This window comes from Streptomyces sp. NBC_01216, from assembly GCF_035994945.1.
Classification (GTDB): Bacteria; Actinomycetota; Actinomycetes; order Streptomycetales; family Streptomycetaceae; genus Streptomyces.
On sequence record NZ_CP108677.1, the window covers coordinates 3372594 to 3603279 of the forward strand.

Sequence of the window (230686 nt, forward strand, 5' to 3'; positions counted from 1 at the left end):
TCCGGCACCCGTTGGTCGAGCGCCACCTCGCCGCTGTGCAGGGGGATTTCGGCGACCTGGGTGGCGGTCGTGGCGACCCGGCGCAGCGGCCGTAGCGCGATCCCGACGAGGGCCCCGCCCGCGAGGGAGGCGGCGACGAGACCGGCACCGGTGACGCTCACCTCGACGAGGATCAGGGTCGAGAGGGAGTCCTGGACCTCCATGAGGGGTATTCCGGTCAGGAAGTCCCCGCGCCCGCCGGAGGCGTACTCCACCCGGTAGTCGCCGAGACCGCCCGGCAGTTCGACCGTGTGGGGCTCGCCGTCACGCGGAACCGCGGCGAGGGCGGCGCGCTGCGCCTCGTCCAGGGACGTGGCCTCGCCCAGCGGTCCGTCGATCGTCTCCTGGGTGCGGTTGAAGACCACGGCACCCCTCAGTTCACCGTCCACGACCTCCGCCCCGAGGGTTCCGAGCGGGGTGGCGGGACCGACGACGAAGCCGAGCGGGGTGCGCGGGTCCTTCGGGCCCTGCGGCCCGCCGAGTGCCGCGGGCGGACCGGCGGCCCGGTCCGAGACGCTCTGCAGCTGCCGGTCGGCCTGGTCGTACAGGTAGGAACGGAAGGCGAGTGTGGTGACCGTCCCGATGACGGCGGCGACGACCGCGATGAGCGCGACGGCCGACACCACGAGCCGGGTCCGCAGCGACCACGGCCGGCCGCGCGGCAGCCACCGCCGGGCCGCGCCGGACGGAACCCCGCGGGCGGGGACCGCGGCGGAGGGGAGCGGCGGGGAGGCGGTGGTCTCCGGAGCCGGGTGCCGTGGGGACGAGGAGCTCGGGGACGGGGAGGCCATCGGGGCTACTCCCCCGGCTTGATGAGGTACCCGGCGCCACGCCTGGTGTGGATCATGGGCGGGCGTCCCGCGTCGATCTTCCGGCGCAGGTAGGAGATGTACAGCTCGACGACGTTGGCCTGACCTCCGAAGTCGTAGGACCACACCCGGTCGAGGATCTGCGCCTTGCTGAGCACCCGGCGCGGATTGCGCATGAGATACCGCAGCAGTTCGAACTCGGTGGCCGTGAGGTGGATCGACGCGCCGCCGCGGGTGACCTCGTGGCTGTCCTCGTCCAGGGTCAGGTCGCCCACCGCGAGCAGCGACTCGCTGCGTGCCTGCGCGGCACCGGAACGCCGGATCAGACCGCGCAGCCGCGCCACGACCTCCTCCAGGCTGAACGGCTTGGTGACGTAGTCGTCGCCCCCCGCCGTGAGCCCCGCGATCCGGTCCTCCACGGCGTCCTTCGCGGTCAGGAACAGCACCGGCACCTCGGGCAGCTCCCGCCGCAGCCCGGCGAGCACGGCCAGGCCGTCCATGTCGGGCAGCATCATGTCGAGGATCACCGCGTCGGGGCGGAACTCCCGCGCCGTCCGCAGGGCGCCGGCGCCGTCGCCGGCACTGTGGACCTGCCAGCCCTCGTAGCGCAGGGCCATGGAAAGGAGTTCGGCGAGCGACGCCTCGTCGTCCACGACGAGGACGCGGACAGCGGAACCGTCGGGCCGGAGCATGTCGGTGCGGCGGTGCGGCGTGGTGGCGGTCATGGTGCCACGCTGTCCGGCGGCACTGAAAGCGCCCTTTCGCTTTCCTGTGAATTCCCTGAGAACGCCCCGGCGCCCCCGTATCTCCACCCGGCACCGAAGGGCCGGCACCGAACGGCCGGCGGTCGGCAGTCCGGCGGTCGGCAGGAATCGGCCGGTGGGTGGCGGCGGCGGGCGGCCCCTATCGGCCGGTGGCCGGCGAGAACAGCTCCGCCGCGTTCCCGTGGAGGACCGCCCGCAGCCAGTCGTCCCCGAGCCCGAGCCGCTCCAGACCGTGCAGCTGGTGCACGTAGGGGTAAGGGAGGTTCGGGAAGTCCGACCCCAGCAGAATCCGGTCGCCGAGCGCCCGCAGCCGCGGGAGCTCGGCGACCGGGAAGGGCGCGAGCCGTTCGCTGAAGTCCGTGAAGGCCATCGTGGTGTCGAGCCGGACACCCTCGTACCGCTCGGCGAGGTCGAGGAAGTCGGTGTACTCGGGCATCCCCATGTGCGCGACGATCAGCCGCAGCCGGGGATGGCGAGCCAGCAGCCGCGCCACGGGCCCCGGACCAGTGAACTTGCCCGGCGCGGGCCCGGAACCGCAATGGATGACGACCGGCACCCCCGCGTCGGCGATCGTCCCCCAGCAGGTGTCGAGCAGCGCGTCGTTGGGGTCGAAGGCCCCGACCTGGAGGTGCACCTTGAAGACCCGGGCCCCGTCGTCCAGCGCCCGGCCGACGTACGCGGTCGCCTCCGGCTCCGGATAGAGCGTGGCCGTGTGCAGGCAGTCGGGGGTGCGGGCGGCGAAGTCGGCGGCCCAGCCGTTCAGCCACCGCGCCATCCCGGCCTTGTGCGGATAGAGCATCGAGGTGAAGGCGAGGACCCCGAACTCCCGCAGCAGGGCGACCCGGCGTTCCTCCTCCTCGCGGTAGACGATGGGCCACTCGAGTCCGGTCAGCGGTCCGACGACGTCGAAGTAGGCCCAGACCTTGTCGAGGACGTTCTGCGGCATGAAGTGGGTGTGGACGTCGATCAGTCCGGGGAGGCCGAGGCGCTCCACGACGTCCCGGGGCTGCTCATCCCTCGTCATGACTGTCACCGTCCCGGCTGTCCCTGTCACGGCTGTCACGGCTGTCACGGCTGTCACCATCCCGACCGGAGGCCCCGGCCGCTCCCTCCAGGGCGTCGGGCCGGAAGGACGCGAAGACGGCGGTGCGGCGGGGCGGTTCCGGGACCGCCGGTGGTCTCGGGGGCATGTGGATCACCTTGGGCCGCGGCGGGCGGGCCTGTCCACGGGTCCGCCGAAAGGCTTCCAAGTCTTTACGGTCACCCCGTCGCCGTCAGAAGAGCCCGTCCTGGCGCTGCGCCGCGCACCCGAGCACCGGCACGGACACGGCCTCGCCGGGAGCGGCGGAGACGAGTCCCCAGCCGTTCATCAGCCGGGTGTCCAGGGCCAGCACGCGCCCTTCGCCGTCGAGAAGGTGCAGGTCGGGACCGGCGGCGGCGAGCAGGCGCCCGGTGACGGCGCCGCCGTCGGCCAGTTCGACGACGGTGCCGGACAGCGGCGGCAGCCCGTCGAGCCGGAACGCCTCGCCGTGGTCGAACACCCGGATCTCCGACGGCTCCAGGGTCTCGGCCCATCCGGCGAGACCGACGGCCCGACAGTGCAGGTCCTCGATCTCGCGGGCACGTACGGGCGGAGGCGGAAGCTCGTGCCGGACGGCGCGCTTGCGCGCGTAGGGGATGCGGTCGGGGACCTTCAGCGCGTGTCGCAGCAGTTCCTCGGTCCGTCGCGCGGCCATGAGCGGCCCACGGCCGAGCCAGCAGAAGGCGACGGCCCCCTGTTCCAGCAGCCGGGCGTCACCGCGCGCCTCCGCGGTGATCCCTACCTTGACCATCCCGGGCCCGAACCAGGCGAGATAGACGCGGTACGGCCGCGGGTCGTCCACGGCGGTGTCCGCGGCCACCGAACGCAGCCGGTCCAGCCGCCCGCACTCGGGACACGTGCCGCCCGTGGCACGCGCGGGCACGGTCGCGGCGAGCGGGCAGGGATTGCCGCGGGCGCCGGGGCAACGGCGCGACCCGACGGCCCGGAACCCGAGCGGTCGCCCGTACCCGAGCCGGGACACCCGCCCGCCCTCCCACCTCAGTCCGGGAGCACCGCCTTCCCACCGCAACCCGGCACACCGCCACACCACGCGCACGCTCCCGCCCGACGACTCCCGGCACCTCCCGGGACGCCCAGTCTGCGCCACCCGCGCGGGCCCCGGCCCACCGCATACTCCGGCCGACGGCCTGCCCCGACAGACCGCATCCGCCGATCTCCGCCCCCTGGCCCGAGCGCACGTCCCTCAGGGGCCGGCCGAGGCATCCTCGGCGGGGCACACCATCCGGTGGTCGGGAAACACCGGACCGCCGCGCAGTGCATCGGCCCCCCGGGGCCGGACGGCGACGAGTCCCCCCGCCGTCCACACCAGCCGCCAACGGAAGCGCGGGGGAACGTCGTCGACGGGCAGCTCAGTGGCCGACAGGCCGATCCAGCGGTCGTAGTCCGTCGGCACCACCCGAAGCGCGCCACCACACCTCCGGCAGGTGGCCGGCTCGATCCACCTCATGTCCTCGGCGTCCGGATCGGGCCACGGGGCCGCGGTGGCCCCCTCGTCCTCGGCCAGGGCGTTCGCCATCCGGTTCCAGCAGGCGTCGCAGAGCGGGGCCCCGGGCCGGACCCGCCACCGCGCCCGCGCACCATCGCCCGTACCGCAACCCCGGCAGACCGACCCCGGAACGTCCCCTGTCGCCCCCATACGCCCGAGTGTGAGCGCCGGTGCACGGTTCTGACAGACCGCGATTCGGCCGCATTGGCTCAGTCAGGCCGGTGCCGCCCCCCAGCGGTACGCCCCGAGCTCGCCGGCGACGGCCGGTACCGCGCGCACCCCCGGACCGGTGGGGGCAGCCATGAACTCGACGACGTCGACCCGGACGGGGGACAGCGGTCCGAGGAGAATCCCGCCGCGTGATCGGTTCGGCCGGGGACGTTGATAGCACCCGCTGATGTCAGAGGCCCCCTGGACGATGTCCAGGGGGCCTCTCATCTGTGTGCACTCGGCAGGATTCGAACCTGCAACCTTCTGATCCGTAGGATCGGGCAGCTTGCCGTGAGGGCTGCCAACGGCCTCCTAATCCGATCGCCCAAGCCAGCGATCATGTGCGTCCGTGTGACGTCGTTGCCGTCAGCACTGCCGTCAACTCCAACCGGTCGCGCCGTCGCCATGACGGTCTGCCATCCGACCCTTCACAGCTCTATCAACACCGACTCTGGCAACCGCATGTCCAGCAGTCAGCCCCGGCAAATCACCCGCAGATCAGCTGAGCTACAACTTTCTTTACTGGTTCAAGGCGGCTCGCTTCGCTCCCCGCGCGGCCCGACCCCGCCGGGCCGGCGCTCCTGCCTCCGTCCAGCTCCAGCCCGGCCGGCACCCATTCCCACGCGCATAGCATGCAGGCGCCTACAGCAGTCTGAGTGGATACCTCGACTGGAACGGTCGGTGTTGCAGCGAATTACCGGCCGTAAAATTCTAACCTTCATACGAATCTGGAGTTGATAGCGAAAACTCGCCCTTACACCATCTGCAAACGAAATCAAAGAACTCGGGAGTAAACATCGCACGATACTTATCCAATCCGGAGTCGTATACGCCCCTCCGGTGAGCCTTTGCAACGCGTGCGAATAGCTCATGGGCGCCGAAGTCCGCGAGAATCTCACCGTCCCGGTCTTCCTCAGAACTATTTCTTTCGTCCGCTTCGAGCTCCATCCCAAGCATCCAACCCAAGAGCTGACATGCGGTGTTGTTCGGATCAAGAGGAAGGCGCGAAGAGTAGGTGATAAAACTCTGCCTGCCCTCCATCCATGGCGTTTGCTCAGGGAGCAGTGCACTGACTACTTCGCCTGCAATGCGGCCACTTTCCTCATGATTCCACCGCAATCCGGGATAGCCAAGCTCATGCAGGACATTTTCAGGTCCTCCCGTACCATGCGGAGCCAATTTCTGTTCGGTCATGACGGATGCCCCATGCCAGCTCACCGCTTGCGCGGCCTCCACCAAACCAAATAGCACTGCGACCGCTGCGGCTCGAATATCTCGCCGTGCTAGGTCGACGAGTGGGATCTGACTAGCATTCTTCCTATCTTGATCAGCCCAGAATCTCCGGACTTCCAAACTCGCGTGGCGAGGCACAAAGTCTGCCATTGAAATCGCAAGCCTCAGCTCATCGAATCCATGATCACCGGATGCCAGCGACTTCATCAGCTCGTCATTGACCACAGTCCGCGTTTCGGGAGCGCACAAGCAAACCCCAGCCCATGCAGCATTAAGTACTTTTAGGTCGCGTCTATGAGAGGCCGGTACTGCACCCTGGTCTTCGGATAGGCCTTGATAGCTCTGTATGGTCAGGCGCAACAGGGCAGAAACAACCTCACGCACCACAGAGGGGCGGAGCGTGATGAACTCTAGAAGTCGTGCACAGAAGGAGATCAACGCGGACTTCTTCCTCCTCTCAGAAGTGCACTCCGACTCGCTGAGCGCCATGCTGACGAAGTCATTGGCCGCGTCGCCCAATCGCTCGTCCAAGAACTGCACGGCCAACTGGGAAGTAACGTCCCATGACTCGTTCACCAGATGGGCGTGTAGCTCCTGATACAGGGAATCAACATTTCCACTATTACGAACCAACTGCCTGGCAGAGAAGTATTCCAGAAAAGTTCGGTGAGTGAACGAATAGATGCGCTCTCCGTTTGGGTTCGTACCGACATCTGTCAGCACCCAGGCCCGCCCTCTGCAATACTTCACAAAAGCCTCTGCTGCAGCGTCAGAGGTGTCACGGTCCTCATACTGCTGGCCCAGTAGATAATCAGAGGTGTAGCGGACAAGTTCCCTCTCCGTCATTCCACCACCCTCGCCCTGATTGCGGAGCATACTCAACGCCAAACTAAACATTGCGAACTGGATACCGCGTTCAAATGGCTTCGGGATTGTTATCCCGCGAGAGGCGTCCCAACGCTCGAACAAGAATTCCGAGCATCTGCGGTACAGATCTGGGCGATTTCGAGGAATATACCCCTCTCCCCGGTACAGAGCACACATGAGGCCCAACATCAGGGGGTTCGAAGTCAGATCCCTTGCATGCGAGGATTCAGAAAGAAATCTGTCAGCCATCCCCTCTTCCTGCGCCGACCCCCTGACGTTCAGAAACCACTTCTTCACATATTGCTTCTGCTGCGCGCCATTGAAAGGAGAAAGATGCGTTACGAAGAAAAGGCTCTCATCAAGCGGGGCCATTTCGTAACCTACTTTGCGAGAGGTTACCAGGATCGGGGCCGTGGGGTACGCGTGAGTGAAAGCCTCTACGGCATCAACGATTGCTGCACGCAGGCTAGTGTCAGTCAGTTCGTCCAAGCCGTCAAAAATTACCACGGCCCTACCATTTAGCAAGAGGTAATCTATTGCCCCCTCTGGGGCTGGGGTAGAGTAATCGGCCTTACACTGCTTTTCGAGGAAGTCAATGATTGACTCCTGGTTGGACTTGTAATGGCTCGCATATTCTCGAAGAACGATTCGCAGCGGCGTTTGTAGCGCCGCCCCCGTTCCCAAACCTCTCGCGACATCGATGGTTAGTTTCAGCGCGAGAGTGGTCTTCCCGCCCCCAGGGTCCCCTAGAACAACAAGTCTGCCAGTCTCCCGGAGCAGAGTTCGAGCATCAGAGAATCCTTCATCCCCTGGATCCTCATCGCCGACTGCCAAGGTTGGCGGCACGTACAGATCCTCGAACTTTACCCGAGCACCCGATTCTGTTTGGGCAGGCCTGATTCGACCATGAATTCTGGCGCACTGCTGGGAAAGCCGAGTCGAGAATCTGTCAATATCGACTAGGCTAGCGATTCTCCGATGCAGTTCCGCATTCCTTGCTGCCGAAGCGATGTGAGATGCAACGATTTCTGGAGTAAGGCTACGCTTCGAAATTCCGCTATCTTTTTGGTGGCGATTCACCTCACTCCATGAGATAGCAGCCACTTCAGAAAAGAGGGTCTCTGCGATCAAGCGAGTCTTTCCATCCTCCACTCCACTATATCTACGGAGCGAGGTCTCCATGGTGTTCTTCAGAACCTCCAAATGCGCTTCTGGATTGCCTGGCATGCAAGCAGCAACAGCCACCTCGAAGCACAGGTTCTCGAACTCGGCAGACTTCATAAACCCGAGAATTTTTTCCCGGTCTACAGCCGAAAGCCCTACTAGCGCTTTGCTAATATCGTCTGCACCGTGAAGTTCTACAGTAGCCGCTCGCTTTCTGATTGCCCGTCGCTCAAGACGCGATCGAGCACCTCCGAGTAGGAGCGGGCCTACAGCGCGCCCAGCAGCGGAACCTGCAGTGGATACGAGGCCAGTCGTGATCGGATCAGGCATTGCTCCCCCTAGTACTCCAGTTGTAGATCGCGATCTTCATGTCTGGGCGGCTTGTCGCTGATAGTGGCTGGCCTGGGATCGGGCCTGGTGGCGGCGTCGCCAGTGGGACCAGTCGAGCCGGTGAGCCGCGTCGTGGACGGGCCGGACGACGAGCGCGGTGAACAGGTGCTGGATCTCGTTGCAGGTGAGCGGTATCAGCCCGTCCGGCTTCGAGTGGCGGGCATGTTCGTCGGCGCGGACGACGGTGAGGAAGGCGTGGGCGAGCATCGCGAGGGTGACCCAGCGGTGCCAGGACGTCCAGCGTCTGACCTGGTGCTCGTCCAGTCCGGCCAGGCCCTTGCCGGACTGGAAGGTCTCCTCGACCGTCCATCTGCGCCCGGCGACCCGCACCAGAGTGGACAGCGGAACCCGGATTGCCGAGTAGCAGCGGTAGAAGGCAAGTTCACGGGTGCGCCGGTTGCGGCGGACGAGCAGCTGACGGTGGCCCGGCCGGTCGTCGGCGATGTCGGCCAGGGCCCAGTCGTAGAAGCGGTGCCCCTTGGCGCCGGCACCAGCGGAGAGTTTCTGCCAGGCCCGCTTCGGCAGCATCTTGACCAGGGCGTCGGCGCGGAGCTTGCCCGCTCGGGTGGCGATCTGGTGGTCACAGGCTACGGCGAGCACGTAGCCGGTCTCGCGTCTCTCCAGCTCGGTCCGCAGATGCGGGTTGCCTCCGTAGACCTCATCGCCCGCCACCCAGGATGCGGCAACGCCGGCATCCAGGGCGCGGCCGATCATGCGGGCGGCGAGGGCGGGTTTCGTGGTAAAGCCGACGGCGTCGGGTATCCCGGCGGCCCGGCAGCGGGCCGGGTCCTCGGTCCAGGAGCGCGGAACATACAGCTCCCGGTCGATCGCCGCGTGCCCGAGCGGGGTTGAGTAGGCGAGGTAGACGGCGACCTGGCTGTTCTCGATGCGGCCTGCGGTGCCGGTGTACTGGCGCTGCACGCCCACCGTGCCGGTGCCCTTCTTCAGGTCGCCGGTCTCGTCCACGACCAGCACCGCGTCCTCGTGGTGCAGGTACTCAACGACGAAGCCGCGGATGTCATCGCGTACCGCGTCGGCGTCCCACCTGGCCCTCGACAGCAGGTGCTGCAGACCGTACGGGGCCGCGTCCCCAGCATGCTCGGCGAGCGTCCAGCAGTTCTTGCGCGGCAGGCCCGACAACAACCCGAGCACGAACGCCCGTGCCCGGCGCCGGGGTTCCACCCGGACGAACCGTCCCGCAATACGGCCCATCAGGGCCTCGAACGCCTCCTGCCAACGGGCAGGATCTATACTGTGACCCGCGGCCACCGTCTGATCTTCTGTCTTCACACACCGATGATCACCGGTAATTGTCGAAAACGATCAAATTCGTGGGCCAGGTGGCCACGCGCGCGGCGACAAGCTCTGCCTTGTACATCGCAACAGGCCCAGACTCGTTCACGACCATGAGCCCCGCCGGAAGGTACTTACCTCCGCTAACGACGATCACGGGCTTGCTGTCGCGGTACTCGATCGACAGTGTGCCCACGTCTTCGGGCTTGACCTCGTCAGCCGAGATCGGCGCCGGAACCGCTGTTTCAGGTGTGAGCTGAACCGGGGCCGGTCCTTTTGCGTCGGGCGTGGTCTCAGCCCGGATCCACCGGCTCGTTTCGTGAGTGATCGTTTTCGGTGATCGAGGCGATGCGTCTGGCGGCGGGCATGGGGTGGCCGCTGGTCTGCCCAGCTTTTCCACATGTCCACAGCTCTCGGGCCCTGGCGGGCGGGTCAGATACGGGCAGGTCAGGTCGGTTGGGGCGGGGTGTGCAAGGTGTTGAAGAGGGCTTCGAAGGCGTCGTGCCAGGGCCAGCGTTCGGGCAGGTGCAGGGTGAGCCGGCGGGCCGAACGGGCCAGACGGGCGGGCACGTTGACCAGGTGATCACGGATGGTCGCGCACGTCGCGCGGGCGTGAAAGGTGCCGGCGAGCGTTCCGCAGGCGCGGGTCAGGTTGAAGGCGAGGGCGGCCAGCGCGAGCCAGGCGGCGTTCGCCTGGAAGCTGCCCGAGGGGGCGTGTGCGAACGGGCCGTTCTTCAGCTCGGAGATCACCTGTTCCACGATCGCGTGGCGCCGGTGGTCACGCTCGGCGTCGATGAGCGGCAGCGTGCTGTCGGTGAACGCGGCGTGGTAGCGCCAGGCGGTGAACAGCTCGCCCTGGCCCCCGGGCACGGTCGCGGGGTTCAGGCGCTTGACGCGTCGCACGATGAGACGGGCGGTGACCTGCTGCTTCTTCGGTTTCGAGGTGAAGGCGGTGTACTCGATCTCGGCGATCTCGGCGTCCGATATCCAGCGTTCCTCCTCGCTGTCCCACACCGCCTTGGGGTACTTGATCGGCGTCCAGGCCGTCTCGTCGATAGCGGCGATGGCCTGCTTGACGGAGGCGTTCATCCGCACCGTGACGGAGAAGCGGGCGCCGAGCGCGCGGCAGGCGGCGATCACCTCGGCGGCGTAGTAGGCCGCATCCGCCCGCACGGTCAGCATCCCGGTCGCACCGGACGCGCGGGCGGTGCGGACCGCCTCGGCGGCGAACGAACCGGCTCCGCGCACCGAGTTCACGCTGCCCTTGCGCAGCCTGGTTGCGGCGATCACCGGGGCGGCCAGCGGCGTGGACAGCGTCGCGATCAGCGCGTTCAGGCCCTTGACCTTGTTGTATCCGTAACCGGTGCCCTGTTTGGCATAGCCGTGGACCGGCTTGATGGTGTCGTCCAGATCGAGGTAGGCGACCGTGTCGGCGCCGGGCAGCAGCGGGGTGTGCGCGGCCAGGCGAGGCAGGAACCGGCGGGCGACGGCGTGCAGTTGCTTCACGTGCCCGTGGGTGAAGGACCGCAGGAAGCTGCCGAGGGTCGACGGGGCGCGGACCCCGGTGAACAGGCGCCGCATCGCGCCGTGCCGCAGCCGGTCCATGTCGTCGATACTGTCCGCGCCCGCGGCCATGCCCGCGATGAGCGCCATCGACTTGGCGGCCGGGAAGGAACCGGTGCCGTTCTTCGAGGCCGGCAGCCGCATCATCTCGCCGACCAGGCCGGGCAGGCCGCACCGCTCGGCCAGGCGCACCAGCGGCGCGAGCCCGCCGTACGCGATCAGATTCGGATCATCGAACCGTGCGGAGACCTTCGCCGCGGCATGGGAAGATTGCATCTCAGAAGTGCCCTGTTGGTCGTGCGTGCTGGAAGCGTGAGAACTCCCATCATCGCAGGTCACAGGGCACTTCCTCGTTCCCGGCAACGTCACCGCCGCACATCAACCGGTGGATCCGGGCTCAGTCATGGCCTCTCCTTGCTTGCCGGCGCAATACCGACCCGGCCAGAGCGTCGCATCACGGAGCGGCACCAGTCCATCACTCTCGAGAAGAGGGCCGGAAGTCAGCTTGGTGGCGCGAATTGACCCCTGTACTCGGAGGTGTACCCCCATGCCCTGTCAAAGTAGGTCAGGCCAGGCATGGTGGATGACTCATGGAGTCGAAGGCGGGTAGGGAGAAGCGCCCACAGTGGCCGGCCCCACCGACCTGATCCCGCAGTCCTGCAACGAAATCCAGCGGTATTCATGACCATCATCGTCCAGTCCGTCCATGACGCGGCCCACCGTTTCGTCTGGTCCCGCTGGCGATGCCGCCACCAGGCCAGATCTCAGGCCAGCCACTATCAATGCTAAGTCGACCGGACATGAAGATCGCGATCTACAACTGGAGTACTAGCTGTGCAATCGATGAGTCCAAGGTTAGGGCAACAACACGCTTCGTATGCCGATTTCTCACTGATCGAGTGCCGTACCGGTCCGAACTCAACGGTCTCACTCCTACTGTGTGGTCGCAGCCCCAGGGCTTCTCAGCTGAGGGCTCCGCCGACGTCACGGGCTGGCCATACCACTTGCTCTGGTCGACGACACACTTTGCGTGGCTGAGGTCGTTTAGGGGGCGAATCGCACGCTGGCCTCATTGGTCGGCCCACCCGCCCTCGTGGCTGGCGTCGTCAGCCCAGACGGAGAGCATCAAGGGTTCCAGTCGTCGGCCGAGAGCAGCGGAGCTGGACCATCCCTAAGCCGTCCGACGCCGCTCGAGTGGCTACTGACGACCAACGACGATCATCAAACGCAGATGGGGAACTGTGGGGAAGCACGGCGAAAGCAGCCGAGGCCGACACGGCAGCTGCCAAGCTGTTCGCCCAGGTCAGCGCCCAAGCAAAGCCAACATGCTCGCAGATTCCCAGGCTGAGGACTCTGGCCACCACAACCTATGGTTATGTTGCCGCGATGCCGACCGGGTCCGTACCGACTTGCCCCGAGTACGACGGCCGGTACAGCAGTCAGGTACGGCAACCCTGGTAGCCGCTCCCGCACGGTAGCGACCCTCCGGGCTCGCCCAACGACCGGTATGCCCCCGCTAACCGTATCCCGCTAGAGCTACGGTTCAGAAGCCCCGTATTCCCCCCTCGTCTTCAATCGAGCGGGGAACGCAGGCGCTCCAAGGCCGCGCTCAACGCGAAGTCCCCCTAGCCGATCTACGTGATCCTGGCACGCCGAAATTAACCGAGATAGGGCCGCTCACGTTGCTCCAGAAAGTGCCGGATTCGTAGCCGCTGCGTATGGTGCATGGAAAGTTGATCAATCTCCTCGGGCTGAACGAAAGTCAGCTCCGTGGACTCGTCCGAGATAGCAAGCCGCCCGCCGACCACGCGGGCGACAAAACAGACGTTGAACTGTCGACGCACCTCGCCGTCCGAGTAGGCGATGACGTGGCGAGGGTCGGTGTACGTCCCCACGAGCCCGGTGATCTCCACGTCCAGCCCCGTTTCCTCCTTCACCTCGCGGACGGCCGTACCCGGCAGCGAGTCGGTCATCTCCATGCCGCCGCCGGGCAGCGCCCAGAGATCGTTGTCCCGCCGGCGCTGCAGGAGGATGCGTCCCTCGTCGTCCGTGACCACCGCGGACGCGGCGACGACCAGACTGTTGGGCTTCGGGGCGTCTGGGTCGTCGTAGTACTCGGTGCGTGCCATGATCACTTCTCTCGTACTGGCGTCGCGGTTGCCCACACCGCGTCGAAGCTGTCGGCGTAGGTGTCGAACATGCCGTCTTCCCCGTTTCGGCGCAGGTGCCACACGGGGGCCTTGTAGGCGTTCACGCCCCAGACGTGGGCGTTGACCAGTGCCTGATCATCGGCCCGGTAGATCGAGTTGTAGAGCGTCGTGGCGTGAGTCCGGACCTCGATGCTCGGTACCCCGATGAGGGGGCGGTAGTGCATCAGCGCGAGACGGCACCGGGACTGAATGCCGTGCCCGAACTTCTCCTCGTCGCCGCGCTGTTGGACGTTGGGGCTGTCTGCGTCACCGACTGCGATGCGGACTGCACAGCCCTCGGCCGCCCGCTCCTTCAAGAGCTCGTTGAGCCGCGGGTACGCCTCGTGCAGGAACACGGCGGCATACACCAGCACGTCGATCTGCTCGCGTGCCTGGGTCAGCATGTCCACGAAGGTGGAGACGGGGATGTCCGCCCGCTGGTCGTAGAGGGCCACAAGTTCCGGACTGACTGCGCGGGCGGGGCGTGCCTGCCTGAGCGATGGCCATAGAGCGTGCACGTCTTCTCCTAGCGTCTCTGCTGCCACCATGGCCGTGGCACGACGTGGCGTACGCCCCAGATTGACCCATCTTTCAACGGACTTGGGATCGACTTCGACCTTGTCCGCGAGGGCGTTGTACGTCCAGCCGCCGGCCGCCATGGCCGCACGTAACCTCTCGTTTGCCATTTCAATCTCTCCTAACAACCGGGGACGGCACTAGGGACGTTCTACCGGACGCGGGACGTCCCGAAGTGGTGTTTGTCGGTGGTTCCGTCGTCCTGCCGGTCGGCAGGAAGCTCGTCGGCATGGCGAGCAACCAGCAGACCAGACCAGCCATCGGTGAGCTGGCGAAAGACAGCGGCACCGGACGTATCGGCGTCGTCATGGGTGAGATCGGTGGCCGCGTACAGATGCGGCCGGTCCGTGGCGGCAAGGAGTGGGATGCCCTGCCGAACGACGTGGTGGCACCCAGTGCGCGGGAGGAACTGAGCGCACGTCTGGCCGTGCGGAACGGCAACAGCCGGGTCCCGCTGTGATGCGCGCCGTCGGCCGGTATGCCGGGGTCCTGTTCATCATCTGCATCAGCGGTTCGTGCGGTCTGGTGATCGGCATGGCCCTCGGGACCGGCCAGTAGACCGGCCGCCCCGGACGGGTGCCGACCGCCCGGCTCCCCGTCCCCGTCCGGGGCCGGCCACCAAGCCCGCATCCCGATCGTCTCTGAGCCGAGCTCGGCGATCAGGACGGGTCGTACGTGCCACGCACCACCTCACATCAGGAGACTGCACATGACGGCAACAGCGAACGATCAGAAGACCGGTCGCGCGGTGGCTGGTGAAGAGCTGTTCGAGAGCCTGGCCCGCTTCGTGGTCATCCACAACGGGCAGTCCCCCGAGCATGCCGAGCGGATCGCGGACCAGGCGGTGGCGTTCCTGGTCACGGCGGCCACCGCCACCGTCCCCATGGTCCCGTCCGACGACGTCGACCTCGGCCTACACGCGCTCATCCTGCACACGAAGGAATACGCCGTGCTGTGCGAGCAGTACGCCGGCCGCTTCCTGCACCACAACCCGATGCCCGGTGGCGGAACCCGCGACCGGGCGAAGGTCGCCGCCTCAGCTCGCGCCATGAAGGCGGCCGGGTTCGTGGTCTTCGACGGCCTGTGGACCGTGGACGGCACGAACCTCGCACAGTGCGACTCCGACTGCGGCCGTCCGTACGGTCAGGCGTAGCACACGACAACAGCGACGCGGCCGGCCTCGTCTCGTGGTCGGCCGCGCTCGCCGGAAGGAGAAAGAGACCTTGTCCGGCTCGACCCCTGAACTCCCGATCGTGGTGCTCGACGCGCTCATGCCCACGACGCAGCGCCTGGTTCTCAACCGCCGGGGCTCCACCGTCTGGGAGATGGACGGCCCTCGGGGCCACTACGCCGTGAAGCTCGGCCATCCGATCGAGGCCACGGCCGAGTGGCCCGCCCAGCCCTGGACCGCTCTCGCCCCCGCACGCGAGGGCGCCGTCCTGCATCGCCTCGGGCTCCACGGGATCGCCTACGGCGAATGGGAGCACGGCACTTGGAACTTCCAGCCGTGGCACGAAGGGCCAGACCTCTACACGCTGTGGGAGCCCTGCCGTAAGCAGGGCTCGTCCATCAAACCCCACATCAGTGTGGCGCGGGGATGTGCCGAAGCACTGGCTGATCTCCACGTGCGGGGCTGGGCTCACGGTGATGTACAGCCTGCCCACTTCATCATCGGGCCGGAACGCACGCATCTCATCGACCTCGCCCTGGCCCGGGGCGGGCAGGTACCCGAGGGATACGACTTCCCGTTCCGCGGCTGCCTCGTCCACTACGAGGCACCGGAGATCGCGCGCAGCGTGCTCGACACCGGAGAAGCCGAGCCGACCCAGGAAGCCGACATCTACGCGCTCGGGGCCTCTCTCCTCATCTCCGCAACCGGCTGGCGGGCGGTCGAATACCCGGACGACGCACCTCGTCCCGTGCAGCGAGAAGCAGTGGCCAGCGGCCGGCGTCGGCCCGTGAAGGTGCCCGGTGAGCTGGGCGAACTGGTCGACGCGATGCTCAGCCATGCCCCGCAGGATCGGCCCACCATCTACGAGGTGGTCAAAGCCCTGATCTGAACCCGACGCCCCGACTCGTCTCGCGTCACCCGTGCGCGGACGCCAACAGCAAAAGACCGGACCACCCCTCAGCCTGGACAGCATTCCGGGTGGTCCGGTCGTGGAAGCCCTGATCAGGACCCCGGTGCCGATGGTACCGGGGCGGTCGGCGTGCGCGGATTCGGGTGCGGCTACAACCCCTGCTGACTGTTGCCGAGTTAGAGAGTAGGCCTGTTGAAGTTCGGTCATTGGAAGCACAGTTCGGACCTGAGCCACCGAAAGTCAGCCACGACGGCGGGAGCGCCGAACGAGCACCCGTCACGTGTGTCTCCAGCAACCCCGTTCCGGCCTCAGCCACGCTTCCCGGTTGTGAAACGTCGGCCATCCGGACGGCGCGGTCACGCTTGGTCCGGCTCGGCCTGGTCCTGGTCTTGGTCCTGGTGCTCGGGCCGGGCGAGTTGCTTCCTGGCCTGGCTGTCTGCCTTGGCGGTGCTGCGCGCTGAGTGGCCGGGGGCCGGCGCAGCGGTGGCGGAGACAGGGAGCGGCGGCGGCCCGTGGCCGCCCGCGCGCGCGGCCCGCCGCAGGCGGGCCGCCTTGATCCAGTAAAGAAACTCTGACCAGCGTGCAGCCCGGGGAATTTCTATCGAACAGAAGTTCGATAGAGCGTGGCACGGCACAGCGGCAAGCAGGGAGCGATGACCGAGCACATACCGGACAACGAAATGGGGTCGACCAGCATTCACGTCGGGGACACGGATCAGGTAGTCGCGCTGATCGAGGAGATGCGGGCCATGGTCGGCCGCCTCAGCAGGGAGACCAGGGAGTTGCGAGAGGAAGTGGCCCAGCTCAGGACTACGGCTTCGGCTGCTGAGCTGCCTTCAACTCCTCGACCTCACGGCGCAGTTCCTGATGATCGGCGCTGAGGGCACGGATCTCGTCACGTAGTGCGGTGAGTACTTCAGCAAGGGTGGTCCCGACGTCTTCGGCCGCTTCGGTGTCGTCGGGCCCGCCCGCCCCCTGCCCTGCCGGGCCGACCTTCTCGCCCTTGTTCGCCAAGTACCAAGCTGGAGCGGTGTAGTTCGCCGAGAGCTCCCCGTCAGGGTTGTGGTCCGCGACGAAGCTGCCCCGACCATGGATCGTGTAGATCAAGCCCTCATCGCGCAGCACGTTGAGCGCGGATCTCATGGTCATGTTGGCCACGCCGAAGCGTTCCTGTAGCTCGCGAATGGCCGGCATCTGCTCGCCCGGCTTGATCCGCCCCTGCAAGATGTCGCGCCGAAGCTCGTCGGCAGCGTGCTGATACGGCGGCCGACGATCCTGCTTGCTCTCTGGCGCGGGGCTCATGGCCCAAGAGTAGCGATTCCTAGCACCCCTAGCACACCCCACTGACATAGGTGGCCTATGTCAGCTGACACCTAGCTCACCCGATTCACTTGACTCTGCTAGGTCAGCTATGTTCAATAGTGATCACGCCCCACCGCCCCGGTGGAGCGCAACCGAAAGGAACCAACTCCCATGGCACGCATCCGTGTTGGCCTGCTCCCCACCTCGTCGTTCATGGTCGGCACCCTGCCGGTGCCGAAGTACGCGGACCAGGAGAAGACGCAGTTCGCCACCGACCGTGAGACCGGCGCGAAGCTCTACACGATCACCCTCTTCTTCATGGAGGAGGACCGTGCCGAAGCTCTGAAGATCACCGTTCCGGAGACCGGTCTGCCCAACGGACTCCGACCGGGTGTCCCGGTCATGCCGGTGGAGCTGTTCGCCACTCCGTGGGCGCGGATCTTCAACGGCTCGCTCTCGGACGGCATCGCCTACCGCGCGGCTCGGCTGGACCTGGTGGCCCCGGCCGCTGAGGCGGCGTGAGCAACAACGATCGCCGGTCCGGCGCTGAGCGCAGCTACCCGCTGCCTCACGCCGGGCAGGGGGCGCACTTCACCGAATCACTCGTGAACTCGGTCGCGGCCGTGCTCGTTGCCTACGGCTATCCCCGCCTCGACGCGTCGGCGGATCGGGCGGCCCTCGAATCGGCCCTCGCGGCCTTCCTCTACAACCCAATGGAGAGCTACAGATGAAGGATCCGAACGCCCCGGCGGAAGGCACCCTCGGGCACGTCCCGCTCATCGTCGCCCTGCCGCTCGCCGTGCTCATCGGATGGGCGCTCTGGTGGATCGTCCGCTACGTTCGCGCTGACGCCATGACCCGGCAGTCCATACAGCAGGCCATACGCGTGCGGTGGGGCTGGAGGCGGCTCGCACCGATGCTCAAGTTGTCGGCCACGGACAAGACCCCGACCGCACTGGCGTCACTGGCGAACACGAACGGCAAGCCCACCAAGCCGCGCGTCCTCATCCCCTCCCTCAAGGTGAAGCACGACGCGTACGGAGTGATCGCGCGGGCCCAGTGCCTGCCTGGCGTTGGACTCCAGCAATTCCAGAAGGCGGGCCCGCATCTGGCGGACGCCTGGCGGTGCACACGGGTGGCGGTCACCCAGGACAAGCCTGGGCAGGTCCTCATCAGGGGCGTGCGACTGGACCCGCTGAAGTTCCCCACCGAGCACCACCCCACGGGTGAGCCACCGGAGGAGACAGCCCAGTGGGACCTGGGCCTCGACGAGTACGCGCAACCCGTGTCTGTGAACCTCACACAGGTGCCCGGCGTGACCGTGGCCGGCCTCCCCGGCTTCGGCAAGACCAGCCTGATCAACCGGCTCCTCTCCGACTGGGCACCCTCGCCCGCAGTGCAGTTCGCCTGCGCGGACGGCAAAGTGTCGGCTGCCTACGAGGGCGACTACGCCGATTGGGTGCAACGCATGTTCGCCTTCGTGGGCGATGACCTGGAAGAGGCCAACAAGCTGTTCCGGCACCTGGTGGAGCTCCGCCGCGCCCGGTCGGCTTCGGTGCGCCAAGTGCTCGGGGTGAAGTCCATGTGGATCGTCGGCCCGTCCGAGAACTGGCCGCTGGTCGTGCTGATCGTCGACGAAGCCCACACGTACTTCCGCGACCACAAGGGCAGCGACCAGCAGACGAAGAAGCTGGCCTCGCTCGCCGCCGAGAACGCCCGGCTCGTGGAAGACCTGGTGAAGAAGGGCCGGTCCGTCGGGCTGCTCGTCATCCTCACCACTCAGAAGTCCACCGGCGACGCGATCCCCACCTTCATCCGCGACGTGTGCCCCGTCGGCCTGAGCTTCGCCCAAAAGACCGCCGAAGCCGCCGTGGCCGCGCTCGGCGACGAGATCCGGGAATGGCCCGACGCCAACCCGATCAACCTCCAGGACCCCACCTACGTCGGCGTCGCGTCCATGAACCACCAGTCGCAACCCGGCTTCACCCGCATCCGCACGCCCTACGTGCCGGACGCGGAAGCAGCTCGCGTCGCCGAACAGACGGCAAACCTCACCGCCGACCCACACGCCCTCCTGGAAGCCTTCCTCGGCCCGCGCATGGCGGACGTGGACCTCACCAAGCTCGACGCCTGAGCAGCCTGACCTCCTGCATCGCCCGCCCGTTCCCAACACCCCTGGAGAGGAGGTGAACACCCATGACAGAGGACCGGATCACTCAGCGCACCATCACCGCCGTCATGATCGTCATTGCCGCGCTGGCGTTCGTCTTCTCCTTCGGCAACGTCTGGTCCCTCGCCCTGCGCCTGGGCGTCCCCGGCCCGATCGCACCGCTCATCGCTCCGATGGTGGACCTCTCCGTGGTCGGCCTCCTGGTCGCCCTGCGCTACCTCTCCCTGCGCGGCCTGCCCGCCGACGAGATGACGGCGGCCACCCGTCTGATGCACTTCTCCGGACTGCTGACCTTGGCCCTCAACGTCGCAGAACCGGTCGTCGCCGGACACTACGGCCGCGCCGCCGTCGACGCGGTGGCCCCGCTGCTCCTCCTCGGCTGGGGCTCCGTCGGCCCCCAGCTCCTGCGCGCCTTCCACACCGTTGCGCGCCCCGCCATACCGGCTTCCCTGCCGGACGAGATCGAGTCGGTCCCCGAGACCGCCTCAGACACATCCCGCCCTGCCGTGCCGCTCTCGATTCCGGCCCCGGCTGCGGCTCCCGTCGCTCCTCGCGTCGCCCCAGCTCCCGCTTCGCCTGCGGTCAAGATTCCTGAGCCGCTGCTGACCGAAGCCCGCTCCATCGCGACGTCCCACCACGCCGAGCACGGCGAACCGATCACGGCGGCCCAGCTCAAGACGCGGCTGGCGATCGGCCTGCCCATGGCCACCGCGCTGCACGCCGCTCTGTAGAGCCGCACCCTTCCGCCGGCCTCCCCGGCACTTCCCACCGCCGCCCACCCCTGGGCCCGCCTTGCCATGCCTGCGGGCAGCAGCCCAAGCGCACTGAATCGCTGCTGCTCGCAGGTCACCCCACCCTCGCGCCAGAAAGGACACCTCGCCACCCATGCGCCGCCACCTCGACCTGCGCCACATCATCAGCCCCGGCCTGCGGGACCTGGTCGAACTGGCCAACACCGACGACTTCGACCGCGTGACGGAACAGGTCCGCAACCTTCGTGGCTGCACCAGTCCCGTCAACCTGCACGGCTGGACGGTCACCACCGACCAGACCACCAAGCAAGTGGTCCGCTCCTACCGCTCCGAGGACGAACCCTCCGGCCGCCTCCTCACCACCTGCGGCAACCGCCGCGCCTCCCGCTGCCCGGCCTGCTCCCGCCTCTACGCCGCCGACACCTACCACCTGATCAAGGCCGGACTGTCCGGCGGCAAGAACGTCGCTGAAGCCGTCCGCGACCACCCGCGCGCCTTCGTCACCCTTACCGCCCCGTCCTTCGGCCCCGTCCACAATCGCCCGACCACCGACGCAGGCAAGCCCCGCCCCTGCTCGTGCGGCGAGAGCCACCCGGAAGGGGCTCCCGAACTCGGCACTCCACTCCACCCGGCAAGCTACGACTACACCGGCGCCGTTCTGTGGAACGCCCACGCCGGAGCTCTGTGGGCGCGCTTCACCACCTACCTGCGCCGCGCCCTTGCCGAGCACCTCGGCATGACACAGAAGGCGCTCAACTCGGCCCTCCGCGTCTCCTTCGCCAAGGTCGCCGAGTACCAGCAACGCGGCCTGGTCCACTTCCACGCGGTCGTCCGCTTCGACGGTCCCGACGGCCACACCACCTCGCCCCCGGCCTGGGCCACCTTCGACGCCCTCCACGCTGCCGTCGGCCTAGCGGTCGAGCGCGCCCGGCTCCTCGTCGAGTCGGACGCCGTCGGCGAGCGCGTCATCCGCTGGGGCGACCGGTTCAAGGTGGATCAGATCTCCGCCCTGGGGGACGGCGAACTCACGGACGCCAAAGTCGCCGGATACGTCGCCAAGTACGCCACCAAGAACGCCGAGGGCGCGGGCACCGTAGACCGCACCCTCGTATGCCGCCCCTGCTCCGGACGCGGCCACGTACGCGGCCCGGACGGCTTCCGCGACCTCTGCGCCGACTGCGACGGCACCGGCCAAGCCGAATCCCTCACCAGCCTCCCCGTCCAGCAGCACGCCCGGCAGATGATCCGCACCGCATGGGCCCTTGGCCACCTCCCCGAGTTCGCCCACCTCAAGCTCTGGAAGTGGGCCCACATGCTCGGCTTCCGCGGCCACTTCTCCAGCAAATCGCGCGCCTACTCGACCACCCTCGGCGCACTCCGCGACGTACGCCGCGCCTGGCGCACCGCCCAAGCCGAAGCCGCCCGCATCCGCGCCGGCCTGCCCGTCGACGACGAGAACACCACCCTCGTCACCGCCTCCTCATGGACCTACCTCAGCAGCGGCTACCGCCCCGGCGAAGAGCTCCTCGCCGCACAGGTCCGCCACGACATCACCCACGCCCAACGCGCCAAACAGGAAGGGCTGCTGCCTGCATGACGACGGCCGTACTCACCGTGGACCAGGTCGCCGAACGTCTCGGCATCAGCCGCTGGAAGGTCCACGACCTCATCCGCTCCCGCGAACTCGCCTCCTTCAAGATCGGCCGCTGCCGACGCATCAGCGCAGCCGCCGTCGACACCTACATATCCCTCCGCACGGAACAGGAAGCCGCCTGATGGCCAAGCCGAAGAAGAATCCCAACAACGAGGGCACCATCTACCTTCGCAGCGACGGCCGTTGGGAAGGCAGCGCGTACGTCCTCACCACAGACGGCACGTACAAGCGGCGCAGCGTCTACGGCAAGACCTGGGAGGAGGCGCACGAGAAGCTCACCAAGCTCAAGGCCGATTCCCTCAACGGTCTCCCGGTCGCCACCAACAAGATGACGATCGCCGAGTACCTGACGTACTGGCTGACGAACATCGCCCAAGGCAAGGTCCGCCGGACGACCTACGTCAACTACGAGTCCCTCGTCCGCAACTACGTCACCCCGGAGTTCGGCCGCAAGAAGCTGGTCCGGCTGACCGCCCGCGACATACGCGCCTTCCTCGCGAAGACGGCCGTCACCTGCCAGTGCTGCGCGCAGGGCAAGGACAAGAAGCGGCCGGAGCACAAGCGGCGCTGCTGCGCCCTCGGCACGTGCTGCAAGAAGCTCCCGTCTGACCGGACCGTGCGCTTCCTGCTGGTGATCATGCGTGCCGCTCTCCAGCACGCCGTGCGTGAGGACGAGCTGCCCCGCAACGTGGCCAGGAACGTGGAGCTGAGCATGGGAACGAAGCGCGAGATCGAACCGCTCACGGTCAAGGAAGGACGTCAGCTCCTGACGGCGGCCAGGGAAAACCGGCTGTGGGCCGCGTACGAGCTGGCGGTCCGCATCGGCCTACGGCGCGGGGAGCTGCTCGGGCTGCGCTGGTCGGACGTCGACCTCCTTGACGGCGTCCTCACCGTGCGGCAGGCCCTTCAGCGAGTCGGCGGAGAACTGCTGATCGTCGCCCCGAAGACGCAGCGCTCGGCCCGTCGCGTGGCTCTACCGGCCGAGTGCGTGACCGCGCTCCGTGCTCAGCGCGCCCAGCAGATCGCCGACCGAAAGGGAGCGGGCAACAACTGGAAGGGGACAGGGCAGGGTCTCGTCTTCACCACCAGGAACGGAACCCCCATCGAGCCGCGCAACCTGAACCGCTCCTTCGAGGCGCTCTCCATCCGGGCCGGCGTCCGCAAGGTCCGCTTTCACGACCTGCGGCACACCTGCGCGTCCCTCCTCCACGAACAGGGCGCGGACGCCCGCATGATCATGGAAGTCCTCGGCCACAGCTCGATCCGCGTGACCATGGACATCTACACCTTCGTCCGGCTCGACTCACAGCGCTCGGCGTTCGACCGAGTGGGGGACGCCCTGAGGGGTGACGGCAACGATCCGGACGATGACGATGGCGCGGCCGGTGTCCCGGTAGCCGTCTGATTCCCTCCCGAAGGCGGTTGCCGTCAAACGCTGCCGTCAACGCAAAAGCCAGAGGCCCTAAGGAGTGATCCTTAGGGCCTCTGGTCAGCTGTGCACTCGGCAGGATTCGAACCTGCAACCTTCTGATCCGTAGTCAGATGCTCTATCCGTTAAGCTACGAGTGCTTGTGCTTCCCGGCTTTCTTCTTGCCGGTCGGCGTTGCGTGGACAACATTACATGACCTGCGCCGTGACGCGAAATCCATTGGCCAAACCCATCCTGACCTGCGAAAACGCCTTCCAGGAGAGTGTTTCACGTCCGCCGGACGGGTGATGGGGGCTCGTACGCACGGGCGAAGTGGGCAGGTGATGCCAGGGCGGCGGACGCCCTCGGCTCGCGGCTCCGCGTGGGGTACGGGGAGGCGCCGTGAACGACCGAAGCCCCGGCTGTGTGGGCCGGGGCTTCGGTAGGGGCGGAGGCGGAGGGATTTGAACCCTCGATGGGCTTTAAGACCCAAACCGCATTAGCAGTGCGGCGCCATAGACCGGACTAGGCGACGCCTCCATGCACCCCGCGCGGGCGCGGAAGGTGCGTGCAGATGATGACACAGGCGAGCCGCGCGTCACCAATCGGTTCTCACCGTACTAGCCCTCCCGGGCCGAGGGCAAAGCCCCGCGGGCCACTCCGCTTGCGCAACGTACGGCGGTACGGCGCGTTAGAGGGGTGGGGCATCACCGCCTGCCACCCGCGTCCCTGGAGTTCGTATGCTGCGTCGCCTCCTCCTCACGACCGTCGCGACCCTCGCCACCGCCACGGTCGCCGCCACCGCGACGGCCGGTGCCGTGGAGGCGCCCGTGCTCGGGCCTCTCCCGCCGCTGCCGTTGCTGGCGCCCGCCGACTCGCTCACCGTGACCATCACCAAGAGCGGGCACCCGAAGGCCGACGGGACCTTCCGGCTCGAATGCGGCGGGCAGCCCGGCGGAACCCACCCCGCCGCGGCCGACGCCTGCCGTCGGCTCTCGCAGATCGCGAGGGAGGGAACGGACCCCTTCCAGCCCGTCGGCAAGGACCGGATCTGCACGCAGCAGTACGGCGGCCCCGCGCTCGCCCACGTCACCGGTAAGTGGCAGGGCCGCAGCGTGGACGCCCGTTTCTCCCGCGCCGACGGCTGCGAGATCGACCGCTGGGAGAACCTCGAGCCGGTCCTGCCCATCGTGCGCCGGTGACGTGGGGATCTTGCCGGAGGCACGCGACCGTGCCCCACGCCGGCCGGGCCTGCCCTTAGACTCCCTCCCAGTGACAGGCTGCGGCCCGAGGGGCAAGATGGGGCGCCAGCCGTCGGGCAAGGTGTAGTGGGTCAGGGAGGAAGCGTCTCGTGAGCAGCAGGCCATCCCGAGGCGCTGCTCGCCTCGCGGCGATACTCGACGCCCTGCCGGACGGGCTCGTGCTCGTCAACTGCAACGGCACGGTCGTCAACGCCAACACCATCGCCCTCGGCATGTTCGAGACCCCCGGCACCGCACTGGTCGGCCGCGGGCTGCTCGACCTGCTGCCCTCGTTCGACTCCCGGCTGATCCCTGGGTCGATGCGCATGCCCGAGGGTGCCGACGAGCGGGGCCGCACCAAGCCGGCCCGGATGATCGCGCGCCGCACCGACGGCAGTGAGTTCGCCGTCGAGGTGACCAGCGCCAGCCTGGAAGACGGGCGCGAGGCCTACGACTCGTACAGCGGCTACACCGGTGACGAGCTGCTGATGCTCGTCGTCCGCGACCTCACCGGAACACTGGACACCGAGGCCGAACTCGCCCGCTCGCAGCGCCAGACCGAGATGATCCTGCGCGCCGCGGCCGAGGGCGTCGTGGGCACGGACACCGACGGGCGGGTCGTCCTCGTCAACCCCGCCGCCGCACAGATCCTCGGATTCCGCGCCAGTGACCTCGGGGGGAAGGAGCTCCATCCGCTGATCCTCCACTCCCGCCCGGACGGCGAGCCGTTCGCGTACGAGGAGTCCCCGCTCGCCGACACCCTCAAATCCGGGCGGAAGCACCGGGTCCGCGGACAGGTGCTGTGGGCGAAGAGCGGTGACCAGGTGCCGGTCGATCTGACGACCGCCCCGGTACGGGACGGGGACCAGCTCGTCGGAGCGGTGATGACCTTCACCGACCGTCGCCCTTACGAACAGCTCGCCGAGAAGCACGCCGCCGAGATCGCCGACCTCACGGAGCGGCACGCGTCCGAGGAGGAGCGGCAGAAGGAGCGGTTCGAGACGCTGACCGCCCGGCACGAGCAGCTGACGGCCGTCCTCGGCGCGTCGCTGCGCGGGCCGCTGGAGGAGCTGCGCACCGAGCTGTCCTCCCTCGCCGCCGACGACGCCGGCCAGCTGTGGCCCGAGGCGAACCAGCTCCTGCACCACCTGGCCGCCGGGTACGCCCGGATGACCACGCTGGTCGACAACGTGCTGGGCTTCCAGCGCCTGGACGCCGGCGCGGAGAAGCTGGTCAAGAGCGTGGCCCTGCTCGACGGGATCGTGACCGCGGGTGTCGACGGCGCCGTGGAACTCATCGGTCCCGGACGGGTCCAGTTCGCCGTGCACGCGCCGCCGATCGAGGCCGAGGTCGACGCTGGCCGGCTCGCGACGGCGCTGGCCCACCTCGTCGCGGACGTGGCCGGGGTCGACTCGACCGGCAAGGCCAAGATCGTCGCGGGCGCGGCCCCCACCGACTCGACGATCGTGGTGGCGGCCGCGCAGCGCGGTGACGTCGTGCGGATCGAGGTGCGCGGGCCGTACGCCGGCGGCGACCCGGTCCACCAGCCCATCGTGCGGGGGATCGTGGCCGCGCACGGCGGTGTGGTCCAGACGCACGAGGTGCCGGGGACGGGCGGCGGCAGCGCGTACGTCCTGGAGGTGCCGCTCGGCAACGGCAGGGGAACGGTCGCCGTGCCCCCCGCTCCCGAGCCTCGGTCGGCGCCGGAAGGCGGTGCGGGACCCGCCGACGGAGGCCGGCTCGCGCTGCCCGCACAGGCTTCGGAGACGCACGGTGGCGGCAGGCGGCGGGCCCGGCGGGCGTCCACCGACGCCTTCCTGGAAAGCGCGGTACCGGCCGGGGGCGGCGACGCGGAGCCGACCGGGCGGCGTCGCGGGCGTACGGAGACGGCCGCCGCGCCCGCCGAGCTGATCCCTGCCCAGAGCGCGGGCACGGGCTCGCCCGGTGGCGAGGGCCCGCCGGCACCGGTGCCGGTGCCCGTACCGGGGGCCGGTACGGTCCCGGGCACGGGTCCGGCGGGCGGTTCCGGTCCGGTTCCGGTGGGAGGGGCGGGCACGGTCCCGGCCGAGCCCACCGGGCGCCGTCGTGGCCGTCCCGCGGAGGGTTCCGTGGTGACCGCGGCCGAGGGGGCCCAGGGGCGCGCCGCGCTCGGAAACACGGTCCCCCCACAGGGGGTCCCGGTGGAGGCGACCGCCCTGGCCCGCGCGCTGCCCGCCGTGGCCGGCGGCGCGGAGCCGACCGGGGAAGAGCGGCCCACCGGCCGCAGACGGCGCGCGCTCGCCGCGGCGCAGGAGCGGGCGGCGGCGGCCGAGTCCGGACCACGGACGCCGTTCGCACTGCCTCCGGCCGGTTCCGACCGGTCCGCCCCGGCCCCCGAGGCGGTGTCCCCGGCCGGGCAGCTCCGGACCGACGCCGGGACACCCGCCCCGGTGCCGGGGGCCGACGCCTCGCCGATGCCCGTGCCGATGCCTGCGCCCATGCCGATGCCTGCGCCCATGCCGATGCCTATGCCCACGCCGCTGCTCCCGCCGACGGCCGGGGGCGACGAAGGGCGGCACGACGCCGCGCGGTCGACTCCGGAGACCGATCACACGCCGCCGCGAGCGCACCCGTTGCCCGGAGCGACCGGCCGGCGACGAGCCGTCCGGGAGGAGGCACCCGCGGAGACACCCGCGCTCACCGAGGACGTTCCGGGCGCCGTCGTACCGGAACTCCCGACCCCGGCGGGTACGACCACCGGCACCGGCTCGGTCCCCCTGCCGCCGGCGCTGCCGAGCCCGGCGCAGCCCCTGCCCGCCGAGGCTCCGGCCGACGCGACGACCACCCAGGGCGGCCGGGCCTTCAACGTGCGCACCCTCGGGCAGGGCGTCCCCTTCGCTCAGCAGATCGCCGCTCAGCAGAACGGCCGGAGCACGCAGAACGGCGCGCAGTCCGGCCAGGGCGCGCAGACCGGCCAGGGCACGCCAGGAGAGCAGAGCAGCGTCTCCAACGGCTCCGGGTCCAACGGCTCCGGGCGGCGGCGCAGACTCGCCACCCCGCCCGAGGGCGACCGTCCCACCGCCCCGGCCACCGCCGCGACGGCCACGGAGCCGGATGCCCGTCCGCACCCGCAGCCGGGTTCCGCGCCCAGGCTCGCCCCCGCCGTCCCCGAAGGCCGTTCGTACGCCATAGGAGCGCCCGCGGAGGGCTCGGCCGAGGGCCCCGAACCGCTGGACGGTCCGGGCGGCGCGGTCGAGGTGGCCAACAAGCCGCTGCCCCAGCCGGTCGACGACGAACTGCCTCCGGAGCCACTGGACAATCCTCGACGTCTCCTGGTCTGGCCGGCACCGGACGTCCAGACCCAGCAGGCACTGAGCGACCGTGGCTACCGCCCGGTGATCGTGCACTCCCGCGAGGAGGTCGACGCGCAGATCGCCGCCTTCCCCGCCGCGCTCTTCGTCGACCCGCTGACCGGTCCCATCACCCGCACCGCGCTCCAGTCACTGCGCCAGGCCGCCGTCGCCGCCGAGGTGCCGGTACTGCTCGCGGCCGGGCTCGGACAGGCGACCCGGGAAGCCGCGTACGGCGCCGATCCCGCGGTGCTGCTCAAGGCGCTCGCGCCGCGCGACAGCGAGCAGCACCCGTCCCGTGTACTGCTCATCGAGGAGCACGACGAGATCGCGACCGCCCTCGCGGCGGCCCTGGAGCGGCGGGGCATGCAGGTCGCCCGGGCCTCGACGGACTCGGAGGCGGTCACGCTGGCCACGCAGACACGGCCGAACCTGGTCGTGATGGACCTGATGCAGGTGCGCCGCCGCCGGGCGGGGATCATCGACTGGCTGCGCGCGAACGGGCAGTTGAACCACACGCCGCTCGTCGTCTACACCTCGTCCGGGCTCGACGGGGCCGAGCTGCCGGCGCTGGCCTCCGGCGAGACGGTCCTCTTCCTCGCGGAACGCTCCACCAGCACCGAGGTCCAGGCCCGGATCGTGGACCTGCTCGCGAAGATCGGCACGAACTAGGACGCGATCGAGGGGCCCGAGGGCCGAGGACACCCGCGAACGGCCGAGGACGGCCGGCGCCGGTGCTCGGCGTCGGCCGTCCTCGCGCACCGCGGTGGAAGGGCGGCGTGCCCCTTCCACGCGGCTGCCCGCTCGGTTTCCCTCCGAGCCCACCGGTCCCCTGGCCGGTCCCACCGGGTCCCCGGCCGGGGCGGACTACAGCTCCGTCACGTCGAGCTCGCCCTGCGCGTACTGCCTGCGGATGACCTTCTTGTCGAACTTGCCCACGCTCGTCTTCGGCACCGCAGGCACGATCGACCAGCGCTCCGGCAGCTGCCACTTGGCGATGGAACGGGCCAGGAACTCCCTCAGCGTCGCGTAGTCGGCCGTCGCGCCCTCCTTGAGGACCACGGTCGCGAGCGGTCGCTCGCCCCACTTCTCGTCCGGGACGGCGACGACCGCCGCCTCGGCCACGTCCGGGTGGGCCATCAGCGCGTTCTCGAGCTCGACGCTCGAGATCCACTCACCGCCGGACTTGATGACGTCCTTGGCGCGGTCGGTGAGCGTGAGGTAGCCGTCCGGGCTGATGACGCCGACGTCTCCGGTCTTCAGCCAGCCGTCCTCGCTGAACTTGTCCGCCGGGCGGATGGCCTCGCCGTCCACTCCGCCGAAGTAGGCACCCGCGATCCAGGTACCGCGGACCTCCAGCTCGCCCGCCGACTCCCCGTCCCAGGGCAGGTGCTCCCCGCCGGGGCCGACCAGCCGCGCCTCGACGCCGGCCGGGAAGCGGCCCTGAGTGACGCGGTACGGCCACGCCTCCTCGTCGGTCAGCCCGGCCGGGGGGTGGGCCATGGTGCCGAGCGGGGAGGTCTCCGTCATGCCCCAGGCGTGGCAGAGCCGGACGCCGAGCTTGTCGTACGCCTCCATGAGGGAGGGCGGGCAGGCGGCGCCGCCGATGGTGACCTGTCGCATGGAGGAGAGGTCACGCGGATGGGCGGTGACCTCGGCGAGGAGCCCCTGCCAGATGGTGGGGACGGCGGCGGCGTGACTCGGCTTCTCGCGCTCGATCATCTCCGCGAGCGGGGCCGGCTGGAGGAATCGATCCGGCATGAGCATGTTGATGCCGGTCATGAAGGTGGCGTGCGGCAGGCCCCAGGCGTTGACGTGGAACTGGGGCACGACGACCAGCGAGGTGTCCTTGTCCGTGAGCCCCATCGACTCGGCCATGTTCACCTGCATGGAGTGCAGGTAGATGGACCGGTGCGAGTACACGACGCCCTTGGGGTCGCCCGTCGTGCCGGAGGTGTAGCACATGGCCGCGGCCGAACGCTCGTCCAGCTCCGGCCAGTCGTACGTGGTCGGACGGCCGGCTATCAGCTCCTCGTAGTCGTGCACGCGCGGCGCCACGCCGTCGAGGGCGGAACGGTCGCCGGGCCCCGCGACCACGATGTGCTCCACCGTCGGCAGGTGCGGCAGCAGCGGCGCGAGCAGAGGGAGGAGAGAGGTGTTGACGAGGACGACGCGGTCCGCCGCGTGGTTGACGATCCACACCAGCTGCTCGGGGGGAAGGCGCAGGTTGAGCGTGTGCAGAACGGCGCCCATGGACGGGATGGCGAAGTACGCCTCCACATGCTCGGCGTTGTTCCACATCAACGTGGCGACCCGCTCGTCGCCGGTGACTCCGAGTTCGTCGCGCAGGGCGTTCGCCAGCTGGGTCGCGCGTGCTCCCGCCTCCGCGAAGGTACGGCGCTGCGGTTCGGGCTCACCGGTCCAGGTGGTGATCAGTGACGTGCCGTGGATCGTCATCCCGTGCTTCAGGATGCGGGTCACGGTCAGCTGTACGTCCTGCATGGTGCTCAGCACGGCGTCCTCCCGGTGGGCGCTACGTGGCAGTAAGGGTGTGGAGATTCTGCGCACATACCACTTGGTATGTCACTACCCGGGAGTATGGAAATTGCCAGTGAACACTGGCGAAGGTATCGCGTCCGGACCCGGCCCGCCCTCCGGCCGACGTCGCGACCTGCGGGAACTGCCGTGAGCGCTAACGGACGGGTGCCAGCTCGGGGTCCTCGCGGAGCTTGCGGAGAGCCCGCGACACCGCGCTCTTGACCGTACCGATCGACACCCCGAGGATCTCGGCCGTCTGCGCCTCGCTCAGGTCCTCGTAGTAGCGAAGGACGACCATCGCCCGCTGGCGGTCGGGGAGCTTCATCACGGCGCTCCACATGGCGTCGTGCAGCACCTGCTGTTCGGCCGGGTCCGCCTGCGGCCGACCCGCGGGCTCCGGCAGCTCCTCGCAGACGAACTCGTCGACCTTGCGCTTGCGCCACTGGGACGTCCGGGTGTTCAGCAGCGCCCGGCGGACGTAGCCGTCCAGCGCCCGATGGTCCTCGATCCGTTCCCAGGCCACGAAGGTCTTGGCCAGCGCGGTCTGGAGCAGGTCCTCGGCGTCCGACGCGTTCGCTGTCAGCGAGCGGGCGGTACGCAGCAGCACGGGCCCTCGGGCCCGGACGTACGAGGAGAAGGAGGGGTAGCCGGCCGTCACGGCAGTGTGGCCGGCACGTTCCGTGGTCACGCCGGTGGCGGCCGTGGAGGCGCCGGCGCAGACGGGGCCGGAGGAGGGCGGAGTCATGGTTCCACGCTAGGAGCGGCCGGGTGCCCGGGGATCGGCCCCAGGTCCCGAACCGCCCTCCGCCTCAGGTTGTAGGGGTGGGGGGGACCAGACCTCCTGAAGGTGGAGAGCGACTCAGGGTCGGGGCGGGGGCGAGGCCGGGCCGCGGCCGGAGGTGAGGGCCCCTCGGAGCGGGCATGTCAGGGCCGGGGAAGCCAGGCCGCCGGGAAGGTCAGGGTGCGAGGAGGGTGGGTGTGGCGACGGCGGCGACCGGGCCGTCGACGGCGTTGCGGTCGATCGTCAGCGTCCGGCCCCCGTGGGACTCCCGGACGTTGCCCGCGTACTGGTGGACCCGGCCGTGCTCCAGCCACGCCGGCAGCGGCAGGGCGCTCTCCGAGTACAGCGCGGGCGCGCCCAGCCAGCGCGCGAACCAGATCACCGAGGGCAGGTCCACGACCCCGGCCTTCCGGGCCTCCTCCATGTGCCGCACTCCGCTGTCGGCGCTGCTGTAGAAGCCGGGCAGGTAGCCCTGACGGCGCACCTCACGGTTCCAGGCACGCACGAAGAGCAGGGTGGTGTCGGCACAGGCGCGGTCGGTGAGCGCGTAAGCCTCCATGTCGAGGTAGAGCGCGCTGGCCGGACCGATGCCGATCGCTCCCGCCGCCCGGACCGCCTCCACGCCCTCCTCGGTGCCCTGGGTCCACGGGTCGTCTCCGATCGGGACGTGCTTCTTGTGCGCGGCGAACACGCACGGCGCCTGGGAGCCCACGAAGACCGGCAGCAGCCGCCAGCCCTGGGCGTGCACCGAGGCGACCCAGTGCGCGGTCAGGTTCGGCTGCACCGGGCAGCCCCGGCCGCGCCCCCCGAAGTACACCCCGACGGCCCGGTACGGCGACTCGAGCCAGGCTTCCATCACCGCCTGCGACGGCGCCTCGCAGGTGTCGAAGCCGTTCCCCGTGAAGTACTGGTACCCGAAGCCGTCTCCGCCCTGCGCGGCGGCGGGCCCCCGAGCGGCCTCGGACCGGGCGGCGGGCCCCGGGGCGGCACGGGCTTCGGAGGCGGGTCCGGGACCGGGACCCGGTTCCGGCGGGGCCGGGAGACCGGGCAGGTGGGCGGCGGGGGCGGCGGCCGTCGCGGGGGCTATGAGCAGAGCGGCGGCGAGCGCGGCCCAGAGGAGCCGCGCCCGTGGGGACGGATCGCGAGGTCGCGTCGCGTCCAGGGAGTCGTTCATGGGGCGAGTGAAGAACGGCGTGCCCCGCCCGGCCACCGCTCGGGCCGTCGTCTCAGCCGTCCGTGCCCAGGATCAACCCGGATGTGGGAACCCCGGCGCCCGCCGTGACCAGCACCCGCGCCGCCCCGGGTACCTGGTTCACGGACGTCCCCCGCACCTGCCGCACCGCCTCCGCGATGCCGTTCATCCCGTGCAGGTACGCCTCACCCAGCTGGCCGCCGTGGGTGTTCAGCGGCAGCCCGTCCGCCGCGACGAAGTCGGCCGCTTCCCCGCGGGCGCAGAAACCGAACTCCTCCAGCTGCATCAGGACGAACGGGGTGAAGTGGTCGTAGAGGATGCCCACGTCGATGTCGCCGGCTCTCAGCCCGGAGGTCCGCCACAGCCGACGGGCCACCACACCCGTCTCGGGCAGGCCGCTCAGATCGTCCCGGTAGTAGCTGGTCATCGCCTCCTGGCTGCGCCCCGCGCCCTGCGCCGCGGCGGTGATCACCGCGGGCGGGTGGCGCAGGTCCCGGGCCCGTTCGGCCGAGGTGACGACCAGCGCCTGGCCGCCGTCGGTCTCCTGGCAGCAGTCGAGGAGCCGCAGCGGCTCGGCGATCCAGCGCGAGGCGGCGTGGTCGGCGAGGGTGATCGGCCTGCCGTGGAAGTAGGCGGCGGGGTTGCGGGCCGCGTGGCGGCGGTCGGTCACGGCCACATGGCCGAACGCCTCGGGGGTCAGGCCGTGGGTGTGCAGATAGCGCTGGGCGATCATGGCCACCCAGGAGGCCGGGGTGAGCAGGCCGGAGGGAAGCTGCCAGCCGAGTGCGGCACCCTCGGCGGAGGGCTCCCGCCGCTGCACCCCGGAGCCGAAGCGCCGGCCCGAGCGTTCGTTGAACGCCCGGTAGCAGACGACGACTTCGGCGACCCCGGCGGCCACGGCGAGGGCGGCCTGCTGGACGGTGGCGCAGGCGGCACCGCCGCCGTAGTGGATGCGGGAGAAGAAGGCCAGTTCCCCGACGCCGACCGCCTGGGCGACCGTGATCTCGGGGCTGGTGTCCATCGTGAAGGTGACCATGCCGTCGACGTCGGCGGGGGTCAGTCCGGCGTCGTCGAGGGCCGCGTGCACCGCCTCGACGGCCAGTTTGAGTTCGCTGCGGCCGGAGTCCTTGGAGAACTCGGTCGCGCCGATACCGGCGAGGGCGGCCCTGCCTCCGAGCAGGTCGGTCGCACCGCGCATGCTCATCGCTCGCCCTCCCGTCCGGCGGGCGGCCATGTCACCGTCACCGTCACCGTGCCCGTGACGTGACGGCCGATCCCGTTGACCCCGACCACGCTGACCCGCGCGGTGTCGCCGTCGACTTCGGCGACGGTACCGGTCAAGGTCAGCGTGTCTCCGGGGTAGTTGGGTGCGCCGAGTCGTATCGCCACCTTGCGGAGCACGGCGCCGGGGCCGAAATGACCGGTGATGTAGCGGCCCACCAGACCGTTGGTCGTGAGGATGTTCATGAAGATGTCCGGGGAGCCCTTCTCCCGGGCGAGTTCCGCGTCGTGGTGGACGTCCTGGTAGTCCCGTGAGGCGACGGCCCCGGCGACGATCAGGGTCCGCGTGACCGGGATCTCCAGCGGGGGCAGTACGTCTCCGGGGTTCACGACCCGCCTCCCCTCGCGAGCAGGTCGCCCAGTGCGGCCAGCACCTCGGTGCCGCACCCGAGGTGGGCGTCGAGCTGCCTGCCCCAGAGGAAGTGCCGATGGACGGGATGGCCGAGGTCGGCTCCCATGCCACCGTGCAGATGCTGGCCGGCGTGGACGACCCGCTTTCCCGCCTCCGACGCCCACCAGGCGGCGGTCAGCGCGTGCTCCTCGGCCGGCAGCGCCCGGTCGTGCCGCCAGGCCGCTTCGTAGGCCGTGACCCGGATCGCCTCGATGTCCATGTACGCGTCGGCCGCGCGCAGTTGGACCGCCTGCCGGGTCGCGAGCGGGCGGCCGAACTGCTCCCGCCCGGAGGTGTGGGTGACGGCACGTGCCAGGGAACCGGCGCAGACCCCGGCCTGGAGCCCGGCGAACGCGATCCGCGCCGACGCCCGCACGGAGGCACAGGCCGCCGCACCGTCCGCCTCGCCCCCGGCACCCCGCTGCCCACCCCCGATCCGCTCGCCGCGGGCGCCGTCGAGCACGAGTCGCCCGGCGGCCCAGGGAGCGGTCAGCTCGACGGGCGTGACGGTCACCCCGGGCCCGGCGCCACCGGGCCGGGGCTCCTCGGGTCCGGCGCCCCCGAGAGGCACGAGCCACAGAGTGTCGTGCCGGTCCGGTACGAGGACGTGTGTGGCGTCCCGGAGCCACGGCACCCGGTCCACCGTCCCGGTGAGCCTGCCCCACCCGCCCTCCCCGTCAGACCCGCCCTCCCCGTCGCGCTCCGAACGGATCCGCCCGGGGTCGTCGAGCGCCCCGGCCACCACCGTCGTACCGTCCCGCAGCCCCGGCAGCAGCCGGGCGCGCTGCTCGTCCGTACCGTGGCGGGCGACGGCGAGCAGCCCGTACACACAGCTCGCCGTGAAGGGCACCTGGGCCGTCACCCGTCCCTGCTCCTCGGCGAGCAGCACGAGACCGAGCAGGCCGGTCGCCTCCACGGCTTCCGGCAGCCCGGCCGCGCACAGGGCCTTCCACAGTTCGGGGTCGGTGCCCGTTCCGGCGGCCTTCAGCCTTTCGTGCGTGGCCAGATCGCCGAAGACGCGTGCCGCGAGCTCCCGGGCCGCGGCCTGCTCCTGCGTGGGTGTGAAATCCATGTCAGTCCTCACCTCCCGGCAGCCCCCGGAAGACGGGGAGCTCCAGTTCCTCGTCCACGCGCAGGAACTCCAGCCGCACCGGCATCCCGATACGGACCTTGTCGTACGGCACGCCGACCACGTTGGCGACCATCCGTACGCCTTCGGCCAGTTCGATCAGCCCGACGGCGTAGGGCGGGTCGAAGGCGGGGAACGGCGGATGGTGCATCACCACGTACGAGAAGACCGTCCCGGAGCCGCCCGCCTCGACCGTGTCCCACTCCTGAGAGCCACAGGCATTGCAGCCGGGCAGCCAGGGGAAGCGGGGTGTCGCACAGTCCTCGCACCGTTGGATGAGGAGCCGGCGGCGGGACACGCCCTCCCAGAAGCCCGCGTTGTCCCGGTTGACGACGGGCCTGGGCCGCCGGACCGCGGTCCCCCGGACCGCCCCCTTCGCTCCGGCGCCGCTCGCCGCCGGCCGACCACCGGCCGCCCCGCTCCCATCCCTCACGGGGGTGGCACCGGCCGTCTCCAGCGCCTCGTCCTGCCGGGCAACCGGGTTCGTGGCGGCTCCCCCGGGACCCCGGGTCCGGGGCGGCTTCGCGGCGGCCGGAGCGTACTTGAGGACCCGGAAGCGGTGCGTGCCCGCGAGCTCGCCGTCGGCATGGACGTCCATCCGGGTGGTGACGAAGTACCCCGAGCCGAGACGGGTGTTCTTGCGCACCGAGACGGACTCGATGACCGCGTCGAAGGTGATCGTGGCACCCGGACGCAGGGGCCGCAGGTACTCCTGCTCGCAGTCGGTGGCGACCACCGAGGTGCAACCGGCCTCGTCGAGGAGTGCCGACAGCTCGTCGTACGGTCCGTCGCGGTCGGGGTGCCCCGACAGGCCGCCCATCGTCCATGCCTGGAGCATCGTGGGCGGGGCGACGGCGTCCGGCCCCTGGTAGGCGGGATGGGCGTCGCCCATGGCCTCGCACCAGTGCCTGATCATCACCGCGTTGACCGGGTCCTTGCCGATGCCCGCGGCGACGGCGACCCGCCCCTCGTACCCCTTAAGCCGCCACTCGAAGGCACGGACAGCCGCCTCGCCCGCAGCGCCCGCCTTTCTCGCGTCGCTCCCGTCTCGTCTCCCGCCCGCCTCGCCCGCAGCGCCCGCAGCGCCCGCCGCAGGCTTGCCACCCGCCTTGGGGGACCCGCCCGCCTCGCCGTCACCGTTCACCGTTCACCGCCTTCCCGCCTCATGCCGGCCATCCCGAGCCGCGTCCTCGCGACGATCTCGCGCTGTACCTCGCTCACCCCTCCCCCGAAGGTGTTGATCTGCGCGGCTCGGTTCATCCGCTCGAGCTCGCCGCCCTCGAACGTCCCCGGCGACCCCGCCCGCACGAGGGCCGCCCCGCCCGCGATCTCCTGGCAGATGCGGTACACCTCGACCGCCGACTCGGTTCCCGCGAACTTCACGCCGCTGGCGTCACCGGGGGCCAGTCGGCCCGCCCCCACATCCCCCACCAGACGCCAGTTGAGCAGGCGCGTCGCCGCCAGCCGGGCGTGCGCCTCGGCCGCTCGCATCCGGATCCACGGCTCGTCGATCCGGCGCCGCCCGGTCGCGGGGTCGGCGGTCCGGGCCGCGGTGAGCGCCGCCGCGTAGAAGTCCTCGGCCTGCATTCCGATGGCGGCGAGCGCGACCCGCTCGTGGTTCAGCTGTTCTGTGATCAACTCCCAGCCGCCGTCCTGCCGGCCCACGAGGTTTCCGGCCGGGACGCGGATACCGTCGTAGTACGTCGACGTGGTCGTCAGGCCGCCGACCGTCTCGATCGGCGTCCAGGAGAACCCGGGCGCGTCCGTGGGGACCAGGACGATCGAGATGCCCCGGTGTCTGGGTGCCTCGGAGTCGGTACGGCAGGCGAGCCAGATCCAGTCGGCGTTCTGGGCGTTGGAGGTGAAGACCTTCTGCCCGTCGATCCGCCAGGAGTCCCCGTCCCGGACCGCCCTCGTGCGCAGGGCAGCGAGGTCGGTACCGGCCTCCGGCTCGCTGTACCCGATCGCGAAGACGGTCTCGCCGCGCAGGATCCGGGGCAGGAAATACGCCTTCTGCTCCTCGGTGCCTTGTCGCATCAGGGTCGGGCCGACAGTGTTGAGCGTGACCATGGAGACGGGGGCGCCGGCCCGGTACGCCTCGTCGAAGAAGACGAACTGCTCCGCGGGGCCGCGGCCCTGTCCGCCGTACTCCTCGGGCCAGCCCAGTCCGAGCATGCCGTCGTCTCCGATGCGGCGGAGCAGACGTCGCTGCGCGGCTCCGTCGGCCGACGGCGGTGGGCCGTCGGGCATCACTTCGCGAAAGTAGGAACGCAGTTCGGCGCGCAGCCGCAGCTGTTGCTCGGTGGGGGCGAGGTGCACGACGACGACCTCCCGGACGGGAACGACTCAGGTTTCTGACTGTCCGTCAGCTACCTTCGTCGTGTCAAGGTCACGGACCGCTGTGGGCGTCCCCGGCGCTTCGGCGCGACTCCCCGGACACGCCGGCACGGCCTGCGCGCCGGCACCGAAGTACCGCCGCACAGACCGCCGCCGGCCGGACGCCCCCCTCCACCGTCAGCCCCCCTCGGGCCGGTCCCCCGTGCCCGCTCAGAGCCACCACGGGGAGAAATTCACCACTGTGTTCGACTGGCCGATGCTGGTGAAGCCCGAACCGTTCACACTCGCGGTGCTGTTCTGGTTCGAGGCGCCGGAGCCGGTCGCCACCTGCTGGGTGGTGGTCGAGTTTCCGTAGTTGTCGCCGCCCACGCCGCTGCCGATGACCGTGGCGACGCCGGCGTTCGATCCGCCGTCCGCGAACCCGGCGTTGTCGGCCTGCGCCACTCCGGTGAAGAGTGCGGCGGCCAGAGGCAGCGCGGCGGCGACGGCGAGGACGCGGGCGGTACGGATGCTTGCCATGTGTTCTTCCTCCAGGGACGAAACTGCGCTGAACCGAAGTGGGTTGATTTCCGAAGCAGTTGGCCGACCGCCCCGGTCTGTGTACTCGACGTCGCGAGTCCAGAGTTGCCCACCGAATCCCCGGCGAACCACCCCGGAGCGGCTGATTCCCTCTGAAGCGTGAGGACAAGTCGATAAACCCCCATGGCCACATGAAAACCGCAGCTCACACGCACGGATGACCCACGGAAGGTCCACGGAAGGCCCACGGGGAGCGATCACCCCAGGCGCCGCCGGAGGGAAACCGTTTCGACAAACCGGCCCGACCGACCTTCCCGCACACCCCCGCACCCTTCCCTGGGTCGAACATTCGTACGATACTGAAGTCATGGCTCCTTCCGCGAGGCACACCACCGCCCCGGCCCTCGCCCACGCCCTCTCCGCGGCGGAGCGCGGGTTTCCCGTCATCCCCCTGTCCCCGACGAAGCTCCCGGCCCTGCGCTCACCCCACCGGCATGAGGACCGACAGGTCGTCTGCCACGGGGAATGCGGCCGGCCTGGACACGGCGTGCACGACGCGACCACCGACCCGGCGGCCGTACGGGCACTCTTCGGCGCCGCGCCATGGGCCACCGGCTACGGCATCGCATGCGGACGGCCGCCGCATCGCCTCATCGGCGTCGATCTGGACGTTCGGTCACCCGACGACGACGCGGTGGAACTCCGGCACCTGGCACTCCGGCACCTCTTCGGCCTGCCGCGGACCGTCACGGTGCTGACCCCCTCGGGCGGTATGCACCTGTGGCTCACCGGACCTCCGAACGTCGTCGTCCCCAACTCCGCGAGCCGTCTCGCACCGGGAATCGACATCCGAGGCGCGGGCGGCTACCTGGTCGGACCGGGCTCTGTCAGCGCCCGGGGCATGTACCGGCTCGCACCCGGCACCGCGGACCTCAGCCCCGCCCCCTGCCCGCGCCCCCTGCTCGGCCTGATCGCGCCACCGCCCCGCCCCCATCCCACGACCACCCGCCCGCACCGCCAGGGCCACGGCCTGATCCACTTCGTCCTGACGGCCCAGGAGGGGCAACGCAACACCCGCCTTTTCTGGGCGGCCTGTCGCGCCTACGAGCACGGCCTCGGCGACGCGCTCACCGAGGCCCTCGTCACGGCCTCGGTCCGCACGGGCCTGCCGGAGCACGAGGCACGCGCCACCGTCCAGTCGGCCTCCCGCCTGACGGCCGGCTGAACCCTGCCCCGCCCCGCCTCCACCGGATCACCCCGGGTCGAAGTGAGGACCACGGCATCAAGCGCGACCACACCCCTCGTTTGACAGACCCTCACCGCGATGTGAATTGGCAGGAAGCTGGCCGCAGTTCAGCCCATCTCTGCGATGTCGAAGATCGGTCGGGAGGGGAAGCGGCAATGCGGTGGAAGATCCACGGGGAACGTCCGATCTACGAAAACGAGTGGTTGAACCCAGGTCCACCGACCGAGAAGAACGAGTCGGACCGAGTCGAGTGGATCCCGCTGGCGAACATCCGCGGCATGATCGACCGCCGCGAGATCGTCAGCAGCGGCTCCCTCGTCGGCCTCCTCTACGTCCTGATGGACGAAGGGGTCCGCTGACCCGATCAAGGGAGGCACCGCCCGCGGACGCGCCCCGGACCGCCACCCGTAGCCCTGCACCCTGCCCGATCCGGCAGGGCCTGACCGGTAACCACGGTGCCGGAGGATCACGGACATGAGAAAGGCCCCTGACCGAAGCATCTGGTCAGGGGCCTTTCCATGGCGGTGGGTGTGGGATTTGAACCCACGGTGACATCGCTGCCACGACGGTTTTCAAGACCGTTCCCTTAGGCCGCTCGGGCAACCCACCCTCGCCCCGCGTCACCTGCGGCGGGGCAGGCAACAGCCTACCGGGTGGGCGCCTCGCGCATCGAAGTCTGACCACAGGTTGACCACGGAGGCGGCTCCCACGAGTCCGCCGCGCCGCCGGGCGGGCCGCTCGGGTCGGAGCGCCCGCGCGTCGCCCTCACGACACGCGGAGGGCCGCGGGAGGTGCCGCTCGGAGCACTGCCGTTCTCCGTCCGGATCGCGGCCCGCGTTCACCGACCCCGTGCAGCGCCGACCGTCTCGCCTCCGCTGGACGGCCCGCCGCAAGGGGAGGGGTTGTTTCGCGAGCATGGACAGCCGCCGCTCTTTCCACGTTTTGAGGTGCTTATGAGCTAACTCCCTTCTGTTGATGGGCACTTCGGCCCCCGCTGGTGATCCGCATCGCTTGGCGATTGTGCCTCTCGACCGCAGCGCGGCAGGAACGGCGTACACAGACACCCAGAGCTCTCTTCTTGACCTTGCTCAGGGTGACGGGTCTCGGCTCCCTGACCAGGAGCCGTCTCGACCCAGACATGAAACGGGGACACATGAACCATTGCCATGCGCACCGCGCTGCCTCTCATATCCGCCGGCGCCATCCTGTTCTCGGCAGCCGGCGCGGGTTCCGCCGCTCCGCTGGACGAGGCGACTCCGGCCGATAGCGCGGAAATCGTTCTGAACGACGGACGGGTCCAGCGGAGCATCGTCACGTCCAAGCCGGGTGTTCTCGGCTTCTCGGTCGTCGACACCGGCTCCGAGAGCGGCGGTTACGCCTACGCCTACCACCCCGAGAAGAAGCAGCTTCCTTGGCCGGACGGGTGGGCGGCAGGTTCGGCCCTGAGCCCGCACCCGGTGTGAGGGCTCAGTCGAGTCCGAGACCGAGCACACCGAGTGGGCGTCGGCGTCACGTCGGCCCGACCGCGGGTGGGCACGCGATGCCCAGAGGGCCGGTGTCCAGAGGGCGCCAAGGCGTTGAGCGTGCGGTGGCCGCGGAGGTGGTTGCACCGTTCTCCGCGTGCCCCGGCCAGGCGCGCGACCGGCCAGGATCCGGGCGGGCACCCGTCCGCAAAGCGTTACCCCCTCTCGGCTCGCTCGTGTCATCCCCTCGCTACGTTGCCGGGGTGACCGAGCCGACCGTCATCAGGGAGCACCGCATGCGCCGCCGTACCCGCACCCTCGTCGTCGGCACGATGGGGACGGCTCTGCTGGCTTTGGGCGGCACCGGATGCGGCCCGGGGTCTCCGCCGCGGGGCAGCGCTCCGGTGTCGTCGACGCCCGCGCCCTCGGCCTCCTCCGCCGAGAACGCGCCGACGACGAGCCCGCCGCCGTTCACCACCGCGCCCGAGGACAGCACCGCCACACCCACGGGCGACGCCGACACCCGGCCGGCGTCGCCCACCCCGACGCCCTCGGCGGCCCCCACGACCAGGAGACCGCCGGCACCGACCCACCTCTCGGCGCACGTGGCGGTCGCGGGCGGCCGGCTCACCCTGAGTCCCGACGGACCCGCGCGGGAGTTCACCGTCACCCTCCGCAACGGCAACAGCCACGCGTACCGGCACCTGCTGGTCGCCTTCCAGATGGAGACCGTGCCGGGCGCCCCGGAGCACCCCGGCTACACCCTGGAGCGCTGGGACCCGGCGGCGGGGATATGGCGTGCGGCCGCGCTGCGCTTCGCCAACGACGCCTATCCGTACGCGCTCTATCAAGGGGGCGCCCCCCTGGCCAGGAACGCCGTACTGACCCACCGCTACCGCGTCCGCGCCCTCGCCGGCGCCCCGGCCGGCCCCAATCCCCTCCTGGTCTCCCTGGTCGACACGGACGCCGACGCCCGCCTGTACTACGGCTCGGTGCCCCAGACCACCCTCGGGTAGGTCCGGCAGCGCCCGAGGCGGGACCGCTCCGGGCGGGTCCGGAGCGAGGACGCGCACGACAGGGACGGCGGCGGGGACGGGAGGCCGGACGGAAATCCGGGAGGGAAATCCGGGAGGAAATCCGGGAGGGGCCGCCGAGGTCGGCGGCCCCTCCCGGGTGCGTCTATCGGGTGCGGCGGCCCGGCGCGGCGTTCCGGCCGCGGATGCCGGGCCGTACGGGGCCGCCGGCGCCGGCTCCGGGCCCGCGCGGGTCGGTCAGCTGTCGCCGGTGCGTTCGCCCAGGACGACCGTGGCCGTGGACGTCTTGCCGTCGCGCTCGTAGGTGATCTGGACCGAGTCGCCCGGCTTGTGGGTCCAGATCTCGCTGATCAGGGTCGGACCGCTGTCGATCTGGTGGTCGCCGAACCCGGTGATCACGTCGCCGGGCTCCAGACCGGCCTTCGCCGCGGGGCCGTTCGGGGTGACGGACGGGGTGCCGCCCGCGCCCTGGGCGGCGATCGTGGCGCCCTCGCCCTTGTCGGTCATATTCACCGTCGCACCGATCACCGGGTAGACCGGCTTGCCCGTCTTGATCAGCTGCTCGGCCACGTTCTTGGCCTGGTTGACGGGAATCGCGAAACCGAGACCGATCGAGCCGGCCTGGGTCTGCCCGAAGCCGCTCCCGGCGGACTGGATAGCCGAGTTGATGCCGATCACCGCACCGCTCGCGTCCAGCAGCGGGCCGCCGGAGTTGCCCGGGTTGATCGAGGCGTCGGTCTGCAGGGCGCTCATGTAGGAGTTCCTGCCGCCGGAACCGTCACCGGAGGCGACCGGACGGTCCTTGGCGCTGATGATGCCGGTCGTCACCGTGTTGGACAGACCGAAGGGCGCGCCGATCGCGATCGTCGAGTCGCCGACCGCCACCTTGTCCGAGTTGCCCAGCGGCAGCGGCCTCAGCCCGTCCGGGGCGCCCTTCAGCTTCAGTACGGCCACGTCGTAGCCCTCCGCGCGGCCCACGACCTCGGCGTCGTACGTCTTGCCGTCGGAGAAGGTCGCCGAGAGCGTGCCGCCGTTCGCGGCGGAGGCCACCACGTGGTTGTTCGTGAGGATGTGGCCTTCCTTGTCGTAGACGAAACCGGTTCCGGTGCCGCCCTCGCCCTCGCGGCCGCCGGACTTCGCCTGGATGGTGACGACGCTCGGCAGCGCGTCCTGGGCGACGGCCGCGACCGTGCCCGGGTCGCGCTTGAAGGAAGCGGGGGCCTCACCGGAGGAGACGGTGGTCGAGCCGGTACCGTCGTCGCCTCGCTCGGCGGCCCAGTAGCCGATGCCGCCGCCGACACCGCCGGCCACCAGCGCCGCGGCCAGCACCGCGGCCACCACACCGCCGGTCCGTCGGCGCGGAGCCGGTGGCTGGGGCACGGGCGCGCCCCAGGCGGGCGCCGTCGGCGGGGGCGGCGGCGGCCAGCCGCTCTCGGTGCCGGCGGCCGGGGGCGCACCGGCACTCGCCGGGACGCCGGAGTCCGCCGGGACGCCGGTCGCCGGGTGCGGCGGAGCGGGCTCCGCCGCGGGTGTCACGGGCAGTGGTGCCGTGGCCTGCTCGGACCGGGGGGAGTGCCCGGGTGTCGCCTCCGGCACCGCCGCCGGCTCGGTCGCGCCCTGTGCGGAGACTGGCGGTACGGGAGGGGCGGGAGGGGCGGACGGGGCACTCGGGTCCGCCGGAACCGCCGTGCCCTCGTTCTCGGTACTCACAGCTCTCTCCTCGTTCACTGCGCGGGGTGGATGCCGACTCTGTGTGCGAACAGCTTTTCCCACCGGACGTCAGGCCACTGTAAGGCGGAGCTGTGCGTCCGCACCGCATTCTTTATGTGCCTACAGAACGGACTCGGTGCCGTGCGGCCGCTCCGCCAATGGCACCATGACGCGGTGACCCACGCACGGCAGCACACCCATCGCGTACCCGTCCAGGTGGTCGCCCACCGCGGCGCCTCCGAGGACGCCCCGGAACACACCCTGGCCGCCTATGTGAAAGCCATAGAGGACGGAGCCGACGCGCTCGAGTGCGACGTCCGGCTCACCGCGGACGGCCATCTGGTCTGTGTCCACGACCGGCGCGTGGACCGGACGTCCAACGGCCGCGGGGCCGTCTCCGCCCTGGAGCTGGCCGACCTCGCCGCGCTCGACTTCGGCACCTGGAAGGGCCGTGAGGAGGCCGGGGAGGGTCCGGACTGGAAGGACCCCGGACTCACCTCGGTCCTCACCCTGGAACGACTGCTGGAGCTCGTGTCCGACGCCGGGCGGCGCGTCGAGCTGGCCATCGAGACCAAGCACCCCACCCGCTGGGCGGGCCAGGTGGAGGAGCGGCTGCTCCAGTCGCTCAAGCGTTTCGGCCTGGCCGAGCCGCGGTCCCCGGAGGAGTCCCCGGTGCGTGTGATGAGCTTCTCGGCTCGGTCCCTCCACCGCATCGCCGCGGCCACGCCGACGCTGCCCACGGTCTCGCTGGCCCAGTTCGTCACCCCGCGCCTGCGTGACGGGCGGCTGCCGGCCGGCGCCCGGATCGCCGGGCCGTCGATCCGGATCGTCCGCCACCATCCCACCGTGATCATGCGGCTGCAGAAGGCCGGACACCGGGTCCACGTCTGGACGGTGGACGACCCCGAGGACGTGGAGCTGTGCGAACGGCTCGGCGTGGACGCGATCATCACGAACCGCCCCAAGCAGGTCCTGTCCCAGTTGGGGCGGCTTTAGGGTATTCGGCACGCCTCCTCGCGTGCACCACCCTCACCACCCTCCCCAGGGTTCTCGGTGCCTCACGGGGAGTGCTCCGGCGCGTTCGCTCCGTGTCCGATCGTGACGAGTGCGTCAGCAGACACGTATCGGCCGGTTTCCGGTCCAGGCCATTGGGGCATTCACACCGTGGCGTGGGGCAAAGGAGGTCTCGGGGGTGGCGTTGGTGGTGGCACAGGAGGTGCCCACGTCGTCGAGCATGGCCGTACCTCATGGCCCGGCGGGCGTGGGGCAGGCACGGCACCGGATGCGGGAGGAGTTGTACCGCAGCGGGGTGTCCGAATCGGTCGTCGACGACGCGGTACTGATCCTTTCCGAATTGCTCAGCAACGCCTGCCGGCACGGCAGGCCGCTGGGTCGTGCGGACATGGGCGACGGGGACGTGCGCGCGGCCTGGCGCGTGGACGGAACGGGCGGTCTCACCGTCGAGGTGACGGACGGCGGTGGTCCCACCCGACCTGCTCCGTCGACGCCTTCGGTCACCGCGCGCGGCGGCCGAGGGCTGAACATCATCAGTGCTCTGGCGCGGGACTGGGGCGTGCGGGACAGCGCGTCCGGCGAGGTCACCGTATGGGTGGTCGTCACCGAAGGCCACCGGCGCGAGGACTTCGCGGCCAGGGTCGGCGGCGGCTCGGGTTTCGGGTTCCTGGACGCGTACGACGAACTGGACTGACGGACCGGGGCGACCGGGCGGACCGAAGCGGAAGGCGCGGACCGTCCGGACCGACCGGTCCGGTCCGGTCGGTCCGGTCCGGACGAGCAGACCTGACCCGACGGACGCGGCAGCCGGCCGGGTCCCCGGGGGCCCCGGCCCGCCCTGAGCCGTCGCTCCGGTGACGGTCGTCGGCCGACCGGGCACCAACGTGCCGGCCTGAGCCACGGACCGGCTCCGTACGGCTAGGCTCGCCCGACACAGAACCGTGCGCGGAACCGCGCACGGAGCACCGCAGCACCGCATCGCACCACAGCACCGCCGCTACCGGGAGAAAGCCACACCATGGCCAAGAAGCGCCCCCAGTCGAAGGCCGCCCAGGCACAGGTCACGAACGGGGAGATCCCGGTCGTCGGCGCGCGCGAGCCGTGCCCTTGCGGCTCCGGCCGCCGCTACAAGGCGTGCCACGGCCGGTCCGCCGCACACTCCGTCACCGAACGGGTCCAGCGCCCCTTCGAGGGGCTGCCCGGCGAGTGCGACTGGGTCGCCCTGCGCGAGCTGGTGCCCGCCGCGACCGTCCCGCTGACGCTGCGGGACGGACTGCCCGAGGGTGTGCCGTCCGTGACGCTCGCGACCGTCCTGCCGATGGCCTGGCCCGCGCTGCGCCGCGACGACGGTTCGGTCCTGCTCGCCCTCCAGAACGACAGCTCGTCCGGTGACCTCGCCCGCGACCTCGCCGACACGCTCCGGCGCGCCCTGGAGGCGGAGCCCGGCACCCCGGTTCCGCCCCGCCGCGTCCCGGCCGAGGGGCCGCGTCTCCAGGATCTGCTCGACCCCGAGGGCGTTTTCGCGCCGGTCGTCCACGAAGGCTTCTCCTTCTGGGTACCGGACTCCGCCGAGAGTTCCGACCCCGAGGTCGCGGCCTCGCTGGAGCGCGCCAACGCCGCGGCGATCCCCACCGTCCGGCTGGCGGGCGTGGACTCGGCGTACTGGTGCGCGACCCCCGACAAGAACCACCTGCGCTGGGTCATGCCCCACCCGGAGGAGAAGCTCCTCGACGCGCTCGCCCGGCTGCACGCGGCCGGCACCTCCTCCCTCGTCGACGACACCCGCCTCGTCGGCTCCTTCCGCGCCCACGGCCTGGTCGTGCCCGTCTGGGACCTGCCGACCTCGATGAACGCGGACGACTGCGAGAAGCCGGCCGCGGAGTTCGCCGAGCGGCTGGCCGCCGCGCTCGCCTCCGACGCCCCGCTCACGCAGGAGGAGCGGCGCGCCCGTGGTGGCCTCACCAACCGTCAGGTCACACTCAGCTGAGGCCGGGGGCGGCGGCGGTGACTGACAGACCGACCAGTCGGTGACTTCCGCCACAACTCCTCGTACGCCCGGGTAAATCCCTGTCCGAATAACCGAGATCGAATTTGCGAACAGCAGATCTCTTGTTACCGTTCTGGAAGCCCGGTCGCTGGTGCATCCCCCGTCGCCAGCGACCGGGCCTTCTCGTGCCCGTGCGACCGCCGTGCGGACCGGTGAACCGGTTCTCCGGTTCAACCACCGCTGGCGGCGGCCGTGTTGCTTCCGGCCCGCAGCAGCAGCGGAGCGCCACCGTCCTCCCCGACCGCCGCGAATTCCGCGACCGCCGAATAGGCCGCCATCGCCCCCCGGGTCCGTTCACGCGGGGTCTCGCAGACCCCCGGTTCGTCCTCCGCCGTGACCGAGCAGCGCACTTGTACGGTCCGCCCACCAGGGCCCATCAGGGTGAGGATGGAGTCCAGCTCCTGGCCGGTGACATTGCGGTAGTAGGTACGCGCCCAGGTGTCCGCGCCCTCGGTCAGCACACAGGTCTGCGCCTCGACGCCATCGGGGGAGGCCAGCTCCGGCCCGCAGCGCGCCGCGCGGCCGGGCGCGGGGGAGGGGCCGGTACGGGGTGCGGACGACGGCGCCGGTGGGGGCGGTACGGAGAGGCTGCCGGCGCGCGGCCCGTCGGCCGGTCCGCCGCCCGACGGCCGTCCGCCGTGCTCCGTCCCCGCGTGGCTTCCGGGAGTCACACCGTCGCGGGACTCCGCGCCGTCGCCGGGCTTCGCGTCGTCCGCCAAGCCGGGGCGGGTTCCCGAGGGGGCACCGGCCGGGTTCGCGGACCCGTTGCCCTGACCGTTTCCGGTCGAGTTCGCGGACCGGTTTCCGGACGCCGCGGCCGAGCCGGACGCGGGCGCCGGCCCGGAGGCGGGTCCCGCCGAGGCGACGAGCGGCAGCAGCGTGGCCCCCGCCACGACGGCCGCGAGCCCGATCATGCGGAGATTCATGGCACCCACCTGCCCGGTCGGCCGCGACTCGTGAACGGTGGGGCCGAAGATAGTCGCGGTCCGGGGCGCCGGACGCTCCGTGCGCGCGTTTCCCGGACAACTGGGGCCGGGCCTGACCCGTAAGGGTGACAGCACCGCCCCCGGGGCACCCCACGACGGCCTCGGCACACCGGTCCCCGGCGCCCCCGGACCGCCTCGACGCCCGAACCAGGCCATGGCGTCCGCCGCGCGGTCCGGGGTCCCGGACCGCGCGGCGGACGTCAGTAGGTGAGCCTGCTCCCACCGCCGGGGGTGTTCGTCCCAGCGTCGACCAGCGCGTCCACCACGGCCTCCACGTCCGGCAGCCACGGTCGGGAGGAGCCCTCCAGCGGGGCCCGCTCCCAGCGCGCCCGCGCCGTACCGGCGCCCGGGGAGGGCAGCAGCAGATATCCGCCCTCACCGTGGAAGCGCAGCGAACTGGGCACGCTGTCCTTGGCGTAGAGCAGCTCACCCAGACGTTCGAGGCCATACGGAGCGACCAGCAGCGACCAGCGGGTCGGCGTCGCCACGACCGGCCCCAGGCGCATGTCCATCGCGTCGAGCGCTGCCAGGGCACGCGCACCCGCGGCGGCCGGCAGACTCACGGCGCACGGCGCACGGCCACCGGTGGCCAGGACGACCGGAGCGTCCGGGCGCCGGGCCCACCACCAGCGGACCATGCGCTCGTCGGTGGTGGCCGCCAGCAGTCCGGGGTCGAAGGGGTGCGCACCAGGCACCACACATTCGGGATCGGGGCAGGCGCAAGCCGCCCCCTTCGACGGACGCGTCGTCGACTTCAGCCCCACGCCGGGCAGTACGGGCCAGTCCCACTCGACGGCGCAGGTGAGCGCGGCATCGAGTCGGCCGGTCCTTTCCTTGCGTCGGAACCGGAGCCTGCGTCGCCTTCCGAGGATCTCGCGCATGAGCGCTCGTTCCTTTCCGTTGAACGCCGAATCCACATCACCACGTGCAGATCACTTCACCGTGCGTATCAGCGCGTACAAGGTCGGCGGTTCACCGCCCCGTGCGGTGGGGCGGGAGGGGCCGGGCTGAGGCTCGTCGTCCACTCGAAGGGGCGCGGCCTGCGGCGGTGAGGACGCCCAGGCACCCTGCCAGGTTCCGGGGCTGTTCCAACTGCCCCTGGCCATCACCGTTTACGTACCCATCACGTTCAAATCAACGCGCTTTGAAACGACGCCAGTCGACCGCGAAAGGTGCACCACGGGGGTAATTTTCGGCCAACTTGCCCCACAGTTCAACCCTCCTGCAGAACCCCATGGACACCACAAGTCCCGTGCGGACAATGCTGGACATCACTCCTCTTGTGCGTGTACATGTGGATGCATGGATGGTGGCGCACATTGACATGGGGGTTTGCGATGCAATTGCGCGAAACACACCCGTCGGAAAGCCGACCGAAGTGAGCGCCCCGCGTCTGCCGAAAGTGGCCGGAATCGATTCCACGGTTCCCTCGCCCGCGCACACTGCCACGCCTCTTCCGGGCGTCCCCACCGCCGCGCCTCCCCCCGGCGCGATGATCCAGGACCGGCTCGCCGCCTGGGTCTCCGACCTCAGCACGCTCCACGAACTCACCGAACGCCTGGTCAGGACCGGTTCGGTGGACGACGCGCTCCGGGAGGTGCTGCGTGCCGGGGCCGCCCTCGTCGGGGCCCGCCGGGGCATGGCCGTCCTCGAACCCTCCGACGGACTCGGTCCGACCGGCACCGTGGGTCTGGGCCTCGCCCACGCCGAACTGGGCATCATCGAGACCGTTCCGCGCAGCGCCACGTCCTACGGCCGCATCCTGGAGGGCCTGCCCGACCCGGTCACGGTCCCCGGACCGATCGCCGTCCCCGACCTGCTCGGCGTGGAGGACCTCGACCCGCGTCTGCGCGAGGTCGCCGCCCGCCTCGGCTACGCCGCGAGCTACGCCCTGCCCCTGGCCACCGAAGCGGCCCGACGCCTCGGCGCCGTCGTGTGGCTGTACGACGAGCCCGCCGAGCCCGACGAGCACCGGCGCCACCTGATCGGCCTCTACGCCAGGTACGCCTCCGCGCACCTGGCCCGCCTCGTCGAACTCGACCGCGCCCGGGTCCAGGTCGCCACCGTCGCCGAGGAGCTGCTGCCGAGCCGGCTTCCCCGGGTCCCCGGCATCCGTCTCGCCGTCCGTCACCACGCCGCCCCGAGAGGCGGCGGCGACTGGTACGACGCACTGCCGCTGCCCGAGGGCGCCCTCGGACTCTCCGTCGGCTCCGTCTCCGGCGGCGGCCCGAGCGCCCTCGCCGCGATGGGACGACTGCGGGCCTCGCTCCGCGCGTACGCGGTCATGGAAGGCGAGGACCCCGTCGCCGTCCTCTCCGACCTCGAACTCCTGCTTCGGCTCACCGAGCCCGCGCGCTCCGCCACCGCGCTCTTCGCGTACGCCGAACCGGGAGAGCGCCGGCTGGTCCTGGCGGGCGCGGGGCACGCCCCGCCGATGGTGATCGGGGCACGCCGCACCACATTCGTCGAGACCTCGCTGTCGGCGCCGCTCGGCATGCTCGCCTGCTGGGAAGCTCCGAGCGTCGAGCTCACGCCCGCGCCCGGAGAAACGGTGCTGCTCTACACGGACGGACTGCTGCGCCGCACCGGCGACCCGATGGACCGGGCCTTCGCCCGGCTCCACACGGCCGCCGCGAGCGTGCCGAGGGCCGACCGGAGTGACCCGGGAGCCGTCGCCGACCACGTCCTGCGGACACTGCTGCCCGAAGGTCCGGACGCCGACGGCGCCGACGCCTGCGACGACGTGGTGCTGCTGGCGGCCCACTTCGAGTGAGCCGCCCGAGCCTCCACGATCCGCTGCACCCTCGCTCGCCCCGCCGCACCCCGACACGGAACACCATTCCGTGTATACGGCACACACCCTCGGTGCGGACGGTCACACGACGGCCCCGCGCTCCTCACGGTGACTCGCCGGTAAGAGGTCTTCCGGCCCTGGGCCCCCTTCCGCACGACCGTACGATGGGAGAGGTTCAGTGTCGTACCAAGAGGAGAGACCCGTGGCGGAAGAGCTCAACCCGGAGACCCCGGAAGAGACCGAAGAGCCGATCAAGCAGCGCAAGAACGGGCTGTACGGGAGCGTGTCCGACGAGCTCGCCGAGAACATGAAGACCGGCTGGGCCGACACCGAGCTCCACGGTCTGGAGCCGGTCGCACAGGCCGGGCACACCGCCGACCGCCGTGCCGCGCTCTCCGCCCGCTTCCCGGGCGAGCGGCTGGTGATCCCCGCGGGCAATCTGAAGACCCGCTCCAACGACACCGAGTACAGCTTCCGCGCGTCCACCGAGTACGCGTACCTCACCGGCGACCAGACCCACGACGGCGTCCTCGTCCTGGAGCCGGTGGCGGCCGGTGGCCACCGGGCCACCCTCTACCTGCTGCCCCGTTCGGACCGCGAGAACGGCGAGTTCTGGCTCGACGGCCAGGGCGAGCTGTGGGTCGGCCGCCGCCACTCCCTGACCGAGGCCGAGCAGCTGCTCGGCATCCCGGCCAAGGACGTCCGCGAGCTGCCCGCCGCCCTCGCCGAGGCCACCGGACCGGTCCGCGCCGTCCGCGGCCACGACGCCGGCATCGAGGCCGCCCTGACCGACAAGGTCACCGCGGAGCGCGACGAGGAACTGCGCGTCTACCTCTCCGAGGCGCGACTGGTGAAGGACGCCTTCGAGGTCGCCGAACTCCGCAAGGCATGCGACGCCACCGCGCGCGGCTTCGAGGACGTCGTCAAGGTCCTGGACAAGGCCGAGGCCACCAGCGAGCGCTACATCGAGGGCACGTTCTTCCTGCGCGCCCGCGTCGAGGGCAACGACATCGGCTACGGCTCCATCTGCGCCGCGGGCCCCCACGCCACCACCCTGCACTGGGTGCGCAACGACGGCCCGGTCCGCCCCGGCGAGCTGCTCCTGCTCGACGCCGGTGTGGAGACCACCGAGCTCTACACCGCCGACGTGACCCGGACCCTGCCGATCAACGGGCGCTACGACGCGCTCCAGCGCAAGATCTACGACGCCGTGTACGAGGCGCAGGAGGCGGGCATCGCCGCGGTGAAGCCCGGTGCCGCCTACCGCGACTTCCACGACGCCGCACAGCGGGTGCTCGCCGAGAAGCTCGTCGAGTGGGGCCTGCTCGAAGGCCCGGTCGAGCGGGTCCTGGAGCTGGGCCTCCAGCGCCGCTGGACCCTGCACGGCACCGGCCACATGCTCGGCATGGACGTCCACGACTGCGCCGCCGCCCGCACCGAGGCGTACGTGGACACCACCCTGGAACCGGGCATGTGCCTGACCGTCGAGCCGGGGCTCTACTTCCAGGCCGACGACCTGACCGTGCCGGAGGAGTACCGGGGCATCGGCGTCCGGATCGAGGACGACATCCTCGTCACGGAGGACGGCAACCTGAACCTCTCGGACTCGCTGCCCCGCCAGGCCGACGAGGTCGAGGCGTGGATGGCCGGCCTGAAGGGCTGACACCCGCGCGTACACCGCGGGACCCCGCCGACCGGTCCGGTCGGCGGGGTCCCGGCGCGTCCGAACCGACCGGCGCGTCCGAAACCGGCACCCAGGTGGCCCCTCGCCGTAGGCCGTCACTCGACGTACGCGGCCTCCCGGCACAGGACGGTCAGCGCGAGAGAAGCCGGGTCAGGTCAGCGCGAGCGGCGCTTCCGATCGCCATTTGACGATCTTGTCGAAGCTGACGACGGCTCCGCCCCGGCTCGATCTGTTGCCGAAGTGGGCGTGATCGGACAGTTCCTCGATCAGCCGCAGTCCGCGGCCGTTCTCGGCGTTCGACGGCACCCTCGCCCGCCGGATCGCGGAGGAACGCCCCGCGGGGAATCCCGGACCGGAGTCCGCGACCTCGATCCGGCAGGTCTCACCGTCCAGATAAGCGGTGACCCGGTACGCCTCCGAAGCCACACCGGCGCCCCGCTCACCCCCGTGTTCCACGGCGTTGGCACAGGCCTCCGTCAGGGCGACGGACAGGTCGTAGGAGACATCGGGATCGACCCCCGCGGTCTCCATCGTGCCGAGGAGAAGTCGCCTGGCGAGCGGAACGCTCGCAGCCTCGCGCCGCAAGTGGAGTGACCACCAGATGCTCATGCTCCAGCCTCCTGGCTGCGGCTCGACATACCGATACGTATTGCCGCGGGACGCCATCCGTAAGCACCCCGGGAAGACAACAGCCCTCATTCGGGGGACACACCCGGCGCGGGGTGTACGAGGTGCGTGGAGCCGCCGAAGGGGTCCATTGGTGATCTTCCGGACCTGCCGTACGGGCGCCGGGGGCCTGGTGCGATGATGGGGCCGCCATGTCTGCCCCCACGCTCGGTCCACGGCTGCTGAGGGCCGCGGTGTTCACCGCGGTCTGCGTCGTGTTGTCCGCGCTGGGGCACGCCCTCGCCGCCTGCGCGGGAATCGCGCCCTGGACCCTGGCGGCCGGCTTCCTGGGCATGTTCGCGATCACCACGCTCTTCTCGGGACGGCAGCGTTCGCTGCCCGTCATCGCCGGGGCGCTGGCGGGCGGACAACTCGTGCTGCACGCCCTGTTCGGCCTCGGACAGCGGTCCCTCGGGGCGGACGCCCCGACCGGCCCCGGCCTGGGAACCGACGCGAACGACGCGCTGATCCGGCTGGCCGCCAAGCTGGTCTGCGGCGCGGGCGCCTCGTCCCTCAGCCCCGCCGACGCGACCCGGATCGTCACCGACGCCGGACTCGACCCGAACCACACCGCGTTCCAGGCCCCGGGCCACGGAGCACACGGCGGCCACCTCGCGGGTTCCGCCGCGCAGAACGCGGAACTCCTGCCGAGCCTGCCGATGCTGCTCGGCCACCTGCTGGCGGCCCTCGCCACCGGATGGCTGCTGCGCCGCGGCGACCTCGCGCTGAGCCGACTCCTCCGGCTCTCGGCACAGGGCGCCACCGGACTAGCGGAAGCGGCCCTGGTCCGCTCCCTGCGCGCCGCGCTCACACTCGTACGGGCCCTGCTCTCCGGTCTCCCCGGGACGCCCTCGGCAGCGCCTCGGCAGCCCCGCCGTGCGCCGGTCGACACCGCGCCGACCGTCGCGGCGGAGGCACTCCAGCACACGGTGATCCGGCGCGGACCGCCGCTCGCCGCCTGCGTGCTCGCAGCCTGACGCGGACCGCTCGAACGGAGCGGGTCCGTGAACGTCCGCACCAGCCGACCCGTATGGAACCCGACGCCGCCCGTCGCGGCGGCCCGCAGACCCGGCACGGCCCCACCGGCCACTCGGGACCACGGCCGACGCCGCGCCACGGCCCCGCACCGACCCGTGCGGGACCCTGCCCGGCATCGGTTCCGCCCGGTCGGCACGCCGGACGTCCCCACCCTTCTCCCGAGTTGGAGTGTCTTACACCATGAACCTCTCCCGTATCGCCGTCGCCGGTGGCCTCGCCCTCTCCTCCATCGTGCTGTTCTCCGGCACCGCCTTCGCGCACGTCACCGTGCAGCCCCAGGGCGAGGCGGCCAAGGGCGGCTACGCGACCGTCAACGTGAAGGTCCCCAACGAGCGTGACAACGCCTCCACCGTGAAGATCGAGGTCAACTTCCCCACCGATCACCCGCTCGCCTCCGTCATGCCGCAGCCCGTCGCCGGCTGGAAGGCCGAGGTCACCAAGGGGAAGCTCGCCGAGCCTCTGGAGCTGCACGGCAAGAAGATCGAGGAGGCCGTCACCAAGGTCACCTGGACCGCCGACGGCGCGAAGATCGGCCCCGGCCAGTTCCAGCAGTTCCCGCTCTCCCTCGGCCAGCTGCCGGAGGACGCCGACCAGCTCGTCCTGAAGGCCGTCCAGACCTACGACAACAACGAGGTCGTCCGCTGGATCGAAGAGTCCAAGAAGGGCGCGGACGCACCGCAGAACCCGGCCCCGGTCCTCAAGCTGTCCGCGGCGGCCGACGACCACCACGGCGGCGGCGCGGCGACCGACGACAAGGCCGACGACAAGGCCGAGGGCAAGGCCGACGCCAAGGCGACCCACGCCGAGGCCGCCGCCTCCAGCGACACCACCGCCCGTGTGCTCGGCGTGATCGGCATCCTCGTCGGCGTCGCCGGTGTCGCGTTCGGTGTCCTCGCCGGACGCCGCCGCTCTGCCTGACGGCCCGCACCACACAAGAGAGAACACATGTCTGTCCAGAACAACGACGAGCAGGCCAGGCCGAGCAGGCGCGCACCGCTGATCGCCTCTGCTGTCGCGATCGTCGCGGCCCTCACCGTGACGATCGTCGTCGGTGTGAACGGAGGAGACGACAAGGCGACCGGAACCCGCGGCAACGCGCCGGTCGCCGAGGTCTCCTCCGGCACCGGCTCCACCCGCGCGGCGACGGTCCTCGACCGCCCGTTCACCAAGCCCGACCTCGTCCTCACGGACACCACGGGCGGGACGTACGACCTGCGCGAGCGGACCAAGGGCAAGCCGACGCTGATCTACTTCGGCTACACGCACTGCCCGGACGTCTGCCCACTGACGATGAGCAACATCGCCATCGCCAGGAAGCAGCTCCCCAAGGCCGACCAGGACAAGCTCCAGGTCGTCTTCGTCACCACGGATCCCGAGCGGGACACCCCGGCCGAGCTGGCCAAGTGGCTGCCCGCCGCCGGTGACCCGTCCTTCACCGGACTCACCGGGGACTTCGCCACGATCCAGGCGGCGGCCCGCCGCATCGGCATCGGTATCGACCCGCCGACGAAGGATGAGAACGGGTCGGTCGTCTCCATGCACGGCGCCCAGGTGATCGCGTTCTCGCCCACCACCGACCAGGGCTACGTCCTGTACGGCGAGGACACGACCGTCGAGGACTACGCCAAGGACCTGCCGAAGCTCATCAAGGGGGAGAACCCGTGACCCGCCGCACCACCCGCACCACCCGCACCACCGTCCTCTCCTCCGCCGTGGCGCTGACCGCGGCCCTGGCGCTGGCGGGGTGCTCGGCCGGCGGTTCCGGCGACGCCGGCGCCTCCGGCAGGCCGGAGCTCAAGGTCAGCGGCGCGTTCATCCCGCAGCCGGTGATGGACATGGCCGGCGGTTTCCTCACCATCACCAACGACAGTGACACGGCGGACAAGCTCACCTCCGTCACCAGTCCCCTCTCGGACGACGTGACGATCCACGAGACGAAGAACCAGAAGATGCAGGAGGTGAAGTCCTTCGACATCCCCGCCAAGGGCGAGCTGAACCTCGAACGCGGCGGCAACCACATCATGTTCATGAATCTCAAGCAGCAGCCCAAGCAGGGCGACAAGGTGAGCATCGAGCTCCACTTCGAGAAGTCCGCCCCGATAGAGGTCGAAGTGCCCGTCGAGGCGCCGAACCACAACCCGAAGCGGCACTGAGCTACTTGAGGGACTGACACAGATGACAGCCACCGCCCCGCGCCTCGGAACCGCCCTGGTCCGCCTGCTGCTCGTGGCAGCGGCGCTCCTGAGCGCCCTGCTCGCCGGCGCCGCGCCCGCGTCCGCGCACGCGGCTCTCACCGGCAGCGATCCGCAGGACGGGGCGGTGGTCGCCACCGCCCCCACCAATGTCCACCTCACCTTCTCCGAGCAAGTCGCCATGGACGACGACTCGATCCGGGTCCTCGCCCCCTCGGGGGAACGGATGGACACCGGAGAGCTCCGCAACCTGTGCAGCGGATCGATCATCCGGTACGGCGTCGGACTCCGGTCCGGGCTGCCGGACGGCACCTACACCGTCTCCTGGCACGCCGTGTCCGCCGACAGCCACCCGGTGGCGGGCGCCTTCACCTTCTCCATCGGCGCGCCCTCCACGACCACCGTCGTGCTGGCCGACCAGACGGCCGGCGGCGGAGTCGTCGGCACGCTCTACGGCATCGCCCGCTACCTCTCCTACGCCGGCTTCGCGGTCCTCGTCGGCGGCGGCGCGTTCGTCCTGGCGTGCTGGCCGCGCGGAGCGTCCGTACGGCCCGTCCAGCGGCTCGTCGTCCGGGGCTGGCTGACGCTGGCGGCGGCCACGCTCGCCATGCTGCTGCTGCGCAACCCCTACACCGGCTCCGGAGACCTCGGCGACGTCTTCGACCTGGCCGGGGTGAAGGCCGTCCTGGAGACGAAGACCGGCGCCGCGCTGGTCTCCCGGCTGATGCTGCTCGGCGCGGCGGCGCTCTTCGTCGCCGTGCTGTTCGGCGCGTACACCAAGCGGACGAGCAAGGAGGAGAAGCGGGACCTCACCTTCGGCCTCTCCATCGGCGGCGCGGTCGTGGCGGCCGGGATGGCGGGCACCTGGGCACTCGCCGAGCACGCCTCGACGGGCCTCCAGCCGGGCATCGCGATGCCCGTCGACATCCTGCACCTGTTCGCGGTGGCCACCTGGCTGGGCGGTCTGACGGCGCTGATGGTCGCGCTGTACCGGGCGCCCGGCATCGAGCGGGCAGCCGTGGAGCGCTTCTCGAGGCTGGCCTTCGGCTCGGTGATCGTCCTGGCGGCGACCGGGATCTACCAGTCCTGGCGTCAGGTCGGCTCCTGGTCGGCGCTGACCGGGACCGCTTACGGACAGCTGCTGCTGGTCAAGATCGGCCTGGTCGCCGTGCTCATGGGCATCGCGTGGATATCGCGCCGCTGGACACGACGGCTCGGCGACCCGACACGGCAGGCCGGCACGGACGCGACGGACGACGCGGCCGGCATGGACGACGCGGCAGAGCTACGGGAAGTCACAGAAGACACGGACACGACGAAGCCTCCGGCCGGAACGGACGGCAGGAACCGCGACGAGGGCGAGGTCGGCACCACCGGCGAGGACCAGGAGAACGGTGCGGACCGAACCGTCGGGGGCCGGTCCGGTGGTACGACGCGGGCCGGGGTACCCGTCGACCCCGAACGGGCCGCCCAGCTCGCCCGGCAGCGCGCCGCCGTCGCCGTCGCCCAGCGCAAGAGGGACCGCGACGCCGACCCGGAACGGGCCGGGCTGCGCCGCTCCGTGCTCACCGAGGCAGCCGTCGCCGTGGTGCTGCTCGCCGTGACGACCGTCCTGACCTCCACCGAACCCGGCCGTACGGAGGAAGAAGCGGGACGGGCCCAGTCCACGTCCGGCTCAGCCGCCGTCCCGGACCGGCCCGTCGATATCCGGATGCCCTTCGACACCGGGGGCGTGGACGGCAAGGGAACCGTCCGCCTCAGCCTCGACCCCGGCCGCACCGGCGCCAACGCGTTGCACATCTTCGTGGACCGCCCGGACGGACGGCCGCTGGACCTTCCGGAGATCAGGGTCGCCTTCACCCTGAAGGAGAAGAACATCGGACCGCTGCCCGTCCAGCCCGACCGGATCCAGGCAGGACACTGGAGCGCGACCGGTGTCCAGATCCCGCTGCCCGGCACCTGGCGGATCGACATCACCGTCCGCACCTCCGACATCGACCAGACCACCATCGACAAGAACGTGAAGATCGGCTGACCCTCGTGACTGACCTGACCGACGACCGCTCCGAGAACCAGGTGGAATTGTCCCGGCGCCGACTGCTCGGCACCGTGGGCGCGGCGGGCGCGGCCGGCCTCGCTCTCGGAGCGGCCGGTGGCGCCGGCGTGTACGGGGCGGCGGCCGGCAGCGGTGCCCCGTACACCGACGCGAAGGCGCTGACCACGGTGGGTGCCACGCGGGCCGCGTTCCACGGGAGACATCAGGCCGGAATCACCACCCCCCTCCAGTCGCGAGGCCATCTCGTCGCCTTCGACCTCTCCCCGGGCGCGGGCCGCAAGGAGGCCGCCGCGCTGCTGCGCCGGTGGTCCGCCACAGCCAGGGCACTGATGGCGGGCGAGCCGTCGACCGACGACACGGGCATCGCCCTGGACGCCGGACCCTCCTCCCTGACGGTGACCTTCGGCTTCGGCCATTCCTTCTTCGGGCGCACCGGGCTCTCCTCCCGGCGCCCGGTCCAGCTCGACCCTCTGCCCGCCTTCTCCGCGGACGCGCTCGACCCGAAGCGGTCGGAGGGCGATCTCTGGGTACAGATCGGCGCGGACGACGCCCTGGTCGCCTTCCACGCCCTGCGGGCCCTCCAGAAGGACGCGGGGACGGCGGCCACCGTCCGCTGGCAGATGAACGGCTTCAACCGTTCGGCCGGCGCGACCGCGAAGCCGATGACGGCACGGAACCTGATGGGCCAGGTGGACGGTACGGGCAACCCGAAGCCCTCCGAGCCTGATTTCGACCAGCGGATCTTCGTCCCGAGGGGCGCCTCCGGCGGGCAGGACTGGATGACGGGCGGCTCGTACGCGGTCGTGCGCAGGATCCGGATGCTGCTCGACGACTGGGAAAGGCTGCCCCTCGACAGGCAGGAGAAGGTGATCGGTCGCCGGAAGTCCGACGGTGCTCCGCTGACGGGAGGCACCGAGACCAGCGAACTCGACCTGGACAGGTTCGGCGCCGACGGGAAGCCGGTGATCCCCGACAACGCCCACTCCCGGATCTCCGCCCCCGAACAGAACGGCGGGGCGGCCATGCTCCGACGGCCGTTCTCCTTTCACGATGGCATCGGTCCGGACGGAACACCCGACGCGGGACTCCTCTTCGTCTGCTGGCAGGCCGATCCGCTGCGCGGCTTCGTTCCCGTACAACGGAAGCTCGACCGGGGTGACGCGCTCTCGGCGTTCATCCGGCACGAGGCGAGCGGCCTGTTCGCGGTACCGGGAGGCGTCGCGGAAGGCGAGTACGTGGGTCAACGGCTCCTGGAGGCATGACCCCCTTGGCCGTGCCCGGTTCCACCCCGCGCATGCCGCGCGGGACGGGTACGGGTCGCCGACGGTTGGGCTCCGGGCGAGCGGAGCCCACTAGGGTGATCGGTATGTCAGCCACCCGGTATACGTATCTCGGTCCCGAAGGCACGTTCACGGAGGCCGCGTTGCGTACGCTGCCCGAGGCCGCGACCCGGGAGCTCGTCCCGATGGTCTCCGTCCCGGCCGCGCTGGACGCCGTCCGCAACGGCGAGGCCGCCGCCGCTCTCGTGCCGATCGAGAACTCCGTGGAGGGCGGGGTCACCGCCACCCTGGACGAGCTGGCCTCCGGTGAGCCGCTGATGATCTACCGCGAAGTGGTCCTCCCGATCGCCTTCGCCTTGCTGGTACGTCCCGGGACCCCGCTGTCCGAGATCAAGACGGTGACCGGCCACCCGGTGGCACAGCCCCAGGTGCGCAACTGGCTGCGGGCGCATCTGCCCGACGCCGTGTGGGAATCGGCCGCCTCGAACGCCGATGGCGCCCGGCTCGTCCAGGAGGGCCGCTTCGACGCCGCCTTCGCCGGCGAGTTCGCGGCGGCGACCTACGGCCTGGAGGCCCTGGTCACCGAGATCCACGACGCCGAGAACGCCGAGACCCGCTTCGTCCTGGTCGGCCGGCCCGCCCGGCCCGCGGCGCCGACCGGGGCCGACAAGACCTCGGTCGTGCTGTGGCTGGGCGAGGACCACCCCGGCGCGCTCCTCGAACTGCTCCAGGAGTTCGCCGTCCGCGGCGTCAACCTGATGCTCATCCAGTCCCGCCCCACCGGCGCCGGCATCGGGAACTACTGCTTCGCGGTGGACGCGGAGGGTCATATCTCCGACCGGCGGGTGGGCGAGGCGCTGATGGGTCTCAAGCGGATCTGCCCGAACGTGCGCTTCCTCGGCTCGTACCCCCGGGCGGGCGTCTCGGTGCGGGAGGTGGGGCCGCTTCGGCACGGGACGTCGGACACGGACTTCATGGCTGCCTCCGATTGGTTGGCGAGAGCCCAGGACGGCCGGGCCTGATCCGAGAATGCCCCGACCGCCCCCACGACGAGGGCGGTCGTCCACAGGCGCGGATCACTAGTCCTACCTGCATACTTTTCGGTTACCCACAGAAGTTATCCACAGGAGTCGCTTTCGACCTGGGGATAAGTCGACAACCCAGATCGACGCAGTCGACAAATCGCCCTAGTCGCTCCACATCCATCCACAGGGCATCACCTCGGTCCGTGTCACCCTCATTCCCTTGATCGACTCTCCAGAGCGAGGAATTCCCACTCGAATGAGTGTCGGCGAGGGGTTTGATCGGGGAATTGCCAGCCTTGCAGCCGATTCAGAACGGCACCTTCCGTGATCCACAGAACTTCCACACAGCCTGTGGATAACATTCCGAACTCGCTCCGCCCTGTGGAGAAGTCCCCTGCCCCCCGGGGTGGTTCGGTCAAGCCGCAGGCTGCGATCCGCCCCTTTTCGGGGGGACGAGGACCGTTTATTGACGAATAGGGGGAGCGTTTCCCAAGACCGGCAATTCGGTCAAAGCGACACGCAAGGCTATATCGGGTGGGGTGCCACGAGTCCGCACCGGTAGCCTGGTGGGGTGATTGACCTTCGCCTGCTCCGTGAGGACCCCGACCGTGTTCGCGCCTCCCAGCGCGCCCGTGGAGAGGATGTCGCGCTCGTCGACGCCCTGCTCTCAGCCGATGAGCGGCGCAGGTCGTCCGGCGTCCGCTTCGACGAGCTCCGATCCGAGCAGAAGGCGCTCGGCAAGCTGATCCCCAAGGCCACTCCCGAGGAACGCGCCGAGCTCCTCCAGAAGGCCGAGCAGCTGAAGACCGACGTCAAGGCGGCCGAGGCCGAGCAGAACGAGGCCGACGAGACCGCGCGGAACCTGCTGCTGCAGCTGGGCAACATCGTCCACACGGAGGTTCCGGTCGGCGGCGAGGAGGACTTCGTCGTCCTGGAGACCCACGGCACCATCCGCGACTTCGCCGCCGAGGGCTTCGCGCCCAAGGACCACCTCGAGCTGGGCGAGGCGCTGGGCGCCATCGACGTAGAGCGGGGTGCCAAGGTCTCCGGCTCACGCTTCTACTACCTGACGGGCGTGGGCGCCCTGCTGGAGCTGGCCCTCGTCAACGCCGCGATCGCGCAAGCCACCGAGGCCGGTTTCATCCCGATGCTGACCCCCGCGCTGGTCCGCCCGCGCGCGATGGAGGGCACCGGCTTCCTCGGCCAGGCCGCGGAGAACGTGTACCACCTGGAGAAGGACGACTACTACCTCGTCGGCACCTCCGAGGTCCCGCTCGCCGCGTACCACATGGACGAGATCATCGACGCGGACAAGCTGCCCCTGCGCTACGCCGGGTTCTCTCCGTGCTTCCGCCGGGAGGCCGGCACCTACGGCAAGGACACCCGCGGCATCTTCCGGGTCCACCAGTTCGACAAGGTCGAGATGTTCTCGTACGTCGCTCCGGAGGACGCCGAGAACGAGCACAAGCGGCTCCTCGAGTGGGAGAAGCAGTGGCTGACCAGCCTCGAGCTGCCCTACCAGGTCATCGACGTGGCCACCGGCGATCTCGGCTCCTCCGCCTCGCGCAAGTTCGACTGCGAGGCGTGGATCCCGACCCAGGGCAAGTACCGCGAGCTGACCTCCGCGTCGAACTGCGACGGCTTCCAGGCACGCCGGCTCTCCGTGCGCATGCGCGACGACCGCGACGGCAAGAAGGTCGTCCAGCCGCTCGCGACGCTGAACGGCACGCTCTGCGCCGTCCCGCGGACGATCGTGGCGATCCTGGAGAACCACCAGCTGGCCGACGGTTCCGTCCGGGTGCCCGAGGTGCTCCGGCCGTACCTCGGCGGCCGTGAGGTCCTGGAGCCGATCTCCAAGTGAGCTCCTTCCCCTACCGGCTCGTCGCGACGGACCTCGACGGCACGCTGCTGCGGTCCGACGAGTCCGTCTCGGACCGTACGCGTGACGCTCTCGCCGCCGTGGTGGCGGCCGGGGCGGCGCACATCGTCGTGACCGGTCGGGCGGTGCCCTGGACCCGGCACATCCTCGACGACCTCGGCTACGAGGGCCTCGCGGTGTGCGGTCAGGGCGCGCAGGTCTACCACGCCGGCGAGCACCGGCTGCTGACCTCCGTGACGCTCGACCGGCAGCTGGCCGGCCTGGCCCTGTCGAAGGTCGAGGCCGAGGTGGGCCCGCTGGCACTGGCCGCCAGCCGCGACGGCCTGGACGGCGAGGTGCTGGTGGGCCCCGGCTACCGCGTCCAGGAAGGGCCTCTGCCGGTACACACGATGGAGGACCCGACGGACCTGTGGTCGGCTCCGCTGAACAAGGTCTACATCCAGCACCCGACGCTGTCGGACGACGAACTGACCCGGGCCGCCCGCGAGACGGTCGGCAGCCTGGTGGACGTGGTCATGGCGGGTCCGGGAATCGTGGAGATCCTCCCCCTCGGCCTGAGCAAGGCGACCGGTCTGTCACTGGCGGCGCGCCGACTGGGCGTGAAGGCGGCGGAGACCATCGCCTTCGGTGACATGCCCAACGACATCCCCATGTTCGCGTGGGCCGCCCGGGGCGTGGCGATGTCCAACGCCCACGCGGCACTGAAGGCGGTCGCCGACGAGGTGACGTCCTCGAACGAGGAGGACGGCATCGCCGTCGTCCTGGAACGCCTGCTGGGGCGGTAAGCCCCGGGAGGCCGAACCAACCCGGACCCCACCACGGCCCGGGGCGGATGCGACGCCCTGGGACTCGGGTGTCTTGCCACTCGGCCGATCCTCCGGGAGGGGCGGTCCGCGCGGCGGAACCGCGCGCTCGAAGCGACCGCCCCCGCGGCGCTCAGTGTGCGCCGCGCTGAAGGGAGCCCGACGGACGCGGACTCCGACTCGAGATCGTGCCGGCCGGCATCGTGCTCCTCCCCGGTCTCACGGCGGGACGCCGTCTCCCGCTCTCGTCCCGTGGAATCAGTGTGCGCGCGGTCCGTGTCCGGTGGCCAACGAATTACCGCGCGTGAGGGGTCGGCAGGCCAGGCCCACGGCCAGCGAGACAGCGTGCCCCACGTCCGTGTAGGTGCGGGTCGTGCACAGCGGCGCGACGAAGGCCGCCACCGCCCCCACCACGTAGAGCCCGCGCCAGGGCCAGGGCAGCCGGTACGTCAGGATCCCGACCGACGCCGCGATCCCATAGCTCACCCCGATGTCCACCACATGGGCCATGCTCCCCGGCACGTCATGGTCCTGGATCGCCTCCAGGACCACCTGCTGGCTGATCAGCGTGGCGGCGACGTGCGCCGTAGCGACCGTGAGGAACCACCGGTAGGTCCCGATCCACCGCTCGACCGGGGCGTGGAAGACCTCGAAGAGCAGCACGTACAGGAGGAAGTCGGCCGGCTCCTCGATCCAGAAAGCACTGCCGAGCAGCGCACGCACCGGATGGTGGGCCAGCTCGTACAGATTGCTGCTGGTGCGGTGCAGCAGGGAGTGCTCGAGTCCGCCCGGGGCCAGCGCGAGGATGATGCTGGTCAGCGCGATGATCAGCAGCCAGACATGCGTACCGGGTGACGAACGCACCCACGACCTGATCGGTCGGGACGGTTCGCCACCCGGGAAGGTTACGCTCGGCACTCTTCCGTGCCTATCACTCCGGACGCGGAGAAACCTCAGAAATTGATCATGTGTCCGGCAAGTCCGTGAACCGCTTCCTTGACGGCTTCGCCCAGCGTCGGGTGGGCGTGGACGTTCCGTGCGACCTCGTGGACGGTCAGGTCCCACTGCTGCGCCAGTGTCAGCTCCGGCAGCAGTTCGGTGACGTCCGGGCCGATCAGGTGGGCACCGATGATCTCGCCGTGTGTGGCGTCGGCGATGATCTTCACGAAGCCGGTGGAGTCCCCGAGGCCGTGTGCCTTGCCATTCGCCGTGAACGGGAACTTGGCGACCTTGACGTCGAAGCCCTTCTCGCGCGCCTGCGCCTCGGTCCAGCCGAAGCTGGCGATCTGCGGCTGACAGTAGGTGGCGCGCGGGATCATCGGGTAGTCGAGCTCCATGGTCTCGGCGTCCGCGATGGTCTCGGAGGCGATCACTCCCATGGACTCCGCGGTGTGTGCCAGCATCAGCTTCGCGGTCACGTCGCCGATGGCGTAGATGTGGGGCACGTTCGTACGGCACCGGCCGTCGACCTCGATCGCGCCGCGCTCGGTGAGCGCGACACCGGTGTTCTCCAGGCCGTAGCCGGTGACGTTCGGCGCGAAGCCGATCGCCTGCAGGACCTTGTCGGCCTCCAGGACCTTCTGTGCGCCGTCCTTGCCGGTGACGGTGACGCGGACCTGCGGGCCGGACTCGTCGATGGACTCGACGCGCGTCGAGGTGAGGACGTCGATGCCGAGCTTGCGGTACTGCTTGGCCAACTCCTTGGAGACGTCGGCGTCCTCCAGCGGCGCGACACGGTCCAGGAACTCGACGATCGTGACCTTCACACCGTAGTTGTTCAGGACGTAGGCGAACTCGATGCCGATCGCACCGGCACCCGCGATGACGATCGACTGCGGGATGCCCTCGGCGAGGATCTGCTCCTCGTAGGTGACCACGCGCTCGCTGCGGGAGGTGCCGGGAAGCAGCCGCGGCGTCGCACCGGTGGCGATGACACAGTTGTCGAAGGTGATCGTCTGCGAGGTGCCGTCGGACAGGGCCACCTGGAGGGTGTGGGCGTCGACGAAGGTACCCCGGCCGTCGAACTCGGTGATCCCGTTCTTCTTCATGAGGAAGTGGACACCCTTGACGCGGCCGTCCGCGACCGTGCGGCTGCGGCGGAACGCCTCGCCGTAGTCGAAGGAGACGGTGCCGTCGACCTTGATGCCGAAGGTCTTGGCCTCGTGGTGGAAGATGTGGGCGAGCTCGGCGTTGCGCAGCAGTGCCTTGGTGGGGATGCAGCCGACGTTCAGGCAGACACCGCCCCAGTACTTCTCTTCGACGACCGCGACCCGCTTGCCCAGCTGGGCGGCGCGGATGGCGGCGACGTAGCCGCCGGGGCCAGCTCCGAGTACGACGACGTCGAAGCGGTCTGACATGACTGACTCCCGAAGGTGATGAGGGTGTTGGTGTCCGCGTACGAGCCCACAGTAATCCCGCGGCGTTCGGGAGAGCAGTCGGAGGATGACCGGGCAGCCGGGTGCGGAGGAGGAGGATCGCCGGCGGCCCGGAAGCGGTGGGGCCGGGGCTGGGACGGTACCGGGCCCGGACAGTGCCGCACCCGCACGCCCCGCCCCCGCCCCGCTGGTACTACTCCTCGCCCGCGAGCGTCAGGGTCCGCAGCTTCTGGCCGGCGTACCAGGTCGCCAGGACCGTCACTCCGGCCAGGAGGGCGACCGCGGCCGGGAGGCCCACGTCGGAGGTGACGAGGCCCTCGCCGCTCACCTTCTGGGCGACCGCCAACGCCCACTGCTGCACGCTGAGCGTCTTCGCCCCCTCGATCAGGGAGCCGAACAGCGCCTCCCACACCAGGGCGTAGACGAGGCCGATGACCACCGCGTGCCGGCTGACCGTGCCGAGCAGCAGGAAAAGGGCGCTGTAGGCGAGGGAGGCGACCAGCGCCGCGACGGTGTATGCCGTCGCCACCTGCTGGCCGTTCCCGTTGAGGATCATGCCGGCGACGAAGGTGGGGATGGCAGAGAAGACCATCGTGACGGCGACCGCCACGATCAGCTTGGTGAAGATGATCGTGGGCCGCTTCACCGGCTTGGACAGCAGATAGACGATCGAGCCGTCGTCGATCTCCGGGCCGATGGCGCCCGTGCCGGCGATGACGCCGATCAGAGGCACCATCGTGGCCAGCGCGAATCCGCCGAGGACGTCGGCCGCGACCTGGTCGTCCGCGCCGTTGAAGGCCCGTACCGCAGCGGCGATCACCAGCAGCAGGGCGGGCAGCGCGAAGAGGATCAGTGCCCGTCGGCGGCCGAGGAGGGCCCGGTAGGTGAGCCGGGCGACTGTCGGGTTGTACATCGGTGGGACTCCTTTCAGGCCGCGACGAGGTACGAGAAGACGGATTCGAGGGACTCGTCGGACGGCGAGACCGTGAGCAGACGGATTCCGTGCTTCCGGGCCACCCGGGGCAGCAGCTCCGTGAAGCGGCCGAAGTCCACCGCCTGGATGCGCAGCGCGCCCTCGGCGAGGTCGACCTCGATACCGGCGGTCGACGGGTCGGCGATGAGCGCGGCGGCGAGCACCCGGTCGTCGCTGGACCGCACGAGATAGCGATGCGGCCGGTCCGTCATGAGCCTGCGGATCCTGCGGAAGTCTCCGGAGGCGGCGTGCCGCCCCGCCACGATCACCTCGATGTGCGAGGCGAGCTGCTCGACCTCCTCCAGGATGTGCGAGGAGAAGAGCACCGTGCGGCCGGCGGCGCCCATCCGGCGCAGCAGGTCCATCAACTGCATGCGCTGGCGCGGGTCCATGCCGTTGAACGGTTCGTCCAGCAGCAGCACGGACGGCTGGTGCACGAGTGCCGAGGCCATCTTCACGCGTTGCCGCATGCCCTTGCTGTAGGTGGCGATCTTCCGGTCCTGCGCGTACTCCATCTCCACCGTCGCGAGGGCCTCCTGGGCCTCCTGGGCGCCAAGGCCGTGCAGTTCGGCGTTGGCGATGACGAATTCGCGTCCGGTGAGGAAGTCGTACATGGCCTCACGCTCGGGCACGACGCCGATCCGCCGGTAGACCGACTCGTTGCGCCAGATCGCCTCCCCGTCGAGGGTGACGGTGCCGGTCGAGGGGGCCAGGAAGCCGCCCATCATGTTGATGAGGGTGGACTTTCCGGCGCCGTTCGGACCGAGGAGCCCGGTGACGCCGGGGCCGATCGTCATCGTGACGTCGTTGACGGCGACGACGTTGCCGAACCACCGGGAGGTGTGGTCGAGGGAAAGAGTGCTCATGGGCGCGGCCCATTCTCTGAAAGGGTGGTGGTGGGCGGCGGGAGGACGGTCACAGCCCGACCTTCCGGTAGCGGCGCATCAGCACGGCGTACGAGCCGAGGACGAGCGCGACGACGACCAGCAGGTAGACCGCGCCGGCACCGGCTCCCGGTCCCGCGTCGGCTCCGCCCGGGAAGGAGGACTCGGCGCCGAGGAACGCGGTCTGCACCCCGTCGATCAGCGTGATCGGGGAGAAGAGGCCCAGCCACTTGATGGCCTCGGGGTTGTCCGTGCCGAAGGCGATGCCCTGAAGCGTGGAGACCGCCCCGTAGGAGATCACCAGCGTCGCGATGACGGCTGCCACACCGAACCCGCGGCGTGGGGTGAGCGCGGCCATGACCAGCCCGATGCCGCCGAACAACAGCGACAGCAGGGCCACCGAGACCAGGCCCTGACCGAGGCCCTTGGTCTGGTCGGCGAGGTCCATCTTGGCGAGCAGCGAGCCGATGTAGAGGATCACCAGCGGGGAGGCCGTGAGGACGAAGAGCGCCGAGCTCATCGCGCCGTACTTCGCGAGCACGTAGTCAAGGCGTTCGATCGGGCGCGAGAAGTAGAGGGGGACGGTCTTGAACCGCAGGTCGCGCGAGACGGACTGTGGCGCCTGGGAGGCGAGGTACAGCCCGATGACCGCCTGGGTGAAGATCGCGTACCGCGTGTAGTCCAGCGGCAGGTCCTTCATGTCGGTGGCGACGGCCACGGCCACGATGATCAGCGCGGGGACGCACATCACCGCGAAGAGGATCATCGGCAGCACCTTGGACTTGGCACTGCGGCCCAGCCCGTAGGCGCCGCGCAGCGACTGCGAGAAGAGCGACCGGCGCGCGTAGGCGCGGCCGAGGCGCGGCCCGTCGTAGGCGCGGTAGCCGATGTTGTGGATACGGGTGGTCTCGGGGGTCTGGCCGGTCATCGCGCCGGTACCTCCTGCTGCCGCTGGGATGCCTCGGGCCGGAAGACCTCGGCGATGTGGTGCCTGCGCTGTTCCATGCGGACGAGGCCGAGGCCGAGGTCGGCGACGGTGTCGCGGACCAGGTCGTACGTCTCCTCGCCCGCGGCCTCCACCAGGAGGATGTGACCGGCACCGGGCAGGCCGTCCTCGGCTTCCTCGTGGAGGGTCACTCCCGCGGCGACGAGGGCCGCGCGCAGGGCCCGGGTGCCGTCGGTGTGGGTCTCGGAGTCGGTGACCTCGACCGCCAGGGTCGTGGTGATCTGCGTGAAGTCGCTGGTGGAGCTGGACCGCAGCAGGCGCCCGCCGTCGATGACGACGACGTGGTCGCAGGTGCGTTCCAGCTCGCCGAGGAGGTGCGAGGTGACGAGCACCGAGATGCCGAAGTCGGTCCAGATCCGGCGGATCAGGCCGAGCATCTCGTCCCGGCCGACCGGGTCGAGACCGTTGGTGGGCTCGTCGAGGAGCACGAGTTGCGGGTCGTGGACCAGGGCCTGGGCCAGCTTCACCCGCTGCTTCATGCCGGTCGAGTAGCCGCCGATGGGGCGGTAGCGCTCCTCGTACAGGCCGACGTGGCGCAGTGTGTCGGCGGTCCGCTCGCGGGCGGCGGTCGTCGGCAGACCCGACATCCGCGCCATGTGGACGACGAACTCGGTGGCCGAGACGTCCGGCGGCAGGCAGTCGTGCTCGGGCATGTATCCGACGCGCTCGCGGATCATTCCGCCGGAGGTGGCGACGTCCATGCCGAGCACGGCGGCGGTGCCCTCGGTGGCCGGGGACAGGCCGAGCAGGATCTTGATCATCGTGGACTTGCCGGCTCCGTTGGCACCCACCAGTCCGGTCACACCGGGCCCGATGTCCAGGGAGAGCCGGTCGAGAGCGGTCACCCGGGGGAACCGCTTGCTGAGGCTTTCGGTGGCGATCACAGTCACGATTCGAAGGTAGTGGCACGGACCACAGCCGTCGTCAGCCCAACGGCTCGGTCCGTATCCGACTCCAGACGTACGGACCCGTAAGGGGAGCCGCGACCGACGTCGGTCGACGGCCGCCGCCCCTCGCGGTTTTCCACAGGCTTGCCGCACGCCTCTTGACGCAGCCGCCACTCATTGTCACATTCATCAGTGTCAAGTTACGGGCACGTAGCGCACACGACCACACACGGGACGGGCGGGTGGCATGGCCTCAGCGGAGACGAGGGAACTGACCGCGGAACTGAGGGGGTTCAGGGACGTACAGCGTCTGTCGTACGCGTGCGCGGAGGCCGTCGCCGCACAGCTGAAGCCCGGGGTGACCGAGCGCGAGGCCGCCCGGATGCAGCGAGACTGGCTGCACGAACGCGGCGTGCGGGACTGGTTCCACCGGCCCTTCGCCTGGTTCGGTGACCGCACGGCCTTCGCCGGCTTCAGGGTGCCGCTGCAGTTCTTCCCCACGAACCGGCGGCTCGAGGCGGGGATGCCCTTCATCCTCGACATGGCACCCGTCCATCGCGGTTTCACGGCGGACATCGGCTACTCCGGCTGCCTGGGACTCGATCCCGTGCACGAGAGACTGCTGCACGATCTGAAGGCGCACCGCGACCTGATCCTGACCGAGGTACGGGAGCGCCGCTCACTGCGGGAGATCTACCAGGACGTGGACCGGCTCATGGTGCGCCAGGGGTACGCCAACCGGCATCGCGCGTATCCCTTCGGCGTCATCGCGCACAAGATCGACCGGGTCCGGCAACGGAGCTGGTCCCCCACGCTGTTCGGCTTCGGCACGCAGGCGCTGAAGGGTCTCGCGCGCGACGCGGTGCACGGTCACCGGGACGGCTGGTCGCCGCTCTGGTCGCCGTACGCCTTCTCGGACCACCCGCCGCGACCGGGGCTGTGGGCGGTCGAACCGCACCTCGGCTTCCGGGGCACCGGCGCCAAGTTCGAGGAGATCCTGGTCGTCACGGACTCGCGGGATCCCGAGCAGAGTGCCTTCTGGCTGGACGACGACCTGCCGCACGTGCGGCGTTGGAACGAGGAAGGGGCGGTGTCGTGATGACGGGGCTGAAGGGGGCACGGGAGCGCTGGGTCCGCACGGGCGGTGTCGAGTTGTGCGTCGCCGAACTGGGCGACGCGAGCCGGCCGACCGTCCTGCTCGTCCACGGCTACCCGGACTCCAAGGAGGTCTGGTCCGAGGTGGCCGGGCGGCTCGCCGAGGACTTCCACGTGGTGCTGTACGACGTCCGGGGCCACGGCCGGTCCACCGCCCCGGCCCCGTTGCGGGGCGGATTCACGCTGGAGAAGCTGACGGACGACTTCCTGGCGGTCGCCGACGAGGTGAGCCCGGACCGGCCGGTCCATCTGGTCGGGCATGACTGGGGCTCGGTGCAGTCCTGGGAGTTCGTGACCGTTCCGCGCGCCGAGGGGCGGATCGCGTCGTTCACCTCCATGTCCGGCCCGTCCCTGGACCACTTCGGACACTGGATCAAACGACGGATCGCCCGTCCGACGCCGCGGCGGATCGGCCAGCTCCTCGGCCAGGGTGCCAAGTCCTGGTACGTGTACCTGCTGCACACGCCCGTCCTGCCGGAGCTCGCCTGGCGCGGCCCCCTCGGCAAGCGGTGGCCGAGCATCCTTCAGCGCGTCGAGAGGGTCCCCGCCGGCGACTACCCCACACCGTCGCTGCCCAGTGACGCGGCACACGGCGCCTGGCTGTACCGGGACAACGTCCGTGCCCGGCTGAGCCGCCCTCGGTCCGACGCCTACGCACACGCGCCGGTGCAGCTGATCACACCGACCGGCGACGCCTTCCTCTCCGAGCGGCTCTACGACGACCTGGCCGGCTGGGCCCCCGAGCTGACCCGCCGTTCCCTGCCGGCCAAGCACTGGGTGCCACGCACCCGGCCGGACCAGTTGGCCGCGTGGATCACCGAGTTCGTACACCGCCACGAGGACCCGGCGACCAGAGCACCGGCGACGACATCCGGCAACACGGTGGATCCCGTGTACGCCGAGCGATTCGGTGGCCGGCTCGTCCTGGTGACCGGGGCGGCCAGCGGGATCGGGCGGGCCACGGCGTTCGCGTTCGCGGAGGCGGGCGCGCGGGTAGTCGCCGTCGACCGGGACGCCGAGGGCGCGGCGCGAACGGCGGAGATGTCCCGGCTGATCGGCGCACCGGGGGCCTGGGGCGAGGCCGTCGACGTCGGCGACGAGCAGGCGATGGAGGAGCTCGCCGCCAAGGTGGCCGACGAGTACGGCGTGGTCGACGTGCTGGTGAACAACGCGGGCATCGGTCTTTCGGGCTCGTTCTTCCGGACCACCGCCGAGGAGTGGAAACGGGTCCTGGACGTCAATCTCTGGGGCGTCATCCACGGATGCCGGTTCTTCGGCGGGCGCATGGTCGAGCGTGGCCAGGGCGGCCACATCGTCAACACGGCGTCCGCCGCGGCCTTCCAGCCCTCCCGGGCTCTGCCGGCGTACAGCACGTCCAAGGCTGCCGTGCTGATGCTGAGCGAGTGCCTACGTGCGGAGCTGGCGGGCGTCGGCATCGGCGTCTCGGCGATCTGCCCCGGAATCGTCAACACCAACATCACCTCGACGGCGCGCTTCGCGGGGGCGGGCGAGGAGGAGGAGCAGCGTCGGCAGAAGCATGCCTCGCGGCTCTACGGCCTGCGCAACTACCCACCGGAGAAGGTCGCGGACGCGATCCTGCGCGCGGTGGTACGCAACCAGGCCGTCGTTCCGGTCACCCCCGAGGCGCGCGGTTCGCGTCTGCTCTCCCGGCTGAGCCCGAGGGCCCTGCGCGCGATAGCCCGGCTGGAACCGCCCGCGTGAACGGCCGGGGCGGGCCCGGCCGGTGGCCGTCCCGGAGGTGTCGCCCGGCCGGCGGGGACAAGGAGGCTGGCCGACCGTACCCCCGGTCCGCCCGGCGGCCGTACCATCCGAAGAGGGAAGGTTCCCTGCGCCGGGCCGCGGAGCGTCTCGCCTCGTCCTTCGCGGTCAGGGTCGCGGGCGGACCGGTGGGCCGCACCATGGCGGGGTAGGCGGAGCACGCGGGTGGGAGCGGTCTTGTCGGAACAGTCAGCACAGTCGGCGGGGGGCGGGCAGCCGGTCCCCGCGGAGTACCGGATCGAGGATCTGGCGCACCACAGCGGTGCCACGGTCCGGACGATCCGTGCGTACCAGGACCGGGGTCTGTTGCCCCGGCCGGAGCGGCGGGGCAGGTCCAATGTCTACCGTGACACGCATCTGGCCCGCCTGCGTCAGATCGCCGACCTGCTCGACCGGGGGTACACCCTGGCCTCGATCAAGGAACTCCTGGAGGCGTGGGACGCGGGCCGTGGACTGGGCGGGGTACTGGGACTGGTCGCGGAGGTCGACGGTCCGTGGACGGACGAGGAGGCCGACCGGATCTCCCGGGCGGAGCTCGACGCGACCTTCGGCGGACAGCCCGACGAGGACGCGATCCACGAGGCGATCGAACTCGGTGTCCTGGAGCGTATACCGGACCGCGAGGACGAGTTCCTGGTCCCGAGCCCTCAAGAGCTCGCAGTGGCGGCCGAGTTGTACGAAGCCGGGGTGCCACTGAACGCGATCGCCGGGCATCTGAGGGAACTTCGGGTCCAGGTCGAGCACATAGCTTCTCGCTTCCTGGAGTTCACGACCGAGCACGTCTTCGCACGCTATCTGGAGCACCGCCCTCCGACGGACGCGGACGCGGCGGAAGCGGCGACCATGGTGCGACGACTGCGGCCACTCGCCCAGCAGACCGTCGATGCGGAACTGGCACGTGCCATGCGGATGTTCGCTACCCGACACCTTCAGAACCACCTCTCGCCCGGCCCATCGCAGGTCCCGGACGAGGAAGCCAGGCAGGTGGCCCTTCCGTCTCGGACGATTCGCGCCGTACAGAACCTCGTTGGAGCGGAGAGCGTGTCCGCGTTCATCGCCGCGGCGGCGGAACGAGAGGTGCAGACAAGGACATTGGACACCCTTGCCTCATATGGCCCACGAGAAAACAAAGTTGAACAAGTGCCCTGAAATACAGCATGAGTTGTCCACAGAATCGCCAACCCCCCTGTGGATAAACCGACTTCCTGTGGATCAAACATCAACCGCGTAATCGAATGGTCCGGCGCTCCGGGCTCCGGCATGCTGGCCGGATGAACCCACCCATGGACGAGAGACGCACCGTGAAGGTGTCGAAGTACCTCTCGAAGCACCTACGGCACCAGCCCGACCGGATCGGGCTCGTCCTCGACACCCACGGCTGGACCAAGATCGACGCCCTGCTGCGGGCAGCGGCCGCGCACGGCTTCCCGATCACCCGCTCCGAACTGGACCATGTCGTCGCCGTCAACGACAAACGGCGCTTCGCGATCGAGGGAACACGGATCCGGGCCAGCCAGGGCCACACCGTCGAGGTCGACCTGGACCTGCCGACCGCTGAACCGCCCGCGTACCTCTACCACGGTACGGTCGCCGCCCGACTGCCCGCCATCCGGACCGAGGGCCTGCGTCCCATGGCCCGCCACCACGTCCACCTGTCCCCGGACCGGGAAACCGCGACCCGGGTCGGCGCGCGACGAGGCCGCCCGGTGGTCCTGAGCGTGGACGCCGGTGCGATGCGCCGCGCCGGACACGTCTTCCACGTCAGCGCCAACGGTGTCTGGCTGACCGACACCGTGCCGGCCCGGTTCCTCCGCTTCCCTGGCTGAGACTCCACAGCGGATCCGATCCGAGGCATGATCGTCACCATGGATCATCCACATCTGCCCACCACCGAGTCGGCCGTCACCGCGATCCGCGAGGTCGCCCGCGAGTTCGACCTGGAGATGTCCGTCACCGACGACATCGGCGCGGACCGCACCTCGCGCCGGACCTCCTCCGGCGCCTTCGCCGTCCTCGATCCGGATGGCTCACTTCCGCACGAGGCGTTCGTCGAACTCGGCGGTAGGCCGGCCGTCACCGTCCAGGTCTTCCCCGAGGACGACGCGAAGATCACCGTCGACGGCCTGGAGTTCGCCGACGTACCCCGTGACTCCGTCCCGGCGTTCCTGCGTTCGGTCCACGGCGGACTGGCCCATGTGAAGGGCAGGTTCTTCCCGCCGGGATGGTGGCTCGTCGTGCCGCTGCCCGGGGACGAGACCTACAAGGAACTCGTCCTGCGCGGCACCCTCAGCCCTTGGATGAGCGGACAGGTGCGCTGACCGAGCCTCGGCCGGCACTGCCGCGTCGGCACCCTTCGCCGCAGCCGCGGCGCGGTTCGATGACCCCACGCTTTCCGCGGAGAAGGCCACTGCCTCGGCTTCAGGACACGCTCCGCAGGGCCCCACAGGGACGTCGACGCCGCTTCCCGAATCTGATTCGTCGGTCGGTACATCCGCGGCGGCGGGAAGCCCGCGTATCGTCGAGGCCACGCGTCTGAGCACGGTGATCCTCCCCATCCACCGATGGGCCGAAGGACAGAAGATCTGGCGGCGGGCCGAAGACCTCGGATTCCACGCCGCGTACACCTACGACCACCTGTCGTGGCGGTCCTTCCGGGACGGACCGTGGTTCGGGGCGATCCCCACGCTGACGGCAGCAGCGACAGCAACGCAGAGTATGCGCTTGGGCACCCTCGTCACCTCAGTCAAGCCTCGCTCACCCATCGCAGCCTGACCTGCGTTCTTCGTGTCGGTAGCTTGCCGTATGCGGTCGGTGACGCCAGCGGCAGCGGTCAGCGTCGTGCAGGATCTCGGGCAGGCCGGGTCTGGTCTACGCGGACGCCGATGCCGTCGTGCAGGTGGCAGTAGCCAGCGACAGAGGAGACGTTGGCGCATCCCAGCCGGCGCATCCAGCCGCCTTCGCAGAACCGGCCAGCCCCCGGTGCCAGGCTCCCGCAAGGCGTGCTGATGCGCCGATGTGCACTGCGCACAGGCGGACCGTCCATGACGTGACGCGGGATATCCCAGTTCGTCTGCAGTCAGAGGGAGACCACTCGATCCGTCCAGATGCTTGGGATGTGCCCGCCCTCGCGCAGATCATCTAGCTGAGACTTCCTCAGTTGCTCTCGGGACAGGCGGGCTGCGCGCTACGATCCCCCTGCATATAACCGGGGGGAGAGACTTCGATGAAGCGCATCATCGCCGCTACAGTCACGATTGCGGCTGCATTGACCGCTTGTAGTGCCGACAGGACAGAGGCTGAATCCGGGTCGGAATCTGCATCCAAGCCTTCACTCGTGTACGACCGTGACGACTGTCTTGAGCGGCTGAACCGTATCTACGTACCCGGCGTGCCGAGGGATATCTCCGCCGGAGCAGAGTGTGCAAGCCTCACGCCTGTCGAGTATGCCGGACTAGTGGTCCAGGTGCTCGGCGAACACGAAGACGACAGCCTTACGAAGGCCAGAAATGTAGTTTCCTGGGACATCGCATGGGGCGGCATGGATGTTGAGATGCAGGATGCAACGTGCGAACTCCTACGTACCAAAGGAATTTATGAGGTTGGAGACCAGATAGGAGGGGGTCGAGCCGACGAGGACGATACAGAGATGGCGCTGTATCTCCTCACGAACGAGTGCGGGTCCTGAGTTCGCCATTCGGCGGATGGCTCGAATAAATCGGTCCGGTGCCATGTCAACACCGGACCGGTAGACGGCGACGGCTAGGCGAGCCACTTCCTGACGGACTTTTCTTGCGTCTGAGTCAGGGGCACCACGCCTCGGATTCTTTTGAGAGTTCCTTCGGCGTATGTGTCACGAATCTCATCCGCCGTGAGCGGTCCCGTGAGCTTTCGCGAGAAGAGTAGTGACTTGGCGATGTAATCGAGATGCGATCGGGCCACAGGATTCTCTTCACTGTTTAGCTCGCGGGCTCGCAGCACCAATTCATTAATTCGACCCATCCTGCTCAGCGTCTGATCCCCCCAATCTAGGGACTGAGACGCCTCTGCAAGCTGGCTGTAAGCAGCTTGCAGAGAATCTCGCGGAATGAGAGGCAGCCCCCGGTCTACCTGCTTCAAAGCCAGAGCCGACTTAGGGATTCCGGGCTCGGACCTCGCATCTGCTGCGATTGCCGAGGCATCGAAGTCTCTTGGAAGTACATAGGACGGAGGTTCTGCACTTACCCTGGCATCTGGGGCCGAAGCTTCAAGGAGCGACTTAAACGAGCCGAAGCCGAGCCATCCATGACTGACCTCTTGGCCAAACTCCCGCGCCAATTCCCAGGCGAGGCTGGCGAGGTCAATTGGCCGTTGCAGGCTCTCGACCCGGTCGCGAAGGTGCTGCATCGCAGCATCACGCACGACAGCCTGACCAGTTGCTGACAGCTTTCCCTCCCCACCGCTTGACTCATCCCGTTCGGGATTCAGACTCTCGCTCGAGATGCTGTCCAGAGCATCTCGGAGGTCCTGGGCGATGTCATCTACCGCCGCCAACAAGTCGGCCATGCGCCGACTCAATGTTTCAACAAGGGCTGGCGGCGTGCTTCCAGGTTTGTACGTATCCTCGTGGGTCAGCTCTCCCCAACCGTCCTGCAGGAGAGTCCGTACCTGAAGTTCACAAGTCACAACCTTGCGCTTCAGTCCGTATGGCACAGACGTGCATAGATTAATGTGAATAGCACGGTATCCACTTTCCTTCGGGCTCTTAAGGTAATCCCGATAGGAATCCTCCTCTTGTCCCAGTACAGGCTCCGTGCCATCCTTGTACACATCCAGAGAGCGCATGATCTCCATGACTCTCTGAACGTCGGACTTATTGTTGCAAGTCACTCGGATCCCGACCAAGTCATCGACTACGATTGGGATGTCGTCAAGGGATTTGACTCGGTCGCGATACTTCGGAAGTTCGAGCTTTCGCCACACCCTCTCGCGACTCTTCACTCGACCGCCGGAGACTTTTACTCGAATTCTTTCGAGTTCGGGGAGTTCTTCGTCCAGCTGCTCGTTCAATGCTCTGATGGATGCATCTCTTGCAGGCTCAAGAAACTTGCGCGAGTACTCTTCATACCAGGCCCGAAATTCGTCATACGTGAACGAGAAGTCCCCCACGAAACACACTCCAGATCTAGATTCCACACGAGAAATGGCGTCGCCTTCGTGCAGTTCCTTGCCAGGAAGCTGAGCCAACGTGATATGGCGTCAGGATAGGCCACACGTGTGGTGCAGGTGAGTGGTTCATCGGAGACTGGCCCCGATCGGTGGTGAGTGCAAACCTCGCGTGATCGATCAGCGGTCAGCGGAGCTGAGCGGTCGCTTCGGTGGCAATGGCCTCGAAGGCGGTCTGGTCGGCAGCGAAGTCCGAGTCGGGGATCGGCCAGTGGATGACGAGCTCGGTGAAGCCGAGTTCTTGGTGGCGGCCGGCGAAGTCGACGAAGGCGTCCACAGACTCCAGTGGTCGGCCCCGGTCCGGGGTGAAGCCGGTCAGCAGGATCTTGTCGAGCTCGGCCACGTCCCGGCCGGACTCGGCGCACGCCTTGGCGAGCTTCTCGACCTGGCCGCGCAGGGCCGCCACTGACTGCTCCGGGGTCCCCTCCTCGTACAACTTCGGGTCGCCCGTCGTCACCCACGCCTGCCCGTGGCGCGCGGCGAGCTTCAGCCCGCGCGGCCCGGTCGCCGCGACCGCGAACGGCAGCCGCGGGCGCTGGACACAGCCTGGGATGATCCGCGCCTCCTCCGCCGTGTAGAAGTCGCCCTTCTGCGAGACCGCGCCCTCGGTGAGCAGCCGGTCGAGCAGCGGCACGAACTCGCCAAACCGGTCCGCCCGCTCCCTCGGCGTCCACGCCTCCTGCCCGAGCGCGGTCGCGTCGAAGCCGTTGCCGCCAGCGCCGATGCCGAGGGTGATCCGCCCGCCGGAGATGTCGTCGAGCGAGATGAGTTCCTTGGCGAGCGTCACTGGGTGCCTGAAATTAGGCGACGTGACGAGGGTGCCCAGGCGCAGGCGGTCCGTGGCCGTGGCGGCGGCGGTAAGGGTGGGCAGGGCGCCGAACCAGGGGCCGTCGCGGAAGCTGCGCCAGGAGAGGTGGTCGTAGGTGTACGCGGCGTGGAAGCCGAGCTCCTCGGCACGCTGCCACTTCGCGCGGCCTCCCTCGTGCCAGCGGTCGACGGGAAGGATCACGGTGCTCAAGCGCAGGCTCATGCCACCGAGCCTACGTCGGACTCAGGGGTGTTCCCGTGTGACTCCGGAGTGTGACGTCCTCGCGCTGCGGCGATCCAGTCTGGTGCGAGGTGGGCGGCACCCGACGGAGCCGTCTCAGTGTGGCGGCCGGGCCCGCCGATCACCCTGGTGCCGGCTCATTGCGCAGCGGTGACCGACCATCCACAGCGGGAGAAGGACGGGCCTTCGTCCTGGTACGCCGCCAGGGCCTGTGTGGAGGTCGGGAACGCGGGGGTGGGCAGGCGGTTCGCGGCGACCCACTCGGCCGTCAGGTGCTTGTCCGGCTCGGTGTTCGTCAGTTCACCGGTCCACGTGTCGGTGGCGAAGATGAAGAGGACGAACTGCCCGGCCTGGTCCCAGCCCTGTTCGACGTGGATGACGTGGACGAGGGCGAGATCCGCCGGGTCGACGAGCAGGCCGGTCTCCTCCTTGAGTTCGCGGGCGGCAGCCTCGTCGAGGGCTTCGCCGGGTTCGGCCTTGCCACCGGGGAGGGTCCAGGCCGGCTGCGGGGACCAGTTGCGGGCTCCGTAGAGCACGGCGGCGATCGTGTCGGCGTCCTTGTCATGGACGATCACGCAGACTGCGTTGCGGCTGTTCATCACGCTGGTGTTGATCACGTGCCCACTCCTCGTCGACGTGCCGGAAGGTGTCGATGGTCCTGGCGGGCGGCTCGGACCGGCCGGGCCGCTCGGACCGGCCGGGCCGCTCGGACCGGCCGGGCCGCTCGGACCGGCCGGGCCGCTCGAAATGTGGGGCTGCTGCTCAGCGCCCGAGCATGAGGCGGTCGGCGTTGGTGCGGGAGAAGACCAGGTCGGTCATGTGCTTCGGGGTTTCGGTGCACCGGATCGGCGGCTGTGGTCGGCGCATGGCCCGGGGGTAGGTGGCCGGGTCGTAGTCGTTGGTGAGCGTGTACGCGTGGAAGCCGTGCTCGTGCAGGGTGTCGATGATGTCGGCGGCACTCTCGCCCTGCTTGGCCAGCAGCTTTGGGGTGACTTCCACGACGAGTTCCGCGTCGTTGCGCAGGTACGTGAGCGCGGGTACCAGTCCGCGGATGGCTGCTGCTTCGGCGCCTTCCACGTCGATCTTGATGACGCGGGTGGTGGCGAGCTCGGCCCCGCTGACCAGGTCGGCCAGGGGTGCGGTCGGCACGTCGAAGGCAGTGTGGACGTGGCGGGGCCGGACGGCGGTGGTGTGACCGAGGTTGGTGGGGTCCTCCAGGTACAGGGTCAGGGTGCCGTGGGTGTCGGAGGCGGCGGAGCGGACGGCCCGGATGTTGGTTCGGTGGTTGGCGGTGGCCGCGGTGGCCAAGTCGTCGTGGAACTGCGGGGAGGGCTCGATGGCGACGACGTGGCCGTGGGGGCCGACGGCGAGGGAGGCAAGAAGGCTGAAGGCGCCCCGGTGGGCTCCGACGTCGATGAAGGTGTCCCCGGGGCGGAGCCGGTCGCGCAGGAAGGCGCTCAGGTTCGGTTCCCACTCGCCGAACAGGTACTGGTAGCGCTGGATGACGTCGCTGGTGGTGACGCCGATCTTGTCGCCGGTCCGCAGCCGGACGGTGGTGTGGATGGGGTGGGTTCGCAGGTGCTCGTCGAGGAAGCTGTCGACGAGCCGGGCCTTGCCCACGGTGCCGGGGGCGTGGCGGACGTAGGCCCGCAGGCTCCGGGCGAGTGCGGAGGTGGACACGAGCGGCTCCTTCGGGTGGTGGTGATGAGGAACGGGGGCCTGGGCCGGCCGGCGGTGGCAGACTGGCCAGGAGAACGCTTGTGGTGTTGAGGGGAGTTGGCGGTGGCCGAGCGCACTCCGGTGGTGTTTCTGCTGGTGGGGCTCACCGGTTCGGGGAAGACCACCTATGCCCAGCGGAAGCTGGAGCCCGAGGGTGCCGTGAGGCTGTCGGTGGACGAGATCGTCTTCGAGCGGCACGGTCGTTACGGCGTCGACTACCCGGAGAACACTTACTTCGAGAAGGAGGCCCCGGTCGTCGCCGAGCTGCACGAGCGCCTTGCCGAGCTGGTGGCCGAGGGCCGGGATGTGGTGTGGGACCACGGGCTGTGGCCGCGTAAGGACCGCGACGCGATGAAGGAGCTGGTGGAGTCGGCCGGCGGGCGGTGGCGGCTGCTGTACTTCCCAGTCGGGCGCGATGAGCTGCTGCGTCGGCTGGCGGAGCGCAACGAGCGGGAGGATGCCAACGCGCTCGTCGTGACGCCGGAGGCCCTGGACGACTTCTTCGCCCGCTTCGAGGCGCCTCAGGGCGAGGGCGAGGAGATCGTGGAGCCGGACTGGCTCTGAGCCGTGTGCGGGCGCCAGGTGGTGGCGATCTTGGCGGCTTCGGCTGCCCAGCCATCCGGCAGGCGGTCGAGGGTGACGCGGCGGAAGGCCAGACGGGGATCGGCGACGTCGATGCGGCCGTTGTGACGGTCGATGTGCTGCAACAGCCGGGACGCCTCGCTGCGGACGGCCGGGGTGTGCTCGGCCCACTCGCCGGAGGTGAACCGGTCGACTCGCCGGCGCAGGTCGTCCAGGACGCCCGAGCGCCACTTGAAGTGGTGCACGCACGCGAGCGTGTCCGGGTCGGGCTTGTGGCCCGGTGCCCGGTGGTTGCCGGAGGCCACGGTCACCGAGGAGTGTGCGAGGACGATCTTGCGGGGGTCGCCCTTGAGGAGCCGGCGGGTGAGGTGCCCGCCGAGCGGGAAGGCCCGGTCCAGTCCGGTTTCCGGGCGCCAGAGGGCCAGGCGGCCGTCGTTCGTGGCGCGGTCGAGCATCAGCCCGCCGATCACCTTGTGCCTGGCGGCCTCGGCCTGGGCGATCATCTCGGCGAGCGGGGCGGGGTGGGTCTGGAACTCGTCGGAGTCGGCGATCAGGTGCCAGCCGGTCCCGGCCTGCTCGCGCAAGGAGTCGCGGAGCTGGGTGTTGGTGTGCTCGTGCCACGGTCCGGTGCTGATCCGGGCGGGGACGATGCCGAGGTCGTGGCTGGCCGCGAGGAGCTGGTGTCGCCAGGCGTCGTGGACGTGGTCGGGGAAGTGGAAGGCGAGGTGGAACCGCTCGATTCCGAGTCGGCGGTAGTGGGCGGTCCAGGCGGCCAGCAGGGCCGGTTCGACCGGGCCGACCACCGCGACCAGGGCGGGAGAGACGGGCGTCTTCATCGGCATTCCTTGGTCAGACGGGTGTAGGCGTCGGTGAGGAAGGCGGCCTGCTCGGCTGCCGAGTTCATGTCCAGGACCCCGCGCGCTGAAGGCCCCGGGCGGGCGGGCGCGTCGGCTGTGAGGTGGTCCAGCGTCTTGGCGAGGGTGTCCGGATCGCCTGCAGGGAAGAGTCGGACCCACGGCTCCCCGGTGAGGCGGGCGGTCAGCTCGGGGTCGTGTGCGGAGACGATCAGCGGGACGCCGAGGCGGGCGGCGTCCATGACCAGTCCTGATTCCTTGCCCACGCCGGACTTCCGCGCGACAAGGGCCGCGTCGGCAGCGGCGTACACGAGCCGCAGGACCTGGTCGCCGACCGGGCCGGGCACGGTGTGAAGGCGGACTTTGGGGAGCTGATGCCAGCGTGTGAGGACGGCGTCGTCCAGCGGGGTGCCGCACACCAGGACGTGCAGCGGGGTGGTGAGGCGGGCGAGGGCGGCGTCGATGGCGGGGATGTCCTTGTACGGCCACCAGCCGCCGACCACGCACACCGCCTTCGCGTCGGCGGGGATGGTGAAGGCGGTGCGGGCACCGTCTCGTTCGGCGTCGGTCAGCGGGCGCCCGTCGTCGACCGCGAACGCTCGCACCTCACCCAGAAGGCGAGGGAAGGCCGGCGCGACCTGATCGCGGACAGCGGTGGTCGGATACAGCGCGATCACCCGTTTCTCGCCCCTGCGGGCGAGTCGGCCCAGCCACCGGACCAGGCGGTCTTCGGTGGTGACCGCCTCGTGGATGAACCGCAGGTGCGGGGTGCCGCCGAGCAGGGCGGCCACGCCGTGCAGGGCCTCGTTCGCGCTGAGGATCACCACTGCCGAGGCCCGCGGGGCGAGGCGGCGTGCGGTGCGAAGGCAGGCGGCCTCGGTCAGGCACCGGGCGAGAAGGGTGACCTGGTGCGGGGACCTGCGGACCGCCAGCGGCCAGCGCCGGGAGGCGAAGATCTGCTGGCCGGCGGCGGAGACCCGTGCTGCCGCCCGCGCGACGGCCAGAAGGATCTTCGCCGCGGGCCCGGCCGGACCGACAGCGACCCGGGTACCGGCCCGCACCAGCGGGCCCAGGTCCTCGCTCAGGCCGCCCGGGGCGATGACGAGGCTGTCCGGCCGCGCAGCGGCGAGCGCCGCTAGCGTGCGCTGGTGGTGTCCGCCGCCCCGGTGCGCGTACGGATCGATCAGCACCAGCGACCCGGCCGCGGTGCTCATCCGGTCACCGCCTGCTCGCCGTGCAGCGTGGTGAAGTGCTCGTACAGCCAGGGCGGGTCGTTGAGCGCCTCGAAGCGCTGCGGGTTGCGGGCGGCGGCCTTGGCGAAGTCGATTCCGTCGCGGGCGCCGGCCGCCGCGTAGGCGGCGAATTCGCCGTCGCGGCTGGCCGTCCAGGCGGCGATGCGTTCCTGGGCGGAGGCATCGGTCATGCCGTACTCGCTGCCGCGCGCGAGCATCGCGCACTCGCGGAAGCCCGCCTTCCACGCGTGGAACGGGCTCTGGTTGAACCGCGTGACCCCGGCGGTCTGGCGGCAGAACTCGACCCGGCCGGGCAGGGCGGCCAGCACGTCGACGGCCTGGCCCATCTCCCTCAGCGCCGAGCGGCGGATCAGCTTGAGCCCGCCGTAGCCGTAGGTCAGGCCGTTGACCGGGTTGACCGCCTGCCATACCCGCATCGCCACCCCGTCGGCCAGCGGCTGGACCGCGGCGGTGGGGAACTCGGGGTCGATGGCGAAGTCACCGTCGGCGAGGAAGAACTGCTCGGTGTCGACCAGCTCGGCGGTGAGCCGGTAGGCGCGTCGCATCCCGCGGACTCCGTGCAGGCGCTTGACGGTGCCGCCCAGCACCCGGGCGAGGCGGGTGTGCAGACGGTCGGCCAGCGGCTCGTCGTAGGAGAGCTGGACCGCGTCGAAGCCGGTCACTTGATCGCCTCCAGGTAGCGGGCGGCCACCACGGCGGGCGTGAGGTCGGCGGTGGAGGCATACGCGCGCTTGGCGTGCACCAGGTAGAACTCGGCGTCCGTGGCGAGGCGCTCGGTGATCTGGACGGCCTGCTCGTCGGTGTCGAACAGCAGCTCGTGGTCGATGTGCTCGGCCAGCCAGCCGGTACGCGGGCCGATCACGGGCAGGCCCATCGCCTGGCAGTCGATCACCGACATGGACCAGGGGCAGCCAGGCCGGAAGGGGGCGATGCCGAAGTGGGCGCCGGCCAGCAGGTTGCGGTAGCGGACGCGGTCGCCTCGGTCGGAGGCGATGGTGACGCCGTCCGTGGTCGCCAGCTCCTCCAGGTGCCGTTCGGGGCTGGGGTCGAGGCGGATGCGCTCGGGGCTGCGGGTGCCGAACAGGTCCATCACCGTCAGCCGCACCGGGGCGTCGGCGACGAGGCGGCGGGCGAGACGGGTGAAGCGGGCGGTGCCGTAGTGCCTGTACAGGCGGTGGTTGTAGATGCCGGTGGCCCTGCCTTCGGGCGGGGTGATGTCGGCCGGGTCACGCACCAGCCGTACGTCCCTGGGGGCGGGGACGATGTGCAGCTTGTCGCCGAGGTCGACGCCGGTGCGGGCGGCGGCAGCGGTGGTCCAGGAGGCGGCGGTGGAGGAGTGGACCAGGATGCGGTCGCAGGCCGCGAGGCCGGCGGCGAAGGCCAGCAGCACGCTTCGGCCCAGGCCCCGGTCGTTCATCGCCGGGTCCAGCTCCAGGACGCCGGTGTCGGTGAAGGAGAACGGCAGGTAGTGGCAGTAGCCGGCGATCAGCGCGTCCACCCCGGCTTCCAGGAGTGCGGCCCGGAGCGCGGGGGCGGCCTCGATCTGGTTGGCCACCACCACCTCGGGCCGCCGGTCGCGGATCAGGGAGACCAGGGCGTCCATGCCGGGGTCGAAGCGGGCCCGGTACTTGGTGGACGGCGAGGTGGTGGGCGCGAAGTGCACGCGGGGGTCGCCGACCGGGACCGGCGAGGCCACGGTCACGTCGGCCCCGGCGTCCGTCAGAGCCGGGGCGAGCATGTCGGCGAAGGTGTAGCCGGAGTCGGCGGACAGCTGACTGGAGTTGGAGACGTTGAGCAGATACAGCACGAGCATCGCTGGGACCCTCCTGGTTTGGGCCCGGGGGTCGACCTGGGCCGGTAGAGGAAGGAAACTGGCGACCGGGGCCGTGACAGAATGGTGAATCGAGATCACTCACGGTTCATTCATCTCATCCGACGGCCAGGGCGGGGGCTTTGATGGACGCGCGGGACGACGCCTTGACGGTCGAGCAGGCCGCCGAAGCGTTCGCGGCGGAGGTCGCCTACTGGCGCGAGGTGCGGGGGCTGGCCAAGCGGGAGTTAGCCAGAAGGATGGGCTTCGACCCGTCCTACGTGAGCCACGTCGAGTCGGGCCGGCACAAGCCGACCGAGGACTTCGCCCGCCGCGCGGAGGAGGCCCTGAACGCGGGCAAGGCCATCTGGAAGCGCTGGCTGGACTACGAGACGGCCAAGGCTCCCGTGGCACCAGCGGCGGCCGTACCCGCCCCCCGCAGGGCCGAGCAGCCGTACGCGACCGGCTCGGCGATCGTCGTCGAGCACGACGCGGCCCACCTCGACTACGACGGGCGCCACTACCGGCTCACGATGCGCCGGCTGCTGCGGAACACCGGCAGTGAGCCGATCACCCGCTACCTGATCCGCATCAGCGTCGACCGCTACCCGGGCGAGCCGGAACGGTCCAACGCCCACTACCGCGAGCACCCGCTGACCTGGGACGAGCTCGCCCTGACCGCGACCTGCCGCGGCGAGGCGATGCGCTGGCAGGCCAAGCACGACCGCGACGCCTTCAAGGAGGTGTGGCTGCTGTTCGAAAACGAGCAGGGCCGCTTCCCTCTCTACCCGGGCGAGTCGGTGTGGATCGAGTACGCCTACTCCGTGGGCGAGGAGAAGTGGGGCCGCTGGTTCCAGCGCGCCGTCCGCCTGCCCACCGAGCACCTGGCGGTCGAACTCGCCTTCCCCGCCGAGCTCGACCCCGCTGTGTGGGGCACCGAGACATCCATGACCGCCGAGGCGGCGCCGCTGCGAACGGCCCCGGTCCAGCGCGAGGAGAACGGGATGCGGGTCTTCTCCTGGAGCACGTCCACACCCGCACTCCACGCCCGGTACCGTCTGGAATGGCGGTTCCGGGCGCGACCCGAACGTGAAGCGAACCAAGGGGAGTTCAGGTGATCCAGGTGCGGCCCAGCGAGCAGATGCGTGGCCTCGGCGTCGTGCAGAACGGAGCCCCCGTCCTTGCTGAGCCCGCCCGTGCCTTCGACCTGTCGGCCGAGCGCGAGACTGCCGAGCAGGTCATCGAGCAGCTTTTCTCCGCGATGGAGCGCATCGGGCAGGTCCATCCGTTCGCCAAGGGCATGGGCATCGCGGCCCCGCAGATCGCGATCGGCCGGGCCGCCGCTGTGGTCCAGCCTCCTGACCCCGGCGCCCCGGCGATCGTCCTGCTGAACCCCCGTATCACCGACCGCTCCAGCGACGAGGACGAGCAGTACGAGGGCTGCCTGTCGTTCTTCGACGTCCGCGGCCTGGTCCCCCGGCCGCTACGGATCACCGTGGAGACCACGACGCTGGAGGGCCAACTGGTGACCACCACCTACGAACGCGGACTCGCCCGGCTGGTCCACCACGAGATCGACCACCTCGATGGCCTGCTCTACACCGTCCGGATGCGGACGGGCGTCGCTCCGATTCCTGTCGAGCAGTACCGCCAGACCGGCCGCTCGTGGGCCTACGAGCAGTAGCGCCTGCCGGGCCGACAGGGGCGGTGAGCCGTCGGCATCGGCGTACCCAGCGGGAATGGGAACGCGGAGCGGCATCGGGGGATTCCTGCGCAGGTTCGGTGACTGCGGCTGGTGACGGTCGTTGGGCGGACCATGAAGAAGATCATCACCGCCGCCGCACTCGCCCTCACGGCCCTCGCCCTGGCTGCTCCTGCTCACGCCGACGACGACAGCAACTTCGGCCCCGGAGCCAACGCCGCCAACAACTGGAACTTCAGCGCCGCCTCCGTCTGCTTCCAGGAACTGGCGGTCGTACCTGTGGGTGGCGCGTGGACGGGCGACACCTTCAACCACTGCACCAACGGCAACGTCATCAACCACGGAAACTGACCACTCCATCCAGGAAAGCCAGCGACGGCGGGGCCAACACGTTTCGGTATTGGCCCCGCCGGTGTGCTCGGAGTGTCAGCTGCTCGTGATCAGGCGGGCGACGAGGGCCCGGGCAGCTGGGCTGAGGCCGTTGGTGATCTCCTGGGCGTAGGCGGTGTTCGGGCGGGCGGAGAGGTCCTGGACGACGCCCCAGTTCTCGGCGATGAGGTGGAGAGCCTGCCTGGATCGCTGGATGGTGTCCCGTCGGTGGACGGCGAACTCCTCGGCGCGCTGGTGTGCCTCGGGCCAGGTGATGTCTCCCCGTTCGACGAGCTCGGCCAGGGGCGGGGTGGTGTCGCCATCGGCGAGGCGGACGGTGTCGGCAGTGATCACGTACTGCCGGAGCCGTTCCGTCTCCAGCCGCTCGTTCAGCGTGGCTGTGGCGTCGGCGAGGGTGATCTCGCTTTCGGTGACCTGCTCGGCGAGGTCGGGGGCGTGCTCGCGGAGGTGGTCGTACTGCTTCTGTAGGGCAGCGGCCCGAGCCTTGCGCTCGGAGACTGTGTTGTAGGCGTTGTCGAGGCTGAGGGCGCCGATGCGGACCTGCTCGGCGAGCTCGCGGGAGTACGTGAGGACGACGTTGGCAGCGGAGAGGCGGCTGCGGCTGAGGCCGTGGGTCTTGGCCACGCGGCGCAGGGAGTGTCCCGAAAATGAACGGGCCATCACGGTGATCATGGCCCGCTGTCCCTTGCTGAGGTGTCGGCGGAAGATGTTCTTGGAGAAGATCAGCACCGTGGGGTCGCTGCCGGTGTAGGTGGTGAAGCGGGGCTCGACGCCGGCGATCTCGCAAGCGGCGAGACGGTTACGGCCGTCGAGGAGGACGCCGTCGGCATCGAGGACGATGTCCTCGTGCTGGCCCTCGGCCTTGATGGACTCGGCGAGGTCGAGCAGCTCGCCCTCGCTGAGCATCGGGAACAGGCTGGTGACGGGGGGGATCTTCAGGGCGGGCTTCTTGCTGTCGGCTACGGGGTCGGCACCCTGCGGGTGCGCTGCGGTGATGTAGGTGACTGGCTGCTGGGTGGCTGTCATAAGGCTCCTTCTGTCTGTCAGCGGCGGCGGTGGCGTTGCTCGGCGGGGGTCGGTGGTGCCGTGGCGGGCTGGGGGTTTCGGGCCTGGTGCGCGCTGGGCGCGGGCGCCATGGTGGAGCGGCTGCGGGCGGCTTCGGCGCGGGGGTTGGGGGCGGGGTTGCGGCTGGTGTGCCGGATGCGGGTGATCAGGACGCGGGCGGGTTGGCGGGCGGTGGTGAGTTCGCGTTGGGTGGCGGCTTCCTTGAGGAGCTGGTGGGGTTTGTGGCCGCCGGATTCGGCGTCGGCGAGGACGGTGGCGAGGGCCGGCCAGGCGGGGTCGTTGAGGATGCGGTCGGCGTGGTCGGGGACGGCCGCCCGTACGTCGTGGGCGAGGGTCCGGCGGGCCTGATCGCTCGGCTGGCGGGTGGCGAGGCTGCCGACGACGGGCGTGAGGGCGCGGTCGGCGGCGGCCTGGAGGTGGTGGAGCGTCTGGCGGGCGGCTTCGGCCTGGTGGGCGTGGTTCTTCGCCTCGTGCCAGCGGGCGGCGACGATCGTGGCCCAGACGAGGGCGGCCAGCAGGGTCGCCAGGGCGCTGCCGTCGGGGCCGTTGGCGGTGTGGGCGATGTCGCGGGCCGCTCGACGCAGGGTGGTGGCCGCCTGGTTCTCGGCGCGGATCTGGGAGCGCTGAGCGCGGGCGAATGCCCGTGAGGCTGCTCGTAGTTCGGCGTGGAGGTGGGCGGGGGCCTTCTGGGTGGTCGCTTCGATGAGTTCGCCGAGCGCGGTGATGCGGGCCTGGGCGTGGGCATCGTCGTCCATGCCGGTGCGAAGGGTGTCGAGGGCGTCGGTGGCCTGGTGCCAGGAGGTGGCAGGCTGGTCGCGGCGTGCGGTGGGGTGCTCCTCCGGCGTCGTGGTCTCCAGGCGGGCCTTGAGCTTGGGGAGGGTGAGGTCGGGGGCGATCTTGCCGCCGGGGTGGAAGATCTGTTCGCCGTCCGTGTTGAGGTCGCCGGGGCGGCCGACGGCGTAGCCGAGGAGGTCTCCGGACGGTCCGCGGCGGGGTTTGACCGCGATGCCCATGGCTTCGAGGTAGGCGAGGAGTTCCTCGGCGCTGCCGGCGTGGGGGATGGCGGCGCGGATGCGGTCCTGGAGCCAGGAGCGGCTGGTCTGCTCCCAGCCGAGGCGTTCGGCCTTGTGCATCTCGGCCTGGGTGGGGCGGCGCCCGGCGGTGCGGTCGCCCTTCTTCAGCTGGCGCAGGCCGTAGTCGGTCTCGATCTGGCGGCAGGCGTCGCCGACGCGGATGCCGCTGTCGTGGAGCCTGGGGCGTCGGCCGTCCTCGCGGACGGTGGTGGCGAGGATGTGGATGTGGTCGTCCGCGTGGCGTACGGCGATCCACCGGCAGGCCAGGTCGTCGCCGGCCGGGGCGATGCCGGCGGCTTCGACGATGCGCTGGGCGATGTCGGCCCACTCGGTGTCGGAGAGGTGGCGGTCTTCGGGGGCGGTGCGGACGGGGCAGTGCCAGACGTGGTCGGTGACCTTCTTGCCGAACTCGCTGTTCCGAAGATGGACGGGCTCGTCGAGGTGGCGGGCGAGCTGGGTGAGGGTGGCGTCGGGGTCGCGTCCGGGGTCGGGCATGCCGAGCATGGCGAAGCCGGCGACGATGTGCGGGTCGGTGTGCTCGTCGTGGCGGCCGGGGCCGTAGAGGTAGGCGAGCAGGCCACGGGTGTTGGACCCGGCCGGTTTGATGGCGGCGATCACGCGGCCAGGTCCTTCCTGGAGTCGGCGGGTTCGCGCAGGGCCTCGGCGATCAGCTCCAGCAGGCGGTGGAGCTCGTCGAGACGGTGGCGGATGTCGGGTGGGGTGAGGCCGCTGTTCAGGGCGCGGGCGATCTGGTTGACGTTGACGCCGATCCGGTTGAGCTCGCGCAGCACCTGGGCGCGGAACATGTGGGTGCGGCGGCGGTCCTCGGACAGCGGCAGGTTCGCCGTGAACCTGCCGGACACGAACGCAAGGACGATGTCGGCGGCGAAGCCGGATTCCCCCTTGTAGCCGTGCTCGACGGCAGCCTCCTTGAGGCCGGCGTGCTCGTCGCCGGTGAACCGCAGCGGGCCGACACGGACGGTCCGCTTGGTACCGGTGAAACGTCGGATCGCCGGCTGCACGCTCTGCACCGCTCGCTCGCCGACTGTCGGTTCTGTGGGGGGTGCGGGGCGGAGGATCTGCTGCTGGACGGCGTGCAGTTCGTCCGGGTCGGGGCCGCCCTCGGCCCCGACCTCCCGGTCCGGCGCCCCCTGGCGTCGGGCCGTCTCCGCCACCCCCGGGGCGGAGAACCCCGAAGACCGGCCTTGAGTCGGACTCGGGGTACTACTGGCTCCGCCAGGAGCAGCCCGTCCGAACGCCCGCCGCAAACGCCCCAGCAGCGTAGACGACTTCGCCAGCGACGACAGCTCGTCGGAACGGTGATCGGCGTGGTGGGGGTCGTGCGTCACGATCGGGATCTCCGGGACGGGAGGGAGGACGGGAGAGGTGGTCGTCAGCCGTTGCGGGAAGTGCTCAGTTCGGCCTTGACCGCGCGGACGATGGCACCGGCGTCGTCGCTGGCGACCGTGTATCCGTCGCCGCGTACGGCCTGCTCCAGGAGGTCGCGGGACAGGCGGCCGTGCTTGTCATGGAGCTGGTGGGCGTAGTCGCGAAGGACGTCGGCGGTGGCGCGCGGTTTGCCGCCGGCCCGTTTCCGCTTCGACGTGGGGCGTTTGGCAGGTGGGATGTGCGGGCCGTTGCCCGTGGGCGGCGGAGTCGCCTCTTGCGGCAGGGCCGACCGATTCGGGCGGGCCGTCGATTCCGGGCCGGAACGGGCGGTCTGTTCCGGGCTGGAACGGGCAGTGGGATTCGGGCGGGCGCCTGGGTGGGTTTCCTCGTCGCCCGGATCTGACGGATGCGGACGGGCGATGTCCTCTGCCCGGCCCTTGCCGTCCGCCTGCCCGTCGCCGTCCGCCCGGGAGTGGTCGGGCTGTGCTGCGGGCTGCCCGGCGGGCGTGGTCCAGCGCCCGGGCAGGTCGATGGTGGCCAGGGCGGCTGCTTGGCGGCGGGTGGCGAGCTGGCGCAGCAGCTGCTCGTTCCGGCGCTGGTCGATATCGATGCCGGAGCGGGCGAGGGCCTTGGACAGGCGGCGCACCATGCGTCGGCCCGCCCGCCCGGTGCGCTGCTCGGGCGTCATCTCGGCGAGGCGGGAGGCCAGGGCGACGGCCCGGTGCGTGGCCCGGTCGCGGATGATCTCGGCGGCGCCCTGGTCCTGCTCGACGATCCCCAGGCGGGCGAGCAGCCGCTCGCGGGCCTGCAGTGTGAGGACGGCGGCGAGCCCGCGGGATGCGGCGTCGGGGGTCCGCTGGCGCAACTCGATGCCCATGGCCAGGTGCCACAGCACGGCGGCCATCACCGGGCCGGTGAAGGCACGCACGGTTCCGCCGACCGGGCCGGACTCGGCGTAGGCGGGGATGGTCTGCATCGTGGTGATCACCCAGACCAAGACTCCAGGCAGACCCGCCGCCCGCCTCGGCCCGTGCAGGTTCTGGCGAGCCATCAGGGCCATCGAGAACAGGGCGAGCTCGGCGGCGGCGAACATCGCGGTGCGCTCGGCGGTGTTGCGCATGTCGAGGTAGTGGGCGGCGAACCGCCAGCTCGTGTCCGCGCTGTAGGCGGTGCACACGAGCGCCGCCACGGTCGCTGTGACAACGGCGACCGAGAGACGCCGCTTCCGATCGCGGGTGTGGCCTTGGCTAGATAGGGCCCTCATGCCCGCACTCCCGTCGCCGTGACGACGAGCTCTGGGGCGGTGCCGGCCTGGGGTGCGGTGACGAGCAAGGGTGGTTCTCCACGAGCTATGAGGGCGGGGCGCTTACGCTGCCCCCTCTCCAAGGAGGGGGCAGCGCGTACGCGCCAAGGGTGTGAATGCGCCGTTCGATGGCGCGTAGGCGTCTGATCTGCGGTTTCCCGAGATTCGTACGCGGCGAAGGCGGTGCGTACGCGCCCTCGGCGGGTCGGGGCGCGTACGGCACCGCGTACGGGTCCGCCGGTCAGGAAACGGTGGTCATGTGGCGGGTGACGGCCGTCCAGCGGGTCGCCTGGCCGCCCCCGGTGCCGCCGCCGGCACCGGTCTCCTGGGTGGCGTGTCCGCTCTTGGTGAGGTTCTCCAGGCGACGCCTCGCCCTGGCGATGTCCGCCGCGATGGGCTTCTCCTCGCCGGTGATCTGGGTGGCGAGCTGACGGGCGGTGAGCCCGTTCGCGCCCGCCTGCCGCAGGAGGGTCAGCGGGTCGAGGCTCGTGTCGACGCGCGAGGTGCCACGAGGGTGGTCGTGGATGATCGGCAGCGGGCCGATCTCGTCGTCGATCGTCTTGAGGTGGTGGAGGTGGACCACCGGGTCCCCTGCCGCGCCGCTGAGGAACAGGACGCTTCCCGCGCCGGCGGTGAACCAAGCCGAGCCGTAGACCTGGTCGAGGACAGGGCGCTGGGTGCGCGAGGCGTCGGGACCCTGCTTGCGCTGGTGGTGCAGTTCGAGAAGCTCGACGCCGTTGCGCAGGAGCTGCTGGCGGGCGTTGTTGTACGCGAGGCCGGCCTCGTCGTCGGTGAGCTTGCCGACCACGTCCTTGAGGCTGTCGATCACCACGGTGTCCGCCCCGTGTTCGGCGGCCAGCTCGGCGAGAAGCTGCGGCTCGGTGTTGAGCGAGGCGGGCAGCGGTCCCGACCAGAAGACCAGGCGCCGGCGCAAGATGTCCCGGTCGGCCTGGTGCACGACCCGGGTGAAGGCACGGGCGAGCTGGCTGGGCCGGTCCGCGGCGATGTAGAGGACCTTCTCGCCCTCGCGCACGGGCATGTCCAGGACCTGGGAGAGCAGGCCGAGGCGGGCGAGGACGATCTGCTGCGCGATCGTCGACTTTCCGACGCCTGGTGGCCCGACGAGCATCAGGCTCTCACCCGAGGCCCATGCCGCTTTTCCCGGCGTCCCCCACACGGGCTCGGTGGTGGCCGGGGTGTCGGTGACGAACGACCAGCCGTCCACGGCGTACCGCTGGAGTCGGCCGTCGGAGCTGCGGCGGGCTCGGTCGGCGGCCTCGCTCAGCGATGCCGCCAGCAGGCTTCGTACCTCGGCCGGGTCAGCTCCCGGCGCGGTGGCGCCCTGGAGCACGCGGACTGCCGTGGCCTGCAGGACGCGCAGGTCGGCATGGCTACGGATGATGTCCGCGTAGTACGAGGCACCCGACCCCACGGCCGCCGAGGTCGCCAGGGAATGCAGGTACTGGGGGCCGCCGACGCGCGTGAGGTCGCCCGTGGACTTCAGCTGGTGGGACAGGGCGATCGCGTCGGTCGGCGCTTCCTGCCTGCGCAGTTCCAGCAGGGCGTGCCAGATCGTGGTGTGCGCGGGCCGGAAGAAGTCCCCCGGCTCCAGCACCTGCCGGACCTCGTCGATGACCGCGCCCTGGAACATACAGGCCCCGAGTACGGCCTTCTCGGCCTCCGCGTCGTGAGGCGGGGTGGCCGTGACGCCGATCGCGTCCTGCGGGCTGGGGTGGGAGTGAGTGAATGGTGCTTGCCACTGAGGGGTCGTACCCTGGGGCACAGAGCTTCCTTGTCTCGGGCCGATACGGACTGGCAGGTCCCGGCACCGTGTAGATCGTTTTGGGCGGTCGTCTTGGGAGTTGCTGCGGCCTTGGTGCTCCAACACCGGGGCCGCTTCTCTGTACGGATCTCAGGCGGCCTTCTCGTACCGCGATGCGGTCATCAGGTCGGCCAGTCGTGCCGCGCTGTGCGGGCTGATCGTCGTGGTGAATCCGGCGCAGACACGTCGCAGGGCCTGGGCCCGGGCTTCCTCCTGTCGCGCGGCTCGGGTCGTCGTGGGAGTGGTCGGTGCTGTGCTCACCTCGGGCAGCAGGCGCACGGGCAGCTCCTTGTGGGCGGTGCGGGGATGGCAGTCCCCGCACCGCACGGGTCGTCGGGCGGTCGGTACATCGCGCGCCTCCGGGTGCTCCAACACCCGGGGACGTGCATGCCGCCGGCGGAGGACTGGCAGGTCGACCGCCGCAGCAGTGCCCCCAAGGATCCAGAGAATTCCCGGTTTACCTAACCGGCGATTTGCTGCTATGTTTCCGCCCGCCGTGCGCGGCCCCGCCCCATCGAGCAGCCCTCAGAGCTGGTTCTGCTCGATGTCGATGCGGTCCCAGTCGAAGACTCCACTCGGCTTGCTCGACGCGTCGATGACCACGCCAGAGAAGAGGAAGCGGAGCACGGCGTTGCGCCGCTCGTCCGTCATCTCGTCGGCCTCCCAGGCAGCTCTGGCCCCCGGCCCCGTGAGTCCGTCGAGCAGCTTCACCGGCCGCACGACCATCCGCCGCTGGGCCTTGGCGATCCGGTCGGTGATCTCCTTGCGCATCGTCCGGTACTCCGCCGTGGAGATCTCTTTGGAGGTCCACATCTGGTTGAGCTCGGCGAGCTGCTGCTGGTCAGCCTCCACCGCCTCGGTCAGGGCGTTCGTCGGTGTGGCGGAGGCGAGTTGGCCGGAGACGGTGAGGCGGCCGAGCAGGTCGATCGCGGCCTCGGCGACGAACTCCTCCAGCTTCACGGCGGCGATGCGGCGGACGCACTTCTTGTCGTCGTTGCGGCTCTTGCGCGTGCACAGGTACGAGGGCGCAGCACCGACCTTGGTGCCGGACATGAGAGTGCCGCAGCGCCCGCACATGACCAGGCCGCGCAGCAGGTAGAAGCGGCGCAGCTCCAGGTTGGTCTGGTGGATCGCGGACCGGTACTCACGGCGGGCGCGCACCTCGGCCCAGGTGCCGGCGTCGATGATGGCGGGCCACTTCCCGGGGCCGACCTCCTCGCCCCGGTGCATGCGGATGCCAGCGGCGTGGCGGGAGTCGAGCAGGGCCCGGACGGTGCCCTGGGTCCATTCCTTGCCGTACACGGTCTTGATGCCGCGCTTGTGGAGGACGAGGGCGATGGTGACCGGGCTCTGGCCCTTGAGGTAGCGGTCGAAGACCTCGCGGACGATCTTGGCCTCGTCCTCCCTGACGGTCATGCCGTCGGGCTCGTACCCGAACCGCCGCTTGCCCGAGTGCGGCATGCCGGTCTCGGCCCGCTCCGCGAGCGCGGACTTCAGGCGGCGGGAGGTGTCGTCGGAGGAGCGGCAGGCGTGGGCGACCTCGATGCGGAGGATGAAGCGGTCGTCCGGGTCGGAGAGGTTCCGGCGGTTCGCCTCGCCGTGCAGCACGATCTCCTGCTCGTCGGAGACCTGGAGCAGCTCCTCCAGGTCGCGCGGCTGCCGCATGAGCCGGTCGGGGTGGTACGCGATGATGTGCCGGAACTCGCGGCGCCGGGCACGTTCGAGGAGCTGGTCCCAGCCGGGGCGCTTGCGGTTGCGGCGCCAGGCGGAGCGGCAGTTGTCGACGAAGACGTGGGCGGGGTCGATGGCCAGGCCGCGCCGTTCGGCGATCTCCCGACAGATACGTTCCTGCCGGTCCACGCCGGTCTGGTCGTCATCGTCGGCCTGGGATATTCGGCAGTACAGGGCGGCCGGTTCACCTGGGGTGATGGTCGGCTCTCGGTGCTTGGGGCGGGGCATGGCACCGATGGTATGAGCAAGGCTTGGGCTCCCCGAACTTCAGGCATCCGGTCACCCTGGCCAAGGAACTGATCGCGCTCGACGACATCTCCGGCGGGCGGATCACCCTCGGCATCGGCGCGGGCGGCAACGGCTTCGACGCGACCGCGCTCGGGCAGGACGCGTGGACGCCGAAGGAGCGGGCGGACCGTCTCGCCGAGTTCGTGCCGCTGCTCGACCGGCTCCTCACCGAGGACGCCGTCACGGCCCGGGGCACCTTCTACTCGGCCGAGGAGGCGCGCAACGTTCCCGGGTGCGCGCAGCGCCCGCGGCTGCCGTTCGCGGTGGCGGCGACCGGGCCGCGCGGGCTGCGGCTCGCGGCGAAGCACGGGCAGGCGTGGGTGACCACGGGCGACCCGAAGCTGTTCGAGGAGGGCACCCCCGCGCAGTCGGCCGAGGCACTCCGCGGACAGGTCACGAAGCTCGGCGCGGCGTGCGCGGAGATCGGCCGGGATGTCGGGTCACTGGAGAAGATCCTGCTCACCGGCTTCACGCCGGACAGGCCCCTGGATTCTCTCGACGCGTTCGTGGACTTCGCCGGGACGCACTACGGCCTGGGGTTCACGGAGATCGTGCTCCACCTGCCGATCGCGGACTCGGTGTTCGCCGCGGACGAGACGGTCTTCGAGAAGATCGCCACCGAGGCGCTCGACCAGCTGCGCTGAGTCGGTCTGGATCCGCGGCGGGCTCCAGAACCACCTGCTCCGGACTCCTTCGAGGCTGTCCACCTGCGACGTTGGAGCCGCCGGCCGACTGGTGACGCCGGTCCCTGAACGGGCGGAGACCATCGGCACCTCGGGACGTGGCGGCACGAGCAGACATCGCTGAAGCCACAGGCGGGGCCGGGTGGCCGCCCCGGCCCTCCACGCGGCCCGGGGCGGCCTCACCCTCCCCGCTCACGTAGGACGTCGCCGACCTGGGCAAGTCGTGCGGTGCGCACGTCCAGCTCGTCCCGTCCGACCGGCTTCCTGACCGGACCGGCCACCTCTTGACCTGAAATGCACCTCTCACATGTGCGCCCCCACGCACGCCCGTGCACGACGTACGGAAGAATGGATCGGTGACCTCACCCCGAACTCAGCGCCCCGCCGCCCGGCCTCCTCGACTGATCGCCACCGACCTCGACGGCACTCTGCTGCGCGACGACAAGTCCGTCTCGGAGCGCACGGTCGCGGCACTCGCCGCCGCCGAGGAGGCCGGTATCGAGGTCTTCTTCGTCACCGGCCGGCCGGCCCGCTGGATGGACGTGGTGGCCGATCACGTGCACGGGCATGGGCTCGCGATCTGCGCCAACGGGGCCGCCGTCGTCGACCTGCACGCTGGCGGAACGTTTCTCTCGGTACGTCCGCTGGACCGGAAGGGCGCACTCGAGGTCGTACGGACCCTGCGCTCCGTCGCCCCCGGGACCTCCTTCGCGGTGGAGCTGACCAGCGGTATCCACTACGAGCCTGACTATCCCCCGTTCTTCCTCGACCCGGGCGCGACCGTCGCCACCGCGGAGAAGCTGCTCTTCGAGGAGGCACCGGGCGCCGCCGCACCCGTTCTCAAACTGCTCGCCCAGCACCCTGAGCTCGACCCCGACGCCTTCCTGTCGGCGGCCCATGACGCGGCGGGCGACCATGCCTCGTTCACCCGGTCCAGCCCGACCGCCCTGCTCGAGATCAGTGGCCTCGGCGTCTCGAAGGCGTCCACTCTGGCCCTCTGCTGCGCCGAGCGTGGCATCTCCGCGGACGAGGTCGTCGCCTTCGGCGACATGCCGAACGACATCGAGATGCTCCGCTGGGCCGGTCGCTCGTACGCCATGGGCAACGCGCACCCGGCCGTCCTCGCCGCCGCCTCCGGCCACACGGCCCGCAACGACGAGGACGGTGTGGCCGTCGTCGTCGAGCGGCTCCTCGAAGACGTCCGCAGAGAACAGCGGACCGGCCGGTAGGCATCCGGGGGGCCGGGGCCCGTGGACGAAGGCCGGCACCCGGCCCGGCGGGGCCCTACAAAGGCGCCTGCCACACGACCGTCGTGCCGCCGCCCCGCTCACCGATTCCCGGACCGCACCAGCTGGACCCGCCCAGCGCCTCGGCACGCCGGGTCAGATTGCGCAGCCCGCTGCGCCGGCCCCCCTCCGGGATGCCGACACCGTCGTCCGCGACCGAGAGGCGGACCGCGGCGGTGCCGTCCGGCAGCCGCGCGCCCGCGTCGACGACGACCTCGATCCGGGACGCCGCCGCATGCCGGAAGGCATTGGACAGGGCCTCACGGAGCGCGGCCACGAGGTTCTTGCCGGTGAGTTCGCCCACCGTCGCGTCGACCGCGCCGAGAAAGCGGTGCGCGGGCTTGAAACCGAGCGGCACGGCCGCCATGTTGATCTCCCTCAGGACCCGGGTGCGCAGCCCGGACGGGGCCTCCGCCGGGCCCTGCTGGAGCGCGAAGATCGCGGTACGGATCTCCTGGATGGTCACGTCCAGTTCGTCGACGGCGTTGCCCACCCCGTCCCGCACGGCCGGAACGACCGTTCTGCGCTGGGCGCTCTCCAACATCATCCCGGTGGCGAACAGCCGTTGGATGACCAGATCGTGCAGATCGCGGGCGATCCGGTCCCGGTCCTCGTAGACGGCGAGCCGCTCCCGGTCGCGTTGGGCATCGGCCATCATCAGCGCGAGCGCCGCCTGGGAGGCGAACTGGGTGGCCAGGGTGCGTTCGGTCTCGGTGAACGGCCGGGCGCCGCGCGCGCGGGGGGTGGCGAGCGCACCGAGGACCTTGCCGCCGCTGTGCAGGGGCAGCAGCATGCTCGGCCCGTACTGGTCGGCGAGTCTGCTGAGCATCCGGGGGTCGGTGGAGGCGTCGTCCACGAACACCGCCTCGCCCGCGAGGAGCCGCTCCACCACGGGGCTCTCCGCCGGGATCACGACTCCCAGCGACTTGGCGGGCTTGTCGGAGGAAACGGCGACGATCTCCAGTCCGCCGTCCTCGCCGGCGGGCAGCAGGACGATCCCGGCGGCGGCTCCGGCGAGCCTGCGGGCCTGCTCGGCGACGACCGCGAGGGCGTCGTCGGCGTCACCACCGGACAGCAGGGCCGTGGTGACGGCGACCGAACCGTCGATCCAGCGCTCGCGTTGCCGGGCGGCCTCGTACAGGCGGGCGTTGCCGATCGCGATCCCCGCCTCGGTGGCGAGGACTCGGACCATGTGGAGGTCATAGTCGTTGAACTCCTCGCCGCCGTTCTTCTCGGCGAGGTAGAGATTGCCGAAGATCTCGCCCTGGACCCGGATCGGCACCCCGAGGAAGGTCCGCATCGGAGGATGGCCGGGCGGGAAGCCGGCGGCCCGCGGGTCGGTCGACAGGTCGGCGAGCCTGATGGTCTGCGGCTCCCGGATCAGCGCGCCGAGCAGTCCCGCATGCCCGTTGGGAAGCCGCCCGATCCGGCGGGCCGTGTCCTCGCCGACCCCATGGGTGACGAAGTCGGAGAGCCCTTCGCCCTCCTCGTCGACGACGCCGATGGCGGCATAGCGTGCACCGGCGAGCTCGGCGGCGGTCTCGCAGATCCGGTCGAGCGTGGAGTGCAGTTCGAGCCCGGTGCCCACCGAGCGCATGGCCTCCAGAAGCTGCGGCACCCGCGCGGTGAGCTCCGTGGAGAGCCCCTGAAGGCTGCGGGTGGCTTGGGTCGCGGCTTCGAGGGGGTCCGGAAGCTCCGGCACGGCGGCGGTCATGGCTGGAGCCTAGGCCCCTTTTGCAGAGAAAAGTCGGCCGCGCGGGCCTCCGGAGCCGCCCCGGTCTCCCGCCCGGACCGCCTGTCACCGCGCGGTGAGCAGGAGGTCACTGTCCCTCTCCCGCTCCAGCATCCGCCGCAGGGGCCCCTCGGCCTCGGCCAGCTCCGCGTAGGTACCACGTTGCACGGTGCGGCCCTCGTCCAGGACCAGTACCTCGTCGACGGCGTCGAGTCCGCGCAGCCGGTGAGTGATGAGCACGGTGGTCCGCCCTTCGGTGGCACGCAGCAGATCGTCGGTGAGGGCATCGGCCGTAGCCAGGTCGAGGTGTTCCGCAGGCTCGTCGAGCACCAGGACGGGGAAGTCGGCCAGGAGCGCGCGGGCGAGCGCCAGGCGCTGGCGCTGACCACCCGAGAGCCGCGAGCCGTGCTCTCCGACCAGGGTGTCGAGACCGTGGGGAAGGCCGTCCACCCAGTCGAGGAGCCTGGCCCTGCGCAGTGCGGCCCGCGCTTCCTCGTCGGTCGCCCCGGTGCGCGCCAGTCGCAGGTTCTCTCGCAGGGAGCTGTCGAAGGTGTGGGCGTCCTGCGCGCAGAGCCCGACGAAGCGGCGGACCGCATCGCCGTCGAGCGCGGACGCCTCCACGCCGCCGAGCCGGTACGAACCCGACTCGGCGTCGAGGAAACGCAGCAGGACCTGGGCCAGGGTCGTCTTCCCCGACCCGGAGGCACCGACGACAGCGACCCTGCGTCCCGGCTCCAGAGTGAGCGCGAAGCCGCTGAGCGCGTCCCGTTCCTGCCCCGCGTGGCGGGCGGAGACGCCGGCGAGCTCCAGCGGGAAGGGGCCGTGCGGGGGCGTGGCGGGCTGCTTCGGCTCACGCACGGGCAGCGGCGCGTCGAGTACCTCGTACACCCGCTCGGCGCTGCGCCGTACGCGCTGGCGGTACTGGACGGCCGACGGAAGCCCGGTGACGGCCTCGAAGGCCGCGAGCGGGGTCAGGACGACGACGGCGAGGCTGACACCGTCCAGCCGTCCCTCGCGCACGGCCTGCACACCCACGAACGCGGCGGCGGCGACCGTCAGTCCACCGGCGAGCGCGGAGAGTCCGGCGCCGAGCGCGGTGACGGCGGCCTGACGGGAGGCAATGGCCGTGAGGGCATGATCGGCGATGCGGGCGCGCCTGAGCCGCTCCTTCAGCGCTCCGGAGACGGTCAGCTCGGCGCAGCCGTGGAGCAGGTCGACGACCGTGGTGGCCATTGCCCCCCGGGCGGGCGCGAGCTGTCGTTCCGCTCGCCGGGCCAGCCGGCCACTCAGCGTGGGGACGGCCACACCCGCGGCCAGGAGCCCCACGGCGAGCACGGCTCCCGCCTCGGGCAGCAGCCAGCCGGTGAAAGCGGCGGAGCCGGTCCCCACGACGAGCGCGGCGCCCGCGGGCAGCAGCCAGCGCAGCCAGTAGTCCTGGAGGGCGTCCACGTCCTGGACGAGCCGGGAGAGCAGGTCGCCCCGCCGCGTCCGGCGCAGGCCCTCGGGGGCGACGCGTTCCAGACGCCGGTAGACCGCGACCCTCAGCTCCGCAAGCGTGCGGAGCACGGCGTCGTGCGACACGATCCGCTCGGCGTAGCGGAACACGGCCCGCCCGATGCCGAACGCGCGGGTGGCGGTGACGGCCACCATCAGATAGAGAACGGGCGGCTGTTCGGAGGCCCGTGAGATGAGCCGGCCGGAGACCGCCATGAGCCCCACGGCGGAGGCCAGAGCGAGACTTCCGAGCAGCAGCGCGAGAGCCATCCGTCCCTTCAGCCCGCCGGCCATGGCACGGACTCGCCCGAGGGCTCCTCGTCCGGCGGTCCTCCCCGGCGTCACGGACTCCCGGACTCCTTCCTCCGGTGCCCAGGGCGTGGGCGTCGACCGTGACACGCCCCCGGGCGCCGGCACCGCTCCCTCCACGGAATCGAGCCCACCCGGATCCGCCAGGGAGTCGGACTTGCCGACGCGCACCACGCGGTCCGCGACGGCGAGCAGCGCCGGGCGGTGGACGACCAGAAGGACCGTCCGGCCGACGGCGAGTCGGCGGACCGCTTCGACCACGGCCGCCTCCGTCTCCCCGTCCAGCGCGGCGGTGGGTTCGTCCAGCAACAGCACGGGCCGGTCGGCGAGGAAGGCCCGCGCCAGGGCGAGGCGCTGTCGCTGTCCGGCCGAGAGTCCCGCGCCGTCCTCACCCAGCGGAGTGGCGGCTCCCGCCGCGAGCCTCCCGACGAATCCGTCCGCGCCGGCGTCACGCAGCGCCCGTTCCACCGCTTCGTCGGAGGCGTCCGGACGGGCCAGCCGGACGTTCTCCGTGATCGTTCCCGCAAAGAGGTAGGGCCGTTGCGGCACCCAGGCGATCGACGAACGCCACTCCTCCGTGTCAAGCGCGCCGAGGTCCACACCCCCGACCCGGACGGTGCCACCCGCTTCGGGAGTCGCGAAGCCCAGCACGACGTCGAGCAGGGTGGACTTGCCGGCCCCGCTCGGTCCGACCAGGGCCACCGTCTCACCCTCGGCCACCTGAAGTGAGGCCATGTCCAGCGAGGACTCCGCGCGACCCGGGTGCCGCACGATCACGTTCTCCAGCTCGATGCGCGGTGACGCGGGCACCGCGGTCCTGCCGCTCTCCGGCGCCGGGGTCTCCAGGACCTCGAAGATCTCCTCCGCGGCGGCCAGACCTTCGGCCGCCGCGTGGAACTGCGCCCCCACCTGCCGGATCGGCAGATACGCCTCGGGCGCCAGAATCAGGATGACGAGCCCCGTGTACAGGTCGAGGTCTCCGTGGACCAGTCGCATGCCGACGCCGACGGCGACCAGCGCCACCGAGAGCGTGGAGAGAAGTTCCAGGGCGAAGGACGACAGGAACGCGATCCGCAGCGTCCTCATCGTCGCCCGCCGGTACTCGGACGTGATGGAGTGGATGGACTCGGCCTGCGCCTTCGCCCGGCCGAAGACCTTGAGGGTGGGCAGGCCCGCGACCACGTCCAGGAAATGACCGGAGAGCCGGGACAGCAGTCTCCACTGACGGTCCATCCGGCCCTGGGTGTACCAGCCGATGAGGACCATGAAGAGGGGGATGAGCGGGAGGGTCAGGACGATGACCGCAGCCGAGACCCAGTCCTCGGTGACGATCCGCGCCAGCACCGCCACCGGCACCACGACGGCAAGCCCCAACTGTGGCAGGTAGCGGGAGAAGTAGTCGTCGAGCGCGTCCACTCCTCTTGTGGCCAACGCGACCAGGGAGCCGGCCCGCTGCCCGCTGAGCCACCCCGGGCCGAGGGCGGCCGAGCGTTCGAGCAGCCGTCCCCGAAGCTCCGACTTGACCGCCGCACCGGCCCGGTGGGCAGCCAGCTCGGTCAGCCAGGAGACGGCAGCCCGCCCCGCCGCCACCCCGGCGAGCAGCAGCAGGGGCGTCGTCAGCCCGGAGACGGCCAGCCCCTTCTGGAAGGCGCCCACCACCACCTCGGCGACGAGCATCGCCTGGGCCACGACCAGCGCCGCCCCGGCCAGACCGAGGACCACCACCGCCGTGAGGAAGAAGCGGGTGGCCCGGGCGTACCGCAGCAGACGCGGGTCGATCGGTTTCACGTGAAACATCTCCCGGGAGAGGCGGTCGCGACGGACATCAGTGCGCCGCGTCCGCGATGTGCTGGGTACCGATTCGCTTGCGGAAGACCCAGTAGGTCCAGCTCTGATACAGCAGCACCAGTGGAGTCGCGATCGCCGCACACCAGGTCATGATCTTCAGCGTGTACGGACTCGACGAGGCGTTCGTCACCGTCAGACTCCACGCGGGGTCGAGCGAAGACGGCATGACGTCCGGGAAGAGCGTCAGGAAGAGCATCGCGACCGCGGCGGCGATCGTGATGCCCGAGAGCGCGAACGACCAGCCCTCCCGTCCCACCGCGATCGCCCCGATCGCGCCGACGAGCGCCACGACGGCCACCAGCATGGCGACCAGGCTCCAGCCGTCGCCCTTGTCCGCCTGGGTCCAGACCAGGAAGCCGAGCGCGAGGGCGGCGGTGACCGCGCCCAGCCTCAGGGCGAGCGAACGGGCGCGGACCCGGATGTCCCCGACCGTCTTGAGCGCCGCGAAGACCGCACCGTGGAAGGTGAAGAGCGTGAGGGTGACCAGGCCCCCGAGGATCGCGTAGGGGTTCAGCAGGTCCCAGAAGGTGCCGACGTACTCCATCCGCGCGTCGATCTTCACACCACGCACGATGTTGCCGAAAGCCACGCCCCAGAGCACCGCGGGGATCAGGGAGGTCCAGAAGATCGCCTGCTCCCAGTTGCGCTGCCAGCTCTCCTCGGACCTCTTCACCCGGTACTCGAAGGCGACGCCCCGCACGATCAGGCAGACGAGGATGACCAGCAGGGGCAGATAGAACCCGGAGAACAACGTCGCGTACCACTCGGGGAACGCGGCGAAGGTCGCGCCACCCGCGGTCAGCAGCCACACCTCGTTGCCGTCCCAGACGGGACCGATCGTGTTGATCAGCACCCGCTTCTCGGACCGGTCACGGGCGAGCAGCTTGGTCAGGATGCCGACCCCGAAGTCGAAGCCCTCCAGGAAGAAGTAGCCGATCCAGAGGACGGCGATGAGTACGAACCAGACGTTGTGGAGTTCCATGCCTCGATCTCCTGAGTCTCAGTACGAGAAGGCCATGGGCCGGTCGGGGTCACGATCATCCCCGCCGATCTTGGTGGGCGGGTTGAGGTCGTCGTCGGTCAGTTCGGGCGGTCCCGCCTTGACGTACTTCACCAGGAGCCGGACCTCGATCACCGCGAGCACGGCGTAGAGCAGCGTGAAGACGATCATGGATGTGAGGACCTCGGCCTGCGAGACGCCGGGGGAGACCGCGTCCCTCGTGCGCAGCACGCCGTACACGACCCAGGGCTGACGGCCCATCTCCGTGAAGATCCAGCCCCAGGAGTTGGCGATCAGCGGGAAGGCCATGGTCCAGAGCGCGATGACCCAGTACCACGAGGTCAGGCGTGGGCTGAGCGCCTTCCGCTTGAACAGGACCAGGTTCGGCACGTCGTCCTCGCCGGTCCGCATCCCGGGCGCGAGCAGGAACTTCTTGCGGGTGAGCCAGAGACCGAGCATGCCGATGGCCAGCGAGGCCATGCCGAAGCCGATCATCCAGCGGAAGCCCCAGTAGGCGACGGGGATGTTGGGCCGGTAGTCGCCGGGGCCGTACTTCTCCTGCTCGGCCTTGTTGACGTCGTTGATGCCGGGTACGTAGGAGTCGAAGTCGTCGTTCGCGAGGAAGGACAGCAGCCCCGGGATCTCTATGGCGACCTTGTTGTGGCCTTTTTCCACATCTCCGTAGGCGAAGATCGAGAAGGGTGCGGGGGCCTCGCCGTCCCAGAGCGCCTCGGCGGCGGCCATCTTCATCGGCTGCTGCTTGAACATGACCTTCCCGAGCAGGTCACCGCTGATCGCGGTGCCCAGGCCGGCGATGATCAGGGTGATCAGACCGAGCCGCAGGGAGGTCCGCATCACCGGGATATGGCGCTTGCGGGCCAGGTGGAAGGCGGCGATGCCGACCATGAACGCGCCGCCCACCAGGAAGGCGGCCGTCATGGTGTGGAAGAACTGGGTGAGGGCGGTGTTCTGGGTGAGGACGCGCCAGAAGTCGGTGAGCTCGGCCCGGCCCCGCTCCTCGTCGATGCGATAGCCGACCGGGTGCTGCATCCAGGAGTTGGCGGCCAGGATGAAGTACGCGGACAGGATGGTGCCGATCGACACCATCCACATGCAGGCGAGGTGGATCCGCTTGGGCAGCTTGTCCCAGCCGAAGATCCACAGACCGATGAACGTGGACTCGAAGAAGAACGCGATCAGCGCCTCGAAGGCGAGGGGCGCGCCGAAGATGTCACCGACGAAGCGCGAGTAGTCGGACCAGTTCATACCGAACTGGAACTCCTGGACGATGCCGGTGACGACGCCCATGGCGATGTTGATCAGGAAGAGCTTGCCCCAGAACTTCGTCGCCTTGAGGTACTTCTCCTTCTCCGTGCGCACCCAGGCCGTCTGCAGTCCGGCCGTGAGCGCGGCGAGCGAGATCGTCAGGGGAACGAAGAGGAAGTGGTAGACGGTGGTGATGCCGAACTGCCAGCGCGCCAGAGTCTCTGGCGCCAGAGCTAGGTCCACGTCAACTTCTCCTTACACGCCGTGGTCATGGGGGGCAGTTTGCCCCGTTGATCCCACCCATCTCGGATAAACCGGGACACGCTTGTGAACGCGTTCACATTCACAAGCATTATGTCTCATGTGAAATCCGTACTGCCCAGGGGGTCCCCCTACCGAAGGTCACCCCATCCCCCGAGACTTCAACGTATTGTTGAATTCGAGCCATGACCCTTCGGCTACACATCTCCTGGCCCGCCGGACACGCCACGGCGGCCCTCGGCGACACCCCACGAGCACGGCTCTCGCGGGGGTTCTCCCGTTCTCCTCCATCGCCCGGACCTGGGGTGAGGAGGTCTACTGCGACACCCCGGTCTCCGCCACCGCCGAAGCCGACGCGCGACAGGTGGTGGAACCGGGCACCGTCGTCTTCTGGACCGACGGAGACGCCCTGGCGCTCCCCTACGGCCCGACCCCGGACTCGCGGGGCGACGAATGCCGGGCTCGCGAGACCGTGCAACCTGCTGGGTTCACTGGACGGCGACGCCCGCGTGCCGGCCACTGTCAGGGACGGCGATCCAGTGCGCGTGGAGGTCGCCCTCGAACCGTCTCCACACCGGCAGTGCCGTCGGGCGTCGCGAGGGCACACCTCGCCGGCCCGGCCCTGGTCCCGTGCGCGGCGTGGCCCCCGCGCACACGGCCCGCCCCGAAGCCCGCGCCACGACGGAGCTCGGCGCCGCATGACACGGCGCCGACGCTCCCGGCCCGCTCATACCTCCCGGCGGAAGCCCTCCGCCGTCTTCAGGAACAGGTCGTTCGCCTCGCACTCGCCGATGGTGACCCGCACGCCCTCGCCCGCGAAAGGACGCACGACCACGCCGTGCCGCTCGCACTCCGCGGCGAAGTCCATGGTCCGCTCACCGAGGCGCAGCCAGACGAAGTTCGCCTGGGTGTCCGGCACCGTCCAGCCCTGCGCGACGAGACCCGCGTGCACCCGCTCGCGCTCGGCCACCAGCGCACCGACCCGCCCGAGCAGTTCGTCCTCGGCCCGCAGCGACGCCACCGCCGCGTCCTGCGCGAGCTGGCTCACACCGAACGGCACCGCTGTCTTGCGCAGCGCCGCCGCCACCGGCTCGTGAGCGATCGCGAAGCCCACTCGCAGTCCCGCCAGGCCGTACGCCTTGGAGAAGGTACGCAGCACGGCGACGTTCGGACGGTCGCGGTAGAGCTCGATGCCGTCCGGGATCTCGGAGTCGCGGACGAACTCGCGGTACGCCTCGTCGATCACCACGAGAACGTCGGAGGGCACCCGGTCAAGGAAGCGCTCCAGTTCGGCCCGGCGCACCGCCGTGCCCGTGGGGTTGTTCGGGTTGCAGACGAAAATCAGCCGGGTCCGTTCGGTGATCGCCTCCGCCATCGCGTCGAGGTCGTGGACGTCGCCGTCCGTCAGCGGCACCCGCACCGAGCTCGCACCGCTGATCTGGGTGATGATCGGGTACGCCTCGAAGGACCGCCAGGCGTACATGACCTCGTCGCCCGGACCCGCGGTCGACTGGATCAGCGACTGCGCGACACCGACGGACCCGGTGCCGGTCGCCAGGTGCGCGACGGGCACGCCGAAGCGGTCGGCGAGCTCGTCCATCAGACCGGTACAGGCCATGTCGGGATACCGGTTGAACTGTCCGGCAGCGGCCAGCGCGCTCTCCATCACGCCCGGCAGCGGCGGATACGGGTTCTCATTGGAGGACAGCTTGAAGGCGACCGGGCCACCCGCGGCGGCCGGCTTGCCCGGCTTGTAGGTGGGGATGCCGTCCAGTACGGCACGCAGCCTCGGGCCGCCCGCGCTCGTCCCGCCGGTCTCGCTCACTGCACTCACTGTGGTCCTCCTCGACCGTCCGTACCACCAATACTCCTCACCTTAAGAGGATTCGCCTCCGCTGCGAATGGCCTGTGGACAACGGACGGGACACACTGTGGACAAACAGGGGGAGCGCGGACACGGGTGGCGCGCGCCGGTGGCGGGCGCCGTGGCGCGCATCCCTCGTAGAGGTGAGTTGAGACCTCTTCGAGACCTACCCCCCTTGGCAGGCTCATGCGCGTCGACAACCACAGCCTCCACGCCAAGGGCGCTAACACCCTTTACTTCCAAGGCCGTTGATGATTAATGATCATGCAGAAACGTGCCTGTCAACGAGTGCATATGCGACCGGCCCAACCACCCGCCCTCGCCCTACTATCGGCTCGCCATGACAGCAGCAGGGAAGCACCAGGTGAGCCGGGCACAGACCCGGGGCAGTCGGCAGGGACGAGCGGGCATCCGGGACGTGGCCGCCGCCGCCGGGGTCTCCATCACGACCGTCTCCGACGCGCTCAACGGCAAGGGCCGGCTCCCGGACGCCACCCGCCGCCACGTCCGCGAGGTCGCAGACCGGCTGGGCTACCGCCCATCCGCTGCGGCCCGCACGCTCCGTACCGGCAAGTCGGGCCTCATCGGCCTGACCGTGACGACCTACGGGGATGAACCTTTCACCTTCACCGAATTCGCGTACTTCGCGGAGATGGCCAGAGCAGCCACCTCGGCCGCGCTCGCGCGCGGCTATGCCCTGGTCATCCTCCCCGCCACCTCCCGACACGACGTCTGGTCGAACGTCGCCCTCGACGGCACGGTCGTCATCGATCCGTCCGATCATGATCCGGTCGTCACCGAGCTGGTGCGCCAGGGTCTGCCCGTCGTCTCCGACGGGCGTCCCGCCGGCACCCTTCCGGTGACCGCCTGGGTGGACAACGACCACGAAGCCGCCGTCCTCGACCTCCTCGACCATCTCGCCGCGGCCGGAGCCCGCCGGATCGGCCTCCTCACCGGCACCACCACGGACACGTACACCCGCCTGTCCACCACCGCGTACCTCCGTTGGTGCGAGCGGGTCGGGCAGGACCCCGTCTACGAGGCATATCCGGCGCATGATCCGTGCGCGGGCGCCGTCGCGGCCGACCGGCTGCTCGCCCGCCCGGACCGGCCGGACGCCGTCTACGGGCTCTTCGACCCCAACGGGACGGACCTGCTCGCCGCCGCCCGCCGCTACGGACTGCGGGTACCGGACGATCTACTGCTGGTCTGCTGCAGCGAATCGACCGTCTACGCCACCACCGAACCGCCGATCACGACCCTCTCGCTCAAGCCCCGTCGGATCGGCACGGCCGTCGTCCAGCTCCTCATCGACGCCATCGAGGGGATCGACGCCGACGGGCCGATCGAGCGGGTGATACCGACCGAACTCATCGTGCGGACGTCCTCGCAGCGGCGCTCACCCCGCACGACCGTCAGCCCGCCCCGCTCACCCTCGAAGGACTGAGCGGCCGGAAAACACCGGGAGGCCACGCCGGGCGCCTCGCCCGGCGGCCGGTGGTCCTCCCGGCCGCCCCCTCGGGACGCACGGCGGGTCACGGAGCGGAACCGCCGCCCACGCGTCCCGAGGACGACCGAGGGGGCACTCTCGTCGCCCCTGGAGCGCGGCGAGGAACCACGGCACCGCCATGCGCGGACCCACGCGGTCCGGGCGTGACACACCTGCCCACCCCACCACACGTCGAACCAGGTGCCGACCCGGTGCCTTCCCTGGCCTGGACCTTCCTAATTCGGGCGAAACGGCCGGTGAACCCGGAGCGGACCCGGATTCATCACCCCTGGTGCGTCACACAGCGGGACCCTCATTCCTATGATGGGCGCACGACATCGCGAACCACCCCGACCAGGTCGGTCCGCGATGTGCAGGGCATCGCGACGGTGGTGGAGGGGTCGATGACTCAGGGGGCCGGGCAGGAACCCGTGGTACGCACGGCGACAATGCGTGACTTTCGCGTACCGCCGTACGCCCGGGTGCCCGTGCAGGGCCATGCCGTCGAGCCGCCCGAGGGCGGATCCGCGGGCATCCCGGATCCCGCCGCCGGCTCTGTTGCGGGGGCCGACCAGCCCGTTCACTCGCCCTCGGCACCCACCCTCCGGCTCGGCCACGTCGTCGGTTCCGGCTCCTCCATCGTCGCCGTCGCCACCGGCCACCCCGGCAACGCCTTTCCCGAGGGCGAGGAGCCCGAGGGATACACCCCCACCGAGCGCGACCTGCCGGTGATCAACCTCGGCGACATCGACCCGGCCGAGCCCGGGACGTCCGTCGCACTGTCCTCCACTCCCGGCGACGGCCCCGGCCCGCTCTACGTGGTCGGCGACGTGCACGGCTACCTCGACGAACTCCTCGCCGCCCTGGGCGAGCAGGGACTCGTCGACGCGGACGGCGGCTGGGCCGCGGGCAACGCCCGTCTGTGGTTCCTCGGCGACTTCACCGACCGCGGTCCCGACGGGATCGGTGTGATCGACCTCGTCATGCGCCTGTCCGCCGAGGCCGCCGCCGCCGGCGGCTACTGCAAGGCGCTGATGGGCAATCACGAACTCCTGCTGATCGGCGCCAAGCGCTTCGCGGACACACCCGTCAACTCCGGTGCCGGCACGGCCACCTTCCAGGCAGCCTGGCTTCTCAACGGCGGACAGAAGTACGACATGGACCGGCTCCAGGACGTCCACCTCCAGTGGATGTCCCGGCTCGACGCCGTGGTGGAGGAGGACGGGCACCTGCTGATGCACTCCGACACCACCGCGTACCTGGACTACGGCACCACCACCGAGGACGTCAACGACACCATCCACGAGATCCTCAACCGGAACGACGCGGACGAGGTCTGGGACCTGTTCCGTAAGTTCACCAAGCGCTTCGCGTTCCGCGACGACGACGGCCCGGAGGCCGTACGGGAACTGCTCGCCACCTACGGCGGACAGCGGGTCGTGCACGGTCACAGCCCCATCCCGTACCTCCTCGGACAGGTCGGCACCGAGGACGGCGAGGGCGCCTCGGACCCGGTCGTGGACGGCCCGCACGTCTACGCGGACGGTCTGGCCATCGCCATGGACGGCGGAGTGACCATGGCCGGAAAGCTGCTGGTCGTCCAACTGCCCTTGCCTGATTGAGGCATAACCCTGCGCATCCGGGGAAGGCGATTTCAGGAAACCCCCTGTCACCCTGTGGCTTAACCGCAATACCATCGGAACATCAGTAGCAGGCTCTCCTCCGTTTCCGCCCGACTGCCCGTTTCCCACGGTCAATCCGGCCTGACGGATCATCGGGGGATGCACATGAACGTGGCTCCGCACCTGCTGACCGAGGACCGCGCCGAGTACGAGCGCATCCTCGACGACGCACTGCGCAACGCGCACGACCGTCCGGATCTGGCCGAGATCGGGAAACGGCTCACGGCCGCACAACTGCGCGCGATGGCACTGAGCGCGACGACGCTGATCACCACCGCGGCGGCGGACGAGTACGACCACTTCGTGAAGATCCGCGAAGAGGACCGCTCACCGAGCGGCACCCGCGTGATGGGAGCCGTCCTCGCGGCGGACGGCGACCCGGGCGCGGGCGTCATCGCCGTCGTCACGGTCCTCGCGCCGGTGCTCGCGGGCGCGGCAGCGGTGATCTTCCTGGTGGTCGGCGCGGTACTGAAGGTGCTCGACCCGGCACTCGGTTTCGCCGACACCCTGCTGACGGCGAGCTCGGTCTTCGGCGCCGTGGCCGCGGCCGGCCTGCTCTGCGCGGCGGGCGGGCTGCTCGTCACGGCGTTGCGCAACAGCGCCACCGACGTGGCGGCCGGGGGGCCGGCCGGCACGGAGCCGGACGACGAACTGTCCCGAGCGAGGGAGGCGTGGCGCGGAGCCCTGCTCGAACGCGGCATCCTGCCCTTTCTGCGCGACGCGCTGGCGGATCCCGCGACTCCGCGTCCCGGCTTCGCCGCGTCGCAGCGCACTCCCCGGATTCCGAAGGTCGGCTACAGCGGACCGGATTTCACCAGCCCCGGCGAAGGCTCCTCCGGCAGCCGTCCCACCTTCAGCAGTCCGGACTTCTCCAGCCCCGACTTCGGCCCTCCCGACCACCGGGTGGAATAGCCGTACGACGGCGGCCCGGACCACCCGCCCTGCCCCCGTACGGTCAGCCGGCGGGCGGCAGATGGACCCGGTGGCGGGGGCAGAGCGGACTCCTCCGGCTTCTCCGCCCTGCCGGCCCCGATCTGCGCGTCACGGCACCGGCCTGCCGAGTGCGCACAGCGGACAGACCGCTCGCGAGTGGCCCGGCGGCGAGGACGAGGCTCCGGAATGGCAAAGCCTCGCCCCCTCTTCGCCGCCACCCCGGTCTCGGTCGACCGGATCTCAGTCGGCCAGTGGCAGGTAGACGCGGTTACCGCTCGCCGCGAACTCCTTCGACTTCTCGGCCATCCCGGCCTCGATCTCCTCCGACCCGAGGTCACCGCCGTGCTCGCGCCGAATGTCCTGCGAGATCTTCATCGAGCAGAACTTGGGGCCGCACATCGAGCAGAAGTGGGCGGTCTTCGCGGGCTCCGCGGGCAGCGTCTCGTCGTGGTACTCGCGGGCCGTGTCCGGGTCGAGCGCCAGGTTGAACTGGTCCTCCCAGCGGAACTCGAAACGTGCGTCCGACAGGGCGTCGTCCCATTCCTGCGCCCCCGGGTGCCCCTTCGCCAGGTCGGCCGCGTGGGCCGCGATCTTGTAGGTGATGACCCCGGTCTTCACGTCGTCCCTGTTGGGCAGGCCCAGGTGCTCCTTGGGCGTGACGTAGCAGAGCATCGCGGTGCCCCACCAGGCGATCATCGCCGCGCCGATGCCCGAGGTGATGTGGTCGTAGGCCGGGGCCACGTCCGTCGTCAGCGGGCCGAGCGTGTAGAACGGCGCCTCCTCACAGATCTCCTGCTGGAGGTCGATGTTCTCCTTGATCTTGTGCATCGGGACATGTCCGGGGCCCTCGATCATCGTCTGCACGTGGTGACGCTTGGCGATCGTGTTCAGCTCGCCCAGTGTGCGCAGCTCCGCGAACTGGGCCTCGTCGTTGGCATCCGCGATCGAACCGGGACGCAGGCCGTCGCCCAGCGAGTACGTGACGTCGTATGCCGCCAGGATCTCGCAGAGCTCCTCGAAGTTCGTGTAGAGGAAGTTCTCCTCGTGGTGCGCGAGGCACCACGCGGCCATGATCGAGCCGCCGCGGGAGACGATGCCGGTCTTACGTCGCGCGGTGAGCGGGACATAGGGCAGCAGCACACCCGCGTGCACCGTCATGTAGTCGACGCCCTGCTCGGCCTGCTCGATGACCGTGTCCTTGTAGATCTCCCAGCTCAGCTCCTCGGCCCGGCCGTCGACCTTCTCCAGGGCCTGGTAGAGCGGCACGGTGCCGATCGGCACGGGGGAGTTGCGCAGCACCCACTCGCGGGTGGTGTGGATGTTGCGGCCGGTGGACAGGTCCATGACCGTGTCCGCGCCCCATTTGGTGGCCCAGGTCATCTTCTCCACCTCCTCCTCGATGGAGGAGGTGACGGCGGAGTTGCCGATGTTGGCGTTGACCTTCACCAGGAACCGCTTGCCGATGATCATCGGCTCGATCTCCGGGTGGTTGACGTTGGCGGGGAGCACCGCGCGGCCTGCGGCGATCTCCTCCCGTACGACCTCGGGAGAGACGTTCTCCCGGATCGCCACGTACTCCATCTCGGGCGTGATCTCACCGCGACGGGCGTAGGCGAGCTGCGTCACGGCCTGTCCGTCGCGGCCCCTGCGGGGCTGGCGCGGACGGCCGGGGAAGACGGCGTCGAGGTTCTTCAGCCCGCCCCGCGGCGAGGTGTGCTTGATGCCGTCGTCCTCGGGACGGACCGGACGGCCCGCGTACTCCTCGGTGTCGCCGCGGCCGATGATCCAGTTCTCGCGCAGCGGCGGCAGTCCGCGCCGTACGTCGGTGTCGATGGTGGGGTCGGTGTACGGGCCGGACGTGTCGTAGAGCGTCACGTCCCTGCCGTTGGTGAGGTGCACCTGACGGACCGGCACCCGGAGATCGGGGCGCGAACCCGCGATGTACCCCTTGTGCCAGCCCGGCTTACGGCCGGCCTGGTCGCCCTGGTCGACGGCAGGCGTGCGTGCATCCTGAATGGTCATGAGACCTACTCCCTACGCCGGCATTACCCGGTAACAGGTTCGGCGGTCGGCGCAGCCTCCTCCCGTACGTACGTCAGTACGCGCGTACGGTGATCAGCGCCCTCTCAGCCCGGTGCTCCGAGCTCCCGCGTGTGCAAAGGTGCCACCACGCTAGCGCCATCCCTGGCGTGCTGAACAGTGGGCCCCCGCCGTTCTTGCGATGATCTGTCGGTGACCACCTCGCAACAGACCCCCGAACCCCACGGCCACGGCGACGGGCACGGCGGTGTCCAGGGCGGGCACGACCGTGGCCAGGGCGGTCATCACGGTCACGCCCACGGGCCGGCCGCGCCGGTCTCTCGCCACCTGCGCAAGGTGATCGCCGCGGTTCTGATCCCCTTCGCCAGTGCCGTCGTCGTCGGCCTCGTCGTCCTGTGGCCCGGCGGTGCTCCGGCGCACGAGCGCACCGGCGTCGGCTTCGACCGGCAGACGGAGCAGGGCAGGGTCGTGTCCGTCGAGCGGATCGACTGCAAGGACGTCAACGCCGCCCAGGTCCCGCCGACCGGGGACACCTCGACGCCCCAGAGACGCGACGCGGTCGGCGCCCGGCAGGAAGCGTGCGAGAAGGCGACCATCGAGGTCACCACGGGAGCGGACGAGGGCCGCCGGTTCGTGGAGATCGTGCAGCCGGACGCGGCACGCCAGTTGGACGAGGGGCAGGGGGTGGTCGTGGCGTACGCGCCCGACGCCCCGCGCGACCTGCAGTACTCGGTGACCGACGTGAACCGCAAGCTGCCCCTGATCGTGCTTGCCGCGATCTTCGCGGTCGCGGTCGTCCTGGTCGGCCGGATGCGCGGGGTGATGGCGCTGATCGCCCTCGCCGCGAGCTTCCTCGTCCTGACCTTCTTCATCCTTCCCGCGATTCTGGAAGGATCGAATCCGCTGGTGGTGGCGGTCGTCGGCTCCAGCGCGATCATGCTGATCGCCCTCTATCTGTGCCACGGGCTCTCGGCCCGGACCTCGGTCGCGGTGCTCGGGACGCTGATCTCCCTGCTGCTGATCGGACTGCTGGGATCGTTGTTCGTCGACTGGGCCTCGCTGACCGGCAACACCGATGACAACACCGGTCTGATCCACGGCCTCTACCCGGCCATCGACATGTCGGGGCTGCTGCTCGCGGGCATCATCATCGGCTCTCTGGGGGTGCTCGACGACGTGACGGTGACCCAGACGTCAGCGGTGTGGGAACTGCACCAGGCCGACCCTCGGATGGGGCCGCGCGCGCTGTACCAGGCTGGTATCAGGATCGGCCGGGACCATATCGCGTCGGTGGTGAACACTCTGGTGCTCGCGTACGCCGGGGCGGCACTGCCGCTGCTGCTGCTCTTCTCCATCGCGCAGAGCAGTGTGGGGACGGTCGCCAACAGCGAGCTCGTCGCGGTGGAGATCGTCCGCACGCTGGTGGGGTCGATCGGCCTGGTCGCCTCGGTTCCGGTCACGACCGCGCTCGCCGCGCTGGTGGTGTCTGCCGACCGCACGGGCCCGGCCGAACGACGGCCGGCGGGCAGGGGGGGACGCCGCCGCCGGGCGAAGTGACCCGACCGAGGCCCCCACACTCCGGTGGGTGCCGGGCGACCCGGCACGGGCGGGCACCCGTCGCGCGGCGTTCCGGGGCGCCCCGGTCCTCTTCCCCACCCGGTCCGGCACTGCTCCACCCGGCGGGACACGGGCGGGACACGAGGGGGCCGGGGCGGGTGGGGCCCGGGGCGGGCGAGGTGAGGCGGACGGGGCAGGGCCTGGCTCAGCCGGCGTTCTCCTCGGCGAGAATCCGGCCGAGAGCCGCTTCCAGGTTGTGCTCGAAGTCGCCCAGGGTCCGTTCCTGACCGAGCGGGACAATTTTGTCTGTTCGATCGAGGAAGGCGACCAGCGGCGGAGCGCTGACCCGGAACAGCGCCTGATCACCGCCGACCTGAAGTCGGATGGTGACGTCCGAGAGCCCCTCGGGGTCGGTCGGGGCGATGCGCACGTCACCGTCCCCGCTGGGCCCGTTGATCCCGTCGAGCAGCAGTTCCCGGCCGAACGCCCAGGTCACCGGGGCGTCACCGGGAAGGTGGAAGGTCATCCGCACCGCGTAGGGATCCCGCGTCTCGTAACGCAGTTCCACCGGGATCCGGAAGGAGAGCTCCTCGGAGACGAGGAAGCTCATCAGGACCTCGGCCTGGACCGACTCTCGCATCATGTACCCCGCAGTAGATGGAGCAGTTGTGTAAACACGGCTGCTGAAAGCTGTGATCAAAACGGCCGGGAATGATCCCTCACGGCCCTCTTGACGCCATCGTGCTGGAAGCACTAGCAGATCACAAGGAGTGATTTTTCAGATACTGATAGAGAAGGCAAACGAACTGAAGAGCCTTCCGATCTCGCTGCGTAGTCGATCGACTGCGGGCAGCAACCGTTCTTCCTGGTGCAGAGGAAGGGAAATGGCCATCGCGGCCGCCGTGGACCCCGCGGTGATGGGAATCGCGGCACAAACTGTGCCGAGCGCATATTCCTGACGTTCCACCAGGGGTTCCATTCTCCCCATACCGCCCAAACGATCCAAAAGAACCCGTCGGTTACGCACCGTATACGGCGTGATGGCTTCCACCGGATGGCGGTCAAGGTGGTCTTGACGGCTTCTCAGATCCAGTTGGCTCAGCAGGCACTGGCCGATCGCGTGGGCGTGACCGGTCTCGCGGAAATCCGCCCATTCGGTGACCGCGGGCGCGGCCGGAGTGTCGGCGACGGTGACGAGTTCGATCTCACCCTCGCGGTAGACCGCGAAGTAGACGGGGACCCCGATCTCGTCTCGCCAGCGCGCGAGTGAGTCTTCGATCTTGGTGCGACGATTCTGCAGAACTCCCCCACCGGCCAGACGACCGGCCGCGTCACCGAAGACGAACACTCCTTTCTCACGACGCAGGTATCCCTCGTGTGTCAGGGTGCGGAGCAGGTGGTACGCGGTCGGGAGGGGAAGCCCCGCCTCTCGTGCGAGCTGTTTGGCGGGAGCGCCGTCCTCATGGGAGCCCACGGCCTCCAGGAGTCTCAGAGCGCGCTGCACCGAGCCGATCAAGGTAGGAGCAGCGGACTGCGAAGGCATAGCCAAAGGTCACCCCCAGGCGAGTCGACAAGTGCCCTGCACTCGTCGGCGGGGGCCACCCCCGCGCGCCCGCCGCGGCCTGGAAAAAGCCGGTGGAGCCCACGACGGGCCCGCCTGGACCCGGTGGAGAATTACTGCTCAGCGTGGAGGTCTTCACCTGATTTCCCCGGGGCGGCAGGGGAATTCCACTCTAATGGCAGCCCCGGGGCCTCTACCGGTTTCGACCAGTGCGTTCCCTCGGCCGGGCTAATACCCGTCAGCAGGTCCGCACCGATGGGAAGCTCGTCCTACCAATCCTCGCGTGATGTCGAGGACGAGGTGAACTTCCGTACGACGTAGATCAGTCCGCCGACCAGGGCGACGAAGACCAGCACCTTGAAGAGCAGGCCGATCACGAATACGGCGATGCTGGTGATCAGCCCACCGAAGACGAGCAGGGCGATCAGGGGTATCGCGATCCACTTCACCCACCAGGGCATCCCCGCGAGCAGCTCCTTGACGGCCATTGTCCCTACCTCATCTCCGAAGAGTCCGTCCCGCGCGCTCTGCACCGAACACCTTCGATGCTAGGTGCGACACGAGTCCGGCGGGGCCTCCGCAGCCCTTGAACACCCCTGATCCGCCCCCTAGGGAATCCGGCTCCCGCACCCGGACCGCGCAGGGGCCGGGAGAGGGCCCCCGAGAGTGCGGGGCGACTCCGCGGGACTCCCTCAGCCCTCCGGCGGCGAGAAGACCACCATGACCCGCAGGTCCTCGGTGATGTGGTGGAACCGGTGGGCCGCACCCGCCGGCACGTACACCACGCTGCCACGCGCCACCTGCGTGGTCTCCTCCCCGACCGTGATCGCGGCCCGGCCGCTGACGACGAAGTACACCTCGTCCTGGCCGTGCGGCTGCTGCGGGTCGAGCGCCCCGGCGTCCAGCGCGTACAGACCGACCGACATGTTCCGCTCACGCAGGAACTGGAGGTACGCGCCCTCGTTGGCGGCTCGCTCCGCCTCCAGTTCGTCCAACCGGAATGCCTTCATATCCGTCCGCCCCTGCCCTGGCTCGATCATGTCTGCCACGATCAGACACATGAAGAATTTCGTAGTCAAGACGCTCGCCAACGCGGGCGCACTGGCGGTAGCCATCTGGCTCCTCCAGGACATCACTCTGACCGGCGACAGCACGGGCAGGAAGGCGTGGACGCTCATCCTCGTCGCCCTGGTCTTCGGCCTCGTCAACATCGTCGTCAAGCCGGTCGTGAAGCTGCTGACGCTTCCGCTGTTCATCCTGACCCTGGGCCTGATCACTCTGGTGGTCAACGCCCTGATGCTGCTGCTGACCTCCTGGCTGGCCGAACAGTTCGACCTCAGCTTCCATGTGGAGGGCTTCTGGACCGCCGTCCTCGGCGGACTGATCATCTCCGTCGTCTCCTGGGCCCTCAACGTCGTCCTCCCCGACGGGGACTGAACGGCGTTGACCTACCGCGTCTGTTTCGTCTGCACCGGCAATATCTGCCGCTCGCCCATGGCCGAGGCAGTCTTCCGCGCCCGCGTGGAGAAGGCGGGCCTGGCCGAGTGGGTGGAGGTCGGCAGTGCGGGTACCGGAGGCTGGCACGAGGGCCACGGCGCCGACCCGCGTACCCGCGCGGTGCTGGAGGAGCACGGGTATCCGTCCGCGCACACCGCCCGGCGGTTCCGCGCCGCCTCGTTCGCGGCATTCGATCTCGTCGTCGCCCTGGACGAAGGGCACCTGCGGGACCTGCGGAAGCTCGCGCCGACCCCTCGGGACGCGGCCAAGGTGCGGTTGCTCCGGTCGTACGACCCGGAGGCCGGAGCCCTCGATGTCCCCGACCCCTACTACGGCGGCGTGGAGGACTTCGAGGAGTGCCTGAAGATGGTGGAGGCGGCGAGCGAGCGACTGCTCACCGCGGTACGCGAGAACCTGGAGGGACCGGCGGCATGAGCAGGGACGTACGGAGCGCCGAGCCTTCGCTCGGGGACGGCACGCGGGCGGTACGGGCGGGACTCCCCGAGCCGGTGAAGTACGAACCGACCCTTCCCGGGCCCGTCTTCGCCGCCCATTTCCACCTCCCGGGCGCTCCCACCGGCCCCTACACCTACGGGCGGGACGAGAACCCGACCTGGACCCATCTGGAACGTGCCATCGGCGAACTGGAGGCGCCGGGGGAGCCGGACGTCGAGACCCTGGTCTTCGCCTCGGGCATGGCCGCGATCTCCGCCGTCCTCTTCTCCCAGCTCGAGTCCGGCGACGCGGTCGTCGTGCCCTCCGACGGCTACCAGGCTCTGCCACTGGTCCACGAGCAGCTGCGGGCGTACGGGATCGAAGTCCGCACCGCGTCCACCGGCGGTGACGCCCAGCTGTCCGCACTCGACGGCACGCGGCTGCTGTGGATCGAGACTCCCTCCAACCCAGGGCTCGACGTCTGCGACATCCGTCGGCTGGTCCGCGCGGCCCACGACGCCGGGGCCCTGGTCGCCGTCGACAACACACTGGCCACACCGCTCGGCCAGCGACCGCTCGAGCTCGGAGCGGACTTCTCCGTCGCCAGTGACACCAAGGGCATGACCGGACACGGCGACATCCTGCTCGGCCACGTGAGCTGCCGTGATCCACGACGAGCGGCTGAGGTGCGGCGCTGGCGCAAGATCGTCGGCGCCATTCCCGGCCCGATGGAAGCCTGGCTCGCGCATCGTTCGCTGGCCACGCTCCAGCTCCGCGTCGACCGGCAGTGCAGCACCGCGCTGGCGCTTGCCGAGGTCCTCGCCGGGCGTCAGGACGTGACCGGGCTGCGCTACCCGGGGCTGCCCGGTGACCCTTCGCACACCGTCGCGGCAACGCAGATGCGGCGCTTCGGCCCGGTGGTGTCCTTCGTGCTCCCCGACCAGGCCACGGCAGAGCGGTTCCTGGACGGGCTGCGGCTCGTGGACGACGCCACCAGCTTCGGCGGGGTGCGTTCCACGGCCGAACGACGGGGGCGGTGGGGCGGGGATTCCGTACCAGAGGGCTTCATCCGCTTCTCGGTCGGCGCGGAGGACCCAGAGGATCTGATCGCGGATGTGGTCCGCTCTCTCGACGGGGCCCGCAGAAGCTGACCCGAGGGCGCGAGGGACAGGTCCGCACACGACTGCACAGCAGGGAACGGAGCGCTCCGAGCCTCCCCCCTCATGGCTCGGAACGCTCCGGTTCCACGCGCGGAGAACCGCTGGAACAACGTTAGTTGACTCTGCGTCAGTGTCCAATCACGGTAGCGACAGCGACCTATCGACTTATTTATAGTTGGACGGTCCCGAGGTGCCGTCAACCGACCCCGCCTCAGTCGAACGGCCACCCGGCCGGGAGGGGGCGGACATGGATCTGGCCCTGCTGCGCACATTCGTCACGGTGCACCGGGCCGGCTCCTTCACCCGCGCGGCGGCCCTGCTCGGGCTGTCGCAACCCGCCGTGACCAGCCAGATCCGCACCCTGGAGCGACAACTCGGGCGCCCGCTGTTCCTCAGGCAGGCCCGAGGGGTCACCGCCACCACCATCGGCGACGAACTCGCCCACCGGGCCGCCCCTCACCTGGACGCGCTCGTCGAGATCGTGGAGACCGGACTGGGCGAGGGAAGCGGGCAGCGGACCCTGCATCTGGCGGGCCCCCCCGAGTTCACCTCGGCCCGCGCGCTGCCGGCGCTCACGCCGCTCGTCGCCCAGGGACTGTCGGTACGCGTCTCCTTGCTCGGCAACGCCGAGGCCCTCCTCGACGGGCTGGCAGCCGGACATCATGATCTGGCCATCGCGACGGACCGGCCGCGCGGTGGTCTGCTCACCGCGACTCCGCTCTGCGACGAGGAGCACCTCCTGGTCGCGGCACCACGCTGGGCGGCCCGGCTCGCGCCCGGACTCCTGCTGCGCAAGGGCGCGGTGGTGCTGGAGCAGCTCCCGGTGGTGGAGGTGCACGAGTCGTTGCCGTTCGTCTCCCGGTACTGGGCAGAAGTGTTCGACAGCAAACCGGCCTCGGCCGCCACCGTCATCGCTCCCGACCTCCGGGCGGTTCTGGAGTCGGCGGCCACAGGGGCGGGGCTCGCCGTACTCCCCCGGTACCTGTGCGAGGAGGCCCTGGAGCAGGGCCGTCTCGTGGCGCTGCTCGATCCGCCGGTACCGCCGCTGCGCACCTACTTCCTCGTCGTCCGTACGGGGACCCTGGCACTGCCACCTCTGGCACGGGCACACGAGTGGCTCCTGAGAGCCGCTGGGGACTGGTGAGTTTCAGGACACCCGTTGCGGGCCATTTTCACCCCATGACCGAACGCCCTGTGGTCAAGCGCACCGCACGCGCCATTCTGCTCGACGGAAACGACCTCATCCTCATCAAGCGCACCAAGCCGGGGGTTGATCCCTACTGGCTGACGCCCGGCGGTGGAGTGGAGCCCTCGGACACCACGGTCGTCGAGGCCCTGCACCGTGAGGTGCACGAGGAACTGGGCGCGGAGATCACCGATGTGGTTCCCTGCTTCGTGGACACCATCGAGCACATCGTCGGCGGCGGCGTCTCGGGCGTGAAGGTCCAGCACTTCTTCGTCTGCCGGCTCGCCTCGATGGACACCTCCCTGCGCCACGGTCCCGAGATCGAGGAGCCGTGCGGGGAGTACGAGATCGTGCGGGTGCCGTTCAGCCGGGTCGGAATCGCGGCGGTCCATCTTGTGCCGCTCTCGCTGCGCCACTATCTGGACGGGAACATCGAAGGCGTCCGCGCGATGCACGCCCCCGACTTGGGCTGAGCAGGACGGATGGTTACGGACCTGTCAGGGCCACCAGGTCGTCCAGGGAGTCGTGACGGATCCGCTCGGCGGGGATTCCTATTCCCCTGAGGGCGTCGACCCCGTTCCGGATCATGCCGGGAGGCCCCGACAGGTAGGCGTCGTACTCGTTCCACGGGCCGTACTGGCAGACGGCTTCCGGCAGTCGTGCCGTCTCCTCGGTCACCGGTCGCACCGAGAGCCACGGGAACGTCCTCTGGAGCCGCAGCATCGTGTCGATGTCGTAGAGGTCATGGTCACTGCGGGCCCCGTAGAAGACCTCGACGGGTCGCCGGTCCCCGTGCTCGGCGACATCCTCGACCAGCGCCTTGATGGGCGCGATCCCCGTTCCGCCGCCCAGGCACAGCAGGCCGTTGTCGGTGGAATGGTCGACCGTCATGGAACCGGCGGGCGGTCCGAGCCGCAGCACGTCGCCGGGGCGCGCGTGATGGACCAGGGCGTTGGAGACCCATCCGGCCGGAACGGCCTTGACGTGCAGGCAGAGCAGGCCGTCGGGGCGGGGCGCGGTGGCGAAGGAGTAGTGCCGCCAGACGCGGGGCCACCAAGGCGTCTCGAGCGTCGTGTACTGGCCGGCGACGAACGCGTAGGGCTGGTCGGGGCGCAGCGTGATCACCGCGATGTCACGGGTCCGCAAGTCGTGCGAGACGACCTCGGCGTGCCACCAGGGGGGCGCCTGTTTCTCGTCGTCGGCCGCCGCGTCGATCATGATCTGAGAGATCGTGGTGTACGTACGCACCCAGGCGGCCTGGGCGGCACCGTCCCAGGTGACAGTGGCGTACCGGGTCAGTGCCCCGATCAGGGCCTCGCCGACGGCCGGGTAGTGCGCCGGCAGCGTGCCGTACTTGCGGTGCCCGCGCCCCAGATGCTGGAGGTACTCGGTGAGGACCGGCGGGTTGTCCACGTGCTGGGCCGCTGTGAGCAGCGCCTTGAGCAGGCGATCTCGCTGGGTGTCCATCGCGGCGGGAAACATGGAACGCAGTTCGGGGTGCCGTACGAAGAGCAGGGCGTAGAAGTAGGAAGCCACCCGGTCGGCGACCGGGGCGATCTCGGCCAGGGTGCGGCGGATCTCTATCGCGTCGGGAGAAGGTCCCGAGGGTATTCGGGAAAGTGCGTCGGCGTCCCTGTCGTCATCCACGTCCTGATCCTCAGCGGCTGACGTGGTGGTCGGAGCATCCATCGTGTGCCTCGCCTCGCGGAACGGGCTGTTGTCGACGCAGCATGACAGTTCCCTGGCTCGCTTCGGACAGAAAGTGGAATTCTCGGGCATTCACACCCTGGCTGCGGCTACTGTCACTCCTTTGGTTCGGAGCACACGTCGATCAGATCCCCGCATCGACCTTTCGCGTAGCAGGTCGTACGCCTCGCGCAGATCGGTCCCTGTGTAGGCGTAGCGGGCGAGCCCCCGAGGTGGTGATCGGCATTCACCGCCAGGGCGTGACCGCCCGGCCAGAGGCCACCCGACAGGCTCTAGGTCACGCAGCCCTCGAAGGGCACCCCGTACTCGACGCGGAGCCTACGGGTGATGGTCACTTTGACCGCGGCGTGGAGAACGTCCGAGCGATGAACAGCCCGAGCGAAGGGTGCCGAAGGCCGGCGCGATCCCTGGCGTCGTGCGCCCGCCAGGGATGACGCTTCAGCCCTTACGGGCTGTCCGCGCCAGACACGAGAAAGGGGACGAGCGGCACGTTGAGTGGTGTTTCATGTGAAACACCCCAGACGCTCGACTCGACGCGCCTTTCTTGTCGCCACCGACCGTGCCGTTCTCCGGAATCCGGTGGACACCCGGCCCTGACGTCGGGGAACCTGCTCTTCATGCCGCTCACCGCACTCGATCAGCTTCCCATCCGGCTCCTCGACACCGACGACCTCGTTGCGTGCGCAGACCTCTCCGAGAACCGGGGCTGGCCTCGGGAGGAGCACAAGTGGAACCTCCTGCTCAGCGCCGGCACGGGCTACGGCATCGACGAGCCGGACGGCAAGGGCCTGATCGCCGCGTGCGTCGTCACCTCGTACGGCCCGGAGCTGGCAGCGATCGGTATGGTGCTCGTCGCCGAGCGCTGTGCGCGCCGGGGCCTGGGACGCCGGCTGATGCGTCACGTGCTGGCGGAGGTCGGGGCCACTCCTCTCACGCTCCACGCGACCCCCAACGGTCTGCCTCTCTACAAGGAGCTGGGTTTCACCGAGACGGGCCGCGCGGAGATGGTCCGGGGGCACTTCACCCTCACGGAACCGGCTCCGGACGTCCCGACCCGACGGGCCAGCGCCGAAGACCTCCCGGAGATCCTGCGCCTGGACACCGAGGTCTTCGGCCTCGACCGCACGCCACTGATCACCCGGCTCCCCGCCTTCTCGGATCACCTCCGGGTCGCGGAGGAGGACGGCGAGCTCATCGGCTTCGCGGCAGCGTGGCCCAATATGGACACCCATGTCATCGGCCCGCTGATCGCCCGTGACACAGCCACCGCACAGGCTCTCGTCGCCTCACTGGCCGCCGCCACCGACCGCCCGCTGCGCACGGACGTCGATGTGCGTCACTCCTCCTTGCTCACCTGGCTGAAGGCCAACGGCCTCGCCCCCGTCACGTTCAACGCGGTGATGACACGCGCCCGACCCGGCCTTCCCGGAGACGGGGCCCGCCGCTTCGCTCCCTTGACGGTGGCGGCAGGATGAGGCCGGTCCCCAGTGGGTGCACAATGCCGGCTACGGCACCTCACAACGTTGCCGGATCGACCGAATGCGCCCCGCTCCCCGCCCGGACGACCCTCCGTCGTGCGACGCACCGCATCCGACGTCGCGCGCCGACCCGTCGCGGAATAGAACAGCCTTTAGCCTGAGCGCCATGAACGATCTCCACATACGGCCCGCGGTGACGGGGGATCTCGCGGCCGTCGTCGCGCTCCTCGCCGATGACCCCATGGGTGCCCAGCGAGAGTCCCCGGACGACCTCGGACCGTACCTCGCGGCCTTCGAAAGACTTGTTCAGGACCCGAACCAGCACGCGATGGTGGCTGTTCGCGGGGCCACGGTGGTCGGAACGCTCCAGCTGACGATCATCCCGGGACTCTCCCGTCGCGGTTCGACACGGTCACTCATCGAAGGCGTCCGCATCCATGCGGCTGAGCGTGGGAGCGGCTTGGGTACCCGGCTCATCGAGTGGGCCATCGAGGAATCGCGACGCCAGGACTGCCGACTGGTGCAGTTGACCTCCGACGCCACCCGCACAGACGCCCACCGCTTCTATGAGCGACTCGGCTTCGAAGCTTCCCACCTGGGCTTCAAGCTCAGTATCTGATGCCTCCCCGCGCTACGAGGGTCCGGGTTCCGGGGGTGCAGGCATCCCCGGAAGCCCGTTTCACGTGAAACATGGCGCTCAGAGGCCGCGCCAGCCTGCCTCGTCCACCCCTCCGGGCACCGCGCCGCCTGGTTCGTACGGCTCACGGGTGAAGACGAAGGAGGCGAGATCAAGGTGGCTCACCGAACCGTCCGGCCGCCGGACCACTCTCAGCGTCTCCCCGGCGAAGTAGCCGTCAAGTCCGATCCAGACGCCCTCGGGAAGGGCCCGGAAGCGTGCACTCCGCCCAGGGCCACGCAGCGGCTCGAGACTCACGCTCCGCCCCGCCTCCAGTCGCAGACCGTACGCGTACGTTCCCCAGTACCAGGGGCCCGTCAGCGCCAGGAGCTCCTGATCGACCCCGCTCTCCGGCAGGGGGCGCCACGGTTCCGGCATCCGAGGTTCCGCGTCGGCAACGATCTGCACCAGATCAGCGGCCACCGCCCCCGTCAGGGGCCCTGAGGTGGCGTTCGCGAGCGCCACACCCGCCACGCCCTCCACCACGCACACCCAGAGGCAGGCGACGAAGCCGGGCAGGGAGCCGGTATGCCCGATCAGTGTCCGTCCGCCCCGGTGGACCAGCTGGAGGCCGAGCCCATAGCCGTCTTCGCCCTCTCCGGGGCCGGCGGGTGCGGCAGGCGCCCTCATCTCCGCGACTGAGGCCGCGCTCAGGACCCGGTCGTCGCCCTGCGCCAGGAATCCGGCGAATGCGCAGAGGTCCCCAGCCGTCGACCAGAGCTGACCGGCCGAGGCCATCACGCCCAGGTCCTGAGACGGTTCGGGGAGCATCACATCGGCCCAGGGGTGCACGGCCCAGCCGGAGGCGTGCGGAGCGACCGGGCGCACCGTCGTACGCCGCATCTCCAAGGGGTCCAGGATCTCCGTCCGCAGCGCGTCCTCCCAGGACATGCCGCGGACCGCTTCGACGAGTGAACCGAGCAAGGTGTAGCCGGGGTTGGAGTAGTGGTGCCGATGCCCCGCCGGGAACCGGAAAGGCTCTTCACCGAGGACATCGGCCAGTTCCGGCCGAGTCGACCCGGGTGTGCGCTCCCACCACGGGGCGGGCGTCTCCGCTCCGAGTCCGGCACCGTGCGACAGGAGTTGAGCGATCGTCACCTCCCCGACAACCGGGGGCAGTCCCCTGCCCGCGAGGTGTCTCTCCAGTGGATCGCCCAGCTCCAGAAGCCCCTCGTCACGCAGTCGCATCACCAGGACGGCTGTGAACACCTTCGTGAGGGATCCGATCCGGTACTGCGTGTCCGCGTCCGGCGCATGCCCCTCGACACACGTGCGCGCTCCGCTCCAGACCAGCTTCCCCTCACGGGCCACCGCGCCGACGAGTGAAGGCGACCGCCCTTCGGACTGGGCGACGGCGACACGGTGCAGCAGCGCCCGCTCGGTGCTGGGAAACAAGGATTCGGGAAAAGGCGTCATGCGTCGATCCAACGCGGACGCCGCGCCGTCGTCGAGCACATTTCACTCGGGGCGGACTGCCGCCGGGTCCGGCCGTCACCGGGACGACACGACGACACCGCCGGTGGGGCCTTCCGGAGTGCGGCCGCGCCTCTTGACGGAGTCAACCCGCCGCCGCTGTCGGTTCCAGCGATCCGTGTCCTCTGGAACTGAAGCAACCCACGCTTTCAGGGTGGATTCCGCGGTCGTGTCAGTGACCCGGTCCCGCTTTCGTGTCATGCACCTCAGCGAGCGGAAAGCCAAGGACCCGCTCACTGATGGCTGTTCCTCGGACCTACAGCCGCCGCTGTAGGTTCCGGCGAGCCGTGTCCTCTGGAGCTGCGGTGACCTGCACCTCCAGGCTGGATTCCGCGGTCGTGTCAGTGACACAGTCCCGCTTTCATGTCATTTTCCTCAGCGAACGGAAGAGCCAACGGCCGCTCACCGATGGCGGCTCTAGTCGGCGGACCTCGGCCCGTGACGCCGCAGCCGCTGGTCATTGACCTGAACCTCTAGATGAGGCCAGGCTGTGGCCAGACGCGAAAGATCACCATCCCCCAGCAGGGGCACCGAACCCAGCGACTCGTCCGGCTTGAAATGGACCAGCGTCCCGGTCGTGCCATCGACCTCGATGGGTTCAAGGTCACTGACGGGAACGCCGTGTTCGTAGCGCTGGGTCCAGGCCCCATTGAGGCGGCGGTTGGTATGGACGAGCCACGCGCTGAGTGCCGCGACCACGGACATGCCGCGCCGCGGATGGCCGTCAGGCAGTACCTCGGCCTGCGGGAAGTCGAAGAACCGGAGATCCTTCGTAGCCATGACTGGCTTCTTCACGCTCTGGCCGTGCTCGTCCACGCGGGTGTCAGTGCCCCGTCCGTCGTCCCGCACAGACAGAGAACCGTCGGGATGGAGAACAACGACGCATCGCCCCTCACCCCTGCTTGCCGCTTCGTCGGCGGCATAGGCAAGCACCTCAAGGGCGAGGTGCCAAGGCCCTCCCGGAGCGAACTCATCGGGCTTATGACGGATATGTGACAGGTGATCTGCATCGACGAAGCCGGACCAATCGTGTGTCGTGTTGACCCAAGAAGCCCTCGATGCGTCCACGAGGTAAGTATCCCACCCGGCGAGGACGGCCTCGTTGAGACTTCATGTGCTGCCAGGGCAAAGGCCGATATCAGTCCCAACGCCATTGCAGAGTCCTATCGTTGGCTGATGCGCGCCCACCATATTGACCGCCCAGCCGATCTCGACGTGGTCCGTGAGTCCTATGACCGTGTGGCCGACAACTACGCCCACATGGTGGTGACGACGGGGGTCGGTGACATCCGTCGTCATCCATGGCTCAAGGCGTCGATCGACGCCTTCGCTGACACCGTGAGGGAGCTTGGGCCTGTCCTCGACGTCGGCTGCGGACCCGGAACGGTGACCGCATACCTCGCCGAACGCGGACTCGACGTGTCCGGGGTGGATCTCTCTCCCCGCATGATCGAGAACGCGCGCCGTCTTCATCCGCAATGCCGCTTCAGTGTTGCCTCTGCCACCGACCTCGACCTTGGTGAAGCGTCCCTTGGCGGCGTGCTCGGGTGGTGGTCACTGTTCAACCTCCCCCGTGACGTCCTTCCCCAGGTCCTCGCCCTGTTCGCGCGCGCCCTGAAGCCGGGCGGACACTTCATCACCGCAACACACGTCGGCGACGAAGACGCGGTGCGCACCGAGGCCTACGGGGGCGTACCCGTTCGTTGGACGACACACAACGCGGCCGGAACAACTCGTGGACCTGATCGAGCAGGCCGGCCTGCACCCGGTCGCCGAACTCCGGCTCCCTCCTGAGGAGTACAGCGGGCCGGGTCTCGTCGTCATGGCCAAGCGCCCCGACGGAGGATGGCGTCCCTTGTCGTGGTGTAGCCGATCACGGTGAGGGAGTGCGCCGGGGGCGCGTGCTGACGTGGCTTCCGCTCCCTGCCAGAGGGCGGGCCACCGTGCAACTCTCCGTAGTGAACGGGCAGTTCAACGCGGGAGGTGCAGGGTGGCCCTGTCACAGCATGACCTACTCCGGTTGCTGGAGTCACTACGTTCGGGGGACGGGCTAGAACTCGTTCGGGGTGTGGCCGAGCGGATGCTCCAGGAGCTGATCGAGGCCGAGGCCACCGCGAGGATCGGCGCGGAATGGAACGAGCACACCGAGACGCGCACCGCGCTCCGCAACGGCCACCGCGACAAGACGCTGACCACCCAGGCCGGCGACCTGGACCTCGCGATCCCCAAACTGCGGTCGGGGAGCTTCTTCCCCGCGCTTCTGGAACGGCGCCGTCGCATCGACCAGGCGTTATACGCGGTGATTATGGAGGCTTACGTCCACGGCGTGTCGACCCGGTCGGTCGACGACCTGGTCAAGGCCCTCGGCGCGGACACCGGGGTCTCCAAGAGCGAGGTTTCGCGGATCTGCCAGGACCTGGACGGTCAGCTGACCGCGTTCCGCAGCCGGCCCCTGGACCATGTCCGGTTCCCCTACGTCTATCTGGATGCGACCTACTGCAAGGCGAGGGTCGAGCACCAGATCGTCTCCCGGGCCGTGGTCATCGCCACCGGCATCACCGAGGAGGGCGGCCGGGAAGTGCTGGGAGTGATGGTCGGCGACAGCGAGACCGAGGTGTTCTGGACCGAGTTCCTGCGTCACCTGCGCGAACGCGGACTGAGCGGGGTCCGCCTCGTCATCGGCGACCACCACCTGGGACTGGTCAAGGCCATCCGCAAGGTCATGCTCGGAGCCGCCTACCAGCGCTGCAGGGTTCACTTCCTGCGCAACGTGTTCAGCGTGATCAACAAGGAAGCGGGCGAGATGGCCGCCGCGACGATCCGCACGATCTTCGCCCAGCCCACCGCCGACGCGGTCCGGGCCCAGCTCGACACCGTCGCCGACATGCTCGGCAAACAGTTCCCAAAGGTCAAGAAGATGCTCCTGGAGGCCAAGGACGACCTGACCGCCTTCGCCGCCTTCCCCGAGCGACATTGGAAGAAGATCCAGTCCACGAACCCGCTGGAACGGATCAACCGCGAGGTCAAGCGCCGCACCGACGTCGTCCAGGTCTTCCCCAACGACGACGCGCTCCTGCGACTGGTCACCGCCGTGCTCTTCGAACTGCACGACAAGTGGATCGCCTTCCCCCGCCGTTACCTACCCCAGGGAAGCATGGACCAGCTCTACCCCGCCAAGCTCCCCAAAAACGCCCCCGCGCTACCCAACACCACCAACACGACCGCCGAATGATCGGCTACACCACGACAAGGGACATGACCCGACTCATAGATCACATGGTCGCGAACTGTCGCTGACCAGTACGTTCCGGAGTAGTGCTTCTGCCCCTTGTGCCAGCGAAACGTCCGCCATGGACGTGCGGTCCGCAGCAAATCGAGTGGCGCAGACGACCACTCCAGATCTTCCGATACAGACTCGTCAGTCCGCCGCACACTCAGCTATACCGACGCAGCCAGTTCTGCTCTGCCCACCAGCTTTCCACCCCTGCGCTCTCCTGGACTGCCTGATCAGCCGCCGAACGCTGCTGGCATGCCCCGGCCGTACGCATTCATGACGACCGGGGCTGTCCGGTACACAAAGGGTGGAACATGTGACTTGGAGGGCATGAATCCCGTTAACGTGTCGGATCCGACACGGCTCCGACATCGTGGCGCGGATTCCGACATGGGATTCGGGATCCCACACGCACCGGTCAGGTCTGGGCCATGTCCACGAAACGCGAGTAATGGCCCTGGAAGGCCACCGTGATCGTCGCCGTCGGACCGTTACGGTGCTTGCCGACGATGATGTCCGCCTCGCCCGCGCGCGGGGACTCCTTCTCGTATGCGTCCTCGCGGTGCAGCAGGATCACCATGTCCGCGTCCTGCTCGATGGAACCTGATTCACGCAGGTCGGAGACCATGGGCTTCTTGTCGGTGCGCTGCTCGGGACCACGGTTCAGCTGCGAGAGCGCGATCACGGGAAGCTCCAGCTCCTTGGCCAGCAGCTTGAGGTTTCGTGACATGTCCGACACTTCCTGCTGACGGCTCTCCTGCCTCTTGGAACCGCCCGACTGCATCAGCTGAAGGTAGTCGATGACCACGAGCTTGAGACCGTTGCGCTGCTTGAGCCGACGGCATTTCGCGCGGATCTCCATCATCGACAGGTTCGGGGAGTCGTCGATATAGAGCGGGGCCTGCGAGACGTCCGGCATCCGGCGGGCCAGCCGGGTCCAGTCCTCGTCGGTCATCGTGCCCGAGCGCATGTGGTGCAGCGCGACCCGGGCCTCCGCCGAGAGGAGGCGCATCGCGATCTCGTTACGCCCCATTTCAAGGGAGAAGATGACACTGGGCAGGTTGTGCTTGATGGAACAGGCCCGTGCGAAGTCCAGCGCGAGCGTGGACTTACCCATGGCGGGACGGGCGGCGATGATGATCATCTGACCCGGGTGCAGACCGTTGGTGAGCTGGTCGAGGTCGGTGAAGCCGGTGGGCACACCGGTCATCTCGCCGCTGCGGGACCCGATCGCCTCGATCTCGTCGAGCGCACCCTCCATGATGTCGCCGAGCGGGAGGTAGTCCTCGGTGGTGCGCTGCTCGGTGACCGCGTAGATCTCCGCCTGAGCGGAGTTCACGATCTCGTCGACGTCGCCGTCGGCGGCGTATCCCATCTGCGTGATCTTGGTGCCCGCCTCCACGAGGCGCCGCAGCACGGCCCGCTCGTGCACGATCTCCGCGTAGTAGGAGGCGTTGGCCGCGGTCGGTACCGACTGCACGAGGGTGTGCAGGTACGAGGCGCCGCCGACCCGGGTGATCTCCCCGCGCTTGGTGAGCTCGGCGCCGACCGTGATCGGGTCGGCCGGCTCGCCCTTGGCGTACAGGTCGAGGATCGCCGTGTAGACCGTCTCGTGGGCCGGCTTGTAGAAGTCGTGCCCCTTGATGATCTCCACGACATCGGCGATGGCGTCCTTGGACAGGAGCATGCCGCCGAGAACGGACTGCTCGGCGTCCAGGTCCTGGGGAGGCACCCGCTCGAAGGCGGAGAGACCGCCGTCCCAGGGGCCACTGTCGCCGCCACGGTCGTGCTGGTCCTCACGTCCTCGGCCACGCCCGCGGGCCTCACCGCGCGGTCGGGAGACGGGCAGACGGTCGCTCGGTCCGCTGTCCGCCCAGGGGTCGTCCAAAGGCTCGGGAATGCTCATGAGCCACCTCCTCCCGTCCGCTCCGCGGACGTTGCCGTGCCACTCTTTCCTACGCCACGGCTCGGACAAACAAGAGGCTTTGACTCCGCTTCTGGCGCGTCGGGCGCCGGACCACGGTAGGCCCGCGGGCACCGTCAGCCAATCTGGTTATCCACAGGGCCTGTGGGTGAAGGATCAGATGCTGTGGAGAACTCCGCAGAACCTGTGCACGGACCGGGGGACAGCCATGTGGACAAACTCATAACGACCCCCAAGCCACCGCCTTGACCTGCGACTTTTCCATCCACGGGTTGTGGGGGAGAAAAACTTTCCCCCACGGGCCAAGATCAGAACAAACGGCCCACACCCGGAGACCCACCGTCGCATTCTGTAAGGACTCCAACCCAGTTGCATCTCTTACCTGTGGAAGATTAGATTGACGCTCATGACCCAGGCACCCGCGCCCCTCAGGGCTGCTCGCCGACGGCACGACCGGGAGATCATCTCGCTTGCCGTGCCGGCCTTCGGCGCGCTCGTCGCCGAGCCGCTCTTCCTGATGCTCGACAGCGCTGTCGTCGGCCATCTCGGCACCCCCCAGCTCGCCGGTCTCGCCATCGCGGCGGCCCTGCTGTCGACCGCCGTGAGTGTCTTCGTCTTCCTCGCCTACGCCACCACAGCGGCCGTCGCCCGACGTGTCGGTGCCGACGACCTACCGGCGGCCATCCGCCAGGGCATGGACGGGATCTGGCTCGCACTCCTTCTGGGTGTCGCCGTCGTCGCCGTCACCTTCCCCCTCGCCCCTTCGCTCGTCGACGCCTTCGGCGCCTCCGGCACCGCCGGCCCGTACGCGGTCACCTATCTCCGTATCTCCAGCCTCGGCATTCCCGCGATGCTCGTCGTCCTGGCCGCCACCGGTGTCCTGCGCGGCCTCCAGAACACCCGCACTCCGCTCTATGTGGCCATCGCCGGGTTCGCCGCCAACGCGGCTCTCAACGTCGGACTGGTCTACGGAATCGGTCTGGGTATCGCCGGCTCCGCCTGGGGCACCGTGATCGCCCAGTACGGCATGGCCGCCGTCTACCTCGTGGTGGTCGTCCGTGGCGCCCGACGCCACGGCGCCTCGCTACGGCCGGACCTGGCCGGAATACGCGCCAGCGCCCAGGCCGGCGCCCCGCTCCTGATCCGCACTCTCTCGCTGCGCGCGGTCCTGCTGATCGCCACGGCCGTCGCCGCACGACTCGGGGATGCCGAAGTCGCCGCCCATCAAATCATCCTCTCCCTGTGGAGTCTGATGGCGTTCGCCCTCGACGCGATCGCCATCGCCGGGCAAGCCATCATCGGCCGCTATCTCGGAGCCGATGACACCGAGGGGGCGCGGCAGGTCTGCCGCCGCATGGTCCAGTGGGGCGTGGCCTTCGGGCTGGTACTCGGCGTGCTGATCGTCGTCGCCCGGCCACTGTTCGTGCCGCTGTTCACCGACGACACCATGGTTCAGGACACCCTGCTTCCCGCCCTGATCGTCGTCGCGGTCTCCCAGCCCCTCGCCGGTGTCGTCTTCGTCCTCGACGGGGTCCTGATGGGTGCGGGGGACGGGCCCTATCTGGCGAAGGCCATGCTTCTGACCCTCGCCGTCTTCGCGCCGGTCGCCTTCCTGGTCCCGTCCCTGGGCGGAGGTCTGACGGCGCTGTGGTGGGCGATGACCCTGATGATGACGGTGCGGATGGTGACCCTCTGGGTCCGCTCGCGCTCCGGCCGCTGGATCGTCACGGGCGCCACCCGCTGAACGTTTCACGTGAAACGCCACCGGTGTGACAGACAGGACGAGAGACAGCGAAAGGACCGCACCCGGAGGCGCGGCCCTTTCCTACTGCTGAACTGCCGAGAGCTGCGTTACGCGGCGACGACCTCGACGCCGAGCTTCGCGGCAACCTCGGGGTGCAGGCGCACGGACACCTGGTGCGAACCCAGGGTCTTGATCGGCGAGCCGAGCTCGACGCGACGCTTGTCGACGTCGGGGCCACCCGCGGTCTTGATCGCCGAGGCGATGTCGGCCGGGGTCACGGAGCCGAAGAGGCGGCCGGCGTCGCCGGAGCGAACGGCCAGGCGCACCTTCACGCCCTCGAGCCGGGCCTTGATCTCGTTGGCCTGCTCGATGGTCGCGATCTCGTGGATCTTGCGGGCGCGGCGGATCTGCGCCACGTCCTTCTCGCCACCCTTGGTCCAGCGGATCGCGAAACCGCGCGGGACCAGGTAGTTGCGAGCGTAGCCGTCCTTGACGTCGACGACATCGCCGGCGGCGCCGAGGCCAGAGACCTCGTGGGTGAGGATGATCTTCATTTTTCGGTCACCCTTCCCTTATCGCGCGGTGGACGTGTAGGGCAGCAGCGCCATCTCACGGCTGTTCTTGACGGCCGTGGCGACGTCACGCTGGTGCTGCGTGCAGTTGCCGGTCACGCGACGGGCACGGATCTTGCCGCGGTCGGAAATGAACTTCCGCAGCATGTTCGTGTCCTTGTAGTCCACGTACGCGGTCTTGTCCTTGCAGAAAGCGCAGACCTTCTTCTTAGGCTTGCGCACAGGCGGCTTCGCCATGGTGTTTCTCCTGTGTGATCAAGAAGTGGGGGTACGAGCTTCCTTCGCGGGCGATGCCCTAGAAGGGGGGCTCGTCCGAGTAGCCGCCGCCGCTGGAGTTGCCACCCCAGTTGCCTCCGCCGCCCTGCTGCTGGCCGCCGGCCGGCGCGCTGGTCGCCCACGGGTCGTCGGCGGGAGCACCGCCACCACCCTGCTGGCCACCGCCGGAGTTTCCACCCCAGCTGCCGCCCTGCTGACCGCCACCGCCGCCGTAACCACCCTGGCCACCGCGACCGGTGGTCTTGGTGACCTTGGCCGTGGCGTTCTTGAGACTGGGGCCGACTTCCTCGACGTCCAGCTCGTAGACCGTGCGCTTGACTCCCTCGCGGTCCTCATAGGACCGCTGCTTCAGCCGACCCTGCACGACGACGCGCATGCCTCGCTGAAGCGACTCGGCGACGTTCTCCGCCGCCTGACGCCAGACCGAGCAGGTGAGGAAGAGGCTCTCGCCGTCCTTCCACTCGTTGGTCTGACGGTCGAAGGTGCGGGGAGTGGACGCGACGCGGAACTTCGCGACCGCCGCACCGGACGGGGTGAAGCGCAGCTCGGGGTCTTCGACAAGATTGCCGACGACCGTGATGACGGTCTCGCCTGCCATGGTGAACCTCTCGGCGGGATTGCTGCTGGCTGCTTGCTGCTACTCGAACCCGATGACTTCTGAGCGGGGAACGCTCAGTGGGTCTCGGGACGGAGGACCTTGGTCCGGAGGACCGACTCGTTCAGGTTCATCTGTCGGTCGAGCTCCTTGACGACCGCAGGCTCGGCCTGCAGGTCGATGACCGAGTAGATGCCCTCGGGCTTCTTCTTGATCTCGTAGGCGAGACGACGACGGCCCCAGGTGTCGACCTTCTCGACCTTTCCGTTGCCCTCGCGGACGACGGAGAGGAAGTTCTCGATCAGCGGGGAGACAGCGCGCTCCTCGAGATCGGGGTCGAGGATGACCATCATTTCGTAGTGACGCATGTGGAACCCACCTCCTTTGGACTCAGCGGCCACGGTCGTTCCGTGGCAGGAGGGTCGTGATGCGTAAGCAACGGTATCGGCCACCACTGACAGTCCCCCCGGTGAGAGGAGCGCGAGCGGAGGTCCAGGACGGACCTGGGCAGACACCGGTGCAGATCGTACAGAGTACCCGCACACCCGCCTCCGGTTGAAATCCGGTGGGCGGGGGACGCAGTCTGTACACAACGGATGTCGGCGGCGCCAGGAGGTGCCGCCGTCCGGCAGCCCCGCCAGGAGGTGCCCCATGGCACAGGCAATGCGACCCAGTCCCGGACATTCCCTCCTCGCCACCGACGGCAGGCCCCACCCGCTCCAGGACACCCTGATGGCGGTGACGCTCTTCCTCGGAGTCCTCTCCTTCGTCACGGCACAGTTCCACGACCTGCACGTGCTGGCCTCGTGGGCCGGGCTGATCGGCATCGGGACGGGGGCGGGCGGACAGTTCATCTCCGTGACCACCAGGGAGCGCTTCGTCCTGATCGTCGGGTTGGGCGCCTCCGCGGTGGGTTTCTACCTCGGGATGTTCTACGGAGGTCTCCTCTGAGGTCTCCGGGTCGGCCGCCGGCCGGGGACCGCGTGCCCAATCGGGACGCTCCCCGGTCACAGTAGGCTTCGGCGCGAGAGCCGGAGCCCCTGTACCGATGGGGACACACCTGCCGAGGAGCGCCCCCATGAGCCTGACCCTGAGGACCATCAGTCGTGAGCAGCATCTGGCATTCATCCAGAGCCAGCCCTCGGCGAGCCACTGCCAGGTCCCGGCGTGGGCAGATGTGAAGACCGAATGGCGCTCGGAGAACCTGGGCTGGTTCGACAGGTCGGGCGAACTCGTCGGAGCGGGCCTGGTCCTCTATCGTCAGCTGCCGAAGATCAAGCGCTATCTGGCCTACCTGCCCGAGGGCCCGGTCATCAACTGGTACGCGCCGAACCTCGACGACTGGCTCCAGCCGATGCTGGCCCACCTCAAGCAGCAGGGCGCCTTCTCGGTGAAGATGGGCCCGCCGGTGGTCATCCGCCGGTGGGACTCCGCCGCGATCAAGTCCGGTATCCAGGACCCGGACGTCAAGCGCCTCAAGGACGTCGAGGCCACCCACATCGAGCCGCGCGCCTTCGAGGTCGCCGACCGGCTGAGGAAGATGGGCTGGCAGCAGGGCGAGGACGGCGGCGCGGGCTTCGGCGACGTCCAGCCCCGCTACGTCTTCCAGGTCCCGCTCGCCAACCGTTCGCTGGACGATGTCCTCAAGGGCTTCAACCAGCTCTGGCGGCGCAACATCAAGAAGGCCGACAAGGCCGGTGTAGAGGTCGTCCAGGGAGGCTACGAGGACCTCGCCGAGTGGCAGCGGCTGTACGAGATCACGGCGGTCCGGGACCGTTTCCGGCCGCGCCCGCTGTCGTACTTCCAGCGGATGTGGACCGTCCTCAACAGCGAGGACCCCAATCGCATGCGGCTGTACTTCGCCCGCCACGAGGGCGTGAACCTGTCGGCCGCCACCATGCTGGTGGTGGGCGGCCATGTCTGGTACTCCTACGGTGCCTCCGACAACATCGGCCGCGAGGTCCGGCCCTCGAACGCGATGCAGTGGCGGATGCTGCGCGACGCGTACGCGATGGGCGCCACCGTCTACGACCTGCGCGGCATCTCCGACTCCCTGGACGAGACCGACCACCTCTTCGGACTCATCCAGTTCAAGGTCGGTACGGGCGGCGAGGCCGTGGAGTACGTGGGCGAGTGGGACTTCCCGCTGAACAAGCTCCTGCACAAGGCACTGGACATTTACATGTCACGCCGCTGACCTTGCGTAGTCTCGTACGTGATGCCGCAGATCTGGCGGTCCTCGCAGATCTCGTACATGTCTCTGCATACACCGCAGCCACCAGAAAGGTTCCGGGCCGGCCATGGCGCTCTCCCTCTATGTCGACACCGCGCGCTGGCGGGCGCACCAGAAGAACGTGGTCGACCGGTTCCCCGGTCTGATCCCGGTCTGCAAGGGCAACGGCTACGGCTTCGGCCATGAGCGGCTGGCCGAGGAGGCCGCGCGTTTCGGCTCCGACATGCTGGCCGTCGGCACCACCTACGAGGCCGCGAAGATCAAGGACTGGTTCGGCGGTGACCTGCTGGTCCTCACACCGTTCCGGCGAGGTGAGGAACCGGTTCCGCTGCCGGACCGGGTGGTCCGCTCGGTGTCCTCCGTGGATGGCGTGCACGCCCTGGTCGGTGCCCGTGTCGTGATCGAGTGCATGAGCTCGATGAAGCGCCACGGCGTCCGTGAGGAGGACCTGGGCGCGCTGCACGCGGCCATCGAGGACGTGCGGCTGGAGGGCTTCGCCCTGCACCTGCCGCTCGACCGCACCGACGGCACCGACGCCGTCGAGGAGGTCATCGGCTGGATGGACCGCCTGCGGGCCGCCCGTCTGCCCCTGCACACCATGTTCGTGAGCCACCTGAAGGCCGAGGAGCAGGCGCGGCTGCGGCAGCAGTTCCCGCAGACCCGGTTCCGCGCCCGGATCGGCACCCGGCTCTGGCTGGGCGACCACGAGGCGACCGAGTACCGCGGCTCCGTGCTCGACGTCACCCGTGTCGTCAAGGGCGACCGGTTCGGCTACCGGCAGCAGAAGGCCGCGTCCGACGGCTGGCTGGTGGTCGTCGCCGGCGGCACCTCGCACGGGGTCGGCCTGGAGGCGCCCAAGGCGATGCACGGGGTGATGCCCCGGGCGAAGGGGGTGGCCCGCGCGGGTCTGGCGACCGTCAACCGGAACCTCTCGCCGTTCGTCTGGGCCGGCAAGCAGCGCTGGTTCGCCGAGCCGCCGCACATGCAGGTGTCGATCCTGTTCGTGCCGGCCGACGCACAGGAGCCGAAGGTCGGCGACGAACTGGTGGCCCACCTGCGCCACACGACCACCCAGTTCGACCGGCTCGTCGAGCACTGAGCGGGCGGGCCGGACCTCCGGGGGTCCGGCCCGCCGAGGTCCTGCCCGCGCCGCACCGGTGGCGCCCGGGTATCGGCCGGACGCAACCGGGACGGGCCCCGCCCGGTCCTACTCCCGGACCACGCCCCACTCCACCAGGGGCCCCTCCGCCGTCTGCGCCGCGTGCCGGGCCGGATGCGCGGCCCGGCCCCGCACGAAGACGTCCTCCGCGCCGTCCAGGACGCCCCCGGAGGGGTCGTCCGAGCCGTCCTGCCGCACCACGTCCCGTTCGGGCGCCAGCACGTCACGCACGACCACGGCACACAGGTACAGCGTGCCGAGGAGGTGCAGGACGAGGACGAAGTGATAGCCGTCCGTGGGCAGCCCCTGCTTGTTGCCGCTGGTGGTGAAGGCCAGGTACATCCAGATGCCCAGGAAGTACAGGACCTCACACGCCTGCCAGACGAGGAAGTCACGCCAGCGCGGCCGGGCGAGCGCGGCCAGCGGGATGAGCCACAGCACGTACTGCGGGGAGTACACCTTGTTGGACAGCGCGAAGGCGGCCACGACCAGGAAGGCGAGCTGAGCGAAGCGGGGCCGGCGGGGCGCGGTGAGCGTCAGCGCGCCCAGGCCCGCGCAGGCGAACAGCATCAGCAGGATCGCGAGGACGTTCGCGGTACCGGGCGGGATCTGCGTACCCGTGCGCTGGCTGATCAGCAGCCACACCGAGCCGAAGTCCACGCTCCGTTCCGTGCTGAAGGCGTAGAACTGCTTCCACCCCTCAGGGGCGAGCAGCATGACCGGCAGGTTCACCGCCAGCCAGGCGCCGGCCGCTCCGAGGCATGCCGTGCCGAACGCGCGCCACTTGCCGGCCCGCCAGCAGAGCAGCAGCAGCGGGCCGAGCAGCAGGACCGGATAGAGCTTCGCGGCGGTGGCGAGCCCGATGAGGATGCCGAAGGCCACCACCCGGCTCCGTGACCACATCAACACCGCGGCGGCGGTGAGCGCGACGGCCAGCAGGTCCCAGTTGATGGTCGCGGTGAGGGCGAACGCGGGCGCCAGGGCGACGAGGAGCGCGTCCCAGGGCCGGCGGCGATGGGTCCGCGCGACACAGACGGCCATGACGGCGGCGCACACCAGCAGCATCGCCGCGTTGATCATCCAGTACGTCTGCTCGCGGTGCATCATGTCGGTCCCGCCGGGCGTCAGCCAGGCCGCGACTTCCATGAAGAGCCCCGTCAGGACGGGGTACTCCAGGAACCCTATGTCGCCGGTGAGCCGGTCGAAGTAGGGCACGAGCCCCTCGGCGAAGCCCCGGGCGACGAAGAGGTGCGGAACGTCCGAGTAGCAGGCGTGGGTGTACTGGGAGGTGGTGCCCCGGAACCAGGCCCAGTCGTAGCAGGGGATCTTCTGCACCATGCCGAGCGCGAACATCCCGATGGCGACCAGCACGATGACCCTCACCGGGGTGAGGGGCCCGGTGCCGAGCCGGGCGTGGCGACCCATCGGCCCGCCGATCAGCTCACTGCCCGCCGCGGCGACCTCGTCCCGCTGGGTGGGGCACACCACCGGGAGGTCCTGCGGCCGGTCCTGTCGCGGACTCGTCTTGTGGAGGCTGGGCATGGGGACATCCTGCCGTACCCCCCGGGAAACGCGACGAGGGCCGCCGCGCCCGACGCGTACACGGGGTACGGATCGGGTGCGGCGGCCCTCGGGGTGGCGGCGGCGGGTCAGCCGCCCAGCCAGCCGGCTCCGCCGTTGGGGCGTCCGCCGCCACCGTTGCCGGTGCTGGGGGAGTCCGTCGGGGTCGGTGTCGGCGTGCCGGTGGACCCGTCGGTCGTGCCGGTCGAACCGCCGTTGTCGTTGCCCGAGGTGACGCCACCGTCCTGGCCACCGGCCGCGTTGCACTGCCAGTCCCAGACGTCACAGGTCTTGTCCGGCTTGCCCGGGGTCTTGGTGGGGGTGGTCTCGGACGGCGTCTCGGACGGCGTCTCCGAGGGGGTCTCGGACGGCGTCTCGGTCGGGGTCGGCGTCGGGCTGGGGGCGCCGCCGCCGTAGACCGCCTCCGCGTCGAGGTCCTCCGGCTCGGGGAAGGACATGACCTTCTGTCCCTTGTGGGCCTCGGTCATGTAGTCGTGCCAGATCCGCGAGGGGAACGACGAGCCGTGGATCTTGGGCTGGTTCCCGGTGCCGTACATGGACTCGAACTTGCGCTTCGTGTTCTTGGCGTCGTCGTCGAAGCGGTACATGTCGATCGCGGTGGACAGCTGCGGCGTGTAGCCCACGAACCAGGCGGAGTTGTTGCCATCGGTGGTACCGGTCTTCCCGGCCGCCTCACGGCCGTCGAGCCGGGCCTTCGTACCGGTGCCCTTCTCGACGACGTCCTTGAGCACATCGGTGATGTTTCCGGCGACAGCGGTCGAGAAGACCCGCTTTCCCACCGTCTTGTGCTCGTAGACGACCTGGCCCTTTTCCTGAACCTTCGTCACGGAGAACGGGTCGTTGCGCTCGCCGTTGTTGGCGAAGGTCGAGTAGGAGCCGGCCATCCGGATCGCGCTCGGGTCGGAGATACCCAGGGAGAACGACGGCACGTTGGCCTTCACCAGCGAGCCCTCGAGCAGCCCGGCGTCGATCGCGGCCTCGCGGACCTTGTCGATGCCGACGTCCATGCCGAGCTGGACGTAGGGGGAGTTGGCGGAGCGCATCATGGCTTCGCGGAGGTTCATGTCCTTGTAGCTCGCGTCGTCGTCGTTGACCTGGAGCCACTCCCTGCCGTTCTCGTCGTGCCAGATCGAGCCGTCATAGCGCTTGATGCGCAGCTTGTTCTGACCGTTGTAGCGGCTCTTGTCGGGGTCGACCCGGGTGCGGGTGGAGGCGTCCTGGACCTCACCTCGGTCGGGGTCCCGCACGCCGTCCCGCATCGCCGCGGCCAGCACGAAGGGCTTGAAGGTCGATCCGACCTGGGCACCGGTCTGGTCGGCGTTGTTGGTGAAGTGCGTGGTGGCGTTGGTCCCGCCGTAGATCGCGACGATCGCCCCGGTCCTCGGGTCCACCGAGGCGCCGCCGAACTGGACGTGGGTGTCCGTCTTCGGCCGCTTCTTCGGGTCGATGTACTCCTTGTAGACCTTCTGGACGGCCTTCTCCAGGGCGTTGACCTTCTTCTTGTCGAAGGTCGTGTAGATCTCGAACCCGCCGCGCGCGAGATCCTTCTCCGTGTAGCCGTCTTCGTTGTTGTTGATGAAGTACGCCTTCGCCAGGCTCACCAGGTAGCCGGTCTGGCCGCTCAGTGCCGCGCTCTTCTTCGGCGGCTGGGGCATCGGGAACTCGGCGTACTTGGCCCGCTCGCCCGAGTCGAGGTGCCCGTCCTTCACCATCTCGTCGAGGATCCAGCCCCACCGGTCCTTGGCCCGCTTGGTGTTGGCGGCCTCGGTGGCGTCACGATCGATCTCGGGGGAGCCGGCCGGGTCGTAGTAGGTGGCGCCCTTGAGCAGCGAGGCCAGGAAGGCGCACTCGCTGGGGTCGAGCTCCTTGGCGTCCTTGCCGTAGTAGGTGCGGGCCGCTGCCTGGATTCCGTAGGCCCCGCGCCCGTAGTAGGACGTGTTCAGGTAGCCCGCCATGATCTCGTTCTTGTTCAGGTCGGTGCCGACCTTTATCGAGATGAAGAGTTCCTTCACCTTGCGGGTCAGGGTCTGCGACTGGTCGGCGAGCCGGTTGTTCTTCACGTACTGCTGGGTGATGGTCGAGCCGCCCTGGGTGTCCCCGCCCTTGGCCATGTTCCACACGGCGCGCGCGATTCCCATCGGGTCGACGCCGGAGTCATCGCGGAACGTCTTGTTCTCGGCCGAGATCACCGCTTCCTGCATCGCCAGCGGAATGGCCTCGATGCCGATGATCTGCCGGTTGACCTCGCCACCGGTCGCGGCCATCTGCGTGCCGTCGGACCAGTAGTAGACGTTGTTCTGCGCCTTGGCTGCCAGGTCCTCGTTGGGGACGCCCACCATGGCGTACGCGATGGTCGCGGCGCCCATCAGGCTGCCGAAGAAGCCGAGGACCAGGCCCGTCGTCAGCTTCCAGGAGGGCAGCCAGCGACGCCAGCCGTACTTGCCGGACCGCGGATAGTCGATCAGTCGTTTCCGGCCCGGCGGACGACCCCCGCGGCCCCGTCCGGGACCACCTTCGTGTCCGCCGCCTCCGCCGCCTCGGCGGCCACCGCCGGGACCCCCCGGGCCGGCGCCCTCGGGACCGCGCCGTCGGCCGCCGCCGCGCTGGGCGGCACGCCGGGCCTCGGCCCGTCCGCCGTAGGGCCGCTCCTCCCCGTACCCGGACGAGGGGGATCCCGTACTGACATCCCGCGCCTGGGGCGCCCTGCGGCCCGCGGGCTGCTGGGCGGCGCGCCGAGCCGCAACGCGACCGCCACTGGGCGGTTGGGGCTGCGGCATTCTGCGACGGTGCTCGCTCATCGAACGACTACTCCTCGGGCAGGCGCGTACGCCTGGAAGCGGCAGTTGAGTTCCGGTCCCCCCGAAATGCGCACGGACACGCCCCATGGGAGGCCGTTCCGTACTGCAGCCGGTCACCTGGATCACTGACGCCTCGCGGTGTCGCCTGGTTCCCGGTGGTCTGCATGCCGCACAGACTACGCACGGCCAAAACCCACCTAGGGCCAAAGTTCACCCCAAAACAGTCATGTCGACTGCTGCGAATTGATGATGTGACGCCGGTCACCACGACCCCACTTGTCGCAACAGAATCGTCGTTCTATCGTCATGATGTATCGAGTCGATACATCAGCACGGCATAAGGGTCCTTACGGCGGAGGAGGCGACGGATGAGCAGACGCTCCGGAATCCTCGAGTTCGCCGTTCTCGGCCTGCTCAGAGAAGCCCCGATGCACGGGTACGAGCTGCGCAAACGGCTCAACACCTCGCTGGGGATCTTCCGGGCCTTCAGCTACGGGACCCTCTACCCCTGCCTCAAGACGCTGGTCGGGAACGGCTGGTTGATCGAGGAGCCCGGCAGTGCCCCGGAGGACGCGCTCGCCGCGTCACTCGCGGGGCGCCGCGCCAAGATCGTCTATCGGTTGACGGCCGAAGGTAAGGAACACTTCGAGGAGCTCCTCTCCCACGCCGGTCCGGACGCCTGGGAGGACGAACACTTCGCCGCTCGGTTCGCCTTCTTCGGCCAGACCGAGCGCGAGGTGCGGATGCGGGTACTGGAAGGCCGCCGCAGCCGGCTGGAGGAGCGCCTGGAGAAGATGCGCGCCTCTCTCGCCCGGACACGCGAGCGCCTCGACGACTACACACTTGAGCTTCAGCGCCACGGAATGGAATCCGTGGAGCGCGAAGTGCGCTGGCTGAACGAGCTCATCGAGAGCGAGCGGGCGGGGCGGGATCAGCGATCCGGTCCCGGCAGCCCCGAGGGCGCCGCTCAGCAGGACAACAATTCTGGAGAAACGGGCGGTCTGCCCCGGCACGGGGGCAGCACCCGGCCGGATCCGTCCGACGACACCGCCAAGTGAAACCCTGCTACCCGCAGGGCTTCCACGATCACACAGGGAGCAACCGGAAATGGGTTCGGTTCGCGTAGCCATCGTCGGCGTGGGCAACTGCGCCGCCTCACTGGTGCAGGGCGTCGAGTACTACAAGGACGCCGACCCGGCGGCCAAGGTGCCCGGCCTCATGCACGTCCAGTTCGGCGACTACCACGTCGGTGACGTCGAGTTCGTCGCCGCCTTCGACGTCGACGCCAAGAAGGTCGGCCTCGACCTCTCCGACGCCATCGGCGCCAGCGAGAACAACACCATCAAGATCTGCGATGTCCCGAGCAAGGGCGTCACCGTTCAGCGCGGTCACACGCTCGACGGTCTCGGCAAGTACTACCGCATGACCATCGAGGAGTCCGCAGAGGAGCCGGTGGACGTCGTCCAGGTCCTCAAGGACAAGCAGGTCGACGTGCTCGTCTGCTACCTGCCCGTGGGTTCCGAGGACGCGGCGAAGTTCTACGCGCAGTGCGCCATCGACGCCAAGGTCGCCTTCGTCAACGCCCTCCCGGTCTTCATCGCCGGCACCAAGGAGTGGGCGGACAAGTTCACCGAGGCCGGTGTGCCGATCGTCGGTGACGACATCAAGTCCCAGGTCGGCGCGACCATCACGCACCGCGTGATGGCCAAGCTGTTCGAGGACCGCGGTGTCCGCCTTGAGCGCACGATGCAGCTCAACGTCGGCGGCAACATGGACTTCAAGAACATGCTCGAGCGCGACCGCCTCGAGTCGAAGAAGATCTCGAAGACTCAGGCCGTCACCTCGCAGATCCCCGACCGCGAGCTGGGCGAGAAGAACGTCCACATCGGACCGTCGGACTACGTGGCCTGGCTGGACGACCGCAAGTGGGCATACGTCCGCCTCGAAGGCCGCGCCTTCGGCGACGTCCCGCTGAACCTCGAGTACAAGCTCGAGGTGTGGGACTCCCCGAACTCGGCCGGTGTCATCATCGACGCCCTGCGTGCCGCGAAGATCGCCAAGGACCGGGGTATCGGTGGCCCCATCCTCTCCGCGTCCTCGTACTTCATGAAGTCTCCGCCGGTGCAGTACTTCGACGACGAGGCCCTGGCCAACGTCGAGAAGTTCATCAAGGGCGAGGTCGAGCGCTAAGCGCCCACCCACGCGTCGCACGAGGGCTCCCGGGTTGTCGCCCGGGAGCCCTCCGCGTATGTGAGTCTTGCTGCCATGTCCGTCGTACGTGACCTGCGCACACTCCTGCGCCTGACGAACTTCCGCCGCCTGCTGGCCGTGCGCCTGCTTTCGCAGAGCGCCGACGGCGTCTACCAGGTGGCGCTCGCCACGTACGTCGTCTTCTCCCCCGAGAAGCAGACCTCACCGACGGCCATCGCCTCGGCGATGGCCGTCCTGCTGCTGCCGTACTCCTTCATCGGACCGTTCGCGGGAGTCCTTCTCGATCGCTGGCAACGACGCCAGGTCTTCCTCTACGGCAATCTGCTGCGCACCGCGCTGGCGTGTGGGACAGCGGGTCTGATGCTGGCATCGGCCCCGGACTGGCTCTTCTACGCCTCGGCGCTGTCCGTGACCGCGGTCAACCGCTTCGTCCTGGCAGGACTCTCGGCCTCGCTGCCGAGGGTCGTCGACGCCGAACGGCTGGTGGTGGCCAACTCCCTCTCCCCGACCGCCGGCACGGTGGCCGCGACGCTGGGCGGTGGCCTGGCCTTCGGCGTGCGCCTGGTCTCCTCGGACTCCGATGCGGCGGTCGTCGCACTGGGCGCCCTCCTCTACCTCTGCGCCGCACTCGCCTCACTGCGCATGCCTCGCGAACTCCTCGGACCCGACACGGAGCGGACGCGACTCCCCCTGGCCGCCGCACTGACGTCGACAGCGCGTGGACTCGCGGCCGGCCTGCGCCATCTCGCCGAGCGACGCCCGGCGGCCCAGGCACTGGCCGCGATGACGATGATGCGCTTCTGCTACGGCGCGGTGACCGTCACCGTGTTCATGCTCTGCCGATACGCCTGGAGCGTCACCGAATCCCAGGGGCTGGCCCTTCTGGGTCTGGCGCTCGTCGTGTCCGGGGCCGGCTTCTTCACCGCCGCGGTGCTCTCCCCCTGGGCGGTCGGGCGATTCGGCCCGTTCGGCTGGATGGCCCTGTGCGCGGGGAGCGCCGCTGTTCTCGTGCCGGCACTGGGACTGGCCTTCGCGCCGACGCCGTTCCTGATCTCCGCCTTCATCCTGGGGCTCATCACTCAGGGCACCAAGATCGCGACGGACACCGTGGTCCAGACGACGGTGGAGGACGCCTATCGCGGGCGGATCTTCTCGCTCTACGACGTGCTCTTCAACGTCGCCTTCGTGAGCGCGGCAGCGATCGCGGCGTTGATGCTGCCACCCGACGGCCGGTCCACCCTTCTGATCCTCATGGTCGCCGCACTGTACGCGGCACTCACGCTCCTGCTGCTACGCAGGAAGGCGGTGGGGTGATGTTTCACGTGAAACAGAACCCCACCGCCTTCCCGCCGTCGATGTTTGTCGATGTTTGTCGATGTTTCACGTGAAACATCGACGGGCCATGCTCAGCCTTGCGTCGCCCACCACTGCTTGAGGGCCGCGACGGCCGTCTCGTGCTCCATCGGTCCGTTCTCCAGGCGCAGTTCCAGCAGGAACTTGTAAGCCTGACCGACGGCCGGCCCGGGACGGATCCCCAGGGCCTCCTGAATCTGGTTGCCGTCCAGATCGGGACGGATCGCGTCCAGCTCCTCCTGTTCCTGGAGCTGGGCGATGCGCACCTCCAGCCCGTCATAGGCACGGGAGAGAGCACCGGCCTTGCGCTTGTTCCGGGTCGTGCAATCCGAGCGCGTCAGCTTGTGCAGCCGGGGAAGCAGCGGACCCGCGTCGCGCACATAGCGGCGCACCGCGGAGTCGGTCCACTCACCGGCCCCGTACCCGTGGAAGCGCAGATGTAGTTCCACCAGGCGCGAGACGTCCTTGATCATCTCGTTGGAGTACTTCAGTGCGGCCATCCGCTTCTTGGTCATCTTCGCGCCGACCACCTCATGGTGGTGGAAGGAGACGCGACCGTCCTTCTCGAAGCGGCGGGTGCGCGGCTTTCCGATGTCATGGAGCAACGCGGAGAGACGCAGGACCAGATCGGGCCCGTCCTCTTCCAGGTCGATCGCCTGGTCCAGAACGGTCAGGGAATGCTCGTAGACATCCTTGTGCCGATGGTGCTCGTCACTCTCCAGCCTCAGCGCCGGGAGCTCGGGGAGTACGCGATCGGCGAGCCCGGTGGCGACCAACAGCCCGAGACCCTTGCGTGGGTGCGAGGAGACCAGGAGCTTGTTGAATTCGTCGCGCACCCGTTCAGCCGAAACGATCTCGATCCGGTCCGCCATGTCCGTCATCGCCGTGATGACCTCAGGGGCGACATCGAAGTCCAGCTGAGCGGCGAACCGTGCGGCGCGCATCATGCGCAGCGGGTCGTCCGAGAAGGACGCCTCCGGAGTTCCCGGCGTGCGCAGCACACGGGCGGAAAGGTCTTCCAGGCCTCCGTGTGGATCGATGAATGCCTTCGCGGGGAGAGCCACGGCCATGGCGTTGACCGTGAAGTCACGCCGGACGAGATCCTCCTCGATGGAGTCGCCGTAGGAGACCTCGGGCTTGCGCGAGGTGCGGTCGTACGCCTCGGAACGGTAGGTAGTGACCTCGATCTGGTAGCCGCCCTTGTGGCAGCCGACCGTACCGAAGGCGATCCCGACTTCCCAGACCGCGTCCGCCCAGGGTCGGACGATCTTGAGGACGTCCTCGGGGCGGGCGTCGGTGGTGAAGTCCAGGTCGTTGCCGAGCCTGCCGAGCAAGGCATCCCGTACCGAGCCCCCGACCAGCGCAAGGCTGAATCCCGCTTCCTGGAAGCGGACGGCGAGGTCATCGGCGACAGGGGAGACGCGCAGCAGTTCGCTGACCGCTCGGCGTTGCACCTGGCTCAGTGCGGTCGGGTTGTCTTCGTTGGCGTTCGGCACAACAGAAAAGGGTACGTGCCCCAGCCCCCGGCGACGTCCTCGATTTCCGGCAGGGCTGTCCGCCCGCCCATCGGCTGGAGCAGTCCCCGGCACTTGGCCACAGCGTGCCTCGTTACCATGCCTGGACACAGCAACCGGGAACCACACCGACACCACTGAGACGACGAGGATGGGCGAACGCGTGGCCGAGGCGGCAGACATCCAGGGGACTGCTCCGTCACCTGCCCGTCGATGGCTGCGGCGCGCGGCGGCTCTGGCCGCCGCGGCGCCGCTGCTGGCCGGACTCCTTCAGCTGCCCGCTGCCTCGGCGGCGCTCGCCGCCGAGAAGGACTCTCTTCGCGCCGCCCCCACCGGCTCGCGTACCGTCGCTGTGTCTCTCGACACGCTCTCACCCAGCGCTCCGGTCGAGAACGACACCCTCACGGTCTCGGGCACCGTGACCAACCAGGGCAAGCAGGCCATCACCGATGCCACGATCGACCTTCGGGTCGGCCCCCGGATGACGAGCCGAAGCGAGATCGAGCAGGTCGCCGGTCGTACCGGATTCCGGGCGGACAGTGATCCCGCGGCGCTGGGCGGCACCTTCACGGTCAAGGTTCCGAAGCTGTCGGCCGGGCTCACTCAGGAGTTCACCCTCTCGGTTCCCGTCTCCCGGCTCGGGCTGGAGGACGAGGGCGTCTACCAGCTGGGTGTCTCCCTCACCGGGCACACCTCGGCCCAGCCCGGTGACCGTGTCCTCGGCATCAACCGGACGTTCCTGCCCTATCAGCCCGAGCGGACCGACAAGAGGACCCAGCTCACCTATCTCTGGCCGCTGATCTCCTCGGCCCATGTGTCGGCGGAGACCGGATCGGACGATCAGCAGACACCGGTCTTCGAGAACGACGAGCTGGCCGGCGAGCTGGCCCCGGGCGGGCGTCTGGAACAGATGGTCACCCTGGGCAAGGACCTCCCCATCACCTGGGTGATCGATCCGGACCTGCTGGCCACCGTCGACGCCATGACCCGGAACTACCGGGTCAAGAACGGTGCGGGCGAGGTGCCCGGCAGAAACCAGGTGGTCGCCAAGCAGTGGCTGGACTCCCTGGAGAAGGCGGTCGCGAACGAGAAGGTGATCGCGCTGCCGTTCGCCGACCCGGACATCGCCTCGCTGGCCCACTCGGGCAAGGCCGTGCCCGGCTCGCTCAGCCACCTCCAGCCGGCGACGGAGCTTGCCGCGTCGACCGTGGAGACGGTCCTCCACGTAAAACCGTCCACGGCCTTCTCCTGGCCGGTGGACGGGGCCGTCGATCCGTCGATCATGGCCGTGGCCACGTCGGCCGGCGCCCGCAAGGTGATCGCGCGCAGCGACAGCTTCCGGGACGACCTCCCGTACACCCCCACGGCCGCGCGTGCCGTCGGAGGGGGTATGACGGCAGTGGTCAGCGACGCTTCGCTGTCCACCGCGTTCGAGGGCGACATGCTGGTGAAAGGGAACTCGACGCTCGCCATACAGAAGTTCCTCGCCCAGTCGCTCGCGGTGACCCTGGAGCAGCCGGACCTTCAGCGCAGTGTGGTCGTCGCCCCGCAGCGCATGCCGACCACGCCTCAGGCGCAGAGCATGGCCACTGCCCTGCGCGGGCTCTCCGTCCAGCGCTGGACGGAACCTCTCGACCTGCTCACGGCCGCCGCCGCGAAGCCGGACCCCGATGCGTCCACGAAGGTCCCCGCCGTCTCCCGCTATCCCCAGCAGCTGCGGAAGCAGGAGCTGAGCGGAGCGGCCTTCCAGAGCATGAAGACGACCCGCGACGCTCTCGACGACTTCAAGGTCATCCTGACCCAGCCGGATCGGGTGGTGACCCCGTTCGGGACCGCCATCAGTCGCGAGATGTCGACGTCGTGGCGCGGCAGGACCGCTTCCGCCGGTCAGTACCGGACCCAGGTGTCCGACTACCTCCAGAGCATCACCCAGGAGGTCAAGCTGATCGACAAGTCCGACCTCACGTTGTCGGGCCGCAGCGCGACCATCCCGGTCACCGTCCAGAACAAGCTGCTCCAGGGTGTGGACAACCTGGTGCTCCGGCTCACCTCCAGCAACAAGACCCGTCTGAAGCTCAACGGCGGCGGCGCCGTCGCGGAACTGCCGATCAAGATCAGCGCCGGACACAGCCAGTCCGTGAAGTTCGAGGCGTCGGCCAACGCCAACGGGCCCGTCCCCATGACGGCCCAGCTCTACACCGAGGACGGCACGCCGTACGGTGAGCCGATCGACTTCACCGTCCGGGTCTCCGAGATCACCTCGACCGTGATGCTCGTCATCGCCGGCGGCGTACTCCTGCTTGTACTCGCCGGTGTACGTATGTACACCCAGCGGAAGCGGAGCGCCGCCGGAAACACCGAGGCAGACGGTACGGAGAGCGAGGAAGCGGAGCAGCCGAGTGACCCGACGCCGGACACCGCTACCGAAAGCGGTGACCCGTCCGGCCCGGGTGAGAAAGTGGACCGTTGAGCGATGTCGTGGCCGGTCGGCCGGGGACGATGAGGTGGGGTAACCATGAACGCGCCGTACCACGGTGACCGCGGCCAGGGCGCGGGCGGCACCGAACCGTCCGGTGGCATGCCCTCGGCGACCCCGGGCGAGGAGCCGACGTCCGAGCCGAGGCAGCCCGCCCCGGACCCGTACGCGGAGAATCCGTACGCTCAGGATCCCTATGTGCAGGACGTCTACGTCCACGATCCGTACCAGGCCCAGGACGTGTCCGCTCAGGACCCCGTGTCCGAGGCGCTCTACGACCGCGCGGCACACCCGCCTCCCCCGCCGGGGACCTACCAGGAGCCGACGCCGCTGTACCAGCAGCCGGCGGCGCCTCCGCACGCGCCGGACCCCCGGGTATGGGCACAGACGCCGGCACCTGAGCCGGACGGCCCCTCGCGTCATCTCCCCTACGGCGACGACTCCCGCACGGTCCAGTTCACCGGTGTGGACGACCTCGTCACCCGGGCCGGGGACGAGGAGCCCGAGCCGGACGCCTTCGCGCACCTCTACCGGGACCAGCAGACGCCCGGACAGGTCCCGCCGCCCGCCCCGGAGCCGAACCCGATGCCCGCGCCCGCACCGAAGAAGTCCGGCCGTGCTTCCGGACTGCTGAAGTCGAGCGCTGTGATGGCCGCCGGCACTCTGGTCTCGCGCCTCACCGGCTTCGTCCGCAGTCTCGTGATCACCGGCGCGCTCGGCGCCGCGCTGCTCGGTGACACCTTCACCGTCGCGTACACGCTGCCGACGATGATCTACATCCTCACCGTCGGCGGTGGCCTCAACTCCGTCTTCGTTCCGCAGCTGGTCCGCTCCATGAAGAGCGACGAGGACGGCGGCGAGGCATACGCCAACCGCCTGCTCACCCTCGTCATGGTGGCACTCGGCGCGATCGTGACCATCGCCGTGTTCGCGGCCCCGCTGCTGATCCGGCTGATGTCCAACACCATCGCCGACGATGCCGCCTCCAACAGCGTCGCCGTCACCTTCGCCCGCTACTGCCTGCCCACGATCTTCTTCATGGGCGTTCATGTGGTGATGGGTCAGATCCTCAACGCCCGGGGCAAGTTCGGCGCGATGATGTGGACCCCGGTCCTCAACAACATCGTCATGATCGTCACCTTCGGCCTGTTCATCTGGGTCTACGGCACCTCCGCCGAATCCCAGATGGGTGTCCAGACGATCCCCGACGAGGGCATCCGTCTTCTCGGTATCGGCACCCTGCTCGGCCTGGTGGTGCAGGCCCTGGCGATGATCCCCTATCTCCGCGAGACGGGCTTCCGCTTCCGCCCCCGCTTCGACTGGAAGGGCCACGGCCTCGGCAAGACGGTCAAACTCGCGAAGTGGACCGTCCTGTTCGTGCTCGCCAACCAGGCGGGTGTGCTGGTCGTGACGCAGCTGGCCACCGCCGCCGGTGAGGCGTCCGGCAGGAACGGCGCCGGCTTCCTCGCCTACTCCAACGCCCAGTTGATCTGGGGCATGCCGCAGGCCATCATCACCGTCTCGGTGATGGCGGCGCTCCTGCCCCGCATCTCCCGCGCCGCGCATGACGACGACCCGGGCGCGGTCCGGGACGACATCTCACACGGACTGCGGAACTCGGCGGTCGCGATCGTGCCGGTCTCGTTCGCCTTCCTCGCCCTCGGTGTCCCCATGTGCACCCTGCTCTACGCCTCCAGCGGCTTCGAGGCCGCCCAGGGCATGGGCTTCATCCTGATGGCCTTCGGCCTCGGTCTGATCCCGTACTCGGTGCAGTACGTCGTGCTCCGCGGCTTCTACGCCTACGAGGACACCCGGACACCCTTCTACAACACGGTCATCGTCGCGGCGGTCAACGCGGCTGCCTCGGCGACCTGTTACATCCTCCTTCCCCCCCAGTGGGCGGTCGTCGGCATGGCCGCCTCCTACGGTCTCGCCTACGCCGTCGGCGTAGGTATCGCCTGGCGCCGACTGCGCAACCGCCTGGGCGGCGACCTGGACGGCGCGCATGTCATGCGAACCTATGCACGTCTCTGCCTCGCCTCCGTGCCCGCGGCGGTGGTGGCGGGGGTGGTCGGCTTCGGACTTCTGAAGCTCCTGGGAGCAGGTGCCCTCGGCTCGCTCGTGGCCCTGTTGGTGGGAGGCGTGGTCCTGCTCGGGGTCTTCTTCGTCGCGGCCAAGCGCATGCGGATCGAGGAGCTGAACTCCATGGTCGGCATGGTCCGCGGACGCCTGGGACGTTAAGAATCCGGTCTCGCGCAACCATCGTCGGCCGCCGCGTGTCGTGCATAGCGGCCGACTGTGGGCACAATTGGCATGGCTGTTGGATGTGGCGCAACGGATGGGGAGGCAGGAACGACGGTGGCGGAACGTAGCACGGCTGCCGTCGACGTGGCCGACAACAGCGGTGACGACCCGCTGACCGCGAAGGCGGAGAAGGCCGTGGACGACGGGGTGGCGGAAGAGCAGGAGAAGGCGGTCTCGACCGCGGAGGCCACGGAGAACAAGGCGGTCGAAGGACAGAGCGACGAACAGCCCTCCCTCACGGCACCGGAGCTGCACAGCGGACACAAGCTGGCGAGGCGCTACCGACTGGAGGAGTGCGTCACTCGTCTGGACGGTTTCAGCAGTTGGCGTGCCGTGGACGAGAAGCTGCGGCGTGCCGTCGGCGTCCATCTCCTGCCGGCCGACCATCCGCGAGCCCGTTCGGTGCTCGCCGCGGCCCGCTCCGCGGCGCTGCTCGGCGACCCCCGCTTCGTACAGGTCCTCGACGCCGTCGAGGAGAACGACCTCGTGTACGTGGTGCACGAGTGGCTGCCGGACTCCACGGAACTGACGGCGCTGCTCGCCGCGGGTCCTTTGGAGCCGCATGACGCCTATCAGCTTGTCAGTCAGGTCTCGCAGGCCATGGCCGCGGCACACCGTGAAGGGCTCGCGCATCTCCGTCTGACTCCGAGCTCCGTTCTCCGCAGCTCGTCCGGCCAGTACAGGATCCGAGGACTCGCCGTGAACGCGGCGCTCCGCGGTATCAGCGCCGAGAGGCCGCAGCGGACGGACACCGAGGCCATCGGGGCTCTGTTGTACGCGGCGCTGACCCAGCGCTGGCCGTACGACAGCGACGCCCACGGCCTGACCGGGCTCCCGAAGGGCCTGGGGCTGCTTCCCCCCGACCAGGTGCGGGCCGGTGTGCATCGCGGGTTGTCGGAGATCGCCATGCGAGCCCTCGCCAACGACGGGGCCACCGCCTCGCGTCAGGAGCCTCCGTGCACCACTCCCGACGAGCTGGCCAAGGCAGTCGCCGCGATGCCGCGCATCCGTCCGCCGGAGCTCGAGTTCCCCACGCCTCCGGAGTACCAGCGCACCACGTACCAGCAGGGCAGCTACGGACGTCCGCAGCCGCCGGCCGGTCCGGCGGCCACCCAACTGATGGGCGGGCCGCCCGCGCCGCTGCAGAGTCGCACGGGCAGGGCCCTGAAGTGGGCCGTCTCCGCGCTCCTCATCGCCGCCATCGGCCTGGCCAGCTGGCAGGTGGCGGACCGGCTGCTCGACCAGAACAACAAGTCGGAGCCGCCTCGGACCACGCAGCCGCAGGATCAGGACGACGAGAAGGAAGTCGAGACCGGGAAGCCCGTCCAGATCACCGGGGCCTACGACTTCGACCCGCTCGGCGACGGTTCGGAGAAGCCTCAGGGGATAAAGAACGCCTACGACGGCGACCCGAGCAGCTTCTGGAACACCGACGGCTACTTCAGCGCCGACTTCGGTCGACTCAAGAAGGGAGTGGGTCTCGTTCTCGACCTGGGCAAGGCCCAGCAGGTCGGATCCGTGGACGTCTCCTTCCTGGGGACCACCTCCGTGGAGCTGCGCACGGCCCCCGCCGACGCCGCCTCCGCGCCGGGTGCGCCGGACGCTTTCACCACACAGGCCAGTGGCACGGGAGGCAAGGTGACGCTCAAGCCCACCAAACCAGTGACGACGCGCTACGTTCTCGTCTGGCTGACGAAGCTCCCGGCAAGCAACGAGGGCAACTTCCGCGGCAAGATCACGGATATCAAGATCACCAGCTGAGGGACGGAGGGGAGGGGCTCACCGTTGGACGAGGCGATAGACGCGGACATCAGCGACCGGGAACTCCTGGAGCGCCATGTCGCGGGCGATCCCGACGCCTTCGGTGAGCTCGTGCGGAGGCACCGCGACCGGCTGTGGGCCGTGGCCCTGAGAACGCTGGGAGACCGCGAGGAGGCCGCTGATGCCGTCCAGGACGCACTCGTCTCGGCCTTCCGGGCCGCCCACACCTTCCGTGGTCAGTCGGCCGTGACCACCTGGCTCCACCGCATCACGGTGAACGCCTGCCTCGACCGGGCTCGCAAGACCGTCTCGCGCAGAACCTCTCCGATGGACGACACCGCGCGCTTCGAGCAGCTTCTGGAGCCCGCGGAGTCCGCCGAGGCGCCGGCAGAGCGCCAGGACCTCCACCGCGAGCTCCTGGCCGCACTGGCCACACTGCCCGCCGATCAACGGGCAGCACTCGTGCTGGTCGACATGCAGGGATACCCGGTGATCGAAGCCGCCCGGATCCTCGATGTCCCCACGGGCACCGTGAAGAGCCGCTGCTCACGGGGCAGGGCCAAATTGCTGCCCATGCTCACTCATCTGCGCGCCGACACCGTGGGTAGCGAGGCCCCCGACCGGGGAAGGAACCGGACGCCGGGGGCATCCGTCCCACCGGTGGCGGAGCCAAGGGATACCGGACCGAACGGTCCGACTGCTGTGAAGGGCGGAGGTGGGCGCGCGTGACATCCACGACCGACAAGGCCGACACCACACAGCACCCGGATGTCTCGGAAATCTCGGACCTCACCGAGGGGCTCCTTTCACCGGCCGGAGCCGCGGCCGTCCGCCAGCACCTGGAAGGCTGCCGCCTCTGCGCGGACGTACGGACGTCGCTGGAGGAGATCCGCGGGCTGCTGGGGACACTGCCGGGCCCGTCGCGTATGCCCGCCGAGATCGCCGGCCGCATCGATGCCGCGCTGGCCGCCGAAGCTCTGCTGAACGCCACGGCACCGCATACCGACGCCGACGTTTCACGTGAAACGAACAGCCGGCCCGATCCCCACCCGGTCCTGGCGCCTGCTCAGGCAGCGGACCGCCCTGCCGGGCGCTCTCCCGCCGCCACCGGCCCGGGGCGCACCCGCAAGCCCCGCAGGCGGCGTACGACCGCCCTCGGCGCCGTCCTCGGCGCCGCGGCTCTGGGCATGGGCGTCTTCCTCCTCCAAGGGGGGCTCCAGACCCTCGGTGGAGACTCCGGGAACACGACGTCCGACACCTTCGCCAGCAGCACCGCTCCCTCCCGGTTCGATGGTCAGGAGCTCGATACCCGCGTCCAGGCACTGCTCCAGCAGGGCACTTTCAAGGCGCCGAAGGACAGCAGCCCCGAATCCCTGTCGGTGGCGGGCGGCGACACTCCTCAGCGCGAGCTTGCCCCAGCCCTGCCCGAGTGCATCAAGGCCGGCACGAGGCGCACCGACACAGTGATCGCCTTCCAGCAGGGCGACTACCAGGGAACGAACGCCTATCTCGTCGTCCTCCCGCATCCCTCGGACAGCTCTCACGTGCAGGCTTATGTGCTGGATGCCTCCTGCACCACGGATGGTGGGAAACAGAAGGCCGATGTCCTGCTGACGCACGCCTACCCGCGCTCCTGACCCGACACCGTGCCGCGCGTCGGTCTCGGGAATGCATGCCCCTTAGTATCCGTTGGGTGGGGTGAGAGTCACCGATACGACCGCCCTTAGGCAGTAGGCAGTCTGCAGAGACGAGGAAGAAACCCGTGAGCGACGTCCGTAACGTGATCATCATCGGCTCCGGGCCCGCGGGCTACACCGCCGCGCTCTACACAGCGCGTGCGTCGCTGAAGCCGCTGGTCTTCGAGGGTGCCGTCACCGCTGGTGGTGCCCTGATGAACACGACCGACGTGGAGAACTTCCCCGGCTTCCGTGACGGCATCATGGGCCCGGACCTAATGGACAACATGCGCGCCCAGGCCGAACGCTTCGGCGCCGAGCTGGTGCCGGACGACGTCATCGCCGTCGACCTGACCGGCGAGATCAAGACCGTCACGGACACCGCCGGCACCGTCCACCGTGCGAAGGCCGTCATCGTCACGACCGGCTCCCAGCACCGGAAGCTCGGGCTGCCCAACGAGGACGCGCTCTCCGGCCGAGGTGTCTCCTGGTGCGCCACCTGCGACGGATTCTTCTTCAAGGACCAGGACATCGCCGTCGTCGGTGGTGGTGACACAGCGATGGAGGAAGCCACCTTCCTGTCGCGCTTCGCCAAGTCCGTCACGATCGTCCACCGTCGGGACAGCCTGCGCGCCTCCAAGGCCATGCAGGAGCGCGCCTTCGCCGACCCGAAGATCAAGTTCGCCTGGGACAGCGAGGTGGCGGAGATCCATGGCGAGCAGAAGCTCTCGGGGCTGACTCTGCGCGACACCAAGAGCGGCGAGACCAGCGAGCTGGCGGTCACCGGACTCTTCATCGCCGTGGGCCACGACCCGCGCACCGAGCTCTTCAAGGGCCAGCTGGAGCTGGACGAGGAGGGCTACCTCAAGGTGGAGGCGCCCTCGACGCGCACCAACCTTTCCGGCGTCTTCGGCGCCGGTGACGTCGTCGACCACACCTACCGCCAGGCGATCACGGCTGCCGGCACCGGCTGCTCCTCCGCACTCGATGCCGAGCGCTTCCTGGCGGCCCTCGCCGACAACGAGAAGCTCGCCGAGACCCCTGCGGTCTGAGCCTTCTCGCACCTCCCCACCCCACACCCCACGAAGTTAAGGAGGTCGCCGTGGCCGGCGCCCTGAAGACCGTGACCGACGCCAGCTTCGAGGACGACGTCCTCAAGAGCGACAAGCCCGTCCTGGTGGACTTCTGGGCCGCCTGGTGCGGACCGTGCCGCCAGATCGCCCCGTCGCTGGAGGCCATCGCCGCCGAGCACGGTGAGATCGAGATCGTGAAGCTGAACATCGACGAGAACCCCGCCACGGCCGCCAAGTACGGTGTCATGTCGATCCCGACGCTGAACGTCTACCAGAACGGCGAGGTAGTGAAGACCATCGTCGGCGCCAAGCCGAAGGCCGCGATCCTGCGCGACCTCCAGGACTTCGTCGGCGACGGCGTGACGAAGGCCTGATACGCCCGCTGTTTCACGTGAAACAGGAGAACGGCCCGCCTCGATGAGGCGGGCCGTTCTCCTGTGTGGGCACCTGCCTCACAAGGGTCTGAGTGCGGGCTCTTTCTGCACGGCACCGAGAAGCCGGTCCAAGGCCATCTCGACGTCTTCCTTCCAGGAGAGCGTCGTGCGCAGCTCCAGCCTCAGCCGCGGATACGTCGGATGATGTCGCACGGTCTTGAAGCCCACCGCCAACAGATGATCCGCGGGCAGCACACAGGCCGGCTCCTTCCAACGGGCGTCACCGAATGCCTCGATCGCCTTGAACCCGCGTCGCAGCAGATCCTTGGCGACCGTCTGCACCATCGTCCGCCCGATCCCCTGCCCCTGATAAGCCGGCATGATCCAGGCGGTCATCAGCTGCACCGCGTCCGCGGAAACCGGACTCGTGGGAAAGGCGGTGGAGCGAGGGACATACGCCGCAGGCGCGTACAGCACGAAGCCGACGGGCACCTCGTCGACGTAGACGACCCTTCCGCAGGAACCCCACTCCAACAGAACGGCGGAGATCCACGCTTCCTTCTCCAGCTCGGGTCTCCCCGCGTTCACCGCAGCCTCCCCGCTCACCGGGTCAAGCTCCCAGAAGACACAGGAGCGACACCGGCGTGGAAGGTCCGGAAGGTTGTCCAGCGTGAGTGGTACGAGCCGACGCCCCACGGCTGTTCCTCTCTTCCCACTGCCTTCGCAGCACGGATTGCCTCACAGAATCGTATCGATGGGACGTTCGGGGCGATACCGCACCCAGGCAAAGGGACGGGCCGCGCCCCGGCTTCACCGGAACACGGCCCGCGGGAGACGGCCGAAGGGCTCAGCCGTCACCATCCTCCTCGGCATGCTCGGAACTCCCCTGGTCCATGACGCGCCCCTCCCCAGGGGCCAGTGTCGAAAGAATCCGCTCCAGATCGTCCATCGAGGCGAACTCGACGACGATCTTTCCCTTCTTCTGTCCCAGATCGACCTTCACCCGTGTCTCGAAGCGATCGGAGAGACGGGAAGCCAGCTCGGTCAGGGCGGGGGAGACACGCGCTCCGGCTCGCGGCCCCTTCGGCTTGACCGCCGCCGTCGGCTCCGAGCCCATCAGGGTCACGATCTCCTCGACCGCACGAACCGACAGCCCCTCGGCGACGATCCGGTACGCCAGCTTGTCCTGGGTCTCCGGGTCGTCCACGGAGAGCAGGGCCCGAGCGTGCCCCGCCGACAGCACACCAGCGGCAACGCGCCGCTGTACCGGGGGAGACAGGCGCAGCAGACGCAGGGTGTTGGAGACCTGAGGTCGCGAACGCCCGATACGGTCGGCCAGCTGGTCGTGCGTGCAGTTGAAGTCCTTCAGCAACTGGTCGTAGGCCGCGGCCTCTTCCAACGGGTTCAACTGCGCCCGGTGAAGGTTCTCCAGGAGCGCGTCCAGGAGGAGCTTCTCGTCGTCCGTGGCCCGGACGATCGCGGGGATGCGCTCCAGGCCGGCCTCACGGCAGGCCCTCCAGCGACGCTCGCCCATGATCAGTTCATAGCGCTCGACGCCGAGCTGCCGAACGACGACGGGCTGGAGCAGACCGACTTCCTTGATGGAGGTGACCAGCTCCGCGAGCGCGTCCTCGTCGAAGACTTCACGCGGCTGCCGTGGGTTGGGCGTGATGGAGTCCAACGGCAGCTCGGCGAAGTGCGCTCCGGCAGGAGACTCCGGTTCGACCTCCGCGGGGCTCTCCATCCGAGGGGCCACCGGGTCCGGGGACGGGGTGCTCTGGGGGAGGGTGGCCACCTTGGCGGCTGCCACCCCTCGATCGGAGGACAGCACCGAGGCTGCCCCGACCGAGGCTGAGCCCGTAACCGCTCCGACCGCCGGCACCTGCCGCTCCTGGGGAGCCGCAGGAATCAGCGCACCGAGCCCACGCCCCAATCCCCTACGTCGCTCGCTCACTGGATCCCCTCCGACATGTTGCTCTGGTTGCTCTGGTGGCCCACGTGGGCGTGCTGGGTGTCGTAGCGGATACCGACCCCGCGCAGGGCGATCTCACGGGCTGCCTCAAGATACGACAGCGCTCCACTGGAGCCGGGATCGTAGGTGAGGACGGTCTGCCCGTAGCTCGGTGCCTCCGAGATACGGACCGATCGCGGAATGCTGGTGCGCAGGACCTCTTCACCGAAGTGACTGCGCACCTCGTCCGCCACCTGTGAGGCGAGCCTGGTCCGGCCGTCGTACATCGTGAGCAGAATCGTCGAGACGTGGAGCGAGGGGTTGAGATGCCCCCTCACGAGCTCGACGTTCCGGAGGAGCTGGCCCAGTCCCTCCAGCGCGTAGTACTCGCACTGGATCGGGATCAGCACCTCGGCTCCCGCCACCATCGCGTTGACCGTGAGCAGACCCAGCGAGGGCGGGCAGTCGATCAGGATGTAGTCCAGAGGCTGCTCGTATGCCTGGATCGCGCGCTGAAGCCGGCTTTCCCGAGCCACCAGGGACACCAGCTCGATCTCCGCACCGGCGAGATCGATGGTGGCAGGGGCACAGAAAAGACCCTCCACGTCCTGGACGGGCTGGACCACGTCGGAGAGAGGCTTGCTTTCGACCAGCACGTCGTAGATCGAGGGGACCTCGGCATGGTGATCAACACCCAGGGCCGTCGAGGCATTGCCCTGCGGGTCGAGGTCGACGACCAGGACCCGGGCGCCGTGCAAGGCCAGGGAGGCGGCGAGGTTGACCGTGGTGGTCGTCTTCCCCACTCCGCCCTTCTGGTTGGCGACCACCATGACGCGTGTCTGGGGAGGCCGGGGGAGCCCCTCACCGGCTCGACCCAACGCCTCTACGGCGAGTTGGGCAGCACGACCAATGGGGGTGTCGTCCATCGGGGGCGGTGTTTCACGTGAAACATCCTCCCCCAGCGATTCGGTTCGGGGACCGGGGACCGGTTCGGTCATCGGTCCCGCGATGTTGGCGTCGGACCGCAAGGATTCACTCTCCTCGGCTTCAGGCTCGCGATGCAGAGAGCCTGCCATGCTTTCGGGGTCGTGAACCAGCGAGGCCCCTGGTTCTGTGGGTGAATACACCTCTGTGGACAATCCCGTCACCCGCGCGGGGGGCTTTGCGGGGGGTTTGCGGTCCCGGGGCGTGGCAGCCGCGCGACCGCGGCTGATGATCCCCTGCAGCAGTGAGCGACGTTTCACGTGAAACACGATGCACTCGCCGTTGATCCGGGACTGCTCGACACTCCGAAAAGGGTACGTATGACAACGGGTAAGGATCAGTAAGGCCGTATCGGCGTCTCAGCGACGGCGTCGCGTCCTGCTCGGACGTGCGGCCTTGGCCCGCTTGGCAGCGAACCTCACGCCACCCGGGCTCTCGCCGACCTCTACCCGGACGACTGTCGTCATGGGGTCCACGACTCCCTCGCCGACCTGGAGGACCGAGGTCTCCACCACACCGAGCTTGGCGAGCGCGGCACGGGCACCTTGGATCTCCTCCTCGGCCGTGTCGCCCTTGAGGGCGAGCATCTCCCCGTAGGGACGGAGCAGAGGCACGCCCCAGCCCGCGAGCCGGTCGAGCGGGGCCACGGCGCGGGCGGTGACGACATGTACCGGGGGGACCTTGCCCAGCATCTCCTCGGCACGCCCACGGACGACCGTCACATGGTCCAGCCCCAGCAGTTCCACGACCTCCTGCAGAAAATTGGTCCGCCGGAGCAGCGGTTCGAGGAGCGTGATCTTCAGGTCGGGCCGGACGAGGGCCAGGGGAATACCGGGAAGACCGGCACCCGAACCGACATCGCAGACCGAGACCCCCTCAGGGACCACCTCGGAGAGCACCGCACAGTTCAGCAGATGTCGCTCCCACAGACGGGGGACCTCACGGGGACCGATCAGCCCTCGCCTGACTCCCGCGTCCGCGAGGAGCTCCGCGTAGCGCACGGCCTCCGGGAAGTACTCACCGAATACCGCCCGTGCCTGCTCAGGCGCAGGGGGGAGCTCCGCTGCCTCCGTCACGGGAACCGTCCTTCCGTTTCGCACGCGTGCTGTCCGAACGCACTGTGGTGGCTGACTATCAGGCTGACAAAGATCGGCCCCGCCTGCGAGCAGACGGGGCCGACACTGCGAGGGGGCTCAGACAGGGAGGACGACGACGAAGCGCTGCGGCTCCTCGCCTTCGGACTCACTGCGCAGACCCGCGGCGGCGACCGCGTCGTGCACGACCTTGCGCTCGAACGGCGTCATCGGGTCCAGCTTCACCGGGGCGCCGGTCGACTTGGCCTCGGACGCCGCCTTGGCACCGATCTCGGCGAGCTCGGCACGCTTCTTGGCACGGAACCCACTGATGTCGAGCATCAGCCGGCTACGATCGCCGGTCTCCCGGTGCACGGCCAGCCGGGTCAGCTCCTGGAGCGCCTCCAGCACCTCGCCGTCGCGGCCCACGAGCTTCTGGAGGTCCCGGCTGCTCGCGTCGCTGACGATCGAGACCGCGGCCCGGTCCGCCTCGACGTCCATGTCGATGTCACCGTCGAGGTCCGCGATGTCGAGCAGACCCTCGAGGTAGTCGGCCGCGATCTCACCCTCCTGTTCCAGGCGGGTGAGGGTGTCGCCACCCTCTGCGGCGGCGGTGGTGGTGCCTTCCGTCACGGATCGACTCCTTCTACTTCTTGGAAGACGGGTGCTTGGGCCGCTGCTGGCCCTTGCGCTGACCGGACTTGGCCTGGCGGGAGGGCCCGGAGTTCGCACGGCTGGGCCGTACGGACTGGTCGCCCGAAGCCTCGTTCGCCGTGTCCTCGGCGTCCTGGGGCTTCTTCTCCAGCGAGGTGGTGGGCTCAGCCGAAGCGTCGTCGGGCTCCTCGCCCTTGTCCTCGGCGCCCTTCGGCATACCGGGGTGGGCGGCGGCCTGGCGCTTCGCCTTGGTCTGGCGCTTGGGCTGCTGACGCTTGGCCGCGCCGGCGCCCTCGGCCTCGGAGGCGGCCGTGTCGCTCTTGATCACGGTGCCGTCCGCCTGGGCGGCGAACCCGGCCTTGGCGAGGCCGGTGAAGAAGCGGCGCTCGTTCTCGTTGCGGTCGCCGCCCTTGGCGACGATGACCTTCACGATGGTCTTCCGGCGACGGCCGCGCACCTCACCGTGCGAGGTGACGCTCTTCAGCAGTCGCTGCAGGTAGGCGTCCTGCGCCTTGCTGCCCGGGGTCGGGTTCTGGTTGATCACGTACATCTGCTGGCCCATGGTCCACACGTTCGTGGTCAGCCAGTAGACGAGCACACCGACGGGGAAGTTGATGCCCATGACGGCGAAGATCAGCGGGAAGATGTACATCAGCATCTTCTGCTGCTGCATGTACGGCGTCTTCACCGAGAGGTCGACGTTCTTCATCATCAGCTGGCGCTGGGTGAAGAACTGCGAGGCCGACATCATGATGATCATGACCGCGGTGACGACGCGGACCGCGGTCACCGAAGCGTCCAGAGCGGCGACCTCGGCGGCGGTGTCGGTGAACTTCGAGGCCAGCGGGGCGCCGAAGATGTGCGCCTGACGGGCGCTCTCCAGCAGGGGCTGGTCGATGACACCGATCGTCTTGCCCTCGGCGATGTGGGAGAGCACGGCGTACAGCGCGAAGAAGAACGGCGACTGCGCCAGGATGGGAAGGCACGAGGAGAGCGGGTTGGTTCCCGTCTCCTTGTACAGCTTCATCATCTCTTCGGACTGACGCTGCTTGTCGCTCTTGTAGCGCTCCTGGATCGCCTTCATCTTCGGCTGGAGCGCCTGCATGTTCCGGGTCGACTTGATCTGCTTGACGAACAGCGGGATCAGACAGATCCGGATCAGCACCACCAGGGACACGATCGACAGGCCCCAGGCCCAGCCCGTGTCAGGCCCGAAGATCGCCCCGTACAGCTCGTGGAACCGGACGATCACCCATGAGACAGGTGTGGTGATGAAGCTGAAAAAATTGGCAATCGTGTCCACTAATCAGGCTCCTTGAGCATTGGGCGAGGTCTCTGCGGCCGGGCTCGTCTCGGCGGTGGACCCGCCCGTGTCGCCGCGCAGTGCGTTCCGCAGCATTTCGTGCCAGCGAGGACGCTTGCGTGCGGGGACATGGTCCACGCCGCCGGGCGACCACGGGTTGCACCGCAGGATGCGCCAGGCGGTCAGGGCTGTGCCCTTGATCGCGCCATGCCGGTCGATGGCCGTGAATCCATAGTGGGAACACGACGGGTAGTACCGGCAGACGGGCCCGAGGAGCGGGCTGATCGTCCACTGGTACAGCTTGATGAGAGCCAGCAGCGGGTACTTCATCGCGCGCCCCCTCCCAGGAGCCGCTGGAGAGCGGCGTCCAGGTCTCGGGCCAGCTGAGCGTGATCGGCGTCACCGGCTCCGGGCAACGCCCGTACGACCACCAGGCTACCGGGGGGCAGCTCGGACAGCCGATCGCGGACGAGGTGGCGGAGCCGACGCTTCACCTGGGTGCGTACGACCGCTCCGCCTACGGCCTTGCTCACGACGAAACCCGCACGCGTCGGGGAAGCGCTCTCCCCAGGCGCGTGCGGGTCCGTTGCACCGCTGCGTAGGTGGACGACGAGGAGTGGGCGACCGGCCCGGCGCCCTCGGCGTACCGCGGTTGCGAAGTCCTCGCGCCGCCTCAGCCGATTCTCGGTAGGCAGCACGTCATGACCTGTTGAAGCGGATCAGGCGGACAGGCTCGAACGACCCTTGGCGCGGCGGTTCGCCAGGATGGCGCGGCCGGCGCGCGTGCGCATCCGCAGGCGGAAGCCGTGGGTCTTGGCGCGACGACGGTTGTTCGGCTGGAAGGTGCGCTTGCTCACTCGGGGGCTCCAGAAATGATTCGTGTGGTGGCGGGACATCGCCTGGCTGTCACCGTGCGCCCACGAGTAGCTCGCAATACGCCCGAGTGCACCGCTTCACGATCACTGACCGTGATCATTGCCCATCGGAGGCAGGCGGCAGCAGCCATCGACAACTCGACCTGGTCACGGTACGCGCGGCTACGCCATCCGGTCAAACCGACCTGTCACCGGGGTCCATTGTGCACAGGCTGTGGACAACGACTTGAACCGCGTCAGCCGCCACGACTACCGTGGCTGGACTCCTGAATCTTTTTCCCTTCTGTCCTTACCTGTCCTCACGGACTTCGACCTACCGTCCCGAGAACCACACATTCGTGGGACCTGCGAGAAAGCGTGCCCTGTGGCTGACGTACCTGCCGATCTTGCCGCAGTGTGGCCACGCGTGCTGGAGCAGCTCCTCGGAGAAGGCCAGCAGGGCATCGAGCCCAAGGACAAGCAGTGGATCGAGCGCTGCCAGCCCCTCGCCCTGGTGGCCGACACCGCGCTCCTGGCCGTCCCCAACGAATGGGGCAAGCGGGTGCTCGAGGGGCGGCTGGCCCCGCTGATCAGCGAGACCCTGAGCCATGAATGCGGTCGTCCGATCCGCATCGCGATCACCGTGGACGACTCGGCGGGCGAGCCCAGCCCGCCCGCCCCGCCGGTCCAGCAGCCACAGCACTACGACGAACGCCCCCCGGTCGACTCGTACGAGGGGTACGGCCACCGGCCGATGCAGGAGGACGGGCTGCCCACCGCGCGCCCGGCGTATCCGGACTACCAGCAGCAGCGCCCCGACCCGGGCGCCTGGCCGCGTGCCCAGGAGGACGTCTCCTGGCAGCAGCAGCGGCTCGGCGGCTTCCAGGAGCGGGACCCGTATGCCGGACCCCGCCCGCAGCAGCCCCAGCCGCCGCGCTACGACGAACGACCGTCGGCCTACCAGCAGCCACAGCGCCCGGAGCGCGGTGTGCCCGATCCGCAGGGTCCGGGGGCCGGCCAGAACGCTCGTCCCGGCGCCGGCCCGGGACGTCCGGTCGGTGCCGGACACGGCCAGGGCTCCGGCGCACCCGGTGAACAGCACGCCCGGCTGAACCCCAAGTACCTCTTCGACACCTTCGTGATCGGTTCGTCGAACCGGTTCGCGCACGCCGCCGCCGTCGCCGTGGCCGAGGCACCGGCGAAGGCGTACAACCCCCTCTTCATCTACGGGGAGTCGGGTCTCGGCAAGACCCACCTGCTGCACGCCATCGGGCACTACGCGCGCAGCCTCTATCCCGGCACCCGGGTGCGGTACGTGAGCTCCGAGGAGTTCACCAACGAGTTCATCAACTCGATCCGTGACGGCAAGGGCGACACCTTCCGCAAGCGCTACCGCGACGTGGACATCCTGCTCGTCGACGACATCCAGTTCCTCGCGAGCAAGGAGTCGACGCAGGAGGAGTTCTTCCACACCTTCAACACGCTCCACAACGCGAACAAGCAGATCGTGCTCTCCTCGGACCGGCCGCCCAAGCAGCTGGTGACACTGGAGGACCGGCTGCGCAACCGCTTCGAGTGGGGTCTGACCACCGATGTGCAGCCGCCTGAGCTGGAGACGCGGATCGCGATCCTCCGCAAGAAGGCGGTGCAGGAGCAGCTGAACGCGCCGCCGGAGGTGCTGGAGTTCATCGCCTCCCGGATCTCCCGCAACATCAGGGAGCTGGAGGGCGCGCTGATCCGGGTCACGGCCTTCGCCAGCCTCAACCGGCAGCCGGTGGACCTGGGGCTGACCGAGATCGTCCTGAAGGACCTGATCCCGGGCGGCGAGGACTCGGCACCGGAGATCACCGCCGGCGCCATCATGGCGGCGACGGCGGACTACTTCGGGCTGACGGTGGAAGACCTCTGCGGATCCTCGCGCAGCCGGGTCCTGGTGACGGCGCGCCAGATCGCGATGTACCTCTGCCGGGAGCTCACGGACCTGTCGCTGCCGAAGATCGGTGCGCAGTTCGGCGGCCGGGACCACACCACGGTGATGCACGCGGACCGGAAGATCCGCGCGCTGATGGCCGAACGGCGGTCCATCTACAACCAGGTCACCGAGCTCACCAACCGCATCAAGAACGGCTGACGCGGAGCTCGCGCAGGGCCCCGAAGGGCGCCCGGGACATATTCCCGGGCGCCCTTCGCGTTGCCCAGGTCCTCCGTCCCGGCGTCCCCGGAGCCCGTGCGCCCGCCGTCCCGGAGCTCCTCGCCCGCCTCTCGGGGCCCCGCCCACGCTCCGGGGGGAGGCCGAGCACCGACCCTTCCGGGGGTCCGGGGGCTCCGCCGACGGCTCCCGGAGCTCCTCTGGCGCCCTTCCGCGGACGCCTGGCGAGGCCGGTCGTCCCTCGGCGCACGGTGGGGCGTGTTCGAATCCGGTCCGCCGCTGGTGTGTTCTCCACAGATTGGGGGATGATCTTCCGTCCACAGGGTGGGGACTGCGAGGTTATCCGGATGATGTCCACAGGGTGGTGGGCTTGGGCACGATCACCCCAGGTCAAGGGGATGTGGATTTGTTGGCAACTCGCATCCACAGCCTGTGGACGAATCTTTCGTCCACAGGCGCCCGTCTCGGTTGTCCACCGGCGACCCACAGGTGACCGTCGGTTGCCCACAGCTTCTCCACACCGCTGTCCACTGTTCGGCAACGGAACACCCGCGCTCACTGTGTCGAGTGAAAGCGGTCACACCGAGGGCGACGATTGGCCTGTGGGGAACCTGGGTAAAGCTGGGGACGGCGCTGGGGAGAACTCCCCGTGGCCTGTGTACCGGGTGTGCAGAACTTTCGGGCGTCCACAGAACGCCCCGGTTGTCCACCGGTCCCACCCACAGGCGCGGTGGACAAAAAACCGACTCTGACCTGCACAGACGGGGTTATCCACCGTTTCCACAGGCCCTACTACTACTCCCACATAGAGTTAGCCCGGAATTCGCTTCGAAGTGGGTGCTGTGCACAACTCGAGCCCGGACCCCCGGCTGCCTCTTGTCGTGACTTGACCCCGAGCCGCACCGAGTGTCGGCGGCGTGCGTCAGACTGGTTCCCGCAGTCGACGAAGAGCCAGCAACAGCAGGAGGCGGTTCCGGTGAAGATCCGGGTGGAGCGCGATGTACTCGCGGAGGCGGTGGCCTGGGTGGCCCGCAGCCTTCCGGCCCGTCCGCCGGCGCCCGTGCTCGCGGGCCTTCTGCTGAAGGCCGAGGACGGCGCGCTGAGCTTCTCGAGCTTCGACTACGAGGTCTCGGCCCGGGTCTCCGTCGACGCGGAGGTCGAGGAGGACGGCACCGTCCTCGTCTCCGGCCGCCTGCTCGCCGACATCTGCCGCGCTCTCCCCAACCGTCCGGTGGAGATCTCCACGGACGGTGTACGGGCGACCGTGGTCTGCGGCTCCTCCCGCTTCACCCTCCACACCCTGCCGGTGGAGGAGTACCCGGCGTTGCCGGAGATGCCCACCGCCACCGGCACCGTCCCCGGCGAGGTATTCGCCTCCGCCGCCGCCCAGGTCGCGATCGCGGCCGGCCGCGACGACACGCTGCCCGTCCTGACCGGTGTGCGCATCGAGATCGAGGGCGACACGGTCACCCTGGCCTCCACCGACCGCTACCGCTTCGCGGTCCGCGAGTTCCTGTGGAAGCCGGAATCCCCGGACGCCTCCGCGGTCGCGCTGGTGCCCGCGAAGACCCTGCTGGACACCGCGAAGGCTCTCACCAGCGGCGACACCGTCACCCTGGCGCTCTCGGGCTCCGGCAAGGGCGAGGGCCTGATCGGCTTCGAGGGCGCGGGCCGCCGCACCACCACCCGCCTGCTCGAAGGCGACCTGCCGAAGTACCGCACGCTCTTCCCCACCGAGTTCAACTCGGTCGCGGTGATCGAGACAGCCCCCTTCGTCGAGGCGGTCAAGCGTGTGGCGCTGGTGGCCGAGCGCAACACCCCGGTCCGCCTGAGCTTCGAGCAGGGCGTCCTCATCCTGGAGGCCGGGTCCAGCGACGACGCACAGGCTGTGGAGCGAGTCGACGCGGTGCTGGAGGGCGACGACATCTCGATCGCCTTCAACCCGACCTTCCTGCTGGACGGCCTGAGCGCGATCGACTCCCCGGTCGCCCAGCTCTCCTTCACGACCTCCACCAAGCCCGCGCTGCTGAGCGGCAAGCCGGCCCTGGACGCCGAGGCGGACGAGGCATACAAGTACCTGATCATGCCGGTGCGTCTGTCAGGCTGACACCCGTCGACTGAGCGGCTGACCCCACAGGTGTGCACCCGTGTCCGGGCGTAGGCTCGGACACGGGTACGAACCGCACACGACGCTTAAGGAATCTCTGATGGAGCTCGGTCTCGTCGGTCTCGGCAAGATGGGCGGCAACATGCGCGAGCGCATCCGCCGCGCAGGCCACACCGTCATCGGATACGACCGCAACCCGGACCTCGCGGATGTCCACAGCCTGGAAGAGCTTGTGGGCAAGCTCAAGGGTCCGCGCGTCGTGTGGGTCATGGTTCCGGCCGGTGCCGCGACCCAGTCCACCATCGACGAGCTGGCCGACCTGCTCTCCCCCGGCGACATCGTCGTGGACGGCGGGAACTCCCGCTGGACCGACGACGAGAAGCACGCCGGGGAACTGGCCGCCAAGGGCATCGGCTTCGTCGACTGCGGAGTCTCCGGCGGTGTGTGGGGGCTGGAGAACGGCTACGCGCTGATGTACGGCGGCGACGCCGAGCATGTCGCGAGGGTCCAGCCGGTCTTCGACGCGCTCAAGCCCGCGGGCGACTTCGGCGCGGTCCACGCCGGCAAGGTGGGTGCGGGCCACTTCGCCAAGATGGTCCACAACGGCATCGAGTACGCCATGATGCAGGCGTACGCCGAGGGCTGGGAGCTGCTGGAGAAGGTCGACTCGGTCACCGACGTCCGCGAGGTCTTCCGCTCCTGGCAGGAGGGCACGGTCATCCGCTCGTGGCTGCTCGACCTGGCGGTCAACGCCCTGGACGAGGACGAGCACCTGGACCGGCTCCGCGGTTTCGCGCAGGACTCCGGCGAAGGCCGCTGGACGGTGGAGGCCGCCATCGACAACGCCGTGCCGCTGCCCGCGATCACCGCGTCGCTGTTCGCCCGTTTCGCGTCCCGTCAGGACGACTCCCCGCAGATGAAGATGATCGCCGCGCTGCGCAACCAGTTCGGCGGCCACGCGGTCGAGTCCAAGAAGTAGTCCACAGGCTGTGCACCCTCCGGTGCGCAGCAGTCGGGGGAAGGCCGGCGCATCTCATGCACGTCACGCATCTGTCGCTGGCCGATTTCCGCTCCTACGCCCGGGTCGAGGTCCCGCTCGATCCGGGCGTCACCGCTTTCGTCGGGGCCAACGGCCAGGGGAAGACCAACCTGGTCGAGGCCGTCGGCTACCTCGCCACCCTCGGCAGCCATCGCGTCGCCTCGGACGCTCCGCTCGTCCGCATGGGAGCCGACCGGGCCGTGATCCGCGCCGCGGTCACCCAGGGCGAGCGCTCCCAGCTGATCGAGCTCGAACTCAACCCGGGCCGCGCCAACCGTGCCCGTGTCAACAGGTCCTCACAGGTCAGACCGCGCGACGTCCTCGGGATCGTACGGACCGTGCTGTTCGCGCCGGAGGATCTGGCGCTGGTCAAGGGCGACCCCGGCGAGCGCCGGCGCTTCCTCGACGACCTGATCACCGCGCGCGCGCCGCGCATGGCCGGAGTGCGCGCCGACTACGAGCGGGTCCTCAAGCAGCGCAACACCCTGCTGAAGTCCGCCGCCATGGCCCGTCGGCACGGGGGTCGTGGCATGGACCTGTCGACCCTCGACGTCTGGGACCAGCATCTGGCCCGCGCGGGCGCCGAGCTGCTCGCGCAGCGGCTGGATCTCGTCGCCGTACTGCAGCCGCTGGCCGACAAGGCGTACGAACAGCTGGCGCCGGGTGGCGGACCGATTCTGCTGGAGTACCGGTCGTCCGCGCCGGGCACCGGACACACCCGTGAGGAGCTGTACGAGCAGCTGATCGCCGTGCTCACCGAAGTGCGCAAGCAGGAGATCGAGCGGGGCGTCACCCTCGTCGGCCCGCACCGGGACGAACTGTTGCTCAAGCTCGGCGACCTGCCCGCCAAGGGCTACGCGAGCCACGGTGAGTCCTGGTCGTACGCGCTGGCGCTGCGGCTCGCCTCGTACGACCTGTTGCGCGGTGAGGGCAACGAGCCGGTGCTCGTCCTCGACGACGTCTTCGCCGAGCTGGACGGCAAGCGGCGCGAGCGGCTCGCGGAACTGGTGGCTCCCGGCGAACAGGTACTGGTGACGGCCGCGGTGGACGACGACGTCCCGGGGGTCCTCGCGGGCATCCGGTACACGGTCGCGGGAGGTTCGGTGGAGCGGCTGTGAGCGCGCGCGAGGCCCCGGAGGGCACGCCGAAGACCCCCGAGCCCACCGGTGTCGACCTCGCCCGGGTCGCGCTGCGCGCCGCCAAGGAACAGGCCAAGGCGAAGGGCGCCGCCGCCCAGCAGAGGAAACAGGCCCGGCGGGGCGGCGGGCTGCGGTCCGGCTCCGGTGCCGACGGGCGCGACCCGATGGCGCTCGGCTCCGCGATCAGCCGGCTCATCACCGAACGCGGCTGGGAGACGCCGGCGGCGGTGGGCGGTGTGATGGGCCGCTGGCCGCAGATCGTGGGCGAGGACCTGGCGAAGCACTGCGTGCCCCTGAAGTACGAGGAGGACCCCGAGGCCAGGGTGCTCACCGTCCAGTGCGACTCGACGGCGTGGGCGACCCAGCTGCGGCTGCTCGCTCCGCGGCTGGTGTCCCGGCTGAACGAGGACCTGGGGCACGGAACGGTCCGGATGATCAAGGTGCTCGGGCCCGGTGGCCCGCGACGGGGGTACGGGCCGCTGCGCGCGCCCGGCTCGGTCGGCCCCGGCGACACCTACGGGTAGACCGTCACACGGTCCTGGTCCGGCACGTCTCCGCCGACACCCCGGGCGTTTCCCCGGTCCGCCGGGCGCGGCTCCCGCCCCACGGGTTCACCCCCGTCCCACGGGCCACCCGGCCCTTCGAAGCGACGGGTGGCCCGTCGGCGCCCGGTCTCCGGCGCCCGTACGGAAGGGGGATGCCGGACGGTGGGCGGCCCGGCCGCCACCCGGCCTGGCGGGCCGCGTGCACGCCTCCGGCCGAGCCACCCGCGGGGCACCCCCGGGAGGTATCCCGGCCCCCGCGGAGCGGTTGCCCACTACGCGCTACGACCCGAAGCGCTGGGTGGCCGTCAGAGGCGTTTGGAGGCCCTTCCCGAATATGGGGAGTCGGGAAGGGCCCGCCCAGGGCGGCACATGCGGACTCAGGTACCGGCAAACCCCCACTCGTGTCAGAGCTACCGGTAGACTGGTAGATAATCCCGCCACCCCGCGGAACATGTCGAACGACGCAGCCGCTCCCGCTTGCCCGGAGAACGGCCTGTGCTGTGCCAGAAAGGGCGCTTCGTGGCCGATTCCGGCAACCCCAACGAGAACAACCAGTACACCGCCAGCAACATCCAGGTCCTCGAGGGCTTGGATGCGGTGCGTAAGCGCCCGGGCATGTACATCGGCTCGACCGGCGAGCGCGGCCTGCACCACATGGTGCAGGAGGTCGTCGACAACTCGGTCGACGAGGCCCTGGCCGGTCACGCGGACACCATCGACGTGACGATCCTGGCCGACGGCGGCGTCCGCGTCGTCGACAACGGCCGAGGCATCCCCGTCGGCATCGTCCCCTCCGAGGGCAAGCCGGCCGTCGAGGTCGTCCTGACGGTCCTCCACGCGGGCGGCAAGTTCGGCGGCGGCGGCTACGCGGTCTCCGGTGGCCTGCACGGCGTCGGCGTCTCCGTCGTCAACGCCCTCTCCACCAAGGTCTCGGTGGAGATCAAGACCGACGGCCACCGCTGGACGCAGGACTACAAGATGGGCACCCCCACGGCGCCCCTCGTGCAGCACGAGGAGACCGACGAGACCGGCACCTCGGTCACGTTCTGGGCCGACCCGGAGATCTTCGAGACCACCGAGTACTCCTTCGAGACGCTCGCACGCCGCTTCCAGGAGATGGCCTTCCTCAACAAGGGCCTCACCCTGACGCTGACCGACGAGCGTGACTCCGCGAAGGCCACGGTCGGGGCCGACGACCCGGACGCGGAGGCCGCGGAGCCCACCGCGCGCACGGTGAAGTACCACTACGAGGGCGGCATCGTCGACTTCGTGAAGTACCTCAACTCCCGCAAGGGTGAGCTGATCCACCCGACGATCATCGACGTCGAGGCCGAGGACAAGGAGCGGCTCCTCTCGGTCGAGATCGCGATGCAGTGGAACTCGCAGTACAGCGAGGGCGTGTACTCCTTCGCGAACACGATCCACACCCACGAGGGCGGTACCCACGAGGAGGGTTTCCGCGCCGCGCTGACCACGCTGGTCAACAAGTACGCGCGCGACAAGAAGCTGCTGCGCGAGAAGGACGACAACCTCACGGGCGACGACATCCGCGAGGGGCTGACGTCGATCATCTCCGTCAAGCTCGGCGAGCCGCAGTTCGAGGGGCAGACGAAGACCAAGCTCGGCAACACCGAGGCGAAGACCTTCGTGCAGAAGGTGGTCCACGAGCACCTCACGGACTGGTTCGACCGCAACCCCAACGAGGCCGCGGACATCGTCCGCAAGGGCATCACCGCCGCCACCGCGCGCGTGGCCGCCCGCAAGGCCCGTGACCTGACCCGCCGCAAGGGTCTGCTGGAGTCGGCGTCCCTCCCCGGCAAGCTGAGCGACTGCCAGTCGAACGACCCCGCCAAGTGCGAGATCTTCATCGTCGAGGGTGACTCCGCCGGCGGCTCGGCCAAGTCCGGCCGCAACCCGATGTACCAGGCCATCCTGCCGATCCGCGGCAAGATCCTGAACGTCGAGAAGGCCAGGGTCGACAAGATCCTGCAGAACACCGAGGTACAGGCTCTGATCTCGGCCTTCGGCACCGGAGTCCACGAGGACTTCGACATCGAGAAGCTCCGCTATCACAAGATCATCCTGATGGCGGACGCCGACGTCGACGGCCAGCACATCAACACCCTGCTCCTGACCTTCCTCTTCCGCTTCATGCGTCCGCTGGTCGAAGCCGGCCACGTCTACCTCTCGCGCCCGCCGCTCTACAAGATCAAGTGGGGCCGGGACGACTTCGAGTACGCGTACTCGGACCGCGAGCGCGACGCGCTCGTCGAGCTGGGCAAGCAGAACGGCAAGCGGATCAGGGAGGACTCGATCCAGCGCTTCAAGGGTCTGGGCGAGATGAACGCCGAGGAGCTGCGCGTCACCACCATGGACGTGGACCACCGGGTCCTCGGCCAGGTGACCCTGGACGACGCGGCCCAGGCGGACGACCTGTTCTCGGTGCTGATGGGTGAGGACGTCGAGGCGCGGCGCTCCTTCATCCAGCGCAACGCCAAGGACGTTCGCTTCCTCGACATCTGAGTCGGTCTCAGCTGACCGTACGAAAGGACTGACGACCAGCAATGGCCGACGAGAACACCCCGATCACCGAAGCCACCGAGGAAGACCAGCAGCTGCGGATCGAGCCCGTCGGGCTCGAGACCGAGATGCAGCGCTCGTACCTCGACTACGCGATGTCCGTCATCGTGTCCCGCGCGCTGCCGGACGTACGGGACGGCCTCAAGCCGGTCCACCGGCGCGTGCTGTACGCGATGTACGACGGCGGGTACCGCCCCGAGAAGGGCTTCTACAAGTGCGCCCGCGTCGTCGGTGACGTCATGGGCACGTACCACCCGCACGGCGACTCCTCGATCTACGACGCCCTGGTCCGCCTCGCGCAGCCGTGGTCGATGCGCATGCCGCTGGTGGACTCCAACGGCAACTTCGGCTCCCCGGGCAACGACCCGGCCGCCGCCATGCGCTACACCGAGTGCAAGATGGCTCCGCTGTCCATGGAGATGCTCCGGGACATCGACGAGGAGACCGTCGACTTCACGGACAACTACGACGGCCGGAACCAGGAGCCGACGGTTCTGCCGGCGCGCATCCCGAACCTGCTGGTCAACGGATCGGCCGGCATCGCGGTCGGAATGGCGACCAACATCCCGCCGCACAACCTCCGCGAGGTCGCGGCCGGCGCCCAGTGGGCGCTTGAGCACCCCGACGCCACGCACGAGGAACTCCTCGACGCGCTCGTCGAGCGCATCAAGGGCCCCGACTTCCCCACCGGCGCCCTGGTGGTCGGCCGCAAGGGCATCGAGGAGGCGTACCGCACCGGCCGCGGCTCGATCACGATGCGCGCCGTGGTCGAGGTCGAGGAGATCCAGAACCGCCAGTGCCTGGTGGTCACGGAGCTTCCCTACCAGACCAACCCGGACAACCTCGCGCAGAAGATCGCCGACCTGGTGAAGGACGGCAAGGTCGGCGGCATCGCGGACGTCCGCGACGAGACCTCGTCACGGACCGGCCAGCGCCTGGTGATCGTCCTCAAGCGCGACGCCGTGGCCAAGGTCGTCCTGAACAACCTCTACAAGCACACCGACCTGCAGACGAACTTCGGCGCGAACATGCTGGCGCTCGTCGACGGTGTGCCGCGCACGCTCTCGCTGGACGCGTTCATCCGCCACTGGGTGACGCACCAGGTCGAGGTCGTCGTCCGGCGGACCCGCTTCCGCCTGCGCAAGGCAGAGGAGCGCGCCCACATCCTGCGCGGTCTGCTCAAGGCGCTGGACGCGATCGACGAGGTCATCGCGCTGATCCGGCGCAGCGACACCGTCGACGTGGCGCGTGAGGGCCTGATGGGTCTGCTGGAGATCGACGAGATCCAGGCCAACGCCATCCTCGAGATGCAGCTGCGCCGGCTCGCCGCTCTGGAACGCCAGAAGATCGTCGCCGAGCACGACGAACTGCAGGCGAAGATCAACGAGTACAACGCGATCCTGGCCTCGGAGGAACGCCAGCGCCGGATCGTCAGCGAGGAACTGGCGCTGATCGTCGACAAGTTCGGCGACGACCGGCGCTCCAAGCTGGTGCCCTTCGACGGGGACATGTCCATCGAGGACCTGATCGCCGAAGAGGACATCGTCGTCACCATCTCGCGCGGTGGCTACGTGAAGCGGACGAAGACCGAGGACTACCGGTCGCAGAAGCGTGGCGGCAAGGGGGTGCGCGGCACGAAGCTGAAGCAGGACGACATCGTCGACCACTTCTTCGTGTCCACCACGCACCACTGGCTGCTCTTCTTCACCAACAAGGGCCGGGTCTACCGCGCCAAGGCGTACGAGCTGCCGGACGCGGGCCGGGACGCCCGCGGCCAGCACGTCGCCAACCTGCTGGCCTTCCAACCGGACGAGCAGATCGCCGAGATCCTCGCGATCCGCGACTACGAGGCCGCGCCCTACCTGGTGCTCGCCACGAAGGCCGGTCTGGTCAAGAAGACCGCGCTGAAGGACTACGACTCGCCGCGCTCCGGCGGTGTCATCGCGATCAACCTTCGTGAGGCCGACAGCGGCGCGGAAGGCACGTCCGATGAGCTGATCGGCGCCGAGCTGGTGTCGGCGGAGGACGATCTCCTGCTCATCAGCAAGAAGGCGCAGTCGATCCGGTTCACCGCGACGGACGACGCGCTGCGTCCGATGGGACGGGCGACGTCCGGCGTCAAGGGGATGAGTTTCCGCGAGGGCGACGAACTGCTCTCGATGAATGTCGTCCGGCCCGGTACGTTCGTCTTCACAGCCACTGACGGTGGGTACGCCAAGCGCACCCCCGTCGACGAGTACCGCGTCCAGGGTCGCGGCGGCCTCGGTATCAAGGCCGCCAAGATCGTGGAGGACCGCGGTTCGCTCGTGGGTGCGCTGGTGGTCGAGGAAACGAACGAGATCCTCGCCATCACGCTGTCCGGTGGTGTGATTCGTACGCGAGTCAACGAAGTCAGGGAGACCGGCCGTGACACCATGGGCGTCCAGTTGATCAACCTGGGCAAGCGGGATGCCGTCGTCGGCATCGCGCGGAACGCCGAGGCGGGCAGCGAGGCCGACGAGGTCGACGGTGCCGAAGACGCCGAGGGTGTCGAGGCCGTGGAAGGCGTAGAGACCGCGATCGCGGTCGAGGCAGCCGAGGGCACCCAGCCCTCGGCCGGGGAGCACGAGGAGTAGAGCGTGAGTGGAGCCACGGGCGCCGGATCGGCCGCTGCTGGAGCGAACGGTGCCCGTGGCTCTGCCACGGACTCCCAGGGGGTTGCGGTGACGGACACTCGAGGGCCCAATCCCTCGTACGAGACCTACAACGGGCCGCTGCCCGGCGAGCGCGCGGGAACGCAGCAGCCGAGCGGGCCCTACCACCCGCCGCAGGCGTACGGTGCCCAGGCACCGGGCGCGGACGGCGGTGGCCAGAACGCCGGTGCCGTGCGCCGGCCGCGTACCGGGGCACGCACCACGCCGCGGACGCGCAAGGCGCGACTGCGGGTGGCCAAGGCCGACCCGTGGTCGGTCATGAAGGTGAGCTTCCTGCTCTCCATCGCGCTGGGCGTCTGCACGGTCGTGGCCGCGTCCGTGCTGTGGATGGTCATGGACGCCATGGGCGTCTTCTCGACCGTCGGCGGCACGATCAGCGAGGCGACCGGGTCCAACGAGTCGAACGGCTTCGACCTGCAGTCGTTCCTCTCGCTGCCGCGGGTGCTCATGTTCACCTCCGTGATCGCGGTGATCGACGTGGTCCTGATGACGGCGCTCGCGACGCTCGGCGCGTTCATCTACAACCTGTCGGCCGGCTTCGTGGGCGGCGTGGAGCTCACCCTGGCGGAGGACGAGTAGCGACACGGCGGGGCCGGAGGAACCGATTTTGGGACTGGCCCCCACGTGCGCTAATCTTCAGAAGTCAGCGCGCGGGAACACCGCAGGCGCGGCGGGGCTATAGCTCAGTTGGTTAGAGCGCATCCCTGATAAGGATGAGGCCACAGGTTCAAATCCTGTTAGCCCCACCAACACGAAGACCCCCAGTCAATCGCGACTGGGGGTCTTCGACATCTACGGCTGACATCGGCCGATCAGCGGGTCTTTCCGTGCGTGTCCTTCCAGGTCGTTTCCTCACCGACGCCCTTCCGATCCGGCTCCGGCGGCTCCCCGAGGTTCGTCGGGTCCCGGCCGCGTCGTGATGCTCCTCCCCGCCCGGGCCCGCCCCGCCCGCTTACCTCCGAGGTCATGGTGGCGTGCGTCGGCCCTGGCTACGTTGGTGTCGTCCTACCGGAACGAACGAAGGGGCCGGACATGCCCGCCTATGGTTTCGCCCACCTACGGGACCGTCGCCCGCACCCGGAGATCCTCGAGTACCTCACACGCATCCAGGACACCCTCGACCCCTTCCGGGGCCGCTTCCTGATCCACGGCCCGCCGACCGTGGTGGTGGAGGGGAGCTGGCCGGGCAACATGGTGCTGATCGAGTTTCCCGGCATGGCCGAGGCCCGCGCCTGGTACGCGTCCCCCGAGTACCAGAAGATCCTGCGGCTGCGGGCCGACCACATCGACGGCGACCTGGTCCTGGTCGAGGGCGTCGCCCCCGGCTACCACCCGCGTGAACGCGCGGAGAAACTGCGGGCGGCGGCGGACGGGGAGCAGGCGGACGGCGCCCCGTGATCGACCGGGTGGGGACGGGGACCGCGCGATCCCGTCCGGTGAGCCCCACGGCCTGTCGTCTTCGGGTCCGTGATGCGGGCGCCGGCGTCAGGACAGGTCACCGATCGGTATCGGTCGGTGTGTAGAGTGGGCGTCAGAAGTCCCCTACGTCAATGAAGGACGAGGTCGCGCGGTGAAGAAGCTTCTCCTGGTCGCACTGGCCGCCATCGGCGGGCTCCTCGTGTACCGCCAGATCCAGGCGGATCGCGCCGAGCAGGATCTGTGGACGGAGGCGACCGACTCCGTGCCCGCAGGTTCGGGTGTGTGAGTCGCAGACTGTTCGTGGGTGAGGCCCCGGCCGCGTGAAGCGGCCGGGGCCTCATGCTGTCCGGGGCGGCGAGCCCCTCTCGATTCACCACGGCGATTCACCACGGCGAATTGTCCCTTGTGAGGACAGAGCGGGTAGCCGGAGCGCCGCACGGGGTGCGGAACCCCGCCGCGCGCAGACAGCGGGGGGACGGGCGGGGCAGGATGGCCGACCGCCGGGACGGCCGCCTCGTCCGGGTGGTGACACAGGACCCGGGGGCGGGTGCGGCGCCGCACGAGCGGAAGGATTCCACGGATGCGAGGGAGAGGCGCGTGAAGATGCGTACGACCGGGGCCCTGATCGCGGCGCTCTGCGCCACGGTGGGCACGGCTGTGCTGCCGCCCGGACCCGCCCAGGCGGTCGAGGTGAGCCCGTACGCCTTCGACGGCGACGCTCAGCGGATCACGGGCGCCGCGTCCAGTCTGGACGCCCAGCCGCTCAAGGCCGGAGCCACCTACCGGGACACCATCAAGAAGGACGGCAAGCTCTACTACCGCGTCGACCTCGACGACGAGGACAACGCGTACGTCTCCGTGGTGGCCGTGCCCAGGCCGGGGATCGAGGCCGCGTACGGAGACGGCATCAGGGTGAGTCTCCAGGACGGTTCCGACCACCGGTGCGGGGCCCAGGACGTCACCTTCGGGTCCGCCGGGTTCACCCGCCCGCTGGCCGCCTACGCCCACCGCACGATCGAGACCGGCGGATCCACCTGCCGGCAGGCGGGCGCCTACTACGTCCTGGTGGAGCGGACCTCCGCTTCCGCCTCCGCGAACGACGACTGGGAGCTGGAGATCCGCCATCTGACCGAACCGGCGGTGCGGGAGCCCGGCCCCACCGCCCTCCCGGAGACCTGGCCCTCCTCGACTCCCCCGCCGCCCGCGGGCGGCCCGCGTCGGCGCCAGGGAGGTGCCGGTTTCCAGAACGCCACGTCCCTGCGGCAGGGGGAGTGGCGTGCCGACATCGCACCGGGCCAGACGCTGTTCTACCGCGTGCCCGTGGACTGGGGGCAGCAGATCTTCGCCACCGCCGAACTGGGCAGCAGCCTCAGCGGCGACGGCTACGTCGGCAACGCTCTGGTGCTCTCGCTCGACAACCCGGCCCGTGGCCATGTCGACCGGGGCACACTCGGCTACGGCGGTGGCCCGGCGACGCTCGCCCTGGGGCCGCAGCGGCCCGTGGCCTTCACCAACCGCTACGCCTCCGGCAACGCCACGAACGCCCTGCGGTTCGCCGGCTGGTACTACCTGTCGGCGACGCTCAGCCCGGACGTCGCGCAGACATACGGCGACAAGCCGATGCCGCTGACCGTGCGGGTGAGCGTCACCGGGACCGCGAAGACCGGGCCCGCCTACGACGGCGACCCCGGTCCGTTCGCGGTCACCGCCGACGACCGTGACGCGGCGGCCAGTGGGCGGAGCGGCCCGCAGGCGGCGAAGAGCGACTCCATGCGCTTCGTCGCGGCGGCCGGGTTCGGCACCGGGGCCGCCCTGCTCCTCGGCCTCGGTGCATGGACGGTCCTGGCGCGGCGGCGCACGGCCTGACACCGACGGCGCGCCCCCGGTGGTTTCGGCGCGGGCCTTCTCCGGAGCGCCGTGCCGCCCGGCGCTCACCGTCCTCAGACCTGGGTGAGCGCCCATACGCCGACGGCGAAGCAGACCAGCGCGAGGAACAGCACCGGGACCACCACCTTCGGGGGCGGCCCCGGCCGTCCGGCCGGTGCGGTGCCCCGGGCGCGGGCCCGCGGGTCGACCGGGCCGGCCATCCGGACGTCGGCGGTGTACTGGCGCGTGGCGCCCGGCGGGTACGCGGCCACCGGCGTCGGGGCCTGGCCCAAGGGGACGGGAGTGGGGTGGGAACGGCCCGGATGCGGGGCGACGGAGTGGCCGGGGGCCGCGTACGCCGCCGGGGGCTGTGCGGGTGCCGAGTGCGCGGCCGACGGGGCCGGAGCGACGGTCTCCCGGGGCGGCGGGGGCAGGTGGAAGCTGCCGGTCTCGGAGGGGCCGGGCAGCGACCGCCGCGGGTCGTCCGGCCGCGACTCCGGCCGGGATCGTGACGCCGTCCCGGATTCGGGCTGTGGTGGGGGTGGGGGCGGCGGCCGGTGTGCCGCCGGTGAAGGCGCGGTCGCCGGTGTGGGGGTGTCCTGGGTGGTGTGCGGTGCGGGCCGGTCCGCCGGGGGCTCGGGGCCGGTCGGACCGAAGCCGGCCGGCAGCGGGCCGATCTGGTCGAAGACCTCCACCGGCTCCTCGGCCTGACCCGGATCGGGCAGCAGCTCGACGGCCGAGGCGAGGGCCTTGCGCGCGCCCGTCGCCGTCCGGAAACGAAGCTGCGGGTCGGGCTGAAGCAGCCCGGCCAGCACCTGCCACAGCGGCTCCGCGATGCCCTCGGGTGCTCCCGGTGTGCCGTGCGTCATGAAGTGCTCGATCAGAGCACGGGAGTCGGGCTTCCGGCCCTGGAGCAGGTACAGGGCGACCAGACCGACCGCGAAGAGGTCCGCCGGGAAGTCGGGCTCCGCGCCCAGCATCTGTTCCGGCGCGAAGTATCCGGGCGTCCCCACCACGTAGTCGGTCTCCGTCAGCCGGGGCTCGCCTTTGCGCATGGAGATGCCGAAGTCGGACAGCCGCAGATGCGGCCGTCCGGTCCCGGTGACGTCGAGCAGGATGTTCGCCGGCTTGATGTCACGGTGCACGACCCCCTCGGCGTGCACCGCCGCCAGACCGGCGAGCAGCTGGTCCAGCAGGACGCAGACGAAACGCGGCGGCAGCGGGCCGTAGTCCCCGATCACATGCGCCAGGGAACCGCCGGCCACCAGGTCCATGGTGAACAGCACCTTGTCGTCGTCCGCGGCCCAGCTGGCCGGGGCGAGGACGTGCGGATGATCGATCCGCAGGGCCTGCTCGCGCACGAAGCGCAGCAGGGTGTGGGCGTCGCTCTGCTGCAGCACCTTCGCCGCCACGTAGCGGCGGCGGCGCTGGTCCCAGGCGCGCCATACGGCGCCGACCCCACCCCGCCCGATCGGATCGACCAGTTCGTACCGCCCGGCGAAGACCTCACCCATCGCGTTGCGCTCGCTCCCCCTCGTGCCGTGCCGGCCCCGCCGGATCCGCCTGCCTCGGGGCCCCGCGTCAGTTCTGGTGCGACTCGTAGTGCGCGACCGCGTCCGCGGTCCGCCCGGCGCCGTACACCCGGAGGAACTCTGCCAGCTCCGGGTGGGCCGGGGCGAGGGAGTCCGCCGCCTCGATGATGTCCCCCGCCGCCGACACCGACCGCAGCAACGACTGGATCTCGCGCACCACCCGGCGCACGGTCGGCGCGCCCGAACTGGTCGTCGTCTGGCTGGTGCCGGTCAGGACCGAGCCGCCCTGAGACTTCTTGATCTCGTCCATCCGGTCCGTGGCCTCGGCGGCGCTCACACTGCCGTCGGCGACCTGACTCGAGAGTTCCTGCAGGGCCTGGACACGCTGTACGACGGCCGGGTTGCCGATCTTGGCGCGCTGGCCGCTCATGAGCTGGGAGAGCATGGGTGCGGACAGTCCGAGTACGGCCGCCAGCCTCGCCTGGTTCAGCCCGAGATCGTCGATCAGCCGGCGGAAGAGCGCCCCCAACGGCTCTCCGTACCAACTGCGCTGAAGCTCCCGGGCTCTTGCCGTGGCTTCCTGCTGCGCTGCATCCATTACTTCTCCCCATCCCTGCGGTTCGCCACTGCGAACCTCGGTCAGCATCCTACGGAGCGGGCTCGCTCACCGGGAGTCCCCATGTTTTTGCGAGATACGGGGGATGACCCGGTACGCTGTTCTCGTTCCGGGGCCTTAGCTCAGTTGGTAGAGCGCTGTCTTTGCATGGCAGATGTCAGGGGTTCGACTCCCCTAGGCTCCACTTGCTTGCACCCCTCTGATCTGCGGAAACGCGGTCAGGGGGGTGTTTTTTGTCCCGATTTTCTGTGCTGACGTGTCAGCGCGATGGTGCTGACAAACGGTGGACGCATCTCTGGCTCCCGTGGGCTGGAGCCTCTCCTCCTCCCCGCTGGATCCCCCGGGTACGGCGCGGTGCAGTGGAGGCGGTTCGGGTGGGCCGCGCTCGGGCTCACCGGTGAGCAGCGCACGGACGCCGTGGCGGAATCTGCGGGTACTGGTCACTACCTTCGAGCAGCGCTCGGCCGCGGTGGCCGACTCGGGGATCTTCTCAGCCGAGTACCCGGAGATCTTCGCTGAGCCGTACGACGCGGACCACCTCTTCCTGACCGTCCGTGCTCCGGAGCCGGATGGGCACGGCACGGGCGTCTGACATGTTGAGATCTGTCATCGAGGCCGTCCACGCCCGTACGAACAAGGCCAGGCTGAGCTGCCTGCTGTCCGGCCTGCGAGTGATCCCGGTGGGCGATGAGGAGGCCGGGCGGCCTCGACGCTGCTGATGGGGGCAGGGCCGCACGGTCATGAGTACGCCATTGACGCGGCTGTGGCCGAGGCCGCCCCTGCGGCAGCAGCGTCCAGTGGTCATGCTGACGTCGGACATCGACGACATGGCTAAGCTCTGCGGCGATCGGGTCCGGCTCGTGGCCGTGTGAGGCGGCCTTGTGCGTCGTTCGGCACCCGGACGGTGGCGACGCATCTGAAGAAGACGTCCGGCCTGCTCGGCAGCAACAGCCGGGCACAGCTTGCCTACTTCCTGGCCCAGACCGGTCTCCTGGACAGTCCGCCGGCCACGGGTACCGGAGCGGCCCTGGACCCGGCGGGCGAGGCGCCGGGCGACTGCGCCTGCGGGAAGCACGGGAGCGAGGAGCACCGGGCCTGACGCGGTGGTCCGGTGGTCCGGTCCACCGTGTCCGTGGGGGCCCCGCCGACCCCGGCTCCCCGAGGGGGCGCGCGGGTATCCGGATTCCGCCACGGCCCCGTGGGTGCGGGAGGGCGTGGACTTCCCGCGCCCACCCCCGAGAGCCCCTCGCCGCCACCTCTTCGAGCTGGGGGAACGTGCGTGGTGCGGAGGGTTCGTGCGGGTATGGGTGATCGCTAAAGTGTCGGCAAATGACGGCGTCATCGGGCCACCCGCGGGGTTAGTCTGACGCTCCGCGCAGCGTCCCGCCGACGCGAGCCCAGGGGAACGGCTCACGGCAGGGGCGGCGCAGAAGGGGGTACATCCATGCCTGTGCCCGAGCACTCGGGGCAGACGGACCGGACGCTGTACGGGCTCATCTACCGTCATCCCGGTTGGTCCCTCGAAGCGGTGGCCGCCGAGGCCCGCTGTTCCACCGCCGAGGCGGAGGAGGCATGCGACCGGCTGAGCGCGACCGGGCTGCTCGCGCCGGCACCCGAATCACCCTGCGGATTCACGACGGTGGACCCCGATGCCGCGCTCACCCGGCTCTTCTCGGTGGAGGAACGGCTCGCGTCCGCGCATTTCCAGCAGGTGGCGAGGATCCGCACCGCCATCTCCTCGCTGGTGCGGGACTTCGCGGACCTGCGTGACGAGCGACGTGAGGCGGTGGAGATCGAGACGCTGGAGACGCCGGCGCTCGCGAACGCCTTCCTGGACGACGCGGGCAGCATGGCGCAAGGGCGCATGCGGTCGATGCATCCGGGCGGCCCGCCGCCCGAAGCGGTCATCGACGACATGGTGCTCCGTGACACCGAGATGGAGAGCCGGGGCATCAAGGTGGAGGCGCTGTACCAGCGCAGGACGGCGGAGATCCCGTACGTCGCGGCGTATCTGGCGGACGCCGTACGGCCGGGCAGGGAGGCGCGGGTGGCGGACTACCTGCCGCTGCGGATGATCCTCTTCGACGACGACCTGGCGGTGCTCCCGATCGATCCGCAGGACAGCGGTCGTGGCGCCTTCGCGATCCACGGGGAGGCGCTGGTCAAGTCGTTGCACGCCTTCTACGACTACTGCTGGCACAACGCCGCGCCCCTGCAGCGGGCGCCCGAACACCGGCAGGCTGTCGAGACGGCGCTGGACAGCCAGGAACTGGTGGTGGTCAAGCTGTTGGCGGACGGGGTCAAGGACGAGGCGATAGCGCGTCAACTGGGGATATCGTCACGGACCCTGAGCCGGCTCGTCTCCGGGATCATGGACCGGCTCGGGGCCACGACGCGGTTCCAGGCCGCCCTGCGCATCGCCGAGTCGGGCCTGCTGGACTGAGAGCCTGCCGGGAGAGCGCGCCGGGAGAGCGCGCACCGGACGGGCAGCCACGCGGAACGAGCGGGAGGAGGCGGGTCACCCGGGCATCGGCCCCGGGTGACCCGCCTCTCCCCATGTCCCCGGCCGGCCGCCGTGGGAAGCGGAGAGAGGCGGACGGAGCAGCTCCGATGCCGTCTCGCATAGCGAGACGGCGGCGGTTCGTGGCCGGGTGCCGCCATGACGGGTCACCGCCGTGCCGATTCCTTGATCGAGGGTTTCCCCTCGCCCAGCATGGTCATGCGAGCTCGCCCGAGGCCGGCCGCCCGGCTCCGAGGCGCTCCACTCTCGCCACTTCCGACTCATGTCTCCGGGGGACAACCATGTCTGCAGCCTTCCGCGCCCGCTTGTGTGCCGCCGCCCTCCTCGCACTCGCCCTGACCGGTGCGGTACTGGCCACCGGACCGGCTTCCACACAGCCCGGGGACACCGCTCAGACCGTCACCTTGGCCGGGACCACCGACGACAACGGCTGGTGGTAGGGCGAGCGCGCACCGCAGCCGAGCCAGCGTCCGCCCGTCCGTCCTCGAGGAGCCGAGATGGATCTCATCGCCACCGCGCCGCCGACACCCGACCCGGCCGCCGTCCCCCACCAGAGGCCGACCCACGTCCCGGGCCTCACCCGTACCGTCGAGGTAGCCGTCGTCGGCATCGGCTACGCGGGTCTGCCGCTGGCTGTGGCCGCCGCGGCCGCCGGACACCGCACCCGCGGGCTGGACCTCAACGAGTTCCTGGTGGCACAGGTGAACGTCGGCCGCCCGCCGGTGGACACCGTGACCGCCGCCCAGCTCGACGCCGTCGCCGACCGGCTGGACGCGAGCACCGACCCGGCGTTCCTCCGCGAGTGCTCGGTCATCGCGCTGTGTGTGCCCACCCCGGTGGACACACATGGCGTTCCCGACCTGGGGCCGCTGCTGTCCGCGACCCGCACCGTCCGCGACCATCTCGTGCCGGGCCGGCTGGTGATCGTCGAGTCGACCACCTATCCCGGCACCACGGACGGGATCATCCGCGAAACCCTGGAGGAGTCCGGCCTGGTGGCGGGCGAGGACTTCTTCCTCGCCTTCTCCCCCGAACGCGTCGACCCCGGCAACGAGCACTTCGGCTTCCACAACACGCCCAAGGTCGTGGGCGGCCTCACGGACGCCTGCCGGGTACGGGCGGCGGCGTTCTACCGCGAGCTCACCGAGCAGGTGCACGTCACCCGCTCGACCCGTGAGGCCGAGGCCGCGAAGATCCTGGAGAACACCTACCGGCAGGTGAACCTCGCGCTGGTCAACGAGTTCGCGCAGATCTGCCACCGGCTGGGCGTGGACGTCTGGGACACCATCGACGCGGCGGCCACCAAACCCTTCGGATTCACCGCCTTCCGCCCCGGCGCCGGCGTCGGCGGCCACTGCATCCCGGTCGACCCGCTGTACCTGGTGCACCGTGCCACCCAGGAGGGCCTGCCTTTCCGCATGGCCGAGCAGGCCCAGCGCGTCAACGACTCGATGCCCGTCTGGGTCGCCTCCCGGGCGAGGGACCTGCTCTCCCGGCACGAGGCCGGGGTGCGCGGGGCGAAGGTGCTGCTCCTCGGCGTCACCTACAAGCCGGACGTCGCCGACGTGCGCCACTCGCCCGCCGAACCGCTGGCCGTCGAACTGCTCGGCATGGGTGCGGAGGTGAGTTTCCACGACCCCTACGTGGACGCCTTCTCGGCTCGTGGCCGGGCGCTGCCGCCCAGCCGGGACGCCGCGGCGGCGGTCGCCCAGAGCGATCTCGTCATCGTCGTCCAGCGCCACCGCGCGTACCGGGACGAACTACTCGCCGGGGCCCGGCTGCTGCTCGACACCAGTGGCCCCGCCACGATCGGAAGCGAGGCGGCACGGCCGTGAGCACGAGGACACCGCTTCACCCGCACACCGCGACGACCGAGGCGATCCACGAACGGGTCCTCGCCCGGCCGTCGGCGACCGCCCTGCGGACGCGTCACGAGACCATCGGCTACGCCGCGCTGTGGGAGCGCGCGGCGCGGACCGCCGACACCCTGCTCGCCCGGGGAGTCAGCGCCGGGGACGTCGTCGCCGTACGACTGCCCTCCGGTCCCGGCGCGGTCATCGCCATGCTCGGCACCTGGCTGGCCGGTGCCGCCTTCCTGCCGATCGACGTCCACACGCCCGAGGACCGCCGCACCTTCCTGCTCCGCGACGCGCGGGCGGTCGTGTCGATCGGAGCCGAGGGTGTCACCACCCTCGGCCGCCCCGAGCGGGCGGCCGCCGAGCGGGCCGGTCGCGCGCAGGACCGTCCCGCGTACGTCATCCACACCTCCGGTTCCACCGGCGCGCCCAAGGGCGTACTGGTCGGACATGAGGCCCTCGGCCGCCATGTCGACGCCGCCGTCGGCCTGTTCGGGCTCACCGCCGCCGACACGGTCCTCCAGTTCGCGAGCCTCGGCTTCGATGTCGCGCAGGAGGAGATCTGGCCGACCCTGGCCGTCGGCGGGACCCTCGCCTTCCACGCCGGCGGTGTTCCCGACAGCGAGGGGCTCGCCGCCACGGTCCGGGAACTCGGCGTGACGGTGCTTCAACTGCCCACCGCATACTGGCGCATGCTCTGTGGGGAGCTGGACGGGGCGGACCGGCCGTCCTTCGCCGGGGTGCGGACGGTCGTCATCGGCGGCGAGAACGCCACGGCCGCCGACGCCCGTGCCCACCAGCGCACCCCGTTCGGCCACACCACCCTGGTGAACGGTTACGGACCGACGGAGACGGTCGTCACCGCCACCGCCCTCGTGATCACGCCGTTCGGGCCGGTGCCGCCGACGGGCGGGCTGCCCATCGGCGGCCCGGTCGGAGACCGCCGGCTGTACGTGCTCGACGAACACCGCCACCCCACCGCGCCCGGAGAACCCGGGGAACTGTGGATCGGCGGCCCCCTGCTGGCCACCGGCTACCTCCACGACCCGGTGCGCACCAGCGAGCGTTTTCCGCCCGACCCGTTCGCCGCCGAGCCCGGCGCGCGCATGTACCGCACCGGCGACCTCGTCCGGTGGCACGCGGACGGGAACCTGGAGTTCCTGGGGAGGGCCGACAACCAGGTCAAGATCCGCGGGCACCGCGTCGAACTCGACGAGGCCGACCGCCACCTCCTGGACACCCCCGGTGTCACCTCCGCGGCCTGCTTCGCCCTGGACGACGGGGCGGGCGGACAGGTCCTCGCCGCGGCCGTCACCCTCGCCGCCGACGGCCCGAGCCCGGAGGGCGTACGCGAACGGCTGCGCGCACGCGTCCCCGGATACCTGGTTCCGGGCCGGATCGCGGTGCTCGACCGCCTGCCCCTCACCACCTCCGGAAAGATCGACCGCCGGGCCGCCGCCCGACGGGCCGACGCCCTGCTGAGGGAGCGCGCGGAGGGAACCGGGGAGGAGGAAGGGCTGTCGCCCCTCGACAGCGTCCTGACCCTGCTGCGCGGACTCCTCCAGGTCCCCGGCTTCGGCGCCGACGACGACTTCCTCGCGCACGGCGGAGACTCGCTGATGGCGATGCGCGCCTGTGCCCACCTGCGGACACGCGGGGTGCCTCTGCGGCCCGCGGACCTGCTCACCGGGCGCACGCCGCGCACCGCCCTGGCCCGCGCCGAGGAGCGGAGCTCCGTGCCGCCCGCCGCCGTCGAGGAGGAACCTGCCGGTCCGCTGGACCTGCTGCCCGCACAGCGGCGCTGGCTCCACGACGGGGAGCTGCCCGACCCGGACCACTTCTGCCTCAACGCGCTCTTCACGGTGGACACGGGACTCGGAGCGGAACGCCTCACCCGGATCGCCGGCGCTCTGCTGGCACGGCACTCCGCGCTGCGCACGGCGCTGGCGGACGACGGCAGCGCCGTGCTGACCGCTCCGGACCCGGTGCGTGCCGTCACATGCCACGACCTGTCCGCGGTGCCCGCGTCCGCGCGCACCGCGCGTCTGGAGGAGGTGCTGGCCGCGGCGCAGACGTCGATGTCGCTGGCCGACGGCAGGGTGTTCCACCTGCTGTACGCGGAGACCGGCGACGGAACCGCCCGTCTGCTGATGACCGTGCACCACTTCGTCCTGGACGGCGTGTCCATGGGGCTGCTGGTGGACGACCTGGAGGCGCTGCTCGACGGCCGGGCACCGGAGTCGACGGCCGTCGTCGGCCCGCGGGCGGTCGGCGCGGCGCTGCGGGTCTGGTTGGACGGGGCCGAGGCGCGCCGGGACGCCGCCTCCTGGGCCGCCGGGACGACGGGGTTCACCGTTCTGCGCCCCGCGCTCGACGGCCCCGACCGGCTGCCGAGCCTGAGGGTCCACCGGTTCCGGCTCGGCGCGGGCGCCACCCGTCGGGTCACCCGCGAGCTGCCCCGGGCGGGCATCGCCCCGCACGACTTCGCCCTCGGCTGCCTGGCGGGCGGCCTGGCCCGGTGGACGGGTGAGGCGGTGCACGGGGTCGACGTGTACGCCCACAGCCGGGACGTCTCCCCGGGCGACCTGGAGCTGTCGCGGACGGTCGGCTACGTCCAGAGCACCTTTCCCGCGGTCCTGCGCTGGGACGGTCGGGGCATGGCCGCGCTGCGAGCCGCGCTCGCCTCGCTCCGGTCGCTGCCCGAGCGGCGGTACGGCTTCGACGCCCTGCGGTTCGGCTCGCCCCGTCCCGCCGAGCGGAGGGTACTGGAGGTGTGTCCGCGTCCACAGGTGCGACTGAACTTCCGCGGGCACCTCCTGCGCCTGGAACAGCGTGCTCCCGGAGCCGTGCTGCGCCCGGCGTCCGAGACCTTCGGCGCCCACCGCTCCCCGGCGCAGCGCGAACGCTATCTGCTGATGGCGGAGGGCGACATCGTCGACGGCGCGTTCGAACTCAGCCTGAAGTACTCGACGGGCCACTGGAGTCCGGAGTCGATCGAGGAGCTGGCCGCCGCGGTCGAACAGGTGATGGCCGAGGTTCTCGCCGACACGGAGGCGGAGGCCGGTCTCGGCTCCGGTCCCGGGGACACGGCCGAAGGCGGGGACGGGGCGGACGCCCCGACGGTGACGGCGGAAGGCGCCCGATGACCGCGGCGACGACCCCCCTCCCGCCGGGCGCCCCCCTCGTGCCGGGCATCCCCGTCGAGCACCAGCCGGCGACGGGAAGCGCCCCGGGCCACCCCCTGGTGCTGTACTTCCACCACGTCCACCCCGAGGTGCGGCACTACACCGCCCTCACACCCAGGGAGTTCGCCCTCGGCATGGAACGGGTTCTCGCGGACTTCGATCCGTATGAGCCCTCGGACCTCCTCGCCGAGGGAGGCCCCCGCCGTCCGGAGCGGCCGACGGTCCTGGTGACCTTCGACGACGGCTACCGGGACAACGTCGTCCACGCCCGTCCGATTCTCGAACGGCTCGGCGTCCGCGCGCTGTTCTTCGTCTGCACCGGGCTGCTGGGGCAGCGCGGCGAGCAGCCGCGCGCGGACTACCTGACGCGGGGGGAGTGCGAGTCGCTGGCCGGCGACGGCCATCTGATCGGGGCGCACACCCGCACCCACCCGCACCTCGACCGGCTGCCCGCCCGGGAAGCGCAAGAGGAGTCCCGCGGGTCGCTCGCCGACATCGCGGACTGGTTCGGGCCCGGCCCCGCCCGGCTCTTCGCCTACCCCTACGGGGGTGTCCCGGACGAGCCCGGCCTGCCCGAGGACGTCCTGGCCTTCGGGACGGTGCGTTCCCCGGCCCGGCCGTGGGAGGCGGCCCCGCAGGCGATCCGGCGGACGTATCTGCCCTCCGGTGCCTCCGGGAGCTGGGACGGCCTGGTCCGCCACTGGCGGGGCCGGTGGCCGTCCGGCGACCCCGTCACCGACCCGGCGCCCCGGACTCCGTCCAGGACCCGGCGCGGCTGACCCCGTCCGGGCCCGAGGGGCCCCCGGCCCGGCACCGCGGGTCCGTCCCGACGATTCCACGAGGAGAACCATGACCGAAGAAAGCACCTGGCGCGCCCGGTTCGTCCGGGCGATGCCCGCCACCCGGGAGTCCCGGATCATCGCCGCGAACGCGTTGGTCGGGTCGGTCGGTACCGGCATGTTCCTGGCGGGCTCCGCCCTGTACTTCACTCGGTTCGGCGGGCTCACGGAGACCCAGCTCGGTGTCGGTCTGGCCCTCGCCGGTGTCGTCGGCCTTCTCACCACCGTGCCCATCGGCCGGCTCGCCGACCGGTTCGGACCGCGCGACATGCTGCTGGTGGTCTGCATCTGGCGGGCCGTCGGCTACCTCGCCTACCTGCGGGTGCACGGCTTCACCGAGTTCGTCGTGACGGCCTGTCTCCTGTTCGTCATGGACCGGGCGGGCCAGCCACTCAACCAGGCGCTCGTCGGACGGCTGATCACCGGCGCCGAACGCAATCGCACCATGGGGTTCATCCGCTCCCTGCGCAACCTCGGTTTCACGGTCGGCTTCTCCCTCGCGGGCGTCGCGCTGACGACGGACTCGCCCACACTGTTCCGCTGGCTGTTCATCGGCAACGCGATCAGCTTCGTCTTCGTGTTCTTCTTCCTCACCCTGCTTCCCCGCGTCGGTCCCGCCGCGGGCCCGGCCGATGCGAAGAACGCGAAGAACGGCAAGGACGCGGAGAACGGGGGGAAGCCCGGACAGGGAGTGATCCCGCCCATCCGCGACTGGCGATTCGTCGCGGCGACGGCCGCCAACGGCGTGCTCTTCCTGCACGACGCGATCCTCATCACCGTGCTCCCGTTGTGGGTGGCCGAGCACACCCGCTCGCCGATCTGGATGATCACCGTCCTGGTCACGACCAACACGGTGATCACAGTGGTCGCCCAGGTCAGGGTGACCCGGCACATCGACGACATGGCCACCGCGCGGCGGGCCACCAACCGCTCCTCGGTCCTGCTGACGGCGTCGTGCCTCGCCTTCGCGCTCAGCGGCGTGCTCGGCGCACCGGGATGGGCCGCCGTGGCCCTGATGGCCGCATTGCTGTTGCTGACCGTCGCCGAACTGCTGCACTCGGCCTCGTCGTGGGAGATCTCCTTCGCGCTCTCCCCCGAGGCCGCCCAGGGCCGCTACCTGTCCTTCTTCAACATCGGCTTCTCGGCCGCGGAGATCGCCGGCCCCGCCGTGGTGCTCTGGCTGCTCTCCCGGGCCGGCCCGGCCGGCTGGCTGTTCCTCGCCGGAGCGTTTCCCCTGGCCGCGGCGCTGAGCTGGGTGGGCACCCGCCCGAAGCCCACGGACACGACGCCGGGGACCGGTGCGGCGGACCCGGCGGCGGACGCCGGAGCCGAGGCCGCTTCCGTACCCGCCGCAGCGGGCTCCTGACCCACCCCATCCCGTACCGACGGAGGTTTCCATGTCCGACACACCGGCTCCCCTGCACCTGCTGATCGTCAGCGGTGGGCGCGACCTGCCCGACCGCGCGCGTGACGCCTGGCCCGGGCTCCGGACCACCGTGATCTGCCGCCCCGAGGTCGTGCCCCGGCTGCGCAGCCGGGAGAAGATCCAGCGGCTGATCGTGCTGCGGGAGGACGCGCCCGTCGACGAGTGGGTGGCCGCCGCCCGCTTCGTACACGCCGTCGACCCGGTCGACCGCCTCACCAACTTCACGGAGAAGGACACCGAGAAGACGGCCGCGATCGGCATCGCGCTGGGTCTCGACTGGCACAGCCCCGGGACGGTGCGGGCCGTCGCGGACAAGTGCGAGATGCGCCGGGTCCTCGCCGAGGCGGGCGTGAGCGGGACGCTCGCCGAGACCGTCCACGACCGGGAGGGTGTCCTCAAGGTCGCCGAGAGGACGGGATACCCCCTCATCTGCAAGCCGGTCCGCGGGGTCGCCAGCAAGGGCGTGACGCGGATCGACGGACCCGGCGACATCGACCGCGCGCTCGGCTGGGGCGCCACCGGGGCCGACGACCTGGATTCGGCGGAGCTGCTGGTGGAGCCCTTCCTCAGCGGCGACGAGTACAGCGTGGAGTCCGTCAGCGAGGACGGCGACCACCTGGTCGTCGGCATCACCCGCAAGATCTCCGAGCACGACCACTTCGTCGAGGTGGGCCATGTCGTCCCGGCCTCCCTCCCGTCCGCCGACGAGGAGCGCATAGCCGCCACCGTGCGGGGCATGCTCGGCGCGCTGGGCGTACGGCGCGGGGTCACCCACACCGAGGTCATCGTCTCCGAGGCCGCGGTGCACATCGTCGAGACCCATCTGCGTCCCGCGGGCGACGAGATCCCGGAACTGTGGGCGCGGGTCAGCGGAGTCGACCTGATCGACGTGGTCGCCCGGCAGGCCGTCGGACTGAAGGTCCTCGACGAGGTACGGGCCGCGCTCGGGCGGGCACCGGAGGAGCCGCGCGCGGCGGCGATCTGGTACGCGTGCCCGGACGCCGTCGGCGAGATCGTCGAGGTCGCCGGCGTGGACGAGGCACGGGCACTGGACGGAGTGGTCGACGTCGAGGTACTGCGCGAGCCGGGCAAGCGACTCAAGGGCGTCACCGGGTCGTTCGCCCGGGGCGCCCACGTCTGCGCCGTCGGCGCAGACCAGGACGAGGCGCTGCGCCGGGCCCGGGACGGTGTGCGGAAGCTGAGCTTCACCGTCCGCAGCGACGGCATGGCCGCCCGTCACGAGGCGCTGGCCACACTGGACTGACACGGAGTCTGCCGCCCGGCGCGGTGACCCGGAGAAACCCGACCCGGAGAAACCCGACCCAGAGAAGAAGGAAGACGCACCATGAGCACCGAGAACACCACCGAGAACACCACCGAGTACGCCTTCGGCGGCCTGCACCACGTTCAGCTCGCCATCCCGCCCGGCGCAGAGGACCTGTGCCGGCAGTTCTGGGGCGAGGCGCTCGGCATGACCGAGCTGGCGAAGCCGCCGGTCCTCGCCGCCCGTGGCGGCTGCTGGTTCCGGGGCGGCGGCCTGGAGGTCCACCTCGGCGTGGAGCAGGACTTCAGCCCGGCGCGCAAGGCCCACCCGGGCATCCTCGTCCGCTCCCTCGGCGACCTCGCCAAGCGGCTGGAAGCCTGCGGCCACGAGGTCACCTGGGACGACAACTTCCCCGGCCACGACCGTTTCTACGCCTTCGACAAGCTCGGCAACCGGCTGGAGTTCCTGGAGCCCAAGACCGCCTCCTGACCGTATCCCGCCGGCACTGACGAGGAGTCAGCAATGACCGAAACAGCGGGCCGCCGGCCCGTGCTCCGCGTGGCGGACCTGATCGTGGCCGAAGGGCCCGAGGGGGCCGAGCGCATCCTGGTACCGGGACTGACGACCGCTGTGGCCGCCGGCGAGATCGTCGCCGTCCTCACGGACGACCCGGTGTCGGGGGCCGCCCTGACCGACGTGCTCGGCGGGCTGCGGCGCGCCCAGTACGGCGTCATCACCGTGGGGGACGGCGGGCGGGCGCGCCGCGTCGCCCCGGCCCGCCCCTCCGGGGTGACCGTCCTGCGCATCGGTCGCCCGGCACCCGTGGCGAGGCCCTCCGCCCCGCCGGTCACGGTCGTCGACGCGACCTCGCCCGCGGCCCTGGCAGCGGCCGGCGGGGCGTTCGCGGACGAGGCCGCCGAAGCGGCGCGGACCGCCGCCCGGAGCGGCAGCGCGGTACTCCTCGTCACCACCGACCCCGAGGCCGCGGCTGCGGCCGACCGGTTCGTGCACCTGAACAGGCCCCCGCGGCCCGGCTCCACCGGGCGGACCCCGGAGCCGGCAGCGGGATTCACCATCGAGGCGCTGACCGAGGCCGCCACCGGCTCCCTCACCGGCGCCGGGGTGCCCGCCGAGCGGGCGGCGCTGGTGGCCCGCGTCCTGGTCGACGCCGACGTGCGGGGACACTTCTCGCACGGCGTCGGCCTGCTCCCGATGTATCTCGACCGCATCGAGCGCGGAGGCATCGATCCGGCCGCCGATCCCGAGTGGCTCACCGAAGGCGGCACGGTCGCCGTGCTCGACGCCCATGGCGGCTTCGGCCAGGTCGCCGCCGAACTCGCGGCCGAGCGCTGCGCCCGCCGGGGAGCCGAGACGGGTCTCGCCGCCGTCGCCGTCCGCGGCAACAACCACATCGGGATGCTCGCCGCCTACCGTGAGCACTTCGTGCGTCACGGGGTCGTCGGCCTCGTCCTCAACATCTCCGGCCCGTCCGTCGCCGCGCCCGGCGCCGGACGTCCCACGCTGGGCAACGACGCCGTGTGCATGGTCGTCCCGCGCACCGGACAACGCCCGCTGATCGTCGACTTCGCCACCGGCACCGTCGCCAGCGGCAAGATCCGGCACGCCGCGCACCGGGGCGAGCGGGTGCCCGCCGAATGGCTGGTGGACCGTCAGGGAAGGCCCACCACCGACCCCGAGGAGCTGGACCGGGGCGGCGCCGTACCGGTCTTCGGCGGCCACAAGGGTCTGGGCGTCGCCGTGATCACCGAGGTCCTGGCCGGAATCCTGGCGGGCGGCACGGTCAGCCCGCTGGTGCACAAGCAACGCGCCGAGCCGGAGCGTCCGATGGACTGCTCGCAGCTCTTCCTCGCACTGTCCCCCACGGCCTTCGGCGATCCGCCGGTGGACGAGCTGCTCTCCGTGCTGTCCGGCGCGGTCGCCGCCGGATACCCCCAGGGTGCTCCTCCGGTCCATCTTCCGGAGCAGCGGGAGGAGCTGGCGGAGTCGGCCGCCCGGAACCACGGCGTACCGGTGCCCGCGGCCGTCGCCGAACGGCTCGGGTGGACCGGGAACCGCACGCTCGCCGCCGCCGGGGAGGCACGATGAGCCTCGGGGTGGGAATCGTCGGCTTCGGCGTCGCCGGTCGCCAGCACGCCGCCGCCCTGGACGGGCTGGCGGAGGCCGAGGCCGTCTCGGTGCTCGAACACGACCCGACGGCGGACGTCGGCGCGCTGCGGCGCGCGGGCTCCTGGCGGGAGCTGCTGTCCGACCCGGCGGTCGGACTGGTGGCGCTGTGCGTGCCTCCCGGCGGACGGGCCCGCCTGGCGGTGGAGGCGCTGGAGGCGGGCAAGGCGGTCCTCATCGAGAAGCCGCCGGCGGTGTCGGAAGCGGAGATCGAGCGGGTGACACAGGCCGCGACACAGGCCGGGAAGCCGGTCGGTGTCATGCTGCAGCACCGCATGCGGCTGCCGGACGCGGCCCTGGTCACGGACTGGGCGTCCCCGGCCACCACCGCGATCCTCGAGGTGTCGCGCTTCCGGCCGCCCGCGCACTACCGGCGGGCCGACTGGCGCAGTGACCCGGCCGCCGCCTTCGGCGGCATCGCCGCCCACCTGGGCGTCCACTATCTGGATCTCGCGTGCCAGCTGCTCGGCCGGCCCGAGACCGTACGGCTGGCCGGCAGCAGGGAACTGGCACCCGGCATCGACACCCGGGTCACCGGGCTGGTCGAGTTCCACACCGGAGCCACCCTGGCGTTCACCGTGACCGCCGAGTCGGCGGTGCGTACCGAACGGCTCCAGGTGCTGGGTCCGGCCCGGGGCCTGTGCGTCGCCGACGGCACGGTGAGCACCCAGATGGGGGACACCGAGCAGACCTGGCCGACACTCGCCACCCCCCAGTTGCGGCGCGCGGTCTACCAGGAGATGGCCGAAGCCGTCGCCTCCGGACGCCCGCCCCGCCGCTGCCATCTGGAGGGCGCCCGCGGCGTGACCGAGATCCTCTCCGAGGTCGCCCGGCAGCGGGTGGTGATGGCATGACGACGCTGATCGGTCTCTCCTCCGGCTCGGCCCCGCACCTCGGCGGCGCGGAACTCGCCCGGCACACCCTCTCGTCGGGCGGGACCGTCGTCGACGTACGGGCGGGCAAGGGGCACGCCTGGGAGGCGGAGGGCCTCGCGGGCCTGCGTGACGCCGGCTGCGAGGTGTGCTTCGTGGGGATCGGCGACGTCCTGGGCGAGGCACCCGGCAGGCCGGGAACGGGGCCTCTGGAGCAGGGGCTGCCGGTCAAGGTGTTCGCGGCGGCGGGATGCACGGCGCCCGGCCGGCGCGCGGCGACGCTGCGTCACGTCGACGCCCTGGCCGCCCTGGTGGGCGACCGCGGCCGGGTCCTGGTGGAAACCCATCACGGCTACGCGGACGTCCCCGAACTCGTCGAGCTGTGCGAGCGGGCCGGCACCGGCGTCCTGCTCGACACGATGGGCCTGGCCCGCATCCACCCCGATCCGGTCGCCGCCGCCGCCCGCCTGGCGCCCTGGACGTCGTACGCCCAGGTGAAGGGCTTCGACTGGGAGGCGCCCGGAACCTCCCGGCACCAGCCGCTCGCCACCTCCTGCGCCGCGGCGACCCGCGAGGTGCTCGCGGCGGCCGGCGCACTGCGCGCGGTCACCGTCGAGTCGAAGGCACCGGCCCTCGCCGAGGACCTCGCGCTGCTCCGCGCGTGGTACCCCGCGGAACGCCCGCCCACCGGAACGTCCCGCCGCGCCCCCGCCCCTTCCCCTGCTCGTGCCACGGAGGCCCCCCAGTGAGACTCGCCGTCATCAACGACGAGCTGTCCCAGGACATCGACACGGCCGCGACCGAGGCCGCCCGGCTCGGCTTCGGCGGTCTGGAGATCCGCTCCTCGGGCTGTGTGCCGCCGCACCTGATGGACGACGCGCAGCTCGCCGCCGTCCGGGACGCCGTGACCGGCCACGGTCTGGAGGTCGCCGGCTTCGACCCCCCCGCCCTCAAGTGCGCGCTGCCCCGCACCGACGGCGAGGTCGCGTCCGTCCGCGCTCTGGTCGTCGACGCCGTGCGGCGGGCCGAACTGCTGGGCGCGCCCTTCGTCCGGATCTTCACCTTCTACCGGGAGGGCGACCCGGACCCCCGCCGGGCCGCGAACGCGGCGCGCGAGGTGCTCGACGGCGTGCCGGCCGACCGCGTCCCGCTGGTCGTGGAGACGGGCATGCGCACGAACAGCCCCACGATGCGCCACACCCTGGAGTTCCTCGACGCACTCGGCGACGACCGGCTCGGAGTGCTGTGGGACCCGGGCAACAGCGTCTTCAGCGGCTGGGACCCGGCTCCGTTTCCGCAGGACTACGCCCTCGGCCGGGACCGTATCCGGCACGTCCACGTGAAGGACCCGAACGGCCGCGACGGCTATGTCCGCCTGGGCGACGGGGACCTTCCCTGGCCCGCGATCCTCACCAGGCTCGCCGAGGACGGCTACCGGGGCTGGCTCTCGCTCGAGACGCACTGGCGGATCGGCCGGGAGCCGCTCACCCAGCGGCAGCGCGACGAACCCTGGGGCGAGGAGTTCACGGCGGGCGGCTTCGAGGCCAGTTCACAGTGCATGCGCCTGCTGCGCGAGATGGCGGAGACGGCACGGACCGCTTCCTCGGACGGAGCGAAGGCCACCGCATGACCCCCTCACCGATCATCCTGCTCGGCGGTCAGCGCTGCGGCACGACCGCCCTCGCCTACGCCCTGAACCTGGCGTTCCACCACGCCGGCGGCCACTTCACCGTCAACGGCAAACTGCCCTATCTGCTGCACCGCTGGCTCACCCGCGCGGACCTGGCCGACCGCCACCTGCGGACCGACGAGATCCTTCACGCCCTGGACCGACGGCCGCCGGACGGCGCCGGCGCGGACCACTGGCGCACCCGTGTCGAACACGGTCTGCGCGCCGCCGCCCGCGAGGTGGCGGAAGGCACGGCGGGCGACGACCCCGTCGCGCTCGCCCGGCGCATCCTCGCCGAGAGCGGCGGAGACCTGCCGTTCTGGGGCGACAAGTACAACGAGTACCTGCTGCACCTGCCCTGGCTCGACGCCGTTCTGCCCCGGGCGCGCTACGTCCTGCTGATACGCCACCCCGAGGAGGCCGCCCGTTCCATGCTGCGGTGGACCGGTGACCGCCCCTGGCTGCCGGTGACCCGCGAGGCGGCACTCGCCAAGTGGACCGCGTGGAACACCCACGGTCTCGACCTCGCGGCGCGGACTCCGGGGGACCGGCTGCTGGTGATCGAGTACCAGGCCCTGTGCCGGGGAGAGGAGACCGCGCGCCTCTCGGAGTTCACCGGACTCGACCTCACGCACGCGCTGCGGGGCCTGTGCCCCCGCACCCCCGCCGTCACGGACGACGACCTTCCGCCGGCGACGGCGGAGGTCTGGCGGGCGCTGCGTGACGCCGCGACCCCCACACCCGCCGCCGATTCCCCCGCTCCCGCCACGACGACCCCCTGAAGGTGATCCCCCTGTCCTCCCAGCCCTCCGCAGCCCGCGTCCTCGTCCTCGGCGGCAAGGCCGGCATCGTCCGCAAGGCCGCCGAACTCGGTTTCGAGGTGGTGCACGTCCAGAAGCCGTCGGCGTTCGACCCCGACGTCGTGGCGCACTGCGCCCAGCTGCTGCTGGTGGACTACCAGGACGTGCCGACCGTCACCGCCCTGGTCCGCGCGCTCCATGAGCAGCAGCCCTTCTCCAGGGTGTTCACCCAGACCGAAGCCGCCCAGGCGGTGGCCGGGCATCTCACCGACACGCTGGGTCTGCCGGGCAACGGCGCCCGCACGACCCGGCTCCTGCACGACAAGCCCGCCCTGCGGGCCCTGCTCAACGAACGGGGCATCGGCCCCGTCGCCACCCTCACCGACCCGGGCCACGAGGAGCTGCGCGACTTCGTGGCCACGCACGGCGCGGCCGTGCTCAAGCCGACCATGGGCTCCGGCAGCCTCGGCGTACGCAAGATCCACTCGGTCGACGAGGTCGCGGCCGCCTGGGCCTGGCGGGAGGAGTTCGGCCTCGACGCGTTCATGGTCGAGCAGCTCCTCGTCGGCCGGGAGCTGAGCGTGGAGAGCTTCTCCGCGCGGGGCCGGCACCGGATCGTCGCGATCACCGGCAAGGACACCGGAGGCGGTGTGGTGGAACTCGGCCACACCGTCCCCGCCTCGCTCGGCGACGACGAGCGGCGCTCCGTCGGCGAGCAGGTGACCGCACTCCTCGACGCCGTCGGTCTCACCGACGGACCCGCCCACACCGAGGTCGTCCTCACCGCCGACGGGCCCCGGGTCATCGAGTCGCACAGCCGCCGGGGTGGCGACCGCATCAACGACCTGGTGCGGCTGGTCCACGGCGTCGACCTGGAGGAGGCCACCTACCGGCTCGCCCGGGAGGCCGACCCGCTGCCCGCCGACTGTCCGGCCCGTGGCGCGGCGGCGATCCGTTTCCTGGTCGCCGAACCCGGCCAGGTCACGGCCGTGACCGGCGTCGCGGACGCCGAATCGGCCGAGGGCGTGGTCCAGGTCGACGTGCGGGTGTCGGCCGGCGACACCGTGCACGAGCTGCGCTGGTCGGAGGACCGGTGCGGATACGTGATGGCGTACGCGGCGGACACCCGGACCGCCGAGCGGCTGGCCCGGGAGGCCGCCGCCCGCATCGCGATCACCACGACCCCGGTCGCCGACACCTCCCCGGCCACCCTCGGCGACCTGCTCGGCGAGGTGGACGAGGTGCTGAACCCCTTCGCCACGACGACGCCGTGAGCCACCCGACAGCAAGGAGTAGTACGGCCATGAGTACGGCAGAGCACATACCGCCGCACGTCGGAGCTGACACCGAGGACCGGGCGCCGGCCCGGAGGCGCAAGCGGGTGTCGGTCGTCGTCGCCACCCGCAACCGGCCCGCCGACATCCGGGAGCTGCTCCAGGCGACCGCTGTCTGCGACACGGGCGTGGTCCACGAGGTCGTTCTCGTCGACGACGCCTCCGAGGTGCCCCTGCGGGTCGACGCGGCGCCGTACCCCTTCGAGGTACGGCTGATCCGCAATCCGCGACAGCGGGGCGCCGCCGCCAGTCGCAACCTGGCCGCCCGGGAGGCGACCGGTGACGTCCTGGCCTTCCTGGACGACGACGCCCGGCCGCTGCCGGACTGGTTCCACGTCCTCGACACCGCTCTGACCGAGGACCGGGCGGCGATCACCGGCCGCGTCCTGCCCTTCGACAGCGGAGTGGTGGCCCGCGCGCGTCAGTACCGCTACGAGCTGCGCTACGCCCAGCACGCCGCGGACAGCCCGGTCACCTTCTTCGCCGGCGGCAACTCCGCCGTGTGGACGGAGTCGTTCCTGGCGGCCGACGGCTTCCCGGACGTCGTCACCGCGAGCGACAACGGGCTCGTCGAACGGCTGTCGGCAGGGGGCGGCCGGGTCCATTTCGCCCCGGCCCTCCGGGTGGCGCACCGCAACAGCAAAGGCGCGGGCATCGCCTTCCGCGAGGCATGGCGGGCCGGCCGGCTGGCGCCCCGCAGCACCCCCGCCGCCGCCTTGCGCCGGTTCACCGCCAGCGCCCGGATCCAGCCCTGGTCCGACGATCCCGCCGCCGCGGGTCTCAACCTCGGCCTGCAGGCGGCGAACTCACTGGCCACCGCGCTTCCGGTGGGCTGAGCGGTGGCGAGCGCACGAGGCCCCGAGGCCGTCGGGGGGCCCGGCCCCACGGGGCCGGGTGCGACGGTCTGGCTGACCGGTCTGCCGAGCGCGGGCAAGACGACCATCGCCCACGAACTCGCGGGACGGTTGCGGGGTGCGGGCCATCGGGTCGAGGTGCTGGACGGCGACGAGATCCGCACGTTCCTCTCCGCGGGGCTCGGCTTCGGCCGCGCGGACCGGGACACCAACGTCCAGCGGATCGGCTTCGTGGCGGAGGCCCTGGCCCGCAACGGGGTCGTCGTCCTGGTGCCTGTGATCGCTCCGTACGAGGACAGCCGGCGTGCGGTCCGGGAGCGCCACGACCGCGGCGGCACCGCGTACCTGGAAGTGCATGTCGCGGCGCCGGTGGAGGTGTGTTCGGTGCGTGATGTGAAGGGGCTGTACGCCCGGCAGGCGGCGGGTGAGATCAGTGGTCTCACCGGGGTCGACGACCCCTACGAGGAGCCGCGCGATCCCGATCTGCGGATCGAGTCCCACAACCAGACCGTGCAGGAGTCAGCGGCGGCGCTGCACGCGCTGCTCACCGAGAGGAGCCTGGCATGACCGTGACCGTGGCGGAGTCCTCCGGCGTCCCTCGTCGAGGCGCGTCGGGGGGTGATGCCTTCGCCCTGTCGCATCTCGACTCGCTGGAGTCGGAGGCGGTGCACATCTTCCGTGAGGTGGCGGGTGAGTTCGAGCGGCCGGTGATCCTGTTCTCCGGTGGTAAGGACTCGATCGTGATGCTGCATCTGGCGTTGAAGGCGTTCGCGCCGGCGCCGGTGCCGTTCACGTTGCTGCATGTGGACACCGGGCACAACTTTCCCGAGGTGCTGGAGTACCGGGACCGGACGGTCGCCGCGCACGGGCTGCGGTTGTATGTCGCCTCCGTGCAGGACTACATCGACGACGGCCGGTTGCGGGAGCGCCCGGACGGGACGCGTAACCCGTTGCAGACGGTGCCGTTGACGGAGGCGATCCGTCAGCACCGGTTCGACGCGGTGTTCGGTGGCGGCCGGCGTGACGAGGAGAAGGCGCGGGCCAAGGAGCGGGTGTTCTCCCTGCGCGACGAGTTCTCGCAGTGGGACCCGCGTCGTCAGCGGCCCGAGCTGTGGCAGCTGTACAACGGGCGGCACGCGCCGGGTGAGCACGTGCGGGTGTTCCCGTTGTCGAACTGGACCGAGCTGGACGTGTGGCAGTACATCCAGCGCGAGGACATCGCCCTGCCCCGGATCTACTTCGCGCACGAGCGGGAGGTCTTCGCCCGTGACGGGATGTGGCTGGCCCCCGGAGCGTGGGGCGGTCCGAGGGACGGCGAGCGGGTGGAGAAGCGGCTGGTGCGCTACCGCACCGTCGGCGACATGTCCTGCACCGGCGCCGTCGACTCCGACGCCACCACCCTGGACGCCGTGATCGCCGAGATCGCCGCCTCCCGCCTCACCGAACGCGGCGCCACCCGCGCCGACGACAAGATGTCCGAGGCCGCGATGGAAGACCGCAAACGCGAAGGGTACTTCTAGCCATGACCAGCACCACCGAACAGTTCGCCGACCTCTCCGCCACCACCCTGCTGCGCTTCGCGACCGCCGGCTCCGTCGACGACGGCAAGTCCACCCTCGTCGGCCGCCTGCTCCACGACTCCAAATCGGTCCTCACCGACCAGCTCGAAGCCGTCGAACACGCCTCCCGCTCCCGCGGCCAGGAAACCCCCGACCTCGCACTGCTCACCGACGGCCTGCGCGCCGAACGCGAGCAGGGCATCACCATCGACGTGGCCTACCGCTACTTCGCCACCAGCCGACGCCGCTTCATCCTCGCCGACACCCCCGGCCACGTGCAGTACACCCGCAACATGGTCACCGGCGCCTCCACCGCCGACCTCGCCCTCGTCCTCGTCGACGCCCGCAACGGCGTCGTCGAACAAACCCGCCGCCACGCCGCCGTCGCCGCACTCCTACGCGTCCCGCACGTCGTCCTCGCCGTCAACAAGATGGACCTCGTCGACTACGCCGAGCCCGTGTTCGCCGCCATCGCCGAGGAGTTCACCCGGTACGCCACCGCGCTCGGCGTCCCCGAGATCACCGCCATCCCCCTCTCCGCGCTCGCCGGCGACAACGTCGTGGAACCCTCCGCGCACATGGACTGGTACGGCGGCCCCACCGTCCTCGAACACCTGGAGCATGTGCCGTCGGGTGTTTTCCCGCGCCGCTCCCGGGCCGAGGCCCGCTTCCCGGTGCAGTACGTGATCCGTCCGCGGACCGCCGAGCACCCCGACTACCGCGGCTACGCCGGGCAGATCGCCGCCGGAGCCTTCCGCGTCGGCGAACGGATCACCGTGCTCCCCTCGGGCCGGACCAGCACCATCGAGGCCATCGACGCCCTCGGCGACCCGGTCGACATCGCCTGGGCACCCCAGTCGGTCACCATCCGGCTCGCCGACGACATCGACATCTCCCGCGGCGACCTCATCGCCCCCGCCGACGACGCCCCGCCCACCAGCCAGGACGTCGAGGCCACCGTCTGCCACGTCGCCGACACACCGCTCACCCTCGGCCAGCGCGTCCTGCTCAAGCACACCACCCGCACGGTCAAGGCCCTCGTCAAGGAGATCCCCTCTCGCCTCACCCTCGACGACCTCTCCCAGCACCCCCAGCCGGGACGGCTCGTCGCCAACGCGATCGGCCGGGTCGTGGTCCGCACCGCCGAACCCCTCGCCCTCGACGCCTACGCCGACTCCCGCCGCACCGGCTCCTTCCTCCTCATCGACCCCGCCGACGGCACCACCCTCGCCGCCGGCATGGCCGGCGAATCCTTCGCCCGTACCGGGACGCGAGCCGGCGCCGGTGACGACGCCGGTGACGAGGGTTGGGACTTCTGACCACGGCGCCGACCCACACGGGTGACCGCGCGCCTGCCGGGACAGGATGCGCCGGGATCGTCCGGAGACGACCGTGTGTCGACGTCCGCCGGACCGTGGCGGTCGGTGTCCGGGCACCAGCGGGTAGGTTCTGACCTGTGTTTTTCGCTCCTGCCGTTCCCGGTGCCAGCGGGCGGACGGCCGACCGCTGATCCTGCGTTTCGCGCACGAGATGAACGGCACCTGGTTTCCGTGGGGCCGTGGGTGACGCTCGCGGTCCTCGCTCTGGGAGCCGTCCTCCGGGCCGCCGCCGAGATACGGCACTCGTCCGGAGCGCTCGCGTACACCGGGCCCGTGCCCCGCGGCGCCCCGTCGGGTTGCCCTGTGAGGGCGTCGGACGGCGATTCGCGGGCAGCGGCTGAGCCGGTCTGGGCCGGACGGGTGGTGTTCATCGGAAGAACTGCGCGGCGGCGGCGTCGCTCCGAGCATTCCGGGACCGCGTACACATCATGAGAAAGGTATGTAAAGCGCGCAACCCGAAATGAACCATCCGAGAGCGTCATACAAGAGAAAGCGAGGGGCCATGGCCACCGCCAAGGTCAAGCAGTTCTGGTCCGCCTTCATCTCCGTACTCTTCGCCCTGCTCGCCTCCGTCGGCCTGACGGGCACCGCCACCGCCGCCCAGACACCCTCGGTCCAGCAGCCCGAGGAGGCCGCCGCCGGCGCCGCGGTCCGCGCCGAGGGGACGCGCGTCCCGACCGCCGCACCGGTACAGCGGTCGCACCCGTGGAACCCGGTCCGCGACCGGTCGCTGCCGCCCACGATCAAGCAGCGGATCGGCGCCGAGGCGCACGGTTCCTCTCCGTCCGTACGCCACCCGCGCGCCGACTCGTCGCTCGACACCGAGCTCGCCGAGCTCGCCGAGCCGGCGCTCACCGCGGCGGCGTAGAGGTGTCGCGCGGCTTCCGCCGGGTCCTCGTGCCCGCGGTCAGGTCCGCCGCCCCGCCGGCCCGCTCGGGCGAGGTCTCCCGTGGTCCCGCGGAAACGTCCCGAACGCCGGGGCACTTCTCAGGACACGAGAAGTCCGTCAGCTCCCCGCACACCCCACCCTCGGCCGGACAGCCGGGAGCGGGACGGTCCGTCCGGTGCGCGCCGCCCAGCCGGCCGACACCGCACGAAGCGTCCGTGTCCGCCACGCAGCGCATGCACCGCACGCCGGACGCGCACACCCACCACATCCGCGTCCCTCACCCGCACCGCCTCCGGTGCGCGCCACACCCGCCGCCCACCCGGCACGGGACGTCGCGTGGTGAGAACCCGGGTCAGCGACGCTCGTCGCGCTCGGGAGAGTCCTCGTCGGAGGTATCGGCCTCGGCCTGCTTGGCCGCCACCTCGTCTTCGGGAGACCCACTGCCGTCGACGGACGACAGGGGAGCCTTCTCGTCGACCTCGGTGGGAGCGGGGGGTTCGACCAGCCAGTCCGGGTTGGCCTGCCTGTCCCACCACTTCCAGGCGGCGAACGCGCAACCGGCCAGCAGGCCGACGACCGCGAACCGCTTGGCGACGCGTCCGGCCGTGGCCCGACGCTCGTGCTTCCTCACGATCTTCCGAATCTCCTTCGGCGTCACCTGACCGCGCAGCGCCGCCCAGGCGGCGACGGAGCGCGCACCGGCCTCATCCAGCACGGGACCGGTCGCGGCGACCGCGTGTTCGACACGCGGAACGGTGAAGTCGGCCGCCTGCCGGGCGGCCTTGCGGGTCTCGAGCGCGGCGCGGAGCGCTGCCTCCTCGACCTGCGGCGGTACATGCGGTGCGACATGGCAGTCGTACTGCGCGAAAGCCTGCGCACGGGCCTGCCGGGCGGCCTTCGAGACCTTCGGCCCGAGCCGGACGCGTGCCTCGTGCGCGTAGAGCGTGGCGTGGTCCTTGGCCGTGCCCGCGTACTGCACGGCGTGGTCCCTGGCCGTGACGGCATAGGGCGCCACCACATCCGCCGCGTGCTGCACGCTTTCCCTGGCCGAATCAGTCGCGGCGCGCACGCTGTCCATCCGGGTCACGAGAACCTCCTCCTCGGTGGCGGTTGGTTTTTCGCCTTTCCACCCTTTTCGAAATCATGCCTGCCCTTCCGTGGTCCGGCATGCGGGGCTGGCATCCGGGGCATGCGAGGATCGGACGGCCAGAGGAGACCGACGGAAGGCACACCGTGGCCGAGCAGCTTTACGCCACCCTCAAGACCAGCCAGGGCGACATCGAGATCCGGCTGCTGCCGTTCCACGCTCCGAAGACGGTCAGGAACTTCGTCGAGCTGGCCAGGGGCGAGCGCGAGTGGACTCACCCCGCCACCGGCCGGGTGTCCACGGAGCCGCTCTACGACGGCACGGTCTTCCACCGGGTCATCAAGGACTTCATGATCCAGGGCGGCGACCCGTTGGGGAACGGCACGGGCGGCCCCGGCTACGAGTTCGCCGACGAGTTCCACCCCGAGTTGTTCTTCGACCGGCCCTACCTGCTGGCCATGGCCAACGCGGGTCCGGGCACCAACGGCTCGCAGTTCTTCATCACGGTCGGTGCGACGACCTGGCTCAACCGCAAGCACACGATCTTCGGTGAGGTGGCCGGCGCGCAGAGCCGGAAGGTCGTCGACGCGATCGCCACCGCGGAGACCACCCCGCGCACCGAGCGCCCGGTCCAGGACGTGGTGATCGAGACCGTCGTGATCGAGACCCGCTGACCTTTCCCGCGTTTTCCGGCTTCCCGCACCGGCGCGCGCCTTCCCCGCCCTCCGCGCGGACGGGCGGGAACCTTTTCGCCCCGCTCGTCCGTATGGAGGGCGGGGCGGTGTCATGGGTGCCGCCCCAGCCGTCCATCGTCCCGGGAGGACCTCCATGGAGCCGGAGTCCGGCCTGCCGCATTGCTACCGTCACCCGGACGTCGCGACCGGCATCCGCTGCACGCGGTGCGAGAAGCCGATCTGCCCCCAGTGCATGGTGTCCGCGGCCGTCGGCTTCCAGTGCCCCGACTGCGTCCGGAACGGCTCAGGTACGGGCCACGCGGCCGACGCCAACCAGCCCCGTACTCTCGCGGGCGGCCGGGTCGCGTCCGACGGGCGTCTCGTCACCAAGATCCTCATCGCGGTCAACCTCGCCCTCTTCATCGCCGTCCAGGTCGCCGGGGACCGGATCGTGGACGAGCTGGCGCTGATCGGCTACGCGTACGACCCCGCGCTCGGCGAGGTGGTGGGCGTCGCGGACGGCGAGTGGTACCGGTTGCTGACCTCGACGGTGCTCCAGCAGGAGATCCCGCACTTCGCCTTCAACATGCTGGGCCTGTGGATCATCGGCGGGATCGTCGAGCCCGAACTCGGGCGCCTTCGCTACGCCACGCTCTGCCTGCTGTCCGGACTCTCCGGATCGGCGCTCGCCTATGTGGTGTCCGCCCCGAACCAGCCCTCGCTGGGCGCCTCGGGCGTCGTCTTCGGGCTGATCGGCGCCTGGGCGGTGCTCGCCCGCCGCCGGCGCTACGACATGCGTCCGGTGGTCCTCTTCGTGGGCCTGTCGCTGCTGCTCACCTTCACCCGCCCGGGGATCTCCTGGGAGGCCCACATCGGCGGCCTCGTCGGCGGCGCTGTGGTCGCCTACGGCCTGCTGCACGCACCGCGTGCCCGGCGGGACCTGGTGCAGTACGCGGCCTGTGGACTGGTGCTGCTGGTCGACCTGGGGATGATCCTCGTCCGGTCGGCGACGCTCACCTGAGTGAAGCGGCCGGTGCCCCACCGCGCGCCAAGCTTTCCCCAGAGTTATCCACAGTGCGTGGCGGATCTTGTGCATCCCGTGGGGAACGACACCGCCCCTTGCCCCTGAGCTGGGATTCTCCAGCAGGGGCAAGGGGTGGTGTGTTCCGTGGACGAAGCCGCGGCAGTCACACCGGCGTCAACCGCGTGTGAGTTATCCACAGATCTTCGTAAGTTATCCAGGGGTGTGCACAACGCTGTGGATAACCTCAGGGCAAGGCTTGACGGGCGGGGCCGGAAGGAGCTACTTCCACTGCGTCGAGACGCCGAATCCGGCCGCGATGAAGCCGAAGCCCACCACGATGTTCCAGTTGTTGATGGACTTCACCGGCAGCGAGCCGTCGGTGACGTAGAAGACCACGATCCACACCAGCCCGATCAGGAACAGCGCCAGCATCACCGGCGCCACCCAGCTGCGGTTGGTCAGCTTGATGTTCGTGGTCTGCTTGGCGGGCGGAGGCGTGAAGTCGGCCTTCTTGCGGATCCGTGACTTCGGCACGAGGGACTCTCCTGTCGATGCGCTGCGTGACCGCGCAGGGAACTGTGGCTGGCGCCGGGATGTGACGCAGGAGGACCACTGCGTCCCCCGGGCGTCCGTTAGCGTAGTGCTTCCGTGGCACCGAAGGGGATCAGGGTACGTTGAGCAATTCCGCCGACACTCCCTCCGGGCCCGGCCGACCTGGACGATGGCGGCCGGTCCGGCTGCTGACCGCTGCCGTTTTCGCCCTCGCCGGGCTGATCTTCGTCACCAGCTTCAACACCGCCAAGGGCACCAATCTGCGCACCGACGCCTCGCTCCTGCGGTTCTCCGACCTCATCGAGGAGCGCAGCCACAAGAACGCCGGTCTGGACGAGTCCACCGCCGTCCTGCGCGCGGAGGTCGACGCCCTGGCCGACCGGGACAACGGCTCCACCGAAGCCGAGGACGCGCGACTGCACGCCCTGGAGGAGGCCGCGGGGACCACCGAGACCTCCGGCCCCGGACTCACGGTCACCCTCGACGACGCCCCGCCCAACGCACAGGCCGCCCCCGGCTACCCCGAACCCCAGGCCAACGACCTCGTCATCCACCAGCAGGACCTCCAGGCGGTCGTCAACGCCCTCTGGCAGGGCGGCGCCGAGGGCATCAAGGTCATGGACCAGCGGCTCATCTCGACCAGCGCCGTGCGCTGCGTCGGCAACACCCTGATCCTCCAGGGCCGCGTCTACTCCCCGCCGTACAAGATCACCGCGGTGGGGGACCGGGACGCGCTGCGCCGGGCGCTGTCCGACTCCCCGGCGATCCAGAACTACCAGCTGTACGTGAAGGCGTACGGGCTCGGCTGGAAGGTCGACGAGCACAAGGCGGTGACTCTTCCCGGCTATTCGGGCACAGTGGATCTCCACTACGCGCAGCCGGTGGGCTAGCGGGGCCGTTCCGCGGGGTGCCCGGCACGGGGACCGGCCGAGGGGAGGTCAGGTCCGGTGTCGGTGCGACTGATCGTCAGGACGTTCAGCGAACTCTGCGTCACCCTCGGAACCCTGATCGTCCTCTTCGTCGTCCACCTCCTGTTCTGGACCGGTGTCGAGGCCGACGGCGCCAGCGCCGGGCAGCTCCGCACCCTCCGGAACGCCTGGGAGACCCGACCCCGGCCGGACCCCTCCTCGACGGCCGCCCCGGCCGCTCCCCGCCCCTACGCCCCCGGTGAGGGCCTCGCCGTCATGTACGTCCCCCGCCTCGGCGGGGACTGGGAGTGGCCCGTCCTCGAGGGCACCGCGACCGGCACCCTGAAGAAGGGCCTCGGCCACTACACCGGCGGTGCGCGGCTCGGCGAGACCGGCAACTTCGCCGTGGCCGGCCACCGCCGCACGTACGGAGATCCGTTCAGGGACTTCCCCCGGCTGCGGCCCGGTGACGCCGTCGTCCTCACCGACGGCACCACCTGGTACACCTACCGTGTCGCCCGCGCCCCGTACCGGACCGTGCCCACGGACACCGGGGTGATCGCCCCGGTCCCGGCGCCGCTGCGCACCGACGCGGCCGTCTTCGACGGACCGGGGCGCTACCTCACCCTCACCACCTGCGACCCGGAGTGGGGCAGCAGCCACCGGCTGGTCGTCTGGGCGCACCTGGACGCCACCCAGCCCGTGACACGGGGCAGGCCGCCGTCTTTGGGCGGCTGACACCCCGCCGGAGGCATCGCCACGTACTCTGGGTCCGGTAACGAACGGAAGGGGCGGCGGACGTCATGTACGGCTGGATCTGGCGGCATCTGCCGGGCAACGCCTGGGTGCGGGGACTGCTGTCGCTCGTCCTGGTGCTCGGGACCGTCTACGCGCTCTTCCAGTACGTGTTCCCCTGGGCGGAGCCGCTGCTTCCGTTCAACGATGTGACGGTGGACGGTCAGTGAGCGCGCGGATTCTCGTCGTCGACAACTACGACAGCTTCGTCTTCAATCTCGTCCAGTACCTCTACCAGCTCGGTGCCGAGTGCGAGGTGCTGCGCAACGACGAGGTCGAACTGGGCCACGCCCAGGACGGCTTCGACGGCGTCCTGCTCTCGCCCGGCCCCGGCGCACCCGAACAGGCCGGGGTCTGCATCGACATGGTGCGCCACTGCGCCGCCACCGGCGTCCCCGTCTTCGGCGTCTGCCTCGGCATGCAGTCCATGGCCGTCGCCTACGGCGGCGTCGTCGACCGAGCCCCCGAGCTGCTGCACGGCAAGACCTCGCTCGTCACCCACGGCGGCCAGGGCGTCTTCGCCGGACTGCCGTCACCGTTCACCGCGACCCGCTACCACTCGCTGGCCGCCGAGCCGGCGGCGCTGCCGGACGAGCTGGAGGTCACCGCTCGCACCGAGGACGGGATCATCATGGGCCTGCGCCACCGTGACCTGGCCGTCGAGGGCGTGCAGTTCCACCCCGAGTCGGTGCTCACCGAGCACGGGCACCTGATGCTCGCCAACTGGTTGGAGCAGTGTGGCGATCAGGGGGCGGTCGGGCGGTCGGCGGGCCTCGCGCCGGTGGTGGGCAAGGCCGCCGCGTGACCGAGGGGTCGCCGTGGTTCCCAGCGCCGAGGACACCTGAGGGGGAACCGGAGCCCACCCAGGCGCCCCCCGCCGGAACCATGGCCGCCCCGGCGCCCGGAGCGCCCTACACGCCGCCGACCGGGTACGAGGCCGTCTCCCGGCCGGACCACACGACCGGCCGGCCGGGCACCGGGTACGAGCCCGCCGCCCAGGAGGCCACCGGGTACGCGGGCACCGGCTACGGCACGGCCTCCCAGGACGCCTCCTCCCACGCCGCCGACGCCTACGGGCCCGAGCGGGCCCACGGGCACGTCTCCGCGTACGACGGGGCCGGGGCCATGGTGTCCCCCGAGGCCGCGTACGAGCCGACAGCGGCCCCACAGGCGCCCTACGAGCCGCCGTACGACGAGACGGTGGCACTCCGGTCCGTGGAGAGTGCGCCGCTACCCGTCCCGGGCCCTGGCAGGGCCGAGCGGCGCCGGGCCGCCAAAGGGCGCGGCCGTCGTGCCGGGCAGCCGCCGGCCGCCGTGGCTCCGACGGCTCCCCTCTCGCGCGTCGAGGCCCGGCGGGCCGCCCGGGCCCGCAAGGAGAGCGTCGGCGTCGTCGCCAGCCGGGTCATCGGCGAAATGTTCATCACCTTCGGCGTCGTCATGCTGCTGTTCGTCACCTACCAGCTGTGGTGGACGAACGTCCGGGCCGGACAGCAGTCCGACCAGGCCAAGCAGCAGATCGAGGACGACTGGTCCCGGGGGCGCGACGGCGACGCCCCGGGCGCCTTCGAGCCCGGCCAGGGCTTCGCCATCATGTACATCCCCAAGCTGGACGTGGTCGTCCCCATCGCCGAGGGCATCAGCAAGCCCAAGGTGTTGGACCGGGGCATGGTCGGCCACTACGCCGCGGGCACTCTGAAGACGGCGATGCCCTCCGACAAGGAGGGCAACTTCGCCGTGGCCGGGCACCGCAACACGCACGGGGAACCGTTCCGCTACATCAACCGGCTCCAGCCCGGTGACCCGATCGTGGTCGAGACCCGCGACGCCTACTACACGTACGAGATGGCGAGCATCCTTCCGCAGACCTCCCCGTCGAACGTCTCCGTGATCCGTCCGGTGCCGGAGGGCTCGGGCTTCAAGGAGCCCGGCCGCTACATCACCCTCACCACCTGCACTCCGGAGTTCACCAGCACCTACCGCATGATCGTCTGGGGGAAGATGGTGGAGGAGCGCCCACGCAGCAAGGGGAAGCCCGCTGCCCTCGTAGGCTGAGGCGCTGAGATCGATCTCCAATCCTCCAGACGGGACGACCTAGTGGCACGCGCGCGCAACCGGATCGCCGGCATCATCAGCGTCCTCGGCGAGCTCCTCATCACGGCCGGACTCGTGCTCGGACTGTTCGTCGTCTACTCGCTGTGGTGGACCAACGTCGTCGCCGACCGCGCCGCCGACAAGGAGGGCGACCAGGTGCGTGACCACTGGGCGGCCGACGCGGGCGGCCCGGGGGCCCTGGACACCGGGGACGGCATCGGCTTCCTGCACGTCCCGGCGATGGACGACGACGAGATACTCGTCAAGAAGGGGACCGGCGCCGCCGTCCTCAACAAGGGCGTCGCCGGCTACTACACCGACCCGATCGAGTCGGCTCTCCCGCAGGACGAGCAGGGCAACTTCACCCTCGCGGCGCACCGGGACGGGCACGGGGCGAAGTTCCACGACATCCACAAGATGAAGAGCGGCGACGCGATCGTCTTCGAGACCCGCGACACCTGGTACGTCTACAAGGTCTTCAGGACCCTGCCCCAGACGACGAAGTACAACGTGGACGTCCTCCAGCCCGTCCCCCGGGAGTCGGGCCGCACCAAGCCGGGCCGCTACATCACGCTGACGACCTGCACCCCGATGTACAGCTCGGACTTCCGCTACGTCGTGTGGGGCGAACTCGAACGCACCGAGAAGGTCGACGCCGACCGGACGCCCCCGGCCGAGCTGGGCTGACGACCCGGCGCGCGGCCCGGAACGCCCGACACGGTGTGAGCCCCGGCATCCAGGAGGATGCCGGGGCTCACACCGTCGGGCCCGTGGGCGGGGTCAGCCGAAGATGCCGCCGCGGTCGTTGCCCCCCGCGGTGAACACGGTGACGGTGTCGCCCTGGTTGACCGTGCTGCCGGCGGGCGGGTTGGTACCCAGCACGGAGGCGCCTTCCTTGTCCGATCCCTGCTGCACGACCACCAGGCCCATGGCCTCCAGCTGACGGCGTACCTCGGAGAACCGCTTGCCCTGGACGTCCGTGGGGATCTGGACCTGGGTCTGCTGGGGCCCCCTGGAGACCTTCAGGGTGATCTGGACGTCCTTGGTCTGCGCCGTGTTCCCCTTCGGGGTCTGGTCGACGACCGTGTTCGCGGGCTCCTCGGAGTCGACGTCCTGACGGGCGACGTTCTCGAAGCCGAGCAGCTTCAGATCCTGGACGGCCTGGTCGTAGCTGCGGCCCCTGACGTCCGGCAGCTGAGACTTCGACTGCACGGCCACCGTGATCGTCACCGGGGAGTTCTTCTCCGCCTGGCTGCCGCCCTCGGGCTTCTGCCGCAGGACCGTGCCCGGGTCCTCGTCGGACTCGGCCTGCTTGACCTCGACCGTGAAGCCCTTCTGCTTGAGCTGAGCCTCGGCGCTGTCCCGGGACTTCTCGGTGACGTCCGGGACCTCCACGAGCGGCGCGCCCTCGGAGACGGTGACCGTGATCGTGTCGTCGACCTCCATCGTGGCGGTTCCGTCGGCGACCGGGGTCTGCTTGCAGATGGCGCCCTTGGGCTGCTCGCAGCGCTCGGTGCCGCTGGACACGACCTTGACCTGGATGTTGGCCGCCAGGCCCTCGGCTTCCTTCAGCGTCTTGCCGACGAACTGCGGCACGGTGACCGGGTCGGCGCCGTCCTTGCCCTTGAAGATCGAACTGCCGATCAGGATCGCTCCGACCAGCACCAGGACCCCCGCCAGGACCAGCAGGACGGTCGAGGTGTTCGACTTCTTCTGACGGCGGCGGTCCGGGCGGTCGTCGTAGCCGTATCCGCCGTCGTCCGGGTTCATCGGCGGAAGCATGGACGTCTGGCCGGCCGGATCGGTCTGGCGCAGGGCCGCGGTCGGCTGGTCGTCCGGCGGGTATCCGCCGTATCCGCCGCCGTACGCCACCGCACCCATCGCCGCGGCCGCCGCGACGGGCTGACCGTCGAGGCATGCCTCGATGTCGGCACGCATCTCGTCGGCGGACTGATAGCGGTAGTCGGGGTCCTTGACCAGTGCCTTGAGGACGATGGCGTCCATCGAGGGCGTGATCTCGGGGTCGAAGTTGCTCGGCGCCTGCGGTTCCTCGCGGACGTGCTGATAGGCGACGGCGACCGGGGAGTCGCCCACGAAGGGCGGCCGGACGGTCAGCAGCTCGTAGAGCAGGCAGCCGGTGGAGTACAGGTCGGAGCGGGCGTCGACCTGCTCGCCCTTGGCCTGCTCCGGGGAGAGGTACTGGGCCGTGCCGATGACCGCCGAGGTCTGGGTCATGGTCATGCCCGAGTCGCCCATGGCGCGGGCGATGCCGAAGTCCATGACCTTGACCTGACCGGTACGCGTCAGCATGACGTTCGCCGGCTTGATGTCGCGGTGCACGATGCCGGCCCGGTGGGAGTACTCCAGGGCCTGGAGGATGCCGACCGTCATCTCGAGCGTGCGCTCGGGCAGCAGCTTGCGCCCGGAGTGCAGCAGCTCACGCAGGGTCGAGCCGTCGACGTACTCCATCACGATGTACGGGATGGACACACCGTCGACGTAGTCCTCGCCCGTGTCGTAGACGGCGACGATCGCCGGGTGGTTGAGCGAGGCGGCGGACTGGGCCTCACGGCGGAACCGGGCCTGGAAGGACGGGTCGCGGGCGAGGTCGGCCCGCAGCGTCTTCACGGCGACGGTGCGGCCGAGCCGGGTGTCGTGGGCGAGGTAGACCTCCGCCATGCCACCGCGGCCGAGCACCGAGCCCAGCTCGTACCGGCCGCCGAGGCGACGCGGCTCTTCCATAACTGATCCAGCCCTCTCCGTCTGTCCCGACCGCACCGGTGTGCGGTCCGGCGGTGTGCTGTTCGCGCATACGGTACCGGCCGCGGGAGGGGGTTCCGCCCGCGACCGGCACCTGATACCTGACCGGTACCTGGCCGGTGCCTGGCCGTGGGGTCAGCTCCTGGTCTTCAGTACCGCCTTCATCACGGCCTTGGCGATCGGGGCCGCGAGGCCGCCACCGCTGATGTCCTCGCGGTTCGTGCCCTCGGAGTCCTCGACGATGACGGCGACGGCGACCGGGGAGCCCTGCGCGGTCTTGGCGTAGGAGATGAACCAGGCGTAGGGGCGCTTGGCGTTCTTCTCGCCGTGCTGGGCGGTACCCGTCTTGCCGCCGACCTTCACGCCGTCCATGCCGACGTCGGCGTTGCCGCCGGTGCCGTTCGTGACCACGTTCTCCATCATGGTCTGGATCAGCTGGGCGTTCTGCTGCGAGACAGGGCGGCTCATCTCCTCCGGCTCGGTCTTCTTGATCACGTCGAGGTTCGGGGCGCGCAGCTCCTGGATCATGTACGGCTTCATGAGCTTGCCGTCGTTGGCGATCGCGGAGGCGACCATCGCCATCTGGAGCGGGGTGGTCGCGGTGTTGAACTGACCGATCGAGGAGAGCGCGTTACCGCCGCGGTCGGCCTTCTTGTCGTAGACGGAGGCGGCGGACCGGACCGGGATGAACTGCTCGGCGTTGAAACCGAACTTCTCGGCCGTCTCGACCATCTTGTCGCGGCCGACGTCGTCACCGAGCTTCGCGAAGACCGAGTTGCAGGAGATCTCCAGGGCCCGGTTGAGGCTGGCGTTCGCGCAGCCCTGGGCGTGGTTCACCATCGTCTTGGTGGACAACGGGATCTTCCAGCCCTCGGGCGTGTCGGTCGCCGCGTTGATGTCCGTGACCGCGCCGTTCTCCAGCGCGGCGGCGGCGGTGACGACCTTGAAGACAGAGCCGGGCGGGTAGATCTCACGGATCGCGCGGTTCAGCTTCGGCTTGTTCTTGTCCTGCTCCAGCGCCTGCCATGCCTTGGCGTCCTCGTTGTGGTAGCCGGCGAAGGACGCCGGGTCGTACGAGGGAGTGGACGCCAGTGCCAGGATCTTGCCGGTCGACGGCTCGATCGCGACGACCGCGCCCGTCTTGTCGCCGAGGCCCTTGAACGCGGCCTTCTGGGCGGCACCGCTGAGGGTGGTGACGACGTCGCCGCCCTTCTTCTTCTCGCCGGTGAACATCGCGAGGGTGCGGTCGAAGAACAGCCGGTCGTCGTTGCCCGTGAGGATGCCGTCCTCGATCTTCTCGATCTGGTTGGCGTCGAATGCCTGCGAGGCGTAGCCGGTCACCGGGGCCCACATGGGGCCGTCGGTATAGGTCCGCTTGAACTTGAAGTACGTGTCACCGGAGTCGACGGAGCCGGTGATCGGCTTGCCGTCGACGATGATGTTGCCGCGCTCGTTGGCGTAGCGCTCGATCCGCACACGCGTGTTCGCGGGGTGGGTGGTCAGCTCGTCGGCACGTACGTACTGGATCCAGTTGTCCCGCAGCAGGAGCGCGAGGACCAGCAGGCCGCAGAAGACGGCGACCCGGCGCAGGGGCTTGTTCACGGACGGACCACCTGGGTCATCTCGGCGTCGGGGGACGGGGCGGGGGCGGGCGCCGGGCGACGGGCGGTGTCGCTGATCCTGATCAGGATGCCGATCAGGGCCCAGTTCGCGATCACGGACGATCCGCCGTACGCCAGGAACGGCATCGTCATGCCGGTCAGCGGGATGAGGCCCATCACACCGCCGGCGACGACGAAGACCTGGAGCGCGAAGGCGCCGGACAGGCCCATCGCGAGCAGCTTGCCGAAGGGGTCGCGGGCCGCGAGGGCGGTGCGCACACCCCGCTCGATGATCAGGCCGTAGAGCAGCAGGAAGACCATGACGCCGGTCAGGCCGAGCTCCTCGCCGACGGTGGCGAAGATGAAGTCGGAGTTCGCCGCGAAGCCGATCAGGTCGGAGTTGCCCTGCCCGAGACCGGTGCCGAGGATGCCGCCGGACCCGAAGGACATGAGCACCTTGCTCATCTGGTCACAGGCATCGGACGTCTGCATGCAGGCGAAGGGGTCCTGCCAGGCGGCGACACGGGCCTGCACATGGCCCGCGAACGAGGCGACGCCGACCGCGCCGGCGGCGGACATCAGCAGACCCATGACGATCCAGCTGGTCCGCTCGGTCGCCACGTACAGCATGATCACGAACATGCCGAAGAACAGCAGCGAGGTGCCGAGGTCGTTCTCGAAGACCAGGATGAGCAGGCTGACGGCCCAGATCGTGAGGATCGGGCCGAGGTCGCGGCCACGCGGCAGGTAGATCCCCATGAAGCGGCGGCTGGCCAGGGCCAGGGCGTCGCGCTTCACCATCAGATAGCCGGAGAAGAACACCGCGAGGACGATCTTGGCGAACTCGCCGGGCTGGATGGAGAAACCGGCGACGTTGATCCAGATCTTGGCGCCGAAGACGTCCGACCCGAGGCCCGGGACGAGCGGCAGCAGCAGCAGGATGAGGGCCGCCACCATCGAGATGTACGTGTAGCGCTGGAGGACCCGGTGGTCCTTCAGCAGCAGCAGGACACCCACGAACATGGCGATGCCGATCGCCGAGTACAGCATCTGCTTGGGGGCGTCGGGGCTGAAACTGTCGAACCGCCGCATGGAGTCGGCGATCAGCCGGGGCGACTGGTCCAGCCGCCAGATCAGCACCAGGCCGAGACCGTTGAGCAGCGTGCCCAGCGGCAGCAGCAGTGGGTCCGCGTACGGCGCGGCCTTGCGCACCACGAGGTGGGCGACGGCCGCGAGCAGGCCGAGGCCCAGCCCGTAGCCGAGCATGCCCGGAGGTACCTCGCCGTCCAGCGCCAGGCCGACGTTGAGGTACGCGAACACCGGGATGACGACGGCGAACGCGAGCAGCGCCAGCTCGGTGTTGCGGCGGCTCGGCGCCTCGATCGCGCCGATGGTGGTCGTGTTGGTGACAACGCTCATGGTGGTGAAAGGCCCCCTACGGGTGCTTACTGCTTGCCGCAGTTCGAGGCCAGCTTCTGCTCGTCCTCCGAGAGGCTGGGGCCCGGGGACGGAGCGGCTGTGCTGGGCTGGGTGGAGGGCGCGGTCGTCGGCGCGGTCGGGTCGGCCGACGGCGGCGGCGTGCTCGCCTTGTCGGCGGCGTCGGCAGCCGCCTCACGGCGCTGCTCGGCCTTCTCACAGGCCGAGGCCTGCAGCGCGAGTTCCTCGATCTTCGTCTGCGCCTTGGACAGGCTGCCGCCCGCGATCGTGTCCTCGACCTGCTTGCGCTGGTACGCCGGGAGGTACTTGAGTTCGATCTCGGGGTGGTCCTTCTCCACCTCGGACAGGGACACCCAGGCCAGGTCCTGGCTGATGCCCCGGTACAGCGCCACGTGCTGGTCCTTGGAGCCGACGAAGTACTGCGTCTGCGTCCAGCGGTAGCCGCCGTAGAGGCCGCCACCGATCACGGCGAGGCCGAGCAGGAGGAAGAAGCTGCGCTTCAGCCACTTGAGGCCGGTGCGCGGCTTGGTGAAGTCGTCGTCGCCGTACTCGCCGAAGGAGCCCTGAGGCGGCATCCCGTCGTAGCCGTGCTCGCCGCCGCCGCTTCCGGGCGGGCCGAATCCGCCGGCCGGGGGCTGCTGGTGCGGTGCGGTACGCCCGAGTCCGGCCGCACGGCCGGCCGGGGTGTGCATGGCCCCGCCGTCGTTCGGCTGGGTCTGGTTCTCGGCGACCGCGCCGACGATCACCGGGGTGTCGCTGAGCTGTCCGGCGAGGGTGTCCCCGCCGTCGACGTCGAGGACGTCGGCGACGATCACGGTGATGTTGTCGGGTCCGCCGCCGCGCAGGGCGAGCTGGATCAGCTCCTGGACGGTCTCCTGGGGGCCCTGGTAGCTGGCGAGGGTGTCCTCCATCGTCTGGTGCGAGACGACGCCGGACAGCCCGTCGGAGCAGATGAGGTAGCGGTCGCCGGCCCGGACCTCACGGATCGACAGATCGGGTTCGACGTGGTCGCCGCTGCCCAGCGCGCGCATCAGCAGGGAGCGCTGCGGATGGGTGGTGGCCTCCTCCTCGGTGATGCGCCCCTCGTCGACGAGCCGCTGGACCCAGGTGTGGTCCTGCGTGATCTGCGTCAGCACCCCGTCGCGCAGCAGGTACGCGCGGGAGTCGCCGACATGCACCAGGCCGAGACGCTGACCGGTCCACAGCAGGGCGGTGAGCGTGGTGCCCATGCCCTCCAGCTGCGGGTCCTCCTCGACCATCATCCGGAGCTGGTCGTTGGCACGCTGCACGGCGACACCGAGCGAGGTGAGGATGTCCGAACTGGGGACGTCGTCGTCGAGTGTGACGAGGGTGGAGATCACCTCGGAGGAGGCGACCTCGCCGGCGGCCTGGCCGCCCATGCCGTCGGCGATCGCGAGGAGACGGGGGCCGGCGTAGCCGGAGTCCTCGTTGCCCTCGCGGATCATTCCCTTGTGTGACCCGGCGGCGAAGCGCAGTGACAGACTCATGCGCACCTGCCCTGTCGACGCTGCGTCGGGGTACAGCCGGTCTCGAGCCACACTGCCCACCCTCCGGTCGGGAGCCCGTGCCGGTCCGTCGTGCGGTCCGCCGTGGGGACCGCCTCGGCCCGCTCGCTCCGCTCGCTCATTGTCGTACTACTTCCGCAGCTCGATGACGGTCTTGCCGATGCGGATCGGCGCGCCCAGCGGAATCGGCGTCGGGGTGGTGAGACGGGTCCGGTCGAGATACGTGCCGTTGGTGGACCCGAGATCCTCGACGATCCACTGACCGTCCCGGTCCGGGTAGATCCTGGCATGCCGGCTGGAGGCGTAGTCGTCGTCCAGCACGATCGTCGAGTCGTGGGCGCGGCCCAGCGTGATGGTCTGTCCCTGGAGGGCGACCGTCGTGCCGGTCAGGGTGCCCTCGGAGACGACCAGTTTGGTCGGGGCGCCGCGGCGCTGGCGCCCGCCACCGCCGCCGTTCTGCTGCCCCCGCTGTTGCGGGGGCGCCGCCGTCTGGCGCGTGTTCTGCTGCGGCCGGGCGTCCTGGCGGCGTGAGCCGCGCTGCGTGACACGCGTGCCGAACAGGTCGCTGCGAATGACCTGGACGGCCACGATCACGAACAGCCACAGAACGGCTAGGAAACCCAGCCGCATGACCGTCAGGGTCAGCTCTGACATTGCCCCCGCTTCACCCTTCGGCTTGCCGGTAAACGATGGTGGTGCTGCCCACGACGATCCGCGAGCCGTCGCGGAGCGTAGCGCGGGTGGTGTGCTGCCCGTCCACCACGATGCCGTTGGTGGACCCGAGATCCTGGATCGTCGAGGGCGTTCCGGTCCGGATCTCGCAGTGCCGGCGGGAGACGCCGGGATCGTCGATCCTCACGTCCGCGTCGGTGCTGCGGCCGAGGACCAGAGTCGGGCGGGAGATCTGGTGGCGGGTGCCGTTGATCTCGATCCAGCGTCGCACCTGGGCGCCGGATACGGGAAGGGGGCTGGGGCCACCGGTCGTGGGACGGCCTGCCTGAGGTCCCTGTCCGGGGCGCTGATGCCCCCCGGGCGGCGGGGCGGCGGGCATCGGCGGAGCACCGGCCGGAGGGTAGCCGTAGCCACCGGGTGCGCTGCCCTGCTGGGCCGCGTCGGCCGGACCCTGCGACTGTGACGTACTCGACGCGAGCGTGCGGCTGCGCACCCGGTACAGGCCGGTGTCGAGGTCGTCCGCCTTCTCCAGGTGCACCTTGATCGGGCCCATGAAGGTGTACCGCTGCTGCTTGGCGTAGTCCCGCACGAGGCCCGAGAGCTCGTCGCCGAGCTGGCCCGAGTAGGGACTGAGCCGCTCGAAGTCCGGCGTGCTCAGTTCCACGATGAAGTCGTTGGGCACGACGGTCCGCTCGCGGTTCCAGATCGTCGCGTTGTTGTCGCACTCGCGCTGCAGCGCGCCGGCGATCTCCACGGGCTGGACCTCGGACTTGAACACTTTGGCGAAGGTGCCGTTGACCAGACCTTCGAGTCGTTGCTCGAAACGCTTCATGACTCCCATGGGGCACCTCCTCCGTCGTCGCCGTCCTGGTACTGCTTACTGATCGTATCCACGCGTCGGGAAATCGGCTGGTTCCCCTTCTCTGCCCTGTGGATGAGTGTCACCTCTCACAGACCTTCCCGATGGATCGTAGGGGCGGCCCCCGGACAGTGTCCCGCACCTGGGGAGCAAGGAGGGGGAGCGGGGGGAAGCGGCGGCCGGTCAGCAGGCGCGAGCGGGGCGGTCTGTGAGCTTTCTCCCTTTTGTCCCGCACGTCCGTCGCCTCCGCGTGCCCCTCCGTCTCCCATGGCTCCCGCTTCCCGCGCACTCCCCCGCTCCCCGTCGCCCCCTGGCGAAGGTGCTTCCGCAAGTGCTTCCGCTTCCCTCCCGGGACTCCTCAGGGGGCCCTCCCGGTTCCCCTGGGCACTCCTCCGGGCACTCCTCCGGGGCCTCCCGGTTCCTCGCGGGGTCCTTCCGGGGAGGCCCCGTGGTCCTCCCGGTGCGCTGCCCGGACTCCGTGCCGTTCGCTCTCGCCCGTCCCGTGCTCCATGGCGAGGCGGTCGCGCGGCGCTTGTGGGGGCCGGCCGCCCGATGCCCGCCGCCCCGCTCCAGCCGCCCGTGGAGTACCGGTCCGGGCGTTCCCGAAGTAGCCGGGTACAGCGCCGCATCTCCGCGTGGCGCACGGAGGGTTCCCCCACGCGGCCCCCGCTCCCCACCCCTGCCGGGCCCCTTCGCCTGCCGCGCCGCGCCACGTCTCTCCTCCTGTTCACCGGAGGGCGGTCCGAAACAAACGGATGTGAATCCACGGTCTGCGACGTGCTAATCTTCAGATGTCGCCAGGCGGTCGCACCGAAGAGGTGAGAAGCCCGGAGACACACCCAATGCGCGGGTGGCGGAATAGGCAGACGCGCTGGATTCAGGTTCCAGTGCCCGAAAGGGCGTGGGGGTTCAACTCCCCCCTCGCGCACCAGACGAAAGTCCCGTAGGTCATCGACCTACGGGACTTTCGCGTTGTTCGCCCCTGTTCGTCCGGACGGTCCGTGAGATCCCCGTCGGGGCTGCTGCCTTCGTCGCATCGGGGCGAGACGAAAGCGGTCGGCGGTCTGGGCGGGCGCTGCCCAGGGCGCACGCGGACGCGTCTTCGAGGATCACGGCGGGCGCGGTCGCCGGGTGGCGGTGGCGCACGGCGCCGGGCATGTGGTCGCGCCGCAGGACCGCCGGCGAGGCCGTGCTCGCGGTGGCCATGGGGCGGCCGGTGACCGCGTACGAGGCGGTACGGATCGGCACGGCCGAGGAGAAGGTCCGAGAACAGCTCCCTTCCGGCGACGCGTTCGCCAGCACGGGCCTGCACGGCAAGGGTCCGCGGGAGCCCGCGGGGTCCACCTGCCTGGACCTTGTCCTCGGAGGAGGGCGAGGCGCTGGACACAGGACCGGTGTTCCGGTTCTGCTTCAAGGGCGCCAAGCCGATCGTGAGGAGCCGTCGAACGCGGACGCCGGGCGTCGCCTGCACCTGAGCGAGGCCACCGTGAAGACGTACGTGAGCCGGATCCTGGCCAAGCCGGCCTGCGGGAACCGGGTGCAGGCGGCGTCGTCGGCCCGTGACGCGGGCTTGTGGACGGGGCCGCCTGCCCGGGGCGCCCCGGCCGGAAACCCCTCCGCTCGTCCCTCGTCCGGTGGACGCACTTGTCCACAGCGGGCCGCTCGTCCACCGCCGGAAGACGCCCGGCCGGCGTCGGCTGTACCTTCATGGCCAGTCGCTGTGGGACAGCGAATCGTACGAGGCCGGGGGAGGGCGTCCGATGGGCGACAACCGAGCAGTGGTGCCGGGGCAGCGGGACACGGGAAGCGGACGCGTCCCGTACGTGCCGGGATTCGCACGGCGCGCCGCCGCGGGGACGACCGACTCCCCCAGGACGCGCGGCAAGGCCCTGCGGGAGCGACTTCCCCGCTCCGCACACGGCGAGCTGACGCTCTCCCCCGGCCGCCCGGACGCCGTCCGGGCCGTGGAGGAGTCCAACCGCGACCGTGTCCCCGCGCTGGCCCCGATACGGGTCGGCCGCATGGCCGCCGGCCCCTTCGCCTTCCTCCGCGGCTCCGCCGGCCTGATGGCGCACGATCTGGCCGGCTCACCCGTCACCGGCATCGCCGCCCAGATATGCGGAGACGCCCACGCGGCGAACTTCGGGCTCTACGGCGACGCCCGCGGCCGCCTCGTCATCGACCTCAACGACTTCGACGAGACGGTCGTCGGCCCCTGGGAATGGGACCTCAAGCGGCTTGCGACCTCCCTCGTGCTCGCCGGGCGGGAGGTCGGCGCCGACGAGGACACCTGTCGTGCCGCGGCCTTCGACACCGTGGGCGCCTATCGCCGGACCATGCGCCTGCTCGCCAAGCTCCCCGTTCTCGATGCCTGGAACGCCATCGCGGACGAGGAACTCGTCTCGCACACCGATGCCCATGACCTGATCGGCACCCTGGATCGGGTCTCCAAGAAAGCCCGCGGCAACACCAGCGCCCGCTTCGCCGCCAAGTCGACGGAGGCGGTCGCCGACGAGGCCGGGGGAGGGCGCCGCTTCATCGACGCTCCGCCGGTGCTGCGGCGGGTCCCGGACGAGGAGGCCGCTGCGGTCGCCGCCTCGCTCGGCGCGTATCTGAGGACCGTTCCGGAGGACCGACTGCCGCTGCTGGCGCGGTACGCGGTGCACGACGTCGCCTTCCGGGTCGTCGGCACCGGAAGCGTCGGCACCCGGTCGTACGTGGTGCTGCTGCTGGACCACCGGGGCGAGCCGCTGGTCCTCCAGGTGAAGGAGGCGAGACCCTCGGTCCTGCTGCCGTACGTGGAGTCCGTCGGCTTCGCCGCACCGGAACCGGTCCACGAGGGGCGCCGCGTGGTGCTGGGGCAGAAGCGGATGCAGGTCGTCAGTGACATCCTCCTGGGCTGGACCACGGTGCGGGGGCGGCCCTTCCAGGTGCGTCAGTTCCGCAACCGCAAGGGCAGCGTCGACCCGGCGGCGCTCACCCCCGCGGAGGTCGACGACTACGGGCGCATCACCGGCGCCCTGCTGGCGCGGGCCCACGCGCACAGCGCCGACCCGCGTCTGATAGCCGGCTACTGCGGCAAGAACGAGGAACTGGACGAGGCGATCGCCGCCTTCGCCATGGCGTACGCCGACCGCACCACGGCGGACCACGCCGACCTGGTGACGGCGGTGAAAAGCGGCCGGATGGCGGCCGAGACGGGCGTCTGACGGCCGACGACCACCGAAGGCGGTCACGCCCCGCCGCCGTGCGCCGGCGTCGAGCGGGGCCACGTGGCGTGGGGCGGTGTGGGCCGGCCTGCCGTGCGAAGGCGCGCCGATGCCTGTGCCGGCCTGGCCCGCGACACCGCTGGGTGCCGTGCCATGAGGTCGGGCGAGCCGGCGAGCCCGGTGGGAGGGCGGTGGGGGCGGGGTGGGAGGGGGGAGGGGCCCCCGGAGGACCGTAGGCTGGAGGGGTGACGGACCCGAACGAGGACGTGGACGTGGAGCAGGGCGCGGGTGGTGAGCCCGGTACGGAGCGGCCCGAAGCGCGGCTGGAGAGAGCCGTGCTGGTGGCCGAGCAGGCGTTGATCGAGTTCGAGATCGCCGTCGAGACGTTCCGGGTCGAGGTGGACAACTTCTCCCGGCTGCATCATCAGAAGCTCGGCCCGATGTACGCGCGGCTCGACGAACTCGACGCACTGGTCGCCGAGGCCAAGGCGGAGAAGACCGGCGACCCGGAGGACGGGCGACGGGCACGGGAGGCACGCGCCGCCGTCATGCCGATGCCGGGCGTCGACGAGCTCTTCCACGACTGGATCGGCTCCGACGGTTTCTCGCCCGAGGCCGCGGCGATGCTGACCGAGCAGCCGGTGCAGCCGCCCAAGCGGGTGCGGCCGGGCGAGGAGGCCCGCAAGCTGTACCGGGAACTCGTGCGCCTGGCCCACCCCGACCTGGCCCGCGAAGAGGAAGAGCGCAAGCGCCGCGAGGAGTTCATCACGCGCGTCAACGCGGCGTACGCGCGCGGTGACGCCACGCTGCTGCGCGAGCTGTCCGCCGAATGGGCCGCCGGGCCCGTTCCGGAGCAGGCGCGGCTCAGCGAGAGCGAGGAACTGTACGCCCGCCTGGAATGGCTGTCGCAGCGCAAGGAACTGCTGACGGTGGTCGCCCGGGAGCTGGAGGAGAGCGCCATCGGGGCGATGTTGCGGATGGCTCCGGACGACCCGGACCGGCTTCTGGAGGAGATCGCCGAGCAGTTGCTGGCGCAGGTCTCCGAGCGGGAGGCGGAGCTCGCCGCCCTCGTGCAGTAGGTTGCGCGGGAGCCCGTGTTCGGTCGGGCACCACAGACAGACGAGAGAAGGCCGGTCCCATGAATTTCGCCCCACTGCCCTCGGTGGACGTGGCCTCGGTGCCCGCCGACGCCCTGGTGCTGGACGTCCGGGAGGACGACGAGTGGGCGGCCGGTCATGTCGAGGACGCCCTGCACGTACCGATGAGTGACTTCGTGGCCCGCTTCGGTGAGGTGACCGAGGCGGTCGCCGACGGCCGGCGGGCCTATGTGATGTGCCGGGTGGGTGGCCGCTCGGCGCAGGTCACGCAGTATCTGGTCCAGCAGGGGATCGACGCCGTGAACGTCGACGGCGGAATGCATGCCTGGGAAGGCGCGGGGCGTCCGATGGTCGCGGACAACGGCACTCAGGCGTTCGTGCTCTGACGTCGGTGACGGTTCCACCGCTCCGCTCCGCTGTCGGGCTGCCGGGCCGTTCCGGCTCCCCCGGGATGACGGGGCTCGGGATTCCGGGAGCGCCGGGGAATCGTCAGCCGAGGGGATGGTCCGCGAGCAGGTCGCCCAGGGCCTCCTCGTGGGCGGCGGCCGGCCCGAGGGCGAGTTCGAGCTGCTTCGCCCAGGCGTGGTAGCGGTGCAGAGGGTAGTCGGTATCGGCGCCGATACCGCCGTGCAGGTGCTGGGCGGTCTGTACGACGCGGCGTACACCTTCCGAAGCCCATATCTTGGCGACGGCGATGTCCGCGGCGGGCGGGAGCGGGCCGCCTGCGCCGGTGCCGATGCGCCATGCCGCCTGCCAGAGCGTGACCTCCATGGCGCGTAGGTCGATGTAGCGGTCGGCGGTCTGGACGGCGACGGCCTGGAACGTGGCGACCGGGTGGCCGAACTGCTCGCGTTTCCCGGTGTACTGGCTCGTCATCGCGAGAACGCTCTCCCCGAGACCGAGGGCGAGGGCGCAGGTGCCGGTGGCGAGGACGCCACGGAGCCACTCCCAGGCACCGTCGGTGTCGATGACGTGGGCGTCCGTGAGGCGTACGGAGGCGAGTCCGATCTCGGCGAGGAGTTCGCCGCTGGTGGAGAACTGCTCGGCCAGGGTGAGGCCCGTGTGCCTACGGGGGACGAGCGCGAGGACCGTACGTCCTTCCGGGGTGTGGGCGGGGACGGCGATGTGATCGGCTGCGTGCGCCCAGGGGACGGCGGTCTGGATTCCGTCGAGGGTCCAGCCGGCTCCGTCGCGGCGGGCCGTGACCGCCAGTTCGGCGGGATCGTGGCCGCTGCGGCCGTTGGAAGCGACGGTGAGGACGAGATCGCCGCGGGCGACGCGGGGCAGGAGGTCGGTCGCAGTGGCCTCGGGGGCGTAGCGCTCGACGGCCATGGCGACGGCACCGGTTTCGAGCAGGGGCACGCGGGCCAGGGCGCGGGCGGCTTCGCGCAGCACGAGGCAGAGTGCGGTGGTGTCGAGGCCGGACCCCTCGCGCTCGGGTGAGAGGACCAGGCCGAGCAGCCCCGAGGCGGCGAGGCGTGACCAGAGGGGGCGGTCGATGTCGTCGTCGACGGCCCCTGGTGTGCGTGCGGGGCTCGGCACGGCGTCGGGTGCCAAGCCCGAGAAGACCGCTCTGGCTGCCTCCACGGCCGCCAGCTGTTCCTCGGTGAAGGTGAAGTCCACGGCCTTGCCCTCCCGTTTCCCAGCTCGACCATCCATATCTGACGGATCGTCAAGATAGGGCAGGTGTCACGGGAAGGGAAGGGAAGGCGGAGGCGTCGGCTGTCAGCGGTCGAAGTCCAGCTCCACGTCCGCCGTGGCCGGGTGGGACTGGCACGCCAGCACGTATCCGGCCTCGGTCTCCTCCGGTTCGAGGGCGAAGTTGCGGTCCATCCGTACCTCGCCGCCGACCAGGAAGGCGCGGCAGGTGCCGCACACTCCGCCCTTGCAGGCATAGGGCGCGTCGGCGCGTGCCCGCAGCACGGTGTCGAGGAGCGTCTCGCCTTCCTGGACGGGCCACTTGCCGGAACGTCCGTGCAGGGTCGCCGTCAGTGTGGCGTGGACGGGTGCGTCCGTGGTGACCGCCGGGGCGGGCGCGGACCCGTCGTCGACGTGGAAGATCTCCTGGTGGACCCGGCCGCGTTCCACTCCCAGACCCCGCAGGGCCTTCTCCGCGCCCTGGACGAGTCCGAAAGGACCGCACAGGAACCAGCCGTCGATCTCGTCGACAGGCAGCAGCGTCGGCAGCAGGTCGGCGAGGCGTTCCTGGTCGAGGCGCCCGGACGGCAGGCCCGCCTGCTGTTCCTCCCGGGAGAGCACGGTGACGAGCTGGAAGCGGTCGGGGTAGCGGTCCTTGAGGTCGGCGACCTCGTCGAGGAACATCGTCGAGGACGCGGTGCGGTCGCTGCGGATCAGGCAGAACCGGGACAGCGGTTCGCCGGCGAGCAGGGTCGCGGCCATCGACAGGACCGGGGTGATGCCGCTGCCGCCGACGACCGCCGCGAAGTGCCCGGGGCGCGGAGCCAGGACGAAGCGGCCCGTCGGCTCCATGACCTCGACGGTGTCGCCGACGGCCAGCTCCTTGAGCGCGTATGTGGAGAACTCTCCGCCGTCGACCAGCCGGATGCCCACGCGCAGCACGGGGGCCTCGCAGGCCGGGGCCGCTGGGGCGCAGATGGAGTAGGTGCGTCGGATCTCCTCGCCGTCCCGTGCGGTGCGGCGCAGGGCGAGGTGCTGGCCGGGGGTGTGGCGGTAGGTCTCGCGCAGCTCGGGCGGGACCGTGAAGGTGACGGCCACCGAGTCGTCCGTGAGCTGCTCGACCTCGCTCACCCGGAGCGGATGGAACATCTACAACTCCTTGAAGTGGTCGAACGGTTCGCGGCAGGCCGTGCAGCGGCGCAGTGCCTTGCACGCGGTGGAGGAGAAGCGGCTGAGCAGTTCGGTGTCGGTGGAGCCGCAGTGGGGGCAGCGGATCGCCAGGGTCAGGGGCACCGGTCCCGCGGCCGGACCTTGGGGGCGTGGCGGCGCGATGCCGAACTCGGCCAGTTTGCGCCGTCCTTCCTCGCTGATGTCGTCGGTCGACCAGGCGGGGGAGAGGACGGTGACGACGGACACCTCGGGCACGCCGTGGGCGTGGAGGGCCCGCTCGATGTCGGAGGACATCGCCTCGATCGCCGGGCAGCCGGTGTAGGTGGGGGTCAGCGCGACCTCGACGCGGCCGGGGCCGAGGACCTGTACGCCCCGCAGGACGCCGAGGTCCTCCAGGGTGAGGACGGGCAGTTCGGGGTCGGGAACGGCTCCGGCGACGTGGCTCAGTTCCCGCTCCAGGGCCGTCATGGTCACCATGTCGCTCCCGGGTGGCTGCGGTGGAGGTGCTGCATCTCGGCGAGCATCCGTCCGAAGGGCTCGGTGTGCAGGCCCTGGCGGCCGGCGCCCGCGGCCCAGGCGCCGGTGCGCGGGCCGTCCGGCACGGTGAGCGTGGCTTGGGTGAGGACGGCGGTGACGGAGTCGAGCCAGGCGTGCTCCATGGCGGGCGGGTCCACGTCCAGTCCTTCGACGGGCTGGAAGAGTTCTCCGGTGTAGCGCCACAGGGTGTCGCAGGCGCGCTGCATGCGCTGGTGGCTCTCGTCGGTGCCGTCGCCGAGGCGAAGGGTCCAGTGCTCCGCGTGGTCCTGGTGGTAGGCGACTTCCTTGACGGCCTTGGCCGCCAGTCCGGACAGCGGGCCGTCGCCGGTGGCCAGCCGGTCGTACAGAAGCCGCTGGTAGGTGGAGAAGTAGAGCTGTCGGGCGATGGTGTGGGCGAAGTCGCCGTTGGGCTGCTCGACGAGCTGGCAGTTACGGAAGGCGCGTTCCTCCCGGAGATAGGCCAGTGCGTCCTCGTCGCCGACGAGGGAGAGCAGGATGCGTGCCTGGCCGAGCAGGTCGAGCGCGATGTTGGCGAGGGCGACCTCCTCCTCCAGGACGGGGGCGTCGCCGGCCCACTCCCCCAGCCGGTGCGAGAGCACGAGGGCGTCGTCCCCGAGGGCGAGGGCGGCTGTGGTGATCACGGCGGTGTCGTTCACAGGTGCTTCACCCCGTCCGGGATCTCGTAGAAGGTCGGGTGGCGGTAGGGCTTGTCGGCCGACGGCTCGAAGAAGGGGTCCTTCTCGTCCGGCGAGGAGGCGGTGATCGCGGTGGAGGGGACCACCCAGATCGACACGCCTTCGTTGCGGCGGGTGTAGAGGTCACGGGCGTTGCGCAGGGCCATCTCGGCGTCCGGCGCGTGGAGGCTGCCCGCGTGGGTGTGGGACAGTCCGCGGCGCGAGCGCACGAACACCTCCCACAGCGGCCATCCGTCGGTGGTCATGCCCGTGCCTCCCCGTGCTGCTGGTCCGTGTGGTGTTCGCCCTGCCGGTCGGACGACCCGGAGGCGTGTTTCGCGGCGTAGGCCACGGCGGCGTCCCTGACCCAGGCGCCGTTCTCGTGTGCCGTGCGCCGCCGGTCGAGCCGCTGTTCGTTGCAGGGGCCGTTGCCCTTGAGGACGTCCCGGAACTCGGCCCAGTCGATGGCGCCGAAGTCGTAGTGTCCGCGTTCCTCGTTCCACCGCAGGTCGGGGTCGGGGAGAGTGAGACCGAGGGCCTCGGCCTGCGGGACGGCGATGTCGACGAACCGCTGGCGCAGCTCGTCGTTGGAGTGCCGCTTGATCTTCCAGGCCATCGACTGCGCGGAGTGCGCGGACTCGTCGTCGGGCGGCCCGAACATCATCAGGGAGGGCCACCACCAGCGGTCCACCGCGTCCTGGGCCATCGCGTGCTGGGCCTCGGTGCCGTTCGACAGGGCGAGCAGTGCCTCGTACCCCTGACGCTGGTGGAACGACTCCTCCTTGCAGACGCGCACCATCGCGCGGGCGTAGGGGCCGTAGGAACAACGGCAGAGCGGTACCTGGTTCGTGATGGCGGCGCCGTCCACGAGCCATCCGATGGCGCCGACGTCGGCCCAGGTCAGCGTGGGGTAGTTGAAGATCGAGGAGTACTTCTGGCGGCCGGAGTGGAGCTTGTCGAGCAGCTCGTCGCGGTCGGCGCCGAGGGTCTCGGCCGCGCTGTAGAGGTAGAGCCCGTGGCCGGCCTCGTCCTGGACCTTGGCCATGAGGATCGCCTTGCGGCGCAGCGAGGGCGCCCGGGTGATCCAGTTGGCCTCCGGCTGCATGCCGATGATCTCGGAGTGCGCGTGCTGCGCGATCTGGCGGACGAGGGAGGCCCGGTAGGCGTCGGGCATCCAGTCGCGCGGTTCGATGCGCTCGTCCGCGGCGACGGCGGCGTCGAACACGGCCTGGTAGGCGGCCGGCGTCGCCGCGGCGGCCGTGTCGCCCTCGGAGCGCGCGCCCTTCCCGGACTGCGTGCCCGGGGTCACTGCTGTCGCTGCTGTCCCTGCGGTCATCGGACTCCCTGCCGACCGATCGTTCGGTTGAATGACTTCAATGGTGAGTCGGCGGCCCGTATGGTGTCAACCCTGTGGATAACCGAGGTGGACCGAGCGGGATCGGGGCGGGGATGGACTCGTACGGCGACGGGGGCGTGCGCGAGGGGGACGACGCCCCGGGAACACCGGCTCAGACCCCGGCTCAGACCCCGGCCGAGGGAGCGTCCGCACCGGCTTCCGACCCGCTCGCCGACCGGACCGCGATAGCCGGCACCGCCCCTTCGGCGGACACCTCCCCCGGGCCCTCGGCCGCTCCGGACCGCCCGGCGCAGGTGCCCGGCGCGGGCGTGCTGGCGCTGTCCCTGCCCTCCCAGGTGATCGCCGCCGTCGCGCTCGCGGTCATCGGGGTCTTCGCCTGCGTCCACCTCGCGATGGTGTTCCTGCATGTCGCACCCTCGAACACGGTGACCAAGCAGCACGGCGACGCCGTCGACGGCTGGATCTTCCCGGAGTTCGAGCAGAACTGGAAGCTCTTCGCTCCCAACCCGCTTCAGCAGAACGTCGCCGTCCAGGCCCGCGCGGAGATCGCCGCCGACGACGGCACGCGGCGCACCAGCGACTGGATCGATCTGTCGGCGCAGGACGCCGCGGCGATCCGCGGCAGCCTGCTGCCCAGCCACGTCGACCAGAACGAGCTGCGCCGGGGCTTCGACTTCTACCTCAACTCCCACACCGACGACTTCCGCCCCCGTGGCGTGCGCGGAAGCCTCTCGGAGCGGTACATGCGACGCATCGTGATGCTCCGCCTCGACGGCGAGAGCCTTGGTGGAACGGTGCGGCAGATACAGCTCCGCTCGAAGACGCGCGCCGTCCAGTCCCCGTCCTGGAGCGGGGTGCGGATCAACACCCAACCCGCCTACCGGGTCCTGCCCTGGTGGCAGGTGACCGCCGCCGACCTGCCGGCCGGCGGGCGGAGCGACGACCGTACGGAGGCCGGCCGGTGAGACGCCCCGCCCCGGACCGGGCCGTGACCACGCCGGCCGACGTGCTGTCCGAGCCGTACGGGCCACCCGGGACACCCGGAGGGCCCGCGCCGCGTCCGGCGGCCCGCGAACCCTTCGACCGAGCGCTGGCCCGCGCCGTCCAGCGCGTCACGGCCACCGCGCTCGGCCCCTACCAGACCGCGGTCGTCAGGATCGGCTTCTCCCTCACCTGGCTGCTCTTCCTGCTGCGCGAGCTGCCCCACCGCCATGAGCTGTACGGCCCCGACGGCCCCTGGTCCTGGGAGATGGCCCGTCGGCTGATCGCCGACAACCATGCCTTCTCCGTGCTGATGTGGTCCGACAGCGGACTCTGGTTCGAGATCGTCTACGGGCTCGCGGTGCTCTCCTCGGCCTTGATGCTCCTGGG

General features: G+C 70.0%; 201 protein-coding genes, 6 tRNA genes and 8 pseudogenes (2 of these 215 only partly in view). 121 read left to right on the forward strand and 94 right to left on the reverse strand.

What is annotated here, in order from left to right; all coding sequences use genetic code 11:
- The 10 genes and pseudogenes from OG393_RS14770 to OG393_RS14815 form a co-directional block, all read right to left on the reverse strand.
- Window positions 1-974, reverse strand: the 5' portion of a protein-coding gene (locus OG393_RS14770) for a sensor histidine kinase (RefSeq protein ID WP_442817310.1). It extends 847 nt beyond the left edge of the window; only the first 974 of its 1821 coding nucleotides appear in the window; the start codon lies at window positions 972-974; its stop codon lies beyond the left edge, outside the window.
- A pseudogene (locus OG393_RS14775) lies at window positions 914-1573 on the reverse strand (response regulator transcription factor); the annotation flags it as partial. The gene OG393_RS14770 and the pseudogene OG393_RS14775, both read right to left, overlap by 61 nt.
- A 178-nt stretch (window positions 1574-1751) precedes the next feature.
- The gene (locus tag OG393_RS14780; RefSeq protein ID WP_327375118.1) at window positions 1752-2636 is read right to left on the reverse strand and encodes an amidohydrolase family protein; all 885 of its coding nucleotides are present in this window, start codon (window positions 2634-2636) and stop codon (window positions 1752-1754) included.
- Window positions 2637-2886: 250 nt separating this feature from the next.
- Window positions 2887-3744 carry a DUF2797 domain-containing protein gene (locus OG393_RS14785; protein ID WP_327375119.1) on the reverse strand — a complete coding sequence of 286 codons (858 nt, stop codon included), beginning with the start codon at window positions 3742-3744 and terminating at the stop codon, window positions 2887-2889.
- A gap of 153 nt (window positions 3745-3897) precedes the next feature.
- Entirely contained in the window at window positions 3898-4230 is a 333-nt protein-coding gene (locus OG393_RS14790) for a DUF6083 domain-containing protein (RefSeq protein ID WP_327375120.1), read from the reverse strand.
- An 891-nt stretch (window positions 4231-5121) separates the two neighbouring features.
- Window positions 5122-8004 (reverse strand): NACHT domain-containing protein, encoded by a 2883-nt coding sequence (locus tag OG393_RS14795; RefSeq protein ID WP_327375121.1) that lies wholly within the window; start codon window positions 8002-8004, stop codon window positions 5122-5124.
- Between the two features lie 36 nt (window positions 8005-8040).
- Window positions 8041-9276 carry an IS701 family transposase gene (locus tag OG393_RS14800; RefSeq protein ID WP_327378430.1) on the reverse strand — a complete coding sequence of 412 codons (1236 nt, stop codon included), beginning with the start codon at window positions 9274-9276 and terminating at the stop codon, window positions 8041-8043.
- A 528-nt stretch (window positions 9277-9804) separates the two neighbouring features.
- A complete protein-coding gene (locus OG393_RS14805) occupies window positions 9805-11196 on the reverse strand; it encodes an IS1380 family transposase (RefSeq protein WP_327372736.1) in 1392 nt (463 codons plus the stop codon).
- A gap of 1382 nt (window positions 11197-12578) precedes the next feature.
- Window positions 12579-13049, reverse strand: coding sequence for an NUDIX domain-containing protein (locus tag OG393_RS14810; RefSeq protein ID WP_327375122.1), 471 nt, complete (start codon window positions 13047-13049; stop codon window positions 12579-12581).
- 2 nt (window positions 13050-13051) lie between these two features.
- Window positions 13052-13795 carry an XRE family transcriptional regulator gene (locus OG393_RS14815; RefSeq protein ID WP_327375123.1) on the reverse strand — a complete coding sequence of 248 codons (744 nt, stop codon included), beginning with the start codon at window positions 13793-13795 and terminating at the stop codon, window positions 13052-13054.
- 119 nt (window positions 13796-13914) lie between these two features.
- On the opposite strand from OG393_RS14815, the gene OG393_RS14820 reads away from it, so the two are divergent.
- The 3 genes from OG393_RS14820 (at window position 13915) to OG393_RS14830 (ending at window position 15745) form a co-directional block, all read left to right on the forward strand.
- Window positions 13915-14145 carry a hypothetical protein gene (locus OG393_RS14820; RefSeq protein ID WP_327378431.1) on the forward strand — a complete coding sequence of 77 codons (231 nt, stop codon included), beginning with the start codon at window positions 13915-13917 and terminating at the stop codon, window positions 14143-14145.
- A 249-nt stretch (window positions 14146-14394) separates the two neighbouring features.
- Entirely contained in the window at window positions 14395-14838 is a 444-nt protein-coding gene (locus OG393_RS14825) for a glycine-rich domain-containing protein (protein ID WP_327375124.1), read from the forward strand.
- A gap of 70 nt (window positions 14839-14908) precedes the next feature.
- Window positions 14909-15745: a protein kinase domain-containing protein gene (locus tag OG393_RS14830; RefSeq protein WP_327375125.1), complete on the forward strand. Its 837-nt coding sequence runs from the start codon at window positions 14909-14911 to the stop codon at window positions 15743-15745.
- A gap of 831 nt (window positions 15746-16576) precedes the next feature.
- Here OG393_RS14830 and OG393_RS14835 read toward each other — a convergent pair.
- Window positions 16577-17068, reverse strand: a complete 492-nt coding sequence (locus OG393_RS14835; RefSeq protein ID WP_327375126.1) for a GntR family transcriptional regulator — start codon at window positions 17066-17068, stop codon at window positions 16577-16579.
- Window positions 17069-17239: 171 nt separating this feature from the next.
- Between OG393_RS14835 and OG393_RS14840 the strand changes: the two genes are divergently transcribed.
- The 7 genes from OG393_RS14840 (at window position 17240) to OG393_RS14870 (ending at window position 23049) form a co-directional block, all read left to right on the forward strand.
- Window positions 17240-17590 (forward strand): SCO3933 family regulatory protein, encoded by a 351-nt coding sequence (locus OG393_RS14840; protein ID WP_327375127.1) that lies wholly within the window; start codon window positions 17240-17242, stop codon window positions 17588-17590.
- Window positions 17587-17799 carry a hypothetical protein gene (locus tag OG393_RS14845; protein ID WP_327375128.1) on the forward strand — a complete coding sequence of 71 codons (213 nt, stop codon included), beginning with the start codon at window positions 17587-17589 and terminating at the stop codon, window positions 17797-17799. The genes OG393_RS14840 and OG393_RS14845 overlap by 4 nt, the downstream gene beginning before the upstream one ends.
- Complete coding sequence (locus OG393_RS14850) at window positions 17796-19202, forward strand: cell division protein FtsK (RefSeq protein WP_327375129.1); 1407 nt, start codon at window positions 17796-17798, stop codon at window positions 19200-19202. Before OG393_RS14845 ends, OG393_RS14850 begins: the two co-directional genes overlap by 4 nt.
- Before the next feature lie 62 nt (window positions 19203-19264).
- Window positions 19265-19969 carry a DUF2637 domain-containing protein gene (locus OG393_RS14855; protein ID WP_327375130.1) on the forward strand — a complete coding sequence of 235 codons (705 nt, stop codon included), beginning with the start codon at window positions 19265-19267 and terminating at the stop codon, window positions 19967-19969.
- A gap of 154 nt (window positions 19970-20123) precedes the next feature.
- Window positions 20124-21587 carry a replication initiator gene (locus tag OG393_RS14860; protein ID WP_327375131.1) on the forward strand — a complete coding sequence of 488 codons (1464 nt, stop codon included), beginning with the start codon at window positions 20124-20126 and terminating at the stop codon, window positions 21585-21587.
- The gene (locus OG393_RS14865; protein ID WP_327375132.1) at window positions 21584-21766 is read left to right on the forward strand and encodes a helix-turn-helix domain-containing protein; all 183 of its coding nucleotides are present in this window, start codon (window positions 21584-21586) and stop codon (window positions 21764-21766) included. The genes OG393_RS14860 and OG393_RS14865 overlap by 4 nt, the downstream gene beginning before the upstream one ends.
- Window positions 21766-23049 carry a site-specific integrase gene (locus OG393_RS14870; RefSeq protein ID WP_327375133.1) on the forward strand — a complete coding sequence of 428 codons (1284 nt, stop codon included), beginning with the start codon at window positions 21766-21768 and terminating at the stop codon, window positions 23047-23049. The genes OG393_RS14865 and OG393_RS14870 overlap by 1 nt, the downstream gene beginning before the upstream one ends.
- Before the next feature lie 91 nt (window positions 23050-23140).
- On the opposite strand, the gene OG393_RS14875 is transcribed toward OG393_RS14870, so the two are convergent.
- Both OG393_RS14875 and OG393_RS14880 read right to left on the reverse strand, forming a co-directional pair.
- Window positions 23141-23213 (reverse strand) — tRNA-Arg (locus tag OG393_RS14875).
- Between the two features lie 288 nt (window positions 23214-23501).
- Window positions 23502-23592 (reverse strand) — tRNA-Ser (locus OG393_RS14880).
- A 200-nt stretch (window positions 23593-23792) separates the two neighbouring features.
- Here OG393_RS14880 and OG393_RS14885 point away from each other — a divergent pair.
- Together OG393_RS14885 and OG393_RS14890 are read left to right on the forward strand one after the other, a co-directional pair.
- On the forward strand, window positions 23793-24254 hold the full coding sequence (locus OG393_RS14885; RefSeq protein WP_327375134.1) for an SSI family serine proteinase inhibitor: 462 nt from the start codon (window positions 23793-23795) through the stop codon (window positions 24252-24254).
- 149 nt (window positions 24255-24403) lie between these two features.
- Window positions 24404-28294, forward strand: coding sequence for a PAS domain-containing protein (locus tag OG393_RS14890; RefSeq protein ID WP_327375135.1), 3891 nt, complete (start codon window positions 24404-24406; stop codon window positions 28292-28294).
- A 195-nt stretch (window positions 28295-28489) separates the two neighbouring features.
- On the opposite strand, the gene OG393_RS14895 is transcribed toward OG393_RS14890, so the two are convergent.
- The 9 genes from OG393_RS14895 to OG393_RS14935 form a co-directional block, all read right to left on the reverse strand.
- A complete protein-coding gene (locus tag OG393_RS14895; RefSeq protein ID WP_327375136.1) occupies window positions 28490-30136 on the reverse strand; it encodes a long-chain fatty acid--CoA ligase in 1647 nt (548 codons plus the stop codon).
- 178 nt (window positions 30137-30314) lie between these two features.
- Complete coding sequence (locus OG393_RS14900) at window positions 30315-30905, reverse strand: SigE family RNA polymerase sigma factor (RefSeq protein WP_327375137.1); 591 nt, start codon at window positions 30903-30905, stop codon at window positions 30315-30317.
- A 211-nt stretch (window positions 30906-31116) separates the two neighbouring features.
- The gene (locus OG393_RS14905) at window positions 31117-32115 is read right to left on the reverse strand and encodes a DUF1906 domain-containing protein (protein ID WP_327375138.1); all 999 of its coding nucleotides are present in this window, start codon (window positions 32113-32115) and stop codon (window positions 31117-31119) included.
- A 52-nt stretch (window positions 32116-32167) separates the two neighbouring features.
- Window positions 32168-33337, reverse strand: coding sequence for a lipid-transfer protein (locus OG393_RS14910; protein ID WP_327375139.1), 1170 nt, complete (start codon window positions 33335-33337; stop codon window positions 32168-32170).
- Window positions 33334-33744, reverse strand: coding sequence for a MaoC family dehydratase (locus tag OG393_RS14915; protein WP_327375140.1), 411 nt, complete (start codon window positions 33742-33744; stop codon window positions 33334-33336). The genes OG393_RS14910 and OG393_RS14915 overlap by 4 nt, the downstream gene beginning before the upstream one ends.
- Window positions 33741-34877, reverse strand: a complete 1137-nt coding sequence (locus OG393_RS14920) for an acyl-CoA dehydrogenase family protein (RefSeq protein WP_327375141.1) — start codon at window positions 34875-34877, stop codon at window positions 33741-33743. Before OG393_RS14920 ends, OG393_RS14915 begins: the two co-directional genes overlap by 4 nt.
- A 1-nt stretch (window position 34878) precedes the next feature.
- Entirely contained in the window at window positions 34879-36078 is a 1200-nt protein-coding gene (locus tag OG393_RS14925; protein ID WP_442817311.1) for a bifunctional MaoC family dehydratase N-terminal/OB-fold nucleic acid binding domain-containing protein, read from the reverse strand.
- A complete protein-coding gene (locus tag OG393_RS14930) occupies window positions 36075-37253 on the reverse strand; it encodes an acyl-CoA dehydrogenase family protein (RefSeq protein ID WP_327375142.1) in 1179 nt (392 codons plus the stop codon). Before OG393_RS14930 ends, OG393_RS14925 begins: the two co-directional genes overlap by 4 nt.
- A gap of 228 nt (window positions 37254-37481) precedes the next feature.
- Window positions 37482-37790 (reverse strand): hypothetical protein, encoded by a 309-nt coding sequence (locus OG393_RS14935; protein WP_327375143.1) that lies wholly within the window; start codon window positions 37788-37790, stop codon window positions 37482-37484.
- 367 nt (window positions 37791-38157) lie between these two features.
- On the opposite strand from OG393_RS14935, the gene OG393_RS14940 reads away from it, so the two are divergent.
- Both OG393_RS14940 and OG393_RS14945 read left to right on the forward strand, forming a co-directional pair.
- On the forward strand, window positions 38158-39015 hold the full coding sequence (locus OG393_RS14940; RefSeq protein WP_327375144.1) for a bifunctional DNA primase/polymerase: 858 nt from the start codon (window positions 38158-38160) through the stop codon (window positions 39013-39015).
- Window positions 39016-39248: 233 nt separating this feature from the next.
- A pseudogene (locus OG393_RS14945) lies at window positions 39249-39395 on the forward strand (NUDIX hydrolase); the annotation flags it as partial.
- 160 nt (window positions 39396-39555) lie between these two features.
- On the opposite strand, the gene OG393_RS14950 reads toward OG393_RS14945, so the two are convergent.
- Window positions 39556-39645: transfer RNA gene (locus tag OG393_RS14950), tRNA-Ser, on the reverse strand.
- Between the two features lie 557 nt (window positions 39646-40202).
- Here OG393_RS14950 and OG393_RS14955 point away from each other — a divergent pair.
- Both OG393_RS14955 and OG393_RS14960 read left to right on the forward strand, forming a co-directional pair.
- The gene (locus OG393_RS14955; protein ID WP_327375145.1) at window positions 40203-40499 is read left to right on the forward strand and encodes a hypothetical protein; all 297 of its coding nucleotides are present in this window, start codon (window positions 40203-40205) and stop codon (window positions 40497-40499) included.
- 263 nt (window positions 40500-40762) lie between these two features.
- The gene (locus OG393_RS14960; protein WP_327375146.1) at window positions 40763-41515 is read left to right on the forward strand and encodes a hypothetical protein; all 753 of its coding nucleotides are present in this window, start codon (window positions 40763-40765) and stop codon (window positions 41513-41515) included.
- A 255-nt stretch (window positions 41516-41770) separates the two neighbouring features.
- Here the strand turns inward: OG393_RS14960 and OG393_RS14965 are convergent, their stop codons facing one another.
- Complete coding sequence (locus OG393_RS14965; protein WP_327375147.1) at window positions 41771-43243, reverse strand: S1C family serine protease; 1473 nt, start codon at window positions 43241-43243, stop codon at window positions 41771-41773.
- A 174-nt stretch (window positions 43244-43417) separates the two neighbouring features.
- Here OG393_RS14965 and OG393_RS14970 point away from each other — a divergent pair, with 174 nt between their 5' ends.
- The 3 genes from OG393_RS14970 to OG393_RS14980 all read left to right on the forward strand — a co-directional run bounded on the left by OG393_RS14970 (window position 43418) and on the right by OG393_RS14980 (window position 46244).
- A complete protein-coding gene (locus OG393_RS14970) occupies window positions 43418-44239 on the forward strand; it encodes a glycerophosphodiester phosphodiesterase (protein WP_327375148.1) in 822 nt (273 codons plus the stop codon).
- Window positions 44240-44348: 109 nt separating this feature from the next.
- On the forward strand, window positions 44349-44951 hold the full coding sequence (locus tag OG393_RS14975) for an ATP-binding protein (RefSeq protein ID WP_327375149.1): 603 nt from the start codon (window positions 44349-44351) through the stop codon (window positions 44949-44951).
- Between the two features lie 324 nt (window positions 44952-45275).
- The gene (locus OG393_RS14980; RefSeq protein WP_327375150.1) at window positions 45276-46244 is read left to right on the forward strand and encodes a DUF5926 family protein; all 969 of its coding nucleotides are present in this window, start codon (window positions 45276-45278) and stop codon (window positions 46242-46244) included.
- Window positions 46245-46474: 230 nt separating this feature from the next.
- On the opposite strand, the gene OG393_RS14985 is transcribed toward OG393_RS14980, so the two are convergent.
- Window positions 46475-47230: a hypothetical protein gene (locus tag OG393_RS14985; protein WP_327375151.1), complete on the reverse strand. Its 756-nt coding sequence runs from the start codon at window positions 47228-47230 to the stop codon at window positions 46475-46477.
- Window positions 47231-47490: 260 nt separating this feature from the next.
- The gene (locus tag OG393_RS14990; RefSeq protein ID WP_327375152.1) at window positions 47491-48171 is read right to left on the reverse strand and encodes a bifunctional DNA primase/polymerase; all 681 of its coding nucleotides are present in this window, start codon (window positions 48169-48171) and stop codon (window positions 47491-47493) included.
- Window positions 48172-48551: 380 nt separating this feature from the next.
- On the opposite strand from OG393_RS14990, the gene OG393_RS14995 reads away from it, so the two are divergent.
- Entirely contained in the window at window positions 48552-50063 is a 1512-nt protein-coding gene (locus OG393_RS14995) for a PP2C family protein-serine/threonine phosphatase (protein ID WP_327378433.1), read from the forward strand.
- 223 nt (window positions 50064-50286) lie between these two features.
- Window positions 50287-51747, forward strand: coding sequence for an aminopeptidase P family protein (locus OG393_RS15000; protein WP_327375153.1), 1461 nt, complete (start codon window positions 50287-50289; stop codon window positions 51745-51747).
- 171 nt (window positions 51748-51918) lie between these two features.
- Here the strand turns inward: OG393_RS15000 and OG393_RS15005 are convergent, their stop codons facing one another.
- Window positions 51919-52377, reverse strand: coding sequence for an ATP-binding protein (locus OG393_RS15005; protein WP_327375154.1), 459 nt, complete (start codon window positions 52375-52377; stop codon window positions 51919-51921).
- Window positions 52378-52586: 209 nt separating this feature from the next.
- Here OG393_RS15005 and OG393_RS15010 point away from each other — a divergent pair, with 209 nt between their 5' ends.
- From OG393_RS15010 to OG393_RS15050, 9 genes are all read left to right on the forward strand, one after another.
- Window positions 52587-53411, forward strand: coding sequence for a hypothetical protein (locus tag OG393_RS15010; protein WP_327375155.1), 825 nt, complete (start codon window positions 52587-52589; stop codon window positions 53409-53411).
- Between the two features lie 241 nt (window positions 53412-53652).
- The gene (locus OG393_RS15015; protein WP_327375156.1) at window positions 53653-54390 is read left to right on the forward strand and encodes a YcnI family copper-binding membrane protein; all 738 of its coding nucleotides are present in this window, start codon (window positions 53653-53655) and stop codon (window positions 54388-54390) included.
- A gap of 27 nt (window positions 54391-54417) precedes the next feature.
- A complete protein-coding gene (locus OG393_RS15020) occupies window positions 54418-55137 on the forward strand; it encodes an SCO family protein (protein ID WP_327375157.1) in 720 nt (239 codons plus the stop codon).
- Window positions 55134-55625, forward strand: a complete 492-nt coding sequence (locus OG393_RS15025) for a copper chaperone PCu(A)C (RefSeq protein ID WP_327375158.1) — start codon at window positions 55134-55136, stop codon at window positions 55623-55625. The genes OG393_RS15020 and OG393_RS15025 overlap by 4 nt, the downstream gene beginning before the upstream one ends.
- Window positions 55626-55647: 22 nt before the next feature.
- Window positions 55648-57699 carry a copper resistance CopC/CopD family protein gene (locus OG393_RS15030; RefSeq protein ID WP_327375159.1) on the forward strand — a complete coding sequence of 684 codons (2052 nt, stop codon included), beginning with the start codon at window positions 55648-55650 and terminating at the stop codon, window positions 57697-57699.
- A gap of 5 nt (window positions 57700-57704) precedes the next feature.
- The gene (gene efeB / locus OG393_RS15035) at window positions 57705-58982 is read left to right on the forward strand and encodes an iron uptake transporter deferrochelatase/peroxidase subunit (RefSeq protein ID WP_442817312.1); all 1278 of its coding nucleotides are present in this window, start codon (window positions 57705-57707) and stop codon (window positions 58980-58982) included.
- Between the two features lie 104 nt (window positions 58983-59086).
- Window positions 59087-60022, forward strand: coding sequence for a prephenate dehydratase (gene pheA / locus OG393_RS15040; RefSeq protein WP_327375160.1), 936 nt, complete (start codon window positions 59087-59089; stop codon window positions 60020-60022).
- A gap of 574 nt (window positions 60023-60596) precedes the next feature.
- Window positions 60597-61886 (forward strand): serine--tRNA ligase, encoded by a 1290-nt coding sequence (serS, locus tag OG393_RS15045; RefSeq protein WP_327375161.1) that lies wholly within the window; start codon window positions 60597-60599, stop codon window positions 61884-61886.
- Window positions 61883-62689: an HAD family hydrolase gene (locus OG393_RS15050; RefSeq protein ID WP_327375162.1), complete on the forward strand. Its 807-nt coding sequence runs from the start codon at window positions 61883-61885 to the stop codon at window positions 62687-62689. Before serS ends, OG393_RS15050 begins: the two co-directional genes overlap by 4 nt.
- A gap of 276 nt (window positions 62690-62965) precedes the next feature.
- Here the strand turns inward: OG393_RS15050 and OG393_RS15055 are convergent, their stop codons facing one another.
- From OG393_RS15055 to OG393_RS15080, 6 genes are all read right to left on the reverse strand, one after another.
- Window positions 62966-63571 carry a rhomboid-like protein gene (locus OG393_RS15055; RefSeq protein ID WP_327375163.1) on the reverse strand — a complete coding sequence of 202 codons (606 nt, stop codon included), beginning with the start codon at window positions 63569-63571 and terminating at the stop codon, window positions 62966-62968.
- A gap of 89 nt (window positions 63572-63660) precedes the next feature.
- A complete protein-coding gene (gene lpdA / locus OG393_RS15060; RefSeq protein ID WP_327375164.1) occupies window positions 63661-65064 on the reverse strand; it encodes a dihydrolipoyl dehydrogenase in 1404 nt (467 codons plus the stop codon).
- 211 nt (window positions 65065-65275) lie between these two features.
- Window positions 65276-65995 (reverse strand): ABC transporter permease, encoded by a 720-nt coding sequence (locus OG393_RS15065; RefSeq protein ID WP_327375165.1) that lies wholly within the window; start codon window positions 65993-65995, stop codon window positions 65276-65278.
- Between the two features lie 14 nt (window positions 65996-66009).
- Complete coding sequence (locus tag OG393_RS15070; protein WP_327375166.1) at window positions 66010-66921, reverse strand: ABC transporter ATP-binding protein; 912 nt, start codon at window positions 66919-66921, stop codon at window positions 66010-66012.
- Between the two features lie 49 nt (window positions 66922-66970).
- Complete coding sequence (locus OG393_RS15075; protein ID WP_327375167.1) at window positions 66971-67867, reverse strand: ABC transporter permease; 897 nt, start codon at window positions 67865-67867, stop codon at window positions 66971-66973.
- Entirely contained in the window at window positions 67864-68829 is a 966-nt protein-coding gene (locus OG393_RS15080) for an ABC transporter ATP-binding protein (protein WP_327378435.1), read from the reverse strand. The genes OG393_RS15075 and OG393_RS15080 overlap by 4 nt, the downstream gene beginning before the upstream one ends.
- Window positions 68830-69079: 250 nt before the next feature.
- On the opposite strand from OG393_RS15080, the gene OG393_RS15085 reads away from it, so the two are divergent.
- From OG393_RS15085 to OG393_RS15115, 7 genes and pseudogenes are all read left to right on the forward strand, one after another.
- A complete protein-coding gene (locus OG393_RS15085; protein ID WP_327375168.1) occupies window positions 69080-69931 on the forward strand; it encodes a M24 family metallopeptidase in 852 nt (283 codons plus the stop codon).
- Window positions 69931-71709, forward strand: coding sequence for an SDR family oxidoreductase (locus OG393_RS15090; RefSeq protein ID WP_327375169.1), 1779 nt, complete (start codon window positions 69931-69933; stop codon window positions 71707-71709). The genes OG393_RS15085 and OG393_RS15090 overlap by 1 nt, the downstream gene beginning before the upstream one ends.
- A gap of 234 nt (window positions 71710-71943) precedes the next feature.
- The gene (locus OG393_RS15095) at window positions 71944-72915 is read left to right on the forward strand and encodes a MerR family transcriptional regulator (RefSeq protein WP_327375170.1); all 972 of its coding nucleotides are present in this window, start codon (window positions 71944-71946) and stop codon (window positions 72913-72915) included.
- Between the two features lie 134 nt (window positions 72916-73049).
- The gene (locus OG393_RS15100; RefSeq protein ID WP_327375171.1) at window positions 73050-73592 is read left to right on the forward strand and encodes an RNA 2'-phosphotransferase; all 543 of its coding nucleotides are present in this window, start codon (window positions 73050-73052) and stop codon (window positions 73590-73592) included.
- 39 nt (window positions 73593-73631) lie between these two features.
- Complete coding sequence (locus OG393_RS15105) at window positions 73632-74084, forward strand: hypothetical protein (protein WP_327375172.1); 453 nt, start codon at window positions 73632-73634, stop codon at window positions 74082-74084.
- Between the two features lie 196 nt (window positions 74085-74280).
- A pseudogene (locus OG393_RS15110) lies at window positions 74281-74529 on the forward strand (LLM class flavin-dependent oxidoreductase); the annotation flags it as partial.
- A gap of 460 nt (window positions 74530-74989) precedes the next feature.
- On the forward strand, window positions 74990-75451 hold the full coding sequence (locus tag OG393_RS15115; protein ID WP_327375173.1) for a hypothetical protein: 462 nt from the start codon (window positions 74990-74992) through the stop codon (window positions 75449-75451).
- Between the two features lie 74 nt (window positions 75452-75525).
- Here OG393_RS15115 and OG393_RS15120 read toward each other — a convergent pair whose 3' ends face one another.
- The 4 genes from OG393_RS15120 to OG393_RS15135 all read right to left on the reverse strand — a co-directional run bounded on the left by OG393_RS15120 (window position 75526) and on the right by OG393_RS15135 (window position 79696).
- A complete protein-coding gene (locus OG393_RS15120; RefSeq protein ID WP_327375174.1) occupies window positions 75526-76911 on the reverse strand; it encodes a GTP pyrophosphokinase in 1386 nt (461 codons plus the stop codon).
- Window positions 76912-77095: 184 nt separating this feature from the next.
- Entirely contained in the window at window positions 77096-77998 is a 903-nt protein-coding gene (locus OG393_RS15125; RefSeq protein ID WP_327375175.1) for an LLM class flavin-dependent oxidoreductase, read from the reverse strand.
- 155 nt (window positions 77999-78153) lie between these two features.
- On the reverse strand, window positions 78154-78633 hold the full coding sequence (locus tag OG393_RS15130; protein WP_327375176.1) for an NUDIX domain-containing protein: 480 nt from the start codon (window positions 78631-78633) through the stop codon (window positions 78154-78156).
- Between the two features lie 145 nt (window positions 78634-78778).
- On the reverse strand, window positions 78779-79696 hold the full coding sequence (locus OG393_RS15135; protein ID WP_327375177.1) for an FkbM family methyltransferase: 918 nt from the start codon (window positions 79694-79696) through the stop codon (window positions 78779-78781).
- A 102-nt stretch (window positions 79697-79798) separates the two neighbouring features.
- On the opposite strand from OG393_RS15135, the gene OG393_RS15140 reads away from it, so the two are divergent.
- Entirely contained in the window at window positions 79799-80299 is a 501-nt protein-coding gene (locus OG393_RS15140; protein WP_327375178.1) for an AAA family ATPase, read from the forward strand.
- Here OG393_RS15140 and OG393_RS15145 read toward each other — a convergent pair.
- From OG393_RS15145 to OG393_RS15160, 4 genes are read right to left on the reverse strand one after another with little or no spacing between them, the layout of a single operon-like run.
- Window positions 80257-81153, reverse strand: a complete 897-nt coding sequence (locus tag OG393_RS15145) for a glycosyltransferase family 2 protein (RefSeq protein ID WP_327375179.1) — start codon at window positions 81151-81153, stop codon at window positions 80257-80259. The two genes, OG393_RS15140 and OG393_RS15145, sit on opposite strands and share 43 nt — an antisense overlap.
- On the reverse strand, window positions 81150-82385 hold the full coding sequence (locus OG393_RS15150; RefSeq protein ID WP_327375180.1) for a hypothetical protein: 1236 nt from the start codon (window positions 82383-82385) through the stop codon (window positions 81150-81152). The genes OG393_RS15145 and OG393_RS15150 overlap by 4 nt, the downstream gene beginning before the upstream one ends.
- Window positions 82382-83086 (reverse strand): hypothetical protein, encoded by a 705-nt coding sequence (locus OG393_RS15155; protein WP_327375181.1) that lies wholly within the window; start codon window positions 83084-83086, stop codon window positions 82382-82384. The genes OG393_RS15150 and OG393_RS15155 overlap by 4 nt, the downstream gene beginning before the upstream one ends.
- On the reverse strand, window positions 83083-84237 hold the full coding sequence (locus tag OG393_RS15160; protein WP_327375182.1) for a glycosyltransferase family 1 protein: 1155 nt from the start codon (window positions 84235-84237) through the stop codon (window positions 83083-83085). The genes OG393_RS15155 and OG393_RS15160 overlap by 4 nt, the downstream gene beginning before the upstream one ends.
- Window positions 84238-84380: 143 nt before the next feature.
- Between OG393_RS15160 and OG393_RS15165 the strand changes: the two genes are divergently transcribed.
- The 3 genes from OG393_RS15165 to OG393_RS15175 all read left to right on the forward strand — a co-directional run bounded on the left by OG393_RS15165 (window position 84381) and on the right by OG393_RS15175 (window position 86287).
- A complete protein-coding gene (locus OG393_RS15165; protein ID WP_327375183.1) occupies window positions 84381-85352 on the forward strand; it encodes a helix-turn-helix domain-containing protein in 972 nt (323 codons plus the stop codon).
- A complete protein-coding gene (locus OG393_RS15170) occupies window positions 85349-85918 on the forward strand; it encodes a peptide deformylase (protein ID WP_327375184.1) in 570 nt (189 codons plus the stop codon). The genes OG393_RS15165 and OG393_RS15170 overlap by 4 nt, the downstream gene beginning before the upstream one ends.
- Window positions 85919-86050: 132 nt before the next feature.
- On the forward strand, window positions 86051-86287 hold the full coding sequence (locus OG393_RS15175; RefSeq protein WP_327375185.1) for a hypothetical protein: 237 nt from the start codon (window positions 86051-86053) through the stop codon (window positions 86285-86287).
- Window positions 86288-86362: 75 nt separating this feature from the next.
- Here the strand turns inward: OG393_RS15175 and OG393_RS15180 are convergent, their stop codons facing one another.
- The 7 genes from OG393_RS15180 to OG393_RS15210 all read right to left on the reverse strand — a co-directional run bounded on the left by OG393_RS15180 (window position 86363) and on the right by OG393_RS15210 (window position 94937).
- Window positions 86363-87352 carry a ParB/RepB/Spo0J family partition protein gene (locus OG393_RS15180; protein WP_327375186.1) on the reverse strand — a complete coding sequence of 330 codons (990 nt, stop codon included), beginning with the start codon at window positions 87350-87352 and terminating at the stop codon, window positions 86363-86365.
- Between the two features lie 17 nt (window positions 87353-87369).
- On the reverse strand, window positions 87370-89082 hold the full coding sequence (locus OG393_RS15185) for a relaxase/mobilization nuclease domain-containing protein (protein WP_327375187.1): 1713 nt from the start codon (window positions 89080-89082) through the stop codon (window positions 87370-87372).
- Window positions 89079-89639, reverse strand: coding sequence for a MobC family plasmid mobilization relaxosome protein (locus OG393_RS15190; RefSeq protein WP_327375188.1), 561 nt, complete (start codon window positions 89637-89639; stop codon window positions 89079-89081). Before OG393_RS15190 ends, OG393_RS15185 begins: the two co-directional genes overlap by 4 nt.
- A gap of 218 nt (window positions 89640-89857) precedes the next feature.
- Window positions 89858-91042, reverse strand: coding sequence for a hypothetical protein (locus OG393_RS15195; RefSeq protein WP_327375189.1), 1185 nt, complete (start codon window positions 91040-91042; stop codon window positions 89858-89860).
- 355 nt (window positions 91043-91397) lie between these two features.
- Window positions 91398-92939, reverse strand: a complete 1542-nt coding sequence (locus OG393_RS15200) for a DnaB-like helicase N-terminal domain-containing protein (protein WP_327375190.1) — start codon at window positions 92937-92939, stop codon at window positions 91398-91400.
- 129 nt (window positions 92940-93068) lie between these two features.
- Window positions 93069-93257, reverse strand: a complete 189-nt coding sequence (locus tag OG393_RS15205; protein ID WP_327375191.1) for a hypothetical protein — start codon at window positions 93255-93257, stop codon at window positions 93069-93071.
- Window positions 93258-93503: 246 nt separating this feature from the next.
- Window positions 93504-94937 (reverse strand): recombinase family protein, encoded by a 1434-nt coding sequence (locus OG393_RS15210; protein WP_327375192.1) that lies wholly within the window; start codon window positions 94935-94937, stop codon window positions 93504-93506.
- Between the two features lie 29 nt (window positions 94938-94966).
- Between OG393_RS15210 and OG393_RS15215 the strand changes: the two are divergent.
- A pseudogene (locus tag OG393_RS15215) lies at window positions 94967-95641 on the forward strand (LLM class flavin-dependent oxidoreductase); the annotation flags it as partial.
- A 395-nt stretch (window positions 95642-96036) separates the two neighbouring features.
- Window positions 96037-96909, forward strand: a complete 873-nt coding sequence (locus tag OG393_RS15220) for an HAD family hydrolase (RefSeq protein ID WP_327375193.1) — start codon at window positions 96037-96039, stop codon at window positions 96907-96909.
- Window positions 96910-96964: 55 nt separating this feature from the next.
- Here OG393_RS15220 and OG393_RS15225 read toward each other — a convergent pair whose 3' ends face one another.
- The 4 genes from OG393_RS15225 to OG393_RS15240 form a co-directional block, all read right to left on the reverse strand.
- A complete protein-coding gene (locus OG393_RS15225; protein WP_327375194.1) occupies window positions 96965-98680 on the reverse strand; it encodes a sensor histidine kinase in 1716 nt (571 codons plus the stop codon).
- An 84-nt stretch (window positions 98681-98764) separates the two neighbouring features.
- The gene (gene cydD / locus OG393_RS15230) at window positions 98765-102289 is read right to left on the reverse strand and encodes a thiol reductant ABC exporter subunit CydD (protein WP_327375195.1); all 3525 of its coding nucleotides are present in this window, start codon (window positions 102287-102289) and stop codon (window positions 98765-98767) included.
- Between the two features lie 37 nt (window positions 102290-102326).
- Window positions 102327-103331 carry a cytochrome d ubiquinol oxidase subunit II gene (gene cydB, locus OG393_RS15235; RefSeq protein WP_327375196.1) on the reverse strand — a complete coding sequence of 335 codons (1005 nt, stop codon included), beginning with the start codon at window positions 103329-103331 and terminating at the stop codon, window positions 102327-102329.
- An 18-nt stretch (window positions 103332-103349) separates the two neighbouring features.
- A complete protein-coding gene (locus OG393_RS15240) occupies window positions 103350-104858 on the reverse strand; it encodes a cytochrome ubiquinol oxidase subunit I (RefSeq protein ID WP_327375197.1) in 1509 nt (502 codons plus the stop codon).
- Between the two features lie 203 nt (window positions 104859-105061).
- Between OG393_RS15240 and OG393_RS15245 the strand changes: the two are divergent.
- A pseudogene (locus OG393_RS15245) lies at window positions 105062-105430 on the forward strand (cyclophilin-like fold protein); the annotation flags it as partial.
- A gap of 173 nt (window positions 105431-105603) precedes the next feature.
- Here OG393_RS15245 and hisC read toward each other — a convergent pair.
- Window positions 105604-106701 (reverse strand): histidinol-phosphate transaminase, encoded by a 1098-nt coding sequence (gene hisC / locus OG393_RS15250; protein ID WP_327378437.1) that lies wholly within the window; start codon window positions 106699-106701, stop codon window positions 105604-105606.
- 379 nt (window positions 106702-107080) lie between these two features.
- On the opposite strand from hisC, the gene OG393_RS15255 reads away from it, so the two are divergent.
- From OG393_RS15255 to OG393_RS15265, 3 genes are all read left to right on the forward strand, one after another.
- Window positions 107081-108187 (forward strand): LacI family DNA-binding transcriptional regulator, encoded by a 1107-nt coding sequence (locus OG393_RS15255; RefSeq protein ID WP_327375198.1) that lies wholly within the window; start codon window positions 107081-107083, stop codon window positions 108185-108187.
- A 431-nt stretch (window positions 108188-108618) separates the two neighbouring features.
- Window positions 108619-109851 carry a metallophosphoesterase gene (locus OG393_RS15260; protein WP_442817417.1) on the forward strand — a complete coding sequence of 411 codons (1233 nt, stop codon included), beginning with the start codon at window positions 108619-108621 and terminating at the stop codon, window positions 109849-109851.
- A 159-nt stretch (window positions 109852-110010) separates the two neighbouring features.
- Window positions 110011-110823, forward strand: a complete 813-nt coding sequence (locus tag OG393_RS15265; RefSeq protein WP_327375200.1) for a hypothetical protein — start codon at window positions 110011-110013, stop codon at window positions 110821-110823.
- A gap of 261 nt (window positions 110824-111084) precedes the next feature.
- On the opposite strand, the gene thiC is transcribed toward OG393_RS15265, so the two are convergent.
- Entirely contained in the window at window positions 111085-112866 is a 1782-nt protein-coding gene (gene thiC / locus OG393_RS15270; RefSeq protein WP_327375201.1) for a phosphomethylpyrimidine synthase ThiC, read from the reverse strand.
- Window positions 112867-113076: 210 nt separating this feature from the next.
- On the opposite strand from thiC, the gene OG393_RS15275 reads away from it, so the two are divergent.
- Window positions 113077-114441: a YibE/F family protein gene (locus OG393_RS15275; protein ID WP_442817313.1), complete on the forward strand. Its 1365-nt coding sequence runs from the start codon at window positions 113077-113079 to the stop codon at window positions 114439-114441.
- A gap of 205 nt (window positions 114442-114646) precedes the next feature.
- Here OG393_RS15275 and OG393_RS15280 read toward each other — a convergent pair whose 3' ends face one another.
- The 4 genes from OG393_RS15280 to OG393_RS15295 form a co-directional block, all read right to left on the reverse strand.
- A complete protein-coding gene (locus OG393_RS15280) occupies window positions 114647-115081 on the reverse strand; it encodes an SsgA family sporulation/cell division regulator (RefSeq protein WP_327378438.1) in 435 nt (144 codons plus the stop codon).
- A gap of 138 nt (window positions 115082-115219) precedes the next feature.
- Complete coding sequence (locus OG393_RS15285) at window positions 115220-115984, reverse strand: IclR family transcriptional regulator (RefSeq protein WP_327375203.1); 765 nt, start codon at window positions 115982-115984, stop codon at window positions 115220-115222.
- Window positions 115985-116271: 287 nt separating this feature from the next.
- The gene (locus OG393_RS15290; protein WP_327375204.1) at window positions 116272-116490 is read right to left on the reverse strand and encodes a DUF5326 family protein; all 219 of its coding nucleotides are present in this window, start codon (window positions 116488-116490) and stop codon (window positions 116272-116274) included.
- Window positions 116491-116694: 204 nt separating this feature from the next.
- Window positions 116695-117012 (reverse strand): cupin domain-containing protein, encoded by a 318-nt coding sequence (locus tag OG393_RS15295; protein WP_327378439.1) that lies wholly within the window; start codon window positions 117010-117012, stop codon window positions 116695-116697.
- 49 nt (window positions 117013-117061) lie between these two features.
- Here OG393_RS15295 and OG393_RS15300 point away from each other — a divergent pair, with 49 nt between their 5' ends.
- The 5 genes from OG393_RS15300 (at window position 117062) to OG393_RS15320 (ending at window position 120753) form a co-directional block, all read left to right on the forward strand.
- Entirely contained in the window at window positions 117062-117439 is a 378-nt protein-coding gene (locus tag OG393_RS15300; protein ID WP_327375205.1) for a phage holin family protein, read from the forward strand.
- 6 nt (window positions 117440-117445) lie between these two features.
- On the forward strand, window positions 117446-117934 hold the full coding sequence (locus OG393_RS15305) for a low molecular weight protein-tyrosine-phosphatase (protein WP_327375206.1): 489 nt from the start codon (window positions 117446-117448) through the stop codon (window positions 117932-117934).
- Window positions 117931-119085 (forward strand): cystathionine gamma-lyase, encoded by a 1155-nt coding sequence (locus OG393_RS15310; protein WP_327375207.1) that lies wholly within the window; start codon window positions 117931-117933, stop codon window positions 119083-119085. Before OG393_RS15305 ends, OG393_RS15310 begins: the two co-directional genes overlap by 4 nt.
- Before the next feature lie 256 nt (window positions 119086-119341).
- A complete protein-coding gene (locus tag OG393_RS15315) occupies window positions 119342-120238 on the forward strand; it encodes a LysR family transcriptional regulator (RefSeq protein ID WP_327375208.1) in 897 nt (298 codons plus the stop codon).
- 35 nt (window positions 120239-120273) lie between these two features.
- Complete coding sequence (locus OG393_RS15320) at window positions 120274-120753, forward strand: NUDIX hydrolase (protein ID WP_327375209.1); 480 nt, start codon at window positions 120274-120276, stop codon at window positions 120751-120753.
- 13 nt (window positions 120754-120766) lie between these two features.
- On the opposite strand, the gene OG393_RS15325 is transcribed toward OG393_RS15320, so the two are convergent.
- The gene (locus OG393_RS15325) at window positions 120767-121969 is read right to left on the reverse strand and encodes a globin domain-containing protein (RefSeq protein ID WP_442817314.1); all 1203 of its coding nucleotides are present in this window, start codon (window positions 121967-121969) and stop codon (window positions 120767-120769) included.
- Window positions 121970-122604: 635 nt separating this feature from the next.
- On the opposite strand from OG393_RS15325, the gene OG393_RS15330 reads away from it, so the two are divergent.
- On the forward strand, window positions 122605-123462 hold the full coding sequence (locus tag OG393_RS15330) for a GNAT family N-acetyltransferase (RefSeq protein ID WP_327375211.1): 858 nt from the start codon (window positions 122605-122607) through the stop codon (window positions 123460-123462).
- Window positions 123463-123631: 169 nt separating this feature from the next.
- Window positions 123632-124084, forward strand: a complete 453-nt coding sequence (locus OG393_RS15335; RefSeq protein ID WP_327375212.1) for a GNAT family N-acetyltransferase — start codon at window positions 123632-123634, stop codon at window positions 124082-124084.
- 78 nt (window positions 124085-124162) lie between these two features.
- Here OG393_RS15335 and OG393_RS15340 read toward each other — a convergent pair whose 3' ends face one another.
- The gene (locus tag OG393_RS15340) at window positions 124163-125557 is read right to left on the reverse strand and encodes a serine hydrolase domain-containing protein (RefSeq protein WP_327375213.1); all 1395 of its coding nucleotides are present in this window, start codon (window positions 125555-125557) and stop codon (window positions 124163-124165) included.
- A gap of 474 nt (window positions 125558-126031) precedes the next feature.
- Complete coding sequence (locus OG393_RS15345) at window positions 126032-126682, reverse strand: ATP-binding protein (protein ID WP_327375214.1); 651 nt, start codon at window positions 126680-126682, stop codon at window positions 126032-126034.
- Between the two features lie 108 nt (window positions 126683-126790).
- Here OG393_RS15345 and OG393_RS15350 point away from each other — a divergent pair.
- A pseudogene (locus OG393_RS15350) lies at window positions 126791-127496 on the forward strand (class I SAM-dependent DNA methyltransferase).
- A 108-nt stretch (window positions 127497-127604) separates the two neighbouring features.
- Window positions 127605-128846, forward strand: a complete 1242-nt coding sequence (locus tag OG393_RS15355) for an IS256 family transposase (protein WP_327375215.1) — start codon at window positions 127605-127607, stop codon at window positions 128844-128846.
- Window positions 128847-129306: 460 nt separating this feature from the next.
- On the opposite strand, the gene dnaB is transcribed toward OG393_RS15355, so the two are convergent.
- A complete protein-coding gene (gene dnaB / locus OG393_RS15360; RefSeq protein ID WP_327375216.1) occupies window positions 129307-130794 on the reverse strand; it encodes a replicative DNA helicase in 1488 nt (495 codons plus the stop codon).
- A 424-nt stretch (window positions 130795-131218) separates the two neighbouring features.
- Here dnaB and OG393_RS15365 point away from each other — a divergent pair, with 424 nt between their 5' ends.
- Window positions 131219-132556 (forward strand): MATE family efflux transporter, encoded by a 1338-nt coding sequence (locus OG393_RS15365; RefSeq protein WP_327375217.1) that lies wholly within the window; start codon window positions 131219-131221, stop codon window positions 132554-132556.
- A 107-nt stretch (window positions 132557-132663) separates the two neighbouring features.
- On the opposite strand, the gene rplI is transcribed toward OG393_RS15365, so the two are convergent.
- The 4 genes from rplI to rpsF all read right to left on the reverse strand — a co-directional run bounded on the left by rplI (window position 132664) and on the right by rpsF (window position 134367).
- The gene (rplI, locus tag OG393_RS15370) at window positions 132664-133110 is read right to left on the reverse strand and encodes a 50S ribosomal protein L9 (protein ID WP_327375218.1); all 447 of its coding nucleotides are present in this window, start codon (window positions 133108-133110) and stop codon (window positions 132664-132666) included.
- 18 nt (window positions 133111-133128) lie between these two features.
- Window positions 133129-133365 carry a 30S ribosomal protein S18 gene (gene rpsR, locus OG393_RS15375; protein ID WP_005315025.1) on the reverse strand — a complete coding sequence of 79 codons (237 nt, stop codon included), beginning with the start codon at window positions 133363-133365 and terminating at the stop codon, window positions 133129-133131.
- A gap of 58 nt (window positions 133366-133423) precedes the next feature.
- A complete protein-coding gene (locus tag OG393_RS15380; RefSeq protein ID WP_327375219.1) occupies window positions 133424-134002 on the reverse strand; it encodes a single-stranded DNA-binding protein in 579 nt (192 codons plus the stop codon).
- Window positions 134003-134076: 74 nt separating this feature from the next.
- On the reverse strand, window positions 134077-134367 hold the full coding sequence (rpsF, locus tag OG393_RS15385; RefSeq protein WP_159689873.1) for a 30S ribosomal protein S6: 291 nt from the start codon (window positions 134365-134367) through the stop codon (window positions 134077-134079).
- A gap of 283 nt (window positions 134368-134650) precedes the next feature.
- Between rpsF and OG393_RS15390 the strand changes: the two genes are divergently transcribed.
- From OG393_RS15390 to OG393_RS15400, 3 genes are all read left to right on the forward strand, one after another.
- Complete coding sequence (locus tag OG393_RS15390) at window positions 134651-134950, forward strand: hypothetical protein (RefSeq protein ID WP_327375220.1); 300 nt, start codon at window positions 134651-134653, stop codon at window positions 134948-134950.
- A 127-nt stretch (window positions 134951-135077) separates the two neighbouring features.
- Window positions 135078-136196 (forward strand): lipid II:glycine glycyltransferase FemX, encoded by a 1119-nt coding sequence (locus OG393_RS15395; RefSeq protein WP_327375221.1) that lies wholly within the window; start codon window positions 135078-135080, stop codon window positions 136194-136196.
- 103 nt (window positions 136197-136299) lie between these two features.
- Window positions 136300-137331: an alanine racemase gene (locus OG393_RS15400; protein ID WP_327375222.1), complete on the forward strand. Its 1032-nt coding sequence runs from the start codon at window positions 136300-136302 to the stop codon at window positions 137329-137331.
- Window positions 137332-137439: 108 nt separating this feature from the next.
- Here OG393_RS15400 and OG393_RS15405 read toward each other — a convergent pair whose 3' ends face one another.
- Together OG393_RS15405 and OG393_RS15410 are read right to left on the reverse strand one after the other, a co-directional pair.
- Window positions 137440-138933, reverse strand: a complete 1494-nt coding sequence (locus tag OG393_RS15405; protein WP_327375223.1) for a glycosyltransferase family 87 protein — start codon at window positions 138931-138933, stop codon at window positions 137440-137442.
- A gap of 107 nt (window positions 138934-139040) precedes the next feature.
- Window positions 139041-141770, reverse strand: a complete 2730-nt coding sequence (locus OG393_RS15410) for a transglycosylase domain-containing protein (RefSeq protein WP_327375224.1) — start codon at window positions 141768-141770, stop codon at window positions 139041-139043.
- Window positions 141771-142138: 368 nt separating this feature from the next.
- On the opposite strand from OG393_RS15410, the gene OG393_RS15415 reads away from it, so the two are divergent.
- From OG393_RS15415 to OG393_RS15425, 3 genes are all read left to right on the forward strand, one after another.
- Window positions 142139-142828 carry a PadR family transcriptional regulator gene (locus tag OG393_RS15415; RefSeq protein WP_327375225.1) on the forward strand — a complete coding sequence of 230 codons (690 nt, stop codon included), beginning with the start codon at window positions 142139-142141 and terminating at the stop codon, window positions 142826-142828.
- Window positions 142829-142877: 49 nt separating this feature from the next.
- Window positions 142878-143960: an inositol-3-phosphate synthase gene (locus OG393_RS15420; RefSeq protein WP_327375226.1), complete on the forward strand. Its 1083-nt coding sequence runs from the start codon at window positions 142878-142880 to the stop codon at window positions 143958-143960.
- A 75-nt stretch (window positions 143961-144035) separates the two neighbouring features.
- A complete protein-coding gene (locus OG393_RS15425) occupies window positions 144036-145295 on the forward strand; it encodes an MFS transporter (protein WP_327375227.1) in 1260 nt (419 codons plus the stop codon).
- 92 nt (window positions 145296-145387) lie between these two features.
- On the opposite strand, the gene OG393_RS15430 is transcribed toward OG393_RS15425, so the two are convergent.
- On the reverse strand, window positions 145388-146830 hold the full coding sequence (locus OG393_RS15430; RefSeq protein WP_327375228.1) for a CCA tRNA nucleotidyltransferase: 1443 nt from the start codon (window positions 146828-146830) through the stop codon (window positions 145388-145390).
- A 181-nt stretch (window positions 146831-147011) separates the two neighbouring features.
- Here OG393_RS15430 and OG393_RS15435 point away from each other — a divergent pair, with 181 nt between their 5' ends.
- From OG393_RS15435 to trxA, 7 genes are all read left to right on the forward strand, one after another.
- Window positions 147012-149318 (forward strand): DUF6049 family protein, encoded by a 2307-nt coding sequence (locus OG393_RS15435; protein WP_327375229.1) that lies wholly within the window; start codon window positions 147012-147014, stop codon window positions 149316-149318.
- 45 nt (window positions 149319-149363) lie between these two features.
- Window positions 149364-151565, forward strand: coding sequence for a murein biosynthesis integral membrane protein MurJ (gene murJ / locus OG393_RS15440; protein ID WP_327375230.1), 2202 nt, complete (start codon window positions 149364-149366; stop codon window positions 151563-151565).
- Window positions 151566-151682: 117 nt separating this feature from the next.
- On the forward strand, window positions 151683-153389 hold the full coding sequence (locus tag OG393_RS15445) for a protein kinase family protein (RefSeq protein ID WP_327375232.1): 1707 nt from the start codon (window positions 151683-151685) through the stop codon (window positions 153387-153389).
- 24 nt (window positions 153390-153413) lie between these two features.
- Complete coding sequence (gene sigM / locus OG393_RS15450; RefSeq protein WP_327375233.1) at window positions 153414-154118, forward strand: RNA polymerase sigma factor SigM; 705 nt, start codon at window positions 153414-153416, stop codon at window positions 154116-154118.
- Window positions 154115-155026, forward strand: a complete 912-nt coding sequence (locus OG393_RS15455; RefSeq protein WP_327375234.1) for a zf-HC2 domain-containing protein — start codon at window positions 154115-154117, stop codon at window positions 155024-155026. The genes sigM and OG393_RS15455 overlap by 4 nt, the downstream gene beginning before the upstream one ends.
- A gap of 125 nt (window positions 155027-155151) precedes the next feature.
- Window positions 155152-156117, forward strand: a complete 966-nt coding sequence (trxB, locus tag OG393_RS15460) for a thioredoxin-disulfide reductase (RefSeq protein ID WP_327375235.1) — start codon at window positions 155152-155154, stop codon at window positions 156115-156117.
- Between the two features lie 50 nt (window positions 156118-156167).
- Window positions 156168-156512: a thioredoxin gene (gene trxA / locus OG393_RS15465; protein ID WP_327375236.1), complete on the forward strand. Its 345-nt coding sequence runs from the start codon at window positions 156168-156170 to the stop codon at window positions 156510-156512.
- Between the two features lie 78 nt (window positions 156513-156590).
- Here the strand turns inward: trxA and OG393_RS15470 are convergent, their stop codons facing one another.
- From OG393_RS15470 to rpmH, 9 genes are all read right to left on the reverse strand, one after another.
- Window positions 156591-157208, reverse strand: a complete 618-nt coding sequence (locus OG393_RS15470; RefSeq protein ID WP_327375237.1) for a GNAT family N-acetyltransferase — start codon at window positions 157206-157208, stop codon at window positions 156591-156593.
- A 151-nt stretch (window positions 157209-157359) separates the two neighbouring features.
- Window positions 157360-158466 (reverse strand): ParB/RepB/Spo0J family partition protein, encoded by a 1107-nt coding sequence (locus OG393_RS15475; protein ID WP_327375238.1) that lies wholly within the window; start codon window positions 158464-158466, stop codon window positions 157360-157362.
- Window positions 158463-159539 carry an AAA family ATPase gene (locus tag OG393_RS15480; RefSeq protein WP_327375239.1) on the reverse strand — a complete coding sequence of 359 codons (1077 nt, stop codon included), beginning with the start codon at window positions 159537-159539 and terminating at the stop codon, window positions 158463-158465. The genes OG393_RS15475 and OG393_RS15480 overlap by 4 nt, the downstream gene beginning before the upstream one ends.
- Window positions 159540-159806: 267 nt before the next feature.
- Window positions 159807-160523, reverse strand: coding sequence for a 16S rRNA (guanine(527)-N(7))-methyltransferase RsmG (gene rsmG / locus OG393_RS15485; protein WP_327375240.1), 717 nt, complete (start codon window positions 160521-160523; stop codon window positions 159807-159809).
- A 117-nt stretch (window positions 160524-160640) separates the two neighbouring features.
- The gene (locus OG393_RS15490; protein ID WP_327375241.1) at window positions 160641-161153 is read right to left on the reverse strand and encodes a Jag family protein; all 513 of its coding nucleotides are present in this window, start codon (window positions 161151-161153) and stop codon (window positions 160641-160643) included.
- Window positions 161154-161166: 13 nt separating this feature from the next.
- Window positions 161167-162477 carry a membrane protein insertase YidC gene (yidC, locus tag OG393_RS15495; protein WP_327375242.1) on the reverse strand — a complete coding sequence of 437 codons (1311 nt, stop codon included), beginning with the start codon at window positions 162475-162477 and terminating at the stop codon, window positions 161167-161169.
- Window positions 162478-162480: 3 nt separating this feature from the next.
- Window positions 162481-162807: a membrane protein insertion efficiency factor YidD gene (yidD, locus tag OG393_RS15500; protein WP_147978793.1), complete on the reverse strand. Its 327-nt coding sequence runs from the start codon at window positions 162805-162807 to the stop codon at window positions 162481-162483.
- The gene (rnpA, locus tag OG393_RS15505; protein WP_327375243.1) at window positions 162804-163175 is read right to left on the reverse strand and encodes a ribonuclease P protein component; all 372 of its coding nucleotides are present in this window, start codon (window positions 163173-163175) and stop codon (window positions 162804-162806) included. The genes yidD and rnpA overlap by 4 nt, the downstream gene beginning before the upstream one ends.
- A gap of 21 nt (window positions 163176-163196) precedes the next feature.
- Window positions 163197-163334, reverse strand: a complete 138-nt coding sequence (gene rpmH / locus OG393_RS15510) for a 50S ribosomal protein L34 (RefSeq protein WP_018489831.1) — start codon at window positions 163332-163334, stop codon at window positions 163197-163199.
- 382 nt (window positions 163335-163716) lie between these two features.
- Here rpmH and dnaA point away from each other — a divergent pair, with 382 nt between their 5' ends.
- The 12 genes from dnaA to OG393_RS15570 all read left to right on the forward strand — a co-directional run bounded on the left by dnaA (window position 163717) and on the right by OG393_RS15570 (window position 178868).
- The gene (dnaA, locus tag OG393_RS15515; RefSeq protein WP_327375244.1) at window positions 163717-165462 is read left to right on the forward strand and encodes a chromosomal replication initiator protein DnaA; all 1746 of its coding nucleotides are present in this window, start codon (window positions 163717-163719) and stop codon (window positions 165460-165462) included.
- A gap of 994 nt (window positions 165463-166456) precedes the next feature.
- Window positions 166457-167587 carry a DNA polymerase III subunit beta gene (gene dnaN, locus OG393_RS15520; RefSeq protein ID WP_327375245.1) on the forward strand — a complete coding sequence of 377 codons (1131 nt, stop codon included), beginning with the start codon at window positions 166457-166459 and terminating at the stop codon, window positions 167585-167587.
- Window positions 167588-167687: 100 nt separating this feature from the next.
- Window positions 167688-168566: a phosphogluconate dehydrogenase (NAD(+)-dependent, decarboxylating) gene (gene gnd / locus OG393_RS15525; RefSeq protein WP_327375246.1), complete on the forward strand. Its 879-nt coding sequence runs from the start codon at window positions 167688-167690 to the stop codon at window positions 168564-168566.
- Window positions 168567-168622: 56 nt separating this feature from the next.
- Window positions 168623-169744, forward strand: a complete 1122-nt coding sequence (gene recF, locus OG393_RS15530) for a DNA replication/repair protein RecF (protein WP_327375247.1) — start codon at window positions 168623-168625, stop codon at window positions 169742-169744.
- Window positions 169741-170289, forward strand: coding sequence for a DUF721 domain-containing protein (locus tag OG393_RS15535; RefSeq protein WP_327375248.1), 549 nt, complete (start codon window positions 169741-169743; stop codon window positions 170287-170289). The genes recF and OG393_RS15535 overlap by 4 nt, the downstream gene beginning before the upstream one ends.
- A gap of 516 nt (window positions 170290-170805) precedes the next feature.
- Window positions 170806-172833 carry a DNA topoisomerase (ATP-hydrolyzing) subunit B gene (gene gyrB / locus OG393_RS15540; protein ID WP_327375249.1) on the forward strand — a complete coding sequence of 676 codons (2028 nt, stop codon included), beginning with the start codon at window positions 170806-170808 and terminating at the stop codon, window positions 172831-172833.
- A 41-nt stretch (window positions 172834-172874) separates the two neighbouring features.
- Window positions 172875-175505 carry a DNA gyrase subunit A gene (gene gyrA, locus OG393_RS15545; RefSeq protein WP_327375250.1) on the forward strand — a complete coding sequence of 877 codons (2631 nt, stop codon included), beginning with the start codon at window positions 172875-172877 and terminating at the stop codon, window positions 175503-175505.
- 87 nt (window positions 175506-175592) lie between these two features.
- Window positions 175593-176162 carry a DUF3566 domain-containing protein gene (locus OG393_RS15550; RefSeq protein WP_327375251.1) on the forward strand — a complete coding sequence of 190 codons (570 nt, stop codon included), beginning with the start codon at window positions 175593-175595 and terminating at the stop codon, window positions 176160-176162.
- A 93-nt stretch (window positions 176163-176255) separates the two neighbouring features.
- A tRNA-Ile gene (locus OG393_RS15555) sits at window positions 176256-176332 on the forward strand.
- Between the two features lie 283 nt (window positions 176333-176615).
- Window positions 176616-176981 carry a DUF1330 domain-containing protein gene (locus tag OG393_RS15560; protein ID WP_327375252.1) on the forward strand — a complete coding sequence of 122 codons (366 nt, stop codon included), beginning with the start codon at window positions 176616-176618 and terminating at the stop codon, window positions 176979-176981.
- A gap of 172 nt (window positions 176982-177153) precedes the next feature.
- Entirely contained in the window at window positions 177154-177288 is a 135-nt protein-coding gene (locus OG393_RS15565) for a DLW-39 family protein (RefSeq protein WP_003958712.1), read from the forward strand.
- Window positions 177289-177605: 317 nt separating this feature from the next.
- Window positions 177606-178868 (forward strand): hypothetical protein, encoded by a 1263-nt coding sequence (locus tag OG393_RS15570; protein ID WP_327378440.1) that lies wholly within the window; start codon window positions 177606-177608, stop codon window positions 178866-178868.
- Window positions 178869-178942: 74 nt separating this feature from the next.
- On the opposite strand, the gene OG393_RS15575 is transcribed toward OG393_RS15570, so the two are convergent.
- Both OG393_RS15575 and OG393_RS15580 read right to left on the reverse strand, forming a co-directional pair.
- Window positions 178943-180382 (reverse strand): serine/threonine-protein kinase, encoded by a 1440-nt coding sequence (locus OG393_RS15575; protein WP_327375253.1) that lies wholly within the window; start codon window positions 180380-180382, stop codon window positions 178943-178945.
- Between the two features lie 67 nt (window positions 180383-180449).
- Window positions 180450-180998, reverse strand: a complete 549-nt coding sequence (locus OG393_RS15580) for a helix-turn-helix domain-containing protein (protein WP_327375254.1) — start codon at window positions 180996-180998, stop codon at window positions 180450-180452.
- A gap of 129 nt (window positions 180999-181127) precedes the next feature.
- Between OG393_RS15580 and OG393_RS15585 the strand changes: the two genes are divergently transcribed.
- From OG393_RS15585 to OG393_RS15695, 23 genes and pseudogenes are all read left to right on the forward strand, one after another.
- Window positions 181128-181200: transfer RNA gene (locus tag OG393_RS15585), tRNA-Ala, on the forward strand.
- A gap of 213 nt (window positions 181201-181413) precedes the next feature.
- Complete coding sequence (locus tag OG393_RS15590) at window positions 181414-181608, forward strand: hypothetical protein (RefSeq protein WP_327375255.1); 195 nt, start codon at window positions 181414-181416, stop codon at window positions 181606-181608.
- A pseudogene (locus tag OG393_RS15595) lies at window positions 181586-181888 on the forward strand (DNA-binding protein). The gene OG393_RS15590 and the pseudogene OG393_RS15595 overlap by 23 nt, the downstream one beginning before the upstream one ends.
- Before the next feature lie 32 nt (window positions 181889-181920).
- Window positions 181921-182115: a hypothetical protein gene (locus OG393_RS15600; RefSeq protein ID WP_442817315.1), complete on the forward strand. Its 195-nt coding sequence runs from the start codon at window positions 181921-181923 to the stop codon at window positions 182113-182115.
- A 345-nt stretch (window positions 182116-182460) separates the two neighbouring features.
- Entirely contained in the window at window positions 182461-183459 is a 999-nt protein-coding gene (locus OG393_RS15605) for a helix-turn-helix transcriptional regulator (RefSeq protein ID WP_327375256.1), read from the forward strand.
- A gap of 359 nt (window positions 183460-183818) precedes the next feature.
- Window positions 183819-183977 carry a hypothetical protein gene (locus tag OG393_RS15610; RefSeq protein WP_327375257.1) on the forward strand — a complete coding sequence of 53 codons (159 nt, stop codon included), beginning with the start codon at window positions 183819-183821 and terminating at the stop codon, window positions 183975-183977.
- Window positions 183978-184034: 57 nt separating this feature from the next.
- Window positions 184035-185372, forward strand: a complete 1338-nt coding sequence (locus tag OG393_RS15615) for a nucleotide sugar dehydrogenase (protein ID WP_327375258.1) — start codon at window positions 184035-184037, stop codon at window positions 185370-185372.
- Window positions 185369-188539: an amino acid adenylation domain-containing protein gene (locus OG393_RS15620; protein WP_327375259.1), complete on the forward strand. Its 3171-nt coding sequence runs from the start codon at window positions 185369-185371 to the stop codon at window positions 188537-188539. The genes OG393_RS15615 and OG393_RS15620 overlap by 4 nt, the downstream gene beginning before the upstream one ends.
- The gene (locus tag OG393_RS15625) at window positions 188536-189357 is read left to right on the forward strand and encodes a polysaccharide deacetylase family protein (protein ID WP_327375260.1); all 822 of its coding nucleotides are present in this window, start codon (window positions 188536-188538) and stop codon (window positions 189355-189357) included. The genes OG393_RS15620 and OG393_RS15625 overlap by 4 nt, the downstream gene beginning before the upstream one ends.
- Window positions 189358-189427: 70 nt before the next feature.
- Window positions 189428-190783, forward strand: coding sequence for an MFS transporter (locus OG393_RS15630; protein ID WP_327375261.1), 1356 nt, complete (start codon window positions 189428-189430; stop codon window positions 190781-190783).
- 31 nt (window positions 190784-190814) lie between these two features.
- The gene (locus OG393_RS15635) at window positions 190815-192107 is read left to right on the forward strand and encodes an ATP-grasp domain-containing protein (RefSeq protein WP_327375262.1); all 1293 of its coding nucleotides are present in this window, start codon (window positions 190815-190817) and stop codon (window positions 192105-192107) included.
- 81 nt (window positions 192108-192188) lie between these two features.
- Window positions 192189-192596: a glyoxalase gene (locus tag OG393_RS15640; RefSeq protein ID WP_327375264.1), complete on the forward strand. Its 408-nt coding sequence runs from the start codon at window positions 192189-192191 to the stop codon at window positions 192594-192596.
- 33 nt (window positions 192597-192629) lie between these two features.
- Window positions 192630-194213, forward strand: coding sequence for an Ldh family oxidoreductase (locus OG393_RS15645; RefSeq protein ID WP_327375265.1), 1584 nt, complete (start codon window positions 192630-192632; stop codon window positions 194211-194213).
- Window positions 194210-195145, forward strand: coding sequence for a Gfo/Idh/MocA family protein (locus tag OG393_RS15650; RefSeq protein ID WP_327375266.1), 936 nt, complete (start codon window positions 194210-194212; stop codon window positions 195143-195145). Before OG393_RS15645 ends, OG393_RS15650 begins: the two co-directional genes overlap by 4 nt.
- Window positions 195142-195912 (forward strand): hypothetical protein, encoded by a 771-nt coding sequence (locus OG393_RS15655; RefSeq protein WP_327375267.1) that lies wholly within the window; start codon window positions 195142-195144, stop codon window positions 195910-195912. Before OG393_RS15650 ends, OG393_RS15655 begins: the two co-directional genes overlap by 4 nt.
- Complete coding sequence (locus tag OG393_RS15660) at window positions 195909-196793, forward strand: sugar phosphate isomerase/epimerase family protein (protein WP_327375268.1); 885 nt, start codon at window positions 195909-195911, stop codon at window positions 196791-196793. Before OG393_RS15655 ends, OG393_RS15660 begins: the two co-directional genes overlap by 4 nt.
- Window positions 196790-197614 (forward strand): sulfotransferase, encoded by an 825-nt coding sequence (locus tag OG393_RS15665; RefSeq protein WP_327375269.1) that lies wholly within the window; start codon window positions 196790-196792, stop codon window positions 197612-197614. Before OG393_RS15660 ends, OG393_RS15665 begins: the two co-directional genes overlap by 4 nt.
- 2 nt (window positions 197615-197616) lie before the next feature.
- Complete coding sequence (locus tag OG393_RS15670) at window positions 197617-198906, forward strand: ATP-grasp domain-containing protein (protein ID WP_327375270.1); 1290 nt, start codon at window positions 197617-197619, stop codon at window positions 198904-198906.
- Window positions 198907-198935: 29 nt separating this feature from the next.
- A complete protein-coding gene (locus OG393_RS15675) occupies window positions 198936-199802 on the forward strand; it encodes a glycosyltransferase family 2 protein (RefSeq protein ID WP_327375271.1) in 867 nt (288 codons plus the stop codon).
- 3 nt (window positions 199803-199805) lie between these two features.
- On the forward strand, window positions 199806-200387 hold the full coding sequence (gene cysC, locus OG393_RS15680) for an adenylyl-sulfate kinase (RefSeq protein WP_327375272.1): 582 nt from the start codon (window positions 199806-199808) through the stop codon (window positions 200385-200387).
- Window positions 200384-201340, forward strand: a complete 957-nt coding sequence (gene cysD, locus OG393_RS15685; RefSeq protein WP_327375273.1) for a sulfate adenylyltransferase subunit CysD — start codon at window positions 200384-200386, stop codon at window positions 201338-201340. Before cysC ends, cysD begins: the two co-directional genes overlap by 4 nt.
- Before the next feature lie 2 nt (window positions 201341-201342).
- Complete coding sequence (locus OG393_RS15690) at window positions 201343-202698, forward strand: sulfate adenylyltransferase subunit 1 (protein ID WP_327375274.1); 1356 nt, start codon at window positions 201343-201345, stop codon at window positions 202696-202698.
- A 562-nt stretch (window positions 202699-203260) separates the two neighbouring features.
- Complete coding sequence (locus OG393_RS15695; RefSeq protein ID WP_327375275.1) at window positions 203261-203626, forward strand: DUF6344 domain-containing protein; 366 nt, start codon at window positions 203261-203263, stop codon at window positions 203624-203626.
- Window positions 203627-203999: 373 nt separating this feature from the next.
- Here the strand turns inward: OG393_RS15695 and OG393_RS15700 are convergent, their stop codons facing one another.
- Window positions 204000-204734, reverse strand: coding sequence for a DUF5324 family protein (locus OG393_RS15700; protein WP_327375276.1), 735 nt, complete (start codon window positions 204732-204734; stop codon window positions 204000-204002).
- Window positions 204735-204880: 146 nt separating this feature from the next.
- Between OG393_RS15700 and OG393_RS15705 the strand changes: the two genes are divergently transcribed.
- Window positions 204881-205408, forward strand: coding sequence for a peptidylprolyl isomerase (locus OG393_RS15705; protein ID WP_327375277.1), 528 nt, complete (start codon window positions 204881-204883; stop codon window positions 205406-205408).
- A gap of 154 nt (window positions 205409-205562) precedes the next feature.
- On the forward strand, window positions 205563-206429 hold the full coding sequence (locus OG393_RS15710; protein ID WP_327375278.1) for a rhomboid family intramembrane serine protease: 867 nt from the start codon (window positions 205563-205565) through the stop codon (window positions 206427-206429).
- Window positions 206430-206711: 282 nt separating this feature from the next.
- Here the strand turns inward: OG393_RS15710 and crgA are convergent, their stop codons facing one another.
- Window positions 206712-206966 (reverse strand): cell division protein CrgA, encoded by a 255-nt coding sequence (gene crgA, locus OG393_RS15715; protein ID WP_327375279.1) that lies wholly within the window; start codon window positions 206964-206966, stop codon window positions 206712-206714.
- Between the two features lie 140 nt (window positions 206967-207106).
- Between crgA and OG393_RS15720 the strand changes: the two genes are divergently transcribed.
- The 6 genes from OG393_RS15720 to OG393_RS15745 all read left to right on the forward strand — a co-directional run bounded on the left by OG393_RS15720 (window position 207107) and on the right by OG393_RS15745 (window position 211465).
- Window positions 207107-207874, forward strand: a complete 768-nt coding sequence (locus OG393_RS15720) for a DUF881 domain-containing protein (protein WP_327375280.1) — start codon at window positions 207107-207109, stop codon at window positions 207872-207874.
- A 57-nt stretch (window positions 207875-207931) separates the two neighbouring features.
- The gene (locus tag OG393_RS15725) at window positions 207932-208630 is read left to right on the forward strand and encodes a class E sortase (RefSeq protein WP_327375281.1); all 699 of its coding nucleotides are present in this window, start codon (window positions 207932-207934) and stop codon (window positions 208628-208630) included.
- Window positions 208631-208695: 65 nt separating this feature from the next.
- Window positions 208696-208857, forward strand: coding sequence for a hypothetical protein (locus OG393_RS15730; protein ID WP_327375282.1), 162 nt, complete (start codon window positions 208696-208698; stop codon window positions 208855-208857).
- A complete protein-coding gene (locus OG393_RS15735) occupies window positions 208854-209492 on the forward strand; it encodes an aminodeoxychorismate/anthranilate synthase component II (protein ID WP_327375283.1) in 639 nt (212 codons plus the stop codon). Before OG393_RS15730 ends, OG393_RS15735 begins: the two co-directional genes overlap by 4 nt.
- An 80-nt stretch (window positions 209493-209572) precedes the next feature.
- Window positions 209573-210739: a class E sortase gene (locus OG393_RS15740; RefSeq protein WP_327375284.1), complete on the forward strand. Its 1167-nt coding sequence runs from the start codon at window positions 209573-209575 to the stop codon at window positions 210737-210739.
- A gap of 42 nt (window positions 210740-210781) precedes the next feature.
- The gene (locus OG393_RS15745; RefSeq protein WP_327375285.1) at window positions 210782-211465 is read left to right on the forward strand and encodes a class E sortase; all 684 of its coding nucleotides are present in this window, start codon (window positions 210782-210784) and stop codon (window positions 211463-211465) included.
- A 93-nt stretch (window positions 211466-211558) separates the two neighbouring features.
- Here OG393_RS15745 and pknB read toward each other — a convergent pair whose 3' ends face one another.
- The 6 genes from pknB to OG393_RS15775 all read right to left on the reverse strand — a co-directional run bounded on the left by pknB (window position 211559) and on the right by OG393_RS15775 (window position 219615).
- Window positions 211559-213520 (reverse strand): Stk1 family PASTA domain-containing Ser/Thr kinase, encoded by a 1962-nt coding sequence (gene pknB, locus OG393_RS15750; protein WP_327375286.1) that lies wholly within the window; start codon window positions 213518-213520, stop codon window positions 211559-211561.
- A 153-nt stretch (window positions 213521-213673) separates the two neighbouring features.
- A complete protein-coding gene (locus OG393_RS15755) occupies window positions 213674-215140 on the reverse strand; it encodes a peptidoglycan D,D-transpeptidase FtsI family protein (RefSeq protein WP_327375287.1) in 1467 nt (488 codons plus the stop codon).
- The gene (locus OG393_RS15760) at window positions 215137-216558 is read right to left on the reverse strand and encodes an FtsW/RodA/SpoVE family cell cycle protein (RefSeq protein WP_327375288.1); all 1422 of its coding nucleotides are present in this window, start codon (window positions 216556-216558) and stop codon (window positions 215137-215139) included. The genes OG393_RS15755 and OG393_RS15760 overlap by 4 nt, the downstream gene beginning before the upstream one ends.
- 26 nt (window positions 216559-216584) lie before the next feature.
- Window positions 216585-218084 carry a Stp1/IreP family PP2C-type Ser/Thr phosphatase gene (locus OG393_RS15765; protein WP_327375289.1) on the reverse strand — a complete coding sequence of 500 codons (1500 nt, stop codon included), beginning with the start codon at window positions 218082-218084 and terminating at the stop codon, window positions 216585-216587.
- Between the two features lie 147 nt (window positions 218085-218231).
- Window positions 218232-218756: an FHA domain-containing protein FhaB/FipA gene (locus OG393_RS15770; protein ID WP_327375290.1), complete on the reverse strand. Its 525-nt coding sequence runs from the start codon at window positions 218754-218756 to the stop codon at window positions 218232-218234.
- 10 nt (window positions 218757-218766) lie between these two features.
- Window positions 218767-219615, reverse strand: a complete 849-nt coding sequence (locus OG393_RS15775) for a DUF3662 and FHA domain-containing protein (protein ID WP_327375291.1) — start codon at window positions 219613-219615, stop codon at window positions 218767-218769.
- Between the two features lie 862 nt (window positions 219616-220477).
- Here OG393_RS15775 and OG393_RS15780 point away from each other — a divergent pair.
- The 5 genes and pseudogenes from OG393_RS15780 to OG393_RS15795 all read left to right on the forward strand — a co-directional run bounded on the left by OG393_RS15780 (window position 220478) and on the right by OG393_RS15795 (window position 224325).
- Window positions 220478-220564 (forward strand) — tRNA-Leu (locus OG393_RS15780).
- Window positions 220565-220837: 273 nt separating this feature from the next.
- Window positions 220838-221176 (forward strand): annotated as a pseudogene (locus tag OG393_RS35475) (LuxR C-terminal-related transcriptional regulator); the annotation flags it as partial.
- Between the two features lie 217 nt (window positions 221177-221393).
- Complete coding sequence (locus tag OG393_RS15785) at window positions 221394-222842, forward strand: DUF2252 domain-containing protein (protein ID WP_327375292.1); 1449 nt, start codon at window positions 221394-221396, stop codon at window positions 222840-222842.
- Window positions 222843-223087: 245 nt separating this feature from the next.
- Window positions 223088-223921, forward strand: a complete 834-nt coding sequence (locus OG393_RS15790) for a hypothetical protein (RefSeq protein ID WP_327375293.1) — start codon at window positions 223088-223090, stop codon at window positions 223919-223921.
- 59 nt (window positions 223922-223980) lie between these two features.
- Window positions 223981-224325 (forward strand): rhodanese-like domain-containing protein, encoded by a 345-nt coding sequence (locus OG393_RS15795; protein ID WP_327375294.1) that lies wholly within the window; start codon window positions 223981-223983, stop codon window positions 224323-224325.
- A gap of 103 nt (window positions 224326-224428) precedes the next feature.
- On the opposite strand, the gene OG393_RS15800 is transcribed toward OG393_RS15795, so the two are convergent.
- The 6 genes from OG393_RS15800 to paaA form a co-directional block, all read right to left on the reverse strand.
- Complete coding sequence (locus OG393_RS15800) at window positions 224429-225562, reverse strand: acyl-CoA dehydrogenase family protein (RefSeq protein ID WP_327378441.1); 1134 nt, start codon at window positions 225560-225562, stop codon at window positions 224429-224431.
- A 102-nt stretch (window positions 225563-225664) separates the two neighbouring features.
- Window positions 225665-226726 (reverse strand): 2Fe-2S iron-sulfur cluster-binding protein, encoded by a 1062-nt coding sequence (locus tag OG393_RS15805; RefSeq protein ID WP_327375295.1) that lies wholly within the window; start codon window positions 226724-226726, stop codon window positions 225665-225667.
- The gene (paaD, locus tag OG393_RS15810) at window positions 226727-227224 is read right to left on the reverse strand and encodes a 1,2-phenylacetyl-CoA epoxidase subunit PaaD (RefSeq protein WP_327375296.1); all 498 of its coding nucleotides are present in this window, start codon (window positions 227222-227224) and stop codon (window positions 226727-226729) included.
- Complete coding sequence (gene paaC, locus OG393_RS15815) at window positions 227218-227940, reverse strand: 1,2-phenylacetyl-CoA epoxidase subunit PaaC (protein WP_327375297.1); 723 nt, start codon at window positions 227938-227940, stop codon at window positions 227218-227220. Before paaC ends, paaD begins: the two co-directional genes overlap by 7 nt.
- Window positions 227937-228224, reverse strand: coding sequence for a 1,2-phenylacetyl-CoA epoxidase subunit PaaB (gene paaB, locus OG393_RS15820; RefSeq protein WP_327375298.1), 288 nt, complete (start codon window positions 228222-228224; stop codon window positions 227937-227939). The genes paaC and paaB overlap by 4 nt, the downstream gene beginning before the upstream one ends.
- Window positions 228221-229294 (reverse strand): 1,2-phenylacetyl-CoA epoxidase subunit PaaA, encoded by a 1074-nt coding sequence (gene paaA, locus OG393_RS15825; RefSeq protein ID WP_327375299.1) that lies wholly within the window; start codon window positions 229292-229294, stop codon window positions 228221-228223. Before paaA ends, paaB begins: the two co-directional genes overlap by 4 nt.
- A gap of 113 nt (window positions 229295-229407) precedes the next feature.
- Here paaA and OG393_RS15830 point away from each other — a divergent pair, with 113 nt between their 5' ends.
- Window positions 229408-230280, forward strand: a complete 873-nt coding sequence (locus OG393_RS15830) for a DUF5819 family protein (RefSeq protein WP_327375300.1) — start codon at window positions 229408-229410, stop codon at window positions 230278-230280.
- A protein-coding gene (locus tag OG393_RS15835; RefSeq protein ID WP_442817316.1) for an HTTM domain-containing protein crosses the window boundary here: on the forward strand, window positions 230277-230686 show its start. 907 nt of this gene lie beyond the right edge of the window; only the first 410 of its 1317 coding nucleotides appear in the window; it begins with the start codon at window positions 230277-230279; its stop codon lies off the right edge, out of view. The genes OG393_RS15830 and OG393_RS15835 overlap by 4 nt, the downstream gene beginning before the upstream one ends.

Excerpts from the sequence above, each read along its gene's own strand:
- OG393_RS15335 (WP_327375212.1), top strand. The coding sequence starts at position 123,632 with ATGAACGATCTCCACATACGGCCCGCGGTGACGGGGGATCTCGCGGCC.
- OG393_RS15480 (WP_327375239.1), bottom strand. The coding sequence starts at position 159,539 with ATGGCAGGCTCTCTGCATCGCGAGCCTGAAGCCGAGGAGAGTGAATCC.
- OG393_RS15160 (WP_327375182.1), bottom strand. The coding sequence starts at position 84,237 with ATGCTCGTGCTGTATCTGCTCAACGTCTCCAACTCCAGTCAGCTGTCC.
- OG393_RS15020 (WP_327375157.1), top strand. The coding sequence starts at position 54,418 with ATGTCTGTCCAGAACAACGACGAGCAGGCCAGGCCGAGCAGGCGCGCA.
- OG393_RS15575 (WP_327375253.1), bottom strand. The coding sequence starts at position 180,382 with ATGGGTGAGGTCTTCGCCGGGCGGTACGAACTGGTCGATCCGATCGGG.
- OG393_RS15635 (WP_327375262.1), top strand. The coding sequence starts at position 190,815 with ATGTCCGACACACCGGCTCCCCTGCACCTGCTGATCGTCAGCGGTGGG.
- OG393_RS14860 (WP_327375131.1), top strand. The coding sequence starts at position 20,124 with ATGCGCCGCCACCTCGACCTGCGCCACATCATCAGCCCCGGCCTGCGG.
- OG393_RS15085 (WP_327375168.1), top strand. The coding sequence starts at position 69,080 with ATGGCCTCAGCGGAGACGAGGGAACTGACCGCGGAACTGAGGGGGTTC.
- OG393_RS15180 (WP_327375186.1), bottom strand. The coding sequence starts at position 87,352 with ATGACAGCCACCCAGCAGCCAGTCACCTACATCACCGCAGCGCACCCG.
- OG393_RS14835 (WP_327375126.1), bottom strand. The coding sequence starts at position 17,068 with ATGAGCCCCGCGCCAGAGAGCAAGCAGGATCGTCGGCCGCCGTATCAG.
- OG393_RS15005 (WP_327375154.1), bottom strand. The coding sequence starts at position 52,377 with ATGAGCATCTGGTGGTCACTCCACTTGCGGCGCGAGGCTGCGAGCGTT.
- OG393_RS15010 (WP_327375155.1), top strand. The coding sequence starts at position 52,587 with ATGTCTGCCCCCACGCTCGGTCCACGGCTGCTGAGGGCCGCGGTGTTC.
- yidD (WP_147978793.1), bottom strand. The coding sequence starts at position 162,807 with ATGAAGTACCCGCTGCTGGCTCTCATCAAGCTGTACCAGTGGACGATC.
- OG393_RS15265 (WP_327375200.1), top strand. The coding sequence starts at position 110,011 with ATGCACATGAACGTGGCTCCGCACCTGCTGACCGAGGACCGCGCCGAG.
- OG393_RS15615 (WP_327375258.1), top strand. The coding sequence starts at position 184,035 with ATGGATCTCATCGCCACCGCGCCGCCGACACCCGACCCGGCCGCCGTC.
- OG393_RS14935 (WP_327375143.1), bottom strand. The coding sequence starts at position 37,790 with ATGGCAAGCATCCGTACCGCCCGCGTCCTCGCCGTCGCCGCCGCGCTG.
- paaD (WP_327375296.1), bottom strand. The coding sequence starts at position 227,224 with ATGGTGACCATGACGGCCCTGGAGCGGGAACTGAGCCACGTCGCCGGA.
- OG393_RS15610 (WP_327375257.1), top strand. The coding sequence starts at position 183,819 with ATGTCTGCAGCCTTCCGCGCCCGCTTGTGTGCCGCCGCCCTCCTCGCA.
- OG393_RS15405 (WP_327375223.1), bottom strand. The coding sequence starts at position 138,933 with ATGCCCAGCCTCCACAAGACGAGTCCGCGACAGGACCGGCCGCAGGAC.
- OG393_RS14905 (WP_327375138.1), bottom strand. The coding sequence starts at position 32,115 with ATGAACGACTCCCTGGACGCGACGCGACCTCGCGATCCGTCCCCACGG.
- OG393_RS15390 (WP_327375220.1), top strand. The coding sequence starts at position 134,651 with ATGGCACAGGCAATGCGACCCAGTCCCGGACATTCCCTCCTCGCCACC.
- rplI (WP_327375218.1), bottom strand. The coding sequence starts at position 133,110 with ATGAAGATCATCCTCACCCACGAGGTCTCTGGCCTCGGCGCCGCCGGC.
- OG393_RS15400 (WP_327375222.1), top strand. The coding sequence starts at position 136,300 with ATGGCGCTCTCCCTCTATGTCGACACCGCGCGCTGGCGGGCGCACCAG.
- lpdA (WP_327375164.1), bottom strand. The coding sequence starts at position 65,064 with ATGTCAGACCGCTTCGACGTCGTCGTACTCGGAGCTGGCCCCGGCGGC.
- OG393_RS15640 (WP_327375264.1), top strand. The coding sequence starts at position 192,189 with ATGAGCACCGAGAACACCACCGAGAACACCACCGAGTACGCCTTCGGC.
- OG393_RS15075 (WP_327375167.1), bottom strand. The coding sequence starts at position 67,867 with ATGACCGGCCAGACCCCCGAGACCACCCGTATCCACAACATCGGCTAC.
- OG393_RS15605 (WP_327375256.1), top strand. The coding sequence starts at position 182,461 with ATGCCTGTGCCCGAGCACTCGGGGCAGACGGACCGGACGCTGTACGGG.
- OG393_RS15330 (WP_327375211.1), top strand. The coding sequence starts at position 122,605 with ATGCCGCTCACCGCACTCGATCAGCTTCCCATCCGGCTCCTCGACACC.
- OG393_RS14825 (WP_327375124.1), top strand. The coding sequence starts at position 14,395 with ATGACGGCAACAGCGAACGATCAGAAGACCGGTCGCGCGGTGGCTGGT.
- OG393_RS15690 (WP_327375274.1), top strand. The coding sequence starts at position 201,343 with ATGACCAGCACCACCGAACAGTTCGCCGACCTCTCCGCCACCACCCTG.
- OG393_RS15425 (WP_327375227.1), top strand. The coding sequence starts at position 144,036 with ATGTCCGTCGTACGTGACCTGCGCACACTCCTGCGCCTGACGAACTTC.
- OG393_RS15765 (WP_327375289.1), bottom strand. The coding sequence starts at position 218,084 with ATGAGTCTGTCACTGCGCTTCGCCGCCGGGTCACACAAGGGAATGATC.
- pheA (WP_327375160.1), top strand. The coding sequence starts at position 59,087 with ATGTCAGCCACCCGGTATACGTATCTCGGTCCCGAAGGCACGTTCACG.
- OG393_RS15295 (WP_327378439.1), bottom strand. The coding sequence starts at position 117,012 with ATGAAGGCATTCCGGTTGGACGAACTGGAGGCGGAGCGAGCCGCCAAC.
- thiC (WP_327375201.1), bottom strand. The coding sequence starts at position 112,866 with ATGACCATTCAGGATGCACGCACGCCTGCCGTCGACCAGGGCGACCAG.
- OG393_RS15830 (WP_327375300.1), top strand. The coding sequence starts at position 229,408 with ATGGACTCGTACGGCGACGGGGGCGTGCGCGAGGGGGACGACGCCCCG.
- OG393_RS14980 (WP_327375150.1), top strand. The coding sequence starts at position 45,276 with ATGGCCAAGAAGCGCCCCCAGTCGAAGGCCGCCCAGGCACAGGTCACG.
- OG393_RS15795 (WP_327375294.1), top strand. The coding sequence starts at position 223,981 with ATGAATTTCGCCCCACTGCCCTCGGTGGACGTGGCCTCGGTGCCCGCC.
- OG393_RS15090 (WP_327375169.1), top strand. The coding sequence starts at position 69,931 with ATGACGGGGCTGAAGGGGGCACGGGAGCGCTGGGTCCGCACGGGCGGT.
- OG393_RS15410 (WP_327375224.1), bottom strand. The coding sequence starts at position 141,770 with ATGAGCGAGCACCGTCGCAGAATGCCGCAGCCCCAACCGCCCAGTGGC.
- OG393_RS15175 (WP_327375185.1), top strand. The coding sequence starts at position 86,051 with ATGAAGAAGATCATCACCGCCGCCGCACTCGCCCTCACGGCCCTCGCC.
- OG393_RS15805 (WP_327375295.1), bottom strand. The coding sequence starts at position 226,726 with ATGTTCCATCCGCTCCGGGTGAGCGAGGTCGAGCAGCTCACGGACGAC.
- OG393_RS14800 (WP_327378430.1), bottom strand. The coding sequence starts at position 9,276 with ATGGGCCGTATTGCGGGACGGTTCGTCCGGGTGGAACCCCGGCGCCGG.
- OG393_RS15145 (WP_327375179.1), bottom strand. The coding sequence starts at position 81,153 with ATGAAGACGCCCGTCTCTCCCGCCCTGGTCGCGGTGGTCGGCCCGGTC.
- OG393_RS14955 (WP_327375145.1), top strand. The coding sequence starts at position 40,203 with ATGCGCACCGCGCTGCCTCTCATATCCGCCGGCGCCATCCTGTTCTCG.
- OG393_RS14885 (WP_327375134.1), top strand. The coding sequence starts at position 23,793 with ATGCTGCGTCGCCTCCTCCTCACGACCGTCGCGACCCTCGCCACCGCC.
- OG393_RS15115 (WP_327375173.1), top strand. The coding sequence starts at position 74,990 with ATGAAGCGCATCATCGCCGCTACAGTCACGATTGCGGCTGCATTGACC.
- OG393_RS15560 (WP_327375252.1), top strand. The coding sequence starts at position 176,616 with ATGCCCGCCTATGGTTTCGCCCACCTACGGGACCGTCGCCCGCACCCG.
- rpsR (WP_005315025.1), bottom strand. The coding sequence starts at position 133,365 with ATGGCGAAGCCGCCTGTGCGCAAGCCTAAGAAGAAGGTCTGCGCTTTC.
- OG393_RS15365 (WP_327375217.1), top strand. The coding sequence starts at position 131,219 with ATGACCCAGGCACCCGCGCCCCTCAGGGCTGCTCGCCGACGGCACGAC.
- OG393_RS14995 (WP_327378433.1), top strand. The coding sequence starts at position 48,552 with ATGCTGGACATCACTCCTCTTGTGCGTGTACATGTGGATGCATGGATG.
- paaA (WP_327375299.1), bottom strand. The coding sequence starts at position 229,294 with ATGACCGCAGGGACAGCAGCGACAGCAGTGACCCCGGGCACGCAGTCC.
- OG393_RS15655 (WP_327375267.1), top strand. The coding sequence starts at position 195,142 with ATGACGACGCTGATCGGTCTCTCCTCCGGCTCGGCCCCGCACCTCGGC.
- OG393_RS14985 (WP_327375151.1), bottom strand. The coding sequence starts at position 47,230 with ATGAATCTCCGCATGATCGGGCTCGCGGCCGTCGTGGCGGGGGCCACG.
- OG393_RS14790 (WP_327375120.1), bottom strand. The coding sequence starts at position 4,230 with ATGGCGAACGCCCTGGCCGAGGACGAGGGGGCCACCGCGGCCCCGTGG.
- OG393_RS15340 (WP_327375213.1), bottom strand. The coding sequence starts at position 125,557 with ATGACGCCTTTTCCCGAATCCTTGTTTCCCAGCACCGAGCGGGCGCTG.
- OG393_RS15285 (WP_327375203.1), bottom strand. The coding sequence starts at position 115,984 with ATGCCTTCGCAGTCCGCTGCTCCTACCTTGATCGGCTCGGTGCAGCGC.
- cysD (WP_327375273.1), top strand. The coding sequence starts at position 200,384 with ATGACCGTGACCGTGGCGGAGTCCTCCGGCGTCCCTCGTCGAGGCGCG.
- OG393_RS15730 (WP_327375282.1), top strand. The coding sequence starts at position 208,696 with ATGTACGGCTGGATCTGGCGGCATCTGCCGGGCAACGCCTGGGTGCGG.
- OG393_RS15105 (WP_327375172.1), top strand. The coding sequence starts at position 73,632 with ATGGATCATCCACATCTGCCCACCACCGAGTCGGCCGTCACCGCGATC.
- OG393_RS14870 (WP_327375133.1), top strand. The coding sequence starts at position 21,766 with ATGGCCAAGCCGAAGAAGAATCCCAACAACGAGGGCACCATCTACCTT.
- OG393_RS15420 (WP_327375226.1), top strand. The coding sequence starts at position 142,878 with ATGGGTTCGGTTCGCGTAGCCATCGTCGGCGTGGGCAACTGCGCCGCC.
- OG393_RS15570 (WP_327378440.1), top strand. The coding sequence starts at position 177,606 with ATGCGTACGACCGGGGCCCTGATCGCGGCGCTCTGCGCCACGGTGGGC.
- gyrA (WP_327375250.1), top strand. The coding sequence starts at position 172,875 with ATGGCCGACGAGAACACCCCGATCACCGAAGCCACCGAGGAAGACCAG.
- OG393_RS15100 (WP_327375171.1), top strand. The coding sequence starts at position 73,050 with ATGGACGAGAGACGCACCGTGAAGGTGTCGAAGTACCTCTCGAAGCAC.
- OG393_RS15325 (WP_442817314.1), bottom strand. The coding sequence starts at position 121,969 with ATGGATGCTCCGACCACCACGTCAGCCGCTGAGGATCAGGACGTGGAT.
- OG393_RS15150 (WP_327375180.1), bottom strand. The coding sequence starts at position 82,385 with ATGAGCACCGCGGCCGGGTCGCTGGTGCTGATCGATCCGTACGCGCAC.
- OG393_RS15775 (WP_327375291.1), bottom strand. The coding sequence starts at position 219,615 with ATGGGAGTCATGAAGCGTTTCGAGCAACGACTCGAAGGTCTGGTCAAC.
- OG393_RS14840 (WP_327375127.1), top strand. The coding sequence starts at position 17,240 with ATGGCACGCATCCGTGTTGGCCTGCTCCCCACCTCGTCGTTCATGGTC.
- OG393_RS15675 (WP_327375271.1), top strand. The coding sequence starts at position 198,936 with ATGAGTACGGCAGAGCACATACCGCCGCACGTCGGAGCTGACACCGAG.
- OG393_RS15225 (WP_327375194.1), bottom strand. The coding sequence starts at position 98,680 with ATGACCGCCGCCGTGCCGGAGCTTCCGGACCCCCTCGAAGCCGCGACC.
- OG393_RS15125 (WP_327375175.1), bottom strand. The coding sequence starts at position 77,998 with ATGAGCCTGCGCTTGAGCACCGTGATCCTTCCCGTCGACCGCTGGCAC.
- OG393_RS15030 (WP_327375159.1), top strand. The coding sequence starts at position 55,648 with ATGACAGCCACCGCCCCGCGCCTCGGAACCGCCCTGGTCCGCCTGCTG.
- paaB (WP_327375298.1), bottom strand. The coding sequence starts at position 228,224 with ATGACCACCGACGGATGGCCGCTGTGGGAGGTGTTCGTGCGCTCGCGC.
- OG393_RS15070 (WP_327375166.1), bottom strand. The coding sequence starts at position 66,921 with ATGAGCACTCTTTCCCTCGACCACACCTCCCGGTGGTTCGGCAACGTC.
- OG393_RS14910 (WP_327375139.1), bottom strand. The coding sequence starts at position 33,337 with ATGAGCATGCGCGGTGCGACCGACCTGCTCGGAGGCAGGGCCGCCCTC.
- OG393_RS15625 (WP_327375260.1), top strand. The coding sequence starts at position 188,536 with ATGACCGCGGCGACGACCCCCCTCCCGCCGGGCGCCCCCCTCGTGCCG.
- OG393_RS15210 (WP_327375192.1), bottom strand. The coding sequence starts at position 94,937 with ATGCCCCGCCCCAAGCACCGAGAGCCGACCATCACCCCAGGTGAACCG.
- OG393_RS15280 (WP_327378438.1), bottom strand. The coding sequence starts at position 115,081 with ATGCGAGAGTCGGTCCAGGCCGAGGTCCTGATGAGCTTCCTCGTCTCC.
- pknB (WP_327375286.1), bottom strand. The coding sequence starts at position 213,520 with ATGGAAGAGCCGCGTCGCCTCGGCGGCCGGTACGAGCTGGGCTCGGTG.
- OG393_RS15300 (WP_327375205.1), top strand. The coding sequence starts at position 117,062 with ATGAAGAATTTCGTAGTCAAGACGCTCGCCAACGCGGGCGCACTGGCG.
- rpsF (WP_159689873.1), bottom strand. The coding sequence starts at position 134,367 with ATGCGTCACTACGAAATGATGGTCATCCTCGACCCCGATCTCGAGGAG.
- OG393_RS15415 (WP_327375225.1), top strand. The coding sequence starts at position 142,139 with ATGAGCAGACGCTCCGGAATCCTCGAGTTCGCCGTTCTCGGCCTGCTC.
- OG393_RS15645 (WP_327375265.1), top strand. The coding sequence starts at position 192,630 with ATGACCGAAACAGCGGGCCGCCGGCCCGTGCTCCGCGTGGCGGACCTG.
- OG393_RS14820 (WP_327378431.1), top strand. The coding sequence starts at position 13,915 with ATGGCGAGCAACCAGCAGACCAGACCAGCCATCGGTGAGCTGGCGAAA.
- OG393_RS14920 (WP_327375141.1), bottom strand. The coding sequence starts at position 34,877 with ATGGATTTCACACCCACGCAGGAGCAGGCCGCGGCCCGGGAGCTCGCG.
- murJ (WP_327375230.1), top strand. The coding sequence starts at position 149,364 with ATGAACGCGCCGTACCACGGTGACCGCGGCCAGGGCGCGGGCGGCACC.
- OG393_RS15740 (WP_327375284.1), top strand. The coding sequence starts at position 209,573 with ATGGCCGCCCCGGCGCCCGGAGCGCCCTACACGCCGCCGACCGGGTAC.
- OG393_RS15310 (WP_327375207.1), top strand. The coding sequence starts at position 117,931 with ATGAGCAGGGACGTACGGAGCGCCGAGCCTTCGCTCGGGGACGGCACG.
- OG393_RS15255 (WP_327375198.1), top strand. The coding sequence starts at position 107,081 with ATGACAGCAGCAGGGAAGCACCAGGTGAGCCGGGCACAGACCCGGGGC.
- OG393_RS14780 (WP_327375118.1), bottom strand. The coding sequence starts at position 2,636 with ATGACGAGGGATGAGCAGCCCCGGGACGTCGTGGAGCGCCTCGGCCTC.
- OG393_RS14900 (WP_327375137.1), bottom strand. The coding sequence starts at position 30,905 with ATGACTCCGCCCTCCTCCGGCCCCGTCTGCGCCGGCGCCTCCACGGCC.
- OG393_RS14990 (WP_327375152.1), bottom strand. The coding sequence starts at position 48,171 with ATGCGCGAGATCCTCGGAAGGCGACGCAGGCTCCGGTTCCGACGCAAG.
- OG393_RS15315 (WP_327375208.1), top strand. The coding sequence starts at position 119,342 with ATGGATCTGGCCCTGCTGCGCACATTCGTCACGGTGCACCGGGCCGGC.
- dnaB (WP_327375216.1), bottom strand. The coding sequence starts at position 130,794 with ATGAGCATTCCCGAGCCTTTGGACGACCCCTGGGCGGACAGCGGACCG.
- OG393_RS15770 (WP_327375290.1), bottom strand. The coding sequence starts at position 218,756 with ATGTCAGAGCTGACCCTGACGGTCATGCGGCTGGGTTTCCTAGCCGTT.
- OG393_RS15665 (WP_327375269.1), top strand. The coding sequence starts at position 196,790 with ATGACCCCCTCACCGATCATCCTGCTCGGCGGTCAGCGCTGCGGCACG.
- gnd (WP_327375246.1), top strand. The coding sequence starts at position 167,688 with ATGGAGCTCGGTCTCGTCGGTCTCGGCAAGATGGGCGGCAACATGCGC.
- OG393_RS15695 (WP_327375275.1), top strand. The coding sequence starts at position 203,261 with ATGGCCACCGCCAAGGTCAAGCAGTTCTGGTCCGCCTTCATCTCCGTA.
- OG393_RS15785 (WP_327375292.1), top strand. The coding sequence starts at position 221,394 with ATGGGCGACAACCGAGCAGTGGTGCCGGGGCAGCGGGACACGGGAAGC.
- recF (WP_327375247.1), top strand. The coding sequence starts at position 168,623 with ATGCACGTCACGCATCTGTCGCTGGCCGATTTCCGCTCCTACGCCCGG.
- OG393_RS15650 (WP_327375266.1), top strand. The coding sequence starts at position 194,210 with ATGAGCCTCGGGGTGGGAATCGTCGGCTTCGGCGTCGCCGGTCGCCAG.
- OG393_RS15320 (WP_327375209.1), top strand. The coding sequence starts at position 120,274 with ATGACCGAACGCCCTGTGGTCAAGCGCACCGCACGCGCCATTCTGCTC.
- OG393_RS14855 (WP_327375130.1), top strand. The coding sequence starts at position 19,265 with ATGACAGAGGACCGGATCACTCAGCGCACCATCACCGCCGTCATGATC.
- OG393_RS14940 (WP_327375144.1), top strand. The coding sequence starts at position 38,158 with ATGGCTCCTTCCGCGAGGCACACCACCGCCCCGGCCCTCGCCCACGCC.
- OG393_RS15630 (WP_327375261.1), top strand. The coding sequence starts at position 189,428 with ATGACCGAAGAAAGCACCTGGCGCGCCCGGTTCGTCCGGGCGATGCCC.
- OG393_RS15380 (WP_327375219.1), bottom strand. The coding sequence starts at position 134,002 with ATGGCAGGCGAGACCGTCATCACGGTCGTCGGCAATCTTGTCGAAGAC.
- OG393_RS14865 (WP_327375132.1), top strand. The coding sequence starts at position 21,584 with ATGACGACGGCCGTACTCACCGTGGACCAGGTCGCCGAACGTCTCGGC.
- OG393_RS14810 (WP_327375122.1), bottom strand. The coding sequence starts at position 13,049 with ATGGCACGCACCGAGTACTACGACGACCCAGACGCCCCGAAGCCCAAC.
- OG393_RS15395 (WP_327375221.1), top strand. The coding sequence starts at position 135,078 with ATGAGCCTGACCCTGAGGACCATCAGTCGTGAGCAGCATCTGGCATTC.
- OG393_RS14795 (WP_327375121.1), bottom strand. The coding sequence starts at position 8,004 with ATGCCTGATCCGATCACGACTGGCCTCGTATCCACTGCAGGTTCCGCT.
- OG393_RS15065 (WP_327375165.1), bottom strand. The coding sequence starts at position 65,995 with ATGTACAACCCGACAGTCGCCCGGCTCACCTACCGGGCCCTCCTCGGC.
- OG393_RS14805 (WP_327372736.1), bottom strand. The coding sequence starts at position 11,196 with ATGCAATCTTCCCATGCCGCGGCGAAGGTCTCCGCACGGTTCGATGAT.
- OG393_RS15015 (WP_327375156.1), top strand. The coding sequence starts at position 53,653 with ATGAACCTCTCCCGTATCGCCGTCGCCGGTGGCCTCGCCCTCTCCTCC.
- OG393_RS14850 (WP_327375129.1), top strand. The coding sequence starts at position 17,796 with ATGAAGGATCCGAACGCCCCGGCGGAAGGCACCCTCGGGCACGTCCCG.
- OG393_RS15580 (WP_327375254.1), bottom strand. The coding sequence starts at position 180,998 with ATGGATGCAGCGCAGCAGGAAGCCACGGCAAGAGCCCGGGAGCTTCAG.
- OG393_RS15165 (WP_327375183.1), top strand. The coding sequence starts at position 84,381 with ATGGACGCGCGGGACGACGCCTTGACGGTCGAGCAGGCCGCCGAAGCG.
- OG393_RS15710 (WP_327375278.1), top strand. The coding sequence starts at position 205,563 with ATGGAGCCGGAGTCCGGCCTGCCGCATTGCTACCGTCACCCGGACGTC.
- OG393_RS15760 (WP_327375288.1), bottom strand. The coding sequence starts at position 216,558 with ATGAGCGTTGTCACCAACACGACCACCATCGGCGCGATCGAGGCGCCG.
- OG393_RS15290 (WP_327375204.1), bottom strand. The coding sequence starts at position 116,490 with ATGGCCGTCAAGGAGCTGCTCGCGGGGATGCCCTGGTGGGTGAAGTGG.
- OG393_RS14815 (WP_327375123.1), bottom strand. The coding sequence starts at position 13,795 with ATGGCAAACGAGAGGTTACGTGCGGCCATGGCGGCCGGCGGCTGGACG.
- cydB (WP_327375196.1), bottom strand. The coding sequence starts at position 103,331 with ATGGAACTCCACAACGTCTGGTTCGTACTCATCGCCGTCCTCTGGATC.